Below are 230,686 nucleotides of genomic sequence, written 5' to 3'. Positions count from 1 at the left end.
TTTGATTTAAAACAATTGTTGGATCAAACGTTTTTGCCTGTTGTATAAGCTGCTGAATCAACTCGCCACCTAAAATAGGCTTTACGCCTCCGACATCCCAAATCATTTTTTCAGGATAAATAAGCATGCGACCACCCAACTGTGAGCTAAATTCGATAATTTTTGTTTTTAAATCGCGCATCCCGCTATAAAAAGCTGTATATAATCCTGCTGGTCCACCCCCAACAATTGTTACATCATACAATTCTTCTGGCATGTCTTTCTCCCCTTTTCTACTTATAACGTTTGCCTTTTCTATTGTTCCCAAAGGTAATGATATTCATTCTCAATTAAAAATATGCGGAATCTATTTTATTCCTTTAATCGAGCTAATAAAAATAAAAAATATGGTGCCCCAAAAACTGCTACAACAATTCCAGCTGGTATTTCAGAAGGCTCTAAAATTGAGCGCCCTACCGTATCAGCTAATAACACTAAAAAGCCACCTAAAAGTGCTGAAGTCGGAAGCAAAAATTGATGGTTTGCTCCTACAAGTTGACGAGCTAGATGTGGTGCAATTAATCCAACAAAGCCAATTCCACCGCTAACAGAAACACTAGCTCCAGCTAATCCAACTGATGCGGCTAATAGCCAACGACGTTCCTTTTCAATAGAGGCACCTAATCCAATCGATGTTACTTCTCCTAGATTGAGTATGTTTAACACCCGTGATTTCATGTAAATAAATGGTAAAAAAATTAATAACCATGGTAATAAGGATAGGACAAACCTCCAATTTGAACCCCAAATACTACCTGCAAGCCACGTAGCTACAAATTGATAATTTTCAGGAGTAAGGCGAAGTGTTAACACAATCATTGCTGAACTAATGCCAGCTGCCACCGCAACACCCGTTAAAATTAAACGCATTGGTGTTATACCTTCATGGCGCTTAAAAGACAAAGAATAAATTAACACAGCTGTTAACCCTGCCCCTATAAAGGCTAGTACTGGTAGCAAATAGATGGGTACTGATTTAGTCGTTGGGAAAAACGAAATATAAAGCATTACAGCTAAACCAGCTCCTGCATTAATACCTAAAATACCTGGATCTGCTAATGCATTTTTTGAGATGCCCTGTAAAACAGCTCCTGCTATTGCTAAGCCCATCCCTACTAAAACCCCAATGACAATTCTAGGAAGCCTAAATTGAAATAATATTAATTGCTGTTGCGCATCACCTTGTCCAAAAAGCGTACGTATTACTTCCATTGGTGTCAGTTTAATTACACCCGTGTTCATGCTCATTACAAAGGTAACTACTATTAAAACGATTAGAGTAGCTATTATAAGGAAGTTTTTCCTTCTGACGTTTTGTTGATTCTGTGTTAAAAAGTCGTTACTCACAGTTCCTTTCCTCCTTTTCGGGCTAAATAAAGAAAGAATGGAACCCCAATTAAAGCAATTAATGCACCAATCGGCGTTTCGTAGGGTGGATTAATAGTACGCGCAACTAAATCAGCAAGTACAACAAGTAATGCTCCATATACTAATGAACAGGCGATGATCCATCGATAATCATGTCCTACTATGTATCTCGTAAAATGGGGAACAATTAATCCTACAAAACCAACAGCGCCTACAACTGAAACTGCTGCCCCTGCTAAAATTAAAACAATCACCATCCCCCACACTTTTACGACAACCGTTCGTTGGCCAAGCCCAATTGCTATTTCTTCACCTAAGCTTAGCAATGTAATTGAGCGGGATAGCATAAGCGCACCAATCATCGCGACCAATATCCAGGGCGATAAAATTCGAAGATGACTCCACATCGTACCAGATACTCCACCCGCATACCAAAATGCTAAGTCTTGTCCAATGCGGTAATAAAGCGCAATGCCTTCACCTAACGCACCAAGTAAAGCACTTACAGCAGCGCCAGCAAGAACGAGACGCATAGGTGTTAAGCCACCTTTAGATAATGAGCCAACACCATAGACTATCGCAACGCCGAGACCTGCACCTACAAACGACCATAAAATTAAATACATATAGGGCATGCCAGGAAAAAAGGCAAAGCAGACAGCAAGCATAAATGCCGCTCCAGAATTCAATCCTAATAACCCTGAGTCCGCTAAAGGATTGCGCGTCATACCTTGCATGATTGCACCAGCAACTGCGAAGCTTGCACCTACTAACGCTGCTCCAAGTACTCGTGGCAAACGAATATCATGAATAATTTGATGTGTTGTTAATTCTGGTGAAAATTGCGTAATTGCCGTCCAAACAGTACTTAATGAAATATCTGCTGCCCCTAAAGAGATGGCTAAGCCAATGGCAAATACTAATCCAATAACTCCTAAAATTAAAGCTACTATTCCGCGTATTGGGTGAGATTGTTTTTGTAGCTCAGCTATATCACTGAGCCCTTCTACTCCTGTCGACGCAGTCATTCTACTTCCTCCTCTTAACTTCCAATGCTCCGCTTAATCTTTCATATTGTATAGCTGATACGATAGACAAATTGGATTTTTACTATATGGACAGACAGCCATTTCTGCATTGATATTGAACACAGTTTGTAAATTCTCCTTTGTCATCACTTCTTGAGGGCTGCCACTTACGATTAATTTCCCGTCACGCATCGCCATCATAAAATGAGAAAAACGAGACGCATGGTTTAAATCATGCAATACCATAATAATTGTCCGTCCCTCTTCCCGATTCAGTTTTTCAAGCAATAATAAAATATCTAACTGATGTGCTAAATCTAAATAGGTAGTCGGTTCGTCCAATACTAAAATATCCGTACCTTGGGCTAATGCCATGGCAATCCAAACTCTTTGGCGCTGACCACCTGACAATGCTTCTATTGGCCGATCACAAAACTCTCTCAGTCCTGTAACATCAATGGCCCAATGAATATATTCATAATCTTCCTTACGCAATGTCCCCAACCCTCCTTGATGAGGAAAACGGCCATATGATATTAATTCAAAAACAGTTAATCCCCCAGGAGCTGTTGCTGTTTGAGGTAAAATTGCCATCTTTTTTGCCACTTCTTTTGTCTTTAATTGATGAATGGCTTTACCGTCCAAAAAGACAGTACCGTTTTGTGTTCGTAATACACGCGCAATAGCCTTTAATAAAGTAGATTTTCCACAGCCATTTGGGCCAATTATTGTTGAGATTTGTCCTTTAGGAATGGCCACACTGAAATCATCCACAATAAGCATCGAGGAGTAACCAATTGCCACATGTTCGATCTCCAATACTGACATACAAAACTTCCTTTCGTTTTTAGATTTGCAAACCAAATTGTGCTGTGTACAAACCGTAATATGCGTTTTTCCTAGCCATTAATTGTTCATGTGTTCCTTCTTCTATAATCCCCTTTTTCGAAACAACGACAATACGGTCTGCATCTTTTATTGTCGCCAAGCGGTGTGCAATGACTAATGTTGTACGTCCTTTGGAAAGTTCTTGTAATGCTTGCTGAATAGCCTGTTCTGTTTCTGTATCTAAAGCGGAAGTGGCCTCATCCAAAATTAATATTTTGGGGTTTTTCAAGAAAATACGTGCTATAGACAGCCTCTGTTTCTGTCCACCTGATAACTTCACGCCTCGTTCACCAATTAACGTATCCATTCCATCTGGTAATGCTTGTATCATCTCTTCAAGCTGTGCTCGTTTTGCCGCATACCAAATATCTTCTTCACTCGCCTGTAAATCTCCGTATGCAATGTTTTCTCGAATCGTACCATCAAATAAAAAAACATCCTGTTGTACAATGCCGATATGGGAGCGTAATGAATGAAGCTTAAAATCGCGTATATCTAGCCCATCGACTTTTATTGAACCTTCACTCACCTCATAAAAGCGTGGGAGTAAGCTACAAATAGTTGATTTCCCCGCTCCAGATGGACCAACAAGCGCTACTGTTTCCCCAGAGTGAATCGTTAAATTAATATTATTTAATGTGTGCTCTGTATCGGTGTAACCAAATGAAACTCGATCAAACGTAATATTGCCATCAATAGACTCTACTTGCTTAGCTTTTGGATGGTCTTCAATTTCTGGGGCTGTTTCTAAAAAATCAATATAGCGTTTAAAACCAGCCATGCCCTTTGGATAACTCTCAATAAACATATTTATTTTGTTAATTGGACCGAGTAAAATTCCAGAGAGAAGAATAAAAGCAATAAATTCGCCATTCGTTAAATAGTCCTTTAATACAAAGTATGCGCCGACAAATAGCGTAAATAATGATAAGACTTTCGTTAAAATACCAGAGATTGCTTCATTCCAAGCCATCACCTTATAAGAAAACAATTTGGTTGCTCGGAATTTTTCATTATTCTTTTTGAAGCGGTTTTTTTCATGGTCTTCGTTTGTAAATGCTTGAACTACTCGAATACCGCTGACGTTATTTTCTACACGAGCATTAAAGTCCGCAATATCGCTGAACATTTGATGAAATGCTTTCGACATAAGCTTGCCAAAAATAATCGTTAGTACAAGAATAATGGGTACAAGAATAAAGATTAATAGCGTAAAGGTAGGATCAATATAAAACATTACGCAAAAGGAACCGATGATTGTCATCATTGCAACAAACATATCTTCTGGACCATGATGGGCAAGCTCACCGATGTCCATTAAATCATTTGTTAAGCGTGAGACAAGATGTCCCGTTTTATTGTTATCAAAGTAGCGGAATGAGAGCTTTTGAATATGATTGAACGCTTCCCTTCTCATATCCGTTTCAATATTGATGCCTAGCATATGCCCCCAATAGGAAACTATAAAATCTAAAATCGAATTAAAAATATACAGCAATAACAGCAAACCACATGCCATCATAATCCACTTTAATTCACCATCTGGAAGAATATCATCAATGACTTTATTTAAAACTAATGGAAATGCCAGCTCAATGAGGGCAACTAAAATTGCACAGGAGAAATCTAATAGAAATAAGCCTTTATATGGCCTGTAATAAGTAAAGAAACGTTGTAGTAACATGGATGGAACCTCCTAATATACGACTAACAACTTTAAATTGCTCATACTTGTTTATGATTTATTTAATGAAAGCTACCTAATCTTAAAACTAGGTAGCTCACCTCATATATTTTCCGCAATTCTACTTGTTATTTTTCCTGCGATTTTGTAAATTCCACTATTTTATTCGCTAAATCTTCTGCTTGATGGAGTCCAGATAACGGATCAGAAGCAAAATAATATTCGGCTTCTAAAGGAATTGTTTTATTATTTTTGACAACATCAAGATTTGTCCAAGTTGGAGGGAATTGCCCACCTTTATTAAAGAAATTAATAACGAAGACGTAATCGCCAACATAGTCACCTACTACTTCATAGGAGATATCATAGCGGCCACCGTTAGATTCCTTTGTATCAAAAAGCTCCTGAACTTTTTCTTGTGGTTTTACACCAAGAATTTGATACAGCGCTCGGCCACCTGATACGCTTGTATTCCCTACAACCGTTGCATTTTTTTCAAATACATCAAAAATTGTAAAGGTAGCACCTTCTGGTATCGCATCATTTATTTTTTGTTGTGCATTCGTTACGCGATTTTCAAAATCTTTGACAAATGCGTCTGCTTCTTCCTGTCTTCCTAAAAATTCGCCCATTGCTTTGACCTCATCAGTCGCAGATTTATAGGCTGTATCAGAAAAGACGATCGTCGGTGCAATTTTTTCATATTTTTCAACATCTTCTGGATTCCAAGTAATGATTAAATCTGGCTTTAATTCTAAAATCTTTTCTAATGAAGCATTTCCGTCTGTCCCGATATTCGTAATTTCACCGTCTTTATAGTACGATTTTAAAAATGCTGCATAGTCTAAATTAGCTACTACAGCCCCAACAGGCACAACATCTAATGCAAGTATTTGTCCAAGATACCAGTCTGTCACAATACGTTGCGCTTTAACTGGAATCTCTACTTCGCGCCCACTATCATCCGTTATAGTTCTAGTCTCGGACTCTTCCGTTTTAGGTACACTATCATTATTTTCAGCTGGTTGTTTTGTATCCTCGCCACATGCTGCTAGTAAAACTAACAAACTTAGTAAAAAGGGCGTCTTTATATGTTTAAGCATTTTTTTCATCATGACTTCATTTTCCCCAATCTTAAATCGTTTTGCTTGCGCGAGCTGATTCTTATTGTATTGAAAATGATTCTCATTTGTAATAGTGAATTCGGACATAGCGGCTGTATATTTCAGCCTATAAATACTAGGCGCCATACTTGTCTCCTTTTTAAAGGCCCTACTAAAATAGTATTCATCCTCATATCCAAGAGAGATGGCTATTTGTTTAATGTCATATTGATTGGCAATTAAATATTGTTTCGCACGTTTAATTTTGAGTTGCTGCAAGTAAATTTGTGGCCCTATTCCATAACGAGCCTTAAACACACGTAATAAATGTCGTGTACTAATTTGAAGTGAATCAGCGAGCGTTTGGATTAATAACGGCTCTTGAACATGCTCTTCTAGATATAAACGTGCTAATTCTACTTTATCCATTTCATGTGGCTTCCCCTGCCCTTCAGTTAGCTCTTGAAATATCCGATAAATGAGCTTGTAAAAGGATGCTTTGACAAATAAATGGTCATGAATAGAACCTGTCTGCCACTTGATAAACATATCTTGTAGTAACGTATGAATCGGAATTGGATTAGCAGGTATACATGAGAACTCCGTTTGAAACGGTTGATATTGCATTTGTAAATGTTGCATAAAAGCATCATCATAAATAACATCACCTTTATAGTGAATAAGAAAGTAGTTCAAAGGCTTTTTTGATTTTATATGTAATGTTTGGGATTTTCCAATATGAAAAATGCTAAATCGTTGTACATAATAAGGATTCTCTCCAATAACAATTTCTGCTTCCCCAACTGTAATGATTAATAACGAGCTGTATTTCATTACTTCTTTCTTTTGCCCCGAGTTGTTAACTACACATTCCATGTGTTTTACTTTGATATGGGCATTTTCCCATAGGAGCATGTAAGCATCGTAATTCATAGCGTTCTCCTCAACTAATAAGACATACCACCATTATATTGATAATGATTCTCAATTTCATTATACTTTTTAGAGAACAAGAAAAAAACACCAATTACTAACAATAGTTATTGGTGTCAGAGTAGAGATAAGCTCAATTCGTTGATTTCCGCTACGGGCGGACGCTTTCCGCGGGCACACACGTAAGCCGCAACCCTCGCTATCGCGCGGTCTGTTGCGTCTTACGTTCTGCGCTTTCCCGCAGGAGTCGTCCACCTTCGCTCCAATCAACTAGTAAAATTGTTTGAGTGCCTGGCACTTCCCGCAGCGGAAATCAACGGCAGTCAAATAACAAAATAAAGACACCATTCACTATTACTAGTCAATGGTGTCTACAATTTTAAAGAAGCCCTTTACCTTTAGTGGCTTTTTTCATATCTTCATTTAACTTTTCGAAAAATTCTTCGTTTGATTTTGTAGTGCGCAGCTTTTTCAAGAAACGCTCTGCAAAATCTGGGGCATCGGAAAATGTTTTTCGAATTGCCCATAGTTTCTCAAGTTGTTCTGGTTCAAGAAGTAATTCTTCCTTACGCGTACCTGAACGACGAATATCAAGCGCAGGGAAAATACGACGCTCTGCTAATTGTCGGTCTAGGTGCAACTCTAAGTTACCAGTCCCTTTAAATTCTTCATAGATTACTTCATCCATACGTGATCCTGTATCTACTAAAGCTGTAGCTAAAATTGTTAAGCTACCACCTTCTTCGATATTACGAGCAGAACCGAAGAATCGTTTTGGTCTATGGAAGGCAGCAGGGTCGATACCACCAGAAAGCGTACGTCCGCTCGGTGGAATCACTAAGTTGTAAGCACGTGCAAGACGCGTAATAGAGTCCATTAAAATAATAACGTCACGTTTATGTTCTACTAAACGGCGTGCTCGTTCTAATACGATTTCAGCTACCTTCACATGATTTTCTGGTACTTCATCGAATGTAGAACTCACGACATCCGCATTTACAGAACGCTCAATGTCCGTTACTTCCTCAGGGCGCTCATCGATAAGTAGGACGATTAATTCAGCCTCAGGATGATTCGTTGTAATGGCGTTGGCAATTTCTTTAAGTAACGATGTTTTACCAGCCTTTGGCGGCGCAACGATTAAACCACGTTGACCAAATCCTACTGGTGCTACTAAATCCATAATTCGAGTTGATAGATTACGCTGAGTAGTTTCAAGCTTAATTTGTCGATCAGGATATAATGGCGTTAACGCTGGGAAGTGAACACGTTCTTTTGCTACTTCAGGGTCTTCTCCATTTACAGCATCCACCTGTAGTAGGCCATAGTAGCGTTCATTTTCTTTAGGTGGGCGTACTTTACCAGACACCTTATCCCCATTACGAAGGTCAAAACGACGAATTTGAGAAGCAGAAATATAAATATCTTCTTTACTTGGTGAGTAATTTATTGGACGAAGGAAGCCAAAGCCTTCTTGCGAAACAATCTCAAGTACCCCTTCCATAAAGAAATAACCCTCTTGCTCTGAACGCGTTTTCAAAATAGCGAAAATTAATTCCTTTTTCGTTAGTTTGCTATAATACGAAATTTTGTATTGGCGTGCGAGGGCGTAAAGCTCTTTTAACGTCATGTTTTCTAATTGAGCGATTGTCAATGCAGACATATGCACAACTCCAGTCTTTTTCAAAATATAATGCATGTATTGGGGTAAACATAGAAGTTTAAGTAAAACTATGGGATGGTTTTAATGAAGAAGAAGGTACCTAGTGCAATAAGTTGCACTAGGTATATTTTAGAAGAAAATATTATTAATAGCTAGGTTTTTTATCAAGCGCGTGACGACCTTCTACAAATCGCACAGTACCTGATTTCGCTCGCATAACAACTGAATGTGTTAATGCGTAAGCTCCTTTGTACTGAACACCTTTTAATAGCTCACAATCTGTGACAGCAGTTGCGGCAAAAATCGCATCGTCACCTTTTACTAAGTCATCTAAGTAAAGAACTTTATCTACATCTACGCCCATTTGTTTACAGCGTTCTAACTGTTCTTCGTCCTCTGGCACTAATTTGGCCTGGAAGTCTCCGCCAAGGCATTTTAATGCAACAGCTGAAATAACACCTTCTGGTGCGCCGCCCATTCCAAACATAATGTCGATGCCTGTTTCATCAAATGCCGTGTTAATGGCAGCACCAACATCCCCATCTTGAATAAATTTAATACGTGCTCCCGCTTCACGAATCTCATCTACTATTGCTTGATGACGAGGGCGATCTAATAGAGTAGCTACTACATCAGAAATATCTTTGTTTTTTGCTTTTGCTACTTGTAATAAATTATAAGTAACAGAGGCATTAATATCAACTTTTCCTGCCGCTTCTGGTCCTACAGCGATTTTCTCCATGTACATATCTGGTGCATTTAATAGATTACCCTTATCTGCAATAGCTAATACAGTCATGGCACCATTCGTACCTTTTGCTACTATATTTGTACCTTCTAAAGGATCGACTGCTATGTCTACTTGAGGTCCGCCATTACGAAGGCCAAGCTCTTCACCGATATAAAGCATTGGCGCTTCGTCCATTTCACCTTCCCCAATTACTACTGTAGCATGCATTGGAATCGTATCGAACATTGAGCGCATTGCTGTCGTTGCTGCATCATCTGCCTCAATTTTCAAACCGCGACCCATCCATTTCCCGGATGCGATTGCTGCTGCCTCTGTTACTCGTACTACTTCCATCGATAAACTGCGTTCCATTGTTGTTTTGCCTCCCGTTATCGGCATGTTACATTGCGCCGAAACATTCAAATTACCTTTATTGTAACATAATTGGCTCGAAACTTTTACCTCACATTACTCCTTTACCTCTGCAACACTCACCATAATTGTTTCACGTCGAATATCTGCGCCTAAGTCACGTAATTTTTCAATAAGTGAGCTATAGCCACGTTCAATATGATAGATATCGTGAATTTCAGTTTCCCCTTCTGCTAATAGGCCAGCTAATACTAATGCTGCACCTGCGCGAAGGTCTGTTGCAGTTACACTTGAGCCATGTAATTTACTTGGACCAGTAATTATCGCAGTATTTCCTTCTACACGTGCGTTGGCATTCATACGACGCAGCTCATCAATATGCTTAAAACGAGCCGTATAAATCGTATCTGTTATTTTTGAAGAGCCAAATGCCTGTGTCATTAACACGGAGAGTGGTTGCTGAATATCCGTAGGGAATCCAGGGTACACAATCGTCTTAACATCAACCGCTTGCAATGTAGATAGGTCTGTTTTTGGAACAAAAATACTTTCCTCACCTATATCAATTTTGACGCCCATTTCACGAAGCTTTGCAGTAATTGCCTCTAAATGTAGTGGAATTACATTGTCTATAGTAATGCCGTCGCCTACTGCTGCTGCCATAATCATAAACGTTGCAGCTTCAATACGGTCTGGAATAATTGTATGCTCCGTACCGTGCAGCTCATCAACACCTTCGATACGAATTACACTTGTACCTGCACCTTTAATATTGGCACCCATATTGGTAAGAAGTGTTGCTACGTCAATTATTTCAGGTTCCTTTGCTGCATTTTCAATAACCGTACGACCCTTTGCCCGTACTGCAGCCAACATAATATTGATTGTTGCGCCAACACTTGCGACATCTAAATAAATTTTAGCACCAATTAATTCCTCTGCACGTAAATAAATCGCTCCGTGCTCATTTGTAATTTTAGCGCCAAGTGCCTCAAAGCCTTTAATGTGTTGATCAATCGGACGTGGTCCTAAGAAGCAACCACCTGGCAAACCAATGACAGCCTTTTTGAAGCGACCAAGCATTGCCCCCATTAAATAATAAGAGGCACGGAGCTTTTTTACATTACCATTTGGCAAAGGTAGTGCAAGCATATCGGACGGATCAATAATCATTTTGCCATTGTCAAATTGTACTTCTCCACCGATTTCTTCTAACAAGGCTTTTAAAGTCCAAGCATCTGAAATTTCTGGAATCCCTCCAATTGTCACTGGAGAGTTCGCCAAAATTGATGCTGGAATTAAGGCGACTGCACTATTTTTTGCACCACTAACTTTAATTGTACCCTTTAGACGATTTTCGCCTGTAATTTTATAAACATCCATTTTGCGTTCTCCCTCATGATTGGAAAGTAATTTTTGCATGTGACTCACTTTATAATCTTATTATTCACCTTTTCGCTTATTCCAATCCGCTAAAAATCCTTCAATTCCTTTTTCCGTTAATGGATGGTGGAAAAGTTGTTTTAACACTTTAAAAGGAGTTGTTGAAATATGAGCGCCCGCAAGAGCTGCAGCCGTTACGTGTTGAGGGTGACGGATAGAAGCGGCAATAATTTGCGTTTCAATGTTATGGATTGTAAATATGTCTGAAATTGTTTCAATCAGCTCTACACCATTTTGACCAATATCATCTAAACGTCCGATAAATGGTGATACATATGTAGCACCCGCGCGCGCAGCCATTAATGCTTGGTTTGCACTAAAAATTAGCGTTACGTTTGTTTTGATGCCTTTGTTTGCAAAGAAGCGGCAAGCCTCTAAACCTGCTGGCGTCATCGGTAATTTAACGGTAATGTTCGGTGCAATCGCAGCTAATTCTAGACCTTCTTTAATCATCCCTTCAGCATCTAAGGCAATAACTTCTCCACTTACTGAGCCATCTACAAGCTCTGCAATTTCACGTAGTCGATCATGAAAAGAAACATTTTCCTCTTTTGCTACTAATGATGGATTTGTTGTAACACCTGATAAAATACCCCATGCATGTGCTTCTTTAATTTCGTCAAAGTTTGCTGTATCAATAAAAAATTTCATAATATTTCCTCCTAAACCCTATTTATTTATATTTTTAATTTTTTTCAAAAAAAGTTATTATTTCAAAAACAAGAGAAGGTCGATTACTAGCATCAACACTTCTCTTATTATGTGTATTCATCTTTGCTTTTGTACCATATAAGAAGCTTAATTATGCTTTTTGTGCACTTCCAAATTCACGGATTTTACCGATAACTGTTGATTTAATCGCTTCACGAGCTGGCGCTAAGAATTTACGAGGATCGTAAACTTCTTTATCATTGTCAAGAATTTCGCGAATCACTTTTGTAGCTGCGATTTGATTTTCAGTATTAACGTTAATTTTAGCAGTACCTAATGAAATTGAGCGTTGAATATCTTTTGTTGGAATGCCTGTACCACCATGTAATACTAAAGGAAGATCTGCTAATTTTGAGATTTCCTCCATTTCCTTAAAGCCTAAGTTTGGTTCACCTTTGTAAGGACCATGTACAGAGCCAAGGGCTGGTGCTAGGCAATCGATATCTGTTAATTCAACCATTTTACGGCATTCCTCTGGATCAGCGTACATAATACCACCGATTACGCCATCCTCGTCACCACCAACTGTTCCAAGCTCAGCTTCAACAGACACACCTTTGGCATGTGCATATTCAACTACTTTTGAAGTCGTTGCGATATTTTCTTCGAAAGGATGGTGTGAAGCATCAATCATAACAGAAGTAAATCCTGCATCAATCGCTTCTTTACACTTTTCAAAGCTAGAACCATGGTCAAGATGAATAGCAACGGGAACAGTAATACCGTAAGATTCCATCAAACCTTTTACCATGTGTACAACTGATATAAATCCACCCATATATTTACCTGCGCCTTCAGATACGCCAAGGATTACAGGTGATTTTTCTTCTTCTGCCGCTTGTAAAATCGCTTGTGTCCATTCAAGGTTGTTGATGTTGAATTGACCAACTGCATAACCTTCTGCCTTTGCTTTAATTAACATCTCTTTCATAGATACTAATGCCATACTAAAAATCCTCCTTTTAGGACTATTCTTTATACATAAATGTGCTATTTAATCATAGCAAAAATATAAGCACCTGAAAAGAAATTTCAGGTGCTTATATTTTAGCACCGAAAGCGAAGGGCAACGTAGCGACAGGTGCCTTTTTTTTCATAAGCACCTGAAAAGAAATTTCAGGTGCTTATATTTTCTGCACCGAAAGCGAAGGGCAAACGTAGCGACAGGTGCCACTTCAAATAAAAAAGAAATTTCGGGTGCTTATATTTTAGCACCGAAAGCGAAGGCAACGTAGCGACAGGTGCCTTTTTTTTCATAAGCACCTGAAAAGAAATTTCAGGTGCTTATATTTTAGCACCGAAAGCGAAGGGCAACGTAGCGACAGGTGCCTTTTTTTCATAAGCACCTGAAAAGAAATTTCAGGTGCTTATATTTTAGCACCGAAAGCGAAGGGCAAACGTTGCGTCAGGTGCCACTTCAAATAAAAAAAGAAATTTCAGGTGCTTATATTTTCTGCACCGAAAGCGAAGGGCAACGTAGCGACAGGTGCCACTTCAAATAAAAAAAGAAATAGGGCATATGTAAAAAACAGGCGGTGCTTGCCACTGCCTGTTTCTTATGTGTTCAATGTTTTATTTACTGCATCACGTACTTCAAAAATATCAAATGGCTTAGTAAAGTAACGAATTGCCCCTAAATCCAATGCTTCCTGTACTACATCTAGTTCACCGTAAGCAGTCATCATAAAGACAGGTAGCTGAGGCCATTTCTCTTTTAAACATTTTAAAATCTCTATGCCATCCATGCCAGGAATCTTCATGTCTAGCAATACACAATCCATGGATTCTTCCTCTGCGTAACGTAGTGCTTCAGCGCCATTAGCTGCTAAATATGTAACATAACCTTCTTTTTTCAAAACTTCATTTAATAGCAAACGAATTCCCTGCTGATCATCAACAATTAGTAATCGTTTCACATTGCATTCCGCCCTTTTTGAATTATTATTTTGCACAAAGAAATCTATATTATGTATTATTCTCCTTTTACAGCTTAATACCTTCTAGTATTATAAATTATCTACTTTTGCTTTATGCTTCACACATACATATAATATTGATTGAGGTGGAATCATGTCAAAAATACTAACAACACAGCTGAGCGGATTATTACAAAGAATAACACAAAGTGAAGAGGAATCTATTGAGGAAACTGCACGTTTACTTGCACAGGCGGCAATAGGAGAAGGAAATGTCTATTTTGCTTGTTTTGAAGAAATGCAAGTTGTCGAGTTAAATGCACTTCAAGGTGTTGAGCGTTTTGCAAAGCTACTCCCGTGGACAGCGCACACAGAAGTTAGTGAAGCTGATCGTATTTGTATCTTTACCCGTAGCGCACATGATCAGCAAGCATTAGCATTAGCCCAAAAATTGAACGAACAATTTATTCCATTTGCAGCAGTAGCTAGTGAAGTAGCAAATGCAGAAAATCCATTAGCCGATTTAGCGTATACATATATTTCTACTCGTATGCGCGGAGGGTTGTTGCCTAACGATTTAGGTGAGCGTATTGTTGTTCCACATGCGATTGCTGCCCTATTCATTTATGAAGCCGTGAAAATTGCTTATGATGAAATGCTTGGACTCGATGATGAGGAGCTATAAAAACTCCCAAAAAATTAAGGCTAGAAACAAAAGGATGTCTCGAAAATTTTCGAGGCATCCTTTTTAGCAACTTCGTGGAATTCCACTCTTCTCCCGCGGAATTACGGCTCGCTTTCGCGGGATTTCACCCTCCTTCCGCGGAATAAAGACTTACTTTCGCGGAATTCCACTCTCCTTCCGCGGAATAAAGGCTTACTCCCGTGGAATTAGGATTTTTTACTATATTAAAAGGATGCCTCGTTTAAACAAGACATCCTTTTTTATTTTATTTAAATGTTGCGCCGATGAAATCACGGAATAATGGTTGTGGACGGTTTGGACGTGACACTAATTCTGGGTGGAATTGACAAGCTACGAAGAAGTTGTTTTCTGGTAGCTCAATAATTTCCACTAATTTTCCGTCTGGGCTTGTACCTGAGAATACAAGACCTGCCGCTTCCATTGCCTCACGGTATTCGTTATTAAATTCATAACGATGACGGTGACGTTCGTACACAAGCTCTTGACCGTAAGCAGCTTTTGCTTTTGAGCCATCTTTTAACTTACATGGGTATAAACCTAAACGTAATGTACCACCAATGTCTACATTATCATTTTGATCTGGAAGGAAATCAATAATAGGATATTGTGTTTCCGAATCAAGCTCTGTGGAATGCGCTCCATTTAAGCCAAGTACGTTACGAGCAAATTCTACTGTTGCTAGTTGCATACCTAAACAAATACCTAAAAACGGCACATTATTTTCACGAGCATACTGAGTTGCTAAAATTTTACCTTCAACGCCACGATCACCGAAGCCGCCTGGTACTAAAATGGCATCAGCATCTTTTAGTAATGATACAACATTGTCTGCATCTACATGCTCTGCGTTAATCCAATCAATTTCGATATCAGAGTTAAACGCATAACCTGCATGTTTTAACGCCTCTACAACTGAAATGTACGCATCTTGTAATTCAACATACTTACCTACTAATGCCACTCTTCGTTTATTTGGTAGGCTCTTCACTTTTGCAACAAGCTCGCGCCATTCTTCCATATCTGCCTCTGGTGCTTCAATGCCGAAATGATCAAGTACGATATCATCGAAATCTTGAGCATGTAGATTTAATGGTACTTCATATAAATGCTCTGCATCACGAGATTCGATAATTTCATGAGGTTGAACGTCACAGAATAATGCTAGTTTTTCTTTCATCTCTTGTGGTACTTCTTGTTCTGTACGCACGACAATAATATTTGGTTGAATCCCTAAAGATCGTAATTCTTTAACAGAATGTTGTGTTGGTTTTGTTTTTAACTCACCAGCAGCTTTAATGTAAGGAATTAACGTACAGTGAACATACATTACATTGTTATGGCCTAAATTTGTTTTCATTTGACGAATTGCTTCTAGGAATGGTAGTGATTCAATATCACCTACAGTTCCTCCAACCTCTGTAATAACAACATCTGCATTCGTTTCACGTCCTGCACGTTGGATACGTTCTTTAATTTCATTAGTAATGTGAGGAATTACTTGGACTGTTCCGCCGTTGTAATCACCACGACGTTCTTTTTGTAAAACAGATTGATATACGCGACCAGATGTTACAGTTGAATGTTTGCCTAGGTTAATGTCGATGAAGCGCTCATAGTGACCTAAGTCTAGGTCAGCCTCAGCACCATCATCAGTAACAAATACCTCACCGTGTTGGTACGGACTCATTGTACCTGGGTCAATATTGATATATGGGTCAAATTTTTGAATCGTTACTTCTAACCCACGGTTTTTTAATAAACGTCCTAGAGATGCTGCTACAATCCCTTTTCCAAGTGATGACACAACCCCACCTGTTACAAAAATATACTTTGTCATGAAAAATTCCTCCTTATGTTGTACTGGATCTTGTTAGTAAAAAAAGGATATTGCGTCCTTCCATTCTGTCATATCGCTTACTGATTTACCTATTTGCAGGAAGGAAACGTAAACCTATAACACGAATAGTTGGACATGAATAAGAAACATAATGCTTTCCTATCCCTAAAATAAGAAAAGCCGAGAATGCCTACATTTAGAATGTAGTCGATTCGAAGCTGTAATCGTTTCTATATCTTTTTTACTTTTCTAAATTGTTCTTTGTAGTAAAACTTTCATAGCTAGCATGGCAGTAAGCAATCTAATTATGTTCTCCATGAGAAGCTTTACCATATAACTCAGTCACCGATTAATATACATAATGATTAGTTTACCACTTTCGTATTCAAATCATTATTTATTAGCATGGGAGAGCTTGACTGATGATTCATTACATCTCGGCGTAATTACTTCCGAATTTTATTCGAGCCTGGTCGAAAAGCCCCTTTTTAATTCTTAAATATTCGCCTTGACCTTTAACTTGATTCAGCAAGTTAAAAACAAAAAAAACGCCCCTCCTGCATAGGTTTGCAGGGGGAGCGTATTATATACACGGTCTTTCTCCTTTTTTTAAGGAGCCCAAGTAAAAGATTAAACGGAACCGTGTAAGAAGTCAAGAATTTTTAATACAAGTACTGAAGTAAGAAAATTCAAAGCGTAATCGTATTACACTTCTTCCTCTTCTTCTTCATCGAACTCTTCTTCCTCTTCTTCAATGAAATCTTCATCAATTTCATCCTCGATGTCTTCAATATCTTCTTCGTCGTCGAAGTCAATATCTTCTTTTTCTTCATCGATTTCTTCATCTTCTTCAACAAACTCTTCATAATCTTCGTCGAAGTCAATGTCATCTTCTTCTAAATCTTCTTCTAATTCATCGTCTTCATCAAGTGTAGCTTTAGATTTTTTCTTGTGCGTTTTCACTGATGGAGCTGTTTCTTCTTCGATTTGTTCTACTTTGAACCATTCGCGTAAGCCCCAACCAGTTTCTTGATTAAATAAGAAACGTCCATCAACATTCATATCAGTGTAGAATTGTAGTAGGCGTGATTTAATATCTTCATCACTATAACCAACAAGCTCTTTAATAATTGTAAGCAGGTCATTAAATGACACTGAAGCACGTTTTTCAGTTAAAATTGCATAAGCTAAGTTAATTAACGATTCTTCCGCTAATTGTTCCTTTGTCATTTCACGAAAATTCAATTCGTGCACTTCCTTCCTCTCATCACAATGGACGTTTTAAAATTATATAGTGCTTTATTTTCGGAGCGCAGCTAAAAAAGACCGCACAAAAGTAACTTTCCATACCATAAGCATAATACCCATTATATACAATGTTTTAGTCTCTTTGCTAGCTTCAATTACTGTTTTTTATATTACACATTTTTTTTATCCCTAGAAAAAATAAATAAATCGATAATAACAATAAAGGAATAGCGCCAATTTGCTTATTATACAGGAAAATTACTCCCAATACTAAAGCTAAAACAATAATGTAGTGAATTATTGATTTCATCCTCTACTGCGCCCCCTCTTTTTTACATTTCTATTATAGCGAAAATGAAAAGAAGTGCCTAATCGTATGACTAGACACTTTTAAATACAGCAGCATGTCGGATTTACCAGCATTTACATTCCACAAATTAGCAAATTAGCACCGATTGTTTTACATGTTGCGACGGAACTGCCCACCAACTTCATATAAAGCCTTTGTTATTTGTCCTAAACTCGCTACTTTAACAGTTTCCATTAGTTCTTCGAAAATATTCCCATTGTTTACAGCTACCTCTTGTAGGCGAGCAATAGCTGCTTCTGTTCGTCCTTCATGTTGTTGCCAGAACGATTGTAAATTACGAATTTGCGTTTCTTTTTCTTCAGAAGATGCACGTGCAATTTCCATGTTATCGATTGCATCATCTGTAGGCGGATTCGGATTTAAGTACGTATTTACACCGATGATTGGTAATTCTCCCGAATGCTTTAACATTTCATAATGCATCGATTCTTCTTGAATTTTTCCACGTTGATATTGTGTTTCCATCGCGCCTAGCACGCCACCGCGATCATTAATACGATCAAACTCTTCAAGCACAGCTTCCTCTACTAAATCTGTTAATTCTTCAACGATAAATGCCCCTTGTAATGGGTTTTCATTTTTCGCTAAACCATGCTCTTTTGTAATAATCATTTGAATTGCCATAGCTCGACGTACAGATTCCTCTGTAGGCGTAGTAATTGCTTCATCATATGCATTTGTATGCAATGAATTACAGTTATCCTGCAATGCCATAAGTGCCTGTAATGTTGTGCGAATATCATTAAAGTCAATTTCTTGTGCATGCAAGCTACGACCAGAAGTTTGGATATGATATTTTAACTTTTGTGCACGTTCATTTGCACCGTATTTATTGCGCATGACAACTGCCCAAATACGTCGGGCCACACGACCTATTACTGTATATTCAGGATCTAATCCGTTGGAGAAGAAGAATGATAGATTTGGTGCGAAATCATCTATATTCATACCACGACTTAAATAGTATTCAACATACGTAAAGCCATTTGCGAGTGTAAACGCTAGCTGGGAAATTGGATTAGCTCCAGCTTCCGCAATATGATAGCCCGAAATGGAAACAGAATAGTAGTTACGCACTTTTTTGTCGATAAAATACTGCTGAATATCGCCCATCATTCTGAGAGCAAATTCCGTAGAGAAAATACATGTATTTTGCCCTTGATCTTCTTTTAAAATATCTGCCTGCACCGTACCACGCACAACTTGTAATGTTTTCGCGCGCGTCTCTGTAAATTCTTCAACTGTCAAAGGTCTACCAAGCTCCGCTTCGCGCAACTTTACTTGCTGATCGATCGCTGTGTTCATAAACATCGCTAAAATTATTGGCGCAGGTCCATTAATGGTCATAGATACAGAAGTAGAAGGAGCACAAAGATCAAAACCAGCATAGAGCTTCTTCATATCTTCAAGTGTACAAATCGAAACACCTGATTCTCCAACTTTCCCATAAATATCTGGACGGTAATCAGGGTCCTCACCGTACAACGTAACCGAGTCAAATGCAGTTGATAAACGCTTAGCATCATCGTCTTTCGATAAATAATGGAAACGTTTATTTGTTCTTTCTGGTGTACCCTCGCCAGCAAATTGTCGCTTCGGATCTTCACCTTCACGTTTAAACTGGAACACGCCTGCAGTATACGGGAATTCACCTGGTACATTTTCACGATACACCCAGCGTAAAATTTCTCCATAATCAACAAACTTCGGTAGGACTACTTTCGGTATTTTTGTCCCTGAAAGACTCGTTGTTTTTAAAATTGTACGAATTTCCTTATCGCGCACCTTCGTTACAAATTCATCACCAGCATACGCTTCTTTTAAGGCTTGCCAATTATCTAAAATACGCTTAGACTCCGCTGTTAATTCATCACGGACACCATTCGCTAAAGATGTAAGCGATGCGACAAGTGCATCATCTGGTGCCTTTTCTTTCACTGCTGCGATTGCACCCTCTAGTTGGAATAGACGACGGGCAAAGGAAACTTGTTGTTCTGTTTTTTTATGATAGCCACGCACTGTATCTGTTATTTCACGTAAATAGTAACGGCGATCATTCGGAATAATAACATCCTGTTTTTGCGTTTTAGCAAATTGCTCATAGCCTGTTTCCCAATTGCTACCTGTTTTTTGGTTAATAATATGAACTAATGCAGCAAATAAAGCATTCGTTCCTTTATCATTAAATTGACTAGCTATCGTCCCGTAAACAGGCATTTTATCAATTGGTTCATCCCAAAGCTCGCGTGAACGTTGGTATTGCTTTTGCACCTGACGTAGCGCATCTTCTGAGCCTTTTCGTTCGAACTTATTAATGGCAATAACATCTGCAAAATCAATCATATCGATTTTCTCAAGCTGTGTCGGTGCACCAAATTCACTTGTCATAACATACATGGACAAGTCTGTGAAATTTGTAATTTCTGCATCCCCTTGACCAATTCCGCTTGTTTCTACGATGATTAAATCATAACCAGCTACGCGCACGACATCTAACACATCACCAATAGAAGCGGAGAGCTCTGTACGAGAACCACGCGTCGCCAAACTTCGCATATAAACTCGGTTGTTGAAAATGGCATTCATTCGAATACGATCTCCTAGTAATGCTCCACCTGTTTTTTGCTTTGTTGGATCGACCGATAAAATTGCTACACGTTTTTCTGGGAATTCTTTTAAGAAACGACGAATAAGCTCGTCTGTTAAAGAAGATTTACCGGCGCCTCCTGTCCCTGTAATACCTAAAATTGGTGTACCTTTTGAACGTTTGCGTGCTTCCTCTAACATTTTTTTCGTATCTTCATCATCATTCGATTCAGCTGCAGTTATTAAGTTCGCCAATAATTCTGGTGTCTCTGTCGTTAAAGCATTCAACTTTTCTAGATAGTCACCTGTTGCAGTTGGGAAATCAGTGCCTTTAATTTGCTCATTAATCATGCCTTGCAGCCCTAAAACACGGCCATCTTCAGGCGAGAAAATGCCCGCAATGCCATAAGCATGTAATTCCTTAATTTCACGTGGCAAAATAACACCACCACCACCGCCGTATATTTTAATATGCGGTGCCCCTTTTTCGCGCAATAAATCAAACATATATTTAAAGTATTCCATATGGCCACCTTGATAAGAAGATAACGCAATACCTTGAGCGTCTTCTTGAATCGCAGCATTAACGACTTCTTCTACAGAGCGATTATGGCCTAGATGGATAACTTCCACACCACTTGATTGTAAAATACGTCGCATAATATTGACCGAAGCATCATGTCCATCAAAAAGACTAGATGCTGTTACAAAACGTACGTGATTTTTTGGACGATACACTTCTACCTTTGTCATATGAAACCCCCACTTTCTCCCCTTAGTAAATCTTTTCATTGATGTTTGAAGCTAATTCGCTTGATACGAACACTTTCCGCAGGCAAGCAACGAGCTGCTTCCGCTTCACTTGTGTTCGTAATTTTTCAGCTATTATGAGCTCTCTGCCATACAAAATCATGAAAAAAATCGGTAATTGCAATGTCGCATTATGCAATTACCGACGAACCCCTTTGGAACTTATTAAAACCCCTTAATGCCTGAAATGAACAATGTTGTTTGCATTTCGATATACTCGTCGAGTGAATGTTGACGATGCAGCGCCCATTTACGGAACGCCCAGCTTTGTCCTTGAACAACTAAATTATTTGCTGCCAAATGAATTTGCTTATCAGTCATCGTTAGTTCTCCTGACTGCACACAGCGTTGCAACAGCCTCTCAAAAGTGGCAACCATCTCAAACTCTTTACCGAAAACATAGCGCTGTGCTTCTTTGGACAATGATTTCGTTTCTTGATACATAATTGTTAATTCATCGACCATGCTATCAATTTGTAAGAAATACTCACGAATCATTTCTTTTAACTCTTCTATCGTACCTGCTTTTATTTCATAGCTTGATAGTCGCTCCATCGCATGGTGGTAGATGCTATCACAAACAAGGTATAGTACATCTTCCTTCGTACGAATATATTCATATAATGTACCAATACTAAAACCTGCTGCTTTTGCAATCTCTCTTGTTGTCGCTCGATGAAAGCCTTTTTCTTTAAATAGCTTAATAGCACCTTGAATCATTTGTTCTCGGCGGATGGCAATGAGATTTTCGTCTTTCACGGTTGACTGGACTTGGGGCCTTTTGTTTTTTTCTGTCATAAATTATTTCGTCAACATACGTGAGATAACAAGACGTTGAATCTCTTGTGTACCTTCGTAAATTTGTGTAATTTTTGCATCACGCATATAACGTTCTACTGGATAATCTTTCGTATAACCATAACCACCAAAGACTTGAACCGCCTCCGTTGTGACGCTCATTGCTGTATCACCAGCCATTAACTTAGCCATTGCCGATGCTTTACCATATGGAAGACCATTCGTCTCTAACCAAGCAGCTTGGTATGTAAGAAGACGAGATGCTTCAATTTGTGTTGCCATATCAGCTAATTTAAATGAAACACCTTGGTTTGCTGTAATTGGCTTACCGAATTGTACACGCTCTTTTGCATAGTCAACCGCAGCATCTAATGCACCTTGTGCAATTCCCACCGCTTGTGCCGCAATACCGTTACGTCCACCATCAAGTGTTGTCATCGCAATTTTAAAACCTTCTCCTTCAGCCCCAAGTAGGTTTTCTTTTGGTACACGGCAATTATCGAAAATAATTTCTGTCGTTGGTGATGAACGAATTCCTAGTTTTTTCTCCTTCTTCCCAACAGAGAAGCCTTCAAAGCCCGCTTCCACGATAAAAGCAGAAGTACCGTTTTTCGCTTCTGGATCCGTTACGGCAAATACGATATATGTATCTGCTACTCCACCATTTGTAATAAAAATCTTTGAGCCATTTATAATATAATCATCGCCATCACGTTTTGCATAAGTTTTCATACCGCCTGCATCCGATCCAGATCCTGGCTCTGTTAAGCCATAAGCACCGATATGCTTGCCCTCTGCCATTGGTCGAAGATATTTTTGTTTTTGTTCTTCATTACCAAATTTAAATAGTGGCCAACCAGCAAGAGATGTATGCGCAGATAATGTTACGCCTGTAGAAGCACACACACGCGATAATTCTTCAACAGCTATCACATAGGCAAGATAGTCAAAACCTGCACCACCGTATTCTTCAGGCCATGGAATCCCTGTTAAGCCTAACTCAGCCATTTTGTCGAAAATCGCACGATCAAATTCCTCATTTTCATCGCGTTCCGCTGCTGTTGGTGCTACCTCATTTAAAGCAAAGTCGCGAATCATTTCACGTAATTGTTCATGTTCTTCTGTTAATTGAAAGTTCATTGTCCATTTCCCCTTTAATTTTAATGAATTTCATCTAAGACATCATTGGATTCCTTGCGGATGTGTGAGCATTTAACATACTCTTTACAATGGTGCTAAATCTATTAAATTAAATGTTTACTAATAACGAGTTTTTGTATTTCACTTGTACCTTCATAAATTTCCGTTACTTTGGCATCACGGAAATAACGTTCTACTGGATAATCCTCGGTATAACCGTAGCCTCCAAAAATTTGTACAGCTTCAATCGCTGTTTGTACGGCTGTGCGTGAAGCGAAGAGCTTAGCCATCGACGCTTCTGCTCCACAAGGTAAACCTTTCGCACGTAAATCAGCTGCTCGATACACAAGCAGTTTTGCCGCTTCAACAGCAGTCGCCATATCGGCAAGCTTAAAGCCAACTCCTTGTTGTGCTGAAATCGGTTTACCAAATTGCACACGCTCTTTGGCATAGTTGGTTGCCGCTTCAAGCGCCGCTTCCGCAATACCTAAAGCTTGTGCCGCGATTCCTATCCGTCCAACATCCAAATTAGCCATTGCTATTTTGAAGCCTTCCCCTTCCTCCCCAAGAAGGTTTCCAGCTGGTATTCGACAGTTATCAAATGTTAATTGGACTGTACGTGAACCATGTAGGCCCATTTTATGTTCATCCTTACCAATAATTAAGCCTGGCGTACCTTTTTCAACAATGAATGCTGAGATACCACGTGTTTTTTCAGCTTGATTGGTTGAGGCAAAAACGATATAAACATCCGCTTCGCCTCCATTGGTAATAAATACTTTTGAGCCGTTAATAACATAATCATCACCATCACGCACTGCTTTAGATTGAAGTGAGCCTGCATCGGAACCCGCGCCTGGCTCCGTTAAACAAAATGCGCCTAAATATTCACCAGCTGCTAACTTCGGAACATAGCGCTTTTTCTGCTCATCATTACCAAAATAAATAATAGGATTCGTCCCTACTGAAGTATGTACGGATAATATAACACCCATTACCGCACTCACTTTCGATAATTCATTGATAGCGATGATGTATGATGTAAAATCCATTGCAGAGCCACCATGTTCTTCTGGTGTTGTAATCCCCATTAAACCTAGCTCACCCATCTGTTGCAGGAGTTCTCGCGGAAACTCTCCTGCCTCCATACGCTCTACCCACGGTGCAATCTTCTCTTGTGAGAAACTTCGCACCATATCACGCATCATTAACTGCTCATCTGTAAATTGTAAATGCATCTATAATGTCACCCCTCTATGCTGTCACGTAGCATTACATTTTAATTTGCTTTAGCATTCATCGCTGAATCAAGCTATAGTCCTCAGCATGACGCCGAGGTGTAATTTATCCGAATCTTCCCATCCCCATAGGATTATTCGTAAACGTAAAAGCCTCTTCCTGATTTTTTACCAAGCCAGCCTGCTGCTACATATTTCCTTAATAAAGGGCAAGGTCTATACTTACTATCGCCTAAGCCTTCATGTAAAATTTCCATAATTGATAAACATGTATCTAAACCGATAAAGTCTGCTAATGTTAAAGGTCCCATCGGATGATTCATGCCTAGTTTCATCACATCATCGATGGCTTCTTTCGTTGCAACCCCTTCATACAACGCATAGATTGCTTCATTGATCATTGGCAGTAAAATACGGTTTGCAATAAAGCCTGGGAAGTCATTTACTTCCACTGGTGTTTTCGCCAGCTGCACAGTCATTGCTTCGACAGCTTTGTACACTTCGTCAGCGGTAGCTAAACCTCTAATAATTTCGACAAGTTTCATAACAGGCACTGGGTTCATAAAGTGCATGCCAATTACTTGCTCTGGTCTGTTAGTAACCGCTGCAATTTCTGTAATTGGCAGTGATGATGTATTTGTCGCAAGAATGGCATGTGCAGGTGCAATTGCATCTAATTGCTTGAAAATAGATTGCTTTACTTCCATATTTTCCACTGCTGCCTCGATAATCATATCTACATCACTAGCATCCTTTAAATCTAGTGACATCTTGATACGGCCTAAAATCGCTGTTTTTTCATCTTCTGTTTTACGGCCTTTTTCGACATCACGCGTTAAGTTTTTTGTAATTACGCCTAAACCACGCTCAAAGAATGGTTGTTTAATATCATTCAATAACACATCAAAGCCTGCCTGTGCACAAACTTGTGCAATCCCTGAGCCCATTTGCCCAGCACCAATCACCATTACCTTCTGGATTCCCATCATTCATGTCCCCTTTGTTTTGGTACTTCAATCATGATTGCATCGCCTTGCCCTCCACCAGAGCAGATTGCCGCAACACCGATTCCCCCACCACGACGCTTTAGCTCATGTGCTAGTGTTAATATAATGCGTGCACCAGAAGCCCCTATAGGATGGCCAAGTGCTACAGCACCACCATTAACATTCACTTTTTCTGCATCTAGGTCGGCAAGCTGTTTGCTAATAAGAGCCACTGCTGCAAAGGCTTCATTGATTTCAATGACATCTATGTCAGCTAATGTTTTCCCCGTCTTTTTTAGCAGGCTATTCATAACGAGACCTGGTGTTTGCGGGAAATTTTCTGGCTCAATTGAAATTTCCGCATGCCCAATAATTACGGCAAGTGGTTCTCTACCTTCACGCATTGCACGCTCTTCACTCATTACAACAAGTGCACATGCCCCATCATTGACGCCAGGAGCATTACCAGCTGTAATTGAACCATCCTTTTCAAAAGCTGGTTTAAGCTTAGCAAGCACTTCCTGTGTAGTTCCTGGTCTTGGTGCTTCATCAGTATCTACTACAAGTGGCTCACCTTTACGTTGTGCGATTTGCACAGGCACAATTTCCTCAGCAAAATAGCCTTGGTCGATTGCCGCAAGGGCGCGTTCATGACTGCGAACAGCCCAAGCGTCCTGTTCTTGACGACTTAGCGAAAATTCAATTGCAGCTTTATTGCCATAGCTTCCCATTGGTGGTCTTGCCTCATTGAAGGGACAAGTTAACCCGTCATAAAGCATTCCATCGACCATTGTTGAATCGCCCATACGGAGACCCGTTCGACCATTAAGAAGATAGTAAGGTGCGTTTGACATAGACTCCATACCGCCAGCGACAATCACTTCCTCGTCCCCTAAACGAATTAGCTGATCGGCTAACGTTACAGCGCGCATCCCCGACGCACAAACTTTATTAATCGTCTCTGTTTTGACCGCTACTGGCAAATCTGCTTTTAAAGCAGCCTGTCTTGACGGTATTTGTCCTTGCCCACCTTGTAAAACAGTACCTAAAATCACTTCATCTACTGCATCTGGTGCTATATTTGCTTTTTCAAGTGCACCTTTAATGGCGATGGCACCTAAATCACTTGCGTTAAGTGCGGACAGTGATCCAGCAAATTTACCAAATGCCGTTCTTGCTCCTGCTAAAATTACAGCTCTATTCAAGTAAAACACCCCTTTTGTTTTACGTTTCTCGATGAAGCATCAAAGCAATCTCCATTGACTGAACGCTCGCTCGACTCTTCCCGATAAAAAAATGGGAGTTATTAAGCAACTCCCATTTCTAATTAATCTTATTCTACAAAACAATTAATTATTGTGCAATTTATATTTTTCAGATAAAGAAAATATTTCTACAATAATTATTATTTCTCTGCGTTTAACTCCTCATTCTTGTTTGGTTCCTGAGTTTCCACTGAAGCTACTACTTCTTCTAGCACCTCTGCTGTTACTTCTTCGTCACTCTCTGTAACAGCTTTTACTTTTTCACCAAACACAGAGCGCTCTAATAATTCCGCAACGTCGAACGTACTAATTGTATCTTCAACCTCTTTCGCTTTCGTGCCATCTTCTAACATCGTTAAGCAGTACGGACATCCTGAAGATATTACAGACGCGTTCGTTGCTAAAGCTTGCTCTGTTCGTGCAACGTTAATGCGATTGCCGACATGCTCTTCCATCCACATTAAGCCACCGCCTGCGCCACAGCACATTGCCGTTTCACGATTACGTTCCATCTCTACAAGCTTGACGCCTGGAATGCCTCGTAAAATTTCACGTGGTGCATCATACACATCATTATAACGACCTAAATAACAAGAATCGTGGAATACAATTGTTTCATCCACTTCATGATTTAGTACTAAACGATTTTCCTCTATCAATTCATTCAGTAATTCAGTATGATGATAAACCTCGCCTTTCCAACCAAAATCTTGATATTCATTTTTAAAGATATTGTATGCATGTGGATCAATCGTTACAATTTTCTTCACATCATTTTTCTCAAATTCATCGATATTTGCTGTCGCTAGTTCTTGGAATAAAAACTCATTTCCTAAACGACGTGGTGTATCTCCAGAGTTTTTCTCTTTATTTCCTAAAATAGCAAACTTCACGCCCGCTTCGTTTAATAGACGACAGAACGCTAGGGCAATTTTTTGTGAACGATTATCAAATGCACCCATAGAGCCTACCCAGAATAGGTACTCCATTTCTTCGCCCGATTTTTTCAATTCTTTCACAGTTGGAATATTAATAGTTGGGTCTAGGTCGCGCCAGTTTTCTTTTTCTTTTCGGTTTAGACCCCAAGGATTTCCTTGACGTTCTATGTTCGTCATTGCACGTTGGGCATCAGAATTTACTTTCCCTTCCGTCATTGTTAAGTAACGACGTAGGTCAATGATTTTATCGACATGCTCATTCATAACTGGACATTGGTCCTCACAGTTACGGCAAGTTGTACATGCCCAAATCTCTTCCTCTGTAATAACGTCACCGATTAAAGAAGGACTATAAATATCCTCAATTACTGCCCCTTCAGCACCTGCTGCCATTGCAAGCTGATTGCCTTTTGTATTCGCAAAAAATTGATATGGCACCCACGGTTTTTGCTTTGTTACCACCGCACCTGTGAATGTTAAATGATCACGAAGCTTAACGATTAAATCCATCGGTGAAAGCATTTTCCCAGTACCTGTTGCAGGACACATATTTGTACAACGCCCACATTCTACACAAGAATATAAATCAAGCATTTGCTTTTGTGTAAAATCTTGAATACGTCCTACACCAATAGATGGGATATCTTCTTCATTTTCAGCATTTTCACCCGCTTCTTCAAGCGCCTCGAAATCTATTGGTGTCAATGTACCTGTGCGATCTAAACGATTCATGTACACATTAAGTGGGCTGACAATCAAGTGGAAATGCTTTGATTGAGGTACATAAATTAAAAATGTAAGTAAAATTAATAAATGGGCCCACCAAGAAATATAGAAAATCGTCGCTGCTGCCGTTGCTGGTAAAAAGCCAAAAATTGCTGCAATGCTAGAAGCAATGGGCTCAGTATAAGTTAAACCTTCATCATGCCAAATAAGGCCCATACCGTTTGCAAGTAATGTTGAAAGCATTAAGCCTCCAATAAAAATTAAGACAAGACCATTTTTCCAGCCTCGTTTTAAACGTACTAGTTTTTCTACATAGCGGCGATAAAACGCCCATACTACCGCAACTAATATCATTAATACTACTAGCTCTTGGAAGAAAGTGAATACGCTATAGAACATGCCAAGTGGTAAATGCGACCCTGGAGCTAACCCCTTCCAAATTAAATCGATAGCTCCTAACTGAACCATCAAGAAGCCGTAAAAGAACATAACGTGAATTAAACCACTTTTAGGATCCTTTAATAGCTTATTTTGACCAAACACATTCACCATTAAATAACGAATACGTTCTTGGACACTTTCATCAAACTCAACCTTTTTCCCCAGTTGTACGAATTTATAGCGTGTTTTTAACAGATAGATAAATAACCCTACTGCATAAAGCACAACCACGATTGTTAGAACAATGTTTGCAATAACTAATGGACTCATGGTTGGTCCCCCCTTTTAGTTTGTCGTAAATTTTCTCTCTTTGTGTTAAATTTTCTAGCTCATACGTAAATGTATGACATTCCACCACTATATTCACATTCTAATAAATGAGTGAGCATTCAGTCAACATAAAACAAAAATATTTCTGATAATTTTATATTCTTACATTTTATAAGAGAAAAAGCTACCCTGAATTTTCCTTCAAAGTAGCTTTTTTGTATTTTATTTTATCGTAACTACCTTTTTTTCGTACAATTACTAACGTTCTCTGTAAAAAGGTCATTTTAAAATATTTTTTAAAAAGTAAGATTATTCTAGCTCTTTAGCTCTAGACACGTATTACCGCTGTTCTTGCCTTATTTTTTAAACACTTTCCCACTACGAATATATTCAATATCAGGTAAATTTAAACGAGCATTCACAACACGTGCAGCAGCAAATAAATAATCTGACAAACGGTTTAAATATTTTTGCACAATAGTCGGTACATCTTGCACTTCTTTCATAAGCGTTACCATTTGACGCTCTGCGCGGCGGGCAACAGTTCGCGCAATGTGTAATGTTGCAGCAGCAGGAGCACCTCCTGGTAATATGAATCGCTCTAATGGTGGCGCTTCATCAGATAATGCATCAATACGTGCCTCCAATACTTCAATCGGCGCTTCAGCAAGCTTATAATGACGCTCCTTCATAACATTGGCCAAGTCACCACCTGCATCAAAAAGCTCATGTTGAATTGTTTCTAAATCAACTAAAATGTCTTTAAATAATTCGCGATCTAATTCGCTCACTGCCTTGCCGATAAAAGAATTTAATTCATCAATTGCCCCGTATGTTTCAACACGTAAACTATCCTTGTCTACACGCCCTCCAATTAAGCTTGTTTTCCCCGTATCGCCTGTTTTCGTGTAAAGTTTCATCCCTCTTCACTCCTATGCTTTATTTTTATAATTTTGTATTGCTTGAATCGTCGTCTCATAAACACCTTTACCAATGATTTTACCAACATCTGTAATCGGCCCACCATAGCGCATTTCCTCACCCTTTTGCGTTGCCGCAATAAGTAAACTATCTGTCGCAGTACCTGTTGCAATTGTATCGCTACGGTGATCGCGAATGTTTTCCATTTGCAATGCCTTTGTTTTTGCTTCATTTGCAGTCATCAGTGCTTGGAAAAACGCCTCTTCTGATAAACAACCATTGATGATGACCCACGTATTAATAGTACCAATATATGGCGCATCCTGTCTTTCGTGTGTGCGAGAGACATCAACAGCATTTCCAACACCCGCCGTGACAACGACAAACACACTACCGAAAGAAGTGCTATATTCATTAAGTGCATAGAGTTGTGTAGGAACAGCAGTTAGCATTACTACTGTGCTAGTTGCCGAAAAGTGTTCTCTCTGTAAAAAATCTGTGACCTCTTGTTTCACATCACTCACGACATAATCTCCTGGTACAGAGCGATTTAATAAGCAGTCATACCACCCTATTCCAGGATTATGAACAGCTGAAGAAACTGTTTTTAACGGAACATTTGATTTTAGCTGGATATAATCGGTTGTTACTTTAAAATCATCTTTCACAATGACTGCTCGTTGCTGATATTCACTTGATGATGGCATGATGGTAATTTGTGGTTTAGGTATTTCTGGATGGGCATATGTTGTCACTCTTGCCTTGTAGACGTCCTCAATTTGAGAGGCTATTAATACTTTATGTGGTTCACCTAAAGCATGTACACAGCCACTTTCCATTAATAATAATTCATCGCAATAGAGGGAGGCTAAGTTCATATCATGCAACACCATAATTACGGTTAAACCACATTCAATGGCTTCCTTGCGCACCATATCTAAAATTTGGCGTTGATGAGCAATGTCTAAATGATTTGTCGGCTCATCTAACAATAATACTTCCGCTGTCTGTGCTAAAGCTTGAGCTACAAAAACTCGTTGTTGCTCACCGCCTGATAGAAACTCCATTGATGTATGTTCGTAACGTGTGACGCCCGTTTGCTCCATGGCATATTGAACCGCTTGCTCATCTCTTTCTGACCACTGAGAAAAAAATCCAGTTTGATGTGGGTAACGACCAAGTGATACTGCCTCACGCACTGTATTGGAAAATGCATTGGCATGTAATTGTGGGAGGACAGCCATCTTTTTTGCCAGCGCGCGCGGACTGTACGTTTTAATATTTTTACCGTCCAATGAAACCGTTCCTGCTGTCGCTGGTAATATGCCACTAATTACTTTCAATAATGTTGATTTCCCACTACCATTCGGTCCTAATATACCAAGGACTTTCCCCTTCTCTACCGTAAAACTTACATCCTTGACGATTGGGATGTCCTCATAGCCACCTGATAGATGTTCAACGATAATCATACACGTACCCCCTTGCTTCTACGCTGCTTATAAAAAATATAAGAAAAGACAGGTGCACCAATAAATGCAGTAATAACACCTATCGGTAGCTCACGTGGAATAATGATCGTACGCGCCACTAAATCGCAAATGATAAGTAATGTTGCACCATTTAAAAACGATAGCGGCAGTAAATGACGGTGATCTGAACCCCAAATCATGCGGGTCATATGCGGCACAACTAAACCGACAAAACCAATTGTTCCAGAAACAGCAACTGCCGCCCCAGTAAGCATTGAGCCTCCTACTAAAATTAAATATTTGCTACGCTTTACATTGACCCCTAAATGCTTCGCTCGTTCCTCTCCGTAAAGCAAAACATTTAACTCACGTCTTTGCGTCCACAAAATAACAGAGCCAATGACAACAAATGGGGTAATCATTTGTACATATGGCCATCCACGCATTGACACCGAGCCGAGTAACCAACCTATCACTTGGCGGAGCTCTTCACCTGATAACGCTATCATTAATGAAATAAGCGAGCCTAAAAATGAACTAAATATAACTCCCGTTAAAATTAGTGTCTCCATTTTTAGAGAACGGTCTACTATTCTGGCAAAGCTCATCACAGCTACCATCGTAAGGATTGCCCCGATCATACTGAGCGTTGGCAATACATACAAACCGACGACGGGTAGAGAGATGCCAAAAAACAATGTCATAACAGCGCCAACTGAAGCACCTGAAGATACCCCAAGCGTATATGGGTCTGCTAACGGATTTTTTAACAATCCTTGAAAGGCGGCTCCCGCAATTGCCAATGATGCTCCTACAAGGCCTGCAAGTAATACTCGTGGCAAACGGATTTTCCATAAAATATTGGCAGCAGTTTCATCTGCCGCTTTATTCCAAAGTACTTCTAACGGAATATGAACCGAGCCTATTGATACGCCACACCAGATGCTAACGATAAGTAACGTAATGGCTGTTACATAGGCAATAGCTGTTTTTCTCACTCGAAAGCCTCAGGATAGATGGCTTTCGCTAACTCTTCAAGCCCATCTGCTAAACGTGGGCCCTGACGACTTGTTATATTTTCATCTACTTGTACAATCGCTTTATTTTTTACAGCTGTAATTGTATCAAAGCCTGCACGTTGTGGAATTTTCGTTAAAATATCGGGCACATAATTATAAGTGACCACGATAACATCTGGATTTTTTGTAATGATTTGTTCCGCATCTATTTTGAACCAGCCATCCGTATCAGCTGCAATATTTTCAGCATGAATCATTTCTAGCATCTCCTGCATAAACGTATCCTTGCCAGGTGTATAAATTTCTGGTTCATCTGACGTTTCTACAAAGACTTTCTTCGGTTGTACATCCTGCAATTTTGCTTCTATTTCCTCAACCTTCGCTTTCATATTGGCAATAATTTTTTCTGCCTCTGGTAGCTTACCAGTGGCGCGACCTAATTGCTCAATCGTCGTATATGTCTCATTAAAATCACGAGCGTTTGTTACAACAAATACTTTTACACCCGCTGCTTCCAGCTGATCCTTTGCTCCACCTAAAGAAGCTATACCTGATTCATGCGCAAAAACGATATCTGGCTGTAAAGCAATAATTTGTTCAATATTAAATTCCATACTGCCGACCTTTTCCTTGTCAGCTACCTCTGGTGGATAATCATCATAATCATTTACGCCAACGATTTTATCGTTTAAGCCAAGTCCAAATAAAATTTCTGTGTTACTTGGAATAAGCGAAATGATTCGCTCAGGCGGTGCCTCCAGTACAATTTCTTTGCCAGTAGCATCTGTCATTGTTAGCGGGAATGTTGCTTCCTCAAGCTGATTTGTTCCTTGTTGCTCCTGTTGCTCTGACGCAGTACTGTCGTCTTTCGGTTCTTGTCCACAAGCAACTAAAATGCCCATTGCTAAAAATGCGGATAAACCTAACTTCCAATATTTTTTCATTGTGAAACCTCCTTAGATTGTATGTGCATGTTTCAGCTCTGTTCAGTTGCATGATCGATATTATGTAGGTATTTCATTATTCGAACTCTCACCTTTATTTTCAATTATTATCGTCATTAGCTTTCTAAAACATAAAAAATCCCCTCGTCATCATAACGAGAGGCGGTGCTTGCACAAAAAACCACCATCCTATCCTCGTAGGCTGCAATGTATCGTTCTATAAAGGCAGGTCTCCTGGCTCGTGCTTCAAATGCTTTTTCATGCCTTCCCAAAAAAATTTCAGTGGCATTGATAGAAAAAACTCACACTTACAGTGGCGGGACCGCATCGGAATTACACCGATTTCCCTTTTCACTTTACTTTAGTAAAGAACCTTTATAATATTCAGTTGATTTTATTATACATGAAAATCGAAATAGATAACGATAAAAAAAGAGACCTTAAGTTAGCGTCTCTTTTTTATAATTATTGATTTCCAATGCATGCATGTGCTTTCCGCTTCAAACAATTCCTTTAATTGTTTGCGTGCCTGGCACACCGTAATCTGGATTGCCTGCGTCTTATACTGTGTGCGTTCCCACAGAAGTCTACGTCAGTCTTTCTTTGTTTAAAAATTATAATATTCAGAATTGTTTGCGTGCCTGACACACGAACTATTCTCTACACAATATCCGCAAAATATTGAACAGTTTTCATTGGTGCACCGATTTGGCGCAATGCCCATGTATCTTCTAAATAAATATCAGCTAGCTTTTCATACTTGCCGCCAAACTTTGCTGCCCATTCGACTGCCACTACACTTTCGTATAGATGTGCCATTTTTTGGGCTACTCCCTTTGCCTCGTAGGTTTTCGTAGCTTCATCCAACGCGCTAAAAGTTTGCAATGTTGTTTCGATTTTCTTCAGTTGTTCCCTTACGATTTGTACCAATGAACAATTTGTTAACTTCGTCAAGCGCTCCTGCATCACACGAACAAATAATTCGTGGGCCTGAAATTTATCTACTAAGCGAATAAGCTCTAGCGCTAAAATGTTAGCAGTCCCTTCCCACACCGTAAGTACTTGAGCATCTCTAAGTAAACGTGGCGTTACAAAATCCTCGATATAGCCGTTTCCTCCATGCAATTCAATTGCTTCGCTTGCGTAATGCACCGCCTGTTCAGCTGTTTCCTTTTTCATGATGGCGATATTCAAACGATTAAGCATGATGTCCTGCTCACTGCCCTGTCCACTCGTTACCTTGTCATACAACTGAATAAGATCAAAAACAGTAGCCACTTCTACATGGAGCTTGGCCGCATATTTCCCTATTGTATCTTGAATCATTGGAAATTGAATTAAAGGCTGCCCGAACGCATTTCGATTTGATACATAATGCTTCGCCTCTAAATAACCTCGACGCATAATGCCAATAGAAGCTACAGCGTTACAAATTCTAGATAAGTTAAGTGCCTCTAACATATAATAAATTCCTTTATTTTGTTCACCAACGACATACGCTAGTGCACCATCAAATTCCACCTCACCCGATGGCACTGCTCTGACACCAAGCTTATCCTTTAAACGACGAATGCGGAGATGATTAACCGTTCCATCATCTTGACGCCAAGGTACAGCAAATAATGTTAACCCTTTGGAACCTGCTGAAGCTCCCTCGATGCGCGCTAATACCATCGCCACACCACACATCCCTACATTTGATGCAAAGTACTTCTCTCCATACAACCGATAGTGATTACCGTCTTGAACAGCCTCTACAACATTTGCACCGACGTCTGACCCGCCTTGCCGCTCCGTTAAAAATGTTGCTCCCTCATATAGCTCTCGATCTCCTGTTGCACAAACATGTGGTAAAAACCTATTCTTCACCTCATCACTCGCATAATGATCTAGTAAATAGGCGGTTGCCATCGTCAAAGTTACTGGACAATAGAAGCCAGGCTCTGCATGTGACAATAAATAACCTTGCGCAAAGCTGTACACATAATTCCCCTTCTTCCCTAACTGAGGAATTTCCTTGTGCACATAGCCAACAATCCCTGTGTTATATGTCTCTTCAACCGTTTTTTTGTAGCCTTCATTGACCCAAATTTGCGCTATTTCCTCGCCATACGCATTATAACGCTGCAGCCGTGGTTCTCCCTCTCTATCCGTATGCTTCGCTCTTACGTCAATATCATTTGCACAAAGCTCGCCAAAATCCTCTAACTCCCGTTTAGCATAGTCTAAAAGCTCTTTATCTAGCATCATTTCTAATAGTTTGTGTAATGTCTCATCTTCCGTGAAAAAGTTAGTTGTGCGATTTGCATCTTGCTGTAACACTTTCATCCTTATCTCACCTCTTGTTCCTTCAACGATTGTTTTAATATTTTCCCAGATGCATTTCGTGGTAGCGCTTCCACTCGTTCAAATAATCGTGGAATTTTATATTTTGCTAGATGCTCTTCTAAAAATATTTTAAGTTCGTTTTCATCTATCTCCGCTTTTGTAGCATACACTGCCTTTACGGTTTCCCCCCACTGCGGGTGAGGGACACCGATTACCGCTACCTCAAAAATACCTTCGTAGCTTAAAAGTAAATCCTCGATCTCCTTCGGATAAATATTGACACCGCCCGAAATAATGACATCTTTTTTGCGATCCACAATCCAAACGAAGCCGTTTTCATCTTTACGAGCTAAATCGCCTGTTTTCAGCCATCCATCGATAAACGCTGCCTTTGTTGCTACTTCGTCTCTGTAATAGCCCATCATATTGCCTTCACCAAATAACACAATCTCGCCTACTTCATTCACACCGACATCTTCCCCATTGTCGTTAATAATACGAAGCTCTGTACCAAGTGGTGCACGCTGACCGATGCTTCCCGCTTTCAAATCATGTTCATTTCCAAACATTAAAGACCCACTTGGTCCTGCCTCTGTTAATCCATAAACACATGTCAGATTTTCTGTTTGGAAGGCTTTTTGTATATAGCGAATTTCATTTTGTGATAAAGGTGCACCTCCGTAAACCCACCATTTCATTGAAGATAAATCCGCTGTTTGCAATCTCTTCGTTTCGGCTGTTAATAAATAAGCGACAGGCGCTCCAAAAAAGTGTGTTGTTTTTTCTTGTTCAATCGAATCTAGCAATAAATCTGGTGTGAATGTTGGCGTTAATACAATTGAGGAGCCAACAAGGACGCCTGCCATTAAAAATAAATGTAATGGTGCGGAATGCGTTAACGGCATCATAAGGAGAATGCGACTTGTAGGTTTTACTTCCATTTCTACTGCAATCATTTGGGCTACAGTTAAAATATTTCGATAACTAAAAAGGACACCCTTCGGTTTTCCTGTTGTGCCAGATGTATATAATATTGTGGATGCATCGTCTTCATTTAGCTGACAATCAATTGGTTGTGTACTGGCATGTTGTATTAATGTCTCATATTGAAGCCACCCTGCCTCCACAAGTCCTGTTTTAATTTTTAAAGGCACACTAGGAAGGTGCTCGACGGCAGCAAAAATAGCTTCATGCACTAAAATAGCTTTCGCCTCAGCGTGCTGTGCAACATACTCTACCTCCTGCAATGTAAATTTAGCATTGACAGGAACGACAATTGCACCAATACGTTGAATTGCAAAATAGCTAACGACAAACTCTACAACATTTGGCATAAAAATAATGACCTTATCATCATGGTGAATGCCCAGGTCTATTAAAGCGTGTCCGAGGCGTGTAGCTTGCTCATCTAAATCACGATAAGTCATTCTTCTTCCATGACAAACAACAGCTTCTTTTTCAGCATACTTTCGGGCATTTCGTGCTAACAAATTTGAACTATTCATCGTGCATCTCTCCCTTTAAAGTTAATAATTTTTCACTAAACATGCCATGTAATTGCAGTAATTCATTTTTCATTTGTGTAAGCTCAGCTATTTTACTATCAATTTCTTGTATTTTTTGGTCGCCATATGCCACAGTACGTTCCAGTTGTTGCATTCCTGAACGATCAAAATCAAAAAGCAATACCATTTCCTTGATTTCTTCTAATGAGAAACCATAACGCTTTCCCCTAAAAATAAGTTTGAGCTTCGCCATTTCTTTTTTTGAGAAGGTCCGTTGATTCGTAGCTGAACGATGAGGACATAGAAGCCCAAGCTCCTCGTAATAGCGAATAGTACGTGTAGACACATTAAATTGCTTTGCTACCTCCTGAATCGTTTTCAAACCAGCTCCTCCTTCACAATTTTCATCAGTATATCATTTACGTTAACGTAAACTTCAACAGAAAAATAGAAATAAACAGAAAATTAAGTACACAAAGAAGCTTAAAAGTGTCAGGCACGCAAACAATTCAGAATTTTTGAAGTGTCAGGCACGAAACACGTCCACCGACATAAAAAACCCCGACACATGATTGTGTCGGGGTGATAAAAAGTGTATTACATTTTTTCTGGTGCAGATACGCCGATTAGACGTAATGCGTTAGCAATAGTAGTACGTACAGCTGTAATAAGTGCTAAACGCGCTTCTGTTAGCTCTTTATTCGAAGCATCTAATACTTTTTCAGCATTATAGAAGCTATGGAATGCAGCTGCTGTTTCTTGAATATAGTTAGCGATACGGTGCGGTGTACGGTGTTTTGCTGCATCCGCTACAACTTTCGGGAAATCACCAACTTTTTTCAATAAATCAATCTCTTTTTCAGCAGTTAACAGGCTTAAGTTCGCTGTGGAAGCCGCAAAGCCTTGTTCAGTTGCTGAACGTAAAATTGAAGAAATACGCGCATGCGCATATTGCGCATAGTAGACTGGGTTTTCGTTTGATTGGGATACGGCTAAATCAAGGTCAAAGTCCATATGCGAATCACCTGCTGTTTTCACGAAGAAGTAACGCACAGCGTCTAGTCCAACTTCTTCAACAAGCTCACGCATCGTTACAGCATTCCCTGTACGTTTTGACATCTTAAATTTCTCGCCGTTTTTATATAACTGAACCATTTGAATTACTTCTACTTCAAGTGTGTCTCGATCATAACCAAGCGCTTGAATCGCCGCTTTCATACGTGGGATATAACCATGGTGGTCAGCGCCCCAGATGTTAATTAGTTTATCAAAGCCACGAACAATTTTATCTTCATGGTATGCGATATCTGGTGTAAGGTACGTGAAAGAACCGTCATTTTTTATTAATACACGGTCTTTATCATCACCAAATGTTGTTGAACGGAACCAAGTAGCGCCCTCTTCCTCAAAAACATGACCATTCGCTTTTAATTTATCTAACGCCACTTCAATTTTTCCGTTTTCATATAATGATGTTTCAGAATACCATACATCAAAATTAACGCGGAAGTTCGCTAAATCTGTTTTCAATTTATCTAATTCTAATGCTAGACCATGTTGACGGAAAAATGCAAAACGCTCTTCATCAGATTTTGATAAAATCGAATCCCCATGCTCACTCGCTAATTTACCTGCAATATCGATAATATCCTGACCGTGATAGCCATCTTCTGGCATATCTGCATCAAGACCTAAAGCTTGCTTATAACGTGCTTCTAGAGAGTAAGCTAAGTTATTAATTTGATTACCTGCATCGTTAATGTAGTATTCACGAGATACTGCATAGCCAGCCATATCTAAAACATTACACAATGAATCCCCTACAGATGCTCCACGTGCATGACCTAGATGAAGGTCGCCAGTTGGATTTGCTGACACAAACTCCACTTGTACTCTTTCACCAGCTCCTGCGTTTGAGCGTCCATAATCTGCACCTTGCTCAAGGACTGCTGTTACAACACCTGCTAAGAAATCTTTACGGACAGTAATATTCATAAAGCCAGGACCTGCGATCTCAATTTTTTCGATATCAGTACCTGTAGTTTCTAAGTTTTCTAAAATTGCCTCAGCAATTGCACGCGGTGGCTTTTTAGCTAATTTTGTTAATTGCATTGCAATATTTGTTGCATAATCACCGTTTGCTTTATCCTTAGGTGTTTCAAGGTGAATCGTTAACTCTGTGCCAGCTTCAACTAAGCCAGCTTTTTCAACAGCCTGTGCAATCGCCGTCTTAATGGCTTGTTGTACTTGTTCTACTGCGTTCATCATTGTACCTCCGTAAATGTAATGTCTAATGTATAATTGCCAACATTTTGTCCACCCATTAGTAAATCATACTGCACATGAAAATCTCCGCGCATTTCATGTCTAGTAAATAACATGTTTTTCGTTTGAGTCACGAGTGGCATTGAACCAAATTCACTTTCATAATGGCCTATTTGTTGTTCAAAAATATTGAGTGGTAAGCGCATTTTCACTGTCCCTGCGCGCATAATAAGTGCCCGTTCTTTGTCTAACTTCATCGTCGTGCGGATTGTTTTTCCATCCTGCACCTCTTCATATTTTAAATATAGGGAATCTGCTTTATTTATAAGCTGCCCATCTAACCACATTTCAAGGGTTTCGGACTCCCCATCAATCGGACGAATCGTCGAAATGAGCTTAATGTTCACCTGCGATTTTTCTTCGTTCACCATCATGGACGCTCCCTTTTATTCTTTTTACTATAACCTTTTTATTATAGGTTAAATGTCTACTTTTTTTCAAGATAGAAGTGAGTATTGTTTTAAAGCATTGGCAGACAAAGGGAAAAGATTTACTATTATTTATAGATCTTCGAGAAAGGAACTACTATTATAGATGTTACTTCACATTTTTGTCAGCTTTTGTATTACCTTTACATTAATTATTTTAACGTATTGGCCGTTTACTCATCCGGCTCGAAGACAATCATTAATTAAAGATTTCAAGCCCATTTTAGTGGGTATTTCTTTTGGTCTGACAGGTCTTATACTAAGTGGCATTTCGTTAAACTATTTGAACGGAACACTTATAAACATTCATATTGTACCGCTTCTCTTTAGCGGACTTATCGGTGGTCCGTGGTCGATTGTTATAAGTGGCATAATAATGGCTATAGGAAGCTTAATCATCATCCCTACACAAGCCATACTCTCAATCACAAGTTTATCAAATATTAATTTACTGGTGGTTTCTATTGTCCTTGCACTTTTGGCATCTAAAAAGCCCATTTCTTTTCACACATTAACAGCTTATTTTTATAGCTTGACGATTGAAATCACGGTAATGCTAGTATTAATTGTTACTTTGCCAGCGATTCTAAAGATGAAAATTATTTTTGGATTTATAGCCTACGCTCTTTTTACATTTTTTTCGATTTTCGCTGTTATTAAACGTTTACAAGCGACAAGTGAAAAAGTACAGCTAACTTATCATCTTAAAGAAAAAGACTATTTAACACAGCTTCCAAATAATTTAGCAATTCGTTCATTTGCGCAAGGAATGGTTTTAGAAACGGACAATTTTTCAGTGCTACATTTTGACGTCGATGATATGAAAGAAATTAATTTCAAGTATGGACATTTAGCGGGTGATGGGGTTATTAAACAACTCGCCACGATTATTAATGACTACGTAGAAGCTATAAACGGTATTGCCGCCCGAGTTGCTGGGGAGGAATTTTATATTATATTAAAAAATGCTCCTCCAGCCATCGCTCTATATCACGCTGAGAAACTGCGACATCAAATTGCACTTCATTCTTTCAACATTAATGCAGAGCAAACTACGCCATTAACAGTGTCAATTGGTATTAGTTCAAGTCCTGATAACGGTATAGAGTTTGATGAGCTTTCCATTATCGCCGCACAAGTTACAGCCGATATAAAAGCATCAGGTGGTAATCAAGTCTTACATGCTAATAACATCAAATTCGACAATGAAAACTAATATTTGATCTACTTTCAAGAGAATCTGCGAAAACTATGCAGATTCTCTTATCCTTTTACTAATCGTCATTGACAGTTGTTTACTCTAACACTACATTTATATTATAATTTATCAGAATTTTCTACCTATTAATAGAAATGAGGAGTGCTAATGTTAACCGTTGAAAAAATCCAAGCCGCCAAAATTAAACTTGCACCTTATATTTATCAAACGCCTGTCGTGCGCTTACACGGACTTGACGATTTGTTAAATTGCAACGTTTCGATTAAAGCAGAAAATATGCAAAAAACGAATTCCTTTAAATTACGTGGGGCCCTTAATAAACTGTTGTCGATGCCACTTGAACAATTACAGCAGGGCGTTGTTGCGGCCTCCTCTGGCAATCATGGAAAAGGTGTTGCCTTCGCAGCGAAACTATTAAATATTCCAGCAACAATTGTTTTACCAGAGACAGCACCAAGTATAAAAGTTGATGGTATTCGAGCGCTAGGTGCAAACGTTGTTCAATGTAAACTTGCAGAACGGCATTTAATTACGGAAGCACTAAGTTTAGAACATGGCTATGCTATCATTCACCCTTATGATGATTATGACATTATGGCTGGCCAAGGAACGGTAGCAATAGAAATATTAGAACAACTCCCTCAAGTAAATGCAATCGTTGTGCCAATTGGTGGGGGTGGGCTAATAAGTGGGGTCGCCACTGCTATAAAAGCTTTAGCTCCTCATGTCAAAATAATTGGGGCAGAACCAGCTGTCGTCTCACGTTATTCAGAAAGTATAAAGTCTGGTGAAAGATTACTTTTAAAAGAGCAAAAATCTTTAGCTGACGCACTCTTAACTTTACAGCCTGGTGAGCGAAACTTCCCCATTGTTCAAAAACTTGTCGATGACATTGTTCGTGTAGACGAGGCTTCTATAGAAAGAGGGGTAAAAAAATTGCTAGAAGCAGGCAAAATATTGGCTGAGCCCTCCTCTGCTATTGGAATCGGGGCCGCTCTTCAAGGGCATTTACCAATTTCGAAAAACGATGATGTTTGCTTCCTTATTTCAGGTGGCAATGTTGGGTTAAATCAATTACAGCATTTATAAGGAGGCTAACATTATGAAGCAAGTATTTATCAATCAAGAACCTATCGGGCATTATTCACCAGGAATGATTAGTAACGGCAATTTGTATATATCCGGGCAAACTTCAGTAGATCCAGCTACTGGCAAACCTGCAACGGGTGGTATTCACGCTGAAACGTTAATGGCTCTTCAAAAAATGGAGGTTGTTCTTCAAGCAAGTGGACTTACTAAAGAGGCTGTCGTCATGTGTAGAGTTTATATTACCTCTTCTGATTTATGGGGAGACGTAAATGAAGCCTATGCACAATTTTTCGGTACTCATAAGCCTGCGCGTGCCATTATCCCCATTAAAGAATTAAGCCACGGCTGCTTAATTGAATTGGAGGCTATTGCTGAGCTTTAAAGTATTATGACTATCCAAGAGAATGATTATAAATCAATAGTTATTAAAGCCAAGTTTATAAAATATCTTACATCCTATCTAAACAGCTTGTAGGTGATATAAATGATAAAAATTGATACATTCATTGCCATTGAAACAAAAAGTATTTATTCCCATACGATGGAACAGCTTCAACAGGAATTTACGAGTATTCAAAGCAACGATGCGTTACAAATCCTTGCAAAAAATTTAACGAAAAGTAAAGGTCATTTTTTACATGGGGCTATTATTGTAGAAATAGACGGTGTACCCATTACGTCGTTGTTTGATTGGGATGATTGTGACTTACTATGGCCAGGGTTTTTAACGATGATTATCGATTACTTACGTGATGGTTTTGGTGAAACATCGATATCATTGAATAATATCCAATGGACTATAGAAAAAATTAGGACAAAGCCAAATCATTTAGTCATTTTTTCGTCAAAGCGTGGTATGGGGGAAATGTCTAAAGGCATGTGCACTGAACAAGACTTTCTTCAAGCAGTCTTGTTCAGTGCACATCAATACTTGACGTTAAGACAACAAGATACACGAACACAAACTTTAAATGGCATGGCTGAAAAATATAAAAATCTTAGTCAATTAGCAAAAAATTGCTTATAAAAGGAATAAGATTTTCACGATTTTTTAACTGATAAAAAAACACAAAGAAGCATCTACTCACGCAGAGTAGATGCTTTTCATATATTAGATATTATTCATTTTAGAAACCCGAATGATTTAATATTAATAGTTTAATTAGACTCTAAAATTCGTGCTAAAAATACGGTGAAGTGTTGTCTAGAAACAGGATCGTTTGGAAGAAACATTCCATTTGAACCTTTAGCTATACCATTACTCTCTAATATTTGAATGTATTTGTATGACCAATCAGACGGAGAAACATCCGTATAACCTTTAACGTCTCCATTCATTTTTAAGTCAAAAGCGTTTACTAATATCTTTGCTAGTTGTGCACGGGTTAGAGTTGATGTCGGATTCATTTTCCCTTGATCACCATCCACAATTCCAGATTCGTACATTAATTTTATTTGTTCGTAGTACGGATTAGTTTCCGATACATCACTAAATTCTTTTACAGTACGAACTTTTGAAAAATCAATTTCATCTACAGCAGCTAGCATTTTAAAAACATGTTCTCTTTTAATGGCATTGGTAGGTCTAAACGTTTCGTCTGGATAGCCATTTATAATTTTTCGATTTTTAATCTTTTCAATTTGTTCATAGTAAAGATGACTAAATGCTACATCAGTAAATGATTGCATACGAACTAGTAGCGTATAAGGTGAAGTACCGTTAAAAGCAAAGCTTGTGGTAGCCTCCAGAATATACTCCCCTGCTTTTACGGATGTTTCTAAAATAGTTGGTGTATTTTCTTCACGGTTTCCTATGAAAACATGGAAATTATTATCTCCCAGTAAGCGAAGATGACTACCTACTAACTCACGATTTAATCGAATTTGTATAGTTCCTTCTTTAGGAACAGTAATTTTATAGTAATCAAACGTATTACCGAAACGGCTTTCATCATAGAAAAATCCATACAGCAATGTATTGAAAGGCAGTTCCATCGCATTTTTTTCATTAATATTTTTCCCCGTCTCGGTTAAGATATTGGGATCAACGGGTTCAGCAGAAACAGTAAATGCGTAATCAATAGATGGTTCGTTGGCATTTAGGTTTTCTACTTTTACATAGTATGTACCAGCATCCACATATTGTTTAACCGAACCATCATATTGATAGCTAACCCTGTTCGACCCTATTTTTTGTAAGTCCTTATCGTATAATGTAAAACCAACCAAATTGGCATTTACTTGAGAATTAAATAATTCATCTATTTGCAATGTTATAATACTACGATCTGATAAATCAACTCGGTAATAATCATCCGTATAATAAAATGTAGTATCTAAATTTCCGACAATTCGTGTATCAAGCGGTATAGGATTTGCAAACTCTATCGAATCATTTTTTTCTAAATCATAACCCCCTACTTCTGATAGTTTATAGGAAATAGCATATTCTAGTTCCTTTTTGCTAAAAATCGCATCGCGAATACTAATTTTATATGTACCTTTGCGTAAATCAACAAAATGTGATGAACTATCTCCAGGTATGTCTTTAATTGAAATAGAGACGGTCGATTTTGGCGCAGTCCAAATTTCAAGCCTTGCGTCCCCAATATGCTGAAATGTAAATGTTACACGTTGATCTTGTTGTAAGATAATTGTATAAAAATCAGCTTCTCCATTTGTTTTCCCTACGATTTGTTCATTTTCTCCCCAAATTGGATAATTCACTATTTCTTCTGCTTTAGCAACTGGTATCGTACTAAATAATAATATAAAAACAACTAATATTTTTTTCAAAGCTTTACCTCTCCTATTCTTTCAAATGTTAACACAATGTATAATTAATTAGTTTACTAATTAATGGTTATTCACCCATTATGCGGGATAGTAACTTTACCTAAGTGTTCAATACTTCCATGAGATAAGAGCTATTCTAATTTGAAAACAAAAAAGAGATAAAAAAAGGGCTAGCTTATAGCTACCCCCTAAAAACCGCTTCATATAAACTTTCACAAAGCCCCTATTATTTCACCCAGCCTAAAATCATTTCTCGTAATAATTTACTTGCCGTGTTGGCTGTCATTTCAGATGTGTCATAGATTGGTGCCACTTCGACTAAGTCAAAGCCTACAACGTTCACGCCACTTGCAGCAATTGCATGAATTGAAGCTAACAACTCTTTAGAAGTAATACCCCCACAATCTACTGTACCTGTACCAGGTGCATGTGCAGGATCTAGTACATCGATATCAATTGTCACATATACATTCCGTCCTGCTAATGTTGGTAGCACTTCTTTTAGTGGCTCTAGTACTTCGAATTTTGAAATGTGCATGCCGTTTTCCTTCGCCCACTCAAATTCTTCCTTCATACCTGAACGAATCCCAAATGAATAGACATTTTTTGGTCCGATGTGCTCTGCAATTTTACGAATTGGAGTTGAATGTGAAAGTGGCTCCCCTTCATATTCAACACGTAAATCTGTATGCGCATCAAAATGAATGATTGCTAAGTCGTCGTATTTTGCAGAAACTGCCTTCATAACAGGCCAAGATACTAAATGCTCGCCGCCCATGCCGACAGGAATTTTACCGTCTTCTAAAAGCTTCACAATGAATTTCTCAATTTCATCTAAAGAACGTTGTGCATTACCAAACGGTAACGGAATATCCCCTGCATCGAAATACCTCACTTCTTCTAACTCGCGATCTAAATATGGACTATACTCTTCTAGTCCAATTGATACTTCACGAATACGTTGAGGGCCAAAACGTGAACCTGGGCGATAACTAACTGTCCAGTCCATCGGCATGCCGTAAATAACTGCTTGAGCATCCTCATATGTAGGATGACTTTTTATAAAAACATTCCCTGAATAAGCTTCATCAAATCTCATATTTTGCCTCCATTAATATCTGAACTTCCTATGAAATTCAGTTTTTATATTTGTTACTTATTGAGGACTTACAGGTTTGTAATGAAACCTCATTTACTCAATCCTCGTATACATTATTGGAACGACTAGCAAATTTCAATTAAAATCTACAAAGTGCAATACTTTTGTCGAAAGCTAGCGTTTCATATCAGTACAAAAAAAGTATAGATGTTTTTGAATAAAGTGCAATAGTTTTTGCTTAGAATTCCGATTAAAGAAGAATATTCAGACACATACTAAACTCAAGTTGTTAGAAAACGAGGTGAAGTCGGATGAAAAGAAAAATCTATCAACGTAAGCAAAAGCGTGTGAAGCGTTCACGCAAAGCGCTTACACTTTTTGTCGCCTTTGCATCTGCAATAGTAGTAGCATTTATTGCACTACGCGTCTATGTTCAAGTGGCTGGTGCACCGCCATTAACTGTACCGAAAGCCTCTATTTTCTTAGATGAAAACGAGAACCAGATTGGAGACCACTTTACGAATGAACGTCGCTATTGGGTTGGTCTTGATGAAATATCACCCTATTTAGTAAAAGCAGCAGTGGCCGTTGAAGATAAGGACTTTTACAAACATAGCGGTTTTGACTTTTCTCGTATTGCTGGTGCGGTATTAGTTGATATTAAAGCAGGTAGTAAAGTGCAAGGGGCAAGTACTATCACCCAGCAATATGCGCGTAATTTATATTTATCTCATGAAAAATCATGGACTCGAAAGGCAAACGAGGCATTGTATGCTTATAGATTAGAAGTTTTTTATAACAAAGATGAAATATTGGAAGGTTATTTAAACACTGTCTACTACGGACATGGAATGTATGGAATAGAAGCAGCAAGTCGGTATTATTATGGGAAATCTGCAAAGGACTTGACGCTAGCAGAGGCATCGATGCTTGCTGGGGTACCTAAAGGTCCAAGTATATATTCACCAATCGCCAATATCGAAAAAGCGACGAATCGCCAGCACGTCATCTTGAAACTGATGGCAGATCAAGGTGCGATAACACAGGACGAAAAAACACGTGCTGAGGAAGAGCAGCTTGTCTTAAAGAATGATATGTGGGTCGCTTCCAAATCTGTTGCACCTTATTTCTTAGATGTTGCTTGGCAAGAAGCAAGTGAGATTTTAAAAGAAAAGAATTTAGACATAAGCGAAGGTGGTTGGACAATTCAAACAACACTTAACCTTGGTCACCAAAAGGCAGCGGAAGAAGCAGTCGCTAAAAATATGCCTAATAATGATTTGCAAACAGGATTTGTGAGTATGCAATCTAAAACAGGCGCCGTTACTGCACTTGTTGGTGGGAAGGATTATGCCACTAGTTCTTTTAACCGTGTAACACAAGCAAAACGACAACCAGGTTCAACGATTAAGCCAGTTTTATATGCAGCAGCATTAGAAAATGGCTATACACCTTTAACGTTTTTAGATGTAGGACAAACAACATTTACTTATGATAATGGACGTGGAACTTACTCTCCTAAAAACGTAAACGGTCAATTTGCCGACCATGATATGACGTTGGCACAGGCCATTGCGATTTCCGATAATATATATGCAGTTAAAACATTAGAGGATATCGGATTTAAAGCATTCCATAATATAGCGGACCGCTTTGGCGTAACAATTGGGACAAAGGACAATTTATCGCTTGCTCTTGGAACAATGGAAACGACACTGTACGAAATGACAAATGCATATAATATTTTAGCGTCAGAAGGTCAAAAAACGGCGCCAACAACTATTATTTCCATTAAAAATGCTAATGGAGATGTTATTTACGATAATAAGAACATTGAAAAACAAGAAGAAACGGTTCTTTCGAAAGAAAATTCCTATATTCTAACAGAAATGATGACTGGCATTTTCGATCCTGTATTTAGTGATTACTCTCCTGCTACAGGAATTAGTATTCGTTCACGTATGACGCATACCTATGCTGCAAAGTCTGGCTCAACTAATAGCGATCAGTGGCTCATAGGATTTACACCAAGCTTAACGGCTGGCGTATGGAACGGCTACGATCAAGGTAAAAACCTATCTACGAAAGAAGATACAGCTGCTACGAAGCAAATATGGATTGACTTTATGGAAAGCGTAAATAAAGGCACTAAAAACGAGGACTTCTCGAAACCAAAAGGCGTTAAAGGTGTTGTCGTTGATATTGAAACAGGAAAGCTTGCTACAGATGCCTGCCCTAAACAACGTCTCGTTTATTTAGAAACAAAAGATGTACCAACTGAAAAATGTACTAACTTTGATATTCTTGATAGCAATACGTGGGGAGAATTTTGGAATATGCTTCCGTTCTTCAAAAATAAACAATAATGCGCAACCTTTTTCTCGAATAGTCGTTTTATTTTATTGAAAAGCTCTCGACAAAGTTATAGACATAAAGCGAAAAAAGAAAAGCTTTCTCTTCCCCGGAGACGTGTCCGTGGGAACAGAAAGCTTTTCTTATTTTTTGGCCCTGGAAAGGATGAGAATCATGGGGCATTTGGCTTGGGTTTGGGTTGTCAAATGTCGCATAGCCCTCATCACATTCTTGGAACCAAGTGTCCTAGCTTACTAAAATGTAAGCTCTGAATCAAGTGTACTTTTTTTCATATCTACTTTCAACCTAATATCGAAAGCGATTGCAAAATGTCACAGATTGTTCAATCATTGATGGTCTTTTATACAAATAAGTCTTGACGTAATTGATTGTCACTGCGCTCCCAAAGTTCGGGATTTAGCTCCGCTAAGAAAGAAGCTAACACTTTTTTAGAGGCTTCATCCATATGATCAACAATAATTTGTCGTTTCATCGACTTATCCATCTTATTAACGTGATCAGCTAAAATTTTATAACCACGACGTTTTTCACGATTTACGACCATTTCACATGCTGTTACACCTGCATAGTAAGGACCGTCTGCTTTATGATCAATTGTTACCCATATTAACCAGTAAGGTTTCCCCCCCTCTGAATCAGCACGATCTGTCGTAAATTTGATGCCTCGTTCAACATCGCTACGTGCATGCATCGCCCCAACTTCAACGGAAGCCTTCCCCTCTTCTATATCAATAATGACAGGTGATACGTTTTCTAATGAAAGCGATCCAATTCCATATCCTTTATGGCCATCTGTCGGGTCATTTTTTATAATTGTAAAGCCCATTTTTTGTTTCGGTTTCTCTTCATTTGCCATACTTTAATTCCCTCCATTCTGCTATTATAAAGTAAAGCATATTCTTGCGCTTTTGTGCATAAGTAAGAAGTTTATTATTTCTTATAAACTAACTATACAACATAATTCTAAAAGGAGGCACTATTATGCCATACGTAACAGTAAAAATGATTGAAGGCCGTACAGAAGAACAGAAACGCGCACTAGTAAAGGAAGTAACAGAAGCTGTTTCACGCACAGTAAACGCACCAGTGGAAAACGTCACAGTTTTTATCGAAGAAATGTCTAAAAACCATTACGGCGTTGCAGGCGTCCGCTTCAGCGATAAATAATCATAATCTGGGTAGAGCAACATACCGCTCTACCCTTTTTTAGTTTTATCGGCGATTGCTAGAAGTTTATCGGCGATTTGCGGAGTTTTACCAGCGATTCTTACTTACGCAAAGGGAGCTGACTTTCCTCTTATGAAGAAGCTAAAACAAATATTACTTATTTGTATTCTAATCATTGGTTTATTACTTATTTTTATTAATCCTATTCAACATGCAGTGATTGCTCATTTAAGTAAACAACTAAATACGACTGATTATAGTGCAGAAGATTTACAGAACAACAATCATGCAACAGCAGATTTTGAGTTTGACGACGTTCAATCCCTTTCCATAGCGGAAGTGTTAAAAGCACAAACACAAATTGATCATTTACCTGTCATCGGTAGTATTGCCATTCCAAATGTGGACATGAACCTTCCGATTATTAAAGGCGTTGGCAATGCCACTCTTGCGGTCGGAGCTGGCACGATGAAAGCTAATCAAAAATTGGGACAAGGAAACTACGCCTTAGCTGGTCATTATTTTGAAGAGAAGGACATATTATTTAGTCCCCTCTATAAAGCCAACATTGGGGATGCCATTTACGTTACTGATTTAACGAATATTTATGAATACAAATTAACGACTAAAAAAATTATCGCTGCTACAGATGTGTATGTCATTGATGATATCCCTAACGAAACTATTTTGACCCTTATTACATGTGCTGATAATGGCACGAAACGCCTATCAATCCGTGCAGATTTTGTTGAACAATATCCGCTTGATCATGCACCTGCCAAGCTATCAGAAGCTTTTTAATATAGGAAAACCCCCAAGACTTCATTCATTGCCTTGGGGGTTCTTATTGTATATTATTTCATTTCGGCTTCACGACGACGTAAGAAGAACAATGCACCTAAAACTAGCATTACACCAGTTAGTGTAAGCGCTGTTTGATTTGCTCCATCTGTTTGTGGCAGTTTGCCTTGAGCTTTTAATTGCGCTTCTAAACGTTGTGCATCTTCCTTGATTTTATTAATATCAAGTGTTTTTGCAACATTCGCCTGATCCTCTTTTGATAAATTATTATATTTATCAAGGAAATCCTTATACGCATCTAGTGTGTCTTTATTTGCAGTAGAAGGATTGTATGGCGGTAAGTTTTTACCTTGATCAATCACATCTTGTACTGATGGTTTAGACGTGTCTGGTTTTCCAGGTGTCGTTGGATCTTTTGAATCTGTTGACGGATTTTCTGGGTTACCTGGCTCATCTGGATTTGTAGATGGATTTTCTGGATCTGGCGTTGGTTTATTCGGGTCCACTGGATTTTCTGGATCTGGTGTTGGCTTGTTCGGATCCACTGGTTTCTCTGGATCTGGTGTTGGCTTGTTTGGATCCACTGGTTTCTCTGGATCTGGTGTTGGCTTGTTTGGATCCACTGGTTTCTCTGGATCTGGTGTTGGCTTGTTCGGATCCACTGGTTTCTCTGGATCTGGTGTTGAGCCACCACCTCCACCGCCTCCGCCGCCACCTGGTAATGACGGTTTTACAAGTGCAGAACATGTATCTTTAACGGTGAATGAGCCAATTAAACGACTTCCTTCATATACATTGTACGTTCCTTGTTGAATTGCCTTGTTTGGTAAAACAATTGTTCCCGCAGTGCTCGTAGTTAAATTTTCGTTGTTTGCTGCATCCTTAATGACATTACCATTAGCATCTTTTACTGTTACTTGTGCATTTGCAAGTGGTGTGCCAAACGCCGTTTGTACAGTTAATGTAAATGCTGGACAAGTAGGTGCTGCTAAAATTTCCGCATTACAAGAAATTGAATATTGAACGGTGATTTGACCAATATATAGGTCCCCCTCATATACATCATACACACCAGACGGAATATCTTTAGATGGAATTGTAAGTTGACCTAATGCGTTAGTTGTTTTATTTGAAGCAATAGTTGCTCCGTTTTTATCTTTAATAATGATTTTGCTTACATTAGGGCGAGCATTTCCGTTCTCATCTTTTACAGTTAAAGTGAAGTCTGGACAAGAAGGTGCTGGTTGCACTGTCGCTTCACAATCTATATTAGATTGGAAACTGCCGATTTCTTTGCCATCGACTACGACTGTATAAATTCCTGGATCTAAATCTGTTAATTCTACAACTCCGTTAGTTGTCGTTTTAGTATCAACAATATTTTTATCCGCATCTTTAACTGTTACAGAAGTGCCATCAGCAACTAGGTTACCGTCAACATCCTTTACAGTTAGTTCAAATGATTCACATTTTGGTGCTTGCGTAAGGGAAGTCTCACAATTACCTTTATATGAAATATCAACTTTACTTAAGAATTGATTGCCTTCATATAAATAGTATTCGCCTGCTTTCACACCATTTGATGCTTGTATTGATGGGACAGTAAATTTCCCATCTTTATCTGTTGTGATAGTTACGATGTCGCTACCAGTTGAATCTTTCAATGTGACAGTCACACCAGGGCGAGGTACGTCAACACCTGCTTTGTTTTCGTTCAATGTAATTGTAAATACTGGGCATGCAGGTAATGGTGCAATTTCATCTTTACAGCCGTCTGTATATTTTACAGTCACATTTCCTAGCCAAATATCATTTGAATCATATACATCGTATTGTCCCGCCAATACAGTGTTCGGAACTTTTACAACGCCACCAATAGTTGGGCCTGTATGTTTGACAGTACCATTTGCATCTTTAAAAGTTACACTTTGGTCCGCTATGAAGGCACCATCAATATCTTTAATAGTTAATTCAAATTCCGCACAAGCATTTGCTGGTGGCGTAACATCTTCAACATTAATAATTGTATAAGGTTTGTTTGTTACCTCGAAGTTGTTCGTATCATTGAACCTAATTTCAACTGTTGAAACTACTTTATAGCCTGTAGGTGTTTTTTCTTCTAGTTTATAAATACCATAGCGTAAATTATCGAATGTAAGTTCACCATCATCCGTCGTACCTTCAGCTAAAACAATGGATCCATCACGGTTATATAACTTAAATTCTACGTCATTAAGTGTTGTTGTCACACCTGTATTAGGGTTTACACCCTGCTTCTTAATTTTAAATGTACCTTTTTTGCCTGAAGCATTTGTATCAGATGTGCTGTATTTAAATAGCTTGTTATCCCCGCCCGAGGACGATGTACCAGCTGAAGTTGCACCTGCATAGTTGATTGATGCATTATTTGATACTTGTTCACCAGCATTAGGATCACCCATAAAATATGTTTTGTATTTAATGATGTAACCTTTGCCATCGACATTTCCTAAATCTAATGTAAATGAACCATCTGGCTGGATATGAATATCAGTCGGGTCAATTGCAACAGGTGCCCCTACATTTTGCGTGTTCCCTGCTGCATCTAATTTAATTTCTTGCTTTGTAAATGTGTTTGTTAATAGCTTTTGGTTAGTTGATGGTTTATCCGTTAACGTAATGTTACCTAGCTTTGAGTTAGATTCATTAATTTTCACGGTCCATTCAATCGTATCTGATGCAGGTTGAGGATTAGCAGATTTTTCAATTAACTTGTTTGCTTTATTTGTAATTGTTGCTTCTGCATCATATGAATAGCTACCATTATCCGGTGTATCTAAAACAGCATGATTCGTATATTTTTGAGAATTCGTACTACCATTCCCATAAACATCGTCTGAATCTTTTGATTTGTATTCTATTAAATACGCTTCGTTATTCTCAGCGGTAGTTAATCCTGTAAATGTTAGTGTATAGCTTGTAACATTGCCTTTAGCATCCTGTGTAACAGGGACTGCATTCCATTTAGCAGGATCTAATGAACCGTCCTTTGTTCCTCGTTCATCATTCACGCCTAATTTTAATTTGCTTACAGTCATAACTTGTTTTAATGCTTGCCCTTCTGGAACAACAATATGATGCCCTGTACCTAATGTATCTGTCAGTACTGCACCATCAATGTTTTGCTTATTGATGTTTACACCAATTTTCCAAGAAAACTCTTGTTTGTTGTTATCGACAATGGCATTGTCTTTATAACCATTTTTACTTGTAGGTGATGTTGCATTTGGTTTAAAAGTAGCGCTTTTTTGCGCTTCATTATTTGTACTTGTTTGTCCATCCCATGTAGCGTCTGCTACGTTGTCATAGCTAAGTGCCACGCCACCGTTTGACTCAATATCAAACTTTGTTTTGTATTCAATCGTTACATTTCCTGATGGGATGGATGCGAATGTCATAGTAAATGCTTCATCACCTACTTGCCCACCACTATTAATTATTGGAGCGGTACTACCTTTTACTTCGAATACTTTGCTTGAACCATCCCACGACATTAATTTATGCTTTAACGTTTTACCGTTCGCATTTTTCGTCGAAATAGTATCTGCAATTACAAAGTCTGTTAAAGGTTTTTCAGCGTTAATTGTCAGTTTCCACGTAATTGTTTTGCTGACATAGTCAATTGCACCACGTTCTTTTTTAAAGATATTCGATGCAATATTGACAGTTGCCGATTCTGAACTATTATCGTCTAAACGCGTTACAGTATTTGTTATATTACCTGCATTCGCATCTGTAACAAATTCTTGGTCAAACTTCGTATTATACTTAATCAAATAGGCTGCTCGAGGATTCGAGGCAACGTCATTTGAAAAATCAATAGTAAATCCTTGTGTCGTATCGTTACTTAAAGTATAGTCTGTACCTTTACTTAATGGTGTTTGCGAAGCAGCTGTTTGACCGTCATCATTTAAAGTTACGCGGAACACTTCGAAATTAGCATCATATTGTATATTGTGCTTTGCACCTTTACTATTAGCTGGAATCGAATCCGTTAATGATCGAGCGTTCTTTTTGCTAAGATCTTCTCCTAGCCAGTTATACTTAATCTCCCATGATGCTTCGTATTTATTATTAGACTTAATAGTTTTTAGTAAGGCTGGCCCATACGTGATATTTGCTTGTCCTGGGCTCGTTTTAGGAACACCATTGTTTGTAAATTCAGCCGTATTTCTATACGTCATATTTGAGCTTGTTGGATCTTCTGTTACTTTCGTTTTATACGTCAGCTTATATGCAAAATCGCCATCATCTAAAGTGACAGGAAACGCTGTTGAAGCACCTTTATAAGTTACAGGCGTTCCAGGATTATTTTTATCAATACCATTTAAACCAATTGGATATTTCTCCACTAGCAAGCTTCCCACTTTGAATGCATGGTTTGCATCTGGCGTGTCTGCTACTGTAGCACCTGCATTAATTGTTTTACCTTCTGTATTTACCCAGATTGTCCAATCCATTTCAGCGCCATCCGCTGCACGCGTAATTGCGCCAGCAGTTTTAGTAATTGGATCTCCACTACCTGTAGGTTTAAATTTAAATTGTAATGTAACATCCGCTTTTCCTAACACAGGCATCACTAATTCTTGATCAAGTGTTGACTCATCTTGGAAATTACCAAACTTGGCCATGAAATTGAAGTCAATATTTCCATCAACCCCATCTTGTATCTCACTTTCTAATGTTACGGTAATTTTACCAGCAGCATAGCTATAAGAATAAGTAGCATAATCTGTTGTTTTCGTTCCTGAAAAAGAGTTATCTACTTGTTCAATCATATATTGTGGTAAATCAAACACAAATGTAGAGCCTACACCATAATCTTGCGTAGGTGTCACGCCAAACTCATAATTCAAATAAACTGTATCACCTTTTTTAGGTGCAGCGTCAGCAGGAATTTGTGAAGAATCAGTAATCACATCGCCAGTCGGACCTGTTAGTCGAATGCCAGCAGATAATCCAGCTACATTACCTTGCATATCACCAGCTGCTATTGCTAATGGTGCCACTTTCAATGCTTCTTCATTAGGTGTAGTTTCCTCTGGCTTGTCACCACTTGGTTTTTCTTCACCTTCCGTCACATCGCCAGATTCTGTATCACCTGGCAGTATTTCAGTTGGGTCACTACTAGAATCAGCTCCACCAGCTTCCCCCGTTTCTCCAGGTGTTGGCACTGGTAAATCTGTGTCGCCTGTGCCCGCCGAATCAGAAGTAGTTCCGTCAGTTCCTGTTTCTACAGATGGAGGTAGAGAAGAATCTCCTTCTTCCGCAAATACGGATAGCGGTGAAAGTACAGTTTGGAACACAAGCAATAATGTAATGATTGCTAAATTTAATTTTTTCATGTTTCTCTCCTTTTCTAAGTTCAGAGAGATTCCTATAGGCGTTTGCTGACGACTTTGCACGCTCTCTCAATCTCGAAAGCTCTGCTCCAAACATTCGGTTTGCCCCTCTTCCCCTTGAATAACTCGTCGTCGTTACGATACATCCAAACCGTCTTACACGCGGTCAATTATCATGATGTCTTGTCAATGTGTTGTACCAGTTGTATGTATCCTAAGTTGATGTGACGCCTTTACCAATATAATGGCCTCACCCCCTTTTTAGGTTTTACTTCATTATAAAAAGCTTATCTAAACAAATTCTAAACATTGCCATATTTTTCATTATCATTTCCTAGATATCTCGCCAACACTTTAAACCAATATGAAATTATACATAATAAAAAACACTAAACTGTCACTATATTCAAGTGAGTTTAGTGCTTTTATATTATATATATACAATTTGGTTTTGTATATTCTTAAAATAGATATAATTTCTTATATTTTCTTTTATTGTATTTGTAATAACTTTAAAATCTGATGTTTAACTCCCACTTTTGTACTATTATCTTCTAAAATATCAAGCGGGAAATATACTTTATGATCTCGTTTCATTCGACCAGAAATGGAATCCACAATAATAGATTCCCTAGATAGTTCACGTAATTCTCCGTTTTTCATCTCTAAAAAAATTGGGACACGTACTTCTTCCTCCCCTGGTCGATAAAAATCATAAGGAAGATCTGCTGTTGTATCATGTACAAGATAGTATTCTGGATTAATATCTGCTTGTTTAAATAATTCTTGGAGCTTTTGATATTTCTCAAGTTCCACGCCTGGATCTAAATCAATGTACTGGAATAGCTTACGATTGACAAAACGGCGACTTAAATCACTTAATATCGCGTCTTCTTCTTGCATCCATAATTGAAAATAGGTAAAAAGAATACTTTCATCAAGAGCAAGATAATCTTCCAATGTAATGGAGTTTTGGAAAAATGCTAAAAAGTGGGTAGGCTCATGCTTAAACTTATAGCCCGCTTGGCTTAATTGTTTCGCTCGTTTTAATATATTATTTAAAATAACCTCTGCGCTACGTGAGACAGGATGGAAATATATTTGTAAGTACATTTGATAGCGGCTCATAATATAATCTTCTACGGCATGCATACCTGTGGCTTTAATTACTACTTGGTTTTTGCGTGGGCGCATTACTCGTAATATGCGTTCCATATCAAAATGGCCATAGCTTACACCTGTAAAATAAGCATCACGTTGTAAGTAATCCATACGGTCAGCATCTATTTGGCTCGATATTAAGCTTATGACTTGCTTATTCGGATACGTTTTTTCTATTACTTGCGATACTTTCTCAGGAAAATCAGGTGCTACTTTTTTTAGCACTGCGTGTACTTCCGTATCGCCAAGTAAAATTTGTCTCGTATAAAATTCATGATCTAATTCGAATACATTTTCAAATGCATGTGAAAATGGGCCATGCCCTAAATCGTGTAATAGGGCTGCACAAAGCACTAATAGCCGCTCGTCCTCATCCCAATCTTGACGACCTACAAAAATATCATCGACAATACGACGCACAATTTCATAAACACCAAGTGAATGACTAAAGCGACTATGCTCTGCTCCGTGGAATACTAAAAACGTAGTGCCAAGCTGGCGAATTCTACGCAAACGTTGAAATTCTTTTGTCCCTACTAAATCCCAAATAACCTGATCACGTACATGCACATAACGATGTACTGGATCCTTAAAAACTTTTTCCTCTTGTAATTTTGCCTTGGCATAGTGTGTCAATTGTACAGCACCTCCATTTCATCTTTCTTCTATTATATGCAAACAATATAGAACTAGCATAGAGATTGCACTGTAAGTAGAGAGACTATCAACCTAATCGAACGCAATTTTCGCATGTTATAAGTGACTATCGCTCTAAAACAAAAACTACCTTCAGCCACGTGAAGATAGTTTTTTATTACTTATTTTTTAATTTTGCTAATACTTTTTCCATTAGTTCTTCTTCTGTTAATGCAGCTACAGGGCGACTATTTACAAATGTAAATGTTTTTTTTCGTCCTGGACCACAATAAGAGTGACATCCAATTTCGATGGTTGCATCAGGATCTATTTCCTTTAATTTTGGAATTAACGTTTTTAAGTTAACGGCCTGACATTCATCGCAAACTTTAAATTCGTTTGCCATTTTGTCAACAACCCTTTCTATATAGTATTTTGTTTATTAAAATTTTTTAATGCACGCATAACCTTCACATATTTAAGTATGCAGCATACGCACAAACCTACATCCGGTATTGTATCGCATTTTTCCCCTTGTATTCAAGCATAATTCCTTTCACTTGGATGAATAAAAGGTTAAAAGATTGGTCATGCTAGACATAAATAAGGAAGTTCCAAATAAAGGTGGGAGGATTATATGATGAGTAAAGTAAGACAAGATGCTTGGTTAGAAGAAAACGATGAATTGCTAGCAGAGGCAGTAATTCGTCACGTAACAGAAGGTAGTACACAGTTAAATGCCTTTGAAGAAGCTGGTGATGCGTTAAATCGTACTGCTGCTGCATGTGGTTTCCGTTGGAATGCAGTTGTTCGTAAAACTTATGAAGAGCAACTAGCAGAAGCGAAAAAAGAAAGAAAAGAGAGAATGCGAGTGTTGGGTGCACCAGCAAGACGCCGTTCCTCAAATATGTTTACCATTAATAATAGTGATGCAGATAGCAAGTCAATTCCACTGTCTGCCTTATCTCTTGATATTGTCATAGCATATTTACTACGTTTACAACATTCTGGTGAAATAGGAAATGAGTCTTCAAAATGGAGACAACTTGTACACGTAACCTCTGAGAAAAATAAAAAGCTAGAGAAAACTATTGCTCAGCTAGAAGAGGAAAATCGAGCAATTCGCAAAGATTATGAACAGTTTGTACAAATTATGAACCGTGCTAGACGCCTTGTAACGCTAGATGAAGAGGAAGAACGCATTGCTCCTGTATTCAAAATGGAGAAAAACGGTAATCTAGTTGTTAGTGGTCCAACATATCAAAAAGAAAATGGCGATGTGCTTAGTTAGCACATTCGCCTTTTTTATTTACCATTATTTCAACTCAAGCATTTTAGCATTTCGCTCGAGCACACGTTGTAAATAAAATGCATATAGTTGTATTTCTTCATCATGAAAGGGCTCTAAACGTACTTCCTCTGCAAATGAAAGGACCATTTGTTGTAGCCGAATTACAACGGCTTCTACTGTTAATGAGGCATCCACTAGTTCACTTAATGAAGCCATCACATCTGGTATAATTTTAGGATACGTAAATTTCGTTACCTCTCCTCGTAAACTCTCAGTGTAAAAATCACGAATAAGTGCTGCTCGTTCCGCACCACTTCCTTCAATACATAAATATATTTGTACCGCGACACCTTGTCGTAATCGTCTTTGTGAAATACCAGCAAACTTCTTACCTTCAATACTTAAATCATAGGACCCTGGGCAATAAGAGCCAACAATTTCATAGGCTTCAATTTTATCGGCGGCTTCTGGAAGTAAAGCTTTAATTAGCGCTACCATTACATCGTAGCCGTCATTAATGCCAATTGCGCTAGTTTGTTCTGATAAAACAAGGGAAATATTCAGTATGCCTTCATCCAGCACTACTGCTAGACCGCCTGAATTGCGTACGATTGGGTGATAGCCTCGTTCCTCGAGCAACTTCATTCCTTGCTGTACAAATGGTAAACGATGATCTTGAATCCCGAGCACAACAGAGGCTTTATGTACCCACGTGCGTATCGTTGGTGGCGATTCAAGCTGTCCTACTAATTGACACAATGTATCATCGGTTGCAAACGACTCAAGTGGGGAACTGTTTTTCATGCTAATAGATTGATCATATAAACGCCATATTGGCTGTTGTAAATTACTGTTCATTTATTTTGAAAGCTCCTCTATTTACATCTCTTCTCTTTAGCATACAGCATCCATCGAAGGTGTCAAATTAGTGAATTTCAGTCATGAATTTAGGGATTTTGTACAAACTATGATAAACTAAATTAAGAATGATTTTCACTTAAAAAGGAGTGCTTTGAATAATGAATGAAGCAGCAATTACATTAGATGGTTGGTACGCATTACACGATTTCCGCTCAATCGACTGGGCTTCTTGGAAACTTGTATCTGCTGAAGAACGTCAAGCAGCAGTTGAGGAATTTATTGCTTATTTAGAGAAGCTAAATGAAGCAGATGTTGCTAAAACAGGTGCTCATGCATTTTACGCAATCGTTGGTCAAAAGGCCGATTTTATGATTATGACATTACGTGAAACGATGGATGAATTACAAGAGCTTGAAGCGGAATTTAACAAATTGGCAATTGCTGATTTCACAATCCCTACATACTCTTATGTATCTGTTGTCGAGCTTTCAAACTACTTAGCTGGTGAATCAAACGAAGACCCTTATCAAAATCCACATGTGCGTGCACGTCTATACCCTGAACTACCTCGTTCTAAGTATGTATGCTTCTACCCAATGGACAAGCGTCGTCAAGGCAATGATAACTGGTACATGTTATCAATGGATGAGCGTAAGTCTTTAATGCGTTCACACGGTATGATTGGTCGAGGCTATGCAGGAAAAGTAAAACAAATTATTACTGGTTCTGTTGGATTTGATGATCACGAGTGGGGCGTTACACTATTCGCAGATGATGTATTACAATTTAAAAAATTAATATACGAAATGCGTTTCGACGAAGTATCTGCTCGCTATGGTGAGTTCGGTGCATTCTTCGTTGGTAACCTTCTTGATAATGAAAAATTAGTGAACTTCCTATCAGTTAAATAAAAGAAAAAATGCGCGTCCATATAAAATGGGCTCGCATTTTTTATGCTTCATGTTCCTCACTGTTTTCTGATTCTATGATTAAAATAATGGTATGGATAAAAAAGCCTATTAGAATCATTACAAATACTAAATACCAATCATAAGGTTGATTGTAATACTCAGCAATTCCAACAGCCATGAATGCACTTACGATAATAGCTACAAACATACTGAAAATACGCATAGTACTACTCCTTTATAAAAGCCATAATCATTTCAATTTAGTATGTCTCAAACAAATTTCAATATACTTGCAAAAATAAGTTTTTTCATAATATAGACGCAAATATTTATTATAAATTGCGCCATTGCTATGTCAGTCATTGAAAGATTTTTTTATTTACTGCAACTTGTCACAGTAAAATAGGGTGCTTCCTGTTCAAAATTGAACGAGAAGCACCCTATTTTCCAATGTTCAATCCGCTAATGTAGCTTCATGAGCTTTCATCCTTAACTTTTAAAATTATAATAATCGTATGAATGAAAAAGCCCACTACAATTATTAATATAAAAAGATACCAATGGAGAGGCTGACCATAGATATTTCCGAGTAAAAAAGCTAGTACAGCACTCAATAAAATCCCAACCCAAACACCAACCTCCATGCCTTCCACCTCACATGTATTAATACACATGCACACTTTTATTCACATTCCCCACACCAATTGCGCCCTGATTCTCTCCAAGCAAACATAAAAAAATAGAGGGCGGTGCCTTTAATTTGATTCATACAGAGTTTACTCCACTCTACACTTATATAACCATTTGGCTTTCATCTCCAAATTATAAAAGTGAAGGACTTCTGTAAAAATAAATTAAATTTTTTCTATTTTTCTTTACCCCATTTAGATGAATACTATCTAAAAACTTCCTTATTTTTACGGACTACTCACTATTACTAATATATGCTTCTGCAAATTGAAATGTGATTTTCTTTCTTATGGAAATTAAACATGTCTACAACACCTTTGAGCATATACTGGTTGCGAGGAGGTTTGAAAATCGCTGTTATAAAGACGAATGAAGCACAAACTGCTTTGCTTGCAAGGCTTATGCGTTCGGAAGCTGAGGGTGAAGGTGAACTGGGCATGCTAATGGTTGGCAATGTTGGCGTCAATCGTGTACGAGCAGATTGTCTCGATTTTGGTGATATTCGAACACTCGAGCAAATGATTTATCAACGTCCAGGGGGGTTTGAAGCTACAACAAAAAGTTATTTTTATCAACGGGCACGTGATCAAGACATTCGATTAGCAAGAAGGGTTATTGAAGGTGAAAGGTTCCATCCGGCTACTCGCTCACTGTGGTTTTTCAGACCTGAGGGCGGTTGCCCTGAACAATGGTATGGTCAATGGAATACGGGGCGTTACAAATCGCATTGCTTCTTCTCACCAACTGAAGAAGATTGTCCTCAAATTTAAATGAAAGAAGGTCGATACTTATGATGCCTTACTATTGGACACCGACAACTCAACAACAAATGACACCTCCTCCTGTGACGCTTCCAAGCGGACGGCCACCTGGACGTGAGGAGTCGTACATTGAAAACATCTTACGTTTGAATCGAGGAAAACCTGGAACATTCCACTTTTCCTTTGAACATGCTGTTGAGCAAGGAAAAAACACAAAAACGGTACGTGGTGTAGTAGAAGCTGCAGGTAGGGACCATGTTATTTTAAGAGAAATTAAGTCAAATCACCGCTTTTTATTCCCAATGATTTACTTTGATTTCGCTGAATTCGATGAGGAAATGTCTTATTTCAATCAAAATCCATAACTGAAATGAGGTTTGGACAAAAGAGAAAAGTGTTAGATTGACCTCAATCAATCTAACACTTTTTTGTTGCACAGTTGTTGTCCCCACCGTAAGCCGCAACCTTCGACATCATGCCGAATAGCCGTATCTAACGCTACGTGCATACCCGCAGGAAGCATCGCCTTCACTCGTTATGTCCAAGACTTACTAGTTATTTCCTTGCAAATATTGTAAAGTCGCTTTTCCTAATGTTTTTGCTGCAATTAGCATTGCACGTTCGTCAAAATCAAAACGTGCATGATGATGTGGATAGGCTGTTTCCCACTCAGGTTTTTTGGCACCTGTAAAGAAAAACGTACCAGGAATGTTCTCCAGATAATACGCAAAATCTTCTCCAATCATAAACGGTGGGCACGTAATAATATTTTTCACCCCAGGAATATCCGCTGCAAGCTGTTGAACAAATTGTGTTTCTTTCACATGATTATATACGGGTGGATATCCTCTTGTATAACGATATTCATAACTTGCACCAAAGGCAAGACACGTAGCTTTTAATATCGCCTCTAGCTCATGTTCCATTTGTGTACGTACTTGCTCCTCAAAAGTCCTTACAGTACCAGTTAAAACTACTCGATCTGCAATCACATTAAATGGATTTATCGCTTCAAAATGTCCAATTGTTAAGACGGCAGATTTTAAAGGGTCTATACGACGAGCGACTAATTGCTGGGCATTTATCACAAATTGAGAAGCTAGTACAACCGCATCGATGGAATGATGTGGCTCTGCACCATGTCCTCCTTTTCCTTGTAAAACAATTTCCACTTTATCAGCAGCCGCCATAATCGCCCCCTCTCTCACTAAAATATCCCCAAGTGGCGTCGGTGCCCATAAATGTGTACCAAATATTACGTCTACCCCATCAAGACAACCATCTTCTATCATCGGCTTTGCTCCGCCTGGCGCAACTTCCTCTGCATGCTGATGAATGAAAACTACATTGCCTGCAAGCTCATCCTTCATAGCATTTAGTACTTTGGCAAGTCCAAGTAGTGTTGCGGTATGCCCATCATGTCCACAAGCATGCATTTTACCGTCGACCTTAGACTTATAAGGCACATCATTTTCCTCTTGGATGGCTAATGCGTCAAAATCAGCACGTAACGCCACCGTTTTTCCTTGCTTTGCACCACGTAACGTTGCCACGACGCCTCGTTCACCGACTTGCTCCCTTACTTCATGCCCTAATGCTTTATGAAAAGCTGCTATGTAGGCAGGTGTTTCCACTTCTTCAAAGGAGATTTCCGGATTCTGATGTAAATGACGACGAATTGCTACCATCTCATCAAAGCACTCATCAAGCAAATTAAATAATTTTTCCATCACTATAGCCCCGCTTTCTTTTGTTCCATTTTTAGTAATACTAGTGTACTCTACTAATCCTTACAAAAACAATAGGAATTAAAATTATTCATAAGCCGTTGCCGTTTTAGCTATAAAAAATAGCATGCCAGCATTACCTAGCACACTACTTTTTAAATATTTCTGTCCAAAGGTGGTGAAAAAATCTCCGTTAATCATTTTGCATGTTTTAATGCACTAACAATAATCAAAACCCAACCTGCTAAAAATAACACACCACCTATTGGTGTAATTGCCCCAAGTACTTTAATGCCGCTTACCGCTAACACATATAGGCTACCTGCAAAAAACACAATCCCTAGGTTAAAGAAAATTCCCGCTAACTTTAATTGTTTGACCTCACCTAGCAATTTCGAGCTCATTAATAGACCGATTATGAGTAAACCCGTAGCATGGAACATTTGATATTGCACAGCTGTTTCCCAAATGCTAAGACCATAATCATCTACAATATCCTTTAAAGCATGTGCACCAAATGCACCTAATGCTACTGCTAAAAAACCATGAAGTGCACCTGTGACAATAAATTTTTTCATCTTAATTACCCTACCTTTTTCATCTTAGCGCTCCAATTACTAGTATTAGGAACGTTTAATGTCTTTATTTAAAAATCAAAAATCGAATCCCCATTTGCACCATCGTCATGCTGTATCTTTGTTGCATTTAAAGTAGATGGCTTTTGCTCTGTAACTAACATTTGTGGTAAATGTTTTGGTTGCATGTTTGTGTTATTTGTAGGTAAATCCAGTACTACATCACATAATGCACGAATGGCTGTCAGTGCCTCGCGAATTTGCTGTTCATTCGTTGCATTATTTGCACTAGCTAATTGTTTTTCAAGTTGCTGCATGACAGCTTCATATGAAATCATTGCGCTCTCTCACCTTCTGCTTTTGGCACAAATTTTAGGCAGTCCATGCCAGACGATTGTTTGACAACAACTGATGGTAGTTGCTTTGTTTTAAAGCCGTATGCTACACAAGCACGCGGTGTTTGCGGGTCCCATGTTACTTTGAAATAATGACATTTAAAACAATTTACCTGCATTGCCGTGCCTCTCTTTCTTCTTAATTAACTGTACCATGATTTTTATAGTGTATAAAGCAAACGATTTGTGCCACTTTATCCTAGACACCAATCGATTGGCTGTTCTCCCCAATCATTTAATTGCTCATTTATTTTTGAATACGGTTTGCTGCCAAAAAAGCCTCTATAGGCACTTAATGGACTTGGATGTGGCGCTTCTATAATGACATGGGGTGTTGCATGTTGATAAATTATTTGCTTTTTACGCTGTGCTGGTTTGCCCCATAGCACAAAGATAATTGGTTTTGGTCGCGCTGCCAGTTTTTCAATAACAGCGTCTGTGAACTTTTCCCATCCTTGGTTCTTATGAGAATGGGCCTGTCCCGCCCTGACTGTTAGTACAGTATTTAAAAGCAGGACACCCTGCTGTGCCCATTTCGTTAACGTACCATGCTGAGGAACTGGGCAGCCAATATCGTCTTGTAATTCCTGTAGCATATTGCGTAAGCTTGGCGGGTGTGGAACATCTGGCTTCACAGAAAAACTTAAGCCATGTGCTTGGTTCGGACCATGGTATGGATCTTGCCCTAAAATTACAACTTTTACATCACGATAAGCAGTACAATGAAATGCATTCATTACATCGCTTATCGGTGGATATATCGTCTGTGTCGAATATTCATGTGCCACAAATTGACGTAACTGTTGGTAGTATGGTTTTTCTAATTCATCTGCTAGTATTGTTTGCCAATCATTTGGGAATACTTCTTTCATTGAAATTACGCCCCTTTCTTTCTTACAACGGTACAAAAAAATAATGTGTTATTCAAGTTTCAATTTATACTGACCTTATAAAAATATTGATTTCTGACTATTTTTACAGAATCAGAATAGGACTATACTAAACGGTAGATGAAACTATTCAAAAACGAAGGAGATCTTTCACATGGCTCTTAAAAAAACTTTAACAATTGCAGGTTCAGACACATCTGGTGGCGCTGGCATGCAAGCTGACCTTAAAACATTCCAAGAACATGGCACATACGGTATGGTGGCACTAACAGTAGTTGTTACAATGGATCCAAATGGTTGGACACATAATGTAACTCCATTACCAACAGAGCTTCTTCAAAAACAAATTGATACAGCATTATCTACAGGCATTGATGCAGTAAAAACAGGTATGCTTTCAACAGAGGAAATTATTCGCATAGCTGGTGAAGCAATCGCAAAATCTGGTACTTCTAATGTTGTAATTGATCCTGTTATGGTGTGTAAAGGTGATGATGAAGTATTAAATCCTGGGAACACTGACGCTATGATTCAATATCTTCTACCGCTAGCTGCAGTTACAACACCGAACCTTTTTGAAGCTGGTCAATTAGCTGGCACAGGTACACCTAAGTCAATTGATGACATGAAAACAGCAGCTCGTAAAATTCATGAGCTAGGTGCAAAAGCCGTTGTCATTAAAGGTGGTAAAGCATTAGCAACAGAAAAAGCAACAGACTTATTTTTTGATGGTGAGACATTCTACTTATTAGAATCAGAAAAAGTGGCTTCTACTTATAATCATGGTGCAGGCTGTACATTCGCTGCATCAGTTACAGCTAATTTAGCTAATGGTCTATCTGTGAAAGAAGCTGTAATTGAAGCAAAAGAATTTGTTTCAGCTGCTATCGCACATGGTTGGGCGTTAAACGACTATGTTGGACCAGTAATGCACGGTGCGAAATCTCGCTTTGGCGCTCCAGAAGTGACTGTAACTGAAATTTAAAAATTGTAAAAGTACATTTAAATAGTAAAGAGAGCACTAATTAAAGTGCTCTCTTCTTGTTAACAAAAGAGATTAAGAATGAATTCTTAATCCCTTTTGTTTTTTTATTATAAAAATAGGTTCTTACTTCCATCTTGACCATACTGGCTGGACTTGATTTATATTGGCGATACTCTTCCTTCGTTTTTTAGTAGACTGCTTGCAATACTTATAAAGTTGATTGGAGTGGAAGGCGGGCGACTCCTGCGGGAACAGCACAAAACGTAAGACGCAACAGACCGCGCGCTAGCGAGGGTTGCGGCTTACGATGTGCCCGCGGAAAGCGCCCGCCTGTAGCGGAAATCAACAGCAATAGTCATCACTTCTATATTAACTTTAAATAAAAAATAGGTTCTTTCCATCTTGACCATACTGTCTGAACTTGATTTATATTGGTGATACCTTCCTTTGTTTTATAGTAGACTGCTTGCAATACTTATAAAGTTGATTGGAGTGGAAGGCGGGCGACTCCTGCGGGAACAGCACAAAACGTAAGACGCAACAAACCGCGCGCTAGCGAGGGTTGCGGCTTACGTTGTGCCCGCGGAAAGCGCCCGCCTGTAGCGGAAATCAACAGCAGTAGTCACCACTTCTATATTAATAAGACTATGGAATAGAAAAAGGTATCTAATTAGAACTGACCTATACCCCTTGCTTACAGGTCAGGATTTTTCTAATTAAATACCTTTTTTTACATATAGTTAACCATTAGTTCGAGCCGATAATCCCATGGATCGTTCATGGAGATAAAACTAGCTAATGCTTTACTTTCCTTTTTACGCTCCGCCCGTACTTTTGCTCGTTCAGAGGCAGTCTCATGCAATTTAGTTTCCTCAACTGTTTCAGGTATAACACGCGGAACTGCCGTAGGCTGATTATGTTCATCAAGGGCGACAAAGGTTAATAATGCTGTCGCAGCAACTTTTCGCTCACCTGTTTTAAGATTTTCCGAAATAACTTTCACAAACACCTCCATCGAAGAAGTCCCTGTCCATGTCACATAGGATTCAAAATAAACAGAGTCCGTCGGTCGAATAGGTTGTAAGAAATCGACTGAATCTGTGGAGGCAGTGACACAATCTCTTCTACTATGTTTGGCTGCGGAAATTGAGGCGACTTGATCGATATCACTCATTAAGCGACCACCAAAAAGTGTATTATGATTGTTTACATCATTCGGAAAAACACGACTTGTCCGCATAACTCTAGATTCTTTACAAAACTTATAATCCTTCATCCCATCAATTCCTCCTATTACTTATTTTTTGTTCCTATTATAATGCAATATTTTAATTGAAAAATCAATCTTATTTTCTGAAAATTTAAAATTTTTACTTTTACACAATAAAATAGGACAAGATACAGTATCGCTATATATGCCATATATTAGCTGTATATGGGAGGGAGACGTATGAAAAAACAAAAATCTGAGGAAACAACTGAAGAATCACGCTTGTTAGCTGGAGAAATCACTTCTTCTAAAGTTGAAGTAATCGCATCCATTATATTAACTCTCGGTTATTCACTATCTACCCTTGCCACGATTTTAGCGTTACAGGAGGAGGAGGAAGATGCACAATTACTTGCTTCCAATTCACAAGATCAAAATCAACAATTTAAACAAATGTGCAAACAATTACAAGCTGTTAATAATCGTTTAGATTCCATTGAAAAAAAGCTCAATCGTTTTTAAAAGGTACATATCCTATTCGCTCCGTTTGCATGGAAGATTAGTAAGTAATTTTGATACGTATACATGTAAAAAAACCACAATCCTCCGTCATAAAGAGGATTGTGGCTTTTTTACTATACTATGATAATGAGCTTTCATGTCTTCTCTACACGCAACAGCTCTAAACCTAAATATGTAGAAGAACGTCATCTATTGTACCAAGATAGAAATCGTTTTTGTTCAACTTAAAATCCCCTTCTACATGGTAAGCTGTCCCACTCTACGTGAGAGAAGTCAAATATGCAACATCTTTTTATTTTGTGAAACCGCATACAAATTAAAACGACACTTTTTGTACATATTTGCTTTCACACTCTATATATTGATACATTACAATAACTTTTTCAAGGATTTTGCTTTAAAAAAAGAACTAAAGAATCATAAACTTTTACAATTTCACTATTTTACATGCGTATAAAATATGAAAATCAGCCTCAACAAAAATTGGTCATAAAAAGGTCATTCAATTTCCCTTTGTGACCTTTTTTGACTATACTTAAGAAAGACATAATCGAGAGGAGTGTTAAGATGCAAGAAGTACAAGTAGAGACGTTGCAAGAATTACTAAATTCTTTTGCCAACAAAGACGTTTATATCCATCTTGAGACGACAAACGGTTCTTACGCAGCACACTATGATGAAAAGTTTTTTAACGCTGGTGCATTCATACGTAATGCAAAAATTAATTACGAACTGGCAAAAGTGGTAGATGACTCTCCACATCGTGTCGGCTTAAAAATGGCACATGGTTGGGTTTATGCTCAAGGCATTACACATTATGAATTAGATGATTTAGGCCGTTTGTTAATGGCTGGACTAGACTATTCAGGTAAATTGGCGATAGCACTTGAAATTAGCGAAACGCCATTTACTTATTAAGGGGGACAACTATTTGAATTTACAACCACAACGTCATATTTTAATTGTTTACCCTCACCCAGATGATGAGGCTTTTTCAGTTGCTGGAACGATTGCCTATTATACAAAAAAGATGAATACACCTGTTACATATGCCTGCCTAACATTGGGTGAAATGGGTCGTAATTTAGGAAATCCACCTTTCGCTACGCGTGAATCGTTGCCAGAAATACGCCGCAAGGAGCTAGTTGCTGCAGCAGATGCTATGGGTATTCAAGATTTACGCATGCTCGGCCTACGCGATAAAACAATTGAATTTGAAGATGATGAAAAAATGGTCAAACTCGTGGAGGGGCTAATCGAAGAATTGATGCCATCGCTTATTTTCACGTTCCTTCCAGGCTTTGCAGTGCATCCTGACCACGAAGCAACAGCACGTGCAGTTGTTGAGGCTGTTCGTCGCATGCCTAAAGCAGCACGCCCTCAAATTTTAGCGTGTGCCTTTGCTAATGATACACTCGAGAAAAACGGTGAGCCACATGTAGAAATCGATATTCGCGAAATGAAGATGGATAAATTACAGGCATTACAAGCTCACGCTTCACAAACAGGTTGGATGATGCAAGAAACAGAAAAACGCATTGACGACGGAGAGCCAATGAGCGAAAGCTGGCTGAATGTTGAAAAGTTCTACATTGTTAATCCTGACAATTATATAAAATAATACGAAAAGCGGTTGTGCCCTAAAAAGGTCACAACCGCTTTTATTTCGCTACTTTTAATTTATTGATTACATGAATAATCATCGTTAAAACAAACGCAATCACTAAGATTACAAAAAATATATAATGTGGTACATGTATACCAAACACAGTCACTAACATCTTGATTGCAATAATGCCAATAATAATAAAAGCTGTTGCTTCTAACTCTGGTATTTTTTCAATAATAATTAAAAATAAACCTGCTATTGTTCGCATCATTAAAATGCCTAACATTCCGCCAACTAATAGTACCCAAACTTGATCAGATATCGCAAATGCAGCAAATATTGAATCAATCGAAAAAGCAATATCCATTAACTCAACTGCAATAACCGTTGCCCAAAATACGCCAAAAATGCGTACCATTAAGCCAGACTTTTTTACTTCTTTGACACTATCCTCTTGTCCTAGTTGTAAAAAATGAGCGATACTAATCCACCCTAAATACAAAGCCCCTAACACTTTAATAAACCAAAATTCTACGAGATACACACCAATTCCAATAAATAAAAAACGGAAAAAATAAGCGCCAAGCATACCATACATTAATGCCCGTTTACGTTGCTTATCTGGTAAATGTTTGACAAGTACCGCGAGTACAAGGGCATTATCCGCTGAAAGTAATCCTTCAATTACAACGAGCGATGAAATTAATCCCCATGATACTGGATCTGCCAATACTTGTTTCCACATGTCCCAATCGAAAAATTGCATATATGTAGATAGTATCCCATGAATAATGTCCAATTGCTTCCTCCCTACTTGTCCTAAACTAATCTAGTATATGCTCACCAATCATCGTTATGAGATGTCACCGACTTGGCGATTTAAAAAAATAAAATAATTCAATTACTACTAAACTCGAAAATAGGACGTTTTTTCTCGAACATTACAGATTATGCTGCCCCATTAAAACGCTATGATAAAAATGGACACCGAAAATTTAGAATTTACTAAAAATTTATACCAAAAGTCGAGAAAAATATGCTATCATAGATGAATGTTTTATACGTAAAACGGAGGATGAATACTATGGAAGTAGCTGATACTAAAACGGTGCAAGTAGAAAATATCTTAATTGCACATCACTTTTTAAAGGATGTAGTGGTACATACACCACTGCAGAAAAACGATTATTTATCGGAGAAATACGGAGCCCATATTTATTTCAAACGCGAAGATTTACAACATGTTCGCTCTTTTAAACTACGTGGTGCTTACTATAAAATTAAAAAAATTGAGGAAGAAGCTCGTGAAGCAGGTGTAGTTTGTGCAAGCGCAGGAAATCATGCACAAGGTGTTGCGTATGCCTGTGCACAACTAAAGATTCAAGCTAGCATTTTCATGCCTCAAACTACCCCTAAACAAAAGATTGACCAAGTTCGAATGTTTGGCCGTGATTGTGTTGAAATTATTTTAGCAGGAGATACGTTTGATGATGCTGCTGAAAGTGCAATGGTCTACTGCGAGGAACAAGGTAAAATCTTTATCCATCCTTTCGATGATTTTGACGTCATCGCTGGACAAGGAACGGTCGCTGTTGAAATAATGAACGACATGGAAGAACCAATCGACTATGTATTCGGTAGTATCGGTGGTGGCGGATTAATGTCAGGTGTTTCAGCTTATGTGAAAAACCTCTCCCCCAACAGTAAAATTATCGGTGTAGAGCCAGCAGGCGCAGGTAGTATGAAAGCCGCGTTTGCAGAAGGCGGTGCAGTGGCTCTTGATTGGATTGACAAATTCGTAGATGGTGCGGCCGTAAAATGCGTTGGTCACCACACATATGATGTTTGTCGTCGTTACTTAGACGATATCGTACTCGTTCCTGAAGGAAAAGTATGTACAACAATATTAGATTTGTACAATAAACACGCTATTATCGCTGAACCAGCTGGCGCGTTATCGGTCGCTGCTCTTGATAGCTATAAAGAAGAAATTAAAGGAAAATCTGTCGTCGTGATTATTAGCGGTGGTAATAATGACATTGGCCGTATGCAAGAAATAAAAGAGAAATCTTTAATTCATGAAGGATTACTATACTACTTTATCGTAAGTTTCCCTCAACGTGCAGGTGCACTTCGCCAATTCCTTACAAGTGTTGTAGGGCCAAATGATGATATTACTACATTTGAATATACAAAGAAAAACAACAAGGAAAGTGGCCCAGCCTTAGTCGGCATCGAACTCGGTAATCGCGATGACTATGACGGATTACTAAGACGCATGAAAGAGTTTGGATTCAACTACAAAGAAGTAAATAACGATATCCAATTATTTGGCTTACTCGTATAAGTTTTAGTGCCTGACACCCAAACAATTCTGAAAATTAAATTAATAATTAGTAAAAAATTTACGTAGACTCCTGCGGGAACAGCATAAAAAGTAAGCCGCAACAGACGGCGCGACAGCGACGGTTGCGGCTTATTACAGTGCCTGGCACTCAAACAATTCTGAAATCTCCAGACAAGCACACTCCTATTCTGAAGGAATCGAGCTCAAGAATACAAAATTAGTCTACAATTTTTTTTGCAGGCGAATCCTCTTCTAGCCTAAAATCATATTCGTTTGCATTAAGATATTTCGGGTCTATATAACTCGATTTGTTATCACTTTTTGAGGCTTTTTGGAATTTAGAAAAGGAAGTATATTCTTGTTCTTTCCATACCCAAATACCCTTCTCGCCTTTTTCTTTATGAAATACATTCTTTATTAGTTTGTTTTTTTGATTAGTTGTAAAATAGTTGGAGATAAAAATCCGCGATGGTCCAGCAGTTAAAATATTTCTTTCTATTACATTGTTTTTTGTTTCATATTGTAATAATAGTTGTCCCCCACCTAACCCCTTCGTGTCATTTCGATAAAGAATATTTTGAGAAATAGTAGAATTCCTCGTTCCTCCTCGATGTTCATCATAACCACCTATCGATATCCCAGTATAAAAGTTTTCATAAATATTATTATTCTTTATTGTAATGTTATCAGCGTATTTTTCAGCATGTTCGGAGGTAGCTTCTATTCCAATATCATTTTTATAAACAGTATTCTTCTTAATAGTTATATTTTTTCCACCATCAACATAAATTCCGCCTGCAGAATAATCTTTCCCATATGCGGGATTGCCGTAAGAGGAGATTTCAGTAACTATATTATTTTTGACGACGCCATTCCGCACAAAGTCTAATGTTTTATCTTTTGAAATGCCTTCATAACCAATCAAATCAATCCCGATATTATCACTCCGACGGACTATATTATTATCTACTTGAAAACCGTCAATATTTCCATTTAGAACAAGTGATTCACTAGCTCCAAGTTTCAAATCTTCCAACGTATTATGAGAAATATTTATATCTTTCATTGTGCCTGTTCCGTATATAGCAATCCCATGCCCATTCCCATCAGCTGCATTTGTTTCAATGCGCTGCACATGATTATTTTTCAGTGTAATATGGCTACTAGAGCCTGTAACATATAGCCCTATTACTGTTTCATCTGCTAAATCAGTAAATAAATCCTGAATAGTTAGATCACTGATAGTCACATAATTTTTATTATTTATCGCTACTATAGCTGTATCCCCTTCAACATCCTTCATGTCTTCTCCACTAAGAACAACTTTCTCCTTATTGTAAGCTTTAAATGTAATGGGTTTTGACTTTGTGCCACTATGTTTTACGACAAGCTTTTCATGATAGTTTCCTTTTCGTATAAAAACGGTAGTACCAGCATTTGCTTCTGAAGCCGCTTTTTTTAAGGTACGATATGGCTTTGATTTTGTACCATCATATTGATCATTTCCATCTGTCGCAACATAAATAGCTTGATTTTGCTTATCTTCTTTATTGTATAAAACAAAGACAAGCACCGTAGCAACTGCAAGTAAGAGGATTATATAAACTTTTTTCATTAAATCATTCCTTATTGAATTTATAGTGCCAGTCACCAAAACAATTCTGAATTCCCACTTGGACGATAAAAACGCCCATACTAATGTATGGGCATTTCATTTTTATCCTAGCAACGCACGGTCTGAATTCATTTTCTCGCCACGAATGCGTTCAAATTCAGCCATTAAATCAGGAATTGTTAGTTCGTGTTTACGATCCTCACCAACTTCCAAAATGATTTGACCTTTATCCATCATAATGAGGCGATTTCCTAAATCCAATGCTTGTTGCATATTGTGTGTGACCATCAGCGTTGTAAGGTTATCTTTTTCAACTAAATGCTTCGTAATGCGCGTAATAAGCTCCGCACGAGACGGATCGAGTGCAGCTGTATGTTCATCTAGCAATAAAATTGATGGCTTAGTAAACGTAGCCATTAAAAGTGATAATGCCTGACGCTCTCCACCCGATAGGAGACCAACCTTTGCCGACAGGCGATTTTCCAAGTTTAAGCCAAGCATCTCTAATGATTCCTTAAAAACTTGTCGACGCTTTTTATCAACGCCGATACGTAAGCCCCGACTCTTATTTCTAGAATACGCTAGTGCTAAATTTTCTTCAATTGTCATTGTCGGCGCTGTCCCCGCCATAGGGTCCTGAAACACACGACCAATGTAATGCGAGCGTTTATATTCTGGCAACCCCGTTACGTTATTGCCATCGATTAATACCGAACCGAAATCTGGCGTTAACGCGCCTGAAATCATATTCATCATCGTTGATTTACCAGCACCATTACTACCGATAATTGTAACGAAATCACCTGGCGTTAAATGTAGATTTATTTCCGCAAGTGCGATTTTTTCATCAGGTGTACCTTCATTAAAAATTTTATTAATGCCGTCCAATTTAAGCAAGGCCTTTTCCCCCTTGCTCTACTGGTTTTGCTTGTGTACGCTCCGCCGCTCGCTTTGCTTTACGTTTTCGTTCTTTATTTTTATCAACAAATTGAGGTACAACAAGCGCCAAAATAACGATAATAGCCGTAATTAGCTTCATATCTCCTGAATCTAGGAAATCTACACGTAATGCTAACGCTAAAATGATACGGTAAATAATAGCACCTGCGATTACAGCTAAAGTAGTTCGCATAATTGTTTTTGTGCCAAAGATTGCTTCACCAATAATAACAGAGGCAAGGCCGATTACAATCATACCAATCCCCATACTTACATCGGAGAACTTCGAATATTGTGCGATTAAAGCTCCAGAAAATGCGACAAGTGCATTTGAAAGACCTAGCCCAAGAATAATAAGCGTATCTGTATTCGCAGAGAAGCTACGAATCATACGTTTATTATCACCTGTTGCTCGAATAGCTAGCCCGACTTCTGTTTTTAAGAACCAATCCGCAATAAATTTAATTAAAATCGTGATGAGTAAAACTACAATCAACGTACCCCAAGTCTTCGGTACTTGCTGAATGCCGATGCTTTCTAATACGTTATTTAATGCAGCATCGATACCTAAATTACTCCAAAATGTTTGAAACTTTGAAAACAACGTTTCAGAGTTTAACAATGGAATATTCGGACGACCTATCGTATTTTCTGCAGTTAACCCCATGATACGTAGGTTAATAGAATACAAGGCAATCATCATTAAAATCCCTGATAAAAGCGGATTGATTTTCCCTTTTGTGTGAAGAATTCCTGTCATACATCCTGCAATAAATCCAGCAACAATTGCCACTAAAGTCGCTAAGATTGGGTGGTAGCCAAGCAGAATCATTGTCGCTGCTGTTGCCGCCCCTGTTACAAAGCTTCCATCAACCGTTAAATCCGGAAAATCTAACACACGGAATGTTAAGTACACACCGAGTGCCATAATTGCATAGATGATTCCTTGCTCCACAGAGCCAAATATTGCTGTAAACATCTTTGAATCATCTCCTAAAAAATTATCGTATCATTACGCCTCATCCCAATTTCGTCCGTGTTTTTAAGCTTGCTCGAAAAACACCTCTCAAAACATATGGCAACCGCCATTACTTTAGCATCATTCTCTCTAGCGAAGCGGCAAACACTTACTGAAGCAAGTTAAAATGAAGATAAAGCGGGGATAATTCTCCCCCGCTTCAGCTTAAAATTGACTTCACATATGCATTATTTCTCTAAAAGCTCTGCGCCCCAAGAATCTTTAATTTCGATCCCTAATTCGTCAGCTACTTTTTTATTCACTACTAATTTTAAATTTTGAGGATATTGAGCTGGCGTATCAGCAGCCGTTGCCTCACCTTTTAAAATTTTCACAGCCATTTGACCAGCCTCATAACCGATATCATAGTATTCAAAGCCGAATGCCGCTAAGCCACCACGTTCCACAGAATCAAGCTCTCCTACAATAAGTGGTAATTTATTTGCATTCGCAACATCAATGACAGACTCTAATGCAGAGACTACTGTATTATCTGTAATAATATAGAAAGCATCTACTTTACCAATTAATGATTCAGCAGCTTGTTTAACATCTGCTGAAGTTGCAGCTGAAGCCTCTTTTACTGCAAGACCTTGCTCAGCCATTACCTTTTTCACTTCTGTTACTTGTGCTACTGAATTTTGCTCACCAGCGTTGTAGACCATACCTACATTTTTAGCACCAAGTTCTTTTAAGAATGCTACTGTTTTAGAAATCGTTTCAGGATGTAAATCAATCGTACCTGTTACATTTTTCCCTGGTTTCTCCATTGATTCAATTAATTGTGCACCAACTGCATCTGTTACTGAAGTAAAGATAATTGGTGTTTCACTAGTTGCAGTCGCTGCTGCTTGTGCAGAAGGTGTAGAGTTAGCAAAAATCAAATCTACGCCATCACTTACTAGGTTATTGGCAATTGTCGTATTCAGACTATTATCACCTTGTGCAATTTGTTGATTATATTCCACTTGTAAGCCAGAATCTTCAATCGCTTTTTTAAAGCCTTCCGTTGCAGCATTTAAAGATGGATGCTCAACAATTTGTGTAATCCCGATTTTATATGTTTTTTGATCTACACTACCGCTTTCACTTGCATTATTTTTTTCGTCGCCTTTTGAATCAGATGAGCTAGAACCTCCGCTACCACAAGCAGCAAGCAGTAATACTAATCCAAATAATAGGAACGAAAGCTTTGTCATATTGCGCTTCACAATTAATCCCCCCGACTAATATCTCTATTATCTATCACACTTCACTCTAGCAAAGTGTGAATGTATCGCTATATTATCGTTATTATTGATATTCGTCAACAACATTATGAATGTTCTGACTTTTATATTTGACAAAATATTTTACTTTTTCGTACAATTTGGCGCTTTAAACCGCTAAACTGCTGCATTTCTAGCGTTATAATTCTTTTGTAATATAATAAAAAATTGTATGTCAATTTTTCGAAAGTTAAAGGTTGCTTCCCTAATCCAAAAGTCTATACGTGCATAAAAAGACCAGGTTTATAAAACCTGGTCTTAAAAATAAATTGGAATACTTTTTCTGTTTAAAATACTATTTATAAGGAACTTACAGATTCAATAGTAGCAAAAATTTGCGAGTACACATCTTGAATATTTTGTTTCTTTCCCAAAGTATATCTCCATGTATGTTCATTAATTTTCTCATCTGTTCCTAAATCGAGAAAGCCTGTAGAGAAATTAGCAGGGGCAACTTCGATAATATCATCATACTGAACACCTTCATTGACAAATGGAACGTGTACTTTAGTGGATTGCATAAAAAATGTAGGAATTGTTAACGCCCTATAAGCAGCTACATATTGGTCATCATCTGCTTCATGTAAAAATTCCTTCATAATCATAATGGCATCTAGCTCTTTAGATAGGGATTCTGTATTATATTTTAACTCCTCAAAAGTAATAACTTGAAAATCTATATTTTCTTCCCTTACTTCTGGAATCGCTCCAATTACCCCGATTTTTAAATCTCGTCCTTGATAAATACTAAATGTATTATCGCAGCCAACGACACAGATTAAAACCCCGATAAGCAAAGATGCAATTTTCTTCAAACGACATCCCTCCAGTTACGGATAAGATCATTTTACTTTATCCTATCTAATAACATAACACTCCCGTTTTGTCCTTAAGATTGTTAACGATGCATAATAATTACTAGTTGAGGCAACTGAATACGTAGCACTGAAAACCGTAGTGACCCTTACAGCTCCTGTATGAGTTGACATTGTTGAATGATAAAAATTCCCATCCGTTGTATAAAAGAATCATGCTTTGCACCCCTTTTTCCTTTTCCAAATCACCTTATTTCTAAAGTCATATAAAGTTGGTGCTATAGCAAACCATATACTCGAGTTAATTTAATTTTATCTAACACAACACCGACATTTTTTCTGTCGGTAGCCCAGTCCCTTACACTTAAAAATTGGTTTTTTATACCTACCCCAATAGATGCAATACTACGAATATTCAGGCTACACTTATTTTACACATACCTATTTACAAACCCGCACCAACACTGATATGATTGCATTTGCTCTACGTGGTTCGTAACCATCCCACGAAAAAAAACTAAGGAGAAATGAATATGAAAGTAAAGTTTTTAGCAGCAAGTGGTATTATTGCCGCGCTCTATATTGCTGTTACATTGTTAGTCGCACCATTCGGGTTTACAGAGGTGCAATTCCGTGTTTCAGAAATTTTTAATCATTTAGTTGCCTTTAATCCTCGCTTTGCTGTTGGGATTATTATGGGTGTCTTTATTTCTAACCTATTTTCACCACTCGGTGCTTACGATTTAGTTTTCGGCGTTGGTCAGACAATGATTACGCTCGGCCTATTGATTCTTATTTGTAAATTCGTTAAAAATACGTGGGCACGATTAATCATTAATACATTTTTATTTACGTGCACGATGTTTATTATCGCTTTCGAACTGAACTTAGCACTTGAATTGCCATTCTTCTGGACATGGCTTACATGCGCAGCAGGTGAATTTGTTGTAATGGCTATTGGTGCGCCGATTATGTATATGCTCAATAAGCGCTTAAACTTCAAAAACTTGATTTAACAGACGGGTCTTTATAGATTCGTCTTTTTTTGTCCCTACATGCGAAACCCATTTTCTTTCTCTTGACACTATTTTGAAAATACTTTAAAATTTTTCAATAATAAATGCTAAGAAGAAGAATAGTAGCGAGAGCTTATACTTTTAGAGAGCTGATGGCTGGTGCAAATCAGTAGTATATACTTGTGAATGGACTTTGGAGCAGCCTCAGTAATAGGAGGCCGAACTAACTCCCCGTTACAGGAGTACAAAAGTGCGCAATTTTGCGAATAAAGGTGGCACCACGGTTACTCGTCCTTTTTATAGAGGGATTGAAGTGGCTTTTTTTTATGGAAAATTAGATTAGAGGAGTCGAGAGCAGATGAGTACAACAGTCGAGCAAAAAGGATATTTTGGTGAATTTGGAGGTAGCTTTGTTCCTGAAGAGCTTCAAAATGTTTTAAATATATTAGATGAGAATTTCCAGAAATATAAGGATGATGCAGAATTTAATAATGAATTAGATTATTATTTCCGTGAATATATAGGCCGTAAATCGCCACTATACTTTGCTAAAAACTTAACAAAACAACTAGGTGGCGCTAAAATTTATTTAAAGCGTGAAGATCTAAATCATACTGGTTCTCATAAAATTAATAATGTACTAGGTCAAATATTACTTGCAAAACGCATGGGTGCTAATCGTGTAATAGCAGAAACAGGTGCAGGTCAACACGGTGTTGCCACAGCAACTGCTTGTGCAATGTTTGGCATGGATTGCACAGTTTACATGGGTCTCGAGGATACAAAGCGTCAAGCATTAAATGTCTTCCGTATGGAGCTACTCGGTGCTAAAGTCGTTGCGGTCGATAAAGGGCAAGGTCGTTTAAAAGATGCTGTGGATGAAGCATTCGCTGATTTAGTAGAAAACTATGAAACAACTTTCTATTTGTTAGGTTCTGCAGTGGGACCACACCCATTCCCTTCAATGGTGAAGCATTTTCAATCGGTTATTAGCCGAGAAAGTCGTGAACAAATTTTAGAAAAAGAAGGTAAGCTCCCAGCAGCAGTACTTGCTTGCGTAGGTGGAGGCAGCAATGCAATCGGTGCATTTGCAGAATATATCGCGGATGAGGGCGTTCGTTTAATCGGCATTGAGCCCGATAAAGCAGCGACATTAAACGAAGGTACACCAGGTGAATTACATGGATTCAAATGCTTACTATTGCAAGATGCTCAAGGTAATCCACTACCAACGTATTCAATTGCAGCTGGTCTTGACTACCCTGGCGCAGGTCCTGAGCACAGCTATTTAAAAACAATTGGTCGCGGTGAATATGTAACAGTTACTAACGAAGAGGTACTTGAAGCATTCCAAGTGCTATCTAAAGTTGAAGGTATCATTCCTGCACTAGAAAGCTCCCATGCTGTTGCACATGCATTAAAATTAGCTCCCACTTTATCATCTGAAGAGAGTATTATTATTAATATTTCAGGTCGTGGCGATAAGGACGTTGAACAAGTATTCCATATGTTAAATAAATAAAATCCCAGCAAGAACAGCACGAGCTAAAGGTTGTTAGTGGCGCAGGCGCACCATCACCAAATTAAATTGAAGTCGTAGCTACACATAGGGAAATCCCAATAGTTGTTTCATACTGAAGGCATCGAGAAATCAATTCTCGATGCCTTTTATCATGTTATACAAGCGTACTTAATTTCGGATAAATTTCAGCCACATTGTCTCGTAATTTAGCTTTTAAGAATTTCCCGACAGACGTTTTTGGAATTTCATCTAAAAAGACAATATCCTCTGGCACCCACCATTTTGCAAATTGGCTTTCTAAAAAGGCTAGTAATTCTTCACTCGTCGCTGACTTTCCTTCCTTTAAAACGACACACGCTAGCGGACGCTCCTGCCATTTGGCATGTGGGATTGCAATTACCGCTGCTTCAAAAATGGCATCATGTGTCATTAATGCATTTTCTAAATCTACAGAAGAAATCCATTCACCGCCAGATTTAATCAAATCTTTTGTACGGTCGGTAATTTTAATAAAACCATCTGCTGTACGGACCGCAATATCCCCTGTAAATAACCAACCATCCCGATAAGCGTCTTTCGTACGCTCATCACGATAATATTCATGTGAAATCCACGGACCACGTAGACGTAATTCCCCCATCGTCTCACCATCCCATGGTACTTCACCATGATCATTGACAATACTTGACTCAATACCAGCCATCGTCATACCTTGCATAGCACGTGCTTCAATACGTTTTTCAATCGGCCATTCATCCATCCATGACATATAATTCGATAATGCAACGATTGGTGTTGTCTCTGTCATCCCATAGACAACGATATATGGAATACCATATTTCTCTTCAAAAGTACGTATTAATCGTGTTGGTGAAGCTGAGCCACCACAGCAAATTGCTCGTAGTGAACTAATATCTCGTTCACGCTTCTCCTGTTCCTGTAATGCGCCAATCCAAATTGTCGGAACACCCGCCGTCAACGTCACCTTTTCTTGCTCCACTAAATCTAAAATTAAATCAGAAGTAAATTGTGGACCTGGCAGTACTTGTGTTGCACCAACATTGACACTGGCAAACGGTAATCCCCAAGCATTTGCATGGAACATCGGCACAATTGGCATCACAACATCACGCTCAGCAATCCCCATGGAATCGGACATACTAAGCATCATACTGTGTAATACTAAGCCTCGATGGGAGTAAACAACCCCTTTTGGATTTCCCGTCGTTGCACTTGTATAACACATACCTGCTGGTGCTTCTTCTTCTAAATCATCGGGAAATTCGAAGTTTTCATCCGCAGATGCTAATAATTCCTCATAAGACAAAGCATTCGGTAATGTTGTCTCTGGTAGAGTATCTTCATCTGTCATAATAATATAGTGTTTTACTGTCTTTAACTCAGATGCAATATTTTCAATGATAGGGACAAGATCTTCATCGATCATTAAAATCTCATCTTCCGCATGGTTAATAATATAAATTAAATGTTCTTCCGATAACCGAATATTGACCATGTGCAATATAGCACCAGCACATGGCACAGCAAAATACGCCTCTAAGTGGCGATGCTGATTCCAAGCGAAGGAACCAATCTTCTTGCCCTTTTCCATCCCCAGCTTTGTAAGCGCATCTGCTAACCGACGTGTTCTTTTTGCCCATTCCCCATATGTTAAACGGTGAATTGTATGCGGGCTTGTACGTGACACGATGGTCTTTCTAGCAAAATAACTTTCTGCACGCTTAAAAAAGTTTGTTAATACTAACGGTGCTTGCATCATCAAACATCCATCCCTTCTTCTTGTGAATTCCCCCAAACTTTGTAGAATATTAACATCAATTTTAACAGAATAATATTAATATTCTGAATATGATTATATTAAAAAATTAATTACGATGCTATATATTCCGAAAATTTTCTATCTCATCCTTACATTTTCTCTTCTATCCTTCTTTTCTAACACATTCAATAATGCATTTCCAAAACAAAAAAACAGGCAATGAAAACAACATTGTTTTCCCGCCTGTCTTAAAGTACAAACTTTCGATTTAATATATGTTTTTTATGAAATGGCTTTTTTTTGCAACTTAATTTTTAATTTCTCTAACATATCAATAGTCATTTTTGCTAAATCATATTCCGCTTTAAAGCCCCACTCATTTTTGGCTGCATCAGTATTGATAGAATTTGGCCAACTATCTGCAATCGCCTGACGCACTGGATCTACCTTATAATCCATACGGAATTGTGGCAAATGCTTTTTAATTTCAGCAGCGATTTGAGATGGTTCAAAACTCATTGCCGTAATATTAAATGCATTGCGGTGAATTAACTTGCTACTGTCCGCTTCCATTAAGTCTACAATAGCTTGTAATGCATCGGGCATATACATCATATCCATATAAGTACCTTCTTGAATATATGATGTATACTTTCCTTGCTGAATTGCTTCATAAAAGATTTCAACCGCATAGTCAGTTGTACCGCCTCCAGGAGGCGTTACATAAGAAATTAAACCTGGGAAACGCACCCCACGTGTATCAACGCCAAAACGATTAAAATAATAGTCACATAATAATTCACCAGCAACTTTGTTAACACCATACATAGTTGTTGGGCGCTGTAACGTATCTTGCGGTGTATCATCCTTAGGTGTTGATGGTCCAAATGCACCGATTGAACTTGGTGTGAAAAACTGTAAATTTAACTCACGAGAAACTTCTAACGCATTCATCAATCCACCCATATTTAAATTCCAAGCAAGTAATGGATTTCTTTCTGCGGTTGCAGATAATAATGCGGCCAAATGCATCATCGTATCCGCCCCAAAGTCCTTAGCTAAATCATGCATTCTTTGTCCATCTGTCACGTCCAGTACTTCGAACGGACCCTTTGTATGTTCAAGCTTTCGTATATCCGTTGCTAATACATTGTCCTCTCCATAAATACTACGAAGTTTTTCTACTAGCTCAGAGCCAATTTGACCAAGAGCACCTGTAACCATAATCTTTTCCATTTCTCCAAACCTCCACATATGAACAATTGTACTCCTGAGAAGCACAATATTTTATACTAAAACATTGATTTAATAACACTTTTGATGAATTTTATTATAATGTGTTCATATTAAAAATACAACAACAATATGTGTAATTTTCTAAAAAAGAACATACAACACCTTGTTATCAGTATATGGTTTCATATTCAAAGTGTTCTACACCATCTATAGAAAACACAATTGTATTTTCCACATGTACAATTATCTATTTTTTTACATAATAAAAGAACCTCTTTGCACTTAAATGTAAAAGAGGTTCTTCATTTTTTAATTTGAATTTTTTCATTAGATTGAAAAGCGTTTCACTGCGATTTGTAATACCTTTGAAACTTTTCTTAATTCTTTTATATAATTATGAAATTGTTGCTGTGCATTTAATTGATCTGTCGTCAATTTTGCCACATGTTTGGTCGAGGCAGCATTTGTTTCTGAAAGAGATGTCAACATCACTGCATCTTCGTTTACCTTTTTCGTATGCTCTGCTATTTCTTGAACTGTCGACGATACCTCTACTATATAAGGCTGTATATTATTTACTTTCTCTAGTATTTGATCGAAACTTGTTGCTGTTTCTGCAGTTACTTTTACACCCTTCTCGGTAGCAATTAAAACACCTTCCATCATCTCTACAGCATAGTGAGAATCTGTATGAATGTTTTGTACAATTGACGTAATAGTATTTGTTGAATGAACGGTTTGTTCCGCTAGCTTGCGTACTTCATTTGCAACGACCGCAAATCCCTGCCCATGCGTGCCTGCTCTAGCGGCTTCGATGGATGCATTCAAAGCAAGTAAATTTGTTTGTGCAGTTATTTTTTCAATAACTTCAACCATTTGGTCAATTGTAGCGGCACGTTCAACTAAATTAAAAATAGCTGTATTTGATTTTTCTACCGCTAGTTTAATCGCTTGAATTTGCGTTAAGTTTGCCTGTACAATTTCTGTACCACTCTCTGCTTCGTGTGCAGTATCGTGTGCAAAGCTCTCTACAAGATTCACCTTTTCTAATATAACTTGCACACCATTCAGTACTTCTTCTAATGAAGCTGAATTGGACGCTAATTTTGTAGTAGAAGCAGTAGTCAACTCGGCAATATTTTGCACATCCTTTGCAATTTTAACCGTAGTTGTAGAAGATTGCTCAGAGGATTGTTGCAAATTCTCCGTCATCACTTCTACCTCTTGCGCACTATTTGTCACCGTATGTAGTAATTGTTTTACTTCTGTTGCCATCTGATTATAGGATAGGACAACTTCTCCAAGCTCATCATGCGCCACGTAACTCGCATTGGCTGTAAAATCTCCCTGCTCAGCGCGTTTCAATAAAGATTTTAATTGACGTGTCGGAACATTCACTGCTTTCGTTGCAATCAAACCAATGAAAATAACTAATAGTACAACAAACATACAAACACTACCTAATAACCAATAACCGAATTGTACATCCTTTTGGTACGCTTGCTGCTGTTCCTCTGCTCTTTGAACTAAGTAGCTCTGTGTTTCTTCTAATAATGCATGAATTTGTTGGCTTACAGGTAAATAGGTTTGCTCATAAAATCGCTGACGCTCTTGCAAATTTAACTGCTCATAGCTTTCAACTAAATCTACCTGCTGGGCGAATATCGTATTATACTTCTTTACTTGATGATTCATCTTTTTATCAATCGTTAATTTTTCTAAATGACCTACAGGCTGTTCAATATTAGTTAGAATACCCGTCATCTCTTGGTAATCACCATTGGAATCCACTAAGAAATCCAATTGTCGTTGCGCTTCTTCTAGTTCATTTAGCCAACCAATCGGTAAAAGCCCCTCTGTATAACTCTCGCTTGCATGCCAGGACATTTTCCGTAAATAATCTACACTAAATATACCTATTAGAATATTTGATAGTACACATACAACCATGAGTACAAGCAGCTTATCTTTTACCTTAATATAACGAAAAAAATGCATCATCTTCGGCTCCTTCTCCAACTCTTACCATTAATCATAGTATGGAGATATAAAGCCAGTGTTATGTTTTTGTAAAATTTTCTAGAAAACTGAAGAAATGATCATATGCTTCACGGAACCTTCTTTAATTCCATTCGTTCCCTATTACTAGTTGGTTTTTCCAAAAAGGAAAGGAGGTGAAACTGTTGCAGCTAAAAAAATTTGATAATAGTTTAGCAATCAGTCTATTGTTGCTCGGTATTATTAGTTGCCTTTTCGTTCATTCTAGCAGTATAGCATTTGAACAATATGCAAGTTTGTTTATTGTAAAGCAATTTATCTATTATAGCCTTGGATTTTTAATTATGTATGGCGTCGCAACACTTGATATTGAACAACTTAAAAGAATAGGATGGCCATTTTATTGGTTTATGGTAGCCCTCACTTTTGGCTTATTTATTGCTCCTGAAAGCATCGCACGAACAATCAATGAAGCGAAATCTTGGTATCAAGTTCCACTTTTAGGATCATTTCAGCCATCAGAATTTTTAAAGTTTGCATTTTTAATTGTTGTGAGTAAAGTCATTGTTGCCCATCGAGCAAAATATGTACAGCCATCCTTCCTATCAGATATGCGCCTACTAATTACGATTGGCATTATTACTCTTCCACCGACACTTGCTGTCTATAAGCAACCTGATACAGGCATGGTTATGCTATACATGGCGATGATTATACCGATGGTTTACTTCTCAGGCATTCAAACTAAATTACTCGTAATCTTTACAGCCATCCCAGTGTCAATTGTGACTGTTATCGCTACTCTTTATATAAAGTTTAATGATTTTTTTACCGAGAAGCTATTAAGTAAATTATCTGGGCATCAGGTTTCTCGTATTTATGGGTGGCTACAGCCTTATGAATATACGGATTCATCTTTTCAGACTAGACAAGGCTTTATGGCTATAGGTTCAGGTGAGTTCATAGGGAAAGGCTATTTGCAAAATAATGTCTATGTTCCAGAAAAACATACCGACTTTATTTTTTCTGCTATCGCAGAAGAAGTAGGATTTGTGGGTGGGGCTTTTGTTATTGCACTATTATTTTTTGTTATTTACCGTATTGTCCTAATTACAGTACAAGCAAAGGATCCATTTATGACACTAATGGGCGCGGGTATCTCCAGTTTATTAGCATTTCAAATTACGCAAAATATTGGTATGACGATAGGACTTTTACCTGTAACAGGCGTAACTTTACCGTTTTTAAGCTACGGTGGAAGTTCACTACTTTCAAATTTCATGTTAATGGGGATCGTCATGATTATCCACAACTCTTATAAGGGATATATGTTTAAAGCAGGGGACTAACATAATGCAAGTAGAGATATGTACATGCCATCTCTACTTGCTAGGTTAAAGGGGGATTAATTAGTTAAAAACTCTTTCATACTTACATTAAATTGATCGATAAATATCTTAGCTTCATTACGAGGTAATTTTAATGCAGCTAAAGCTGCACCACCAACTGGTAAGCTATAAGCACCCATGAAGTCATACTGATTACTATTCTTTTTATCAATAGCTTCTAATTTTTCAATAAATAGCCCCAACTCATTAAAAACTCCACCAGCCAGCACTACTTTAACACGCTTCTCTGCAAACGGATTTTTTTTGTAACAAGCTTCTACACTTTGATAAAAAACATGGCATACCTGATTAATGATTGTATTGGCTTCTGCATCCCCGCATTTAGCGCATTCGATTGCTACCTTACTTAAGGGAGATATTATGTCACGCGGATGTCCTTCACCATACACCACTTCGATTATTTGCGGAACAGATTGTAATTGAAAATATTCTAATACCGCTGCTGTTAGGAGCGTTTCAGAACCTCTTTTATCAAATGCCTTAAATACCGCTTTTAATGTGCGAATACCAATATCATAGCCACTGCCCTCATCATCAAAAATATAACCCCAGCCTGCTGTACGCTCAATTCTTCCAAACGAATCTATACTGAGTGTAATCGCACCTGTACCAGATATTTGTACAATGCCAGGCTGACCTAATGTACCCGCATACAGCGCATTCAAGCCATCATTCGATAGTGCTAGTTGACAGTCTCTAGGTAAAAGCGAGGTTAATAATGCATGAGTAATTTTCTCATTATTATTTTCTGTTACACCAGATAGTCCCGCATGGCATTTTGTAATGTGTTGAAATTCGTGAGGCCGTTGTCTTTTTAAATCTTTTATGAGTTCTGTTATCGTCTCGGTAAATTGCTCTAAGCTCATGGATGTAGGATTACTTTTGCCCGTTTCAGCTAGCGCCATCATTTGGCCACGATATGTTGAGATTGTTGCTATTGTTTTTGTTCCACCACCGTCAATTGCCAAAACATACAAGTGCCTTCACCTCTATACAATTTTAATTGTCGAAACAATTTCCCCTACCTCAACTCCTGTGTCATTACGCACAAATGAAGGAGACAATGCTTTAATACGCTCAATTGCTTCCTGATTTGTATACTGAATTTGTTCCAATATAGAAGCAATTACATTCGGCCACGGACTTTCTGAGCCATTCATAATTTTCAAGGCAAAACTTAACCCTTCTTTCCTTAGAGCAAAACAGTATACCCCCTGTGCCCCACCCTTCGCCACAATATTAGGGTCCTGTAATAATGCCGTACAAATAAAGTTTTGAGATGCAATAATATGATTCTCTTTATTCATTACTCCAGTAAGTTTTATTACTGCTTCACGAATCCGTTGATCATCAATTAATTCTGGTCGTGCTAGCTTTAAATAGGCAATTGCCATATTTTTTAGCGGAATCGCAAACACTGGTGCACCACAACCATCCATCCCTGTATGAATTCTCTCCACATCATATTCACTTAAATAAGCAATGTATTTTTTAATCATCTGCTGCAGTGGATGATCTGGATGGCAATATTGCTTAACGTCAAAGCCATTTGCTAAACAGGCAGTTAAAAATCCTAAATGCTTGCCCGCACAATTATGAAATAGTTTCCTCTTTTCAAATCCCTGTTGAATATACTGTGTTTTAGGTTCCTCATTTAATGGATAGGATGCAGCACAAATTAACTCATTTTCATCAATAGGTATTTTTCCTAATAAAGAGATTAACGCCTCTTGATGATAAATTTCGCCTCTTTGTGAAGCCAGAAATAATGCACTTTCTGTTGCAGTAATACCGTACTTTTCTATAAAATCTGTCATAAAAATAGGAATAGCTTGAAATGGTTTTGCTGCAGAACGAAAATACACAGGCTCATAATCTTGACCTACAGAAATAAATTCTTCCTTCGTCAGATTCACAGCACTCATTTGTCCATAATGCACATTTTCCATTAATCCTGAACGATACTCCTTTAAAAATTCTGAGTAAGCCATGAATAATCAACCTTTCTTTAAACAGAAAGCAACTGCTTTTGTGCTTGTAATGCCGCTCCTTTTACAACCCCTTCTTTTAGTTGATTTGAAAACTGCAAATCAAAGTAAGGTTGTAATTCTTTCCATATATATTGTTTACACTTTTCACTTAGTAGTTTTTGAAATGTTGCATTGTGTTCAATCATTTCTCCACTGACTATGACAGCCTCTGGTTCATATAAGCAAACTAGATTATTGATGGCAATAGCTAGAAAAGTAGCTACATCTTGTTGAATATCGATTGCCCATGGCTCGCCTTGATCAACACAATGCAAAATTTCTTCCATTGATTGAATATTAAGATTTTTAGGCGTTCTTTTTAACAACGTATTTTCAGAAACATACATGGATAAGCACCCTCTTTTACCACAGTGACACATTTCACCAAAGGGATTAATCGTTATATGGCTTATTTCTCCAGCTTTATTTTGAATGCCACGATAGACCTCTCCATTTAATAATATAGATGCTCCTATTCCTGTTCCAATTCCAACTAAAATACAATTTGAATACAGCGGCGAATAGATATTACCAATTTCAGAAATAATTTGCATTTTTAATTCATTATCTATGATGACTTCACAACCAAAAACACCATTTAAATCTTCTCTTATGTGGCAGTTTTCCCACTTCAATTGCTCAGAAGAAACGATAATTCCTTCCTCGTTATTGATGACTCCTGGAATTCCTATCCCAATGCCTAGTAATTTATCCTGGGCAATCTGATATTCTGTCATTATATTATTTATAGACTGTTTCAGTAGATGTATAGCTTCTTCATATTGATGTCTGATGCTACATTTGACTTCCTGGAAGGCGATAAGCTTCCCTAAGAAATCTAATATACCTATCCGTATAGTAAAGCAATCAATTTCTATCCCAATAGTATATAAAGCATCTTCACGCATATGAATTAACGTAGGACGTCGACCAATAGCTGTTTCTTCCGAAATCCCTTCAAGAATAAAGCCTTCCGCTTCTAGTTCCTGCACAATACGAGTAATGGTCGTAGGGCTCATTTTTGTATATTTAGATAATTGAATTCTTGAAATTGGTGCCATCTGTCTTATTGCGTCAAGCACAATATATTTATTTTGCCTTCGCATTTGTACTTGATCTTGCTTTTTCAAATTAAATTCAACCCCTATTTAAACTTTTCTATGAATAGTACAGCTTCTTTGATGTCTTTTTCGGGATTTAATCTCACTTCTCGTTCAATAGTTAAATAGCCATTGTATCCGATTTCCTGTAAAGCTGAAAAATAAAGCTCGAAATTGACATCTCCTTGACCTAATGGAAGTTCCCTAAAGAAATCCCCATTTTCCACCATTTCTTCTATTTTATCATGAGATGTTCCAGAATCGTATCCTAAGTAGCCATACACATCTTTTGGATTCGTTTGCTGTAATTGAATGCCATCCTTCACATGCGTATGTACGATATAATCCTTTAAAAGCTTAACGCCAGCTACAGGGTCATCATTTGTTACCATTACCATATTGGCAGGATCAAAATTAACCGATACTCCATTAGTCGATAGTTTATCTAAAAATCCCTTTAATGTAAGACTCGTTTCTGGACCTGTTTCAATTGCAAAGTAAGCATCCAAAGATGTAGCATATTGACCTAATTCTTCACAAGCTTCCAGCATCGTTTGATAAATTGGATCATTTTCATCTTCAGGAATGATTCCTATATGAGTTGTCACAATCGATGTGCCAAGATCTTTTGCTAATTGCATAATTTCTTTCGATTTTTTTATTTTCCAAGCATTTTCTGTTTTATCTTGAAAGCCATGTCCTCCTAAATCACCACATAATGCGGAGATTTCTAGACCTAACGCTAAAATGTACTGCTTCAATTCTGCTCTTTGTGTAGCATTTAAATTATCTGGGTCCAACTCACCTGACACTGCATACATTTGTACCCCTTGTGCCCCAACTTCTTTCGCCTTTAATAAGCCTTCACGAATAGGCAAACGAAAACTGTCTACTATCACACCAATTTTATTGTCCAATTTCACCATCTTAATAAACCACTTCCTTTCCTTCATTTGCAGAAATATAAATACCTTCTAAGATTTTCATAATTTCTACCCCATCCTCAACTGGTGCCACTGAATCATATTGATGAAGGCAACAATCAACAAATGCATCAATTTCATTTTGAAAGGCTTTCGCAAAATCAAAGGTTAAATCGTTAATTTGAGGGTGAATATTTAAAATCGTATTATGCTCTTCACTCACAATTTTTAATTCTGGTTCTAGCTCCGCTCCACCGTTCGTGCCATATAGCTTAATGCTTATTTCATCTTTTATGGCATGTAGTGTATAGGAAACGTCTACCATTAACGACGCGCCATTGTCAAAGGTAATAAGGGCATTTGCTAAGTCTTCTACTGTATTTTTAGTAGCATCATAGTCTGCCGCCTTATAAAAGGATAAATTTTCAACATGATTTCGATTTCCTAATTGATTGTAAGTATGACCTGTTATCCGTTTCACCTTTGGTCTGCCCATTAAATACCAGCAAATATCAATGACATGTACACCTAAATCAATTAAAGGACCGCCACCAGACTTCTCGATTTCTGCAAACCAGCCTCCTGGATTTCCTAATCTTCTAAGACAGGACGCTTTCGCATAATAAATATCGCCTAGTTTGTTATCGTCGATGAAGCTTTTCAGCACTTTGGTATTTGTGGCAAAGCGTCTTACATAGCCTACTTGAAATACTTTCTGATGCTGTTCGGCAACTTTTTGAATGTTTAAAGCTTCCGCATAAGTCATCGATAACGGCTTTTCAATCAGCACATGTAAGTCATTTTCCAATGCAAGAATGGCGAATTCGGCATGCGTATTATTCCATGTACAAATACTAACAGCGTCTATATTTTTGTCTGCAAACAGCTCTTCTTTTGAAGAAAAAACGTGACTTGCTCCAAATTGAGCTGCCTTTGCTTTACCGCGCTCAATGGAGGCATCATACACCCCATATAACTCGACCGCTGGATTTTTCATATAGGAACCTAAATGATAATCGGAAATAGAACCTGTACCGATTACACAAACTTTTAATTTATTCATGTTCTTTCCTCCTTTAGAGCTGGCATTCGTCCCATAAACGACGTACATTATCCATCCCTATTTTTGAACCAACTTGGCAATCTTCCATGCCTTCGAATTCCACCACAATATATCCATCGTAGCCACTACCTTTTACGAGCTTAATAATTTCTCGAATATTCAGATCGCCATGCCCGACAATTGCCCCTCTAATGTAGTTGTTATGCACTGTACGGAACCATTCGCCATCCCCTGGATTTTCATAATAAGGACGAATATAAAAATCTTTGAAATGCACTGTAGCCGCATAGGGAAGGTTTTTCATTACACCAATTAAAGGCTGTTCATCGATGCATAAAAAATTCCCAATATCTAAAGTTGTTTTAAAGTTGTCTCTGTTTACTGCATGAATTAATTGTTGTACACGATCACTCGTTTGCACATTAAAGCCATGATTTTCAATTGTTGTCGTAATATTAAATTGTTTCGCGTAATCGGCAATCAACTGACAGCCTCTAACCATTTCTTCAAAGTGTTCATTGTAATAATGAATGGTTGTTTGCTCCTTTGGTAAAGTAAAGAGCGTAACGTCATGGCGCATAATGTTAATGCCCATATGATGTACTACATCAATATGTTTCTTTAAGCGTTCAACTTCTTCTAGAAAAGCTTCCTCCGTATCCTGAATAAAGTTTGCTGGTAATGAGTAGGCAGATAGCTCTAATCCTAGCTCTGCTGCTTTTTCTTTAATTTGTGTTGCAAGTTCATAGTTATCTACAACAGTAAATTCATAGGGCACTAATTCTACATGCTGCCCCCCGTTGTCTGCTACCCATTGCAAAACATCTAGAACAGTCATTTCCCCCTGCCTCATTTTTTTGACCATACTGTATGTGCTTAACCCAATTTTCATTTATGAACACCCTTTCTATTAGTGAACAAAGTGACATGCAACACTTTGCTCTTCGTTAATTTTTTTCATTTCTGGTATAGCTTGCTTACATATATCTGATGCCAAAGGACACCTTGTGTGGAAGGTACAACCACTTGGCGGGTTTTTAGGATTCGGTATGTCACCAGTTAAAACGATTTTCTTTTTTCGTAATGTGGGATCTGCTATCGGCACGGAAGCAATGAGTGCTTGCGTATAAGGATGCTTAGGTTCATTAAATATAGTCTCTTTTCGCCCGATTTCTACAATGGAACCTAAATACATGACACCTATATAATGGCTAATATGTTCTACAACACTTAAATCATGAGAAATAAAAAGATAAGATATTTTATATTCTTGCTGTAATTGCTTTAATAAATTTAATATTTGCGATTGTATAGATACATCCAATGCCGACACAGGCTCATCCGCAATAATCAACTTTGGTTTTGTTATTAAAGCGCGTGCAATACCTAAACGCTGTCTTTGTCCACCACTGAACTCATGTGCATAGCGGTCAGCATGTTCAGCATTTAATCCAACAACATCCAGCATTTCAAGAACTAGTTTTTCACGCTCGGCTTTTGAAAGTTTTGTATGAATTTCTAAAGGCTCACCAACAAGCTCCTTTACCTTCATTCTTGGATTCAATGAGGCATATGGATCTTGAAAAATCATTTGAACAGTTTGTCTTAAATGCTTTAAATCGGATTGCTTTGCTGTAGCCACATCTTTCCCGTCAACAACAATACTTCCGTTTGTTGGCGCTATTAATCTAGTGATTAACCTACCTGTAGTAGATTTTCCACAACCACTTTCCCCAACTAGACTAAATGTCGTACCTTCTTCTATTTCAAAGGAAACATCTATGACCGCGTTAACATATTGCTTTTTTTGAAATAATCCACCAGCTATTTGAAAGCTTTTTTTCAAATTCTCCACTTTTAAAATACTATTAGGCATTTACTTTCACATCCTTTTTCGCATATAGCCAGCAGCTACATTGCCGTGTAGCTGAAATTTCCACTGTCGGTGGACTCTCCTGATGGCATATAGACATCGCTTCATTACATCTTGGAGCAAATTTACAACCATTTGGCATATTTTGCGGGGATGGCACTTGACCATTGATAGAATCCAATATTTCTTTGTTATCACCAATTTTCGGTACAGATGCAATTAAACCTTTTGTATAAGGATGATTTGGGCTAGCAAATAACTCAAAGACATCAGCTTCCTCTACAACCTGCCCTGCATACATTACAACCACCCTATCGCACATTTCTGCCACAACACCTAAATCATGAGTGATTAATAAAATAGCTGTGTCATTTTCTTCCTTTAGCTTTTTCATTAACTCTAAAATTTGAGCTTGTATTGTAACATCAAGCGCAGTAGTTGGTTCGTCAGCAATAAGTAAATTAGGATGACAAGCCATCGCCATAGCAATCATTACGCGCTGGCGCATTCCTCCTGATAGCTGATGTGGATATTCATAAATGATTTCCTCGGCTCTTCCTATGCCCACGTTTTTTAACATTTGGATGGCGTGATGTCTACTTTCATTCTTCGGTAGCTTCAAATGCATCTCAATTGCTTCCATTAACTGTTTGCCAATTTTTAAGACTGGATTTAAAGAAGTCATTGGCTCTTGAAAAATCATCGCCATTTGCTTGCCACGAATCTTCCGAATTTCAGCTTCAGACATTTTCGTCAAATCATCACCATTAAAATGTATAGAGCCATTGACAATCTTACCTGTAGTCCCATGGAATAATTGCATAATGGATAACGATGTTAAGCTTTTCCCACTACCCGATTCTCCCACTAAGCCTAAGATCTCTCCTTTACGGATGGCAAAGTTGACACCCCTTAAAATCTTGATTTCCTTTTTATCACGCGTAAAGGACGTTTCTAAGTCAGTTACTCGCAGTACATGTTCTGACATAGGCATTCTCCTTAATTATTTTTTATTTTTGGATCTAATACATCTCGTAATCCATCACCTATTAAGTTAAATGCTAGTACGGTTAAAAAGATAGCAATGCCCGGCATGATGACTACGTGCGAAGATGTTCCTAAATAGTCACGCCCGCTACTTAGCATGACTCCCCACTCTGGCGTTTCAGGGCTGGCACCTAAGCCTAAGAAACTTAAACCAGATGCTGCTAAAATGGCTGTTCCTATACGCATTGTGACAAAAATAATTAACTCACTCATGGTTTCAGGGAAAATATGTTTCCACAGCACTCTAACATGCGAAGCCCCCATGGATTGTGCGGCCTCTACGTATACATTCTCTTTCGCATTCAATGTAGCACCTCTTACTAAACGGGCAAAGGATGGCACACTAAAAATCATCACAGCAATAATGACATTATTAATACCAGGACCCAATAAGGCTACAATGGCAATAGCTAACAATAAATCAGGAAATGAAAATAATACATCACAGCTACGCATGATGATTTTGTCAATCCACCCACCAAAATAACCGCTAATTAAGCCTAAAATTGTTCCTAATATTAAGCCTAAAAATACGGCACTAAAACTCACCATTAAGGATATTTTTGCTCCTACTATTAAACGACTGAAAATATCGCGACCGTACTCATCCGTTCCTGCCAAATGACTCGCACTTGGTCCCTCTAATAAAGCATCATAATTCGGTTCGAAAGGATCATACGGCGCGATATAAGGACCAATAATAGCAACTACAATTAATAATCCTATAAAGATACTTGCTACCAATGCAGCCTTTTGTTTTTTAAAAGACTTCCAAAATTCTTTAAGAGGAGAGTATTTTCTTTGTGTATTTTGCACTTGGCTATTTTGCACAGTAGTTGGTGAAGTCATTTTGTTCCCTCCCTTAAGCATCTAATTGAATTTTTGGATTTAACACTGTATAAAGCACATCTACGACTAAATTTACTAAAATAAATTCCAAAGCAAATAACAGCAATGCTGACTGAATAACGGGATAATCACGAAATGCGATAGAATCGATCAGAAGTCGTCCCATTCCTGGAAAACTAAAAACTGTCTCTACTACTACCGATCCACCTAATAAAAATCCAAATTGCAGGCCTGCTACCGTTACCACAGAAATTAAGGAATTTCTTAAAGCATGTGTCACAATAACGGAGCGTTCTTTCAACCCTTTTGCTCTCCCTATTCTTATATAATCTGCTTGTAACGTTTCAAGCATGGAAGATCGAGTAAATCTAGCGATCATTGACATAATGCCAGCCCCTAAGGTCAAGGAAGGTAAAATATAACTAGAAAAGCCATCTAATCCACCTGTCGGAAGTAACCCTAGTTGCACTGAAAATAATTGAATTAATAATAGGCCTAGCCAAAATCCTGGAATCGAAATGCCCGAAACAGCCGTTACCATGCCAAAATAATCAGGCCATTTATTTTTATTGATGGCAGAAAAAACACCTATCGCCAAACCCATTAATGTAGCCCAAAACATGGAAAGGAAAGTAAGCTGAAGAGAAGGCATAAACCTTGTTTTAAACATATCGATGACAGGTAGCCCTGTTGTTAAAGACGTGCCAAGCTCACCCGTCACAAGATTTTTCATATAATCCACGTATTGTTTAAGAATCGGTTTATCTAAACCCATCTCATGTCGTACATTTTCAACATCTTCTAGCGTGGCATCCTTACCTGCTACTAATCGTGCTGGATCACCAGGTATAAAATGAATAAATAAAAATGTTAATATGGAAATGACAATTAAAATCGGTATCATTTCAACAGTTCTTCTTGCTATATATTTCCCCATGGCGCCTTCCTCCTTTCTATTTTGTAAAAAAGGAATTGACTAGCATCAATTCCTTTTCTGTACATTACTCCACTTTGGCATTCTTCACATCAAGTCCACCTGTAGGGTTTACTAACACACCACTAACATTTGAGCGCACGCCATATACAACCTCATCCACCCCTAAGAAAATCCAAGGCGTATCTTGATAAACGATTTCCTGTAATTTTTCATATAGTTCCGCTTGGCGATCTACATCTGAAATGGAGTTAGCTTCATCCATTAATTGATCTGCCTCCGTGTTATTATAGTAAGCTGTATTTGCACCATTTGGAGGGAATGATACGCTATGGAAAAGAGGCTTTGTCGCATTCGTTATATCCGAAGCATAGGCTGACCAACTCACATACCACATTTTCAATTTCGCATCATCTGGTGTTTGTGCACCATAGATTTCATCTGATAAAGTGCCTTCCTCCATTGATTTAATTTCTACTTTTACACCAATTTGACCTAACTGTTGTTGAATAAACTGCATACCTTTCATCGTATCTGAGTTTGTGTTACCCCAGATTTCAATATCGAAGCCATCAGGATAGCCAGCCTCAGCCAATAATTCTTTTGCCTTTTCAATATTGTGTTCATACATTTTTTGTTGCTTATAATAAACCGTTTTGGAAGGAATAATGGAGTCTAATGGTACACCTAGCCCCGCATTAACCACTTTTATATAAGCATCTTTGTCCACCGCATAGTTAAAGGCTTGTCGAACTTTAAGATCATCCAAAGGTTTTTTATAAGTATTTAATGAAACGTAGTGTGCAATTGTAGAAGGAACTTTATTAACCTCTACATCTTTACTACTAGAAAGTTCATCAATATTTTGAGATGGCACAGGATAGATAACTTGTGCATCCCCCGCTTTTAGCATCGCCACTCGTGATCCATTTTCGGGTACTGGTTTATAGATAATTTTAGAAACACGTTGTCTGCCATCCCAATAGCCATCAAAATTTTCAATTGTTAAATGGTCTCCTTGTACCCATTCAACAAATTTATATGGACCTGTACCGACTGGTTTTTTAGGTATTTCTGCTAAATTTTCTTTAATCATTTTTGGACTAATCATTTTGGCAACCCCAAAACGAGTAATCATTGGTCCATATGGTTCTTTTAAAGTAACTTTAATCTCATAATCGCCTAGAATTTCAACGTTGTTTATTAAGCTAAATCCACGAGAATATAAGCGTAAGCTTTCATCATTCATGATTCGTTCAATGTTGACCTTTACAGCATCAGCATTAAACTGTTCCCCGTCATGGAAAGTAACCCCTTCTCGAAGTTTGAACGTATATTCGAGCGCGTCTTCACTTATTGAATAATCATCTGCTAAAACCTTAATAATTTGCCCATCTGCATCGAAGCCTAGCAATCCTTCTAGCATCGTCTCCTGTACAGAGTTCGAATTAGTATCCCCTGTGTTATGCGGATCCATAGAAATAAAGTTTTCATTTACAGCGATGACAAGCTCATTTTTTGAACTTGCTGTGCCTGAATCTGTAGTAGACTTGTCTCCCGTATTTGGTGCGGTAGAATTGTCTTTCTCTGCACATGCCGCTAAAAGCAACGTACATAGAATTACAAAAACCAATTTTTTAACAAAATTCATTCCATCTTCCCCCTTAGTAAAAATATATAAAAATATTTCTTATAGCTTAAAATAAGAAATATAATTACTAAAAATATTTATTTTCTCCACTGCTGAAAATAAATAGGCAAAAAATAAAACTATATTTTCTTACGATTAGACAATTCAATTCAGGAAAGACATTGCCTCCTCAACTATCAAAATTGCTTTTAATCAGAAAGTATAGTTCAAATTACAAAGTGTATTTATTCCACTGCTGAAAATAAGTATTTAAAAAAATATTCCCTTTCACAATATTTTTTAATTATCAGAAAATTAATTATTTTTTACAACTATAAACTATGAAATCTAATATTTCCAGTATTTTTTTAATAATTTTCAGAATTTTAAAATTATTTTTATTGTGCAATAATAATTTTCTTGAAAAATATTTAAGCTACAAAGTACTACAATAAAAGTTCTAAAAGCCTTTAACACGGCTTTTAGAACTTACTTGAATAGTTACTACAGCGTATTTATACTATTCACAACCACATTTAGTATGCGATCAAGATCTTCTTGTGCAATATTAAGTGGTGGTGATAATGTTAAGACGTTATTAAACCCTGCTACGGTAGCTCCATTTTTCCCGATGATAACCCCTTGCCCTTTACATGCTGCAATGACAGCATTCACTTTTTCCACTGGCAAAGGTTCTTTTGAGATTTTATCTACAACTAATTCTATCCCGATCAATAAGCCTTTCCCACGAACATCGCCAACATTTGAATGCGTATTTAAAGCATTTTGAAGCGTTTGTAATGTTTTAGCTCCTACTTCCTTAGATCGCTCAAATAACGCTTCTCTTTCAAGGATTTCGATATTTTTCAAAGCGACAGCACAGGCTACAGGTGATCCACCAAATGTATTGACATGACGGAAATAACCGTATGCATCTGTTCCTGTAAATGCCTCATAAATTTCCCGCTTCACTGCCGTTGCTGACAGTGGTAAATAAGCACTTGTAATCCCTTTAGCCATCGTAATAATATCAGGCTTCACACCGTAGTTCATAAAACCGAATGGCTTTCCTGTACGTCCAAACCCGCAAATGACTTCATCGACAATCATTAATGCTCCATGTTTTTTACAGATTGCCTCAATGCCCTTCATATAATTTTCTGGAGGCATGATAACACCGCCACCTGTAATAATCGGTTCTAATATCATTGCTGCAATAGTATCGCCCAGTTCCCATGTCATCATTTTATCGACAACTTTTACACTCGCTAAGTCAGTTGGTGCTAACGAGTCATTTTCTGGTTCCCGATATTGATCAGGTGGCGCAACATGAATAAAGCCTGGTGAAAGTGGTTCATATTTATATTTTCGTTCTGCTTGCCCTGTCGCAGCTAAAGCTCCGAATGAATTTCCGTGGTATGCCCGATAACGCGAGACAATTTTATAGCGTGCACTTTCCCCTTTTTGTTGATGATATTGACGGGCTATTTTAAACGCCGTTTCGTTTGCCTCAGAGCCACTATTAGAAAAGAAAATGACATAATCGCCGCCAAGCATTTGGTTAATTTTTTCTGCTAATTCAACAGCGGGCAAATGGCCTTGTGATAGAGGCGCATAGGCATTTTTCATCATTTGCTCATGTGCAACATCCGCTAATTCCTTACGACCGTATCCTACATTTACACACCATAACCCCGCCATTGCATCAATGTATTCATTACCCTCTGTATCAACGATTCTTGCACCATCCGATTTTTCTACAACATATGTTGCTTGCGGATTATAAGGCTTCATTGAATGCCAGACATATTGTTCATCTTTTTTTAATACATCACTCTTAAGATTAGTTTGAACCATTTACATGCACCCCTTTAATTATATTCAGGTAAATTATTGAAGCAGCTAAACTGTTCCACTTAATGTAATGTGGTATCGCTATTACTTGGAAAGGCAAATGAACTTGTTGTATTCTCCGCTTCATCAGGCCATCGTTCAGAAATCGTTTTTGCTTTCGTAAAGAACCTCGCTTGATCTGGCCCAAACATATGCCCTTCGCCAAATTTAGAACGCTTCCACCCTCCAAAATTGTGATATCCAACAGGAATTGGAATAGGGACATTTATGCCTACCATCCCAACTTCTATTTCCTCTTGGAATTTACGCGCTGCACGTCCACTACGCGTAAACATCGTCACACCATTTCCAAGCTCATGGTTATTAATTAAATCAATGGCTTCCTGTAATGTCTCGACGCCCAATATAATGCGTGCTGGTCCAAATACTTCTTCTTTAAAAATCTGCATATCTGGTGTGACATGATTAATTAGGGTCGGTCCTAAATAAAAGCCTTTCGACGTTTCACAAATGCTAGGATTTCTTCCATCTATGACGAGGTTGGCCCCCTCAGCAACTGCTCCGTCGATGTATTGGATAATTAAGTCTTTCGCTTGCTGCGAAATGACAGGGCCAAAATCGATAGTAGGATCTTTGTAACAACCAATTTTTAAATTTACTATTTTCTCTTTTAACACTTTTGTTAATCGTTCTTCTGTATCCTTCCCAACAACTATAGCTCCCGAAATGGCCATACAGCGCTGTGAAGCAGCACCATATGCTGCGCCTAAAAAGGCATTGGCAGTTTGCTCAAGATTGGCATCAGGCATGACAATCATAAAGTTTTTTCCTCCACCAAATGCAGCTACGCGCTTATTATGCTTTGTACCTGTATGATAAATATATTCTGCTACAGGTGTCGATCCAACAAAAGAAATGGCTTGAATTTCTTTGTTTTCAAGTAGTTCATTGACAGCTTCTTTATCCCCATTAATAACTGTCCATATCCCATCTGGTAAGCCTGCTTCTTTCCAAAATTCGCTTAGTAACAATGCTGAATGTGGTACACGCTCAGATGGCTTTAAAATAACAGCATTACCTACCGCAATCGCCATACTAGAGATTGCAAGAGGTACCATTACAGGAAAATTAAATGGTGCAATTGTTGCTACAACACCGAGAGGCGCCTTTGCAGAAAAGGCATTAATATCGCCACCTACATTTACTGAATATTCGCCCTTTAATAATTGCGGTGCACCAATTGCCATATCTACAGATTCTATTCCACGAATGATTTCACCTTTCGCATCTTCAAATGTTTTACCGCTTTCCTCACAAATAACTTGAATTAGTTCATCCTGCCTCGCTACTAATAGTTGACGGAAACGATGCAATACTTCAATCCTTTTGCCAATAGATGTTTTTTTCCAAGCAGGAAAGGCTGTTTTCGCAAGCTGAATAGCTAGCCTTACCTCTTCTTTTGAAGCTAATGGAACCTGGGCAATAATCTCTCCTGTCGATGGGTTGTAAACAGCTGAAAAGCAACCACTCGTTCCTTCCATTTTTGTTCCATTTATAAAATGTGATAGCGCTTTCGTTTTTTGTTGAATTGGCATCTCTTCACCACTCCTTATTCTGTATCGTTGTTTAATATTAAATTTACCTTTTGGAAAGATGAACTCGCTTCTCCCACAGGATTAGTAATCTTTTTCCTTTGTGTTACGACATAAAGAATCATCACTATTGCTACTACAACACACGTAAATAGAATTTGAGAACGCATAGAATCAATAAAAAACATCGACACTAGTAATGCAGTTGTTGCCAATATAGTAAAATACGTTAAATAAGGGAATAACCACATTTTCACTTTTAATAACGCTGGATTTTCTTTTTCTATTTTTCGACGCATTTTTAATTGTGAAAACGAGATAATTAAGTAAAGAATTAACGTTATTGCACTACAGGAACTCAATAAAAACATAAAAACTTTATCTGGCGAAACATAGTTCATAATTACAGCAATATATGAGAAAAAAGTGGCTGCTAGAATTGCATTTACAGGAGCGCCATTTTTATTTAGTTTTAAAAATGCTCTTGGTGCCTCCCCTTTTTCTGCTAAAGAAAAAACCATTCTTGATGTTGCATAGAGCGCCGAGTTTAAACACGATAAAACCGCTGTTAATACAACGAAATTCATTATTTGTGCTGCAGCGGGTATACCGATATAATCTAGAACTGCTACATATGGACTTGTTAAAATATCTGAAGAATGCCATGGTAATAATGTAACGACTACCGTTATTGACCCAACATAGAAAATTAAAATACGCCATGTAATCGAATTTGTTGCTTTAGTCACTGCTGCTAACGGTTCATCAGATTCTCCCGCAGCAATCGCAACAATTTCTGTACCCATAAAGGAGAAAATAACAATTACTACCCCCATTAATACAGCCCCAAATCCATTTGGTAAAAAACCACCCTCACCGATTAAATTGGCAGTACCAATAGCATTAAAATTCGGCGCTATCCCGAAAATGATAAATGCCCCATTTGCTAAAAAGGCAATAATACTTACAACCTTGATAAGAGAGAACCAGTATTCAAACTCACCAAATGCCTTTACTGACAGTACATTTGTTAAAGTAAGTGCGACTGTTAATATAAGACTTAGCAACCATAATGGAATGCCATCATACCAATACTGGATAATTGCGGCGGCGGCGGTTGCCTCAAGCGCAATTGCGACAACCCAGAAAAACCAATATAACCAGCCAATCATAAAACCAGCCCACGGACCAATTGCTTCATGTGCGTAGTGTGCAAATGAACCACTTGTCGGGTTTACAGCTGCCATTTCACCTAGCATTCGCATAACAAGAATGACAATTATCCCAGCAAAAATATAAGATAATATGGCACCAGGCCCAGCCAAGTTTATAACCGAGCCACTTCCCATAAAAAGGCCAGCGCCTATCACCCCTGCAATAGCGATCATTGTCATGTGTCTTTTCTTTAACCCTCTCTGTAAATGCGTTTGTTGTTCCATATCTGTCACCCCTTTTGCAAGATTGGATTAGTACTTACAAAAATCTTACATCTTTCAAAGAGACGAAGTAATAGACAAACTGTAAAATGCTATGATTTTGTTTTAAACATAATGTAAAATAGAATAAATAGTATCGAAAGACGATATTTCGTAAAATAATAGCTAAATCATTACTTTTCACTTAGAATTCAATCATTTTCTATGTACAATGCAATATTTGATTGGAGGGCTACGATGAGTCAATATAAGCTTCAGGTAAAGGATGTATTAGAGAATGCACACTTTAAAAGCGCCGAGGTCGTTGCAGGCAAGGATGGGTTATTACGCATTGTAAAGTGGGCACATGTTATTGAAATTGTGCAAGTTGATAATTTCCTAGCTGGGGACGAATTGGTTTTAACGACGGGAATTAGTTTACAGCATTGTATTGAGGACTTTATCTTTTTTGTGGAGTCTTTAATTAAAAAAAACTGTGCAGCACTTTGCATAGAATACGGCACTTATTTACAAACAATACCAGAATCCATTCTTTCACTTGCCAACCAACATGACTTCCCAATCATCGTTTTTCATGAAACAGTTCCTTTTGTGAGGATTACACAGGATTTACATAGTCAAATTATGAACCAACAATATTTTATGATTTCTTCATTAGAAACTTACTCACAAACTTTAAACAAAAATGCTCTGTTAGGACAAACCGTAGATGATATTTTGCAAACACTCTATCAGGCACTACGTACACAAATCATTTTTTCTATTAAAGGTCGAGACCCTATCTTTTTTCCGAATATACCTACAGTCAAACGACGGGATTTATTAAAGATGCCAAAATCAGCAACACAATTTATACATGAGCCTATTTTTATTGTCGATCAACATTATGCAGATTTAACCCTTTATCGAGGGGATGGATTGTTCTCTGAATTTGAATTACTTATTTTAGATCGTACGGCGACGGCACTTGCTCAGCTTTTAATGCGTGAATTTTATATTGAAGAGAAAAGGGATATTGAGGATGCAACGATTTTAGCGGATTGGATTGATCACAAGCTAACGAAAGAGGAAATTTTTAAATTTATCGTGTCCCATCATTCGAACTTTACTTATTATAGTAGCGCAGTGTTTATTTTATCTTCACCCTATACAATTATGAAGGTACAAGAGGATATTGTGTATAGCAAGCTTTATTATCGCAATCTATTTGAACAAAATGGTTTTATCCCTTTTTTATTTGAAAGGAAGAGCTATGTTATTTTCATCCTCCTCCATACAAAAGACTGTAAAGCGAGCCGAGAATTACTAAATACGCTTTTTTCTACGCTTAAAAAAACGGATTTTTATAAAAAGCAACTATCACAAGGATATCACCTAGCGATTGGTAAGGTCGTTTCAGATGTCGAGGAAATTCCGAAGAGCTATCAAACGGCTTTAGAAACATTATATATTTGTGGCAAAGTGCAAACGACCTCGTTTTTCTATGATGACTTACACTTATACCACCTCATTTACAAATTGCAAATGCAAGTGGATTTACAAGAAGTCATTCAAGACTATTTACAGCCTGTTATTGAATATGATAAAAAGCACAACAGTAAATTGCTCGAAACACTTCAAGTATATCTACAGACAAATGGATCCAAACAACAAACTGCTAAACAATTATTTATTGTACGGCAAACACTCTATCATCGCCTAAAGAAGCTTGAAAGTTTGCTAGGGGAGGATTTTATGAAGGGTCATAATCGCATTACACTTGAGTTTATGTTACTTGCCAATTCGCTTATAGAAGAAAAGAAGTAAAGTCCACTGTCAAATTGTTTGAGTGACTGGCACTCCTCCATATAAAACGTAAAAATCCACTTCACTTTCGGCGCGCAGCACTCCATAAGGCGCGGAAGTCTAGGTGGATTTTTAATTCAGAATTGTTTGGGTGCCTGGCACTCTAAGAGTGGCACTTATTTGTTAACTACGCCACTATACAGGCCTGGTCTACGGTCATCATAAACTGGAATTCTTCCTCGAACTTCATCGACAATTGAAAAATCGACGTCTATAACAGCTACTTCCTCATCTTCTGCACCAACCCATAATACTTCACCCCAAGGTTGAATCACCATAGATTGACCATTAAAGTTTTCTACCTTGTTAGCAATACGATTAACGGCAATGACAAAGCATTGATTTTCAATTGCACGTGCCTGCAATAATGTTTTCCAATGATCGATACGAGGTGTTGGCCATTGAGCTGGTACAAATATCACCTTTGCACCATCTAATGCATGCGCACGTAACCATTCTGGAAAACGAATATCATAGCAAATAACACCCGCTGCTTCAATATCCCCCAATGCAAAGCGGTTCATTTCATCACCCGCTTCTAAATAAAGATGTTCATCCATCAGGCGGAATAAATGTGCTTTACTGTATTCACCAACCAGATTTCCTTCCTTATCAAAGGAATACATCGTATTGTAAAATTTATCGCCCTTCTTCGTTGCGACAGAGCCCCCCACAATATGTACACCAAGTTCGATTGCCAAGCTTTGTAGAAACGCCTTTGCTCGTTGGCCATCTGTATCTGCAAGTTCGGCTAGCTTTTCAAGCGCATAGCCTGTATTCCACATTTCGGGAAGTACTATAATCTCCGCGCCTAAGCGTGCCGCTTCGCGAATTTTTTCCTCTGCTCTCACAAAATTTTCTTCTACTTTACCGAATCTTACATTCAATTGAATACAACCTATTTTCATGTTTATTCCCCCATCCATTCGTAAAAAATAGTTTTAACATTCAAGACATATGAGTACATCCTATACCGTGTAGCTTACTACACTACATTTTTCTTTGTTCCATTATATCACTGAGTGCACATGGCATGTCGATGATATCAGGGTAAAGATTCCATGAAATACTTAAAGACAATTGTCATCAATTTCAGGCTATGTTCATCTTTTAATGTTTTGTTAACGACTTTAAAAACGATAAATATATACATTTTTATCTTTCAATGACAACAAAAACCATTACTGATATACTTATTACATACATAAATATGATAATAAAGGTATTCCCGAAAGTAAAAATCATAATCAAGAAGGAAGGTCACATCATCTATGGAAAGCGCATTCTTCGTTTTTTTACCTCTCTTAAGCTTATTAATTTACATAGCTCCAGCTGTATTTGTCATTTGGTTTCTGCTTAAATTTCTTAAAATACAACAAGAGCAAATACAAATCCTTAAAAGTATTTCTGATAAGTTAGATAAGCAATAAAAAAGATGGGAATCCCATCTTTTTTATTTTTCTTCCTTACTCCCGTAAGACTAGGCTTTCTAATATGCAAAATAAGAAAGAAGGGTTGTTATGAAAAGGAAAGTAATCATCACTGTGACAAGCTTTCTGCTAGTTTTTCTCCTATTACTGGTCACATATAAATTAATGAATTCGAGGACATATCAGTTGTTCGGAAATATAACGAAACAAGTAGAGACAACCCAAAAAGTGGTTGCATTAACGTTTGATGATGGCCCAACAGAAAATGTAAATATGATACTGCCACTATTAGAAAAGTATCATGCAAAAGCGACCTTCTTTCTAATTGGCGAAGAAATTGAAACACATCCAGACGAGGCAAAAAAAATTGTAGAGCAAGGACATCAAATCGGCAATCACACCTATTCTCATAATCGGATGGTTTTCAAAACCCTTTCATATTATAAGAAAGAAATTGAAAAAACCGATCTATTGATTCGCAATGCTGGTTTTAAAGGAGAAATTGATGTTCGGCCTCCTAATGGGAAAAAACTTATAGGATTTCCATACTACCTAAAGAAACATCATCGAGACACGATAACTTGGAATCTCGAACCAGATAGTTATTACAGCTTAGCGACAGACAAAGTAAATTATGTAAAAGAAAATATCGAGCCTGGTTCAATTATTTTGATTCATCCAATGTATGATAAAACCGATAATACGCTTCAAACAATTGAAGGCATTTTACAAGAGCTTTCAAATGAAGGCTATACATTTGTTACCGTTAATGAACTTCAAGAATTGTAAAACATGCAACATTACTTAAAAAGACTAAAACTAGCGCCACTTCATCGAGTAGCATTTTTAGGAGGTAAATATGACATATATAAAAGGGTTTTTAGGATTCATCATGATATTGTTCGGAAGTATGCTCATCGCTATAACGATTGATGATGTTCTGATAAAGAATATTCTTTTAAAAATAATTGGCGCTTTCCTAGTTTTCATTGGAGTTGATATATTACATAGACAATTCCATCCTCATAAGTACAAAAAAGACCAAGGCAACAATTAGACGTATTTTTATAAATAACTTTCACAAAATAAATAATACGGTGAAAAACGAGAGGAGATACTTGTGAAAAAATTTATACCGATAGTCATAGCTACTTTATTTATTTCTAATTCAACATTACTTAGCGATATAGTTAACGCTGAAGAAAATACGAATAACTCTACAACAGAAAAACAATATGAATATAGCCTCAAATATAATTACGAAGAGATTTATGCGTTATTAAAATTGTCTGAGGAGGAGTTTAATTTATATTGGCAACAAGGTCTTTCTATAGCTGAAATGGCTACAAAACAAGGCATTGACAGAAGTGTATTAGAAGAGTATTTTGTAACTTTCCATCACAAAGTTTTACGAGAATGGCAAATACGTGACGAAGTACCTGAACCTCTTTACTTCACACAAGTTTATCGATTAAAAGATGAAATCAACGAATTTATAGATCGTAACCCAAATAAAGACCAGGCTCAAAATTAATTGAGTCCTGGTCTTTTCTTTCCACATAAGTCTCTTTTTGGTCTTCTTTATACGTTTTTTCCCCTTGATAAAGAAAGACTATAGACAATCTATTAAAAAAGTAATAGTATTTGCAACATATCTATAATAATTATTATATTCTGAAAAAGGTGAACATACATGGAATTATCAAAAAAACTACAGCAACTCCCTCCACAATTTTTTGCAGCACTTGTACAAAAGGTCAATGCAGCACTAGCGGAAGGACGCGACATTATTAATCTTGGTCAAGGCAATCCCGACCAACCGACTCCCCCGCATATAATTAAAGCACTTCAAGAGGCAGCAGAAAACCCACAGCATCATAAATACTCTCCGTTTCGTGGCATTACTGAATTACGCCAAGCGGCAGCTGATTTTTATAAACGTGAATACAACGTTGAGATTAATCCTGATACAGAAGTAGCCATTTTAGGTGGTACGAAAATTGGACTTGTGGAACTACCAATGGCAGTGTTAAATCCTGGTGACACTATGCTGTTACCTGATCCAGGGTATCCAGATTATTTATCTGGTGTTGTGTTAGGTGACGTGCAATATGACGTCATGCCACTTTTTGCAGAAAATGATTTTTTACCTGACTATGATGCATTATCTGATGAAGTAAAAGAAAGAGCTAAGCTTCTTTACTTAAATTACCCGAACAATCCTACTGGTGGAACAGCAACACTTGCATTTTTCGAAGAAACAGTAAGCTTTGCAAAAGCGCATCAAATGATTGTAGCACACGATTTCGCCTACGGTGCGATTGGCTTTGATGGCAATAAACCAGTAAGTTTCTTGCAGGCAGACGGTGCCAAAGATGTGGGCATTGAACTGTATACATTATCAAAAACCTATAATATGGCTGGCTGGCGCATCGGTTTTGCAGTTGGAAATGCACAAGTTATAGAAGCTATTAATCTTATTCAAGATCATTTATTCTGTAGCCAATTCCCTGCTATTCAACAGGCAGCAGCTATCGCATTAACATCCTCACAAACTTGTGCACAGGAACTTAAGGAAACATATGAGCGTCGACGAAACGTTCTTATCGAAGAAGCACAGCGTATCGGTTGGCAAGTAACCGCTCCAAAAGGTTCGTTTTTTGCTTGGCTCCCTGTTCCAATAGGGTACACAAGTGAACAATTTGCCGATGTATTACTTGATAAAGCGGATATTGCTGTAGCCGCTGGTAATGGTTTTGGACAGTTTGGTGAAGGCTATGTACGTGTCGGTTTGCTTGTAAGCGAAGAACGCTTACGTGAAGCTATTGGCCGAATTGAAAAGCTTAACCTTTTTAAACGATAAGTTACGAATTATAAAACAAGAAGCACTCGCCATATGACGAGTGCTTCTTGTTTCTTAATTATTTACGATTTTCCATCCACTCTGGTTTACCAAAGCCTTTGAAATCTGCATCAATAACTTCTTCGAATTTAGCCGATTCTACAATTTCAACTAGATCCTTTGATAATTGTGAATCTTTATTATCAGCCTTCACCGCAATAACGTTACGGAATTGGTCAGGCATGTTTTCTAAAAATACCGCATTTAGTAAATCTAGCCCCGCTGCTAAAGCAAAGTTACCAGGTACGCCAGCTAAATCAACACTTTCCACTGTACGCGGAAGTGCTGCCGCCTCGATCGGTTGGAATACTAAATTTTTGTCGTTTTTCACAACATCTTTTTCGGATGCTTTTAATTCTTCAATGCTAGGGTCAATCTCGATTAAGCCTTGCTCCTGCAATGATAATAATGTACGTGCTGCATTTGAAGGATCGTTGGCAATTGCCACAGTTGCCCCATCAGGAATTTCATCGATTGATTTGTATTTGTTCGAGAAAAAGCCCATTGGCGCAGTCGGCACAATAATTAATGCTTCTAAATCCATGTTGTTCTGCTCTTCAAAGTTTTCTAAGTACTTCGTATGCTGGAATAAGTTCGCATCAATATCGCCATTATCTAAAGCTTTATTTGGCTGCACATAATCACTGAACTCTACTAATTCAACTTTGTAACCTTTTTCTTCAAGCTGTGGAATAATTGCTTTTTTAAGCATATCACTATAAGGTCCTGCTGTTGCACCTAGTTTAATAGATTTACTATCTCCCGCTGCATCTGAACCTTTTTTTGAATCGGAACCTTTGTCGCTAGAACCACATGCTGCTAAAACGACAGCAAGGATAATTGTCAAAAATGCTAGTAATGATTTTCTCATCTTTTCTTTCTCTCCTCTTCTTATCTTTTATCAATTGATTTTGCAAACCAGTCGCCAGCAATTTGTATCGCTTGCACGAGCAAAATTAAAATCGCAACGGTAGCAATCATAATTGTATTATCATAACGATAGTAGCCGAATCGGATAGCTAAATCACCAATACCACCGCCACCTACTACGCCTGCCATTGCAGAGAAAGCAACTAAACTAATGACAGTAACTGTCATTGCTTGAATGATGCTTGATTTTGCTTCAGGAATTAAAACATCTTTAATAATCATCCACGGTGTGGCGCCTACTGCTATTGACGCCTCAATAACACCTTTATCAATTTCTCGTAATGACGTTTCCACTAATCGTGCAAAAAATGGAATGGCTGCAACTGATAACGAAACACTCGCTGCAATCGGCCCAATTGTTTGTCCAACTAGTAATTTCGTTAATGGGAATAACGCGACTAATAAAATGATGTATGGAATCGACCGAATAAAGTTCACCGCAAAGCCAAACACACTTTTAATTAAACGATTTTCCCAAAATAGCCCCTTATCCGTGACAAATAGTAAAATACCAAGTGGTAAACCTACCACGATTGACACAGATAGCGAGATGCCAATCATAATAATCGTTTCCTGAAAGGCTTTCAATATATCTGGAATCATCTCGATAAAATGGGTTACATCAAACATGCTGAACCACCTCCACAATAGCACCACGTTCGGTCATATAGGCAACAGCTTTTGCTAACTCACTGTCCTCACCTTGTAGCTCCATTAAAAAAATACCAAGTGGTCGTTCTTGTATGTATTCGATTGTGCCATGAAGGAAATTCCCTTTTACGTAAAAACGTTGCATCGTGTCTGCAATAACGCCTTCCCCTGCTACATTTCCTTTAAATAAAATTTTGACGATTTGACCTTGGACATTTTTTAAAATTGTTTGTGGAATATCAAAAGATACCACACTACTAATAAATTCTTGTGTTAATACTTTTTGAGGGCTAGCGAAAATATCATATACTTCGCCTTCCTCGATGACTTTACCATCCTGCATAACAGCCATACGATTGCAAATTTCCTTCACAACATCCATTTCATGTGTAATAAGGACAATCGTAATCCCTAACTTATTATTAATTTCCTTTAATAGTCGTAAAATGGATACTGTTGTTTTAGGATCGAGAGCAGATGTGGCTTCATCGCAGAGCAACATCGCTGGATTGTTTGCTAAAGCTCTTGCAATCCCTACTCTTTGCTTTTGACCCCCACTAAGCTGCGCAGGATACACATCTCTTTTTTCTGCTAAATCGACCATTTTAAGCAATTCGTCCACTCTTGCAGGAATATCAGCTGCTGGCATATTCGCTGCCTTTAGGGCAAAGGCTATATTTTCGCCTACTGTTTTTTGGCTTATTAAATAGAAGTGTTGAAATATCATCCCTATTTTTAAGCGAGCTAAACGTAGTTCATTTCGTGATAGCTTTGTTAAATCCTTACCATTAATTAATATTTCACCGCTAGTAGGTCGTTCGAGTAAATTTATACAACGTAAAAGCGAGCTTTTGCCAGCTCCCGAATAACCTACTATTCCGAAAATATCGCCACGATTAATTGTTAAGGATACATCACTAACACCAACAACTTCTTTTTTCTTTGAGCTATAAACTTTTGATACATTACGAAATTCGAGCATTTTGTTCTCCTTATTCAATTATTCAACAGCTATTATAACCTACTATTTCAATATGCTTTCTAGAATAGTTCGAATTATGTTATTTGTCAATCTCTTTTGACAATCTATCATATCACCGAATAGTTATTTTCCGATTAAATGATTATATCTTAAGCAATATAGCGAATTTTCGAAGCAAAACTGTACGTAATATAAAAGAAAAGAAGGCACTCCCTGTTCAATTCGAACAAAAAGTGCCTTCTAGTCATTATGAAATTACGCCTAATTCACGGCCTACTTTTTCATAAATTGTCAATGCGTTGTCTAGCATTTCCTTTGTATGAGCAGCTGTCGGCATATTACGAACACGGCCAGTGCCTTTTGGAACAGTTGGGAAAACGATTGATTTTGCATAAACGCCTTCCTCAAATAAGCGACGAGAGAACGTTTGTGTCAGCTTTTCATCACCAATAATACATGGTGTAATCGGTGTTTCTGATTCTCCGATATTAAAGCCTAATTTCGCTAACCCTGCTTTTAAATAATCGCCATTTTCCCATAGCTTATCATGTAGTTCTGTTGAATCAATAAGCATTTGTACTGCCGCCGTAATAGCCGCCACATCACCTGGTGGTAATGCTGTTGAGAATAAAAATGGACGAGAACGGACTTTCAACCAGTCAATCAGATTTTTCTTGCCAGCAACATAACCGCCGACCACTCCAATTGCCTTTGAAAGTGTACCGATTTGGAAGTCGATTTCTTTTTCTAGACCGAAATGTTTTACAGTGCCCTTCCCTTTTCCTGTAACACCTGATCCATGTGCATCATCGACATAAGTAATTAAATCAAACTCTTTCGCAATTTCGACGATTTCTGGTAGTTTGGCGATATCGCCATCCATTGAGAAAACACCATCTGTAATGACCATCACTTTATTATACAAACCTGATTCTGTAGCCTCTTTTGCTTTTGCGCGTAAATCTTCCATATCCGAGTGATTGTACGCAATGATTTTTGCACGCGATAAGCGGCATCCATCAATAATAGAAGCATGGTTTAATTGGTCTGATAAAATGGCATCGTTTTTATCCATAACAGCTGAAATAGCAGCCATATTACAGTTAAAGCCTGATTGATAAGAAATAGCCGCTTCTGTACCTTTAAATTCTGCAAGCTTTTCTTCTAATTTAACATGCAGATCAAGTGTACCATTAATTGTACGAACAGCCCCTGCACCTACACCATATTTTTCTGTTGCTTCTTTAGCAATTTGCTTTAATTGCTCATTTGTTGCCAAGCCAAGATAGTTATTAGAGGAAAGATTGATAAGATTCTGACCTCGAACCTGAATAACTGGCCCATTTGCGCCTTCTACTGCGTCAATTTCATTGTATAAGCCTTGATCACGTAAGGCTTGTAAGTTTTCATCTAAAAATGTATTTAGTACTTTAGACAAGAGTATCATCCTTTCTAAGATCAGTTTTGTCTCGGCGTCATAATATTCGGATTTTATTTTATGCATGCATCCTATAACTCAAAATCCAAGGCTTCTGCCAGAGGCATTCTCTTCATTCAGCTTGCTGTTCATATCCATGCAAATAAGGGGTCATTTGCATCCATTTCGCTTTCGCAAGCAAGCTATTGAATAAAGATCGACTAGTCTACCCATAGTGTAGCATAAGCAACCAATTAGAATAAATTACTTTGCTAATCTTTCAAATAAAGGAGCTGTTTTTTCACGCCAAATCGCTGTCGACAAACATTGATCCATGAGCTGGCGAATTGTTTTCTCTGCTTCCGCATATCGCGTTGTATAGCCGATCGCATCTTGCATTGCGCTTTTATAGTTCACGCGGATTTCTTCAATTTGAGCTTCGGCTTCCTCTGACAAAACACAATGTTTCCCCATATCAAAAATTTCATCGCCTAATCTTCCATCTTGTGGATCAAATACATGTGGCTCTGTACTATCAAATATACAAAGGTTTAATTCTGGTACGATGACCATATCCACTGAACCAGCATCTAAGCCACACCATACAATTTGCGCATCTAGCCCTCTTGCATTTGCCTCGTCTGCCAATCCTTTCATTAATGAGGATTTCCCCGTACCTGGCTTGCCCTTTATCATCAATCTTCTCGCTAGATTTTTTGTCATGCTATCTACTGTATTTTCTGCACCTCGAGGTGTAAGTGTTCCTAATAGTCGATGCGTGCGTCTTCCAGTTTTATTTAAAACGATGGATTGAAAAATATTCGACTTTAAGTTTGTAACTTGTTCATCTAAAGCTTGCCAGTTCATGCAACTTTGCGTAACAATTTCCCAGTCATCATGTATTTTTTTGGCGATTTCAAGCATTGTTATACACTTTTCACGCCATAACTCCCGCTCTTTTATCGCAACAGCTAGCTTTTCGCCAATCTCTTCAAGTCGGTCTTCTTCTAAGCAATCATAAAAGGACAGCACACGATGCTTCGTACCAAATAAAGTTGGTTCAATCCCCCATTGCGAAGACCACACATAGAGTCGATTACAGCCTCGAACAAAGACTCCCTCTATTACGTTCTCTAACAATGCGTGTTGAAACCACTCTACTGCAAAGCCCTGTTTTACATAATAATAGCCTAGCTCCTTCAAAAGCTCTGATCCTTTATATGTTGATGGGCCTTGCAGAACGTAAACTAATTCCGCTTCATCCATCATTTCTTTATATAAATGTTTGATTCCTTGCCCAGTAAGTGCGTGTCCAAAGTAATAGGTAACATTTCCGTTCAATGTCGCTCCCCCTTTTTTTATGCCAAGACATTATATGAACTATTAGGCAAAAAGATGAAAGAGGAGTAAATTGTTTGAGTGCCTGACACTAATTGTGTGCGTACCTGGCACTTGGCATAGATATCTGACATAATACAGGTTCCTAACAACGTAAAAATCCACTTCGCTTTCCGCGGGCACGATGTAAGCCGCAACCCTCGCTGTCGCGCGGTTTGTTGCGTCTTACATTACGTGCGTTCCCGCAGGAGTCTTCGTGGATTTTTACTGGGACTGAAGTTTTCAGAATTGTTTTGGTGCCTGTCACCCAAACTAAAATGGTTTGAAGCCCTCCATGCTTCCGATACATTTCATTAAAACTTTACGACAATACGGTAAGGAAATTTGCACAATATAGCCTGATGTTAATGCAATAACGACAGTACCAACACCAACAGGGCCCCCGAGCAACCATCCAAAAATAGTGACGAGAACTTCGATGCCCATACGCGCGGTTTTAATCGTCCCTCCAAATCGTTCAACGAGAATCATCATTAAAGTATCGCGCGGACCCGCCCCCATATTTGGCGCAATATACATGCCACAGCCAAAGCTTAAAACAAATAAACCAAGTACAAAATAAGTTATTTGTAAGCCATAAATATCAGTTGAAGGCAACAGCCAATTAAACACATCAATAAATGAACCGATAAGTAGCATATTTAACCATGTCCCTATTTTGGGCCATTGCCGTAATACAATCGAGGTAGAGACGACGATCAAAAGTCCTGTTACAATAGACCAAGTTCCTATTGTTAAGCCGAAATTTTGAAATAGCCCTACATGTAACACATCCCATGGGCTTGTTCCTACAATTTTCCCTTTGATCGACATCGTAATTCCTAATGACATTATCACCATTCCTACCACAAAAAACGCCCAGCGCCATCCTGTGACTTTTCGCATTTCTCTATCCTTCTCTCTATGTATGATATTGCTCTAACTTTATCATCATTTCTACTACAAAATCTCATATTCCGTTAATTATTTTAAATAATCCGACTATATTTTTCCCAAAATAAAAAACTATCCAAGGATTATTCTTGGATAGTTGTGATGGGAGCAAGTTGCGCCTTAGTCACTGTAAGTAAATCATCAACTTGAACATTCATTTGCATACCAATTTTCCCTGCACTAACAATAATACTTCCTTGCTCACGTGCAGATGCATCAATAACCGTCGGATATAGCTTTTTCATGCCGACTGGTGAGCAACCACCACGGACATAGCCTGTATAACCAAGTAGCTCCTTAACCGCTAGCATCTCAATCTTTTTCTCGCCAACGACTTTAGCAGCAGCTTTCAAATCAAGTTCCTCCGCAACTGGAATAACAAAAACAAAAAGCTTTTGAGCGCTCGCCTTTGCCACTAATGTTTTAAATACACTTGTGACAGGGTGTCCGATTTTTTCAGCTACTGACACTCCATCTACTAGACCGTCACCTGTCTCGTACTCTAAAACGTCAAACTGTATTTTTTGTTGCTCTAACAATCTAATTGCATTGGTTTTCGTATACTTCGCCTTTGCCACAATTAAAATCCCCTATCTATCCTTTAGGCTGTCATTGAAAACGTTGAGTTGTCTCCATATAGATAGCCGCTTTTTGCCATTTGAATATGCGCAACATATTTTGCTGACGCCATTTTAAATGTCCGTGCTTTCAACGTCTCATCATACGTCTTACCGAAAATTGTATCTGCTAATGGATCTAAATTCAATTCCTTTGAAAATCGTTCTGGCACCTTTACATCAATTGTTTCCGTCACAAAAGATGGTTCAAGCTCCTTCAGTAATGTTTCATCTAGCTCTGTAGCATTGATATCTGCCTGAATTTGTTGCATTTGAGCATCTGCACTAGCTGCTATACGTAAATCTTGCGGAGATGGAACTGTAGGTGTTAGTGCCGCACTTCGAACCTGCTGTAAAATTTGCAATGTGTCCGCACTTTCAGCATCCGTATTAATTTCCGCTCCACCTAAATCTTCTAATGCCGTAAATTGGTCCGTATCTGTTTCTTTTAACCGTGATAAAGAGGGCGATTCCCCTATATCACTGCCAGTTGTTTTAAATGCATGTTCATGAGCCCTTACACTTTTTTCTGTTTGTTGTAAGTCTTGCATCATCGCCTGTTGCTGTGGCGTTACGTCTTTAGATTCCTCTTTATGTTGCTCATATAAATCTTGATCTTGGCGTCCTAATAATAGATTTTCAAGCTCTAGCAATATCGGATTTTTTTCTGGTTGGAAATACTGTGCATTTTTTCGATAAGCATCACCAGCCTCTTTGCGCTGAAGGATTTTCTTACGATTATAATAAGCAGATTGTCTCTCTTGCTCCATCATGTTTGATAGTTTCATATCCTCACCTCGACTTTCTTTTTAATATGCAAGTTTAGTAGTAAATATGAACAACTTTCTATTCCCTATTTTTATTCAAACTGAACTGTTTCTGTACTATTATTATCGGAATTTTCTCTCTTAAATTCAAGCAAAAATCACTACGAACCTCCTAAAGAAACAATATAAAAATTTTTTAATAGGTAAAAATACCCTATTAATTAAAGTGATTTTATTGTTATTACTTCTCTTTATTACTTTTTCATTTATTTTCATTAAAATTTATCACATTAAATACCTGTAAAATAGTGCTAATCGATAATAAAAAACAGCCCATTTTAAATGGACTGTTTCTTCTACAAACGAACTTTACGCTCGTTTTTTGGGCATAATAAGCACACATTTATAAGCTAAGTATCCAAACCAGGCACCTAGCGTATTTAAAATTAAATCATCAACATCTGCAGAACCAACCGTAAAAATAAATTGTACGGTTTCAACAGCAAGGCTAGAGAAAAAGCCTATACAAATAATTACCCACGCCTTTCGAAACCTCTTTGACAGTAGCGGTAACAAAAAACCCATCGGTGTAAAAATTAATAAATTGCCTAATAAGTTTACGACAATCAAGTCTAAATTAAAATATTGTGAGTAGTTGATATAACGTAAAATCGTTTCAAACGGTATAAAATTTGTCGTTACCCGCCAGCTACTATAATCAAACAAACCCATCTCGCTTAAAGAATAATTGCCTCTGAACAACATAATACAAACTTCGACTAAACGATTAATTACTAGCTTGTAAAAGGCAATACATGTGTAAAAGCTAAAAAACACCCAACCTATTACTTTAAGTTGTATGTAATACGTATCAATCCACGCTCGAAATGGTAATGGTAGCTTGGCATCACCTTGGATACTGGATATATTATTTTTTGCCATGCTCATTCACCCACTTCCTCTTATCCATCCCATATTTTAATATGTCTGACCGTACACATGCAAGGGGTGAAATATATCAAAAAATGCACTCCAGCATAAACTGGGTGCATTTTTTGATGAAAGTGTTTCTTCTTATACTGGATTCACACCATGCTTCCGTTGAGAAAATAACAAGTATTTAGACATATACAAGTCCAAACGTGTTTCTAATGCTTTTCGTAAATCATTTGGCTCAATGACATCATCAATAATTAGCTCAGATGCTAAGCGATAAATGTCAATTTCCTCTTGATATTCTTTTCTCTTCTCAGCAATAAAGCTTGCTTGTTCTTCTTTTGGTAGTTCAGCAATTTTATTGGCATATACTGCATTTACCGCTGCCTCTGGCCCCATTACGGCTATTTGTGCGTTCGACAACGCAATACAGCAATCAGGCTCGAAAGCTGGACCTGCCATTGCATAAAGCCCTGCACCATACGCCTTACGGACAATTACAGTTAGCTTCGGTACAGTTGCCTCGCTCATTGCAAAAATCATTTTTGCGCCGTGACGAATAATGCCTGCCTTTTCAACCTGTGTGCCAATCATAAATCCTGGTACGTCTACAAGGAATATTAATGGAATATTAAAGGCATCACATAATGAAATAAATTTTGCTGCTTTGTCAGCCGAATCGTGGAACAATACGCCCCCCTTCACACGAGGTTGGTTGGCGATAATACCAACTGATTGTCCATTAATACGGCCAAGACCTGTTATTAATTCTGCGGCAAATAATTTTTTCACTTCACAGAAAGAATCTTCATCAATCAACCGATCAATTAACTGATACATATCAAATGGCGAGTTTTGATTTTTAGGAATTAATTCTTCAATTGATTTTTCAAATGTTGCTGGCGGCTTTGGAGCCTCCACTTTACTACGTTCCGCATAGTTATTCGGGAAATAGCTTAAGTATTTACGAGCATAAGCAATCGCTTCTTGTTCTGTTTTTACTAGGACGTCCCCACAACCAGAAACGGAACAATGCATTTTAGCGCCACCCATTGTTTCTAAATCTACTTTTTCACCGATGACCATTTCTGCCATACGTGGTGACCCTAAATACATAGATGCGTTGCCTTCTACCATCACCACAATATCAGAAAATGCAGGAATATAAGCGCCTCCAGCTGCAGAAGGACCAAACAGCAAGCAAATTTGCGGTACTTTACCTGAAAGTTTTACTTGATTGTAGAAAATTCGTCCTGCCCCACGACGACCAGGGAACATCTCTAACTGATCTGTAATACGCGCACCTGCTGAATCCACTAAATAAAATAATGGACAATTTAGCTTCTCCGCCGTTTCTTGAATACGAATCATTTTTTCTACTGTACGTTTTCCCCAAGACCCTGCTTTAATTGTCGAATCATTAGCTAACACACATACTGTACGACCGTGGATTTTACCGATACCTGTAATAACACCATCTGCTGGTAAATCACCTGCTAAACAGTTCGCGTAAAGCCCATCTTCCGACTGAAGTCCATCATCTAGTAATAATTCTAGTCGCTCTCGAACAAATAGCTTGCCTTGTTGTGCATTTTTATCGTGATATTTTGGCAGTCCCCCTGCTAAAATTTGTTCCTTCATCGCATTTGATGTGTTTTCTGTAGATATATTGCTCATGTCCAATTCCCCCTTTGCAGTCCATTACTTTCCTGAGTATTGCGGTGCTCTTTTTTCCTGGAAAGCTTGTAAGCCCTCCAAGCGATCTTCAGTTGGAATAAGTGCGCTATATGCAAGTGACTCGATTTTCAAGCCTGTAGCTAAATCTACTTCCACACCATTATTAATAGCATTTTTCGCTTGAATTAATGACAATGGCGCATTTTTTGCCATTTCAAGTGCAAGCTGTTGCGCTTTTTCTTGCACTTCATGCCCCTCATATACATATTCCACAATACCGAGGTGTTTCGCTTGCTCGGCATCGATTCGACGTGCTGTATAAATTAGTTCCTTCGCTTTTCCAATTCCAATTAATCGCGGTAAGCGTTGTGTTCCACCTGCTCCTGGAATAATGCCAAGAGAAGTTTCCGTAAGACCAACCTTGATATGTGTCGCCGCTATGCGTAAATCGCAAGCTAAAGCGAGTTCTAGTCCGCCCCCAAATGCGACGCCATTTAACACTGCAATGACAGGCTGAGCTAATGACTCTACTTTGGCAATGGTTGCTCCGATTAATTGCACAACTTGTTTTACTTGATGATCAGACATTCCTTTACGCTCTTTTAAATCTGCCCCAGCACAAAATGCCTTTTCCCCTGCGCCTGATAGTAAAACAACACGTACTGCTGGATCAGCATTTATTTTATCTAGCGTAGCACTAAGGTCGTTTAATAATTGTACTGACATGGCATTTGCAGCTTCCGCTCTAGAAAGTGTAATGAGCCCTATATTACCTGGTAATAAATCAAATTGAACGAGTTGTTGTGTCACGTGACATTGGCACTCCCTTCATTACGAACAATAGCCATTTGTTTAGATGCAACGTCCTTCCCTAGCTTTTGTTCTATAAATAGTACCGCTTCTAACAGCCTTTGCTTATTAACACCTGTTTCGATACCCATTCCTTCTAATAGATACAACAAATCTTCTGTGGCTACATTACCTGTTGCACCTTTCGCATAAGGGCAACCGCCCAGACCACCGAGTGCACTATCAAATTTTGTAATACCCATTTCTAATGATTTCATAATATTAGCTAGCGCTGTACCACGCGTATCATGGAAGTGCAGCGCAAATTTTTCAGCTGGATACCTCTTTAGCAACTCTTCTAAAAGATGCTCAACCTGCGTCGGTACGCCAACGCCGATTGTATCGCCAAGCGATATTTCATCAACGCCCATTTCCAATAATTTATCTGTTACTTGTAAAACCTTTTCTGGGTGTATGTAACCCTCATAAGGGCAACCAATTACTGTTGAGATATAACCACGTACATGCTTATTTGCTGCCTTTGCCCCTTCAACTACTTCCTTCATGATCGGAAATGTTTCGTGAATCGTTTTATTGATATTTTTTTGATTATGACTTTCACTAGCAGACATAAAAATGCTTGCTTCATCGATGCCTGCTAGCAATGCCCGTTCTAGTCCTCGCATGTTTGGCACGAGTGCCGCATACGTTATGTCCTTTTCTCGCTTAATAGCTTGCAACACTTCTACTGCATCTGCTAATTGAGGAATCCACTTCGGATGGACGAAAGACGTTACTTCTATATAATTTAATCCCGTCCGACTAAGTAAATTTACTAGCTGTACTTTATCTGCAGTCGCGATGTGTACCTTTTCGTTTTGCAAACCGTCCCGAGGCCCTACTTCCTTTAACGTAACATGCTTTGGTAATTGCATAGAAATGCCTCCCTATTCAATTTCTAAAATATCATCATCAACGTTAATGAAATCGCCTTCGTTCGCAATAATTTTTGTTACAACGCCATCCTCTTCGGCAGCTATCGGTATCTCCATTTTCATTGACTCTAAAATTGCTACGTCTTGCCCTGCTGTTACTTTATCGCCTTCTGCCACTACGATTTTCCATACTGTTCCTGCCATGCTCGCTTTTACTGTTGCCATATAAATCCCTCCAAATAGTTGGTGTACTTGCTTCAAGTGACAGCTATCACTCAAATCAATACACATATATTCATTTAGTAACGCATGCCTACTAGCACATGCTTTGCATAAGCTCCTCAGTATGAAAACATCTGACCGTCAACACGAGCTATTTCTTATAAACTCGTTGCTACGAATGTCTAAATCATGAACTTATCCTTATTTTGTTTCTGTTAATTGTGGTAAATAAAACTCCTCCACAAATTTCGTTGTTGTATGCCCTTTTAAAAATTGCTCGTGGGTTACAGTTTTCAAAAGCATCGGTATATTTGTTTGTATTCCTTCAATTTTGTAATCTTGTAGTGCTTGTATTAGACGCTCACAGGCAATTGCTCGCGTTTCACCCCATACTACTAATTTACTAATCATTGGATCATAGAAAGGTGTCACAGTTGAGCCTGCTTCTACACCACATTCATGTCGGATACCTTCTCCTAGCGGTAATACTAGCTCTGTAATTTTGCCTGGAGACGGGAAAAATGTTGTCGGGTTTTCCGCATAAATGCGTACTTCAATCGCATGCCCTTGTTTGTCAATGCTATCGCGTGTAAAGCTTAACGGTTGTCGCGCCGCTACTTTCAACTGTTCTTCCACAAGATCCAGCTTCGTTATTTCTTCTGTTACTGGATGCTCTACTTGCAGACGTGTATTCATCTCTAAGAAATAAAAATTTTGCTCTGCATCTACTAAATATTCAATTGTTCCTGCGTTTACATAACCGATATGCTTCACTGCTTGCACAGATGCTTCTAGCATTTTTGCTCGCGTTTCCTCAGAGATAAATGGAGATGGTGCTTCTTCAACCACTTTTTGATTGCGGCGTTGAATTGAACATTCTCGTTCAAATAATGGCACGACATTTCCTTCATAATCAGCGATAATCTGTACTTCAACATGATGTGGATTAGCTATGAAACGTTCCATGTACATCGTGCCATCACCAAAAAATGATTGTGCACGTTTCTGATTACCCTCGAAGGCTTTCTCCAACTCCTCAGCATCAGACACTAACTGCATGCCGATACCACCACCCCCAGCAGACGCTTTCAGCATAATCGGATAACCTAAACGGGAAGCGATTTCAACTGCTTCTGAAACGTCTTTGACAGGCGTTTCAACTCCTTCTACAATCGGGACACCTGCAGATTTCATCGTCTTTCGGGCTTCCAATTTACTGCCCATGGACGCAATCACTGAAGCGCTAGGTCCAATAAATACTAGACCAGCCTCTGTACAACGTTTTGCAAAATCAGCGTTTTCCGAAAGTAAGCCATATCCTGGATGAACAGCGTCAGCCCCGCTTTCTTTTGCAATTTCAAGAATGCGATCAATATTTAAATAGCTTTGAACAACAGGCGGCTTACCAACGCAGTATGCCTCGTCTGCATCTTTCACATGTAAGCTTTCAGCATCCGCCTCAGAATATACCGCCACCGTTTGAATATTGAGTCGCTTACAAGTGCGTATAATACGTCTAGCAATTTCACCACGATTTGCAATTAATACTTTCTTGAACATTGTCTTGCCCCCTCCCTAATTGACCTTCACTGCTGCCACAAAATCTTCACGTAGTTTAAACTTCTGCACTTTTCCTGAGGCAGTCATTGGGTAGCTATCGATAAAGAAAATATGTCGCGGAATTTTATGTTTAGAAATTTTATCTCGGCAAAAAGCTCGGATTTCCTCTTCTGTCGCCTGTTCCCCTTCTCGCAATATAATCCATGCAGCGGCTTCTTCACCGTACTTAGGATCAGGAACGCCCGCTACTTGTACATCAGCGATTTTTGGAAATGTATATAAAAACTCCTCGATTTCACGTGGATATAAATTTTCACCACCACGAATAATCATGTCCTTTAAACGGCCTGTAACCCTGATATAACCTTCTTCATCCATCGTTGCTAAATCACCCGTATGAAGCCAGCCATCGTGATCAATTGCAAGTTGTGTTTCCTCTTGGTTGTTATAGTAACCTTTCATCACGTGGTAGCCTCTTGTACATAGCTCGCCTTGCTCATTTGTTGCCGCTTCTACATCTGTACCAGGAACGACAATTTTAACTTCTAGATTTGGTAATGCCCTACCTACAGTCTCTACTTTTAAATGGAATGGGTCATCTGCTCTCGTTTGAGTAATAACAGGAGAAGATTCCGTTTGACCATAACAAATAGTGACATCAGTCATCCCCATTTTCTCGATGACTGCTTTCATCACTTCAATTGGGCAATTGGAACCTGCCATTACGCCCGTACGCAATGTCGATAAGTTGTATGACGAAAAATTCTGCAAATTCAATTCACTAATAAACATTGTCGGTACTCCGTGTAATGCAGTGCACTTTTCTTTTTCAACTGTTCGTAATACTTCCGCTGGAGAAAATTCTTGCACTGGCACCATTGTTCCACCACTTGTAGTAATGGCTAACGTACCAATTACACAGCCAAAGCAATGGAAGAATGGCACTGGAATACATAAGCGATCCTCTGACGTTAAGCGCATACATTCGGCAATGTTCACCGCATTATTGACTAAGTTATAATGCGTTAACATAACCCCTTTTGGAAACCCTGTTGTTCCTGATGTATATTGAATATTAATGACATCATCATAATGGAGTGAAGCCTGTATTTGATCTAATTGTTGCTCTGTTACTTGCTCCGCAGCTGCCAGTACATCTGACCAGTTAAGTACTCCTGGATATTTTGTTTCGCCAATTAAAATAACATTTTTCAATAAAGGTAGACGCTCTGATTGCAATTTACCAGGTTCGCAATTTTCTAACTCTGGGCAAATTTCCTGGAGTGTATTCATAAAAGAATGGTCCCGATAATTTTCGATTAAAATTATCGTTTTAGCATCGGATTGTCTTAGTAAATATTCCAGTTCATGTGCACGATAATTTGTGTTTACCGTAACGATTGGCGCCCCCATCTTTCCTGTGCCAAACTGTAACTGTACCCATTCAGGAACATTTGTCGTCCACACTGCGATATGATCTCCCTTTTCAATACCAAGGGCCATTAATCCTCTCGCAACTAAACGACTTTGATGATTTAACTCCTCATAAGTCATACGTAAGTCTCTATCTGCATACACTAGCGCTTCATTTTTAGGATATTTTTTAGACTGTTCATCGAGCAATTGACCAATTGTTTGATACACAAGTTCTGCCATGAAAATCCCCCTTAAATATGCTATTTAATGTTTTTAACAGCCAATTAGACGAGAAATAACGAGACGTTGAATTTCAGATGTACCTTCACCGATTTCCATTAATTTAATATCACGTAAATGACGTTCTACATCATATTCCTTCATATAACCTGAACCACCATGAATTTGAATGGCTTGATTGCAAGTTCGGAAGCCCATCTCTGATGCGAATAACTTCGCCATCGCTGCTTCCTTAGCAAATGGTTTTTTCTGATCTTTAAGCCATGCTGCTTTATGTACAAGTGTACGAGCAAGCTCTATTTCCATTGCCATATCGGCTAATTTAAACTGTATTGCTTGTAACTTGGAGATTGGTGCTCCAAATTGCTCGCGTTCGTTCGCATACTTTAATGCTTTTTCATAAGCAGACTGTGCAATGCCGACTGATAAAGCCGCTATGGAAATACGTCCACCATCTAACGTATTTAAAAACTGGCTGAACCCACGTTTTTCGTCCCCTAATAGATTCGTTTTTGGAACGCGCACATTTTGCAAAATAATTTCGCATGTATTGGAGCCACGTACGCCCATTTTGTCGTAATTACAATTGATTGTGACACCAGGTGTGTTTGTTGGCACAATAATTGATGAGATAATTTTTTTGCCATCTTCACGCTTGCCAGTTACTGCCGTGACAATAATTTGTCTTGCATGGCCTGCATTTGTAATCCAGCATTTTTCACCGTTAATAACGTAATCATCGCCGTCAACGACTGCTGTTGTACGTGTTCCACCCGCATCAGACCCTGCATTCGGCTCCGTTAAACCGAAAGCACCTAATGTTTCGCCTTTTGCTAAAGGTACAAGCCATTCACGCTTTTGTTCTTCCGTTCCAAAATTATAAATTGGAGCGGCACCTAAGCTTACCGCTGCTGCATAGCTTAAACCCGTACCACCACAAGCGCGCCCAATTTCCTCGACAGCAATTGCATAGGACACCGTATCTCCACCAGAACCACCATATTCCTCAGGAAACGGGATACCCAATAAGCCTAGCTCTGCCATTTTTTCAAAGCTTTCTATTCTCATTGTTGATGTCTCGTCGACTTCACGAGCGTAAGGTTTAATCTCTTTCTCTGCAAAATCACGTACCATGTCTCGAATCATCGCTTGCTCTTTCGTTAGTTCAAAGTTCATTCCCATTTCCCCCTAGTTTCCAATTTGCCATAGCGGATTTCTTTCAGACGACAGTTACACAAATCTGGACCGACTAGTCGGTCGGTTTTAAAGATTAATAAAACCAGCTATTTCTTCTGGCTTTTCCTTGACCATAAATTGAGTTGCTTCTTCCATAGCTTGCTCTGTCACAATTGCTCGTAATATCATATCCGTAAATACTTCTGTAATTTCCTCCATTGTTAATGGACCTGTTTGTTTAAACCACATATATGTCCAGTTAATCATCCCTACAATGGCCATTGTTACAATCGTACAAGGTAATTCAGCACGAAAATCTTTCGTGTGCTGTCCTTCTTCAATCACCTTTTGTAATATTTCCCGATATTGGTCCCGCTTTTTATGAATGATTACACTATATTCTTCTGACAACGAACGGCTTTCTTCATAAAATACAGTAATATGGGCTTGATACACATCAAACACTTGTGTCAGCGTTTGAAGCATTGCACATAAGCGTTCAATAGGTGTATCGTATTTGTCATAAGCTTCCTGTGATTGTTTGATAACATAGGAAATAAACACATCATGTACTTCATATAACAATTCATCTTTCGATTTAAAGTTATGATAAAATCCACCTTTTGATGCACCGATATATTCCACAATGCGATCAACTGTTACGTTATGATAGCCATCTTGCTGAAACAACACTACAGAAGCGTCTACAATTCTTTGTTTTAACGTTTTTTTTACCATAGGCACCTATCATCCTTCTTTATAACACTTACCCCTTTGTTCCTTATAATTAGGACGTAATTAGGACGTGTATTCACTTAATTTTCCTAATTATAAAAATACTATGACTCCTTTAATATAGCATTCTCAAAAATTGGTGTCTAGTTCCATAAAACAATTTAATAGCATGAAAGAGAATTTTTTTACATTAAACAGCATATAAAACCTCCGCTTTTAACAACAAACGTATTTCCTTCTAAAGCTTCATCTGCAAAATACACACATTAACTATATGCTCAAATTTCCCATGTCATAACTCCATTCACAGTGACAGGCACTCAAACAATTCTGAACTTTCCCCCAAGTAAAAACCCACGAAGTCTCCTGCGCGCAGAAAGCTAAGTGGGTTTTTAGAGGTGACAGGCACTCAAACAATTAAATGGGCCGCACCAATTAATGCTGCGTTCTCAAACAATTGCGAACGTCTTATTTCATATGTATTTCGATAGGAAGGAAGGACGTAGGTTTCGGTCACTTCTTCAATCTTTTCCATAAATCGAGAAGTTGTTTTCATAACACCGCCACCGAGTACAATGCAGTCTGGGTTAAATGTTTGTATAAAATTCGCCAAAACAATACCTACATATGTAGCCGCTTGCTCAATAATTTCTTGTGCAACTAAATCTCCTGATTCATATGCAGCAAACACCATTTTAGTATCAATCGGCCTTTGTTCTTGCTTCTCCATTTCAACCAGCATAGATGTACACTTTTTGATTGCGTCCACCGCATGTCGTTGAATCGATACTCCTGATGCATATACTTCTAAACAACCTAATTTGCCACAATTACATGTTGGTCCGTTCGGATTCACAGTGACATGCCCTATTTCGCCAGCTAACCTATTACTGCCAGTATATAGCTTTCGTTCAAAAATAATGCCGCCACCGATTCCAGTGCTTATCGTCATAAAAAGCATATTCTTTGATTGCTGGCCTGCCCCGAAGTTGAATTCTCCCCAAGTAGCTGCACTTGCATCATTGACAACTGTAATTTTCTTATCTAATTGTGCATTTAGCATCTGCCCTAAATGTACATTTCTCCAATCAAAAGTAGACCAATAGCGAATAATGCCGTGATCTGTATCAACTATCCCAGGCACGCCGACGCCTATACCTCTAATCTCGTAGCCTTCTGAAAGAGCATTTATCGCCTCTACTACTCTATTGACAACAATCTCTGGACCTTCGTGCCCTTTTGTATCCAGACGAATTTCCTTAATCATTTCCCCATCAACACTTAATAATCCAATGGCAATTTTTGTCCCACCCATATCTACTCCAACTAGGTACTCTTTTTGTTGCATTTTATTTCCCCCAATGGTCCACTGTGTCTACTATGCACGGGATAAAATTATATCCTTAACTTCTTTAATTTTATGTTCGTCTATAAAATGGTCAAAGCTGGATTGATGTCGAACACCAGATCCAAAATGAAATTCGGAAACGTTGACATGCTGTAAAAAGGATGGAAGGGTTTTAGGTGATAGACCCGATCCTGGCATGATTTGCATATGAGCGAGGCTTGCTTGTTGTTCTAAAGCTTGAATTTCACTAACCGCATCAAGTACTTTACTTTTGCCACCTGATGTTAAAATCCGTGATATTTCTTTATAGGACATTAGCGTTTGTAATGCCTTGGATTGGTCCTTTACATCGTCAAATGCTCGATGGAATGTAATATCCAATCCATCTGCTGCTTCAATTAATTGTTGTAAAATAAGCTCATCAATATTTTGCTCTTCGGTAAGTGCACCTACGACTATTCCACTCGCACCTAGCTGTTTACATATTTGAATATCTTTTAACATTATTTTCATATCATTTTGATCATAGCAAAATGAACGGCTGTGAGGACGAATCATTACATTTACTGGGATCGTTAATTCACTGCACACACTTTCAATCATCGCATAGCTCGGTGTGAGCCCTCCCTCGGCTATACCTGCGACCAATTCAATTCTGTCAGCTCCAGCTTTTTGTGCCGTTATCGCATCTGTTAAAGAAATTGCAATCACTTCAATAACCATATTTAGTCATTTCCTTTTCCTAGTTTACTATAGCTTTCTATGAAATCTGCCAATAATCGAACGCCATAACCTGATGCACCACGCACATGATACCCTGTCGTTTTAGGTGATTGAACAGGTGCCGCCATATCAATATGTCCCCATTTAACACCTTTAGGGACAAATTTTCTTAAAAACAGTGCAGCCGTAATAGAACCTGCAAGATTGTCTGAGCTAATATTGCAAATATCTGCATAATCACTCGCTAATGATTCCTCATATTGATCGATAAGTGGCATCGGCCATATAAAATCACCATTGTAACTTCCCAGCTTCTTCATTAATTCTGTAATCGACTCATCTCCGAATACACCTGCATATTTTAAGCCTAGCGCCGCACCAATGGAGCCCGTTAATGTAGCAATATCAATGATTACATCAGGCTTTAACCTTTCAGAATATAATAGAGCATCAGCTAAAATAAGCCTTCCTTCCGCATCTGTATTGCCAACTTGAACATGCAAATTATTAGCGAAACGAATAACTTCACCTGGTAAAAATGCCTTTTCATTAGGCAAGTTTTCAGCAATCGGCAACAGGGCAGTGACATTTACATCAACATTTTTTGAAGCGATTAAATCCATCGCACCAAATACAGCACCTGCCCCGCCCATATCCATACGCATATCGCTTATGTTAAGACCCGTTTTAATGCTAATACCACCGCTATCATAAGTCATACCTTTACCAATCAACACGATATGTGGCTTATTAACATTCGTACAGTATTTAATTTCTGCTAAATACGAAGAATATTGACTGCCTCTGCCAACTGCAAGTAGCCCATTTAAGTCAAGCTGTTGCAAGTCGTCTGTATTATAAATATTTACGGACAGATTTTTTCCTCCAAAATGCTGGCGAACTGTTTCAGCAAAAGTGTCTGGATTTAGATCTATTGGATCTGTATTACATAGGTCTCTCGTAAGATTTATACTGGTTGCACGTAACTTCCCAATGTGAATCGCTTCTAGTAACGCTTCTGTTTCGTCCAATAAAAAATAAACATTACAAGGTTTTATGAATTTCTTTTCTTGACGGTATTTTTGAAACTGGTAGGCTCCAAGCATCCAACCTTCTACAAAAGCAGTCACAGCATCTACTTGATTGAGATTCACTGCATTTAAAAAATCAAAAGATACTTGCATGTCATCATTTTCACTTGCGTTAGCCACTCTTGCTACTTCTCCTGCAGCTTCTCGTAAGCTTTCATAAGTAACGGTCTCATCGCTTCCTAACCCAACAATTAAGTAATCCTGTCCTCCCTGCTCTGTTTCATGTCTGAGCCAGTGACATTTATGTTTTTCAATCATCCATTTAGGAACTTGGAGAGATTGATGAGTTGATTGTAATACAGGATTTACAACAACTATATCCTTGTTCTGTTGCCCAAAATGAAATTCCATCTATCATCACATCTTTCATTTATCGTAATTAAGTTTCGAGCCTGCCTTTAACTATATTAAAAAGGAAAATATCTAAGATTATTTTTCTTAGACTATTTCCCTTTTTATAGTTTTTCAGTAACATTAATCGATATGTAGCATTAAATGTCCCTCGATTTTATCGACAGTAAAGTGTATATACGGTCCTTCAGCACTGTAACTTACCTCTGTTAATTCAGGCAGTTTTTTTACTGATGTCACCTTTGTCTCACCAACAAACATTCTAATCTCTGTGTTATAAAGTGGGATAATATCTTCAATCGTATAAATATCCTCTGAACGTTTCTCCGTAATATAATGAAGTGCATGCAAAATCTTTGCCCCTGTTGCCTTATCCTCATTTAATGATATCAACAATGTCGACGGACCATTATGAGCAATAAGCTTACTTTCGAGAAGATGGTCAATGGCATCTTTCATCATCCATTTACACCAAGCGAGTCCATTTTTTCGATATAGCTTGAAAATAGGGTGTGAGAAGTAAATGATATTTTGGCGTTTTGTCACTGCAGCATGTCCAAATGTATGCGATGATGGGGCATGTTGATGCGAACAAAATGTAGTGCCTTCTCTATTAAAGTAAGGTTTTACTGTCTGCATCAGTACCTCTGACTGTACAGGCTTAATTTCTAAACCTTTTAAATACATGACATATTCTTCTTTGTATAATTTTTTACCTATTACATCATTCGGTAAAACGAAATCACGGTCATACTTTGATTCACCAACATACACATTTCCATATAAATCTTCTTCGTTACTATTTTTATTAATTAGCGATTCATACGTACCAATAATTTTTCCGCCATTATTAGCATAAGCCTGTAGCTTTTGCTGTAATTCAGGAGAGTAGTCAATCACATCAGGTAAGATAATTAACTGATAGTCATTAAAGTCAATTTGACTGTCAATAATATTAAACTGATAAGACAACTCTTGTAGCATCCTAACGGCGCCGATTAATGCTGGATGGATACCTAAATTATGATCTCCTGGTGTATAAAATTCTTCAGGCGTTAATACCCCGATTTCTGCAACTGGCTTAGTATTCATACAGTATTTTTCTACTTCTTTCACTCTGCCATACACACTGCCGATTAATTCATAAGCCGCCTTCGATAATTTGCCATTTGGATGAAGTTGGTCTCCAATCGAACAACCAGCACCTAAAGCAAGCATATTGAAACATTCAAACTCTAATGCTGCCTTATTTTTCAGTGAGTGGAAATCACCCCAATACGTATGGAACTTGCCCGTCATACCAATGATGTCCTTGCCCAAAGTACGAGAATATCGCATCGTTGCAGGGAAATGATCATAGCCCCAGCCACCACTTGGTAAAGACTCAAGCTCCAAATGTGTATAATTATTTAAGCTACTTTTATTGCCTGGACCAATGTGAGAGCTATTATAGAAAATACCTGCATGTGGCACTCTAGTTCTAATAAAATCGCTAATCTCTGCTTTAAACTCCTCAAGCATCACCGTAGAATAATAGATTCGATCGACTCTATTTCCTGTGTCTAATCCTTTTCGCTCCATTTGTTCAAAACAATTTTTACAATTACAATCAACTTTAAATAAAATATCTAAAAAGAAGCCATCAATATTTTCGCTTTTTACTGTATCGATAATATCTTGTAAATGGTCTTTAAAATATTGTCTATAGCCGCTATTTAAGCAAATTGTATAGTAGAAATGTGGCTCAGGAACCCCCTGGCTATTAATGAATTGTCCATTTTCATCAATCGATAACCACTCAGGATGATGTTTGCTAATATAACCATCCCATTGAACAGTTGTATAAATCGGCACTTTAATATTATTTTTATGGCAAACCTCTATTTGTTCTAATAACAGGTTTTTATTTTCAAGATGTGGATGAATCAAATCTGGACGATGCTTTGAAGGGTAGTACAACCAGCCATGATGACATCTAGCAAAACAAGTAATCGAGTTTACATTGGCTTCTTTTAATGTCTCCACAAACTCCTCTGCAACGAAGTCCTTTCCAACCCCAGGGATATCTTCACTCGTATGAAAGTCTAAATGCACCTGTCTATAACGTAATTCGCTCAAATTCATAACCCCCTATTATAATCACCATTTCATTGCTATTCTTTGACTGAACCTGCCGCAAGACCACTTTCAATTTTCTCTTGGAATAGAAGATAAACGACTAAAGGCACTAATATTGTGATGACGATGGCAGCCATTAATGGCCCGTATTCTGATCCTCTTTCACCACTAAAGTTTAATAGACCCAATGCAATTGGTTTTAAGCGGTCATCATTAATAAATAAAAGTGGGAACAGAATGTTATTCCATGCACCTAAAAAATTAAAAATCGAAACAGTCGATATTGCTGGAACAGACATCGGCAATATTACTTTGAAATATATTTGGAAATAACTCGCACCATCCATAAGTGCTGCTTCTTCCAAAGAGGCGTTAATGCCTTTCATAAAGCGTGTTAACACTAAAATACTAAACGATAAAGAAAACGCCACATACAGCAGAACTAATGCGACTAAGTTATTTTTTAATTCTAGTGCCCCAATAATATAAGAAACTGGCACAAGAACTGTATGCATCGGTATCATCATACCTAGCAGGAAAAACAATGCTAAAAATTTATTCACTTTAAAGTTAAATCTTGATAATGTAAAGGACGCCATCGAAGAGACAATCGCTAGGATAATAACGGTTGCCATCGAAATAAGTATACTATTTAAGAAATATCGACTCATATTCGCTTCACGCCAAGCAATTACATAGTTCTCAAATCTAAATACCTCAGGCAAGCTAAAGGGTGAACTAAATATTTCTTTATTTCCTTTAAGAGAAGAAACTAATGTAAATAACATCGGTTCAATAAACAATAAAGCCATTGCTATGACAAAAACATATAATATTATTTTCTTTTTCATTGATTCTTCTCCTTCCTATTCATGATTGCTTCACTACCGATAGTCAATACGAGCGCAATGACAAAAATAATGACCCCTAATGCGCTACCAACGCCATAATTATTGTATCTGAAGGCTTCATAATACATTAAAGTAGTCGGCAAATTGGTTAGTCCATTCGGTCCTCCCTCAGTCATAACAAAAATTAAATCGAATACTTTCACTGTCCCAATAATATCCATTAAAATACATAAAGTAATAATTGGCTTTAACATAGGAACAGTTATATGGAAGAACTTTTGTACGGCTGAAGCTCCATCCATCTCTGCCGCTTCATATACTTCTTCTGGTATCGTTGTTAATCCTGCTAATAGGATGACCATGTAGTATCCAACACCTGCCCAAATGTTCACAAAAATAATTGCACCCATCGCAGTAGACGAGTCAATTAACCAGCCTTTAGCTAAGTCTGCAAGCCCAATAAATTCTAATAAGCTATTTAAGGAGCCATTCGGCATAAAGATAAAGTACCAAAGTAAACCAATAGCTGTAAGTGGAAAAATAGTAGGTACAAAATAGATGACTTTAAAGAATCGATGTCCTCTAAATTTTGTATTAATAGCAACTGCTAGCAATAAAGCGATTGGTGTATGGAATAAAACGCTAAAAAACACCATGCCAAACATATTTTTTAAAGAAATAAGAAAGTCTTTATCTTTAAACACATTGAGATAGTTTTCTAAACCAACAAAATTTAATGGTGCTCCTTTAATGCCATTCCAATTGACAACGGAAAAATAAAGGGCGCCTATCATAGGTATAATAAGGAATAGAATATAGATTACTAAGGCAGGTAAAGTAAATAGAAAAATTTTCGACTTATCTCTATTTGTTTTTACATTCATCTATTCCCCTCCATTTCTTAAATTTTTTGTAATCCTAATCAAATACAATGTCTCGTATAAGCTTTAGGCGGACGCTTTTTACGGGCAAGCACCGAGTAGCTTTCCTCGCTACGCACGGTGCTTACTATTCCCGTTAGAGTCGCCGCCTTTTAGCTCATCTAAATGTTCATTGTTCTTCTTTGAAAAACTATTTATTTAGATTTATCAATTTCATCTTGAATTTCTTTTGCTGCATCTTTAGGCTTACCACCAATTAAGATACTTACGATAGAGTTTCTTGTTCTATCTTGCATAGATGGTAGTGGATCGAAATCGAAGACATCTACTGCAATGCCTGTTGACGTAGCACCTAATTCAATATTGTGTAAAAACAATTCAGATACTTTCGAGTTATCAATGGCGATATCTGATCTTGGAATTAAGAACTGCGCTTCCTCTGCAAATCGTTTAGCTGCTTCAGCAGAAGTAAGCATTTTTAAAAGCTCAATCGTATATTCTTTTTCTTTTCCTTCAAGTTTGCCATTCACCATATATGGGCTAATAATTTGCATATCTTCATCTTTAAACTCTGGTTTTTCATCAAAATATGGGAATTTCGCAAGTTTAATAGCATCCGCGTATTCTGTCTCACTGGAATTTGTAAATTTACCGATATTCCATGGACCAGTAATAATCATCGCTGCCTTCCCTTCAAGGAAATCTGCCACAGCAATCTCATCGCTTATACCAGCAGCACTTTGACCAAATGCATCTAACTTATTTAAGTCTTCAACATACTCTAGTGTTTTCACAACCTCTGAATCAGTCCATTTTAATTCTCTAGTGCCTAGTTTCTTTGCTGCTTCTGTTCCCATCCATTTATAAAAAATTTGGTTGTGTAAATGTCCCGCCATATATGTTGCCTTTGCCCCAAGTGCAATAGGTGTTACATCGATGCCTTTTAACTTTTTAACTGCTGCTGTTAGTTCACTCCACGTTTCAGGGAATTCATTAATACCAGCTTTTTTAAGTAGTTCTTCATTATAATAAACACCAATTAAACCAGACTCCATTGGAATTCCATAAGTCCCCTCATGACCTGGCACTTGATAATACTTTAATGCACCTTCTGTGAAATTTTGTCCCCATTCAGGATCATCCTTTAAAATTGGGTCCATATCCATAAGTAAGCCACTTTCAATATATTCGTTTAAATTTGCAACACCTTGTACTCTAAAGATGTTAGGTAAAGTGCCAGATGCAAGATCTGTTTTCAGCTTATTGTTAAATGCTGATTCATCACCTTGCGATTCATCCACTACCACTACATCGGAATGTTTTGCTTCAAATTCCTTTATAATATCTTTGTAGATTTGTGCCTGAGTGCTTGTCCCAGCCATTCTTGTTAGCAATCTAATTTTTACCTTACCATCTGCATTATCACTAGCATCACTCGAACCACCACACGCTGTAAGTATAGTAGCTAATAAAACCATCAATACGACTAACATCTTTTTCTTCATAAATTTCATCCCCTTTGTAACAAATTTTTATTTTGTATTTGGTGTTAATGCAAATACCTCACGGATTGATCCTACTTCAATACCTCCATCGCTTTTAATGATGCTAGGTCTTAGCGAGCGAATATTAGCAATTGTTTCTTTATTTCCATAGTCTATTTGCTCTAAAATCGCAGCAATTACATTTGGCCAAACGTCTTCTGAGCCATCTAAAACTTTCAATGCGAAACCTAAACGTTCTTTCTTCAAGCCAAAGCAATAAACACCTTTTGCTCCGCCCTTTGCTACAATATTTCGATCTTGCAATAACACTGAGCAAATAAAGTTTTCAGACGCTACCATGTTGAATTCATTGTTCATCATTGTTGTCATTCGCTCTACCGCTTCTCTAAGTTCCAAATCTTCAATTAAATCTGGACAAGCTAATTTCAAACTTGTAATAGCCATATTGTGCAGCGGTATTGCGAACACAGGTACACCACAACCGTCTACTCCGACATGAATTTCAGATAGCGGTGTTTCAGATAAATAAGATAGCGTTTTCAAAATAAGCTGTTGTAGGGGATGGTCTATATTCCAATAACCCTCCGTTGGGAAACCCATTTCACGACACGTTGCAATAAAGCCCATATGTTTTCCTGAGCAATTATGAAAAAGTCGTCTTTTCTCAAGATTTTGTCTTAACATTGCCTCTTTCGGTTCCGCATTTAAAGGGTACGAATATGGACAAAATAATTCATTTTCATCAATAGCTAATTTTTCTTTCATCGTTTCCAGCGCTTCTATATGATACGTTTCTCCACGATGCGAAGCAGTAAATAATGCCGCTTCCCTATCAGTTAAGCCATACTTCAAATCAATTTTAGATAAAAATGCGGGTAGTGCTTGAATTGGTTTTGCAGCAGAACGGAAATATGTATTATGTTGAATATTACCAACTTGATATATTGCCTCTTTACTGTCATTTACACCACAAACAACGCCAGAATGAACATTTTCCAATAAGTTCGCTCTTGTTTCTTCTACTAAAACTTTAGAATTCATAATTCGCTTTCCCCCGTTACATTAGAATGACCAAATTCCCGATACGCTTGTATTCATATCGAGTTTACGGTGAACATTCAGTTAATGTTCATCCTCTCGAAAATACCAATTATTTGATGACACCTTTTGTTAAAATGATGTTAGCGTACTGCGCTTTTTCACTTGTTGCGACTACAGCAAATGCCTTTTTTGTGCGCTCGTAAAATTCAAAGCGCTCCATAAATTCGAATGGAATTGGAAATTCAGATTGACGTTGAACGATTTGTTCATACTCTTTCCAAATCGTTGGTTCCACCGTATCTCCAGGAACAACTGCCATTAATTGAATCGGATGTTCCACATACGTATCAATAGGAAAGAACGCTAATATTGCTTCTAATAATTCTGGAATCGTATGTCCATCACATCGGATTAACTGTTGGGCATGGCTGGCAGCGGGAAAATTCCCGTCCGCCAACACAATTTCATCTCCATGCCCCATCTCCATCAATACTTTCATTAAGTCTGGTGAAATAATTGGAGGAATCCCTTTTAGCATAGTTATTCACACTCATTTCTTTAATCTTCTGCTACAAAGTAATTTGTCAGAGAACCTAATTTCTCGATTTCTACAGTTACTTCATCCCCTTGTTGAATATACATTTGCTGCTCTGCAGGATATCCGAACACTACGCCTTCAGGTGTACCTGTTAAAATAAGATCTCCAGGCTCTAATGTCATATGTTGAGAAATATAGCTAATAATTTCAGCACAATTGAAAATCATATCCGCTGTATTTGAGTTTTGTCTTATATCTCCATTTACATATGTTTTTAATGCCAAATTATTAGGGTTCTCTATCTCATCTGCCGTCACTAAGTAAGGACCAACAGGACTGAACTTATCGCACGTTTTTCCTAACAACCATTGTTGTGTTTTCATTTGCAAATCGCGTGCCGATAGATCATTGACAGTGCAATAACCAAAAACATGATCTAATGCATTTTCTTCTTTTACATTTTTTATCTTTTCACCAATAACAATGCCAAGCTCTACCTCATAATCAAGTTGCTTTGTTACAGTTGGAATTGGAATAGCACTTTGATGGCCAGTTAATGTATTATCAAATTTATTAAATAAAATAGGCACTTCTGGATATGGTGCATTCGTTTCATCTGCATGTTTACGGTAATTTAAACCAACGCAAATAATTTTATGAGGTTTTGTAACGCATGGTCCCCAGCTGATTTGACTGTCCTCTATAAATACTGCACTTTCTTCTACTTCTATTGCCTGAATAAAATTTTGCAGCTTTGCTATCTCTTTTTTATTACAAGAAAATAGAGACGCTAAATCGGGTAAGTTATTAAAATTCGAATTTTTGTCCATCGATGCTGCTATATCGATAATGCCTTGCTTCGTTTGAACGCCTAATTGATAGTCGCCCTGTTTTTCAAATGTTAATAGTTTCATAGTCATTCCTCACGTCATTTCGTAATATTAAGCATTTTTCCCAAAAACAACGCCACCATCTATGTAAAGCGGCGAGCCCATCATAAAACTGGACTCATCAGATGCTAAAAATAAGGCAGCTTTCGCAACATCTTCAGGTTTGCCTAATTCACCACTTAGCTGTCTTGTTTTAATACTTGCAATGGCAGCTTGTGGATTGTCATATGCATTCTTTAAATAATTTTCTACAAATGGTGTAAAAATCGTTCCTGGCAATAAAGCATTTACTCGAATATTGTAAGGCGCATAATCTACTTGCATCGCCTTAGTTAACGATAAAATAGCTCCTTTTGTTGCTGAATATAAAGCACGTTGCTTTAAGCCCATTTCTGCAGCGCATGAAGACATATTAATGATGCACCCGCTCTTCTGCTCCATCATGTAAGGGACAATGTATTTGGTTGGCAAATAAACGCCCTTTACATTTACGCTCATTACTTTATCCCATACGTCTGGCTCAACCTCATCTATACGTCCAACATTACTGATGCCCACATTATTAAAAAGGATATCAATTTTTTCGAACTGCTTTGTAATCTGTTCAGCCATCTCTTTTACAGCTTCAGGATTCGTTACATCTGCATGATGAAATGTTGCGCTTCCTCCGTTATGTTGAATATCCTTTACAGTACCTTCACCATTTTCCTTATGAACATCGTTGATGATAACGTGGGCTCCTTCTGCTGCAAACAGCAGGGCTGTAGAACGACCAATACCACTACCACCACCAGTAATGAGTGCTACTTTACCTTGTAATCTCATAGCAGCAATTCCCTTTCTTGTTCTAAATGATCTTCTGGCTGTGCGGCTTTCACAGTAAGCCCGCCATCTACCATTAGTAAATGTCCGTTTATTTGCATCGCTTCCTCCGAAGCTAAAAATACAACGGCATCAGCAATTTGTTTTTCAGTACCTAGTCTTTTCATTGGATTCGCTTGAATTTCTTTTTCTAAAATACTTGGATCTTCAAGATATTCCTGGCACATATCTGTAGCTACTGTACTTGGACCAACGGCATTAATATTAATATTATATTTGCCTAATTCAATCGCTAAAGCTTTAGTTAAATGACTCGCCGCCGCTTTTGAAGAAATATAATGTGGAATAACTGGGCTTGTCACAAGCAGACTTGCCGTAGATGTAATATTAATGATTTTACCGTAACGTTTTTCAATCATTTTTTTAGCTACTCTTTGGGAAGTTAAGAAAATGGATTTTACATTTGTTTGATACGTGTTATCCCAAGTTTCTTCTGTTAACTTCATAAAAGACTCAAATGGCGCAATACCAGCGTTGTTCACTAATATATCTACATGGCCAAGTGTGCTCTCTACCTCATCAATCATGTGATCGACTTCTTGTTTAATACCTACATTCGCTTTCACTACCATCGCTCTGACATGGAATCGTTTCTCTATTTGTTCCTTTAACATTTCGGCCTTTTCTAGTGAACTTTGAGATGTATAGTTAATGGCAACGTGGGCTCCTTCTTCTGCTAATCTTTCTGCAATAGCAGCCCCTATCCCCCTACTCCCTCCTGTTACTAGGGCAACACGATTTTCAAGTTTTTTCATATTTATTCTCCCAACTTTACTGTTTATAGACTAATACCAATTCTGCTAATGCTAAATTCTTGATGGCCTAAAATCTCGGCTTTCGTTTCCTGGCCTTTTGCTACATTGACAATCGATTCAAAAATGCGTTCACCTGATTCGTCCAACGTTTCTTTACCTTGTAAAACAGGGCTAACGTCTACATCGATATTGTCTGCCATTCGTCTGCCAGTCATTTCGTTACCTGTTATTTTAATAACAGGGATAATTGGATTTCCTGTCGGTGTCCCTCTTCCAGTTGTAAAGCAAACAACATGAACTCCCGCCGCTGCCATACCTGTCACACATTCGATATCATTCCCTGGCGAATCCATGAAATAATAGCCTGTGCCTGGAATTTCTTCTGCGAAGTCTACAACCCCTTGAAGCTCGGCTGTTCCCGCTTTACTAATACAACCTAATGACTTTTCCTCAATTGTTGATAAGCCACCTGCAATATTACCTGGACTAGGGTTTCCTCCACGCATATCGACACCCATCCGTTCAACTTCGAGTTCAAATTGCTCAACACACTTATATAATTTTTGTTGTACATCATGATTAATTGCCTTTGCAGCAACTAGATGCTCAGCACCTATGATTTCTGTAGTCTCACCCATGACGATAGTGCCACCAGCATTCAAAATAGTATCAGCTGCTCTGCCAAGTGCAGGGTTACTACATAATCCTGACGTTGCGTCAGAACCGCCACATTTCACACCAACAATTAGCTCTGAAAGTGGAATATCTATTAACGGTATATCTTCTATTTTTTTCAGAAGCTCCTGTGCCACTTCCACACCTTTTTGAATTGTTTTAACGGAGCCACCTTCATTTTGAATGTCTATCCAAACAACAGGCTTACCCGTTGCTTCAATTTCTTGCTTGATGTCCTGAGCATTAATGACTTCACAACCAAGACTAACAATTAATACAGCACCGACATTCGGATTTTTTCCCATTCCAACTAATACTTTATGTGTTCTCTCTTTATCAGCGCCAACTTGGCTACACCCATGTTGGTGAGGTATAGCGACTGCCCCTGGAACTTGTTGTTGAATTCTCGAAGTAACCTGATTTGCACACACCACTGTTGGTAAAATTAAAAGATGATTTCGAATACCAATTTTTCCATTGTCTCTTCGATAGCCCTTAATAACTGTCATTGTTGCGCACCTCCCACATGTTTATCTCCACGTCCACGTATGCCTTCGATATTGTGAACATGCACGTGATCACCTGGCAAAATGGCAATTGATGCCGCTCCTATTACTTCACCGTATTTCACAATTTCCTCTGCCTTATTAATAGGCGCAATCGCAACTTTATGACCAAAGCTAACATCTTGTCGCAATGTTACTTCATAAGCTTGGTTGCCTATTGTGTAAAATACACTTTCGCCTTTTTTCACATCTGTTAAAAGGGTTGTTACATTGTCCTTTTCATCCATTACAATGCAAGTTATCCCTTGTTGATACGCCATTTCTGCCATTCCTTCGCCCTCCCTCTTATAATTTATAAAAACGCTTTGCATTTTCTCCAAATATGTTTTCTAAATCTTTTCCAAGTATGTTTGTAGGTAAGTTTTCCATCAAAATTGTCAGTACATCGTTGTATGTACCTGCTAACTGACAAACAGGCCAGTCACTGCCAAACATCACGCGATTCGTCCCAAATACATTTACAACATGGTTGATATAGGGCTGAAATTCTTCAATTGTCCAATTTTTATGCGTTGCTTCTGTCACTAAACCTGAAATTTTACACATCACATTCGGGTACATTGCAATTTGTCCTATTTCCTCTTTCCAACCTTCTAGCTGTTGTTTTGCAATATTTGGCTTTGCAATATGGTTTACTACTACTCTTAATTGAGGAAACATTTTTAATAATTTTAGTATGTAAGGAAAATGCCTTGGCTTTATTAAAAGATCGAGCGGAACATCATACTGTACTAGCAGTTCAATGTTCTTTAATACATCTTTTCTTAAAATCCAATCATCTTCATCCAAATCTTGTAACATAGGTCGCACACCTACAAAACCATGATGTTGGTGTAGCTCCTCTAAATGTTGCTTAAAGTTTATTTCCGTTAAATCTAACCAGCCGACTACTCCTGCAATCCATTCATGCTCTTCAAACAAATTTAATAAAAATAATGTTTCATTGATTGTTGGTGCAGCTTGGACTACGATTGTTTTATCAATTTGATGTTCGTTTAAAATTGGATATAAATCATTAGGCATAAAATCCCGATAAAGCTCTGGTAAATCTTTGGTTAACCATTTATAATCATTCCTTGATAACTTCCAAAAATGTTGATGTGAATCAATTATTATATTCGACACCACCTTTGTTAACTTTTATGTTACCGATAACACAAAAGTAACAAACGTAAAATTACATGTCAATACTAATTTCTGAAAATAATCAAAATTCAAAACCAAGGTAAATAGATGGTATTTCTAAGAATATTACACACTTAGTAGAGTAGAATCGTGAAAATGAACGCAATTCATTAGATGCATAGACATGTTTGAACGTTTCATTTACCAAGCACAAATGTTAAAAAATTTTTGATATGAGTAGGTTAGAAAAATGGATGGTGATGTAGATTTTCAAACCACATGCTATAATGACTTGAGAAAAATGGTGGATGCACATCGGGGAGCTTTAAACGAAAAATGAATTGTATTATTTTATTTTTGGCTCTATTGAAGCGCTTTCCCTCTTGGATTTAATTATTGGAAAGTATAGAGTTAGAAGAAGTACAATAATATTAGAACTAATTATGTAAAAATAATCCAACAACTTATGACTAATCACGATGACTTTAGTTTGAAATAAAATGTATCTTCATTCGAGATATTTTTTGCGTAGAATCGTTGCGCCAGCAGTAGGAATAATACAAAAAAATTAACAATGTAAGGTAGGTACGATAGGTGACAACAATATATGATATTGCAAAAAAAGCTAACGTTTCTCCTATGACTGTTTCAAGAGTCATTAACAATAAGGGAAATATTAGCGAGAAAACAAGAAAAAAAGTAGAGGCTGTCATTCAAGAACTAAACTATATCCCCAACTCCGCTGCTAGAAGTTTAAATATAAAAAAAACGAAGCTTCTTTCATTAGTTATTCCTGATATTACAAACCCCTTCTTCACAAAGGTTGCAAGAGGAGCAGCAGACAAGGCGAATCAAATGGGCTATCAGCTTATGCTGTGTAATACTGACGAGGATCCAGAAAAAGAAAGTGGCTATATAGACGCTCTTATTTCCAAGATGGTAGATGGCGTTATTATCGCACCAACAGGGAATCAATCTAAAAAAAACTTAAAAAAGCTTGTGAAAAACAAAGTGCCCTTTACATTAATTGATAGGATGATAGATGATTTTCCTTGCGATATGGTGTTGGGAAATAATCATGAGGGAACAAGAGAGTTAGTGCAGCATTTAATTGATCGAGGACATAAAAAGATCGCTCTCATTCATGCACCTTTAGATATTTCTACATCCAAAGAGCGTTATCAAACATATGTAGAAACTTTAAAAGTGAATGATTTAGCTTTTAATAAAAATTTAGTTATCCAAACACATTATAAACAAGAAGAAGAATGGGACACTATCAATGGTTTACTGCTATTACCTGAGGAAGAACGACCTACTGCCATCTTCGCAGCTAATAACTTTATAGCAATTAACGCAATTACAACACTGCGCAACAAAAATATCCGAGTGCCAGAAGATATTGCCGTTGTCTGCTTCGACGACTTAGAGCCCTATTCTAATTTAGATCCTTTCTTCACAGTAGCTTCACAGCCCGCATATGACTTTGGTTATATGGGGACACAATTAGTTATTGAACGAGTTGAAGGAAACGGACCAAGCGAATATCGCAAAATTAATCTTCAACCAAAGCTTATCGTTAGAAAATCATCAAGTACTTCTATTGTCTAAAGGCTATTCAGACAGCAGTAAACTCGGAAAATTTCGAGTTTACTGCTGTCTTTTAAAATTCAGAATATTTTGGGTGACTGGCACTCTTATCATGGTTGTGCACTCATAATTACTACATTCAAAATACAAGGGTTGATCCGATTCGCTTGTTGTGATCTTCACTTTATATTGGAAGGGGAACCCATCACGTTTTGTATACTCGCCTACCTCTACAGCTATTATTTTTTTACTATCAAGATTCAAAGCTTCATAAGCATTAGAGGTACCCGTTAGTAAAATCTGCTTTCGTTGAAAGTCTTCATGTTTCAGATTATTAAAATACATAATTCCAGCAACTATAACAACAAAATTTAGGCAGATTGATAATATAGCACCTGTATACAAATAACGATTTTTCTTATTTTTAAGTCCATGTGCAAATACCAACACTAATATTGTACAAACCGCATACATCACTGTGAAAATAATGGTTGTTCTTTCATTAAAGGACATTTGATATATAAATAAAATAAAAATATAAATGAGAAACAAACTTATCCATAATAGTATGTATCTAGGTTTTTTTACTGTTTCCATATTCTAACCTCCTACAGCTTATTTGGTAATATAATTATAATTGATTCATTCCTCTATATTCCATTTTAAACCAATTCGAGTTACGCACATTCGGAATAAAAGGAAACATAACCTCATACACCGCTAATTTCTTCTTTAACATAATAATAATGCTCTATGATATAGTAAAAACAAGGATTTACGAAAGGATGTTAGTTATGGCTAAAAGTGTAGTAATAGCTGAAAAACCATCAGTAGCTCGCGATATTGCGCGTGTATTGAATTGCAATAAAAAAGGAAACGGTTATCTTGAAGGGGATAAATACATCGTGACATGGGCATTAGGTCACCTTGTAACATTAGCAGACCCTGAAAGCTATGACGTTAAATACAAAACGTGGAATTTAGAAGATTTACCAATGTTACCTGAACGCTTAAAACTGACTGTTATTAAACAAACAGGTAAACAATTTAATGCGGTTAAAAGCCAGCTAACGCGTGGGGATGTAGGCGAAATCATTGTGGCAACTGATGCTGGACGTGAAGGTGAGCTTGTAGCACGCTGGATTATTGATAAAGTGAAGATAAATAAGCCAATTAAACGTTTATGGATTTCTTCTGTGACAGACAAAGCCATAAAAGATGGATTTGCTAACTTAAAGCCAGGCAAGGCCTATGATAATTTATATGCTTCTGCGGTTGCTCGTTCTGAAGCAGACTGGTACATCGGACTGAATGCTACGCGTGCTTTAACAACGCGTTTTAATGCACAGCTAAACTGTGGTCGTGTACAAACACCAACTGTGGCAATTATTGCGGCGCGCGAAGATGAAATCAAACATTTTAAAGCTCAAACTTATTATGGTATTGAAGCACAGACTAACGATCGTTTAAAACTGACATGGCAAGATGCAAAAGGCAATAGCCGTAGCTTTGAGAAAGAAAAAATTGACGCTATTGTAAAAAAACTAGGTAGTAGCAATGCAATGGTTACAGACATTGAAAAAAAACCGAAGAAAACGTTCTCTCCAGGTTTATATGATTTAACAGAGTTGCAACGTGATGCGAATAAAATTTTCGGCTATTCTGCAAAAGAAACGCTGAATATTATGCAAAAATTATATGAGCAACACAAAGTATTAACGTATCCACGTACAGACTCACGCTATATTTCACAAGACATTGTTGCAACTATACCAGAACGTTTAAAAGCTTGTGGTATTGGTGAATATCGTCCACTTGCCAATAAGCTTTTAAATAAACCAATTAAAACGTCGAAGGCATTTGTTGATGATAGTAAAGTATCCGATCACCATGCGATTATCCCGACAGAAGGCTATGTCAATTTCTCAGCATTCTCCGATAAGGAACGTAAAATTTACGACCTTGTTGTGAAAAGATTTTTAGCTGTTCTTTTCCCTGCTTTCGAATATGAACAGTTGACATTACGTGCAAAAATCGCTGATGAAAGCTTTGTCGCGCGCGGGAAAACAATCCTATCAGCTGGCTGGAAGGAAGTCTATGAAAATCGCTTTGACGATGAGGATACAACAGATGATTTGCAAGAACAAATCCTTCCCCGCATCGACAAGGGTGACACACTTCAGATTAAACTGATTGCCCAAACATCTGGCCAAACGAAGCCACCAGCACGCTTTAACGAGGCAACACTATTATCTGCGATGGAAAATCCAACGAAATATATGGCGACGAACGATAAAAAATTAGCCGATACGTTAAAATCTACAGGTGGTTTAGGCACAGTAGCAACTCGTGCTGATATAATCGACAAGCTCTTTAACTCGTTTTTAATTGAAAAACGTGGTGCTAAAGATATTTACATCACTTCAAAAGGTCGTCAATTGCTTGATTTAGTTCCCGAAGAGTTAAAATCTCCTACCCTTACAGCTGAATGGGAACAAAAGCTTGAAGCGATTGCCAATGGGAAACTGAAAAAAGAAGTATTTATTAGTGAAATGAAAAATTACACGAAGGAAATTGTTTCAGAAATTAAGGCAAGCGATAAAAAATATAAGCATGATAATATTTCCACTAAATCATGTCCTGACTGTGGGAAACCGATGCTTGAAGTCAACGGCAAAAAGGGCAAAATGCTTGTTTGTCAGGATCGTGAATGTGGTCACCGTAAAAACGTATCCCGTGTAACAAACGCTCGCTGCCCTCAATGTAAGAAAAAACTTGAGCTTAGAGGTGAAGGCGATGGCCAAATCTTTGTATGTAAATGTGGTCATCGTGAAAAATTATCTGCATTTGAAGCACGCCGTAAAAAAGAAGGCGGCGGTAAAGTCGATAAACGCTCCGTTCAAAAATATTTAAAGCAACAAGATAATGATGAACCAGTAAACAACGCATTAGCCGAAGCACTAAAAGGATTAAAACTCGATTAAAAGTGCCAGATTAATAGTGCCTGTCACTCACACAATTCTGAATTCTCCCATGCAATAATTTAAGCCGCAACACCACGCATAAGCGAGGGTTGCGGCTTTCGCATTTTTCATCTAATAAAATTTAAATTTGCTAGTAGAACTATTATGCTTGCAAATCTCTTTTACATAAAAAGTACTTTTAAAACTGCATACTCTTATTCCCTTAACATATATTGAATTGTCATTAAATTGTCATAATATTCGCACTTAACGTGAAGGAGGGGTAGAAAATGCAAGCTCAAGACTTTAGACCTCGAAATGTAATTATTATTACGATTATTGTTGTTTTATCACTAATTATTGGTCATTCGATTTATGTAAATTATATTGAGGTTTTTTAAAAATAATGGAGTTATAGCAACATAGTGCAACAGTTAACGTGTAAAAGAAGAATCTGTTCAGCGCCCTTGGTACAGTGCGGGCGTAAAGCAGATTCTTTTTTCTATTTGGGGATTATACATTTGAGTTCAGCTGCTCCGCGGGATTAACTCATCGTTTCGCGGAATCAGCTCCTCACTTCGCGGAATCGACTCCTCGCTCCGCGGAATCAGCTCCTCGCTCCGCGGAATCACACTCCTGCTTCGCGGAATCACACCTCTGCTTCGCGGAATCACACCCCTGCTTCGCGGAATCACACCCCTGCTTCGCGGAATCACACCCCTGCTTCGCGGAATCACATCCTCGCTCCGCGGAATCACACCACTGCTTCGCGGAATCAGCTCCCTGCTTCGCGGTATCACTCCCCTGCTCCGCGGAATCACACCACTGCTTCGCGGAATCAACTCCTCGCTCCGTGGAATCACACCCTCGCTCCGCGGAATTACATCCCTGCTTCGCGGTATCACATCCTCGCTCCGCGGAATCACACACATGCTCCGCGGTATCACACCACTGCTTCGCGGAATCAACGCCCTGCTTCGCGGAATCACACCCCTGCTTCGCGGAATCACATCCTCGCTCCGCGGAATCAACTCCTCAATTCGCGGAATCACACCCTCGCTCCGCGGGATCAACTCCTCGCTCCGCGGAATCACACTCCTGCTTCGCGGAATCACACCCTCGCTCCGCGGAATCAACTCCTCGCTCCGTGGAATCACACCCTCGCTCCGCGGAATCAACTCCTCGCTCCGCGGAATCATACCCTCGCTCCGCGGAATCAGCTCCCTGCTTCGCGGAATCACACCCCTGCTTCGCGGAATCATACCCTCGCTCCGCGGAATCACACCCTCGCTTCGCGGAATCACATCCCTGCTCCGCGGTATCACACCTCACTTCGCGGAATCACATCCCTGCTCCGCGGAATCACACACCTGCTTCGCGGAATCACACCTCTGCTTCGCGGAATCACACCCCTGCTTCGCGGAATCACACCCCTGCTTCGCGGAATCACATCCTCGCTCCGCGGAATCACACCACTGCTTCGCGGAATCATACCCTCGCTCCTCGGAATCACACCTCGCTTCGCGGAATCACATCCCTGCTCCGCGGTATCACACCTCACTTCGCGGAATCACATCCCTCGCTCCGCGGAATCACTCCTCGCTCCGCGGAATCACACTCCTGCTTCGCGGAATCACACCCTCGCTCCGCGGAATCAGCTCCTCGCTCCGTGGAATCACACCCTGCTTCGCGGTATCACACCCCTGCTTCGCGGAATCACATCCTCGCTCCGCGGAATCACATCCTCGCTCCGCGGAATCACATCCTCGCTCCGCGGAATCATACCACTGCTCCGCGGAATCACACACCTGCTCCGCGGTATCACACCACTGCTTCGCGGGATTAACTCCTCGTTTCGCGGAATCAGCTCCTCACTTCGCGGAATCACTTCCCGCTCCGCGGAATCACATCCCTGCTCCGCGGAATCACTCCCCTGCTTCGCGGAATCACACCCTCGCTTCGCGGAATCACACCCTCGCTTCGCGGAATCAACCCCTTGCTCCGCGGAATCCTCTCCATAGCTAATCGTTTTTAAGCACAAAAAAACTAGCGGTAAGCTCACCATTGCTTTACCGCTCGTTCTGTCGTTTATAAATATTGTTCCCGCCATTGTAGCTGCTCTTTTTCTGTCAGTTGCTGTTCTAGTATTTCATCCCATCGGTTTAATAATGTATTCCACACTCGGGCATAGACAATATTTTGCTCCTTATTATAAAGAATGAATTCTAGACAGGGAATATCATTAATTTGTTTTGCATCTGCAGTAACAATTGTTGCCACGATTTTTTGGGAGCTCGCTTCTTCTTCCTCGTCCTGCTGTAAAGCTTCAAGCATCATTTCCTCTTCAAAATGCTCTTGCTGCTCTGCCTCTTTATCGACATAACGATACGGCTCAGGCAACTCATCGAACTCCTCTATATCTTCTTCTACGGCAGGGAGAATAGCTTGGTGGCATGGACTAAATAAGAGCATTGCCGTTTCGACCTCAAGCTCTTCCTCGAAAATGCCATGCGCCAGTTGTTGCTCTCCTTTAGAGGTTAGTCTATAGAAACCATCTGATTGTTCGATAAGTCGCACGCGAGACATTAATGAAACTAAATCCTCAATAAACAGTGGATCTACTAATAATAGCTCACTCAATTCCTGGACATTTTGAAAATTCGCTTCCTGCATGCTAATTAATAGCATTTGCATCAAGACATCCATCGTTGAGCGACGAATCGGCTCATAAGTCACTTCGATTGTACGAATCGGAATACACCATTCAGTTGAATTCATGATTTTCACATGGCGATTTTGCTGTAACTCCCTCATTAAACGTTGTTGTAATTTTAACACCCTACATCACCTGTCCTTCATGGTTACGTAAACCGTTGTAGGATTTCACTGTCGTTAAAAGGTTGCTGTACATGTCACGTGTATCCTGATGTTTAGCTCGTTTTGCAAACATCTCTGCACTGCCAACAAGCATTAACAATTCACGCGCACGAGATAACGCAACATTTAACCTGCGATAATCTTTCGCAAAGCCTATGTCCCCTCCCTTTGGTGTATTACGTACCATACTAACTAATATGACATCCATCTCCATCCCCTGGAACTTATCGACTGTTCCTGTTCTAAACTGCAGATGGGGTAGCTGTAATTCCTGTTGCAGTAGACGATTAATTTTCTTCACTTGCTCACCATAGAAGCTAATAACGCCTACACTTTTTTGTACATCCTGTGGTATGCGCCCTGCCTTTTTCGCTTCCATAACAGAGGCGTTTAAATCTGTTAAAATTCGGCGAATAGTTTGTAATTCTCCCTCATTATAACGACTTGTACCACCTTTCACCTGTTCCTCTAAAAATGGTTTTTCAGTTGGCATATCAATCCATAATAAATGGTCATCTCGATTAACGAATTGTCCCTCTAAGCCGTGGTCACGTGCTGCATCAGAGTCAGGTAAACCGCATTGCAAGCCGTTCTCTTCCTTAGCGTAAAACGGTGTAATACTGTGCATGATTTTTTCATGCATACGGTACTGCAATGCAAGCATTTGCTTATGTGTTGACGGTAGGTTATTAAATAAGCGCTCGAATAACGATTCACGCAGCAAGCTTTTTAACTCTTGCGCGCCATCAAAGTTTGGATTTTCTTCTAACATCCCCTTCAATGTTTCCTCCAGCGTATCATCACCAAGAAGTGGAGGTAGCTGATGATGGTCACCAACTAAAATAACTTTCTTTCCCTTTAGCATTGGTAATAAAAGCTCTGGAGGTGTCGCCTTAGATACTTCATCGATAATAACTACATCAAAGGTCGGATAGTTTTCCATAAATTCCTTACTTGCAGAAGCAACACATGTTGTTCCGATCACATTGGCATGACGCACATATAATTTGCGAATTTCGTCTAAATCATATTCGGTTGCGTTTTGTAGCTTATCACGCCATTGCTCTTGTAATTTTTTTCGTAGAGGTAGCTGCTGTTCTTTACGATGTAGCTCTTCTAAGCTTTCATTTGTCACTTGAATAGCATCCTTTACTTCCTCATATGTGCGCTCTGGCGTAGATTGTAACAATGCTGTTAACGCAGTAAGTTGTTTTTCCTTTTTTAGTCCCTCTACATTTATAGTCTTAATTTTTTCTTCTAATTGCACTAGCTGTTCTTCCACCTCATGTAAGCTAGCCTGTGCTGTTTGTTGTGCCGCTTTCTTAGGTGCAAGCTGTGTATTAGCTTGCTCAACGGACTGCAACTGTTGGCGTGCTATTTGTAGAGCGGATTGTGTAGTAGATACTAGCATTTTTAGCTGCTCCACTGATTCCTCTGGCATCACATCAGCTTTGAGTGTATCAGCGAGTTGCTGTAGACGTTCGGTATGTGTAATAAATGGCTGTAATTGCCGCTGTAAACTTTGAACATCGAAGCTTGTAATAGCACATTCTTGATGTATTAAACTACTAATGTTTTTACGTAGTGACTCAAATTCACGATCTTTATGGTCCTGTTGTTGTCGAAGCGCCATACCTTTTTGCCAAACAAAATCACGCCGCATATAGAGCCCTAGTAAATAGCTCTCCAATTGTTCATTCGTTGGTGTTTGCCCTTCTTGAAACGACTCATTCAGCTGCGCAAATACACCTGTTAAATTTTGTAGCGAGAACGACTGTACTGGCTGTTGACGACTTTTAGCTAACGCTCGCTCTTTCTCCTCTGACGATAACAGTGCTTCAAGCTTTGCAATTGCTTTTTGTAATCGGGAATTAATTGTTGCCCATGCTTCTAAATCTTTCGCATCTTCTAAATGCTCTAATCGTCCAATTTGTTGAGCTAGTATGTGCGTCGGACGGATGTGATAATGCTGTAAAAAGCGTTGAATACGTTCAAAAGACGTTAACGTACCAATATATTGTTGGCCTTCCTTCATTAAAAGCAAGCGCTTATTTTCTTGTTCATATTTTAATTGAATATCTTGATACTGTGATGTCAGCTCTTGCTTTTCTGCAAGTAATTCTTTATATTGAATAGCCGCTTGCCACTGTTCTATATTATGGGTGCTGTCTTGAATCGTTTGTTGAAGCTGTTCAAGCGAATCATATTCAGATAAAATTTGTTCATGCGATTGTATAGCGGACTCTAATTGTGCTAGCTGTTTTTCAAAATGCTCTTTTTGCTCTTCACTAGATTCTTTTTCTGCTTTTGCCGTTTTCAAATCCTTTTTTAGCGATTGAATCTCTTTTTGTAAAATGGGTTCATCAATTACGGCCTGCTCCTTAGCAGCTATTTCCTTTGTTAACTCCTCAAGCCATGTTTCCAGCTTTTGTTTCTCATCCACTGCTTTTACAATACTTGCTTGTAGCTCTTGCTCACGCTCAGCAAATGCAATAATTTCTTCTTCAACAGCAGCTAATGTTTGCTCACGCCAATGTAGGGCAACATTTTCCTCAATGAATTTTTTACCCTCTTCTTCAATACTTTCTGTACGGCCATAGCGCAAAATTCGTATTTCTTGATTGGAGAGAAGCCTGCCCAATGCATTATCAACAGCTAAGTTTGACTGTGATGCAACGAGTGTTTTCAAGCCTGCCTTAACATTTTGCTGACAAATTTCTGAAATTACCGTTGTTTTTCCTGTCCCTGGAGGTCCTTGAATCACATACAAATCTTCAACAGATAGGGCACCGATTACCGCTTTCCGTTGATATTCATTTAAATTATTATGAAACGCAATATCATCGCGCAGCTTGGCCGTGCGGACGGTTGGGCGTTTCTCAAATAATATCGTCTCTAAGCTAGCATTCACTGCTTCGCCCTTTTCTAGCTTCGTAAAGCCATTGCGCAAGCGTCGTATTTGGCTTAGTGTTGCAAAATTACTAAAGCTCGCTTGCTTTGAGCGCAAGTTTAACTGATCTTTACGAGCCTGATCCTGTGCAAAAGGCTTTAAATCAATTTCAACCGTTTGCTTGCCAGCATTCGATTTTAATACTTGTCCGATTTCACCACGTACACCTTGGATGCTAACACTTAAACCTTCGAGTTGCTTCCATTCCTTTGCTTTTACATAAGGACATACTAGTGTTAAACGTGAAAAGTCTTCATTAAAGTAGCTTTGTTTAAATTCCGTATGAATATCATCAATTGTTGCATCCCGTTCTTGGATTTTTAAATAGCCTTCCCAACTTGCAATACGTTTTTTCACATATTCGGTGCGTTCTTCAGCAATCGGTAATTCTCTTATTTTCGAATGAAGGTCAAGCGGGATACCTGCGCCATTATTAGGTTTTGTGACAAATTGCAATGCAGCTGGTAAGCGACGATTCGTACTTATTGGACCACGCATATGTACAAAACGAATATTAGTTGCTAATAATCCTTCCACTTTTAGTACACAATCCATAATCGCTGTTTTTCCTGCCAGTACACTATCTAACTTCTCATTGTGCTCCGCATTAAAATAAATGGATAAAAACGTTTCACCAATGGTTTTCGCTTTTCTTTTTTCAATATAAACGGTAATTGTTTTTTGTAACGCAAAAAAGGCATGCTCATTTGCTGAGCATTCCTCTACCGCCTCCTTCGCCTTATTCGTCAAAATTAAATTACAGCGTTGTTTCTCTAGTAAAGCGATGTTCTGCATGAGCTGCCCTCCCTTCCGAATTCACTAAAGTATTATTTTATCATATCGCAAAAGGAATCTTGCAAAGAAAAATCCCCTGCACAGTGATTTCCTTCCACTGTACAAGGGATCAATATTTATTGGTACCGACATTAAGACATCTCTTTAATGTTGGTCGATTGTTTCTTTCGGTAATGTTTTGCTCATTTCACAGTACTGAACGAAAACACGTGCCATTTCACGTAAACGATTATGAACATCCTCGTCTACAATTACATTATTTGCATCAAAATGTGATGTATGCGTATATACATAGTTTGGTGTTACAAGTGCACGGAAGTAGTCTAAAATAGGCTTTAATTGATTTTCAACTACTAAATGGTGCTGATATGTGCCACCATTCGCTACGATAGAAACTGGCTTATAGCGCATTGTTTTCGGATGTAAGAAATCAAAAGCATTTTTCAATACGCCTGGAATGGAAGCTTGGAAAATGGGCGTTGCAATAATATACGCATCCGCTTCTTCAAATTTCCGGATCATTTTTTTCATATCGTCATTCAATGGTGAGCCATCGACAATTTGATGCTTATATTCACTAAAATGCATAATTTCTAAATCGAAACTAGCATCGAAATCTTTAATATAACGCTCTACTTGCTCTAAAATAGCACCAGTTTTACGCCCAAACATTGTGCCATCAACGAGTAAAATTTTCATATTCATTTTGCCTCCACATTCATCTTCTACAATAATATTGTAACAAATGAAAAGTGGCTCGGGAAGAATTGTAGTAGTCAAAACAATAAATTCAGTCTTTAGACGGAATGCTATAGTTAGTAGAAAGACAACTATTTTTCATTATGCCTATTAAATGTCACATCTTCGTCTACAACAGTTTCTTCCACTTTAAATTTATCTCGGTTAATAATGACCTCACGATTGACCTTGTGATCTTCATTAGATACGGTGGTGTCTTGAAGTTTTCCCCAATTAAATAACTCGTCACGCGTAAAGTCTTCTTGTGTCACATTCGGAAAATCCATTTTCGCTAAGTCCTGTGATGGATATATTGTCACCGATTGTTTTTTTCCATGTAACGCAATGACAATCATTGCTTTTGCAACTTGTGAAGCTTCAATAGCGCGTGAACGCTTTAATGGTCCTATTAATAATGGGTTAGCAAGCTTTAATAGCTTTTCTCCTACCTTTTCACCTAACCGAAATTCCTCGCGCGGTCCTACCAAAAGAGAGGGACGAATAATTGATAGACGCTGTAAACCAAGTTCTATTAAAGCATTCTCCAGCTTTCCCTTCACACGATTATAGTAAAAACGCGATTGCTCATTAGCACCCATAGCAGTGATGACAAGCATATGCGGAATCCCTTGCTTTTTAGCCAAAGAGGCAATGGCTAGTGGATATTCAAAATCGACTTTTTCAAACGCCTCACGTGCGCCTGCCTTTTTTATCGTAGTGCCTAAACAGCAATATAGCTCATGCGCAAACTCAATATCCTTTTCTTCTAATGTATCGAAGTTTCGAATTTTCACCTCTAACTTCGGGTGCTTATATTGTAGCTCTCGTCGTGCTATCACGATTACTGAAACATATTCATCGTTTTCACATAACTGTTCTATTAGTGAACTACCTGTTAATCCAGTAGCCCCTACAACAATTGCCGAACGCATGCCCAATTTCATTCTCCCCCTTCGAGAAAATTTTATATTCGCTCTAAATGGACGAGCTCTTTGTATGTATTTACAATATGCGTACTAACATCTTTTTTGCATGTCCTCTCTATTATTCATCGGTATAGCAAACTTAATTTTTAAAGTTTCATCTCTTACATTATTTATCTAATGTTAATTTTTACACATACTTGCCCCATTTTCACCATAATTTAAATAGACAGATGAAAGGATGGGATACATTTGCAAAACGAAACACAAACAATTAAACCGAAAAAATCGATTGTTTTCATAATTGAAAGCTGTATTGATAAAGGGCTGTATCCTTTTGAACGAGTTGCAACATTAGCTAAGTTGCTTGGACAAGAGGAAGTTTTTATATTCGTAAAGACCCCTTCCAATGATGGGATTCAAATTTTAATGAATCACAATCTTTCACCAATACTATTCGAGCATTTCGATGAATTACCTAAGCAAATAAAAGCGATACAACCTGATTTAATTGTTAGGGACGGTCGGAACTCTGAAAGCTGGCAAGTGGAAAATTTACGACCATTTTGTAAAACAATTATTCATTTTGATGATTTTGGTGAAGGTGGCCAAGCCTGTGACTGTGTATTACTAGCACTCTATCAGGAAGTTAAAGATTATATGCCATCCCATTATATCGGTGGCAGTTTCGTCTTTGCATTACCAGAAGCTTATCAGCATTCCGAACAATTACCTGATCTTAAAACACCAGAGAACCCGCCCCATATTGTTGTTGCTTTCGAGGATGGGGACGAGCATAACTTAACATATCGTACTCTTCGACACTTAACTCAGCTACAAATTCCACTACAAATTACAGTAATGATTGATGAAAGCTATCGACATGCGACTGACGACTTACAAATGATGGTATTAAGTCGTCGTAATACTGCCATTTTGCGTGATAAAGACGCACTCCTAAAATTATTACCCAAAGCGGATGTCATTATTTGCAATGCTAACTACACACCATATAAGATTGCTTCCTATGGCGTGCCATGTATTACGCTCGCACAAACAGAAAACGAGCTTTTGCATGCATTCCCTCGCGAGCATAATGGCTTTATACATCTCGGCCTAGGGCGTAAGATGAAACAATCACAAATACAAAATGCTGTAATGGAGTTTTTATTACATGAGGCGCGCAGTGAACGTGCTGTTAAAAAACAGCGCCAGCTTAATCTTGCTAGCAATAACAATACGCTGGAATCTTTATTACTTGATTTTGCTTATGATCGACATAATATCGCTTCAACTTAGTGATTCTTTTTAGGTGGATATGATACAATATATTAGAATTTTTCACTTTCACTATTCCCCTGCATCTTGCTGAATGTATTCATTACAAAGTAGGCTAGAATTTTTTGAGGAATCTCAACGCATCAGTACCCGATTAATTTTAACAATTGAGCGGTGGGGGATGACAAACCCTCATCGCTTTTACACGCTTTCTTAATAAAAATAAACTAATAAAGGAGCTAACGATCATGCCATCAAAAAGCGATATTGAATATCAAATTAAAGAATTAAAAATGGATTATATGAATTTACAAGGTGATATCGAAAAACTTGAATCTACTGGCCATAACGACCAAGTTGCAAAGGCTGAGCAACGCCTTGCTAACATGGAAGCACAGCTAGCAGAATTAAATAAACAACTAGCAGAGCTATAATAATGTCGCATCGTGCCAACTGTTTAGGTTATAACAGCCGCACTGCGATTCATCTATTTAAACAAGACCTAATCGAATTATTTTGGAGGAACAACATATATGGCAATATTAACAGTTGAAAAATTAGGTCATTCTTTCGGTGACCGTACTCTTTTTAAAGATGTTTCTTTCCGTTTAGTAGAGGGCGATCATATCGGCCTTGTCGGCGCAAACGGCGTTGGTAAATCTACTCTTATGGGAATCATTACAGGACAAACAATTCACGATGAGGGAAAAGTTGAATGGCTACCTGGAACACATTATGGCTATTTAGACCAGCATACTGCGCTTACAGCTGGACGCACTATGCGCGATGCATTACGCGATGCCTTCCTCCCACTATATAAAAAAGAAGAAGAGCTAAATGAAATTACAGGGAAAATGGCTGAGGCTACACCTGAAGAACTAGAAGTTTTACTAGAACAAATGGCTGAAGTTCAGGATGCTCTTGATGCTGGCGATTTCTATTCACTTGATATGAAAATTGAAGAGGTTGCACGTGGTCTAGGTCTTGATGCAATTGGACTTGAGCGTGATGTTGCTGCCCTTTCAGGTGGTCAACGTACGAAAGTTTTACTGGCAAAGCTATTACTAGAGAAGCCAAAAGTATTATTACTTGATGAGCCAACGAACTATCTCGATGAAGAGCATATTACATGGTTGAAAAACTATTTAAAAAATTATCCACATGCATTCTTATTAATTTCCCACGATACGGAATTTATGAATGAGACTGTTGATGTTATTTTCCAATTAGAGTTTTCAAAGCTAACTCGCTATACAGCTACGTACGAAAAGTTTTTAGAGCTTGCTGAAATCAATAAACGCCAGCATATTGATGCATATGAAAAGCAACAAGAATTTATAAAAAAACAAGAAGACTTCATAGCAAAAAATAAAGCACGCTACTCTACAACTGGTCGTGCAAAATCTCGTGCGAAACAGCTTGATCGATTAGAACGTATTGACCGTCCTGAAACAGCAGTGAAACCTGAATTTGGGTTTAAAGAAGCACGTACACCAAGTCGTTACGTTGTGGAAGCAGAGAATTTAGTCATCGGCTACGATAAAGATAAACCACTACTACCACCTCTATCATTTATGATTGAACGCGGTGAAAAAATTGCCTTAGTCGGCATGAATGGTGTTGGTAAATCGACATTACTTAAAACGATGCTTGGAAAAATCAATCCGCTAGGTGGTACGGTAATTCGTGGTGATTATTTAGCTCCTTCTTATTTCGAACAAGAAGTAAAGGCAGATAAAATCACTCCTATTGATGATGTATGGAACGCCTTCCCTTCTATGGAGCAAGCACAAGTTCGCGCAGCATTGGCACGTGCAGGTTTAAAAACAGATCATATTACGCGCCCACTTAATTCTTTATCTGGTGGTGAGCAAGCGAAAGTTCGTTTATGTAAGCTAATGATGGAAGAAGCAAACTGGTTACTATTTGACGAACCGACAAACCACTTAGATGTTGATGCAAAGGAAGAGTTAAAGCGTGCTATGAAAGAATTTAAAGGCACAATTGTACTCGTTAGCCATGAACCTGATTTCTATGAAGGCTTAGTAACAAAAGTATGGGATGTACAAGACTGGTTCACAACTGGGCAACAAAGCTAAAGAAAATGTCCTTCTAAAACGTAAAAATCCACTTCGCTTTCCGCGGGCACATCGTAAGCCGCAACCGTCGCTATCGCGCGTCTGTTGCGTCTTACATTTTGTGCTGTTCCCGCAGGAGGCTTCGTGGATTTTTTTTAGTTGAAAAAATATCTTACTGCCCAAATTCAGAATTGTTTGGGTGACTGGCACGCCCTATTTTTAAAATCTCCCAAACTTACATCATTGTAAGCTTATTTAATGAAACTTTTCGCTCTTCCCAGCGTATATTTAGTATAGATTAAAAATATTATGTTCTCTAAAAAGTTTTTAAATAAACTATTGATTTATATATAGCTTACTAGTAAGATATATGTATAACCTATTTAACTTACTAATAAGCTATTCATATAATATAATCCAACAAAGAAAGCGGGGAATGAAGAATGACAGTTACTATCTACTCACAAGCGAGCTGTTCTTCATCCAGAAAAGCACTAAAATGGTTAAAAGATCACAACATCGAATATAAAGAAAAACGTATTACATCACATCCTCTTACACTTGCAGAATTTAAAGAAATTTTAAGCATGACTGAAGATGGTACAGATGAAATTATTGCAACAAACTCAAATGACTTTAAAAATTTAAATATTGATATTGATCAGCTTTCTATTCAAGAGCTGTACGCAATTATTCAAGCACATCCTAGAATGTTGCGTAGTCCTATCCTTATAGATGAAAAACGTATTCAAGTTGGGTACAATGAGATGGACATCCGTCGTTTTATTCCACGTAAAGTACGTGCTTACGAATTAAATGCGATGACTAGATTGGCACAAGAAAGTTAAAACAGTTTTGGAGATGACCTTATATGGATCAAGAAAAACAAAAAGCCATTACCTCATTGTTTGAAGTTGTCTTTTCTATCGAGCGTAAATGGGCAAACGAGTGGAATAATCATAATGCACTCGGCTTTTCAAAATCCCATATTTTAATTTTAGACTACTTATCGCAGGAGGGACCAAAGCGCCCTTCTGCAATAGCAGAGCGCTTAAAGGTAACAACTGGTGGCGTCACGGTATTAACGACCAAGCTAATTAATGCTGGTTTTATTGAAAAAACGCAGCATGCTACTGATCGTAGAGCCTCACAATTAGTTATTACTACTGATGGTGAAGAAATACTTAAAGAATCCCGTCAACAGGTTAGCGAAATTATTAACAATATGTTTGGCATGCTCTCAGCAGAAGAGGTGCAAACGTTACGTGATATTTTCGCTAAATGCTTACTATCTGTTGATACACATCGGCAAGATTAAATTTCATCTTTGTGTAAAAACACGAAAAAGGACGCATCGCAAATTTTCTTTGCAGTGCATCCTTTTTTGGATTGGCCGAACGAATACTTCCGTCTAAGTAGTTATAGTTGTGCGACCAATATTTTGATTACGCTGGCAGCACAGCCTCGACGATTGACACATCAGCCATTAACATTTCTTTTAAACGCGCTTTCGCACGGAATAAACGAGATTTCACTGTACCGATAGATACTTTCATAATAGTAGAAATTTCAGCAAGTGAATATTGGTCTATGTAGAAATACCATAAAGTTTTACGATAAATTGTATCTAATTGACCCATTTTGTCCTGTACTAGCTTCGTCACAATCTCTTTTTCAATTTTTTCTTCTGTAGAAATATCATTATTGGGAACCAAATCTAAAATCGGTACGTCTAATGTTTCAGGTTGGTTCATCATATACTTACTGCGTCGTACTTTTTTTCGATAGCGATCTCTAAATGTATTCATTGTAATGGTTGTTAGCCAAGCTTTAATATGTTCAACTTCGGCAACGCTATCTTCATAGCGTACAACTTTTACCCAAACTTCTTGCATTAGATCCTCTGCTTCAACATTGTTGCGAGTAAGTTTCAAACATAAATGGTATATATAACGGTTAAATTCCTCATATACGCCTTCTAATTTTTCATTCATTGTGTATTCCTCCGCTTCTTGTTCTTGCTTCTATACACATTCTCGCAAAATAATGTATTACACTCTATCGTATTGGCTTTCAATTTCATTACAATCGTGTAAGCTTAAATGCTTTCACTTGTAATATTCGTAAAAATTGTTTTACTACTATATTTCTTTTTCGTTAAAACACCACTTCTAGACAATACTCCCCTATTCTTATCACTATATTTTCAATAATAATTATTATCAGAAAATTAACTGAACATTAATAGGTATGCAAATAACAAAAAATGCACTCCTATAGTAGAAGCGCATTTATTGTTAACTTAACAGCCCTAAACGAAAAGATGAAGCAACGACCTGTGTTCGATTCTTTGCTTTGAGCTTTGTCATGAGACTACTTACATAATCCCTGACCGTATGTTCACTTAAAAATAATAAACTGGCTATTTTTTTATTATCATATCCTTCAGCAAGCAGGCCGAGTATCATCGACTCCCTTTCTGTTAAATGAAGTTCTGTATTTTTTTCTACCTTTTCACCCTTACGTGATAGAAATAAGCCTAAACGCTTTCCTACTTCCTCAAGAAGCGTTAATTCTTCCTTTGTACAATCAAATTCCTCGCCTAGCTGATCAAATGTTAGCCAGCCGAATAACTGATCCTGACCAATAATCGGAATAAAGATAATTGAGGATAATCCAAACAATTGGATATGCTCTTCCTTGACGTAATTTTTTGGGCTTTTTAAATAAATTGGTTTTCTTGAACTAAGTATAGTGTTTTCTCCCGTTAGCTCCCCTTTCATACTTTGCACTTTAGGAAGCTCTGCACCAATAACACCATAAAATTGATTGGACCATGGGACATATGCATAAAATACGCATCTTTTATAGCTAAAATATTCTTCACATTTTTTTAAAATATAGGCTAAATCCTGATAGCCTGAGGAACTAATAAGCAATTGATCGAGTTTATCCAATAACTGTAAATGTCTTAATCCCTGATTTTCAATAGGCATCTTACTTTCGCTTTCTCCCTCACAGTCATTGTAAAGCTGTACTAGAGAAATAAATAATGATAATACATACATTAAGACGGCATTCGTTCGACTACTCTTTTGTTGAATCATAAACGTAATCAATGATTTTTCAAATATTAATTGGAATAAATTAAAGCTCTTCCTATCAATAATGGATAATTGTGATTGTAGCCATGTATTTAAAAAATACTTATCATCTCCATTTAATTCATCAATGTTTGTATGTGTTAGTAAACGTAAAAATGAATCTAATAGCAAAGCTACTCTATTTCGTTCTGTTTCGCCTATAGCAGGTTCTAGATTGAGATAAATATTCATATTCTCTTTAATTTGTTTATGATGAACTTTTATAAATAACACAAACTCTTGAAGTGTTACTTCTTCAATTGGCTGAAATGGATGCGTCATAGGAAATTCTTCTCCTTCACACTAAAATACCCCTATAAATGGAGGATATTCACTCACTATATTATACAGCATCTTATAGGATAGTATTTCAAATTGACAATAGTAAAATAAAGGTATCGCTAAACAATGCGAATACTTTTGGATCCTAAAGTAATTATATAAATAGAAATAATGAAAGGGGCATGGATGAAATGAGACTTAGAAATGCAGTAGCCATTATTACAGGTGGAGGTACAGGAATCGGGAAAGAAACTGCACTATTATTTGCCAAAGAAGGCGCCAAAATAGTTATTACTGATATAAACGAACAATCTGGTAACGACACTGTACGTGATATTCAAGCTATTGGCGGTGAAGCATTATTTGTACGCCACGATGTTAGCAATGAAGAAGACTGGAAAAAGGTCGCAGATGAAACAATCAAAACATTTAACAAAGTGGATATTCTTTTCAATAATGCAGGTATCTATATCATTAAACCACTAGCAGAAATCGAACTATCCGATTGGAACCGCTTAATGTCCATCAATGTGACAGGTGTCTTCCTAGGCATGAAACATATTATGCCACTTATGGCTAAACAAAATAAAGGCTCTGTTATTAATGCTTCTTCTATTGCTGGCTTAACAGGCGCTGCTGGACATGTATTATACGGCGCTAGTAAAGGAGCCGTTCGCATTATGACAAAAGATGCGGCAATGGAATATGCACCATATGGCGTACGTGTAAACTCTATCCATCCTGGCTATATTGATACAGGAATGGCAGACTATGCGTCAGCAACAACTGGAAGCTCTAAAGATGAATTGGGAAAAAGCATTTTCCCATTAGGACGTTTAGGCTCTGTTAAAGAAGTAGCACAAACAGTATTATTTTTAGCGTCTGAAGAGTCTTCCTTCTCAACAGGTGCAGAATTTGTCATTGATGGCGGAGCAACAGCAAAATAAAAATAAAGGTGGTCATTTACATGAAACTACAAGATAAAGTAGCAATCGTAACAGGTGGTGCTAGCGGTATCGGTGAAGCAAGCGTTCGTCTTTTTGCACAAGAAGGAGCAAAAGTAGTCATTGCTGACTTCTCTGAGCGTGGACAAAGCATTTCAGATGAATTAAATAATAGTGGTTTTGATACACTCTTCGTGAAAACAGATGTAACTATCGAAGAAGATATTAAAAACATGATACATGAAACTGTGAAAAAATACGGAAAACTTGATGTGCTGTATGCTAATGCGGGTGTGGCTGACGATGCGCCAGCACATGAGTTATCTTACGAAAAATGGAAAAGAACAATTGATATCAATTTATCTGGTGTATTCCTTTCAGATAAATATGCGATTGAACAGTTCCTTGCTCAAGGTACAGGTGGTGTTATCGTTAACGCTGGTTCCATTCATAGTTTTGTAGCCTTACCAAATCCAACAGCCTACTCATCTGCAAAAGGTGGCGTAAAATTATTAACGCAAAACCTATGTACTGCTTATGCTAAACAAGGTATTCGTGTAAATGCGGTATGTCCTGGCTACATCGACACACCTCTATTGTCAGAAGTAGATGCTCAAACAAAAGAATACTTAGCATCCCTTCATCCACAAGGTCGTCTTGGTAAACCAGAAGAAATCGCTAAAGCCGTTTTATTTTTAGCAAGTGATGACGCAAGCTTTGTGAACGGTACGACCCTTCTTGTCGATGGCGGCTATACAGCCCACTAAATATGATAAAAAATCTGATTTCGATAAAACATCGATTTCAGATTTTTTTGAATCATAGACTTAAATTCACTGTATTATCGAGCTATCCTCTTTTACGAAACATTACAACCTAGTGAGCCCAAGCATTCATAAAAACAGAAGAAACCATTGCTATAGCAAGATTCCCCAACCACATTATGCTATACTATTTCTATTATCGAAATATTGAAAGAGGGATGCTAATATGACGCAATTACAGACGTTAGATGCTTACTTTACAGAACATCGCGAGGCACACTTAAATGAGCTAAATGAATTTTTACGTATTCCAAGTATTAGTTCATTATCAGAACACAAGGGAGATATTCAGCAAGCTGCTGAATGGCTAGCGGATGCTTTCAAGAAACTAAATCTAGAAAACATCTCTATTACGCAAACTGCTGGACACCCTGTTGTTTATGCTGATTGGTTACATGCAGAAGGTAAACCAACGATTCTGTTTTACGGACACTACGATGTACAACCTGTAGATCCATTGCATTTATGGGAAACAGAACCGTTCAATCCTACAATTCGTGATAACAAGTTATTTGCACGTGGCGCAAGCGATGATAAAGGCCAAGTGTTTATGCACTTAAAAATGATTGAAGCGCTATTTGCGACAACAGGTACTTTGCCAGTGAACGTCAAATTCATCTATGAAGGTGAAGAAGAAATCGGAAGTCCCCACCTTCCAGCCTTTGTTGAGGAGCATAAAGAAAAATTAGCTGCAGATTTAATTTTGATTTCAGATACAGGCCTTTATGGACCTGGTAAACCTGCAGTATGCTATGGCTTACGTGGTCTTACAGGTGTACAAATTGATGTCCGCGGTGCAAAAGGTGATTTACATTCGGGCCTATACGGTGGTGGCGTGCAAAATGCCATCCATGCTTTAGCAGAGATTTTAGCATCTTTCCGAGACGAACATGGCACAATTCAAGTAGAAGGTTTCTATGACAACGTATTACCATTAACAGAAGAAGAACGTGAAGCTTACCGTGCGCTAGGTTTTGACGAAGATTCTGTAAAAGAAGAAGTTGGCGTATCAGAATTATTCGGTGAAGCTGGCTATTCTTATTTAGAACGAACTTGGGCTCGTCCAACACTAGAAGTAAACGGTGTGTTCGGTGGGTTCTCAGGCGAAGGCATTAAAACTGTACTTCCCGCTGAAGCTGGTGCAAAAATCACATGCCGACTAGTACCAAATCAAGATCCAGAAGAAATTGTTGCTTTATTAAAGGCACATATCGAAAAACATAAGCCTACTGGTGTAGACGTAACCATTTCAGAATTCGATAAAGGACGTCCATTCTTAACACCGTTTGATCACCCATTTATTCAAGCAGCTGGACGTTCATATGAAAAAGTTTATAATGTCCCAACAGCTTACACACGTGGCGGTGGTTCAATTCCTATCGTTGCTGCATTTGATGAAATTTTAGATTTACCTGTTGTTTTAATGGGCTTCGGTTTATCGAGTGAAAACTTCCATGCACCAAACGAGCACTTCCATTTAGAAAACTTTGATAACGGCCTACGCGTATTAGGCGACTACTTATATGAGGTTGCAGCGTTACAAAAATAAACAAGGCAATAGCTATTATAAAAGAGAAAAAGTGTTAGATTGAATGCAATCAATCTAACACTTTTTTTACTACGACCGTTGTTGTTCGCTACGGCGGACGCTTTCCGCGGGCACACCGTAAGTCACTACCTACGCTACCAACCACTTTCGTTTTCCACGAAGCACGACGGTTTTTCTTAGAATTACTCACAATGCATTATGATTCAATAAAACCCCCTCACCAGTTGGTGAACTGCATCCCTATTGTTAGACACATCTAACAATTGGAGTGCAGTTCATAGCAGGGGGGTTTTCAATCGTTTATTCACCGAAATTCGTTACAAATTGTGCTGATTTTTTACGTTCTTTCCCTTTTGGCACTTCATCAAAATATCCGACTTGCAGCATTGCAATGACACGTTCACCTGGCTGTACCTTCAATGCCTCGCGGAACTTCGGATTGTCTAAGAAGCCTGGTGTTTTCCAGCAAGAGCCAATACCTTTCTCCCAAGCTAACAACTGGATATTTTGAATGAAAATACTGGCTGCTGCATAATCTTCTAAACGCTCTTTTTGGCGGGCATCCTCTGGCACAATGACAAAGGCAAATCCACCTGGTAGTGTAAATTTCGTCATTTGCTTGACTAAATCTTCACTCGAAAGATCCTGCCATTTTGGAATAGCTAAATCACGTAATAAATGTTGCACTGCAACTAAATCTTCATCGCAAGCTATAACTAAACGCCAAGGCTCACGATTCCCGTGGTTCGGTGCCCAAATAGCATCATCTATAATGCTCATTAACTCCTCACGATTTACCGTCTTCCCATTAAATTTCTTTATAGAACGGCGATTTATAATTGCTTCTCTTACTGATAAAATTTGTTCGCTCATTTTCTATTATCTCCTTCAATTAAAATTAGAATATAGATTCTTCGTCAGTACTATCTCCAACATTATCATAAAATGATAAGCTTTAAAACCGCCAACTCTCTAAGCAAAACTATCATCTATATGGTAAAAGTAATAGGTCATATTTGGGGTATACGCCGTAGAATCCTGATAAAAATAAGGTCTGTTAATACTATCGGAAGTATGTGCATTCACATATGGAATTCCATTTTGTATACTCGTGACAATAACAGAATGATCGATTCTTCCATCTCCTTGAAAATCGTAAAAGATAATATCCCCAAGTTCTAATTCCTCTGCTGATTGTACACGTGTAGCCTTCAAGCCAGTTGTAGAGCCCTCTAAATACCATCTTAGAGAATGTGAGACAGACCAGCTAAAGCTCCAGTTTCCTTGCTGAATCCACCAACCCTTTTCTCTATTTGGCGCTCCTCGCATCGGAGCCCCTCCAGCAAGTAAGCATTGTGAAATATAATTCGTACAGTCAACATCAAAGTTCGGAAATGCTGGATTGCGTCTGTTCCACCACAAATTTGCATATTGAACAGCTGCCTGTCTGTTATACATTTTAGCCACGTTTCCCCTCCTTATGTACATCATATGACTACATCGTTCGTTCTATTAATTAGGTCCTTCATCGTATTCTTGATGAAAACAGTCATATCAGGCGCTATCTTTTCCAATTTCAAGATAGTTTTTGCTACAATAAGATTAAACAAATGGGCATTTTTTTATTTTACGAACAGAAGGGATGTTGAATGTGAAGCAGCATGCTGAGAAAGAAATCTTACAGCCTACTCTTTTATGCGATAAAAAAGGGAATTTAAATCCAGCTGCTATTGGATTTGCACGAAAACCTCTCATAAATAGCAATTTAAGTGGTCATATCATGCGTAAAAAGAAATGGAATTATTGGTGTGTCTATGGCGATGAGATCTTATTCTCCGCAACGATTAGTCATCTCGATTACGCAGCGGTCTGCTTCGTGTATTTCCTTGAATATGAAACTCAGCGCTATTTTGAAAAAACAATAACAGTTCCGCTTGGTGGCAAGCTTAAAATGCCGACACACGTACTTGAATCCGTATCTTTCAGTAATAGTGAAATGTCGATTGATATGACCTATATTCAAAACGAAACGCATTTATCCGTTTCAATCCCTACATTTGATGGCGATGCCTTACGTGCGAATTTAATCATTCAACATCCACCTGCAGATGAATCGTTGAATGTAGTCATTCCATGGAACCGTAGAACATTCCAATTTACAGGAAAGCATCATATACTCCCTACGTCAGGTGAAGTGATAATCGGTAATCGTCACTTTACATTTACTCCAGAGGAAAGTTTTGCTGTACTTGATTACGGGCGAGGTGTTTGGCCTCGAGAAGCCACTTGGAATTGGGGAATGGCATCACAAAGAGTTCGTGGCAGACGTATTGGACTCAACTTAGGTGGTAAATGGACGGATGGTACTGGAATGACTGAAAATGCAGTTTTTGTTGATGGGAAAATGACAAAAATTCATGAGGACTTACTGTTCGATTATGATCGTGAAGATTATATGCAACGCTGGAAAGTGAAAACGAAATTTACAAATCAAGTCTCTCTAACGTTCTCCCCATTTTTTGAACGAGTTGCGGCAACTAATGCAAAACTTGTCAAATCAGAAGTTCACCAAATGTTTGGCTATTATGACGGCACTGTTCTACTAGACAATGGTGAGACACTTGTAATTAAACAAATGCTTGGTTGTATTGAGGAACATCAAGCAAAATGGTAAATGGCTAAATGCACTTATTAACTTCATATGTATTGCAAAAAAATTCGCTCTCATACGTATTGCGAATTTTTTTGCTTATTAGCCTCTTACTTTGTTAATTCGGCTAGTATTGCTTCAGGGTCATCCGTAAAAACAGCTTGTATGCCAAGCTGCTTTAGTTGCTTTGCGTACTCGGGATCATTAACTGTGTATACACGTATCATCGCCTGTTGTTCAAGTGCTACACCTATCGATTTCCTGAATGCTGTTGGTAAACTAACATGGATAGCATCGGCAGGGATACTTGCCGTATATGTTGTAAAATCAACTAAAACTTCAGCAAATAAAGCAGCTGTTTCGATGTAGGGTGCCATTTGAGATACAGTTTGCAACGATTCATGATTAAAAGAAGAAATTATTACTCGCTCCGTTATTTGGTGCTTCGCTATTTCTTTTAATACAAGTGCCTCAATTCCCTCATAAGGAAAGATATCGGTTTTTAGCTCAATATTAATTCGGTGATGTGTAGCTACGAAAATCTCTAGCACTTCACCTAATGTTGGAATACTTTCACCATTATATTCGTCTGCAAACCACGAGCCATAATCATATGAACGAAGCTGTTGGAGCGTCAGGTCCTTCACATAGCCTGAACCGTTTGATGTACGGTCAATCGTTTCATCATGGATGACTACTACCTCCCCGTCAGCAGTTACATGAACGTCCAACTCAATGCCCGCAATCGGTAGCTTGGAGGCCGCATAAAAAGCAGCTTTTGTATTTTCAGGATAGTGTGCAGATACACCTCTATGTGCAAATAGATCCAAATGCAAAACCTCCTTCTAATCTTTACTTAATAGTATAACAATAAATGAATGATGACATTTAACTTGATAGGTAAAATTTTGTATAGTAGTATGAGAATCTACTTAAATTTGTAAGTACTTAGGAGGTGCTAAAAATGACTACACAACACCCAGATTTTCAGGCTGAGCTAGAGAGGTTAGCGTACACTCAAAATTATATGCAACAAATCTTAAACGAATCGCAGCGTGATCTTCAATCTGCGCAAGAAAACATTCGTAAGTCTATGGCAGATCTTGATTATTTAGATTCCAGTTTAAGTTATTTGAATATTTTAACCAACGCCCGCTTCTTTGAAATGGCTCGAAATCAAAAGGAAGGTTTAGAAGCCGTTCAAAAAAAGCCTTATTTTGCTCGAATTCATTTTCAAAAGACAGGTGATCCAGAAGAATTTTTGTATATCGGAAAAACATCGTTGTTTCACCGCGATACACATGAACCGATTATTGTAGACTGGCGTTCCCCTGTAGCAAATGTCTACTATGATGGGCGTCTTGGTGATATGGAATATGACGTTCGTGGAGAAATTCATAAAGGCCATTTGTTTGCCAAGCGACAATACAAAATCGAAGATGGACAATTACTCGATATTCGAGATATTGACTTAACGACAAATGATGAATTACTCCAAGAGGCATTAGCAGGAAAAGCAGATGTACGCTTAACAGAAATCGTCTCTACCATCCAGAAAGAACAAAATGATATTATCCGCGCGCATCTTCGTCAGCCAATTATCGTGCAAGGTGCTGCTGGTAGTGGAAAAACAACAATTGCTTTACACCGTATTTCCTACTTCTTATATACGATGGGCGAACATTTTAATCCTGAACAACTGATGATTTTAGCACCAAATAAGCTATTTATTGATTATATCGGAGATGTGCTACCAGAGCTTGGCGTTGATAAAATATGCCAAACAACATTTTCAGATTATGTCCTTGCAGCAACTAAACTAAAATTAAAGCTGCGCAATCCGAACGAACAGCTAGAATCCCTCGTAATAGGTGGCGCTAATCAGCCTACTGCTTGGATTTCTGAAGTGAAAGGTTCCCTCTATTATCGCGATATGATTGAACGATATTTACAAAAAATTGAACTGCAAATTGCTGAACAATTCGAAGATGTATTTATTGAAAAATATCGTATTATGCGCGCCGCTCATTTAAAAAAGTTATTTTTATATGAATTTTCTTATATGCCAATTGAAAAACGACTCGCACATATTAAAAAGGTGCTAGCTAGTCATGTTCGACAAAAGAAACAAGCTGTCTTAAATATGTTACATGCAAAGTATGATGAAGCACTTGGCAAGGCACTTAATGGCATTCGTGATGCAGAGAAGCGTAAACACATTGTTACTAAATTTATAGATGAACGTGATGAACGAATGCCTGCAATTGAAAAAGAAGCAAAATCGACCGTCTCTGTTTATATGCGCCGCTTTGCAAAATATAATGTGAAAACGCTCTATCGTACGCTTTTAACAAATGCCGAGCTATTAGCCGAAGTCGCACCAGAATGGCATTATTTAGAGCAACAGCAGTTTTTACAGGCACATGCTAAAGAGCAATGGATGCTAGAGGATTTAGCTGCTCTCTATTATTTACAAGCCCGACTAAAAGGGATTGCAGATGAGTGGAAAATGCGCGTAGTCTTTATTGATGAAGTACAGGACTACAGTCTATTCCAACTAGCCGCTCTAAAAGCTGGGCTAGAAACGGATATGTTTACAATGGTAGGTGATTTAGCACAAGGAATTCACAGCTATCGCTCACTAACTGCTTGGGAACCTGTGCAAAATTTATTCCCGCGTGCCAGCTTCAGAACACTTCAAAAAAGCTATCGTACAACCATTGAAATTATGGAGGTCGCTAACCAAATTTTAATGCAAATGGATGAGCAGTTACCATTAGTGGAGCCTGTTGTCCGCCACGGGGATGCGCCAACTTTTATAAAGGCAGCTGCCTTTAATACCGAGCAAATTAAAGAGGTTTTTGATCGCATTAGAGCAAATGGGCATCAGTCGATTGCTTTAATATGTAAAACTACAGCTGAAGCCCAATTAATGCAACAGGCTTTAACAGCTGATACATTTCCTTGTCAACTTCTCACTGAGGATGAGTCTATTAATCAGCAAGTCTTACTTGTAGTTCCAAGCCATTTAGCAAAAGGACTAGAATTTGATGCAGTTATTGTGGCTGCCTTTGATACCCCTTTCTTTGATACTAAAATTGATAGAAAGCTCCTTTATGTTGCATTAACTCGTGCAATGCATGAGCTTTATTTAATTGGTCCCTCCAAAAAGACTTTTTTATTAGAACATTGATAACAACCACTATCATAAAAATAAAAATAGCACAGTAGGATTTATCCCCTAACATGCTATTTTAACATTGGATAGCCTTGCTCAATCATTTTAGATAATTAAAGATGTAAAATTATTTATGTCGCGGTGGTAGTCTGTAAAACTTCCCTTTTGATAAGTAAGCTTTAACAACTTTCCACCATGAGCGAGGTGCTTCCCTCGTAGGAGACTTTTTTTTCGGCAATGCTGGCATACGCATAAGAACGACTCCTTTCTTCAGGCTTATTAATACTATATGGACATAGTACACTTTTATGATAAAAAGGAAGATTTTAACAGTTTTTAAAAATAAAAAAGTGAGTAGTGACGCTTGTGGCTCACTCCTCACCGTTCATTTAATTTTTTACATAATAGTCTAGTTGCTGCGCTTTCATAAATCCTGCTTTCTCATAAATCGAAATAGCTTTTCTATTTTCAATTTCTACATCAAGCATGACAAATTTAGCGCTCTGTTTACTTGCATAGTCTTTCGAAAAGGACAATAGAGCTGTACCGATACCTTGTCGTTGATATTGTGGATGAACTGCAAGCGCTGTCACCCATTGAATTTCATTTTCCTTCACTGTAGCTACCGTACCTACAACTTGCCCGTCTTTATGTGCTATCCATAATTTTCGACCATTCGTTGACGTATTAAAGGCAATTAGCTCCTCAGATTCTGATGGCAAATCACCAAACGCCTCACTATAAATAGCAATCAATTCAGTCTGTTCCCCTGCAAATGGGGCAATATGAATATCATTTCGTAGTTCAACTGACTCCGCTTTCGTTTCCAGCGTCGCTTCTGAAAAACTATATGAATAACCACACTTTTCGATAAATCTATGTCCAAAAGGAGATCCATCAATAACTACTGCTAATTGACCTTCTGCACCTCGATCTTGTAGTCCAGCTTGTAATACATTCACTAATGCTGTCCCAACTCCCTTTTGACGATAAGCTGGTGTCACGACTAAAGACCATTCATACGTATGTAGCCCTATTAAATCAATTGCACTTGCAGCGCCAACTAATTTATCATTGTCATCTTCATACGCGAGCACCATAAAACCTTTCGAGTCGAAAGAGCCTGCTAATGGAATATTCATAATTGTTTCATATACACGATAATCATTTAAGGTTGCTTCTTCGCATAATATTTTTAATTCATTCAGTGTTTCCCTATCTAGTGGGAATGACACTGTAATTACTGAAATGTTCATTGTTTACTCCGTTCTTAAACCAGACTATTGCCCTATTGTAGCAAGAAAGAAAATAAACTGGCAACAAATTATAATATCCGTTTCTAATAATCAGCAATTTTACTTCCAATACAGAAAAATTAGTTAGATTTATACTACTATTGTTGATAAAAGTAAATGAAATTTACTAGAGACCATTAGTTAGAAATCATTATACGGCATGTCTATATTTTAACAAGTAATAAGTTAATCACAATAAATATTATACCATAATTTCTAATAAATTACATTATTTAAAAGATGGAACAATTACATTTGAATCATAAGATTTTTCATTGCGTTTTCTACCATTATGAGTAGAACGCATCAAATTGCCACATTGTACTTACTTACAATTCAACTGTGTTTTCCTTAAAAAGGATAAAAGGCATCAAGAATAAACTTTCTTGATGCCTTTATATTCCACACCTTAGTCTTCTAAATGATGTGTCGAGGAGTTTAGCATTTGGGCATAAATGCCCCCAGACTCAATTAACTCATGCTGTAACCCAGCTTCAACGAGCTCACCCTTTTGCATTACTAAAATAACATCCGCATTGTGTACAGTGTTCAATCGATGTGCAATGACAAAGCTTGTTCGTCCTTGCATTAGCCTATCGAGCGCCTCTTGGATTGCTAATTCTGTTACTGTATCAATGCTGCTTGTTGCTTCATCAAGCAATAAAATTTTCGGATTTGCAATGAGGGCACGCGCAATTGAAAGTAATTGTTTTTGTCCTTGGGAAATCTCACGCCCATCTGCTGTAAGAACAGTGTTATAACCATCCTTTAGTTTCATAATAAAATCATGGGCATTGGCAAGCTTCGCTGCTTCAATTATTTCCTCATCACTAGCATCTAAACGTCCATAACGGATGTTCTCCATTACTGTTGTTTCGAACAAAAATGGATCCTGTAATACAAAGGCCATTTGTGAACGAAGTGCCTTGCGGTCAATTTGCTGTACATTTACACCATCAAATAGCACATTGCCCTTTGTCACCTCATAAAACCTAGCGATTAACTGTAAAATAGTTGTTTTCCCAGCACCAGTTGCACCTACCAATGCAACAGTTTGTCCTGGCTCTATCGTAAAATTAATATCCTTTAATGTGTAAGACTCCTGTGCAGTATCATACTTAAAAAACACATGTTGAAATGTTACTTGCCCTAATAATGTATGATTTTTCGCAGCAGGCATTTCCTTTTCAGGCTCTTCATCGAGTAGAGCAAATACGCGTTCAGCACCTGCTACGGCTGATAATACGGTATTAAATTGATTTGCCAAATCATTTAATGGTCGTGTAAATTGGCGAGCATATTCTGTAAAAATAACAATTACCCCAATTGATACATGACCGTAAAGCGCCAGTACCCCACCAATACCCGCAACAATTGTAAAGCTCATATTATTTAAAAAGTTCATGACCTTTGGTATATACCCCGAGTAAGTTTGTGCCCAAAAGCCTGTATTTTTTAAACGTAAACTTTTATCACGAAATTCCGCTTTAACTCGTTCTTCCTGTGAAAAAGCTTTTACAATTCGTTGCCCTGATATTGTTTCTTCAATCATGCCGTTTAGCGCTCCAATAGCTGCTTGCTGTTCCTTAAATAACGGAGCCGTTCGACGAGTAATCCAGCGCATTGCCCAAAACATAATTGGAATAATTGTCATCGTTAAGATTGTTAACAACGGACTCAAGCTCAGCATAATGATAATCGTACCACCAAGTGTTAAAACACTTGAAAATACTTGTATAAAAGAGCTATTCAAAGTCGAGCTCACCGCTTCAATATCATTTGTCATCCGACTCATTAATTCGCCATGTTGCCGTCTATCAAAATATGAGATCGGCAGCTTTTGAAAATGAGCAAAAACACTTGTGCGCAGTCGATAAATCGTTTGTTGGGCAATCCCAATCATCCAAAAGTTTTGCAAAAATAAAGCGACTGCTAAAAGTAAATAAACGCCAATAAGCAACAGCACTTTACTGCCTAACCCGTTAAGCTCACCATGCATAACATATATATCAATGATTTTGCCTATTAAATATGGCCCTAGAAGTGCCAAAATTGAGCTGGCCATTACGAGTAACAGTACAACGATTAAAAGCATCCGTTGTTCATCAACAATCTTCCATAAACGCCACAGTGTACTTTTCCAATCTGCTGCACGTGGTCCTTTCTTTTTCTTTACGACCTGCTTTACATCATCCTTCGATAAAATCGGCTCATAGCCAAAAGGTTTTTGGAAAAACCCCATTATTCCACCTCCTGTTGGGAGATTGCGATTTTTTTATACAGATCAGAAGTTTGCAGAAGCTCTTCATGTGACCCATAACCGACCACTTCACCTGCATCAATTAACAAAATCTGATCTGCACCTTTAGCTGTCCGAATTTTTTGTGTAACAACGAGCATTGTAGCTCTTTCCTCACTAAGCGCATCCCACAGTGCCTGCTCTGTTTTAACATCAAGTGCACTAGTACTATCATCCAGCATCAATATATGCCCTTTTCTTAACAGTGCTCTAGCGATGGATAGTCGTTGTTTTTGACCTCCTGATAAATTCACGCCCTTTTGCCCTACTCGCGTATCATAACCACTTGGGAAATCTTCCACAGATGCATGGATTTGTGCCTGCATCGCTGCATTGAGCACTTCGTCCATTGCGGCCTCTGTATCGCCCCACCGAACATTGTCAGCAATACTTCCTGTAAATAATAACGACTGCTGTGGAACGTAACCTATAATGTCACGTAGCTCTTGCAGGTCCCATTGCTGCACATCTTTTCCTTCGACAAAGATCTGTCCTTCCGACACATCATAAAAGCGAGGAATAAGCTGTAGTAATGTCGATTTACCAGCCCCCGTAGCTCCCATGATGGCTAATTTTTCACCAGATTTTACTTGAAAAGTGACATTGGACAGTACAGCAGTTTCTGTACCTGGGTAGTGGAAGCTAACATTTTTAAATGCTAATTCGCCTAATTTCAGGGCGCTAGATGTACCTTCTTTAGAGGAAGAAGTAATTTCTACTTCATTGTCAACAGCAAGCACCTCTGTCATACGTTCTGCTGATGCTTTTGCTCGTGCATAAAAAATTATAATAAAAGCGAACATTGAAAATGAACCTGTAATACGCATTGCATAATTGACGATAGCTACAATATCGCCAAGAGGTGTCGTACCTGCAGCAACTTGCTTTGTGCCGAACCAAAGTACTGCCAATAAACTCATGTTCATGACAAACAATAATACAGGCATAATATACTCCATCGTACGCAGAGCCTTGACAGTATCAAATTTTAATCTTGAAGCAACCTGCTCAAAGCGCGAAGCCTCATACGCCCCACGTAAATAGGCCTTCACTAGACGCATCGCTTGCAAATTTTCTTGAAGTACACGATTTAAACGGTCTACACGCTTTTGAACTCGTCCAAAATATGCCACACCTTTTGCTACCATAAAAATAAGGAATACTAAAATGATTGGTGCACCAATCACTAAAAACAGTGCTAGCTTTGCATTGACAACAAAAGCCATGATAATGCTCCCAATAACAGCTAGTGGTGCGCGGAGCATAATTCGAAGGCTCATAAACAGCACTGTTTGAACTTGCGTTACATCATTTGTTAGACGGGTAATAAGCGAAGCTGTAGAAAACTTTTGATATGTAGCCAATGTAAAGGATTGAATTTTGTCAAACAAGGCATTGCGCAAATCAAAGGCAAAGCTTTGCGCAGTATGCGATGAAAAATAAGAATTGACTACGCCTGATATAAAGGCAATAAAAGATAAAACTAGTAAAATGACTCCCCATTGAATAATCATGTCATTGTTTTGACCACGAACACCATCATCAATAATTTTGGCCATAATAAGTGGCTGAACAAGCTCTACAAATAATTCAATTAACATCAAACATAATGCAAAAATCGCAGTCCACTTATAGGGCTTTACATAAGAAAAAATTATTTTCACATTCTCTCCCCCCTTATTTGAGAAGAACTATCATTTACATTTAATGTAGTTATAATAACCTATACAAATAATAAATTTATGCTTTTTCACCAGCAATAGATAGCCACGTTACACATACAAGCATAACGAAAACTCCCACTAATTGCCACAATCCAAGCGATGTGCCGAACACAATTACTGAAATCACCATTGCCGTTAACGGTTCAATACTTGATAAGATACTTGTCTCTACAGCTGTAATATACTTCATGCTACTTAAAAATAGAATAAATGCTAAAGTACCTGTAAATATTAATGCCATCATTAGTCCTGTAATTTTTAAATCTGTAAAGACAATCCATTGATTGGATTGCCATACACGACTTATTATACCTAGTGTTATTCCACCAATGAACATTCCCCATCCTACAACAAGTAACACATTCCATTCCTTCATAAGACGTGCTGGATATAGGGTGTAAAATGCAAATGTTAATCCAACCGCTACTCCCCATAATAAGGCTTTATTACTAACTAATAAAGAATCAAATGAAGCGTTCGTTAGTAGCAGGAACAATCCTATTAATGTGCCAATAATACCTAACACTTGATATTTAGGGGGCCATTTCTTTAAACTAAGAGAGACATAAGCAACAACAAATATTGGGGCTAAAAATTGCAGTAACGTAGCTAATACAGCATTACTTTCATTTATAGCTCCGACAAAGGCATATTGTACTCCAAGCATCCCTACGATACCGAAGATGATGAGCTGCCTACTCCAAAGCTTTTGCTGCCAAATACAAAAAATATCTTTACCTGTTAACAACAAATATGTAAGTAAGAAAATACCTGCTACCGACAATCGTATTGTCAGCATAAAAGAGACTGTCAATGCTGTATGATTAAGTAACCATTCCATTAATGGTCCAGTTGCCCCCCATAGCATTGCTCCAGAGATAATAAAAAGTATACCTTTTAATCGTTCCATCCAATTCCCGCTTCCTATATACGTACTAAAAATTGTTATTTTTCTTCAAAACTTTTCTTTTATTTTACTAGAAAAGTCCTATCTTTTCCGATTATCAAATATTTACAAATATATTCATAATGACTAATTCCCGATAATTCTCTATAATATTAGTATATATTGATTACCCAAGGAGATCGAATAATCATGAGTCTTAAGCACAAATCATTTACGATAGATGAGCATTATATAAATTCACTTCCTTTTCCTGCAATTGTCATAACACAAAATGGACAAGCAACTATTTCAGGAAAACACGCTGAAGAATTATTTGGTTTTTCAGTCAATGACATTACAGGACATACTACTCCATCCATACATGAAAATCTACTAAGAAATCTTTCAAAAGAGACGTTTCAATCGATTTTACAAAATGAAGAAAGTACATATATAGATCAGGTTCAGGTTTACACCCAATCCAATGAAGAAATCACTACGGCCATGCTGGCTAAGCCATACTTTGAACAAGGTGAACATCTTATTCTTATTATGTTTATGTTACCAGAATTAATGATTAATTCGGTTTCAAACAGCAGCACTTATGTAGACTTAAAACAAGGTTTAGACTCTACATTTATGACCGTAACACTTGATCGTGACGGATTTATTTTAGAATGTAATGCTGAGTTTTTAAAAATTAGTCAATGGACACCAAAGCGCGTTATCGGTAAAACATTTTGGCAATTATTCCCTGAAAATGAAGCGAGCGAAAAAATAACAAATACGATTTGGCGCAATTTAAACAATGGAAACACATGGCAAGGTGAAATTGAAAAAGTTACGAAAACAGGTCAGTCATATTGGGTACTTCTCACAGCTATCCCAACGTTTAATTTAGAGGTAAATGAGCAACAATTTATTTTAATTGAAAAGGATATTACAAAGTCTAAGACGATTCAGCATCAGCTTGAGAAAATTGCGTATATAGATACCGAAACAGGCCTAATGAATGCTCATCGACTGGAAAAAGTAATTTCTAAAATGATCGAGGAAGAAAAACACTTCTCCTTCGTCTATTTAAGTATCGATAAATTTTACACATTAAAAGAACTACATGATCAACAAATAAATCAAAGTCTTATTATTGAATTTACAAATCGTATTAAAATGTACTTCCAGGACAGCACAATGGCACGTATAAATGAAAATGATTTCGTTGTCATTACACCTTTAAGTGAATGGTTTATTCAAGGATTCTTGTCCTATTTACAACAGCATCCGATTTATAGCAGCAATATTGCCGTTCCTATTTCAATTAGTGGAGGAATTACACGCTTCCCTGAGGACCAGACGACTTTCTCTCAACTGATGAAAGCGTCTATTGCAACAATTACATCGGTGCGCGAAGCTGGTGGAGACAAAATTGTGTCACTTTCAAAAGCAACACATAAAGCTTTAAATCGTAAAGCCTTAATTGAAAAACGTCTACTACAAGCACTGGATCAGAAAAACTTAAAAGTACTTTATCAACCACAAGTGGATGTATACACGGGTAAAATTACAGCTGTAGAGGCTTTAGTTCGTTGGGAAGATGAAGTCATTGGCGTAGTTTCACCAGATGAGCTTATTCCAATTGCTGAGGAAACTGGGCTTATTAACAATATTGGTTCGTTTATGCTTGAGAAAGCTTGCGAACAAGCGCTTATTTGGAAAAAGGCTGGTCTAAATTTAAAAGTGGCAATTAACTCTTCTGTCCGCGAATTCCGTGATAAAAACATGGCCAAGTCAATTCTTGAAATGCTGGCAAAAACAAATTGTCCAGCAAACCTTATTCAAATTGAAATTACAGAGAAATTTGCATTGGAAGCTGAAGCAGCGACCTTTATTACACAACAAATGCGCAAGCTTGAAAATGAAGGCATCGCTTTTGTCTTAGATGATTTCGGTACAGGTTATGGTTCATTCCGCTATATGCAAATTTTACCGATTGATACATTAAAAATTGATAAAGCATTTACTAGTTCGTTATTAAAATCCGAAAAATCACAAAAGCTTATGCATGGTATGATACAGTTGGGCAAATCCATGGAGCTAAAAGTGGTAGCTGAGGGTGTTGAAACAGCTGAGCAAGCTGATTTGTTAATTACTTACGGTTGCGATACGATTCAAGGTTTTTATATTAGCAAACCTGTTACGCCCGAAGAAATTGAAGCATTACTTGTAAAATAAGAGACACGATAAAGAGCTGTTCCTAAGGATATAATCCCTTATGGAGCAGCTCTTTTTTATCGCTTGTCATCATATAAAGTCAATAGCATTTATTTTCTGTAAGTCTTTTGCAACTTTAACTTGCCCGACCGTACAGCCCGAAACACAAACTGCATTAATACTTCTGCAAACACTAGGCCCATAACAATAGCACCTGTAATTAAAAACGCCTTCAGCCCATACTGTAAGCCTTGTAAATAATCGTCTTCGACTACATTTCGCATTGCATTGTAAGCCATCCCCCCTGGTACAAGAGGAATTATTCCCGCAACAATAAAGATAATCATTGGCATTTTAAAACGTCGGGCATATAAGTGCGCAACAATCGCAATGACAAATGAGCTAAAAAACGAAGCGTCTACAACATCCATTCCGTGCTCTGTTAATAAATAATAAATCATCCAGCCAATGACACCTACAAAACCACAATGAAACAAGGTTTTTCTAGGAACATTAAAAATAATCGCAATGCCTGCTGTTGAAAAAAAGCTCACGATTAATTGTACGAATATATCCATTTTTTCCGCCTCCTAAAACGATAGGATGACGGCAATTGCAGAGCCGATAGCAAAAGCCGTTAAAAACGCCTCTGCTCCTTTTGCCATCCCTGACATAAAATGACCCGCCATTAAATCCCTTACCGCATTGGTGATTAAAATACCTGGCACTAGTGGCATAACAGAGCTAATGATAATTTTATCAATTTCTGTACCGTAGTGAAATTTCACCGCAAAAAAAGCAATAGTACCAATAATTAACGAAGCTGTGAACTCCGAGAAAAACTTCACTTTTGTTAAATGGTTCATTAAAATAAGAGTAAGAAACCCTAACCCTCCTGCTATAAATGCCGCAGGGAAATCAGACCATCCACCCTTAAACATAATTAGAAAACAGCCACTCGCAAGTGCTGCTGCAAATACTTGTATATACATTGGCAAAAAATAATTTGTTTTTTGTATCGTCTTTAGCTCGTCATAAGCGTCTTCTAATGATATTATGTGAGATGTGAGTCTACGAGATACTGAATTTACCATGGATATTTTTTGTAAATCAGTAACCCTACTGGAAATCGAAGTGATTCTCGTCGGCTGTGTCTTGCCTAACGAAAAAATGATCCCTGTAGGTGTAGCATAACATTGCGCATCTAGCATATTTTGAGATTGTGCCATACGTAACATCGTATCTTCTACACGATATGTTTCTGCACCACTTTCAATCATAATTCGCCCTGCAAGTAACAAGCAGTCAATAGTAAATTCATTATCCACTTCATGTGATAGCATTCCAGTTATCTACCTCCTTCAAAAGGTTCCTTGCATATAGTAACGAACTGTAAATAAAAACTCAACCAAAAATCTTCGATATTATCAATTATATTTTGGAATAATTGTATCTGTCGCTAAATGATACAATGCCTTCACTTCAAAATCCATTTATTAATCGAATTTAATTGAGCTTTAACCTGTAAAATCAATTTGCAAGATGGACTATTTATAAGTTATTTGCATGGTAGTTATAAAAAACTGTTACATATTCAATTTTTTATTATATTTCTATTTAATTGTAAAAAATATTTGTAGATTTCTATAACTTTTCCTATGACTCGTACGTCTGATTTTATAGAAGAATAATTATAGAAAGGAGCGGACCCCATTGATAGAGGAACGCAGAAAAAGACGCCGCCCAATAATTGATTTATTGTTAATTGGGCTCATTGTTACATTAATATCCATCATCCTTGTTATTATACTATCTAAGGATGAATTTAAATTCCAAAAAATCAGTGCCTCGAAAGACACAAATAGTGAATCTAATTTATCCACAGAAAACTCTGCGTTTCCTGGCATACGTATTGTATCTGACGTTTCTAAAGACAAACGTTCACCTTTTGCCGTTCACTATCCACAAACAGAAAATAAAGTTTTTAACGAGACCGTACTACAATATATTACGGAGGCTAAAGACAACTATCTGTCATCTATGAAAAAAAATAAAGATAAAAAGGCGCAAGGTGAACTTACTATAAATTTAGAGACCTTCCCATATCACGAGCATTACTATTCATTTGTCTTGACGAAAATGCTGTATTTAGGCGGAGCAAATCATGTCGTTTCAACAAAAACATTTTTCTATAATAACGAGACAGGTGAGCAAATTAATATACAAACGTTATTACAAAACGATAACAATAACTTATCAACTTTAGCGGCATATGTTCGCAAAGACTTACAACAAAATCTTCAGTTAAAAGAAATGCTAAATGAAGAAGAGCTACTTAAAGTAACGGAGCCAAAATGGGAAAACTTTAATCGCTTTGCCATTGTCGATGATTCGATACACTTTTACTTTGACGAGTATGAAATCGCAAGTGGATCAGCAGGTGCACCTATCGTGAAACTTTCCCTTTCACTTATCAATCCATTGTTAGCATCTGAATTCCAAATTGCTATGGAGACAATGGAACCGACAAACCCTCCTGTACCCCCAGGAGATCCAAACGTTAAACGTATTGCGTTAACATTTGACGACGGTCCACATCCAAAAGTAACCGAACAAATTTTAAATACGCTCGACAAGTACCATGCTAAAGCTACATTCTTTATGCTTGGCAGTCGTGTGAAGCATTATCCTGATATCGCTAGGGATGTTCTCGCACGTGGACATGAAGTTGGCAATCATACATGGAACCATCCTGTATTGACAAAAATGCCATTAGAACAAGTATTAAAAGAATATACATCTACCGCTAATGAAATTGAATTAGCAATTAATCAAGGCGCAACCGTTTTTAGACCACCATATGGAGCGACTAATGATGAAATTAACGAAAAAATACCAGTTCCTGTAGTACTTTGGAGCATTGATACATTAGACTGGAAACATCGTAACTCACAATTATTATTAACGTACATTAAAAGTAATTTGCACAATAACTCCATCGTTTTAATGCATGATATTCATCAATCGACAGCAGATGGACTTGATGCTGTACTCGCTTATTTACAAGGTGAAGGCTATGAATTTGTGACAGTGTCTGAAATCCTTCCTTATCGTCAATAGCAAGAATAGAAAAAGTGTTAGATTGATTTGGTCAATCTAACACTTTTTGCTATGTCATTCACGTTGATGTCCGCTACGGTGGTGCTTTCTGCACGACACCGTATGCCATGCCATGCCTTCGCTTCTATTTAATCGTTAACGTATCTAACGGTTTGAAATCTTTTAGCGAGTAACTCTTTACTTCATTGCGTGCAATTGTATACAAAGTGTCCTCGACGTAAACTACACGTTGGACGTTCTGCTCCCAATTTTCATATGGCTCACCAGCGGTTTTATGAATAATATTCCCTTTTAGTGCAATGCCCTTCTCCGCTGTTATTTCATAAATTTGTGCACCTTGGCCTTGGTAAACGACTTCATCGCCCTTCCCTTCCTCATAAAGCACAACAGGGAAGCCGAAGTAGTTAAGGTCTTTATTGCGGAATAATGCTTTAGGGTTGTATTGTACATCTGAATAAGAGCCTTTCCCTCCGATTTTTACAGTTGATTGCTCTTTGGGGTTTTTAAAATCTGTAACATCGAATAACGACATTTTCATATTAGTCGTTACCGTGAAATTACGCTTCGTATAAGAATCAAAGCGTTCCTCTGTATCATAACCAATCCCAATTAAGTGTGTATCATCTAACGGATGTAAATAGTTGCTAAACCCTGGAATTTTTAATTCACCTAGCACTGTTGGCTTTTTCGGATTGGCTACATCGATAACAAAAAGTGGATCTACTTGTTTAAATGTTACGACATAAGCTTTCTCTCCCATAAAGCGTGCTGAATACACTTTTTCTCCTGGTGCCAAATCCTTTACTGCACCAATTTCCTTTAAGTTTTTATCTAAAATAAACAGATGATTTCGGGAAATATTTTTCTCATCCCACATATTTCCTTCTGTCGTTACGATGCGGAAATTCCCCTCGTACTCATCCATTGAATATTGGTTTAACACAGAACCTTTAACTTCACTCGTACCAACAAAGCTCAAGGCTGTTCCATCTAAATCCCATTTAAACACCTGTGTATTACTTGATAAAGGCATCCAGATTCTATCCATAATACCGCCAAGTGGCACTGCTTGATTGCCATCATAAATTGGTGTAGTTAAATATAGTGCATCTTCTGACATATAAAGTCCACTGCTACCGCCTAAATATCCTTTTGTGTTAGCAGTAGTTTTGGCCCCATTTTTTAAATCAATTGCCGTAATTAAACTATATGTGCCATCCATTGTATTTGGTAAAATCGAAATCTTATCAAGTGATAAGCTTTTGTATTCCTTACTCTCAACACTATCATACATTATTGGCTTTAAATCATGTGTGCCTTCTTCTTGAAGAATCCAATAATTCGGATGCATATTACCGATTAAATACAGCGTATCATTTGTAATACGCATATCCTGTAAATAGCCCTCCTGAGCGACTTCACGTATGAATTTTGGATTTTTCGGATTAGTAATATCATAAAAAACTGCCGTCGACATGCTTGTGCCTGATTTTTCAATATAGTCTTCTCCGATAGCAATTAATACATTATCGTATAATGCTAGCTTCACAATATATTGAGATTCCTTTTGTTTAATTGTCGTTGCCAGCTTCAAGCTTTTAGGATTATTTGCATCCACAACCGTTATACTTTGATCTTTTACAGCGTAAATAAAGCCATCTTTTACAACGACTATATCGCCCTCTTCGACACCTTCAACTTGGTTGTTTGTCGTAGAAGAATCATTAGCTGAAGATGCGCTATCTTTACTACTTGAAGTACTCTCTTCAAGGATGCCCATTTCTGGCGCCTTACTACCATTTGCAATTATGGCTTCAAAATATTGCTGTAGTTCTTTTTCAGTTTTTACTGCCTCTAGTTTTTCAATAACAGTAAATGCAATATCATGAGATGTTGTTTTAAGCGTACTATAAGCGAATGCTGCTTTATCTACATGTAATCGATAACTACCTGGAGAAAGTTTACTAACAATCAGTGATTTTTTATCTTCTCCCAACGTAATTGTTGCTGTTACCGTTTGCCCCGCTTCATCGGTAACGTAGACAAATTCATCCGTTATGTTTGTTGATTTTAATGCTTGTGTAAAGGATGCTGTCCAACTTTGCGTTGACATAATTGTACTCGTTGCTTTCGCATGCGCTTCTGGGGAAACGATAAATGTGAAGACCCCTGGCAAAACAGCTAAAACGACGATAATCATTATGGCTAGCCATTTACCTCTCATTATTTTCCACTCCTTCATATACTTGTTTTATAATTAGACTACTAAAGTGTTATAAAGTTACATTTAAAGAAAAAATTTTATAAAAAATAAAAGCGATACATTGAAACAAAACTTTGAGGAGCATGTCGGTAAATAAAAATAATCCATTTTGATAAAAATATTATCAAAATGGATTATTTATTAATGGTTGCTAATAAGGACTGTCCTTCCTTCTCCTCTTATAAACCTTCTCCAAAATCTAGCGTGCTACCTGTTTCTACTAAAGTTTTTGTATTACTTAAAATCATCCACCAAGCTATGTCACTGTTGTCATAGGAGGCATCGCCTTCTTTCCATTGGTCATGAATAAGTGTCAATTTCGTGCATGATCCAACAGGCTCTAAAAGATAAGAAATTCTTGATTCCAATGCTTTATTTTCCTTTACATAAGACTTTCCAGGATAGTGAGTAAAACGTAGTAAGCGATTTGGTTCATATTCCATTACGTTGCCATATACATGTACTGTTTTATCTCCATCTACACCTGGACCGACATATTCCAAAAGGTCACCAACTTGAAATGTAGAGTTAATGACAGAACCATAATAAATTTGTTTTGTACCTTCAGGAGAGATAAGTGCTTTCCAAACTTCCTCAGGTGTACCTGCAATAAAAAATTGATATTTTAAATCATTCATCATTTTTATACCTCCTAATAATTTTGTTTTGAACATTTACAGTATAAAAAAACTTCACTGACAACTACGGTCAGTGAAGTGAAGTATTTTGATAATGCTTGAATATCTCAAAGCTAATAGTTGCCAATTGTTCCTGTAATAAAGTTGGCTCCAAAATAGTAAGTGATTTACCATAAGGGAGAAGAAAGTAAGGTACAAAACTATGAATGGACTCTTTATCAACCTTAAAAAGAGCCTGATTATTTTTTCGTTCTATTAAAGCATGATTGAATAACCAATGCTGACATAAATCATCTAGCACATGTGCATTACCTTCGATACGGACTGAAACGAGTTTATCAAGCTGATTCGAATCAGGTAAAAGGTCTTTTAAAAAGTAAGAACGTGCGGAGAATCCAAAAGGCCGATCAAATTTTTGATCTGTTTTGGACAATGATTGAATACGATCCATTCTAAAACTCCTCACTTCTTTCCGTAAATGGCAATAAGCTACTGTGTACCATTTACTTTTCCAATATACAATACCATAAGGGTCGATATAACGAGATTGAGGTTCAATCTCTCTTTCTTTAAGATAAACGATATTTACACTATAACTGTCTGCAACAGCCATTTCTAAATCTTGAAGAATAGATTTTAAAGAAGGTGCAACAGTCGGATGTATAACTTCAAATCCTCTTAAATGATTATTTATATGATTCAGTTGTTCCTCGTTTGTATACATTTTCAATTTAGAAATAGCTTCATCTAAAGTTTCACTAAAAGGATACCCAGCATCTATTGCAAATTTTGCAGCGTGTACAAGCGCTTTCTGCTCATCCTGGTTAAAAAATAAAGGGACCTTTGTAAATTCATTCAGTAAACTGTACCCACCGTTATGCCCTGCATCTGAAATGATTGGTACCCCACTTGCACAGAGAGCATCAATATAACGGTATACCGTGCGAATACTGATTTCTAATTCTTCAGCTAGCTCCTTTGCAGTCAATTGTTTCCTTGTTTTAAGGAGCCATAATATAGAAAGCATATTAACCATTTTAGACATATACAAAGATTCCTTTCTCCGAAATTCAAATCCACTTAATACGCTTATTCTGGAAGAACATTCTACTTTATTATAAATATCTTACTGTGGCATTTAAATAAAGGTTGGTAAAATATTTATTTTATGGAGTTCAGCTCACACTGTAGATGGCTACTGCCGTTGATTTCTATTACGAACTAGCAATTTCCACAGGAGTCTTCGTAAATTTTTTTCTTCCCATTACATAAAATTGTGTGAAAATTGTGTGAGTGCCTGACACCTAAAAAAACACCTAAAAAAATGACAAAGGGCAACAAGAAAATTACTCTTGATGCCCTTTGTCGATATCAATGTCTCTTATTTACTCATCAAATGGCCATTTAGGTAACATTTTTGCTAACGGCTTATCGTTTCGTCGGCCAAGTACATAATCCGCCTGCATTATCGTATGAATTTCTCGTGTACCTTCATAAATTACTGGCGCTTTAGAGTTACGAAGATAACGCGCAACAGGATAATCATCTGAGTAGCCGTATGCGCCATGAATTTGCAGTGCATCATCCGCTGCCTTGTTGGCAAAATCACAAGCCTGCCACTTTGCCAACGAAGTTTCTCTTGTATTGCGAATACCGTTATTTTTCAACTCTCCAACTCTATAAACAAGTAGTCGACTCATTTGATAGCCTGCTTCCATTTTAGCAATCATTTGACCGACAAGTTGATGCTCCCCGATCGGCTTGCCAAATGTCTCACGCTCATGACAATATTTCACACTTGCCTCAATACACGCTTGAATAAGGCCAACTGCACCCGCTGCTACTGTAAAGCGACCATTATCCAGTGCGGACATGGCAATTTTAAAGCCTTCTCCCTCTTCACCTAAACGATTTTCTACTGGAATGCGCAAGTCCTCGAAAAAAAGTTCTCCTGTATTACCTGCCCGAATGCCATACTTCCCTTTAATCGCCTTGGATGAAAAGCCATCCATTGAGCGTTCAACAATAAAGGCGCTAATACCATGATGCTTTTTCGATTTGTCTGTATAGGCAAAGACGATAAAGTGGTCGGCTATATCACATAAGGAAATCCATGTTTTTTGGCCATTTAATACATAAAAATCACCATCGCGTACAGCCGTCGTAGTCATTGCCGCCACATCAGAACCTGCACCAGGCTCAGTCAGTCCAAATGCGCCAATACGTTCACCTTTCGCCTGTGGCACAAGGTATTGCTGTTTTTGTGCCTCAGTGCCCCATTGCATTAACGTCATACTATTTAAACCTATATGGACGGATACAGCCGTTCGAAAAGCTGTATCCCCTCGTTCTAGTTCCTCACAAACGATAGCAAGTGCATTATAATCCATGCCACTGCCACCATACTTTTCAGGTACACATACACCCATAAATCCAAGCTCAGCAAGCCTTGACCAAATGGTTGCATCAAAACTTCCTTGTGCATCCCACTTTGCAATATGCGGCATTATTTCATCATCAACAAACTGGCGCACAGTTTTTCTTAGTATTTCCTGCTCTGTTGTAAATTCGAAATTCAAGGCCTTCACCTACCATTTCACAATCATTGCAGACTTATGAGAAGTTTCCTTAATGACAACACCACGTTTTGCCATTTCTTTAATATACGGCTCACCTGGTACAATCGTTTCTGGAGCAAAAACCCCACGTTCTGTAATAAGCCCATCGCCAATCATTTGTGCTACTACCGAAATTGTATTTGCTGTTGCACGAGCCATCGCTGTTTCATTAACCGTCATATCTTTACGTACGACCATTTCGTATTCATATGTGACTTGCTGTTGTGCCTTTTCACCTGCAACAATGACACGTAATAGCACCGCATCAGGCTTTGTTCCAAGTTCAAGTTTTTTCTTCAGCGCCTCTCTGACAACCGCTCTTACAGGCACTTCTTGATTTTCCAGCTCTACATTATTACTAGCATCTAAAAATCCTAAGTCTGCTAATAATTTAAATTTCTCTGCATGCCCCTTATAACGAATCGTTTTATATTCTAATGTGTGGACATTTGGGAATGTCTTATAAAGAGTGGAAATACCACCCGATGTATAAAATGCCTCAAGCACACCAAAACCATCGAAATAAATAGGTTCAATTCCTGATAAAGATGGAACTTCTTCAAGTTTACCCTTTTGAATCATTTTAGAAGGCTGAGTATAGTGGTCAAATACACCATCAAGAGAAAAGACGCGCGTATAATGCAAAGGTGGCTTCGGCTCTGTAGGTATACCACCTACATATAGTTTAATAGATTCGACTTCATCTAATTTTGTTGCCCCATAGCCTGCTAATATGTTCACCATACCTGGCGCTACACCTAAATCAGGTATGATAGTCACACCTTTTGCCTTGGCTTCTTCATGTAATGCCAAAATCTTTTCAGTTACACCACCGATATGTCCCCCTAAATCTACGGAATGAACACCCGCCTCTATTGCTGCCCTTGCTACTCGTTCATTAAATGAATAGAACAATGCATTTACAACAACATTACCTTTTGCAATTACCGATGTTAATGACTCATCATTTTCCGCATGCAACTCCACTACTTCAACTTTATCTGTATTTAATGTATCTACAAACTGTTGAGCTACATTTACGTCGATATCCCCTAAAAAGACACGTTCAACACTGTTATTTTTTATTAAATCACGAGCTACTTCTTTCCCCATCAATCCTGCACCTAATACAACAACTTTCATCATGAACATCCCCTTTCATAGATCTGTTACTTTGTATCGATTTGTGCTCTTTGTAATTTGCCGCTGTAGTCAACGTAAATACTCTTCCATTCTGTGTAAACATCCAATGCTGCTACTCCAGAATCTCGATGTCCATTTCCTGTTCCTTTCGTTCCCCCGAATGGCAAATGGATTTCTGCTCCTGTCGTACCTGCATTGATATAAACAATACCTGTATCTAAATCTCGTTGAGCGCGGAAAATCGTATTAACATTTTGTGAGAAAATAGAGCTTGATAAGCCAAATTTCACACCATTATTGACTTCAATTGCTTCATCTAAGCTTGCAACTTCAATAAGAGAGACGACTGGTCCAAAAATTTCTTCCTGCGCTATAATCATATGTGGCTTTACATTTGTAAACAGTGTCGGCTCATAGTAAAACCCTTTATCATAAGGAGCCTCATTTAAAATTTTGCCTCCTGTTAATAATGTGGCACCTTCCTGTTTACCAATTTGTACATAATGATTAATTTTTTCTAATGCCGCTCTATTAATTACTGGACCAATTTTTACACTTTCATCTAAACCGTCTCCAATAGTTAAAAACTGCATTGCTTCTAGTAGACGGTTTTCTAATTCTTCTCTTACATCTTTATGCACAATGACACGACTACATGCTGTACAACGTTGACCTGCTGTACCAAATGCACTCCATAATATCGCTTCAGTAGCAAGCTGTAAGTCTGCATCGTCCATGACAATTACAGCATTTTTCCCACCCATTTCGAGTGAAACTTTCTTTAAATGCTTCCCTCCAAGTTCCGCCACCTTACTTCCCGTTGTGGTAGAACCAGTGAACGAAATCACTTTAACATCAGGATGCTCAATTAATGCTGTACCAACAGTAGGCCCTGTACCAAAAATAATATTTGCTACCCCTTCTGGTAAGCCCACTTCCTCAAAAATCTTCCCCATTTCATATGCCATCATTGGTGTTTCATTAGATGGCTTCCAAATAAACGTATTGCCCGCCACAAGAGCAGGAAAAGACTTCCACGTAGCGATGGCAACAGGGAAATTCCACGGTGTTATTAGACCTACTACACCGATGGGTGCGCGAACACTCATGGCGAATTTATTGGCAAGCTCAGACGGTGTTGTCTCCCCAAACAACCTTCGCCCTTCCCCTGCCATATAATAAGCCATATCGATCCCTTCCTGTACTTCTCCTCTTGCTTCTTCAATCACCTTACCCATTTCTTTTGTTAAAACGGTCGCCAAATATTCTTTCTTTTCCTTCATCCGTTGACCGATGGCATATAAATAATCTGCACGCTTTGGTGCTGGCACAAGTGCCCATTGTTTTTGCGCAGCCTTCGCTACATTTACCGCTTCCATCACTTCAGTTGCAGTGGAAAGTGGTATTGACGCTAAGTGCTCTCCATTTGCAGGATTTGTCACTGCTATACTTTGTAAATGCGAATGTGTAACCCATTTACCACCGATATAGTTTTTAATTTCCATTACAAACACCCCCTGATAAATCTATGATGCTTTGGCTTTCAACGTATCTTTTTCTTTCGCTACAGAAAATATCTGCGCTATTGCTTCCTTATGCGCATAGGATTACATTTATGCAGCTAAAAGTGTCAAAATTCCGAATTTTCATTTTAAAGAACCTTCTTGAGCATTAATCTCATCTTGAAGCAATGTTGGTGAAAAAATCGGTGATTTTTGCCAAAGGTTTTATCTTTGTCCAGCAATTATATATAGTTAGTGCATACTTTCTTCACTATATAGAAACAACTGGCGAAAAGATAAATAATACACATTCTAGTGTTTTATATTCGACATTTTCTATCTTATTCCCTTTATTTCTAAAATTATTAATTACGCAATGAAACTATCCTGACTAATAATCGTATACAATAACAATAAATGATATTGGAGGAATTACACTATGAATAACCATGAAATCGACTACAAAATATTTGGTGATGACATGCAATATGTGCAGGTGGAACTTGATCCGCAAGAAACGGTAGTTGCTGAAGCAGGAGCCTTAATGATGATGGATGATGCTATTCAGATGGAAACGATTTTTGGTGACGGCTCAAGAGGAAGTTCTCAAAGCGGTTTTATGGGGAAATTACTTGGAGCAGGTAAACGTCTTGTAACAGGCGAAAGCTTATTTATGACCACATTTACGAACGCTGGTTCAGGAAAACGCCATGTTTATTTCGCATCACCATATCCTGGGAAAATTATCCCTATGGATTTAAGTCAATTAAAGGGAAAAATCATTTGTCAAAAGGATGCTTTTTTAGCTGCTGCTAAAGGCGTTTCAGTTGGTGTTGAATTCCAGAAAAAAATCGGCGTAGGTTTCTTCGGTGGGGAAGGCTTCATTATGCAAAAGCTTGAAGGTGACGGAATGGCTTTCGTACATGCAGGGGGCGCCATTCATCAAAAAACTTTACAGCCTGGCGAAGTATTGCGTGTTGATACAGGTTGTTTAGTAGCAATGACTTCTGACGTTGATTACAATATTGAAATGGTTGGCGGCGTGAAAACTGCACTATTTGGTGGAGAAGGAATCTTCTTCGCAACTTTGCGCGGTCCTGGTACTGTTTGGGTCCAATCATTACCATTTAGCCGATTAGCAAGTCGTGTCTTTGCAGCTGCACCGATTTCACAAGGTGGTGGCGGACAATCTGCAGGTGAAGGTGGTATTGGTGGACTATTTGATATGTTCAATAAGTAGCAACTAGACATATCTAGTCTCAAAAATGTTTCCTGTCATCTTCAGTACTTCTAACAGATTAAGGCGAGCTAAACAAAGCTCGTACTCTTCTCTGTCGTTGCAGTTTTGTTGCATTTCACTTAGCATGGTTATTCAAAATATAGTTGATTTTAGGGCTGCTTGTTCTTTATAAGAATCAAGCAACCCTTCTTTTAACTAAAATTGTTTGAAATTGTTTGTGTGCCTGGCACTTCACTTAGGCACTTCGCTTATATTTCTTTCGTTTCTTCTCTTAACCATGCACTTTCTTCTTCATTTAAATATGGAACTAGCTTTGTGTAAACCTCTTGGTGATAATTGTTTAACCATTGTTTTTCACTCTCTGTTAACATATCTTTATTAATCCCTGCCAAATCAATAGGGCAATATGTCACTGCTTCAAACTTCATAAACTGTCCGAATTCTGTTTTCTCGTCTTCAACTACTAACATCATATTTTCAATTCTAATTCCATATTTACCTTCAAGATAGATTCCAGGCTCATTCGTAACAATCATGCCTTTTTCTAATGTTACATGATTCGTATTTCGAATGCTTTGTGGTCCTTCATGAACATTTAGGAAAAAGCCTACCCCATGTCCTGTTCCACATTTATAATCCAAGCCATACTGCCAAATTGGTTGTCTTGCTAAAACATCTAAGTTAGCGCCTGTTGCTCCGTATAAATATTTTACTGAGCTTAATGCAATAAAGCCTTTTAACACCAAAGTATAATCTCTTTTTTGTTCCTCAGTTAGTTTTCCTAAAACAATCGTTCTTGTAATATCTGTTGTGCCATCATAATATTGTCCGCCTGAATCAATTAAAAATAGACCTTCATTATTAAGCGTATATTGCGATTCTTGGTTAGCTTTATAATGCATCATTGCTGCATGTTCTTTATAACCTGCAATCGTATCAAAGCTAGGCCCAACAAAACCTTCCTGTTCTCTTCTGAAATCTTCTAATTTTTGTTCTGCAGTAATCTCTGAAATTTCTTCCTGTTCTACAGAATCTTTTAGCCATTTCATAAATTTCACCATAGCTAAACCATCTTTTATTTCACACCATTTTAAATTTTTTATTTCCATATCATTTTTAATCGCTTTTAAATGCGTTGTAATGTTAGGACTTTCAAGTTTCTTTGTTTTTTCGTTAATGGCATTATATAATCCGATATTTGTTTTATTTGGATCTAAAAGCACGACATCTTCGGCCGAAAGGTATTTTAAGAATGTTTGTAAATCATTATTTTCTTTCAACTCAATTCCTTCTGCCTCTAATTCCGATTTTACTAAAGCGGGAACCTTGCTCGAATCAATAAATAAATAACATTTATGTTGTGCTACAACTACATTCGCTATCGCCACTGGATTATTAGGTACATCGTTACCTCTTATATTCAAAAGCCAGGCAATATCATCAAGGGAAGTTAAAATATAATAATTTGCTCCTTTATTTTTCATTATGGCTCTTACTTCATTTATTTTTTCTACTCGTGATTGCCCCGCGTAGTTCACGTCATGAGTAAAAATCGCCCCTTTAGGAATCTCTGGTCTATCTTCCCACAGACTACCTATTAAATCTTGATCCATTTTTAACGTGATACCTTTCCCTTTTAGATCTTCTTCCATCATTTTAACTAAATCTATTGAAAATACATTTCCATCAAAGCCTACAATGCTTCCTTCATTAAGAACATCTGCTAGCCATTCTGAATAAAACGGTACCCCTGGATCTACCATTCTAAATAATCTTATTCCTGAATTTTCAAGCTGCTTTTCAGCTTGAATATAATATCTGCCATCTGTCCATAATCCAGCATCGTTTAATGTAATTACTACTGTCCCAGCAGACCCTGTGAAACCTGAAATCCATTCTCTACATTTCCAATAGTCAGCTATATATTCGCTCTGATGTGCATCAAAACTTGGAATTATATAAGCATCCATATGATTTTCTTGCATTAGCTTTCTTAACTTTTCAACTCTATCTCTAATATTCATTCCTAGTACCTCCAACATTTTTAATATTAAATTTTTTATTTTCTCGATCATATAACCATAAGGCTAGTACTATACTAATTAAACCTGCTGTAAGCTTCGAAACGATAAACGCGCCTAACATTTCTGGGGCTACTTCTGATACATATCCAAATTGACCACCAAATACAAACGCTCCACTTACCCCAAAAGCAGTACATACAACTTTCCCTTTAGAATTCATATCCTTGAATGTGCCAAAAATTAATAAATTGCTAGCTAAATTACCGATAATACCTGCTACCGATGCAGAATTAACGCCAAATTTCTTCCCTATTTTTTCAAACCTATTTTTAAAAATTAGATTAATCACTTCTAGCATAGGATATGCACCAGCTAAAATAAAGGCGATTTTCCCTACTATAACCATAGATTCAGATAGAGGTGCTAATTCTGAAACAAGCCTTACACCAAATATTACCTCTACACCTTGTAAAAGTAATCCTACAGCACTTAAACTCATGATAAGCTTACCAAATAGATTAAATATTTTTATAAACACATGAGGTGCTTTTAATAATCCAATACCTAAAATAATCGCAAACATAAATATAGGTACCAAGTTCCACACTAATAGTTTAATATTTATATTTTGCCATAATCCTGCCGCAAGACATCCTATCGGTATAGTCATAATTCCAACCAAAACACCTTTAGAAAAGAATTTCTCATCTTCTTTTGCAAGCATTCCTAAAGCGACTGGAATGGAAAAACTAATCGTAGCTCCTAAAGTAGAAGCAATGATAATGCCTGAGAAGGTGCCCATCTCCTCAGTTATTGCTAGCTTCTCCGCCATTTGATAGCCCCCCATATCTACAGCAAAGAATGCTGAAGGTATGATTGAAGGATCTAAATGTAATACTTTACATATTGGAATAATCTTAGCGGATAAAAAATTACTTAATAGAGGTGCTAAAGATAGTATACCTATCATCCCTAGCCCTAGAGGCCCCATAGTTTTTATGCCTTCTTCAAATTTCCTACCTAGTTTTAAATGATTCCCAGTCATATAATCGATACATCCGATTACAAAAAAGGAGCCAATTACAAGCAATACAAATTTATCCATTTCTATTTTCACTTTCTATTAACTTAAATTAAAGTCTTTATTTAGTAGAAGCGATCGTATTATGCCCATAGAAATTTGGCGTATTAACAGCTATGAGCTTCACCTTTTTATTAGTGTAATTCGCCCAATTGTGGGCAATTTTCGAATCCATATGAATACTATCACCAGGATACACGTCATAGCTCTTACCATTTATGTAAACCGTTAAAATCCCCTCTAAAACATAAATGAACTCTTCACCCTCATGTTTATAGGATAATATTTCTTCATTTTTCTTTTGAGGTAGTATTTCGATAAGCCGTGGCACAAGTTGTTTGTTTTCCAAGTCTGTACTTAAACTATACTTAATAAAGCCGCCTTCTACCGCGTCTATTATTTCTTGTTCATAACTTCTTAAAACGATATCTTTTTTGTTATGTGGATAATCAAAAAAATGGGTTAAATGTACTTCCAAAATCGCAGCTAGTTTTTCTAGTGAATCGACTGCTATCGTAGTAAGACCCCTTTCTAATTGAGACAAAAATCCAACAGAAAGTTCGCTTTTTTCACTTAACTCCTTTAAAGTAATTCCTTTTTCAGTCCTTAATTTCTTTATTTCCATTCCTATATTCACTACTCCACCCCCTATTTTTCATAATTGTGAATAATATAATATATTTAAGTGAAATATTCAATGTATTATGAAAAAAATTCACTTAAATGAAATTCTATAGTCATACGCTCAATTGTCCGTATTCTTTTAGTACAAAAAAACGCATAATCCATTAGATTATGCGTCTACGTTATTCAATCTTGATCTTATTGTGCAAGGTTGTAGCATGCTGAGTATGAGCAAACTATAATTGTGTTAGTCAATTCTATTCGAAATTGGTTTACCCTCTCCATATGCCATAAGTGCATTGACATTAAGCATTAACATAGCTGTTCTTGTCTTTAACGATGCACTACCGATATGCGGAAGCGCAACAACATTTGGTAAGGTTAAAAGTGGATGGTCCAATGGAACTGGTTCATGTTCAAAAACATCTAGCCCCGCAGCCCATAGCTTGCCATTTTTTAACGTGTCGTAAAGGGCATTTTCATCAATGATTCCTCCGCGGGAAGCATTAATCAATACTGCATCTTCCTGCATTAAGGCAAGTTCCTTCGCGCCTATTAACCCAACTGTATCGCTATTATAAGGGGTCATTATAACAACAAAATCAGATTTTGTTAAAAGCTCCTCTAGAGTAGCATAACGAAAACCATACATTTCTTCTGCTTCATGGCGACGTCTACGGTTATGATATAAAACTTTCATATCGAAGCCCTTCGCACGTCTCGCCACAGCCTGACCGATACGTCCCATGCCGATAATGCCAATCGTTGAACCCGACACATCCTTACCAACTAACTGCATTGGGTACCAGCTTTTCCAATTACCATCACGTAAATAGCGCTCACTTTCTGGTATTCTACGTGCTGTTGCTAGCAATAAGCCAAATACTAAATCAGCTGTCGTATTTGTTAAGACGCCTGGCGTATTTGTTGCCATAATGCCTCTTTTGCGCAATGCTAGTACATCAATATTGTTAAAACCAACTGCTAGATTTGTCACTAGTTTTAAATTGGGGGCGTGTTTTAGTAATTCTTCGTCAACTTGGTCTGCAATCGTTACCCATAATACTTCACAATCTGCTACCGCTGCTAAAAGTTTGTCTCGCGGAATAACGATTTCTTCTTCCTCCCATTGTTCTATATCATAATACTCCTCTAAAGGCTCAACAAACTGAGCAGGAAATTTTCGTGTAATAAATAATTTCTTTTTCATATTCCAACACCCCTTTAAGTCAATTCCCCATTTTGCCTTTAGCGTAACACTAATAAGCTAACGTCACAAGCAAGCTTTTATATTCGATATTTGCATTTCCCACAATAATAAATGATCAGTTTTTACTTTATCTGAATCTATCCCTCATATCCGTAATTTTATCCTTCAATAATGAGATTTTATCCATTTTTCATAATTCTTTACCCTCCATTCCAACGATTTTTCCATAAAAAAACTATGCACTATTTGTATGCATAGTTCACATTGAGAACAGCCGTAATCAAGAAGCACAACTTCTTGCAACTTGCCGTTTTCATCCTTTTTACGGTTGCTAAATGTTATTTATATCCATTTCAAACAGAAGTGCCGCTTCTGTATACTGAGCGCAGAAAGTGTCTATCGAAAACTTTTGAAGTACGCTCTATTGAAATTTACTTAAAAATCTTTAATCGTCGTATCAAGACGACTTGCAACACGCTCTAATTCCTCCGAAGATTCACCAATGGATTCAATTACAGTAGCCAACTCAGCTATTTGACTACCGACATTTTGAAAGTTTACGATAGAGCCCTCAACTGAGCCAGATATGCATCGAATGCCTTTAATGAGTTCAAATTTTGCTCAATACTATTATTTACGAGCTCTTGTATTTCTTGGATCGCCTGAACAACATGTTTCGTAATCCCGCTAGACATACCGATTAAATCTGCAATTTGTTCCACTGATTCTTTCGTTTGATCTGCCAGCTTACGTACCTCATCGGCTACAACTGCAAAACCTTTTCCATGTTCTCCAGCCCGTGCAGCTTCAATTGCTGAATTCAATGCTAATAAATTTGTTTGTCCAGAAATGCTTTTCACCATCTCGATTACTTTATTAATTTTTGAAGAAGAATGGTTTAACTCCTCCACCATGATCGCCATCTCAGCAGTCTTATCATTAATTTTTCCAGTTTGCTCGTTTAATAGGACAATTTTTGAATAACCTTCGGATGAAACCTTTTGCATCGTCTTCGCTTCATCAAGACTTTCCTTTAAGTAAGTATTTACTTGCTTCGTACTAGAAATAAGCTCCATTACTGATTCATTCGTATCATGAGACTGGGTTTCTAACTGTGTTGAAATTCCACCAACAATATCTTTTACATGTGAACGAATACTATTTCGTTGCTCCTCAACAATAAAATTAGAGTAGTTGTTATACTCCTCCAAAACAATTTGTTGTTCAAAATTACACATTTTACTAATTGCATCACAGTACTTTTCTTCTTCGTCATTTGATAAATGCAAATTATAGACGATTTTCCGTAAAGATTTTTCTAAGTTTTGAAATGCAGCTAAATACCATTTCGGATATAAATTTATCTTTACATGCATTTTTCCTACGCTGCGACGCTTTTCTAAAAAGTTGTCATCGATTCGTCCCTCAAACATTTCAATAATATGATGGCGCAGCGTTTGGCGAAGGCGCTCACTCGAACTGTGCTTTTGAATAACTTCTCGTAAAGTTGGTACACTTTCTACAGCTTTATAAAATGTTTCAACCACTTCCACAACATTTTGCTCCACATATGGCTTTAAACTTTTTATTAACTGTAAATCTTGTATTGTTAAATTGACGAGTTGTAGCTGTAGCAAACGTTCCTTATCTTGAATAGATACACCTGTATTTGACACATCATTCATTACAATTGTATTTTGTTTAGGTCTATTCCTAAATTGAAACATTTCTCCACCCCATAAAATAATATATTGTGCCATTCCATTTTCGTACGCATTCTATCTATAATTAATTATAAAGTGTATTTATTAATAGATACAATAGTTCAGTAAAAATTATCTATTTCGATACCTATTGACACTCATTATCACTATTTTAATAATCCCTTTTATCTAATTAATAGCTATATATTGTTAAAAATTAGTGAATGATGCTATTTTTATAATCACTAACTGAAGGAATAGTGCTGCGTTCACAAAAAAAGCCACTCATTATTGTGACAAATGAGTGACTTTTTACATTTACATGAAAATAATAATACTTAGTATAGCAGCTAATACTAAACGATAAATCGCAAATGGCATCAGTTTTACTTTTGAAATAAGAGCTAAGAAAAACTTAATGGATAGTAATGCAAATACAAAAGAGCTAATAAAACCAACTACATAGAACCCTAAATAATCCATCGAAAGGGTATCCCAGTTTTTCAATACTGAAACAAGACTTGCACCCGCCATTATCGGAACAGCCATAATAAATGTAAAATCAGCAGCTACTCGGTGACTAATCCCGAAAAGGACACCACCTGAAATCGTTGCACCCGAACGAGAAAATCCTGGCCATAATGATAAACACTGTACTAAACCTACTTTAAACGCCATGCCATAAGAAATATCATCTAATGATTCGACTTTAGGCTTTCTTGGTGCAAATTTATCAGCAACAATCATTAAAATTGCCCCTGCTACTAATGCATAAATAACATGCTCTACTTTAAATAAATGGTCATCAATAAAATCTTTGAACGCAAAACCTAATACAACTGCTGGTAGCATACCGACAATGACATGCATTAAGTTAAAGCGACCTTTCATTGATCTTGATTGTCCACTAATATTGTATAGACCCACGAGGCTTAGCATACGCTTCCACATGACCACTACAACCGCTAATATCGAGCCTAACTGAACAACAATTTTAAAAGTATTCGCTGGATACTTTCCTAAAAACTCCTCTGTCTTTAACCACATATCATCTACAATAATCATATGACCTGTAGAAGATACTGGTGCAAACTCTGTCATCCCTTCTACAAAGCCTAAAATAAGTGCCTTCAATAATTCTAATATATCCACATTGTCACCTTACCTTTTAACTTTATTCTTCTTTTGTGCTTTGTGCGGAAAATGAAGCTACTACAATAGACGCCAATTATGAGGTAATTACGTAGGCTCCCTAGTACCTCATACTTATAATAGCCTCAGTTCGAAACAGTCAGCCTTTATTGGATACTACACATGTTGAATAAAGCTGCTGTATACTTCTTTCACAATCCGAATACCTTTCCATATGTCAAAAACATAAATACTTGGCGATAACCGTTTTTTGAACGCACCAACTTATTATAAGCTACTCTTTTTTCATATACTACCTCTTTTACTGAAAAGTAATATCAACTACCCATAGCTCAGAACGACTACCTATACGCATTGGTGGTCCCCAAAATCCAAAGCCTGATGAAACAAGTGTATGCATTTGTCCCTTCATCTTATAACCATGATCCAGTTCAAAAACACGTGCCGTAATATATTGATTTGGCCATAGTTGTCCTTTATGCGTATGACCAGACATATGGAAATCTACCCCTGCTTGCGCTGGTGTTACTAAATCATCTGGTGTATGATTCATCACAAACCAAGGCAAATGATCGTTCAATTTTAAAGCATCGAGTGGCTGCCTTTCTTTATTCGTAATATCTTCTTGGCCTGTTACTATAAACGCATTCCCAACACGAATTGTTTCATCTCGTAAAATTTCCACACCAGCGTTTTTCATTTCTTCTACAAATTCAGGAATTTTCTTTCCATAATATTCGTGATTACCAAGCACACCATATATGCCATAAGTCGCCTTAAGCTGTTTCATTACGTCAGCCATTCCATCCTGCACAAACCATTTTGGGTCATCATCAACAATGTCCCCTGCCAAAAAAACAATATCAGGCTTCACTTCATTTGATAAATTTACAAAACGTTGTAAATGCTTTTTATTTGATAACACACCTAAATGAAAATCAGAAGCCATAACAACTCGCAACGACGATAACTCACTATCTTTTTTATCCATTGTAATCTCCAAATTACGTACAATCGGAGAATATGCCAGATATGTACCAACAGCCCACAGTACAAAAAATATAACGATAGCCAAACTTCCTATCATACGAATATTGTTGAATGGCGTTAACCACATAACAATTTGTACTGTTAAACAAAGCAATAAGCCATATTCAAAAATAAACATCCAATAGTTACCTATTACTGAAAATACTCGTAAAGACTCATGTAACCTTCCTATAACAACACTAAAGGAAATAATATAAAGTAATAGCCAATACACAATTGGATAGTAAAACCAATTCATCGCAACTAGCCATTGCTTGATGCCCCACCCTAAATAAAATGTTAAAGCACTATATATACCTATAAAAAGAACGCCCATGCTTATTTTTGCCATATAATGGTCCTCTACTTTCATATATTCATAGTGATTATAGCATTACAGCTAGAAATCGTATTTTTAAAAGCTCTTTTATTTTGAACAATATTTCAGTAACATTAAAGAGTAACTAGAAAATTCATGCAAAAACGAGCAAATAAAGGGGTGTTATCACAAATGGGGAAGTATAAATTTGAAACAACAGAACATAAGTTATTCCGCAAAACGTTCCGTAAGTTTTTAGCTGAAGAAGCTGAGGTACATTATAATCAGTGGGAAAAAGATCGCCTTATCCCGCTTGATTTTTGGCGTAAGCTTGGACAATTAGGTTATTTATGTCCACAAGTAGAAGAACAATATGGTGGCCTCGGGTTAGACTTTAGCTTCGGTGTCATTATTCAAGAAGAACTAGAACGGGTAGGTTCAAGTCTTATCGGTGTCGGCTTGCATAATGATATCGTTGTTCCATACATTGAGGCTTATGGAACAAACCAACAAAAATCACGTTGGCTACCTAAGTGTGTCACAGGTGAAACTATTACAGCAATTGCAATGACAGAACCAGGAACAGGTTCCGATTTAGCAAATATACAAACGACCGCTATTCGAGATGGCGATCATTATATTGTAAATGGTCAAAAGACCTTTATTACAAATGGCATTCATGCAAATTTAGTGGTCGTCGCGGTCAAAACGAACCCCCAGGCGGAGAAAAAACATCGCGGAATTAGCCTTCTCGTTATTGAGGATGGGACATCTGGCTTTACAAAGGGACGTAAACTAGAAAAAGTAGGCATGCATGCACAAGATACAGCCGAACTATTTTTTGAGGACTGTCGTGTTCCAGTAGAAAATTTATTAGGTGAGGAAGGAAAAGGCTTCACCTACATGATGGAAAAGCTTCAGCAGGAACGTCTAGCTGTAGCAATCGCAGCCCAATCGGCAGCTGAAGATATGCTTGCTTTAACAATTGATTATGTGAAATCACGTCAAGCTTTCGGAAAATCCATTAGTGACTTCCAAAATACACAATTTAAAATTGCCGAAATGGCAACAAAAGTAGAGCTTGGTAAAACGTTTTTAGAATCTTTAATCGAGGAACATATATCTGGCAAAGATGTTGTGACAAAGGTTTCGATGGCAAAATATTGGATTACCGAAAATGCTCGAGAGATATCTACCCAGTGCATGCAGTTACACGGTGGTTACGGCTATATGGAGGAATATAAAATAGCACGACGTTATCGTGATATACCTGTTATGTCTATCTACGCTGGCACAAACGAAGTGATGAAGATGATTATTGCAAAAAATGCAGGGCTTTAAAAGCAATATTGCTCCAGTGTATTGCAACTAAGACAAAAGGAAAAAGTGTTAGATTGATTGTAGTCAATCTAACACTTTTTCTCTGCCGTTGTTGTCCGCTACGGCGGACGCTTTCCGCGGGCACACCGTAAGCCGCAACCCTCGCTAACGCGCGGTCTGTTGCGTCTTACGTTTTGTGCGTTCCCGCAGGAGTCGCCGCCTCCGCTACCAACAACTAGTGCACACTTCTATAAGTGTTTAATGCCAAAGGATAGAAAAGCTCAGTTTTCATACATTCTACATAGATGAAATTTACAATAGCTTTGCCGTAGAAGCCGTGCCTTTGGGATAGTAGATTTCTTAAAAATAGAAATTTTAAACAGCGGCAAAAATTTTGCCGCTGCTTTTTACACTGCTGGTATTCGGACGATTACTTTAAATAAATCTCCATCCACGTCTATGCTCATACGAGCTCCGTGCAAATCAACGATTGATTGAGCAATCGCTAAGCCTAACCCTGAGCCCTCTGTATGACGTGAAGCATCTGCTCTCTTAAAGCGCTCAAATAATTCATCAGCATTTTCGCTTATTTCATATTTGGCAACATTTTTCACAGTGAATTCAGCATCCCCGTTAGCCGTTCTTTTTAACGTTACATAGACACGTGTACCTTCAAGGGCATATTTCAATACATTGACAATTAAATTATCAATTAATCTCCACCATTTTTGTCCATCAACATAAGCGTAAATAGGGTCGTTAGGCATCGACATGCGCAAATCTAAACGTGCCTTACATAAATCCTCTTCATGCTCCCCTACCGCCTGCTGAACGAGCTGTGTTATATCGACACGACTTCGATGCAGCTCGATATTGCCACTCGCCATCTTAGATACTTCAAAGAGATCCTCAATTAGTACTTTTAAGCGGTCTGATTTTTTATCGAGAATTTGAATATATTGCTTACGCTCCTCTTCCGTAATATCTGGATTTTTCAGTAAATCCGTATACGTAATAATCGAAGTTAGAGGGGTGCGTAAATCATGGCTAACATTTGTAATTAACTCTGTTTTTAAACGTTCACTCTTTGCCTGCTCATGCATGGAAGTACGAACACCTTCACGTAAATGATTAAGATTTTCTGCATGGGCTGCGAGTGGTGATTTCCCCTTTACTTTCACATCACGATTTAGGCGCCCTTCTGCCATATCTTTTGTATCCTTCATAATGCGATTTAAATAGCCCATTTTAGAGAGGAAGACAATCATTGCTGGGATACCGACAATCGTACATACGCCAAATACGAGGAGTGGGAATCCGCCTGCCACCATAGTAGCAACAAGACTACCACCACCAAAAAAAGCAGCTGCGACTAAGACGATTGAATGTAACGCAATCGATCGATTTAAAAATAAATCAGTCATCGAATCTCCTATTCCCCATAAATAACTATCTTGTACATTTTCACTTAGCTTTTCCACTGTATTTACGCGATCATACAACCAAATAACTTGCACGAAAAACGCTACACTAATAACGATTAAAACTAATACTTTAAATACAAAGTCAATTAAAAATCGGACATAATTGTATTGATACGTATATTCAATTGCTTCGAATGCAATTTGTGAACAAAACCAATATAGGCAACCTGTTATGAATAACAATACAACTTGAATATCAATGCGAAGCTTGGCTAAAGACTCCTTCTCCTTTAAACCACCAATAACTAGTAGCAGTTCTTTACGTCCTTTCCAGGCAAAGAAGGCCGCAATCAGACTTGTTAACCAAATAACAAAAAACATGTATTGATTCCGTTTAAATTGGTCATAACCATCCATCACTGATGCGTATTGGGCCGCTTTTTTAGAAATAGTAATTGTCCCAGTATATTCACTCGTTTCATTCAATACATCCGATTCAATGTAAACATCCGAACCATATAACAAATGACTTGAATTGTTACTGATACTCCCTGTTCTTAATGGACGGTGTATATATGTTGTTTTGTAGACATTACTGTCATTAATATCTCCTGATTCAAACGTTTCGCCAGTTTCAACATTCGTTAATTCATAAGAAAAATAATTATAGTTTTTCGCAAAATCCTTTGCTTCATCTTTTACAGCTTTTATATATTTATCAATGAGTGCGCCCTTTTGCGCTACAATTTTCTTACGAACATATTCATCATCTTCAAAGTTCTTCGTAATATCTGTTATTTTGGCATCTCGTTCATTTTCAAGCTTTGTTTTTAATTCGTTGGCATTATTATCAGCAGCTTCTTGAATTTTCTCTTCATATTGACTCTTTATATTATCAATTTGCGTGCCTAGTGAGCCATAATAATTGCGGTGTTCCTCAACTTCATTGTCCGAGACTGTAATCTTGCTCTTCAATTCCTCTGCTGTTGGTAAATTTAACACTAATGGTCCTAGCTCTGCTTGGAAGTTATCCAGTTCATTTTGAAAATTTCCAGATTGAAAATACGATTTCCCTACATATTGATAGCCGATTTTAGAAAAAGTAAATACACCGAAAATAAACCATGTTAAACAAATAAGTGCAAGAAGAGGCTTCCAAATTTTCGTCATGTTTTCAATTCCCCTCTAAAAAATTTTTTCGAAAAATTGTAGCATTTCGGAGGAGCGGGAATTTACCATTTGATATGCATAAATACCGAAATAAACGAGACCGATAATACCTGCCACGAATCCTGCAATCGTTACATACTTCTCTATTTTATTTTTCCATTTTATAGCCAACGCCCCATACCACCTTTAAATAACGTGGATTTTTCGGATCCGCTTCAATTTTTTCTCGTATTTTTCGAATGTGGACAGCTACAATATTTTCTGCATTATAAGCTTCCTCATTCCAAACACGTTCATAAATTTCTCGAATCGAAAAAACACGTCCTGCATTTTTCATTAGTAATTCAGTAATTTTATATTCAATTGGTGTTAAACGAACAGGTTCGCCTTCCAATACTACTTCCTTAGCATCTTCATCGAGCACTAAGCCATCAATTTCTACCTTTGTCGCGCCGTCATTGTACGTCCCAAGTTGTACATAACGACGCAATTGTGATTTCACTCGCGCCAATAGCTCTAATGGATGAAATGGTTTCGTAACATAATCATCTGCTCCAACGGATAAGCCATGAATCTTGTCACCATCTTCAGCTTTCGCACTCAGCATAATTATTGGAATGTTGCGCTCTGCTCTAATTTTAAACGTCGCCGTAATACCATCCATATTGGGCATCATAATATCTAAAATAATTAAATGTACTTCATTATTTTCTAGCTTTTCGAGTGCTTCTACACCATCAGCCGCCTTAATAACATGATAACCTTCATTTTTTAAGTAAATTTCAATACCATCACGAATATCTTGATCATCGTCTGTTACAAGAACTGTTAGCTTCGTCATGATATACACCTCGCTCTCAATTAATAGTCTACATGTAAAATCTTAAAAACCAACAAGGATAAAAATGAAGAATTTCTTAAGCTTTTACCATTTTCCATACATACTATTTTTTTCTCCCTGCAAATGTAAGAACCACAATGCCTCCAAGTAGCATTACAACACCAAGCCATGATGTCACACTTAAATGTTCACCGACTAGCACTACTCCTAACATTGCCGCAGTTAAAGGCTCTGCTAGTGACAAAGTTACAGCAGATGAAGAGCTAATTTTTTGTAAACCACTTAAAAACAATAAATACGCTATGCTTGTACACATAACGCCCATAAAAAGCATTGTCCATAAGTTTTGAAAATCCGCTAGCCAGCTAAATCCACTGCCAATTGAAAACGGAAGTAATAGAAGTGCACAGATTGAAAATGTCATAGCCACTGCAGGTAATGCGTCCTGCTGTGCCATTAATTTTTTACTCATATTTGTATAAACAGCAAAGGATACTCCTGCACAAATAGCTAGCCCTACACCACCCATATGAATTGTTCCATCTCCATTATTGATGAACAATAGAATACACCCTGTAATTGTCATAACCGTTGCGATGCCCCAAACTTTTGTTGGGCGCGTTTTCCATAATATCCACTCTAATATGCCAGAAAACATAGGGGCACTACCAATTGTTACGACCGTTCCAATTGCTACGCCTGTTAGACGGATAGATGTGAAAAAAAGACCTTGGAATAATGCAATACTTGCTGCCGCCAATATTGTCCATTTCCACGACCATGTTCGAAAAGTAATTTTACGTAATAACACTACTACAACTAATAATAATCCTCCACCAATTGCTGAGCGAATAGTTGCTACGGCAAATGACGATACACCATTATCTAAAAAAGTTTGTGCTGTCCCTGTCATTCCCCATAATATAGCTGCTAGAAGTACAAAAAAATATGGATAGACCATTGCTGATTCCCTCCTAACCTAAAACACTATCACTACCTACTATACATATTTATCCAAAATCAAACAATTACCAATTTACTTCCTCGATGAACAATCCATCATTATGTTTTCTATAAAAGAGGAGGTATAATAATAACATTAGAAGGAGCGACCGATTATGTATAAAACTATTGAAGAAACAGCTTTGGATCTTGGTATGCCTGAGGAACAAATACTACGACTTGTTTACGAAGGGCTTATCCGTTCCATTTATGATGGGGATCAAATATTGATTAATAGTGGCCAATTTAGTACCTATTTTGAACAGTTAGAACGGATAAAAGAAGAAATAGAAATTTGGCGGAACACACCTATTCCTGAAGATATTGATGTGAAGGACGAAGACTAAACATTAAAAGTGTCAGGCACTCAAACAATTTTGAATTGTTTGAGTGCCTGACACCTACTCAACTAAATGCTCACGACAAATCCAGCACGTTTACCAATAATCTCAGCATAGTCCTCAACCATTACACTTGCCGTTGGATACATTCCTGCACCTGGACCAACTAATGTTAATGTACCAATATAATTTGTTTCAAGTGCAACCGCATTATTTACGTCATCAACTGGATAAAGTGGATGCTCTTTATCTACTAATTGTGGACCAACCTTTGCTACCACTTTACCATTTGTAAGTTTCTCCACTTCCGCTACGTGGCGATAACGTAATCCCTTTTCACAAGCATCCTTTACTTGTTGTGCTGTGATGCAATCAATACCAATTACTTCGACATCCGCCCAATCGGGTTGTTCACCAAAGGCTAATGCACTTAAAATCATTAACTTTTTAAAAGCATCTTGACCAGATACATCATTATATGGGTCAGCTTCTGCGTAGCCTAAGTTTTGCGCCTCTTTTAAAGCTTGCTCAAAGGACCAGCCTTGTGCGCGCATTTTTGTTAAAATATAATTTGATGTTCCATTCAAAACACCTTGAATACGGCTCACATCATTTACAAGCAAAATATTTTTCATCGTTTTAATAACAGGTACACCGCCTGCCGTTGTTGCTTCAAAGCCCACGAATACACCATTTGACTTTGCAAGCTCTTGTAACTCTAAGCCACGTTTTGCAAACATCACTTTGTTTGCTGTAATTACATGACACTTATGTTCAACAGCACGCTTTAAATAACTAAACGCTGGTTCTTCATTAACAATTGCTTCAAATACAACTTGCATGCCAGGCTCCGCTAAAACCTCATCCATACTTGTTGTTAATAAATGAGCAGTACCTGGAACACGTTCACGACTCGTATCTGTTACTAATATTTTGGCTACTTCCAATTCAATGCCTAATTTCCGTTTTAGTTCTTCACGCTTTTCATTCAATATATGATAGATACCTTGACCTACTGTTCCAAATCCTAAAATCGCTGCCTTTATAGTTGCCATACCTGTTATTCCCTCCAACGTACATTTCTCCAGTTTTATATATATATAAAGTCTGTGCCTACAAGCACATATTCAAATAATTCAAAATTTAACTTAAAGAAAATTGTAACGCAAATAAATACATTGCACAAGAAAAATCTTTCTAGGAAGGACAATTGTTTTCCCTAGGCGTGCAAAAGAAATCGGTTTCATTGCCTTTATTATACGTTTTTTTATTAAAACTATAATTTTTGAACAAATCTTGACGATAAAATGAAATGTCTTTCTTCTATTATATATGTACGAAGATACCCTTTATAGAATAAGCTATTTTTGAAAAGTAGTAATTAATTCGACAAGTAAACTGCACAATAAAAAACTCATTCCCTATAGCAGTAGAGAATGAGCTAAAAAATATAAGGGAAAGTTAACTTGCTTGTAAGAATAATCGATAACGATATTGAGCTAAAGCTAATTGCACTAGCTTTACTTCTTCTTGTGTAAAGTTCGGTATTGCATATGTGCGTTCAATTAATTGAAACGATCCGTATTTTAAATAATATTCTGTCGCTGGTAGTGCGATATGGCTTGTACCGTAACCTTCATACTCTTCAAAAACTTCTTTGACTATATAGCCCTTTTCTTTAGCATATACAATTTCTTCAAAAGCACTATGTCCAAAAGTTTGTTGCCATTTTGTTTCAACTGTCGAAAGTATGTTTTGAATGGATTTGTTGTTCACAAAATGATGACTTTCATTTAATTCATAAATAATATAAGCTGTTACATTTTGTGCACGATAAACATTTCCCATTTTCAACACTCCTTATCGATCAGTTTTTTTAAGTGAGAGTAGCTACTGGCTATGTAGCTACCCTCTATATATATATTCAAAAGTGGGGGAGCACTTATGAAAACAAATTGATTGTTCTACCGCCTAAACATTTACGGCATTTAGAATTACGTAACATCGACACTTTTAATTTTTGTTCTAGGTTGGTAGCCATTCGAACATGTAACTTAATCCCTAGTATATAGCATGGTTTTAATTAAGTCAATAATACTTATAAAAATACTAGGTATTGAATATAGGAAATTTCAGAAAACTTACCGAATGAGGTAACGATTGATGTAGCAACGTTATACGCATTACCAAATGAGGTAACGATTGATGTAGCAACGTTATACGCATTACCAAATGAGGCATTTCGAATGAGAAAATACGTTAACGCTACGACAGGAATCTAGTTTTATTAATTTAAGTTATGCTTCTACTTTTTGTGTAGCTGCTGTTACTTGTGCAATTGCTTGCTCTAGGTCTGCAATAATATCCTCAACTGCCTCTAAACCGATTGATAAGCGAATGAGCGACTCGGATACGCCAGTTTGGATTAATTCCTCAGCAGATAGTTGCTGATGTGTTGTTGATGCTGGGTGAATAATTAATGATTTTGCATCTCCAACGTTGGCTACGTGTGAGAATAATTTTACGCTGTCTATTAGCTGACGCCCTGCTTCTCGTCCACCTTTTATGCCAAATGTAAGCACTGAACCGAAGCCATTTTTCAAGTATTTTTTTGCTAAATCATGCGACGCAAAATCCTCTAATCCATTATAATTCACATATTCCACAGATGGGTGGTTACGTAAATATTCAGCGACTGCTAATGCATTTTCATTATGTTTAGGAATACGCAAATGAAGCGTTTCTAAACCTTGTAGTAAGTTAAAGGCAGCATCCGCACTTAATGTTGGACCAAAATCTCGTAGTAATTGCACGCGCAGTTTTGTTGCAAATGCAGCCGCTGCTGTATCAATACCATATCTTAATCCATGATAAGAAGTGTCTGGCTCTGTAAATCTAGGGAATCTTCCTTGTGTCCAATCAAATTTCCCCGCATCTACAACTACGCCACCTAAAGTTGTTCCATGTCCACCAATCCATTTTGTCGCGGAGTGAACAACGATATCTGCACCAAAGTCAATTGGCGTTGCGCCGTATGGTGAGGCAAATGTGCTATCGATAATTAATGGCAGTCCATTTTCATGCGCAATATTTGCTACTGCTTCTACATCTAAAACCTTTAAGCTTGGATTGCCGTAAATTTCAGCGAACACCGCTTTTGTGTTTTCATTGATCGCAGATCGGAAGTTCTCAGGATTTGTTTCATCTACGAAAATTGTTTTAATACCGTAGTTTGGTAGTGTATTTGCTAATAAGTTATATGTTCCTCCGTATAAAGAGCTTGCTGCTACAATTTCATCCCCTGCTCCTGCAAGATTTAAAATTGAAAATGCGATAGCTGCTGCACCTGATGAAAGTGCTACTGCTGCTGTCCCGCCTTCCAATAATGCGACGCGTTTTTCAAAAACATCTACAGTTGGGTTTGTAATACGTGTGTAAATATTGCCCGCTTCTTCTAATGCAAAAAGACGTTGCGCATGAGCAGTGTCTTTAAATACGAAAGCTGTTGAACGATACACTGGTACAGTTCGGGAGCCTGTTACTGGGTCAGGCTCTTGACCACCGTGTAATAGTAATGTTTCTGGTTTGAAATTCGACATATTTTCTTCCTCCTTAATGGTTTTACGATGGTACCGGAGATGAGGAGGATTTATGTGTAGAAAACAAAAACCCTCTTCAGTTAAGAAGAGGGTTGCGGTTGCAAGTTTTCCTCCCCTTATCTGCCAGATCCAAGTAAGAATCTGTAGGAATTAGCACCTTAGCAAGTTCGTCACTCACTGGTTGCCGGGCATCGTAGGGCCTATTCCCTCCGCCGCTCTTGATAAGAGTATGTGATTCAATTTCCATCGTTGTTACACAGTATAAACATAGACTTTTTTTCTGTCAACAGTAAAATTTATTTTTTTCTGAAACTTCTGTCTGCTAATTTACGTAATAAGAGCACATACACTATATAAAGAATATAAAATGAAAGGAGCATTTTTTATGGAAAAAGCCATGGTATTTTTTATTATTATAATAATTGGTTATTTCATTGGCTGTATTCACGGCTCTAAAGTGGCACAATTTCTATCAGGTGTAGATTTAAAAAAGACTGGTCATGGCAATGCTGGTGCTTCAAATGCAACGCTGTCTCTTGGCTGGAAATACGGCATATTAGTGGCCCTAATTGATATTGGTAAAGGCGTTGGTGCTATTCTCTGTGCTATTTACTACTTATCTTCTAATGCATCACAATTCACTGAAGTACAAATGTGGCTCTTAATCTATACAATGGCTGCTAGTGTTATTTTAGGGCATAACTTCCCTTTCCATATGGGCTTCAAAGGTGGCAAAGGAACTGCCTCCATTATCGGAATTTTACTTGCCGTCGATTGGAAAATTGCATTATGTGCACTTATCTTATTTGTGATTTTATCTTTAGCAACAAACTATTTAATTGTCGGTGTGTTAGAATTTTATATTGTATTTTGTACAGCTACCTATTTATGGATACCTGGCATCGGCCCAACGATCATTTCTATTCTCCTTTTATGCATAGCGTTCATCTTGCATATCGAAAATATTAAAAGACTATTCAACGGAACGGAACCGAAAGTAACATCTGCCTTTAAAAAAGCCGCATAAAGGAAGTGATTGAGCCTAAGCGATAACTGCTACAGTTAGCACAAAACACAGGCGTAACTGGCGGTGAAACAGCGAGGTAGCGGCTTACGATCTCGTAGGAAAACAATCGCATAGCAAAAAAGTGTTAGATTGATGGCAGTCAATCTAACACTTTTTTTAAATATATTATTTAGCAAATGACGGGTCTAGCATTGTACCATTCTTTGCTAAATTCACATGCCAAGAAAGTGCTTTTTCTAAATCATGCGGTGTATGGTGACCACCTGTTGCTTCATTAGCGTCATTAAAGTACGCCCATAATTGCTCTTTATAATCAGGATGCGCACAGTTTTCAATGATTAGGCCAACACGCTCTTTAGGTGCTAAACCTCTTAAGTCTGCAACTCCTTGCTCTGTTACAATAATATCTACATCATGTTCTGTATGATCTACATGTGAAACCATAGGAACGATACTAGAAATTTTCCCGCCTTTTGCATACGATTTTGTTACGAAAATACCTAATCGTGCATTACGAGCAAAATCACCAGAGCCTCCAATACCATTCATCATCTTTGTACCAGAAACATGAGTCGAATTCACATTACCGTAAATATCCAATTCAAGCGCTGTATTTACAGATATTAAGCCGAGTCGACGAATAATTTCTGGGTGATTAGAAATTTCCTGTGGTCGTAATACTAATTTATCTGCATATTTTTCAAAATTCCCGTAAACCTGGTTTCCTACTTTCTCAGATAGGGTAATAGAAGTAGCAGATGCAAAGCTTACTTTTCCAGCATCCATTAATTCAAATACTGCATCCTGTAGCACTTCCGAATAAACTTCTAAATTTTCAAACTCGGAATCTTTGAAACCTAACAAGACAGCATTCGCCACCGAACCTACACCTGATTGTAGTGGACGTAAACTTGTCGTTAAACGACCTACTTTTATTTCTTCTCTTAAGAAATTCAGAAGATGATTTGCCATAATATCTGTTTCTTCATCAGCAGGAACAATCATTGATGGCGCATCTAAAATATCTGAAATAACAATACCTTTAACTTTATCTAAATTTAGTGGAATCCCTATTGTACCAAGACGATCTGACACATTTAGCATTGGAATTGGATCACGTTTTCCTTGTGGTCCAGGTACAAAAATATCATGCACACCTTCTAATGCATCCAGCTGTGCTACGTTCAGCTCGATGATAATTTGATCTGCTTCTTGTACGAAAATCGGAGAGTTACCAACTGAAGTTGTAGGAATTAATAAGCCATCTTCTGTAATAGCAGCAGCTTCAATAATAGCAAAGTCTATCGGACCAATGATGCCCTGACGTACTAATTCAGCATTGTGTGAAAGGTGGGCATCAACATACGTAACTTCTCCACTATTAATCATGTTTCGAATGCCTGCGTCTCCTTGGAAAGGTCCACGCTTGCGAATAACACCCGCTTCTGCTAAGTATTGGTCAACTTCTGGTCCAAGTGATGCACCTGTATATACATCCACCTTGAAACTTTCTGTTTTTGCTTTCTCAACAAGTGCAAGCGGTACCACTTTTACGTCACCTGCACGTGTAAATCCGCTCATGCCAAGTACCATGCCGTCCTTAATCCAAGATGCTGCTTCTTCTGCTGTTACAACTTTGTTTCGTAATTGTTCATTACGAAGCTTTTTTGCTAACTTTTCATCCATTCCTTATTCCTCCATCCCACATATATTTACTTCAACTCGATTATTTTCCTCCACATTGGTACACCCAACCAATGTAAAAAAACAGGAGATAAATAACCTGTCGTCATACATAATTTTACACTATTCAGAACATTTAAGCTATATCTAACAAAATATTTTACTTAACGAGCGTAATTATAATTTGTCTTAATTATTTGAAAATAGTTTTATTTTAATAGTTACTCCATATGGGATTTGATTCGATTTTAGTCAAAAATCATGATATGCTCTTGGTATATATAATTGGGAAAAGGGGACTTTTTAGATGGTTAAAGAATTATTACGTAACCACTCTTCGGTTCGTATTTATGATGGAAATCCTATATCTAAGGAAATCGTTGAAGATTTAATTGCTACTGCCCAGATGGCAGCAACTTCTCACTTTGTACAAGCATATAGCGTAATTTGGGTTACAGACGAGGAGAAAAAAGAAAAACTAGGTTTACTTTCAGGAAATCCACGTCAATACGAAACCGCTGGTGGTGCTTTTGTATTTTGTGTAGACTTTAAACGACTACAAATGGCTGGCAAATTAGAGGGCGTTGATATCGTTGCAGATTCGGCTGAAAACGTTCTAGTAGGTGTCGCAGATGTCGCATTATTTGCGCAAAATTTTGTTATTGCAGCTGAATCTATGGGATATGGTATTTGTTATATAGGCGGTGTACGTAATAAGCCAGAAGAAATAAGTGAATTATTTAATCTACCTGATTATGTCTTCCCATTGTTCGGTTTAACAATTGGCGTTCCTGCTCGACGCAATGAGGTGAAGCCTCGTTTACCAGTTGCTGCTATACTCCATGAAAATGGATATGATACAGCAAAATATGAGGAACTGTTACCTGCTTACAATGAAACTATGGAAGCATATTACAATAGTCGCTCCTCAAATCGTAAAATTGACAATTGGACAAAGCAAATGGCTGATTTTTTAGTAGAACAGCGTCGTCCACACATCAATAGCTTCCTAGCACAAAAAGGATTTAATTGGAAATAACATTACTAAAGTGGGGTTACTATCGTCTGATAATAACTCCACTTTTTTCATATTTTTGCCCTTTTTTTATTGCCAATCTAGTATATTTGTCTTGATGGGTATGTTAATTTTAGGTATAAATTAAACGAAAAGACTCTTCCCTTTTCCAACATTTCCATTAATACTATTAGAAGGACCCTATCTCGAAAGGAGTTATGTAAAATGTCCTTTGTTAATAAGCATCTTGCTCGTACCCTAGAACAACAACATAAGAGGAGCGTAAGAGGTTTATTTTTAAAGATTCAAGACTTAAATAATGAGTGCTTACTTTTAAGAAAGCGACTTGAACAACATATCGATCTCACTCACTACAATGATGCCGTTGCATATGTCGATCAATTTGTTTCCTATACATCCATTTTAAATTTAAAATTTGTGACAAATACTCAAAACTTAGAAGTGGTTGTACTGCATGCACTTTTATTGGAGCATATTATAGCAAACGAAACAGCTCATTCTTTGGAGTATGAAAGTAATTTGTTACAAGGCTATATTCAAGAGATTTTCGCTTTAAACGATCACGCCGCAACACTCTTTTCCAATCATAAAGAAAAGCTGCTACGCTACATTGAGAATCAAACTATATAAAAAAGACGATCAAAACAACAAAATTCATTGTGCTGATCGTCTTTTGTTTATTGAATACCTTTAATCATTAAAGAGCGCACTGGTAAAAATTGCTCTCCTGTATCGCCATAAGTTATTACTACTTCGTCACCTTCTTGTAAATAAATTGCAAGGGGTTCCGTTTCTGCACTTACTAAATAGTTCTCACCATTACTCAGTAAAAACGATACGATAGTAAAGTCACCAAGTCGTTCTTTATAAACGCGTAGTACTGTTCCACTTGCATTTTTCTCTTCTGCATTAGAACTACCATCAACCGTACTTCCACCGCGGCTAAGTGCAGTTTTATATAATTTCAACGCTTCTTTCGGTGTAGTTGCATAGGCTGAAATTTCAGGATTTGCTGCCGACACGATGAAATAATTTTGTAAGAAGCCATTAGCATCCAGCACTGCAGTTAACCAACTTGCCTCACCATAAAAGTTATACAATACAGGCATTTCTCCTGCCCACTTTTTCTCTATAAATTTCTTTTCAATAATTTGCAAATTCCCTTGTGAATCCATATAAGATTCATTTTGATTTCCTGTATAATATGTCGCTTCCCCAGTTCGAGCATTCGTTAATGAGTAGCCGAGCATTGAATCGACGCCCTCTTTTGGACTTGTGAAGTCAGTGAAATAATACATATCGCCTGCCTCATCAAATATCGGGCTGACATTGGACTCAGTGCCTTCGTCTGAAGGTAGCTTAACATCCTTCTTACCAAACATACTGTTCCAGTAACCATGAACGTATTTTCCATAATAGCTATTTTGTAAACTTACTGTCTCAGGTGAAACAGCACCATCTATAAATGCAGGAACATCATCCAATTTTACAAGCTCAGATTTACCTGTCAATGCATCTACAAGTACAATGCCCTGTACATCAAAGCCATTTCGTGCAGATATAAATTCCCCATAAGAACGGATATAGTATGGTTTACCCTCATCATCAATTTCTAGCTGAACATCTCCATAGAAAATAAGGAATGGATGTTGCAAGCGTATATGACGCTCTAAATTAGCATTTAAATAAGCTGAAGGAACATATTTCATTTCCTGTGGGACAAATTTAGGATTATCAGCTGAGTCCGTGGCACTCATTGTAAAATAACCTGGTGTTGTCTTACCATTCATCCATTTAAAGAAACCTGAAAATTCAACTGGTGCGATATAAACGTACTCACCATTCACCTTCTGAATTTGTAATCGTCCTAGCTCATAATAACTTGTATTTGGAACTTGCCCAAATGCTTTTTTCATTTTATTTCGGACAAATTTAGGTGGGACACTCGCTGGTGTTTGCGTCTCATCAAACGGCTTAATCTCCACCTCTTCTTTCATTTCCGCTGATTTGAATTTATCATTCGCGTTCCACAGTGGAGCGGACAATACATAGACCCCTACAACTAAGCTCGCTAAAAACAAAACACCTTTAATCTTTCTCTCAATACCACTTGCAAGAAATGCTCCACCTAAAGTTAGTAGTATAATTACTGGCCAAAAGACAAGCCAGTTCACGTCAATTTTTGTAACATATAGCGTAATACCCGACGCTATAAATCCTATAACAAAGACACCAATAAAAAAGTAACCGACTACTTTTTTCGATTCCCCATCTTCACGCTTCTTCGTTATTAGCGGTGTTAATAGTACACTCGCAATTAATGCAATGACTGCAGAAGCTATTAATAACTTCGTCATATCGTTCACCCTCTCCTCACTTACTGTCTACTTATTTACGGTTACATATTAAAAAAGTTTCAAACATAAATTGAAGTTGAACGGACTCCCTCCCTCTTAATAGCCGAACATTACAAGGTATAAAGAGCTTTTGCTGGAAAAAGGAAATTTAAACAACGATAAAGAATTGTAATGTAAAGGAGCTGAAAAATTTGGCTAGAAAAATTTTGTTAACGTTAACCGTACTTTTTGGTCTTTATTACATTTTTTTCTTTTCTCATATTGACCAAAGTTTGAAACTACTATTCAAAGTTATCCCTATGATTTTGATTATAGTAATGGCTGCAACCCAGAAAACAAAATCTATAAAAAAATATCAACTATTAATAGTTATTGGGCTAATATTTTGTATGGTAGGTGACTACACATTACAATGGTTTCTTATTGGTCTTACAAGCTTCTTAATTGGCCATATTTTTTATATTTTTGCCTTTTCAAGTACTAATGAACAACCTGTGCCAACTTGGGCAAAGGTTGTATTACTTCTATATGGAGTAGCGATGGCAAGCTGGATTGCCACTACAGTCTTTAAATCTGGTGAAACAGTTCTTACTTTTGCAGTGTTAGCGTATATTTCAATTATTTTAACAATGGGCTGGACTGCCATTCGAACTGGTTCCGCTTTCGCTATTATCGGTGCAATATTATTTATCACATCAGATTCCTATTTAGCGATAAATAAATTTGTTTTGCCTTTACCTTTTTCACATGAGGTTATTATGATGACATATTATAGTGCTCAAATACTTATTGCATTGAGTATCCTTCAATATTCCGAAATCCGAAGTAAAGTGGTACAATGAAAGTGTCTGGCACTCAAACAATTCTGAATTGTTTGAGTGCCAGACACCTACAAAGGAGGCCATATATTCTATGAAAGAACAAGTAATCGAGCGATTAATTCGCTACGCAAAAATCGATACACAATCAGACTTCACAAGTGAAACAACTCCTTCCACTCAAAAGCAATTTGACTTATTGCATGTATTGAAGGATGAGCTTGCCGCAATCGGCTTAACAGACATTACATTAGATGACAATGGCTATTTATTTGCAACACTTGAAGCAAATACAGATAAAGAAGTACCAACAATCGGCTTTTTAGCGCATGTGGATACAGCAACAGACTACACTGGTAAAAATGTACAACCACAACGAATTGACAATTACGATGGCGGTGACATTCAATTAAACGAGAATTTAATCATGTCTCCCACTGAATTCCCTGAGCTAAAAAACTACATTGGGCAAACATTAATTACAACAGATGGTACGACACTTTTAGGTGCGGACGATAAAGCGGGCATTGCTGAAATTATGACTGCTATGGAATACTTAATCAATAATCCTTCAATTAAGCACGGTAAATTACGTGTAGCGTTCACTCCTGATGAGGAAATTGGTCGTGGACCTCATAAATTTGATGTTGCTGCATTTGGAGCTGATTACGCCTATACAATGGATGGCGGACCACTAGGCGAGCTACAATACGAAAGCTTTAATGCTGCGGGTGTTAAAGTGATAACAAAAGGAACAAGCGTACACCCAGGCTCAGCAAAAAATAAAATGGTCAACTCTATCACGATGGCTATTGCTTTCCAAAACGAAATGCCTACAGATGCAGTACCTGAAAAAACAGAAGGCTATGAAGGATTTATCCATTTAATGGGCTTTAAAGGTGCTATTGAACATACAGAGCTTTCTTATATTGTACGTGACCATGATCGTCATAAATTTGAAGCGAAAAAGCAATTAATGCGTGATGCTGCTGCCAAAATACAAGCTCAGTTTGGGAAGGATGCACTGACAATTTCTATTGAGGACCAATACTATAACATGGGTGAAAAAATTGAACCTGTAAAAGAAATTGTTGACATTGCACGTCAAGCAATGGAAAAATTAGATATTACACCGAATACATTACCGATTCGTGGTGGTACTGATGGCTCTCAACTTTCCTATATGGGCTTACCAACGCCAAACATTTTTGCAGGTGGCGAGAACATGCATGGTAAATACGAATATGTATCTGCCGAAACAATGGAAAAAGCTACTCATGTTATTATTGAAATCGTGCAATTATTTGAACAACAAGGCAAATAAGTCATTTTTACATTCGAGCGATAAGAAACAATTGAAAGCGAGGACTCTCTAAAAAGTCTTCAAGATACTAAAATCCGCTTCGCTCCCGATGGGTAAGGTACGACTAGTAAAGCAACTAGGCCCGTGCGTTTGCTTTTTATTAGGAGTAAACGCGGATTTTTTCATCATTTATTACACCTCGGCTTACTACGTCCAGATATTTTAATGCCCGCGCAAAAATATGTGAAGTCTGCTGAAGCAAGTTAAAGATGACTCCTTGTTAATTTCTCGATAATAATAACTGAATTTTCAAATTACATAAAAGTTAGGATGATGAATTTTGAAAGAAATTGCATTAGGCATTTTAGCTTCACTATTTTTTGCAGTGACATTTATTTTAAATCACTCGATGGAAATGCAAGGAGGCAGTTGGCTCTGGAGTGCATCACTTCGTTACTTTTTCATGTTGCCCTTTTTACTAGCTATCGTCTTTTATCGTAAAGGCTTTTCGCAACTAACAAATGAAATGAAAAGTAGACCTGTAGCATGGCTACTGTGGAGCTTCGTTGGCTTCGTGCTATTTTATGCACCAATTACCTTTGCAGCTGCGTTCGGTCCAGGGTGGCTCGTTTCTGGAACATGGCAATTTACAATTGTTGCAGGTGTTCTACTCGCCCCCTTCTTTATCACAGTAATTGCTGGAAAAACAGTACGACAAAAAATCCCGTTAATATCTTTACTTATTTCCTGTGTTATTTTAGTAGGAATTTTATTAATTCAAGTACCACAAGCACAATCTGTTCCAACAAAAAATCTTTTATTAGGCATTTTACCTGTCGTTGTTGCTGCATTTGCTTACCCTCTCGGTAATCGTAAAATGATGGAAGTATGCGGAGGACGTGTGGATACATTTCAGCGAGTGCTTGGCATGACAGTTGCTTCAATGCCTGCATGGATTGTCATGGCCATTTACGCCATTTTAACAGTTGGACTGCCTTCATTAAGCCAAGTGCTTCAATCGCTACTAGTTGGAATTAGCTCTGGCGTTATTGCAACGATTCTATTTTTCATTGCCACTGATCGTGTTCGTGAACATCAAGGCAAATTAGCCGCTGTTGAAGCGACACAATCGACTGAAATACTATTTGTCATTATTGGAGAGGCGTTACTACTCGGAATTGCGTTTCCAGAGCCTATTGCGCTCGCTGGACTTGGTATTATTATTGTTGGCATGTTGCTGCATAGCTACTATACGATGGTGCTTGGAAAGAAAAGTGTTTCCCAACAATCTACCCCTTCTGAGCAGTCAACCTAACATAGGCTAATCAACTTTTACACATAAAAATGACGGCTCATTCCGTTATGAATAAGCCGTCTAGAGATTTTACGTTCCCAAAAAATGAGGGGGGTTTTAGGAGCGCTTTATGAACTAGCAAACTTCTGGAGAAAAGTAGCTAAAGTTCATCCTCTCTACACTTGTTTTGCAGAGAAGGAATAATCTTTACAATGATAATGATAATCATTATCAGTTAAATTGTCAACTACTATCTTAAAAATTTTTTTAATGATTACATGGCTTTCTTAAGTGAACGTCGATATTGCCATTGCTTTAGCTGAAAATGCAAAAAGCAACCAATACAAAACCCTGCAATTGCAACTGATGAAGCAATCGCTACCATCGTTGTAAAGACATAGCCTACTGCTTGCCAATTAAACATAAAAGCGACAAGACCACCAGCTAAACATATGCTTGCAATACTTGAATTAAACTTTTGCTGCTGTGCGTCCTCTGGGATATACGCAGCAGGTGCTTTTTTTAAAAATAGCTTTCCAAATCGAATGATGGGATTAAAATTACACAAAACACCGAGTAAATTTGCACTTAACGGAATCGCTAATATCCATTCAACCCCTGTTACCCAAGTCAGTATAACACTTAATAATATTGTCCACTGATTGAGTCGTACGAGCGGTCTTGGAATTGCAGTTGGCAATGCCATATAAAAACCTACCTTTCAGATATGTTTAATGTATTTTACTATACTGCATTCCATTTGTGAAGTAAAAATGAATAACTTATAATTGAGGTTAATGATTGAAAAGAAAAGGTGATGACAATGCCCGCTTTAACGATGGATCAAGTCAGACAACTGAATTCCTACAGTATTTATACAACGGAGCCAAAACGTACGTTATTTACATTGGCTGATATACATAAAGACTTTTACCATCCTGATTTTTTAAATCTAATGATGGGCATTACAGATGCTGCAACAGAAACAGCAGCTATTTCCCATTTTGCACGTCGCTATGGGATGTTTTTCGCTATGCAGCTTTATATGCTTGCTGCCTACGATGAAGTATGGGATGGAAAACCAATTGAGATTCGCTTTGATGCAGCTAAGGAATTCAATAGCTTTACTGTCGCAATGTTCGTTAATCCTAACGATTGGCGTTATGTGGATGAAGAAGAGCGACAAGCTGTTATTGAAAAAATTTTATATGACGGGCATGTTATTGTTCAGCAACTGCGTAAAGTAACATCGATTTCACCATTAACAATTTGGGAAAATTTCTTTGGCTACCTTCTTTGGCATTACCATATACTGTTGTCTAATCCAGGCTTGGCTGATCAGGCAATGGACGATATCGAGATTTTAGAAAACCCAAAAACATGGGCTCGCTTTTCACAAAAATCGTGGTGGGCAGAATATACTGGCGGTCAGAGCCCTACTAATTTAGTGAATGTGCCTGTCCGTAAATCATGTTGCTTTTCAAAGGATATTCCCGGCCTACTTGCATGTGGCTTTTGTCCACTAAAGAAATAACAAAAAGCCTTACTTCTCACATTCATGTGAAAAAGTAAGGCTTACTTTTTAAGTTAACATTCGGTTTATCTTTCAAAGACTACGAACCAATCATTTTGCTCTTCATACATGGCCGTTCCCGTATAGCCCTCTTTTAAAAGTTGTTGCTGTAAGGTTGTATCGCGCATTAAAACAGCTTTTTTTTCAGTATATACTGGCTGCTCTTGTTGTAAATTTTTATAAAAAATATAACGCAATTTATCAACGTACTTAATTTTCAAGCCCTTAATTACTAGTCCCTGAGAAAATTTATCTTTTAAGCTTGGTATATTAAACGGTTTAACCGTAGAGCAAACATAGTCATAGCTATCTAAATCAATTTCATTCATCACAATTGTTGCTAACGTTTTTTGTAGTCCGTAGCCCCGATAGTGTGGCGAAACATTGGATATCTCTTGATATAGCACGCGATGGAATTGGTCCTCCGCAATACCGCAATCATATCCAAGGTGCTCGTTCTCAATAGGTGGATTCAGTAATGCACGAAAACCAATCAACGCTTTATCAACGTATGCCCCAATCATTAAACCATTTCCCTGTAAGATGAATTCAAATTCTTCTGTAGTTAATGGCTGTAAAATACTTTGGTCGGGCAATGCTTCATATACCTCTTGCTGTAATTTTTCTATTGCTGGTAAATGCTGCATCTGTAATTTCGTAACATAAAAAGGCGTTTCTCCGAGTATTCCTTCATAAATTCTTTCCATGTCGAAGCCCCCCTTAAGCTGTTACTGTTGTTGAAAATTTACATAGTTCCTTTAGGATTTCTTCATCTACATCTACACCTAAGCCTGGTTTTTCTGTTAAACAAATGAACGGAACATCATAGTATAAATTGCCGATGTCCTTCGAGAATTTAAGTGGACCTGTTAACTCGACACTTGTCATAATTTTTTTAGAAAATGCTACATGGAAACCAGCGGCAGAACCTACAGAAGACTCAACCATTGAACCAATTTGACATTCAATACCTGCCATTTCGGCCATTACTGCTAATTTCATAGCAGGGTAAATTCCACCGCATTTCATTAACTTAATATTCACTTTGTCTGCAGCGCGCTTCAGAATGATTTCACGCATTTCACGTACTCCACGAAGTCCCTCATCAATCATTAATGGTACATATGATTTTGATTTAATTTCTACCATTCCGTCAATATCTTCACTATCAACAGGCTGTTCTAACCAATCGATATTTAAATCCTTTAATGCACGTAAACCTTGTAAAGTTGTAGAAGCATTTCCCCAACCTTGGTTTACATCGACACGTATCGCAATATCCTCACCTACGCGCTCACGCACTGCTTTTATGCGCGCAACATCACGTCTAACTTCAGTGCCCACCTTCATCTTAAATGATTGATAGCCCATTTCCACTCGTTTTGCTGCTTCATTTGCCATTTCTTCAGGTGTTCCGATACTCAATACATGGGTAATCGGGAATTTCTCATGATAGCGACCGCCCAGTAGCTGATATACAGGTACCTGTAATGACTTACCGACTATATCAAAGCATGCAATATCAATTGCGGCTTTGGCAGCTGGTACATCCTTTACGATATGATTCATTTTATCGTGAAGCTTTTCAAAAGCCATTGGATTTTCTCCAATAATGGCAGGTACAAGTTGGTTTTTTAATATTGCATACGTGCTTTCCCATGACTCGCCTGTAACATGTTCGTCAGGTACTGCTTCTCCATATCCTACAATGCCAGTATCAGTTGTGATTTTCAAAATAATAGAAGGCATTGTATCATATGTAGCATAGCTAATAATAAAAGGATCAATAAGCGGTAATTGAATCGCAAAAATTTCGACTTGTTGGATTTTCATTTTTATCATACTCCTATATAATTTATAGTTGTCGTTAATACGTCGCTAATTATTTAAAAAATAATAGAAAAGGACAGATGCCTTTGTCTACTAAAATAGCAATTATATGTTCGAAAGCTTTTCAGAATCGTATACTTAGTATCGCACAAAACATAGAGAATATTCAATTAGAATTTTATCTTTATAACCAGCCTTCCGATGCACCGTCTTTGTTAAAACAAATTAAGCCATGTGATGCGCTATTATTTGGTGGAACATTGCCGTATTTACATGCGCAAACATCTTTAGCGACTTTTCCGATTCCCTGGAATTATTTAAAGCAGGATGAAATGACAATTTCTACGACCTTATTATCATTGATAGCGAACCAAGCAATTCCTTTACAAAGATTATCTATCGATGTCATGCACCCTATATTCGTCGATAATGTTCTAACGGAGATAGAATATACTGGTATAAAACCATATGTTCATTCTATTTCGATTACAGAAACAGCTGATGATGTTTTGCAAAAGCATATCGCCCTATGGGAGACCAAGCAAATTGATTATATTATTACGAGCATTCACAAAGTATTTGATGAATTGCAGCTACGAAAAATTCCTGCTATGCGGATGCTCGATGCAACGAGTTCTATTATTCAATGTCTAGAAGAAACGAAATCACAATCAATTCTTACTAAATCCGAATATGCAAAGGCAGCCGTTGGATTTTTAGATATTCCTGAAACTAGTCCTTGCGAAGATATTTTACAGCAAATAACTACAACGACACATTCAACCTATAAGCAAATTAGCACTAACTATTTTGAGCTTTATACAACAGCGGGTCATTTACAAAACGCACTCGAAAAAGAAAATTTACAGCAACTTATCCAACATATAGATGTGCCCTTTAGGCTTGCTTTTGGCTATGGACATTCAATATTTGAGGCAGCCGAAAATGCTACACACGCATTAAAGTTTGCCAAACCTTATGAAATATATATATTGGATGAACATAAAAATTTATCTGGCCCATTTCCGAAATCAGAAAGCAAACTCTCTTTAAAAACAAAGGATCCTTTTGTTTTACAAATGGCTAAACAGACAAGCTTAAGCCCATTAAACATATCTAAAATTATGCAATTTAGTATTGAACGACAAGCATCACAATTTACAGCGCAAAATCTCTCAGAATACTTACAAGTTACGCGTCGTACTACGGAACGTATTATTAAAAAATTAGTTGATCATGGCTATGCTAAAGTTGTTGGCGAAGAAATGACCCACCAACAAGGTCGCCCCCGTACAATATATGAATTGGACTTTGCAACCTACTAATAAATAATGACAAGCCCCCACATAGCGCTCTACACTGGCGAGCGAAGAACGCTATCCGACCGCATCAAACATGCGCCGAGCGTCTCTTCACTTTTCAATAGCAATCTATGTGATGAGGCTTGTCTTGTTTTAGATGTTCAGACAACTTACCCTACTTACGTAAGAATCCTTTGTGTTAATCTGCCACAACCAAATTATTCATCTCTTGTTCTTGCGCTTCCTTTTTCCGTTGCTTTGCTTCTTCAATCTCTTCTGGTGTCATTTTTATTATGGCAAAACCGATGTATCCATAAATGATTGAAATAATTGGTACAGCAAAGTTAAGAATTGCATAAGGTGCGTATTCCATAGCGCTTACACCCAATGTCGCTAATATAAATACACCACAAGTGTTCCAAGGGAAGAATACGGACGTTAATGTTCCTCCGTCCTCCAGAGCACGCGATAAATTTTTTGAATGCAAACCTCGTTTTTGATAAACGTCAGCAAACATTCGAGAAGGTACAACAATTGATATGTACTGCTCAGAACATGTTGCATTTGTCGTAATACATGCAGCAATTGTTGATGCGATAAGGCTACCTGTAGATTTAGCAAACCTAACAACAACATCCATAAGCGCCTTTAACATGCCCGAATATTCTAAAACCCCACCAAATGTCATGGCAACAATTGTCATTGAAACCGTATACATCATTGAATCTAAGCCACCACGATTAAAGAGCTCGTCTACCATTTCATTGCCAGTAGAAATCATAAACCCTTCTTGTAATGCATGGACAGCCATAGTTGGTGTTCCACCTTGTACAAAAATCTGTAATAAGAAACCTGAAATAATACCAATAACTAATGCGGGAATTGCTGGAACTTTTTTTGCCACCATGACAATAACGCCAACTGGGACAAGTAATAGCCATGGAGAAATTACAAAGCTTTTTTCCATAACATCAAGCGTTGTCATAATTTTTTCTGAATCCATTGATACATCAGCGAAACGTCTTCCCATTAAACCAAATGCGACAAGTGTAATGATTAATGCAGGAATTGTTGTATAAAGCATATGTTTAATATGATCAAACAAGTCTGTGTTTGTTAGACCTGCTGCTAGATTTGTAGTATCAGATAATGGTGACATTTTATCACCAAAATAAGAACCTGAAATAACGGCTCCTGCAATCATCGGTGCAGGAATACCCATACTTAAACCGATTCCCATACCTGCAACACCGATTGTTGCCATTGTGGACCATGAGCTACCAATCGCTAGCGACACGATTGAACATAATAGCAAAATCGTGACTAAAAACCAGGCTGGAGAAATTAATTTTAATCCGTAGAAAATCATTGTGGCAACAACTCCACCACCAATCCATGCTCCTATTGTCAAACCGACTAAAATGATAATGACAATGGCTGGAAGAGCTAGGCGGATACCTTTATACATCATTTCTTCGATTTCCATCCACTTAAAGCCATGCATTTTGGCAACAATCGCTGCTACAATTGTTCCAACAATTAATGGCACGTGAGGACTCTGCTCTAACACAACTACTGTAACAAGCATTGTAGTAATCATTATTGCGAAAGTTAGAAGTGCCCATTTCGCACTAATTTCCTTTTTCATTGTCCCATCCCCTTTTTTTGCACCCCATTACAATTTGCTATCTCACAGGCGCAAATATATTTTTACGATTTTTAGCTTAATATTCAAAAAATATAAAGTCAACGCAAAAATTTTATGCTTCTATAGCAATTATGACTGTTAAAGGGAAAAAAAACGCTTCCAAATAGCTTTTAAAAACCATTCAAAACGGCGTATCTTTATGCATTCCTTCGAAAAAATGCAACTAAAAAAGGCTCTATCCAAAGTAATTCGTTGGATAAAACCTTTTTCAAAATAATTTATTTATGTTCTGGCTGTTTTTCTAATACACACGCAAGTACTTTCGATGCATCGATTAACGCACTTCGTTCAAAAGTCATTTTCGGATGATGTAACCCTGGAACTAAATTTGCACCAATTCCTATCATCGTCGCTTTAAGCTCTGGTTTTTTAACTGTATAAAAATGAAAATCGTCACTACCTGGTGTCGTAATTTCCTCTGCCAAAAATTGCTCGCCAAGTGTTTCTACTATAGCATTTTTAGCCATACGAGCAGCTATAGGAGAAACTTCTGCACCAGGTGTGAAATCAAGCCATTTCCATTTCAGTTCAATGTCAAATTGCTGCTGAACTGATGTCAAACCTGCTTCAATACGGCTTCGAAGCAACTCAAGCTGATCATTATGCTGGGCACGAATATCCATTGCAAAGCTAGCAGTACCTGGGATAATATTCGTGCTACCGCCATCTGCAATAATCTTTGTTAATTTTGCAGAATGCGGCTCGAACGGAGACAAATGGATGCTATTTAGCATTAACTGAATAGCCATAATAACATCAATCGCATTTTTCCCTTGATGTGGTCTAGCACCATGTGCATCAGTGCCATGAATAGTACCATCTAAAAAATACGCTGCACCATGATGAATTGCAGGTGAAACCTTACCTAACGGGAGCTCTTCAATCGGTCTTAAATGGACACCAAATAAATGTGAAACACCATCTACAGCGCCACGATCAAATGTTGCACAAGCACCATTCCCTACTTCCTCAGCAGGTTGGAAAATAAATCGTACACGATGTTGTAACGGTCTGTCTTTTAGTAACAATAATGCACCTAATACCATTGTAATATTGGCATCATGACCACATGAATGGTTTGCTTGCCATTTTCCATCTACCTCTTGCCATAGTGCGTCAATATCTGCACGTACTGCAACAATCTCATCGCCTGTACCAATTTCTGCAATCAGTCCTGGTACATCACCTAACAAACGGTAAGAAACATTTAAATCATCTAATATAGATGCAATTTTCTTAGTTGTTTCATACTCCTTCCAGCTTACTTCTGGATAATTATGAAAATGTTCAAACCATTGATACATTGTTTCTTCTAACATTGCTGCACTCGTCATAACTACACCTCGATATACCTTTTTTCTCCCCCATTATACATGAAAGCTTTTTAGAAAAGTATATATGAAATTAGTACTATATTCATTTAAATATCATATAACTTAATAATACGAAAATGTTTAAATCCTTCTTCCTATTTTATGTAAACTTCTAAAAATTGTGTCTGTACAATTCTTTTTCTTGATAAAGGACTGTGTTAAAAGTCATTGTTCCACTTTTAACACAGCCCTTTTAAAAACTGATTTATAAACTTGTAAAAAATCCCTCTGGATATTCTTCATAATGTATTTGCATTGGTTGCTCCTCAATTTTTTGGTCAGCAGTTTGTAGTTCTGACTCTTGATCCATTAAATATGTCTCGAATTTGGAGTTGAAAAGGTGCTCCATTTTGTTACCTCCTTTATTAATAGAATTTTCTGATAAAAGAATTATATACTAGCTTTTTATTAAAAATCAACAAATAATACTTATTATGCATAATTAATATTAATTCCATCTCTTTTTGAGATAATAAATCGTTGAATTTATTGCAACTCCATAAAAAAATCATGGCTTTTCCCTTTTAAAATATAAAAATAGATAGAGGAAAAGGAAAAAGTGTTAGATTGACTGTAATCAATCTAACACTTTTTGCCGCATCATTAATGTTCGCTACGGCGTGTGCTTTCCGCGGGCACATCGTAAGCCACAACCGTCGCTGTCGCGCCGCCTGTTGCGTCTTACGTTTTGTGCTGTTCCCGCAGGAGTCACTCGCCTCCGCTACCATCATTCACTTCTAATTTTTCACTGCAAAGGTTTTGCCCATTCAGGCTTTCTTTTTATTACATAGTGAAACAATGCCATCAATCTTACACTTTTTGCCGTATCATTAATGTCCGCTACGGCGCGTGCTTTCCGCAGCCACATCGTAAGCCACAACCGTCGCTGTCGCGCCGCCTGTTGCGTCTTACGTTTTGTGCTGTTCCCGCAGGAGTCACTCGCCTCCGCTACCATCATTCACTTTTAATTTTTCACTGCAAAGGTTTTGCCCATTCAGGCTTTATTTTTATTACATAGTGAAACAATGCCATCAATCGAACATTTTTCACCTTCGTAGTTACAATACATTTCATAATTTTATTATTTTGATTAAGCAGTCACACTTTTATTATGACCGTTATCGTTATTAGTTCCGTTACCACCATATTTGTGCTGTGTTAAAATTTGAATCGCCACAAGCACGATAAAAATACCAAGCCCCGCCCAATCTGAGAACTTTTCAGGATAGATAAGCAATAAGCCCGCTATAATAGCAAACAAACGCTCAATCCAAAGTACTTTACGATACCAGAATCCTATTACGCCAGCACCGATTGCTACCATGCCCGTAACAGCTGTAAATACGACCCACAAAATTTGCGGTATCGTTGTATCAATCATTAATAAAGCTGGGGAGAACACAATCATATACGGAATAATAAAGGCTGCAATTGCAAGCTTTGCAGAGTTAACACCAGTCTTAATTGGATCCCCACCTGAAATACCCGAAGCAGCAAATGCGGCGAGTGCTACTGGTGGTGTGATATCGGCTATAATACCAAAGTAGAATACAAAGAAGTGTGCCGATAATAAGACAACCACTGGCACTAATTCTTGTGGCGTATTTGGCGATAATAATGCCACAATGGCAGGTGCTGCTATCGTTGACGTAATAACGTAGTTTGCCGTTGTTGGCGCACCCATCCCTAAAATTAGTGATGCAATCATAACGAAAACAAGCGTTAAAATAATGCTTCCTCCAGCTAATGCTACTAAACTATTAGCTAAGCTTAAGCCTAGACCTGTTTTAACAACTACTCCAACAATAATACCCGCACAAGCCGTTGCAGCTACAACACCTAGTGCCGTACGAGCGCCCTCTACTAACGCATCAACAATATCTTTTGGCTTTAAACGTGTATCTTTATTGAACATTGTAACAACAATTGAAATTACAATTCCATAAAGGGCTGCATGCATAACAGGTGTTCCAGTTAACATTAAAACAATAATAGCAATAATAGGTAGTAATAAATAAATTTTCTTGAATACTTCTTTCCGATTAGGCATTTGATCATCACGTAAGCCTCTTAAGCCGACACGTTTTGCTTCAAAATGCGTCATAATCCAAATACCTGTAAAATAAAGCAATGCAGGAATTGCGGCTGCTTTTGCAATATCCCAATATGTAATTCCGCGTCCTATAAATTCTACCATTAGAAACGCCGCGGCACCCATAATCGGAGGCATTAACTGACCACCAGTAGATGCTGCTGCTTCAACTGCACCAGCAAATTCTTTACGGTAACCAAGCTTTTTCATCATCGGGATTGTGTATGAACC

195 protein-coding genes, 3 riboswitches and 1 other annotated feature (2 of these 199 running past the window's edge) are annotated in these 230,686 nt (G+C 37.9%); of the genes, 50 read left to right on the top strand and 145 right to left on the bottom strand.

The genetic code is table 11. The features are described from left to right. The 12 genes from FH508_RS02645 to FH508_RS02590 all read right to left on the bottom strand — a co-directional run. Positions 1-256 carry the 5' end (the start) of an NAD(P)/FAD-dependent oxidoreductase gene (locus tag FH508_RS02645; protein WP_173478623.1) on the bottom strand. It extends 794 nt beyond the left edge of the window, so 256 of the gene's 1,050 nt are visible here — the first part of the coding sequence; its start codon is at positions 254-256; the stop codon falls past the left edge of the window. A gap of 95 nt (positions 257-351) precedes the next feature. Beyond that, positions 352-1,386, bottom strand: a complete 1,035-nt coding sequence (locus FH508_RS02640) for a FecCD family ABC transporter permease (RefSeq protein WP_173478624.1) — start codon at positions 1,384-1,386, stop codon at positions 352-354. Continuing rightward, on the bottom strand, positions 1,383-2,435 hold the full coding sequence (locus FH508_RS02635) for a FecCD family ABC transporter permease (RefSeq protein WP_173478625.1): 1,053 nt from the start codon (positions 2,433-2,435) through the stop codon (positions 1,383-1,385). Before FH508_RS02635 ends, FH508_RS02640 begins: the two co-directional genes overlap by 4 nt. Positions 2,436-2,468: 33 nt before the next feature. Beyond that, the gene (locus FH508_RS02630; protein ID WP_173478626.1) at positions 2,469-3,263 is read right to left on the bottom strand and encodes an ABC transporter ATP-binding protein; all 795 of its coding nucleotides are present in this window, start codon (positions 3,261-3,263) and stop codon (positions 2,469-2,471) included. Between the two features lie 19 nt (positions 3,264-3,282). Further along, positions 3,283-5,007, bottom strand: a complete 1,725-nt coding sequence (locus tag FH508_RS02625; RefSeq protein ID WP_173478627.1) for an ABC transporter ATP-binding protein — start codon at positions 5,005-5,007, stop codon at positions 3,283-3,285. 128 nt (positions 5,008-5,135) lie between these two features. Further along, complete coding sequence (locus tag FH508_RS02620) at positions 5,136-7,043, bottom strand: AraC family transcriptional regulator (RefSeq protein WP_173478628.1); 1,908 nt, start codon at positions 7,041-7,043, stop codon at positions 5,136-5,138. A gap of 379 nt (positions 7,044-7,422) precedes the next feature. After that, positions 7,423-8,706 carry a transcription termination factor Rho gene (gene rho, locus FH508_RS02615; protein WP_173478629.1) on the bottom strand — a complete coding sequence of 428 codons (1,284 nt, stop codon included), beginning with the start codon at positions 8,704-8,706 and terminating at the stop codon, positions 7,423-7,425. A gap of 145 nt (positions 8,707-8,851) precedes the next feature. Then, positions 8,852-9,808, bottom strand: coding sequence for a class II fructose-bisphosphatase (gene glpX, locus FH508_RS02610; RefSeq protein WP_173478630.1), 957 nt, complete (start codon positions 9,806-9,808; stop codon positions 8,852-8,854). Between the two features lie 96 nt (positions 9,809-9,904). After that, positions 9,905-11,191: a UDP-N-acetylglucosamine 1-carboxyvinyltransferase gene (locus FH508_RS02605; RefSeq protein WP_173478833.1), complete on the bottom strand. Its 1,287-nt coding sequence runs from the start codon at positions 11,189-11,191 to the stop codon at positions 9,905-9,907. Positions 11,192-11,251: 60 nt separating this feature from the next. After that, on the bottom strand, positions 11,252-11,902 hold the full coding sequence (gene fsa, locus FH508_RS02600) for a fructose-6-phosphate aldolase (protein ID WP_024362882.1): 651 nt from the start codon (positions 11,900-11,902) through the stop codon (positions 11,252-11,254). 151 nt (positions 11,903-12,053) lie between these two features. Next, a complete protein-coding gene (locus FH508_RS02595; RefSeq protein ID WP_173478631.1) occupies positions 12,054-12,908 on the bottom strand; it encodes a class II fructose-bisphosphate aldolase in 855 nt (284 codons plus the stop codon). A gap of 610 nt (positions 12,909-13,518) precedes the next feature. Beyond that, the gene (locus FH508_RS02590; RefSeq protein ID WP_173478632.1) at positions 13,519-13,878 is read right to left on the bottom strand and encodes a response regulator; all 360 of its coding nucleotides are present in this window, start codon (positions 13,876-13,878) and stop codon (positions 13,519-13,521) included. A 154-nt stretch (positions 13,879-14,032) separates the two neighbouring features. Here FH508_RS02590 and FH508_RS02585 point away from each other — a divergent pair, with 154 nt between their 5' ends. Further along, positions 14,033-14,563, top strand: coding sequence for a DUF2529 family protein (locus FH508_RS02585; protein WP_173478633.1), 531 nt, complete (start codon positions 14,033-14,035; stop codon positions 14,561-14,563). Between the two features lie 265 nt (positions 14,564-14,828). Here the strand turns inward: FH508_RS02585 and FH508_RS02580 are convergent, their stop codons facing one another. The 18 genes from FH508_RS02580 to FH508_RS02495 form a co-directional block, all read right to left on the bottom strand. Beyond that, positions 14,829-16,421 (bottom strand): CTP synthase, encoded by a 1,593-nt coding sequence (locus tag FH508_RS02580; RefSeq protein ID WP_173478634.1) that lies wholly within the window; start codon positions 16,419-16,421, stop codon positions 14,829-14,831. Between the two features lie 705 nt (positions 16,422-17,126). Then, positions 17,127-17,666, bottom strand: a complete 540-nt coding sequence (rpoE, locus tag FH508_RS02575; RefSeq protein ID WP_173478635.1) for a DNA-directed RNA polymerase subunit delta — start codon at positions 17,664-17,666, stop codon at positions 17,127-17,129. A 463-nt stretch (positions 17,667-18,129) separates the two neighbouring features. Further along, entirely contained in the window at positions 18,130-21,378 is a 3,249-nt protein-coding gene (gene icmF, locus FH508_RS02570; RefSeq protein WP_173478636.1) for a fused isobutyryl-CoA mutase/GTPase IcmF, read from the bottom strand. 222 nt (positions 21,379-21,600) lie between these two features. Beyond that, positions 21,601-22,233: a TetR/AcrR family transcriptional regulator gene (locus FH508_RS02565; RefSeq protein ID WP_173478637.1), complete on the bottom strand. Its 633-nt coding sequence runs from the start codon at positions 22,231-22,233 to the stop codon at positions 21,601-21,603. 3 nt (positions 22,234-22,236) lie between these two features. Then, positions 22,237-23,373 carry an acyl-CoA dehydrogenase gene (locus FH508_RS02560; protein ID WP_173478638.1) on the bottom strand — a complete coding sequence of 379 codons (1,137 nt, stop codon included), beginning with the start codon at positions 23,371-23,373 and terminating at the stop codon, positions 22,237-22,239. A 104-nt stretch (positions 23,374-23,477) separates the two neighbouring features. Beyond that, complete coding sequence (locus tag FH508_RS02555) at positions 23,478-24,611, bottom strand: acyl-CoA dehydrogenase (RefSeq protein ID WP_173478639.1); 1,134 nt, start codon at positions 24,609-24,611, stop codon at positions 23,478-23,480. Between the two features lie 134 nt (positions 24,612-24,745). Continuing rightward, positions 24,746-25,597 (bottom strand): 3-hydroxybutyryl-CoA dehydrogenase, encoded by an 852-nt coding sequence (locus FH508_RS02550; RefSeq protein ID WP_173478640.1) that lies wholly within the window; start codon positions 25,595-25,597, stop codon positions 24,746-24,748. After that, positions 25,597-26,802, bottom strand: coding sequence for an acetyl-CoA C-acetyltransferase (locus FH508_RS02545; RefSeq protein WP_173478641.1), 1,206 nt, complete (start codon positions 26,800-26,802; stop codon positions 25,597-25,599). Before FH508_RS02545 ends, FH508_RS02550 begins: the two co-directional genes overlap by 1 nt. A 200-nt stretch (positions 26,803-27,002) precedes the next feature. Then, positions 27,003-29,237 (bottom strand): (Fe-S)-binding protein, encoded by a 2,235-nt coding sequence (locus tag FH508_RS02540; RefSeq protein ID WP_173478642.1) that lies wholly within the window; start codon positions 29,235-29,237, stop codon positions 27,003-27,005. A gap of 356 nt (positions 29,238-29,593) precedes the next feature. After that, the gene (locus tag FH508_RS02535; RefSeq protein ID WP_139860146.1) at positions 29,594-30,157 is read right to left on the bottom strand and encodes a cob(I)yrinic acid a,c-diamide adenosyltransferase; all 564 of its coding nucleotides are present in this window, start codon (positions 30,155-30,157) and stop codon (positions 29,594-29,596) included. 12 nt (positions 30,158-30,169) lie between these two features. Then, positions 30,170-31,630, bottom strand: a complete 1,461-nt coding sequence (locus FH508_RS02530) for an adenosylcobinamide amidohydrolase (RefSeq protein ID WP_173478643.1) — start codon at positions 31,628-31,630, stop codon at positions 30,170-30,172. Next, positions 31,627-32,628 (bottom strand): FecCD family ABC transporter permease, encoded by a 1,002-nt coding sequence (locus FH508_RS02525; RefSeq protein WP_173478644.1) that lies wholly within the window; start codon positions 32,626-32,628, stop codon positions 31,627-31,629. The genes FH508_RS02530 and FH508_RS02525 overlap by 4 nt, the downstream gene beginning before the upstream one ends. Beyond that, a complete protein-coding gene (locus tag FH508_RS02520) occupies positions 32,625-33,593 on the bottom strand; it encodes an ABC transporter substrate-binding protein (protein WP_173478645.1) in 969 nt (322 codons plus the stop codon). Before FH508_RS02520 ends, FH508_RS02525 begins: the two co-directional genes overlap by 4 nt. 206 nt (positions 33,594-33,799) lie before the next feature. Beyond that, positions 33,800-33,985, bottom strand: a riboswitch (cobalamin riboswitch). A gap of 268 nt (positions 33,986-34,253) precedes the next feature. After that, positions 34,254-35,921, bottom strand: a complete 1,668-nt coding sequence (locus tag FH508_RS02515; RefSeq protein WP_173478646.1) for an acyl-CoA dehydrogenase family protein — start codon at positions 35,919-35,921, stop codon at positions 34,254-34,256. Positions 35,922-35,923: 2 nt separating this feature from the next. Further along, positions 35,924-37,426, bottom strand: coding sequence for a class I adenylate-forming enzyme family protein (locus tag FH508_RS02510; protein WP_173478647.1), 1,503 nt, complete (start codon positions 37,424-37,426; stop codon positions 35,924-35,926). Next, positions 37,419-37,808, bottom strand: coding sequence for a MerR family transcriptional regulator (locus FH508_RS02505; RefSeq protein ID WP_173478648.1), 390 nt, complete (start codon positions 37,806-37,808; stop codon positions 37,419-37,421). The genes FH508_RS02510 and FH508_RS02505 overlap by 8 nt, the downstream gene beginning before the upstream one ends. A 215-nt stretch (positions 37,809-38,023) precedes the next feature. Next, positions 38,024-39,691 (bottom strand): arginine--tRNA ligase, encoded by a 1,668-nt coding sequence (gene argS, locus FH508_RS02500; protein ID WP_173478649.1) that lies wholly within the window; start codon positions 39,689-39,691, stop codon positions 38,024-38,026. Continuing rightward, positions 39,691-40,125: a YwiB family protein gene (locus FH508_RS02495; RefSeq protein ID WP_228134358.1), complete on the bottom strand. Its 435-nt coding sequence runs from the start codon at positions 40,123-40,125 to the stop codon at positions 39,691-39,693. Before FH508_RS02495 ends, argS begins: the two co-directional genes overlap by 1 nt. A 160-nt stretch (positions 40,126-40,285) precedes the next feature. Between FH508_RS02495 and FH508_RS02490 the strand changes: the two genes are divergently transcribed. From FH508_RS02490 to FH508_RS02475, 4 genes are all read left to right on the top strand, one after another. Further along, positions 40,286-41,395 (top strand): GGDEF domain-containing protein, encoded by a 1,110-nt coding sequence (locus FH508_RS02490; RefSeq protein ID WP_173478651.1) that lies wholly within the window; start codon positions 40,286-40,288, stop codon positions 41,393-41,395. Between the two features lie 150 nt (positions 41,396-41,545). Beyond that, complete coding sequence (locus FH508_RS02485) at positions 41,546-42,487, top strand: threonine ammonia-lyase (protein ID WP_173478652.1); 942 nt, start codon at positions 41,546-41,548, stop codon at positions 42,485-42,487. 13 nt (positions 42,488-42,500) lie between these two features. Continuing rightward, positions 42,501-42,869 carry a RidA family protein gene (locus FH508_RS02480; RefSeq protein WP_173478653.1) on the top strand — a complete coding sequence of 123 codons (369 nt, stop codon included), beginning with the start codon at positions 42,501-42,503 and terminating at the stop codon, positions 42,867-42,869. 102 nt (positions 42,870-42,971) lie between these two features. Next, positions 42,972-43,514, top strand: coding sequence for a hypothetical protein (locus FH508_RS02475; protein ID WP_173478654.1), 543 nt, complete (start codon positions 42,972-42,974; stop codon positions 43,512-43,514). A 131-nt stretch (positions 43,515-43,645) separates the two neighbouring features. On the opposite strand, the gene FH508_RS02470 is transcribed toward FH508_RS02475, so the two are convergent. Both FH508_RS02470 and speB read right to left on the bottom strand, forming a co-directional pair. Beyond that, positions 43,646-45,283 (bottom strand): S-layer homology domain-containing protein, encoded by a 1,638-nt coding sequence (locus FH508_RS02470; RefSeq protein WP_173478655.1) that lies wholly within the window; start codon positions 45,281-45,283, stop codon positions 43,646-43,648. 226 nt (positions 45,284-45,509) lie between these two features. Beyond that, a complete protein-coding gene (gene speB, locus FH508_RS02465) occupies positions 45,510-46,382 on the bottom strand; it encodes an agmatinase (protein WP_173478656.1) in 873 nt (290 codons plus the stop codon). A 311-nt stretch (positions 46,383-46,693) separates the two neighbouring features. Here speB and FH508_RS02460 point away from each other — a divergent pair, with 311 nt between their 5' ends. Further along, on the top strand, positions 46,694-48,748 hold the full coding sequence (locus FH508_RS02460) for a transglycosylase domain-containing protein (RefSeq protein WP_173478657.1): 2,055 nt from the start codon (positions 46,694-46,696) through the stop codon (positions 48,746-48,748). 347 nt (positions 48,749-49,095) lie between these two features. Here the strand turns inward: FH508_RS02460 and FH508_RS02455 are convergent, their stop codons facing one another. Next, complete coding sequence (locus FH508_RS02455; protein WP_173478658.1) at positions 49,096-49,611, bottom strand: YwhD family protein; 516 nt, start codon at positions 49,609-49,611, stop codon at positions 49,096-49,098. Positions 49,612-49,736: 125 nt separating this feature from the next. On the opposite strand from FH508_RS02455, the gene FH508_RS02450 reads away from it, so the two are divergent. Further along, positions 49,737-49,922: a 2-hydroxymuconate tautomerase gene (locus tag FH508_RS02450; RefSeq protein WP_024362848.1), complete on the top strand. Its 186-nt coding sequence runs from the start codon at positions 49,737-49,739 to the stop codon at positions 49,920-49,922. 132 nt (positions 49,923-50,054) lie between these two features. Continuing rightward, complete coding sequence (locus tag FH508_RS02445; RefSeq protein WP_173478659.1) at positions 50,055-50,723, top strand: class A sortase; 669 nt, start codon at positions 50,055-50,057, stop codon at positions 50,721-50,723. Positions 50,724-50,776: 53 nt separating this feature from the next. On the opposite strand, the gene FH508_RS02440 is transcribed toward FH508_RS02445, so the two are convergent. From FH508_RS02440 to FH508_RS02430, 3 genes are all read right to left on the bottom strand, one after another. Continuing rightward, on the bottom strand, positions 50,777-56,107 hold the full coding sequence (locus FH508_RS02440; protein ID WP_173478660.1) for a collagen binding domain-containing protein: 5,331 nt from the start codon (positions 56,105-56,107) through the stop codon (positions 50,777-50,779). 489 nt (positions 56,108-56,596) lie between these two features. Beyond that, a complete protein-coding gene (locus tag FH508_RS02435; protein ID WP_173478661.1) occupies positions 56,597-57,901 on the bottom strand; it encodes an HD domain-containing protein in 1,305 nt (434 codons plus the stop codon). Positions 57,902-58,079: 178 nt separating this feature from the next. Beyond that, positions 58,080-58,307, bottom strand: coding sequence for a YuzB family protein (locus FH508_RS02430; protein ID WP_024362844.1), 228 nt, complete (start codon positions 58,305-58,307; stop codon positions 58,080-58,082). Positions 58,308-58,541: 234 nt separating this feature from the next. On the opposite strand from FH508_RS02430, the gene FH508_RS02425 reads away from it, so the two are divergent. Then, positions 58,542-59,192: an RsfA family transcriptional regulator gene (locus FH508_RS02425; RefSeq protein ID WP_173478662.1), complete on the top strand. Its 651-nt coding sequence runs from the start codon at positions 58,542-58,544 to the stop codon at positions 59,190-59,192. Positions 59,193-59,216: 24 nt separating this feature from the next. Here FH508_RS02425 and FH508_RS02420 read toward each other — a convergent pair whose 3' ends face one another. Continuing rightward, positions 59,217-60,050, bottom strand: a complete 834-nt coding sequence (locus tag FH508_RS02420; protein WP_139860239.1) for an octanoyl-[GcvH]:protein N-octanoyltransferase — start codon at positions 60,048-60,050, stop codon at positions 59,217-59,219. Between the two features lie 161 nt (positions 60,051-60,211). Between FH508_RS02420 and hemQ the strand changes: the two genes are divergently transcribed. Continuing rightward, positions 60,212-60,964: a hydrogen peroxide-dependent heme synthase gene (hemQ, locus tag FH508_RS02415; protein ID WP_139860237.1), complete on the top strand. Its 753-nt coding sequence runs from the start codon at positions 60,212-60,214 to the stop codon at positions 60,962-60,964. Between the two features lie 40 nt (positions 60,965-61,004). On the opposite strand, the gene FH508_RS02410 is transcribed toward hemQ, so the two are convergent. Continuing rightward, positions 61,005-61,187: a hypothetical protein gene (locus FH508_RS02410; RefSeq protein ID WP_139860235.1), complete on the bottom strand. Its 183-nt coding sequence runs from the start codon at positions 61,185-61,187 to the stop codon at positions 61,005-61,007. A gap of 811 nt (positions 61,188-61,998) precedes the next feature. Between FH508_RS02410 and FH508_RS02405 the strand changes: the two genes are divergently transcribed. Further along, entirely contained in the window at positions 61,999-62,424 is a 426-nt protein-coding gene (locus FH508_RS02405) for a cell wall hydrolase (RefSeq protein WP_305068705.1), read from the top strand. A gap of 20 nt (positions 62,425-62,444) precedes the next feature. Continuing rightward, positions 62,445-62,780, top strand: coding sequence for a spore coat protein GerQ (gene gerQ, locus FH508_RS02400; RefSeq protein WP_173478664.1), 336 nt, complete (start codon positions 62,445-62,447; stop codon positions 62,778-62,780). 186 nt (positions 62,781-62,966) lie between these two features. On the opposite strand, the gene FH508_RS02395 is transcribed toward gerQ, so the two are convergent. The 5 genes from FH508_RS02395 to FH508_RS02375 form a co-directional block, all read right to left on the bottom strand. Beyond that, positions 62,967-64,145 (bottom strand): M20 family metallopeptidase, encoded by a 1,179-nt coding sequence (locus FH508_RS02395; protein WP_139860111.1) that lies wholly within the window; start codon positions 64,143-64,145, stop codon positions 62,967-62,969. Between the two features lie 194 nt (positions 64,146-64,339). Further along, positions 64,340-64,720, bottom strand: coding sequence for a DUF423 domain-containing protein (locus FH508_RS02390; RefSeq protein WP_139860109.1), 381 nt, complete (start codon positions 64,718-64,720; stop codon positions 64,340-64,342). A 68-nt stretch (positions 64,721-64,788) separates the two neighbouring features. Next, the gene (locus FH508_RS02385; RefSeq protein WP_139860107.1) at positions 64,789-65,055 is read right to left on the bottom strand and encodes a YwdI family protein; all 267 of its coding nucleotides are present in this window, start codon (positions 65,053-65,055) and stop codon (positions 64,789-64,791) included. After that, positions 65,052-65,231 (bottom strand): uracil-DNA glycosylase, encoded by a 180-nt coding sequence (locus FH508_RS02380; RefSeq protein WP_139860104.1) that lies wholly within the window; start codon positions 65,229-65,231, stop codon positions 65,052-65,054. Before FH508_RS02380 ends, FH508_RS02385 begins: the two co-directional genes overlap by 4 nt. Before the next feature lie 75 nt (positions 65,232-65,306). After that, positions 65,307-65,984, bottom strand: coding sequence for a uracil-DNA glycosylase (locus FH508_RS02375; protein WP_139860102.1), 678 nt, complete (start codon positions 65,982-65,984; stop codon positions 65,307-65,309). A gap of 172 nt (positions 65,985-66,156) precedes the next feature. Between FH508_RS02375 and thiD the strand changes: the two genes are divergently transcribed. Further along, a complete protein-coding gene (gene thiD, locus FH508_RS02370) occupies positions 66,157-66,987 on the top strand; it encodes a bifunctional hydroxymethylpyrimidine kinase/phosphomethylpyrimidine kinase (RefSeq protein ID WP_173478665.1) in 831 nt (276 codons plus the stop codon). Positions 66,988-67,717: 730 nt separating this feature from the next. On the opposite strand, the gene FH508_RS02365 is transcribed toward thiD, so the two are convergent. Next, positions 67,718-68,263, bottom strand: a complete 546-nt coding sequence (locus FH508_RS02365) for an acyl-CoA thioesterase (protein ID WP_139860332.1) — start codon at positions 68,261-68,263, stop codon at positions 67,718-67,720. Positions 68,264-68,437: 174 nt separating this feature from the next. Between FH508_RS02365 and FH508_RS02360 the strand changes: the two genes are divergently transcribed. The 3 genes from FH508_RS02360 to bshB2 all read left to right on the top strand — a co-directional run bounded on the left by FH508_RS02360 (position 68,438) and on the right by bshB2 (position 70,340). After that, on the top strand, positions 68,438-68,719 hold the full coding sequence (locus tag FH508_RS02360; RefSeq protein WP_139860330.1) for a hypothetical protein: 282 nt from the start codon (positions 68,438-68,440) through the stop codon (positions 68,717-68,719). A 567-nt stretch (positions 68,720-69,286) separates the two neighbouring features. Then, positions 69,287-69,637 (top strand): YojF family protein, encoded by a 351-nt coding sequence (locus FH508_RS02355; RefSeq protein WP_024362827.1) that lies wholly within the window; start codon positions 69,287-69,289, stop codon positions 69,635-69,637. 13 nt (positions 69,638-69,650) lie between these two features. Next, entirely contained in the window at positions 69,651-70,340 is a 690-nt protein-coding gene (gene bshB2, locus FH508_RS02350; RefSeq protein ID WP_139860328.1) for a bacillithiol biosynthesis deacetylase BshB2, read from the top strand. A 40-nt stretch (positions 70,341-70,380) separates the two neighbouring features. Here the strand turns inward: bshB2 and FH508_RS02345 are convergent, their stop codons facing one another. Beyond that, positions 70,381-71,127 (bottom strand): TerC family protein, encoded by a 747-nt coding sequence (locus tag FH508_RS02345; RefSeq protein ID WP_173478666.1) that lies wholly within the window; start codon positions 71,125-71,127, stop codon positions 70,381-70,383. A 285-nt stretch (positions 71,128-71,412) separates the two neighbouring features. On the opposite strand from FH508_RS02345, the gene ilvA reads away from it, so the two are divergent. Next, a complete protein-coding gene (gene ilvA, locus FH508_RS02340) occupies positions 71,413-72,675 on the top strand; it encodes a threonine ammonia-lyase IlvA (RefSeq protein ID WP_173478667.1) in 1,263 nt (420 codons plus the stop codon). A gap of 217 nt (positions 72,676-72,892) precedes the next feature. Here ilvA and FH508_RS02335 read toward each other — a convergent pair whose 3' ends face one another. The 5 genes from FH508_RS02335 to FH508_RS02315 all read right to left on the bottom strand — a co-directional run bounded on the left by FH508_RS02335 (position 72,893) and on the right by FH508_RS02315 (position 78,330). Continuing rightward, on the bottom strand, positions 72,893-74,290 hold the full coding sequence (locus FH508_RS02335; RefSeq protein WP_173478668.1) for a right-handed parallel beta-helix repeat-containing protein: 1,398 nt from the start codon (positions 74,288-74,290) through the stop codon (positions 72,893-72,895). A 102-nt stretch (positions 74,291-74,392) separates the two neighbouring features. Continuing rightward, positions 74,393-75,187, bottom strand: coding sequence for an ABC transporter ATP-binding protein (locus FH508_RS02330; protein ID WP_173478669.1), 795 nt, complete (start codon positions 75,185-75,187; stop codon positions 74,393-74,395). Continuing rightward, positions 75,180-76,208 carry an ABC transporter permease gene (locus FH508_RS02325; RefSeq protein WP_173478670.1) on the bottom strand — a complete coding sequence of 343 codons (1,029 nt, stop codon included), beginning with the start codon at positions 76,206-76,208 and terminating at the stop codon, positions 75,180-75,182. The genes FH508_RS02330 and FH508_RS02325 overlap by 8 nt, the downstream gene beginning before the upstream one ends. 227 nt (positions 76,209-76,435) lie before the next feature. Next, complete coding sequence (locus FH508_RS02320; RefSeq protein ID WP_173478671.1) at positions 76,436-77,458, bottom strand: ABC transporter substrate-binding protein; 1,023 nt, start codon at positions 77,456-77,458, stop codon at positions 76,436-76,438. A 356-nt stretch (positions 77,459-77,814) separates the two neighbouring features. Next, a complete protein-coding gene (locus FH508_RS02315; RefSeq protein ID WP_173478672.1) occupies positions 77,815-78,330 on the bottom strand; it encodes a hypothetical protein in 516 nt (171 codons plus the stop codon). 482 nt (positions 78,331-78,812) lie between these two features. Next, positions 78,813-78,857: riboswitch (PreQ1 riboswitch) on the top strand. 6 nt (positions 78,858-78,863) lie between these two features. On the opposite strand from FH508_RS02315, the gene FH508_RS02310 reads away from it, so the two are divergent. Both FH508_RS02310 and trpB read left to right on the top strand, forming a co-directional pair. Further along, positions 78,864-79,346 (top strand): QueT transporter family protein, encoded by a 483-nt coding sequence (locus FH508_RS02310; RefSeq protein ID WP_173478673.1) that lies wholly within the window; start codon positions 78,864-78,866, stop codon positions 79,344-79,346. 100 nt (positions 79,347-79,446) lie between these two features. Then, positions 79,447-79,645 (top strand) — a binding site (T-box leader). Between the two features lie 59 nt (positions 79,646-79,704). Then, entirely contained in the window at positions 79,705-80,868 is a 1,164-nt protein-coding gene (gene trpB, locus FH508_RS02305; RefSeq protein ID WP_173478674.1) for a tryptophan synthase subunit beta, read from the top strand. Between the two features lie 154 nt (positions 80,869-81,022). On the opposite strand, the gene FH508_RS02300 is transcribed toward trpB, so the two are convergent. From FH508_RS02300 to FH508_RS02290, 3 genes are all read right to left on the bottom strand, one after another. After that, complete coding sequence (locus tag FH508_RS02300) at positions 81,023-82,648, bottom strand: long-chain fatty acid--CoA ligase (protein WP_173478675.1); 1,626 nt, start codon at positions 82,646-82,648, stop codon at positions 81,023-81,025. 282 nt (positions 82,649-82,930) lie between these two features. Beyond that, a complete protein-coding gene (locus FH508_RS02295; protein ID WP_139860135.1) occupies positions 82,931-83,884 on the bottom strand; it encodes an L-threonine 3-dehydrogenase in 954 nt (317 codons plus the stop codon). A 327-nt stretch (positions 83,885-84,211) separates the two neighbouring features. After that, positions 84,212-85,885 (bottom strand): methyl-accepting chemotaxis protein, encoded by a 1,674-nt coding sequence (locus tag FH508_RS02290; protein ID WP_228134357.1) that lies wholly within the window; start codon positions 85,883-85,885, stop codon positions 84,212-84,214. Between the two features lie 173 nt (positions 85,886-86,058). On the opposite strand from FH508_RS02290, the gene FH508_RS02285 reads away from it, so the two are divergent. Next, positions 86,059-87,231 carry an FtsW/RodA/SpoVE family cell cycle protein gene (locus FH508_RS02285; RefSeq protein WP_228134356.1) on the top strand — a complete coding sequence of 391 codons (1,173 nt, stop codon included), beginning with the start codon at positions 86,059-86,061 and terminating at the stop codon, positions 87,229-87,231. A 56-nt stretch (positions 87,232-87,287) separates the two neighbouring features. Here FH508_RS02285 and FH508_RS02280 read toward each other — a convergent pair whose 3' ends face one another. The 14 genes from FH508_RS02280 to FH508_RS02215 form a co-directional block, all read right to left on the bottom strand. Then, on the bottom strand, positions 87,288-88,268 hold the full coding sequence (locus tag FH508_RS02280; RefSeq protein WP_173478677.1) for an N-acetylglucosamine kinase: 981 nt from the start codon (positions 88,266-88,268) through the stop codon (positions 87,288-87,290). Positions 88,269-88,280: 12 nt separating this feature from the next. Then, the gene (locus tag FH508_RS02275; protein WP_173478678.1) at positions 88,281-89,282 is read right to left on the bottom strand and encodes an asparaginase; all 1,002 of its coding nucleotides are present in this window, start codon (positions 89,280-89,282) and stop codon (positions 88,281-88,283) included. Positions 89,283-89,299: 17 nt separating this feature from the next. Beyond that, positions 89,300-90,451, bottom strand: coding sequence for an ROK family transcriptional regulator (locus FH508_RS02270; protein ID WP_173478679.1), 1,152 nt, complete (start codon positions 90,449-90,451; stop codon positions 89,300-89,302). 14 nt (positions 90,452-90,465) lie between these two features. Then, the gene (locus FH508_RS02265) at positions 90,466-91,347 is read right to left on the bottom strand and encodes a sugar phosphate isomerase/epimerase family protein (RefSeq protein WP_173478680.1); all 882 of its coding nucleotides are present in this window, start codon (positions 91,345-91,347) and stop codon (positions 90,466-90,468) included. Between the two features lies 1 nt (position 91,348). After that, entirely contained in the window at positions 91,349-92,407 is a 1,059-nt protein-coding gene (locus tag FH508_RS02260) for a Gfo/Idh/MocA family protein (protein WP_173478681.1), read from the bottom strand. 13 nt (positions 92,408-92,420) lie between these two features. After that, entirely contained in the window at positions 92,421-93,299 is an 879-nt protein-coding gene (locus FH508_RS02255; RefSeq protein ID WP_139860082.1) for a sugar phosphate isomerase/epimerase family protein, read from the bottom strand. Between the two features lie 18 nt (positions 93,300-93,317). Further along, positions 93,318-94,283 carry an ABC transporter ATP-binding protein gene (locus FH508_RS02250; RefSeq protein WP_139860080.1) on the bottom strand — a complete coding sequence of 322 codons (966 nt, stop codon included), beginning with the start codon at positions 94,281-94,283 and terminating at the stop codon, positions 93,318-93,320. Continuing rightward, a complete protein-coding gene (locus tag FH508_RS02245) occupies positions 94,276-95,268 on the bottom strand; it encodes an ABC transporter ATP-binding protein (RefSeq protein WP_173478682.1) in 993 nt (330 codons plus the stop codon). The genes FH508_RS02250 and FH508_RS02245 overlap by 8 nt, the downstream gene beginning before the upstream one ends. An 11-nt stretch (positions 95,269-95,279) precedes the next feature. Next, positions 95,280-96,176: an ABC transporter permease gene (locus FH508_RS02240; RefSeq protein WP_139860674.1), complete on the bottom strand. Its 897-nt coding sequence runs from the start codon at positions 96,174-96,176 to the stop codon at positions 95,280-95,282. Between the two features lie 13 nt (positions 96,177-96,189). Next, positions 96,190-97,113 (bottom strand): ABC transporter permease, encoded by a 924-nt coding sequence (locus FH508_RS02235; protein WP_139860673.1) that lies wholly within the window; start codon positions 97,111-97,113, stop codon positions 96,190-96,192. 64 nt (positions 97,114-97,177) lie between these two features. Then, positions 97,178-98,761 (bottom strand): glutathione ABC transporter substrate-binding protein, encoded by a 1,584-nt coding sequence (locus FH508_RS02230; protein WP_173478683.1) that lies wholly within the window; start codon positions 98,759-98,761, stop codon positions 97,178-97,180. Between the two features lie 483 nt (positions 98,762-99,244). Beyond that, positions 99,245-100,597, bottom strand: coding sequence for an aspartate aminotransferase family protein (locus tag FH508_RS02225; protein WP_173478684.1), 1,353 nt, complete (start codon positions 100,595-100,597; stop codon positions 99,245-99,247). A 59-nt stretch (positions 100,598-100,656) separates the two neighbouring features. Beyond that, positions 100,657-102,189, bottom strand: a complete 1,533-nt coding sequence (locus FH508_RS02220) for a CoA-acylating methylmalonate-semialdehyde dehydrogenase (protein WP_173478685.1) — start codon at positions 102,187-102,189, stop codon at positions 100,657-100,659. A 14-nt stretch (positions 102,190-102,203) separates the two neighbouring features. Further along, positions 102,204-103,625 (bottom strand): amino acid permease, encoded by a 1,422-nt coding sequence (locus tag FH508_RS02215; RefSeq protein WP_228134355.1) that lies wholly within the window; start codon positions 103,623-103,625, stop codon positions 102,204-102,206. 234 nt (positions 103,626-103,859) lie between these two features. On the opposite strand from FH508_RS02215, the gene FH508_RS02210 reads away from it, so the two are divergent. Continuing rightward, positions 103,860-105,428 (top strand): PucR family transcriptional regulator, encoded by a 1,569-nt coding sequence (locus FH508_RS02210; RefSeq protein ID WP_173478686.1) that lies wholly within the window; start codon positions 103,860-103,862, stop codon positions 105,426-105,428. Between the two features lie 155 nt (positions 105,429-105,583). Here FH508_RS02210 and FH508_RS02205 read toward each other — a convergent pair whose 3' ends face one another. Next, positions 105,584-106,375: a carbon-nitrogen family hydrolase gene (locus tag FH508_RS02205; RefSeq protein ID WP_173478687.1), complete on the bottom strand. Its 792-nt coding sequence runs from the start codon at positions 106,373-106,375 to the stop codon at positions 105,584-105,586. Positions 106,376-106,987: 612 nt separating this feature from the next. Between FH508_RS02205 and FH508_RS02200 the strand changes: the two genes are divergently transcribed. The 4 genes from FH508_RS02200 to FH508_RS02185 all read left to right on the top strand — a co-directional run bounded on the left by FH508_RS02200 (position 106,988) and on the right by FH508_RS02185 (position 109,760). Then, positions 106,988-107,686, top strand: a complete 699-nt coding sequence (locus FH508_RS02200) for a polysaccharide deacetylase family protein (RefSeq protein WP_173478688.1) — start codon at positions 106,988-106,990, stop codon at positions 107,684-107,686. Between the two features lie 70 nt (positions 107,687-107,756). Further along, on the top strand, positions 107,757-107,954 hold the full coding sequence (locus tag FH508_RS02195; protein WP_173478689.1) for a hypothetical protein: 198 nt from the start codon (positions 107,757-107,759) through the stop codon (positions 107,952-107,954). Between the two features lie 63 nt (positions 107,955-108,017). Continuing rightward, complete coding sequence (locus FH508_RS02190; RefSeq protein WP_173478690.1) at positions 108,018-108,431, top strand: hypothetical protein; 414 nt, start codon at positions 108,018-108,020, stop codon at positions 108,429-108,431. 159 nt (positions 108,432-108,590) lie between these two features. Beyond that, on the top strand, positions 108,591-109,760 hold the full coding sequence (locus FH508_RS02185) for a pyridoxal phosphate-dependent aminotransferase (RefSeq protein ID WP_173478691.1): 1,170 nt from the start codon (positions 108,591-108,593) through the stop codon (positions 109,758-109,760). A gap of 58 nt (positions 109,761-109,818) precedes the next feature. Here FH508_RS02185 and FH508_RS02180 read toward each other — a convergent pair whose 3' ends face one another. The 32 genes from FH508_RS02180 to FH508_RS02025 form a co-directional block, all read right to left on the bottom strand. Then, positions 109,819-110,670, bottom strand: coding sequence for a MetQ/NlpA family ABC transporter substrate-binding protein (locus FH508_RS02180; protein ID WP_173478692.1), 852 nt, complete (start codon positions 110,668-110,670; stop codon positions 109,819-109,821). A gap of 20 nt (positions 110,671-110,690) precedes the next feature. Then, positions 110,691-111,359 carry a methionine ABC transporter permease gene (locus FH508_RS02175; RefSeq protein ID WP_173478693.1) on the bottom strand — a complete coding sequence of 223 codons (669 nt, stop codon included), beginning with the start codon at positions 111,357-111,359 and terminating at the stop codon, positions 110,691-110,693. Beyond that, positions 111,352-112,362, bottom strand: coding sequence for a methionine ABC transporter ATP-binding protein (locus FH508_RS02170; RefSeq protein ID WP_173478694.1), 1,011 nt, complete (start codon positions 112,360-112,362; stop codon positions 111,352-111,354). The genes FH508_RS02175 and FH508_RS02170 overlap by 8 nt, the downstream gene beginning before the upstream one ends. 247 nt (positions 112,363-112,609) lie before the next feature. After that, positions 112,610-113,809, bottom strand: coding sequence for a glycine C-acetyltransferase (locus FH508_RS02165; protein ID WP_173478695.1), 1,200 nt, complete (start codon positions 113,807-113,809; stop codon positions 112,610-112,612). A 234-nt stretch (positions 113,810-114,043) separates the two neighbouring features. Next, complete coding sequence (locus tag FH508_RS02160) at positions 114,044-115,120, bottom strand: nucleotide kinase (protein WP_173478696.1); 1,077 nt, start codon at positions 115,118-115,120, stop codon at positions 114,044-114,046. Between the two features lie 309 nt (positions 115,121-115,429). Continuing rightward, complete coding sequence (locus tag FH508_RS02155; protein WP_173478697.1) at positions 115,430-116,062, bottom strand: YczE/YyaS/YitT family protein; 633 nt, start codon at positions 116,060-116,062, stop codon at positions 115,430-115,432. A gap of 131 nt (positions 116,063-116,193) precedes the next feature. Further along, entirely contained in the window at positions 116,194-116,688 is a 495-nt protein-coding gene (gene ybaK / locus FH508_RS02150) for a Cys-tRNA(Pro) deacylase (RefSeq protein ID WP_173478698.1), read from the bottom strand. Positions 116,689-116,711: 23 nt separating this feature from the next. Next, positions 116,712-117,515, bottom strand: coding sequence for a putative metalloprotease CJM1_0395 family protein (locus tag FH508_RS02145; protein WP_173478699.1), 804 nt, complete (start codon positions 117,513-117,515; stop codon positions 116,712-116,714). Positions 117,516-117,863: 348 nt separating this feature from the next. Next, positions 117,864-118,442: a VanZ family protein gene (locus FH508_RS02140; RefSeq protein WP_228134354.1), complete on the bottom strand. Its 579-nt coding sequence runs from the start codon at positions 118,440-118,442 to the stop codon at positions 117,864-117,866. Positions 118,443-118,568: 126 nt separating this feature from the next. Beyond that, positions 118,569-120,107 carry an acyl-CoA carboxylase subunit beta gene (locus FH508_RS02135; RefSeq protein ID WP_173478701.1) on the bottom strand — a complete coding sequence of 513 codons (1,539 nt, stop codon included), beginning with the start codon at positions 120,105-120,107 and terminating at the stop codon, positions 118,569-118,571. A 24-nt stretch (positions 120,108-120,131) separates the two neighbouring features. Further along, complete coding sequence (locus FH508_RS02130) at positions 120,132-120,917, bottom strand: enoyl-CoA hydratase (RefSeq protein ID WP_173478702.1); 786 nt, start codon at positions 120,915-120,917, stop codon at positions 120,132-120,134. Continuing rightward, a complete protein-coding gene (locus tag FH508_RS02125; protein WP_139860473.1) occupies positions 120,914-121,831 on the bottom strand; it encodes a hydroxymethylglutaryl-CoA lyase in 918 nt (305 codons plus the stop codon). Before FH508_RS02125 ends, FH508_RS02130 begins: the two co-directional genes overlap by 4 nt. A gap of 12 nt (positions 121,832-121,843) precedes the next feature. Then, positions 121,844-122,056, bottom strand: a complete 213-nt coding sequence (locus FH508_RS02120) for an acetyl-CoA carboxylase biotin carboxyl carrier protein subunit (RefSeq protein ID WP_139860471.1) — start codon at positions 122,054-122,056, stop codon at positions 121,844-121,846. A 198-nt stretch (positions 122,057-122,254) separates the two neighbouring features. Continuing rightward, entirely contained in the window at positions 122,255-123,613 is a 1,359-nt protein-coding gene (locus FH508_RS02115; RefSeq protein WP_173478703.1) for an acetyl-CoA carboxylase biotin carboxylase subunit, read from the bottom strand. A 15-nt stretch (positions 123,614-123,628) separates the two neighbouring features. Continuing rightward, on the bottom strand, positions 123,629-125,269 hold the full coding sequence (locus FH508_RS02110; RefSeq protein ID WP_173478704.1) for an AMP-binding protein: 1,641 nt from the start codon (positions 125,267-125,269) through the stop codon (positions 123,629-123,631). Between the two features lie 33 nt (positions 125,270-125,302). Continuing rightward, positions 125,303-126,445: an acyl-CoA dehydrogenase gene (locus tag FH508_RS02105; protein WP_139859791.1), complete on the bottom strand. Its 1,143-nt coding sequence runs from the start codon at positions 126,443-126,445 to the stop codon at positions 125,303-125,305. A gap of 87 nt (positions 126,446-126,532) precedes the next feature. Next, positions 126,533-127,183, bottom strand: a complete 651-nt coding sequence (locus tag FH508_RS02100) for a TetR/AcrR family transcriptional regulator (protein ID WP_139859797.1) — start codon at positions 127,181-127,183, stop codon at positions 126,533-126,535. 406 nt (positions 127,184-127,589) lie between these two features. Further along, positions 127,590-128,528: an ROK family protein gene (locus tag FH508_RS02095; RefSeq protein ID WP_139859793.1), complete on the bottom strand. Its 939-nt coding sequence runs from the start codon at positions 128,526-128,528 to the stop codon at positions 127,590-127,592. 30 nt (positions 128,529-128,558) lie between these two features. Beyond that, positions 128,559-129,251, bottom strand: a complete 693-nt coding sequence (locus FH508_RS02090) for a copper homeostasis protein CutC (protein ID WP_139859795.1) — start codon at positions 129,249-129,251, stop codon at positions 128,559-128,561. 2 nt (positions 129,252-129,253) lie between these two features. Beyond that, on the bottom strand, positions 129,254-130,693 hold the full coding sequence (locus FH508_RS02085) for a leucyl aminopeptidase family protein (RefSeq protein ID WP_173478705.1): 1,440 nt from the start codon (positions 130,691-130,693) through the stop codon (positions 129,254-129,256). Between the two features lie 123 nt (positions 130,694-130,816). Then, positions 130,817-132,817: an alpha-amylase family protein gene (locus FH508_RS02080; RefSeq protein ID WP_228134353.1), complete on the bottom strand. Its 2,001-nt coding sequence runs from the start codon at positions 132,815-132,817 to the stop codon at positions 130,817-130,819. Between the two features lie 29 nt (positions 132,818-132,846). Further along, positions 132,847-133,662 carry a carbohydrate ABC transporter permease gene (locus tag FH508_RS02075; RefSeq protein WP_139859899.1) on the bottom strand — a complete coding sequence of 272 codons (816 nt, stop codon included), beginning with the start codon at positions 133,660-133,662 and terminating at the stop codon, positions 132,847-132,849. Further along, positions 133,659-134,546, bottom strand: a complete 888-nt coding sequence (locus FH508_RS02070; protein WP_139859901.1) for a carbohydrate ABC transporter permease — start codon at positions 134,544-134,546, stop codon at positions 133,659-133,661. Before FH508_RS02070 ends, FH508_RS02075 begins: the two co-directional genes overlap by 4 nt. 191 nt (positions 134,547-134,737) lie before the next feature. Beyond that, entirely contained in the window at positions 134,738-136,048 is a 1,311-nt protein-coding gene (locus FH508_RS02065) for an ABC transporter substrate-binding protein (protein WP_217270278.1), read from the bottom strand. Between the two features lie 27 nt (positions 136,049-136,075). Beyond that, complete coding sequence (locus FH508_RS02060; RefSeq protein ID WP_173478708.1) at positions 136,076-137,089, bottom strand: asparaginase; 1,014 nt, start codon at positions 137,087-137,089, stop codon at positions 136,076-136,078. A 109-nt stretch (positions 137,090-137,198) separates the two neighbouring features. Continuing rightward, positions 137,199-137,627 carry an L-fucose mutarotase gene (gene fucU / locus FH508_RS02055; RefSeq protein WP_173478709.1) on the bottom strand — a complete coding sequence of 143 codons (429 nt, stop codon included), beginning with the start codon at positions 137,625-137,627 and terminating at the stop codon, positions 137,199-137,201. A 20-nt stretch (positions 137,628-137,647) separates the two neighbouring features. Beyond that, complete coding sequence (locus FH508_RS02050) at positions 137,648-138,541, bottom strand: fumarylacetoacetate hydrolase family protein (protein WP_173478710.1); 894 nt, start codon at positions 138,539-138,541, stop codon at positions 137,648-137,650. Between the two features lie 27 nt (positions 138,542-138,568). Beyond that, complete coding sequence (locus tag FH508_RS02045) at positions 138,569-139,342, bottom strand: SDR family NAD(P)-dependent oxidoreductase (RefSeq protein ID WP_173478711.1); 774 nt, start codon at positions 139,340-139,342, stop codon at positions 138,569-138,571. Beyond that, positions 139,339-140,154, bottom strand: a complete 816-nt coding sequence (locus FH508_RS02040; RefSeq protein WP_173478712.1) for an SDR family NAD(P)-dependent oxidoreductase — start codon at positions 140,152-140,154, stop codon at positions 139,339-139,341. Before FH508_RS02040 ends, FH508_RS02045 begins: the two co-directional genes overlap by 4 nt. 23 nt (positions 140,155-140,177) lie before the next feature. Further along, the gene (locus FH508_RS02035) at positions 140,178-141,338 is read right to left on the bottom strand and encodes a UxaA family hydrolase (protein WP_173478713.1); all 1,161 of its coding nucleotides are present in this window, start codon (positions 141,336-141,338) and stop codon (positions 140,178-140,180) included. Further along, positions 141,335-141,664, bottom strand: a complete 330-nt coding sequence (locus tag FH508_RS02030; RefSeq protein ID WP_173478714.1) for a UxaA family hydrolase — start codon at positions 141,662-141,664, stop codon at positions 141,335-141,337. Before FH508_RS02030 ends, FH508_RS02035 begins: the two co-directional genes overlap by 4 nt. Positions 141,665-141,680: 16 nt before the next feature. Beyond that, entirely contained in the window at positions 141,681-142,520 is an 840-nt protein-coding gene (locus tag FH508_RS02025) for an amidohydrolase family protein (protein WP_173478715.1), read from the bottom strand. A gap of 594 nt (positions 142,521-143,114) precedes the next feature. On the opposite strand from FH508_RS02025, the gene FH508_RS02020 reads away from it, so the two are divergent. Further along, positions 143,115-144,131 (top strand): LacI family DNA-binding transcriptional regulator, encoded by a 1,017-nt coding sequence (locus FH508_RS02020; protein WP_173478716.1) that lies wholly within the window; start codon positions 143,115-143,117, stop codon positions 144,129-144,131. 39 nt (positions 144,132-144,170) lie between these two features. Here FH508_RS02020 and FH508_RS02015 read toward each other — a convergent pair whose 3' ends face one another. Continuing rightward, positions 144,171-144,707, bottom strand: coding sequence for a hypothetical protein (locus tag FH508_RS02015; protein WP_173478717.1), 537 nt, complete (start codon positions 144,705-144,707; stop codon positions 144,171-144,173). Between the two features lie 197 nt (positions 144,708-144,904). Between FH508_RS02015 and FH508_RS02010 the strand changes: the two genes are divergently transcribed. Then, entirely contained in the window at positions 144,905-147,094 is a 2,190-nt protein-coding gene (locus FH508_RS02010) for a DNA topoisomerase III (RefSeq protein WP_173478718.1), read from the top strand. Positions 147,095-149,161: 2,067 nt separating this feature from the next. Here the strand turns inward: FH508_RS02010 and FH508_RS02005 are convergent. From FH508_RS02005 to FH508_RS01990, 4 genes are all read right to left on the bottom strand, one after another. Then, positions 149,162-149,911, bottom strand: a complete 750-nt coding sequence (locus FH508_RS02005) for a hypothetical protein (RefSeq protein WP_173478719.1) — start codon at positions 149,909-149,911, stop codon at positions 149,162-149,164. Between the two features lies 1 nt (position 149,912). Then, entirely contained in the window at positions 149,913-153,695 is a 3,783-nt protein-coding gene (locus tag FH508_RS02000; protein WP_173478720.1) for a DEAD/DEAH box helicase, read from the bottom strand. Between the two features lie 144 nt (positions 153,696-153,839). Beyond that, positions 153,840-154,394, bottom strand: coding sequence for an NADPH-dependent FMN reductase (locus FH508_RS01995; protein WP_139860500.1), 555 nt, complete (start codon positions 154,392-154,394; stop codon positions 153,840-153,842). 131 nt (positions 154,395-154,525) lie between these two features. Beyond that, positions 154,526-155,365, bottom strand: a complete 840-nt coding sequence (locus FH508_RS01990) for an oxidoreductase (RefSeq protein WP_228134500.1) — start codon at positions 155,363-155,365, stop codon at positions 154,526-154,528. A 243-nt stretch (positions 155,366-155,608) separates the two neighbouring features. Between FH508_RS01990 and FH508_RS01985 the strand changes: the two genes are divergently transcribed. The 5 genes from FH508_RS01985 to FH508_RS01965 all read left to right on the top strand — a co-directional run bounded on the left by FH508_RS01985 (position 155,609) and on the right by FH508_RS01965 (position 160,030). Continuing rightward, positions 155,609-156,655, top strand: coding sequence for a PseG/SpsG family protein (locus FH508_RS01985; RefSeq protein ID WP_173478722.1), 1,047 nt, complete (start codon positions 155,609-155,611; stop codon positions 156,653-156,655). 227 nt (positions 156,656-156,882) lie between these two features. Continuing rightward, a complete protein-coding gene (locus FH508_RS01980) occupies positions 156,883-157,068 on the top strand; it encodes an SE1832 family protein (RefSeq protein ID WP_173478723.1) in 186 nt (61 codons plus the stop codon). A gap of 99 nt (positions 157,069-157,167) precedes the next feature. Beyond that, positions 157,168-158,733, top strand: coding sequence for an ABC-F family ATP-binding cassette domain-containing protein (locus FH508_RS01975; RefSeq protein ID WP_173478724.1), 1,566 nt, complete (start codon positions 157,168-157,170; stop codon positions 158,731-158,733). A 422-nt stretch (positions 158,734-159,155) separates the two neighbouring features. Then, complete coding sequence (gene spx, locus FH508_RS01970; RefSeq protein WP_036117523.1) at positions 159,156-159,560, top strand: transcriptional regulator Spx; 405 nt, start codon at positions 159,156-159,158, stop codon at positions 159,558-159,560. 23 nt (positions 159,561-159,583) lie between these two features. Then, positions 159,584-160,030 (top strand): MarR family winged helix-turn-helix transcriptional regulator, encoded by a 447-nt coding sequence (locus FH508_RS01965; RefSeq protein WP_139859862.1) that lies wholly within the window; start codon positions 159,584-159,586, stop codon positions 160,028-160,030. 127 nt (positions 160,031-160,157) lie between these two features. On the opposite strand, the gene FH508_RS01960 is transcribed toward FH508_RS01965, so the two are convergent. Together FH508_RS01960 and FH508_RS01955 are read right to left on the bottom strand one after the other, a co-directional pair. After that, positions 160,158-160,706: an RNA polymerase sigma factor gene (locus FH508_RS01960; protein WP_139859863.1), complete on the bottom strand. Its 549-nt coding sequence runs from the start codon at positions 160,704-160,706 to the stop codon at positions 160,158-160,160. Positions 160,707-161,009: 303 nt separating this feature from the next. Next, on the bottom strand, positions 161,010-162,137 hold the full coding sequence (locus FH508_RS01955; protein ID WP_139859865.1) for a LuxR C-terminal-related transcriptional regulator: 1,128 nt from the start codon (positions 162,135-162,137) through the stop codon (positions 161,010-161,012). A gap of 191 nt (positions 162,138-162,328) precedes the next feature. Between FH508_RS01955 and FH508_RS01950 the strand changes: the two genes are divergently transcribed. The 3 genes from FH508_RS01950 to FH508_RS01940 all read left to right on the top strand — a co-directional run bounded on the left by FH508_RS01950 (position 162,329) and on the right by FH508_RS01940 (position 165,454). Further along, entirely contained in the window at positions 162,329-163,084 is a 756-nt protein-coding gene (locus tag FH508_RS01950) for an SDR family NAD(P)-dependent oxidoreductase (protein ID WP_173478725.1), read from the top strand. A gap of 20 nt (positions 163,085-163,104) precedes the next feature. Next, positions 163,105-163,848: an SDR family NAD(P)-dependent oxidoreductase gene (locus FH508_RS01945; protein WP_173478726.1), complete on the top strand. Its 744-nt coding sequence runs from the start codon at positions 163,105-163,107 to the stop codon at positions 163,846-163,848. Positions 163,849-164,071: 223 nt separating this feature from the next. Then, positions 164,072-165,454, top strand: a complete 1,383-nt coding sequence (locus FH508_RS01940; protein ID WP_173478727.1) for a dipeptidase — start codon at positions 164,072-164,074, stop codon at positions 165,452-165,454. A gap of 300 nt (positions 165,455-165,754) precedes the next feature. Here FH508_RS01940 and FH508_RS01935 read toward each other — a convergent pair whose 3' ends face one another. Then, complete coding sequence (locus FH508_RS01935) at positions 165,755-166,327, bottom strand: nitroreductase family protein (protein WP_173478728.1); 573 nt, start codon at positions 166,325-166,327, stop codon at positions 165,755-165,757. A gap of 99 nt (positions 166,328-166,426) precedes the next feature. Further along, on the bottom strand, positions 166,427-166,921 hold the full coding sequence (locus tag FH508_RS01930) for an amidase domain-containing protein (RefSeq protein WP_173478729.1): 495 nt from the start codon (positions 166,919-166,921) through the stop codon (positions 166,427-166,429). Between the two features lie 184 nt (positions 166,922-167,105). On the opposite strand from FH508_RS01930, the gene FH508_RS01925 reads away from it, so the two are divergent. After that, positions 167,106-168,128, top strand: coding sequence for a DUF2804 domain-containing protein (locus tag FH508_RS01925; RefSeq protein WP_173478835.1), 1,023 nt, complete (start codon positions 167,106-167,108; stop codon positions 168,126-168,128). Between the two features lie 86 nt (positions 168,129-168,214). Here FH508_RS01925 and FH508_RS01920 read toward each other — a convergent pair whose 3' ends face one another. Continuing rightward, on the bottom strand, positions 168,215-168,934 hold the full coding sequence (locus FH508_RS01920; protein ID WP_173478730.1) for a glycerophosphodiester phosphodiesterase: 720 nt from the start codon (positions 168,932-168,934) through the stop codon (positions 168,215-168,217). A 134-nt stretch (positions 168,935-169,068) separates the two neighbouring features. Here FH508_RS01920 and helD point away from each other — a divergent pair, with 134 nt between their 5' ends. Beyond that, positions 169,069-171,297: an RNA polymerase recycling motor HelD gene (helD, locus tag FH508_RS01915; RefSeq protein WP_173478731.1), complete on the top strand. Its 2,229-nt coding sequence runs from the start codon at positions 169,069-169,071 to the stop codon at positions 171,295-171,297. Positions 171,298-171,671: 374 nt separating this feature from the next. Here the strand turns inward: helD and FH508_RS01910 are convergent, their stop codons facing one another. The 4 genes from FH508_RS01910 to FH508_RS01895 all read right to left on the bottom strand — a co-directional run bounded on the left by FH508_RS01910 (position 171,672) and on the right by FH508_RS01895 (position 177,510). After that, positions 171,672-172,538 (bottom strand): GNAT family N-acetyltransferase, encoded by an 867-nt coding sequence (locus FH508_RS01910; RefSeq protein ID WP_173478732.1) that lies wholly within the window; start codon positions 172,536-172,538, stop codon positions 171,672-171,674. Positions 172,539-172,986: 448 nt separating this feature from the next. After that, positions 172,987-174,819: an ABC transporter ATP-binding protein gene (locus tag FH508_RS01905; protein ID WP_173478733.1), complete on the bottom strand. Its 1,833-nt coding sequence runs from the start codon at positions 174,817-174,819 to the stop codon at positions 172,987-172,989. After that, the gene (locus FH508_RS01900; RefSeq protein WP_173478734.1) at positions 174,819-176,540 is read right to left on the bottom strand and encodes an ABC transporter ATP-binding protein; all 1,722 of its coding nucleotides are present in this window, start codon (positions 176,538-176,540) and stop codon (positions 174,819-174,821) included. The genes FH508_RS01905 and FH508_RS01900 overlap by 1 nt, the downstream gene beginning before the upstream one ends. 76 nt (positions 176,541-176,616) lie before the next feature. Next, positions 176,617-177,510, bottom strand: a complete 894-nt coding sequence (locus tag FH508_RS01895; protein WP_173478735.1) for a DMT family transporter — start codon at positions 177,508-177,510, stop codon at positions 176,617-176,619. 186 nt (positions 177,511-177,696) lie between these two features. Between FH508_RS01895 and FH508_RS01890 the strand changes: the two genes are divergently transcribed. Then, positions 177,697-179,718 (top strand): bifunctional diguanylate cyclase/phosphodiesterase, encoded by a 2,022-nt coding sequence (locus tag FH508_RS01890; RefSeq protein ID WP_173478736.1) that lies wholly within the window; start codon positions 177,697-177,699, stop codon positions 179,716-179,718. Between the two features lie 89 nt (positions 179,719-179,807). Here the strand turns inward: FH508_RS01890 and FH508_RS01885 are convergent, their stop codons facing one another. Next, positions 179,808-180,275: a threonine/serine exporter family protein gene (locus FH508_RS01885; protein WP_173478737.1), complete on the bottom strand. Its 468-nt coding sequence runs from the start codon at positions 180,273-180,275 to the stop codon at positions 179,808-179,810. A gap of 12 nt (positions 180,276-180,287) precedes the next feature. Then, positions 180,288-181,040: a threonine/serine exporter family protein gene (locus FH508_RS01880; protein ID WP_173478738.1), complete on the bottom strand. Its 753-nt coding sequence runs from the start codon at positions 181,038-181,040 to the stop codon at positions 180,288-180,290. A gap of 370 nt (positions 181,041-181,410) precedes the next feature. Here FH508_RS01880 and FH508_RS01875 point away from each other — a divergent pair, with 370 nt between their 5' ends. Next, positions 181,411-182,817: a polysaccharide deacetylase family protein gene (locus FH508_RS01875; RefSeq protein WP_217270280.1), complete on the top strand. Its 1,407-nt coding sequence runs from the start codon at positions 181,411-181,413 to the stop codon at positions 182,815-182,817. Positions 182,818-182,941: 124 nt separating this feature from the next. Here the strand turns inward: FH508_RS01875 and FH508_RS01870 are convergent, their stop codons facing one another. The 6 genes from FH508_RS01870 to FH508_RS01845 form a co-directional block, all read right to left on the bottom strand. Continuing rightward, positions 182,942-185,041: a beta-propeller domain-containing protein gene (locus tag FH508_RS01870; RefSeq protein WP_139860001.1), complete on the bottom strand. Its 2,100-nt coding sequence runs from the start codon at positions 185,039-185,041 to the stop codon at positions 182,942-182,944. 218 nt (positions 185,042-185,259) lie between these two features. After that, entirely contained in the window at positions 185,260-185,718 is a 459-nt protein-coding gene (locus tag FH508_RS01865) for an SRPBCC domain-containing protein (protein WP_173478836.1), read from the bottom strand. A gap of 70 nt (positions 185,719-185,788) precedes the next feature. After that, positions 185,789-186,763, bottom strand: a complete 975-nt coding sequence (locus FH508_RS01860) for a helix-turn-helix transcriptional regulator (protein ID WP_173478739.1) — start codon at positions 186,761-186,763, stop codon at positions 185,789-185,791. Between the two features lie 340 nt (positions 186,764-187,103). Then, a complete protein-coding gene (locus tag FH508_RS01855; protein ID WP_173478740.1) occupies positions 187,104-188,297 on the bottom strand; it encodes an acyl-CoA dehydrogenase family protein in 1,194 nt (397 codons plus the stop codon). 9 nt (positions 188,298-188,306) lie between these two features. Next, positions 188,307-189,479: a saccharopine dehydrogenase family protein gene (locus FH508_RS01850; protein ID WP_173478837.1), complete on the bottom strand. Its 1,173-nt coding sequence runs from the start codon at positions 189,477-189,479 to the stop codon at positions 188,307-188,309. A 26-nt stretch (positions 189,480-189,505) separates the two neighbouring features. After that, complete coding sequence (locus tag FH508_RS01845; RefSeq protein WP_173478741.1) at positions 189,506-190,984, bottom strand: aldehyde dehydrogenase family protein; 1,479 nt, start codon at positions 190,982-190,984, stop codon at positions 189,506-189,508. A gap of 436 nt (positions 190,985-191,420) precedes the next feature. Between FH508_RS01845 and FH508_RS01840 the strand changes: the two genes are divergently transcribed. Next, the gene (locus FH508_RS01840) at positions 191,421-192,221 is read left to right on the top strand and encodes a TIGR00266 family protein (RefSeq protein ID WP_173478742.1); all 801 of its coding nucleotides are present in this window, start codon (positions 191,421-191,423) and stop codon (positions 192,219-192,221) included. A 248-nt stretch (positions 192,222-192,469) separates the two neighbouring features. Here FH508_RS01840 and FH508_RS01835 read toward each other — a convergent pair whose 3' ends face one another. From FH508_RS01835 to FH508_RS01805, 7 genes are all read right to left on the bottom strand, one after another. Continuing rightward, positions 192,470-194,245 carry an aminopeptidase P family protein gene (locus FH508_RS01835; protein WP_173478743.1) on the bottom strand — a complete coding sequence of 592 codons (1,776 nt, stop codon included), beginning with the start codon at positions 194,243-194,245 and terminating at the stop codon, positions 192,470-192,472. Then, positions 194,235-195,350 carry an ethanolamine utilization protein EutH gene (gene eutH / locus FH508_RS01830; protein ID WP_173478744.1) on the bottom strand — a complete coding sequence of 372 codons (1,116 nt, stop codon included), beginning with the start codon at positions 195,348-195,350 and terminating at the stop codon, positions 194,235-194,237. The genes FH508_RS01835 and eutH overlap by 11 nt, the downstream gene beginning before the upstream one ends. Before the next feature lie 37 nt (positions 195,351-195,387). Further along, a complete protein-coding gene (locus tag FH508_RS01825; RefSeq protein ID WP_228134352.1) occupies positions 195,388-195,963 on the bottom strand; it encodes a helix-turn-helix domain-containing protein in 576 nt (191 codons plus the stop codon). 234 nt (positions 195,964-196,197) lie between these two features. Beyond that, a complete protein-coding gene (locus FH508_RS01820) occupies positions 196,198-197,160 on the bottom strand; it encodes a 2-hydroxyacid dehydrogenase (protein WP_173478745.1) in 963 nt (320 codons plus the stop codon). 557 nt (positions 197,161-197,717) lie between these two features. Then, the gene (locus tag FH508_RS01815) at positions 197,718-198,887 is read right to left on the bottom strand and encodes a globin-coupled sensor protein (protein WP_173478839.1); all 1,170 of its coding nucleotides are present in this window, start codon (positions 198,885-198,887) and stop codon (positions 197,718-197,720) included. Between the two features lie 294 nt (positions 198,888-199,181). Then, positions 199,182-200,015 (bottom strand): undecaprenyl-diphosphate phosphatase, encoded by an 834-nt coding sequence (locus tag FH508_RS01810; protein WP_139860048.1) that lies wholly within the window; start codon positions 200,013-200,015, stop codon positions 199,182-199,184. Between the two features lie 301 nt (positions 200,016-200,316). Further along, a complete protein-coding gene (locus FH508_RS01805; RefSeq protein ID WP_139860046.1) occupies positions 200,317-201,396 on the bottom strand; it encodes a metallophosphoesterase in 1,080 nt (359 codons plus the stop codon). Between the two features lie 159 nt (positions 201,397-201,555). Here FH508_RS01805 and FH508_RS01800 point away from each other — a divergent pair, with 159 nt between their 5' ends. Further along, positions 201,556-202,704 carry an acyl-CoA dehydrogenase family protein gene (locus tag FH508_RS01800; RefSeq protein ID WP_173478746.1) on the top strand — a complete coding sequence of 383 codons (1,149 nt, stop codon included), beginning with the start codon at positions 201,556-201,558 and terminating at the stop codon, positions 202,702-202,704. Positions 202,705-203,090: 386 nt separating this feature from the next. On the opposite strand, the gene FH508_RS01795 is transcribed toward FH508_RS01800, so the two are convergent. The 4 genes from FH508_RS01795 to FH508_RS01780 all read right to left on the bottom strand — a co-directional run bounded on the left by FH508_RS01795 (position 203,091) and on the right by FH508_RS01780 (position 207,079). Next, entirely contained in the window at positions 203,091-205,277 is a 2,187-nt protein-coding gene (locus FH508_RS01795; protein ID WP_139859502.1) for a histidine kinase dimerization/phospho-acceptor domain-containing protein, read from the bottom strand. Between the two features lie 15 nt (positions 205,278-205,292). Further along, on the bottom strand, positions 205,293-205,448 hold the full coding sequence (locus FH508_RS01790) for a hypothetical protein (RefSeq protein ID WP_173478747.1): 156 nt from the start codon (positions 205,446-205,448) through the stop codon (positions 205,293-205,295). Continuing rightward, positions 205,426-206,118 (bottom strand): response regulator transcription factor, encoded by a 693-nt coding sequence (locus FH508_RS01785; protein ID WP_139859503.1) that lies wholly within the window; start codon positions 206,116-206,118, stop codon positions 205,426-205,428. Before FH508_RS01785 ends, FH508_RS01790 begins: the two co-directional genes overlap by 23 nt. 103 nt (positions 206,119-206,221) lie before the next feature. Further along, complete coding sequence (locus tag FH508_RS01780) at positions 206,222-207,079, bottom strand: DMT family transporter (protein ID WP_139859505.1); 858 nt, start codon at positions 207,077-207,079, stop codon at positions 206,222-206,224. Positions 207,080-207,236: 157 nt separating this feature from the next. Here FH508_RS01780 and FH508_RS01775 point away from each other — a divergent pair, with 157 nt between their 5' ends. Further along, positions 207,237-207,467: a DNA-binding protein gene (locus FH508_RS01775; protein WP_139859507.1), complete on the top strand. Its 231-nt coding sequence runs from the start codon at positions 207,237-207,239 to the stop codon at positions 207,465-207,467. 62 nt (positions 207,468-207,529) lie between these two features. Here the strand turns inward: FH508_RS01775 and FH508_RS01770 are convergent, their stop codons facing one another. The 3 genes from FH508_RS01770 to FH508_RS01760 all read right to left on the bottom strand — a co-directional run bounded on the left by FH508_RS01770 (position 207,530) and on the right by FH508_RS01760 (position 211,060). Next, positions 207,530-208,516, bottom strand: a complete 987-nt coding sequence (locus tag FH508_RS01770; RefSeq protein ID WP_173478748.1) for a homoserine dehydrogenase — start codon at positions 208,514-208,516, stop codon at positions 207,530-207,532. Between the two features lie 406 nt (positions 208,517-208,922). Next, the gene (locus FH508_RS01765; protein ID WP_173478749.1) at positions 208,923-209,309 is read right to left on the bottom strand and encodes a hypothetical protein; all 387 of its coding nucleotides are present in this window, start codon (positions 209,307-209,309) and stop codon (positions 208,923-208,925) included. Positions 209,310-209,758: 449 nt separating this feature from the next. After that, positions 209,759-211,060 carry an O-acetylhomoserine aminocarboxypropyltransferase/cysteine synthase family protein gene (locus tag FH508_RS01760; RefSeq protein WP_173478750.1) on the bottom strand — a complete coding sequence of 434 codons (1,302 nt, stop codon included), beginning with the start codon at positions 211,058-211,060 and terminating at the stop codon, positions 209,759-209,761. 113 nt (positions 211,061-211,173) lie between these two features. Beyond that, a riboswitch (SAM riboswitch) is annotated at positions 211,174-211,288 on the bottom strand. A 157-nt stretch (positions 211,289-211,445) separates the two neighbouring features. Between FH508_RS01760 and FH508_RS01755 the strand changes: the two genes are divergently transcribed. Beyond that, complete coding sequence (locus FH508_RS01755) at positions 211,446-212,087, top strand: glycerol-3-phosphate acyltransferase (RefSeq protein WP_173478751.1); 642 nt, start codon at positions 211,446-211,448, stop codon at positions 212,085-212,087. A gap of 165 nt (positions 212,088-212,252) precedes the next feature. On the opposite strand, the gene FH508_RS01750 is transcribed toward FH508_RS01755, so the two are convergent. Further along, positions 212,253-213,773: a succinyl-CoA:acetate CoA-transferase ScpC gene (locus FH508_RS01750; RefSeq protein ID WP_173478752.1), complete on the bottom strand. Its 1,521-nt coding sequence runs from the start codon at positions 213,771-213,773 to the stop codon at positions 212,253-212,255. Between the two features lie 304 nt (positions 213,774-214,077). Here FH508_RS01750 and chrR point away from each other — a divergent pair, with 304 nt between their 5' ends. Then, entirely contained in the window at positions 214,078-214,809 is a 732-nt protein-coding gene (gene chrR / locus FH508_RS01745; RefSeq protein WP_173478753.1) for a class II chromate reductase ChrR, read from the top strand. Positions 214,810-215,010: 201 nt separating this feature from the next. Then, on the top strand, positions 215,011-215,436 hold the full coding sequence (locus FH508_RS01740; protein ID WP_173478754.1) for a hypothetical protein: 426 nt from the start codon (positions 215,011-215,013) through the stop codon (positions 215,434-215,436). Between the two features lie 47 nt (positions 215,437-215,483). On the opposite strand, the gene FH508_RS01735 is transcribed toward FH508_RS01740, so the two are convergent. Beyond that, positions 215,484-217,163 (bottom strand): hypothetical protein, encoded by a 1,680-nt coding sequence (locus FH508_RS01735; protein WP_173478755.1) that lies wholly within the window; start codon positions 217,161-217,163, stop codon positions 215,484-215,486. A 191-nt stretch (positions 217,164-217,354) separates the two neighbouring features. On the opposite strand from FH508_RS01735, the gene FH508_RS01730 reads away from it, so the two are divergent. The 3 genes from FH508_RS01730 to FH508_RS01720 all read left to right on the top strand — a co-directional run bounded on the left by FH508_RS01730 (position 217,355) and on the right by FH508_RS01720 (position 220,599). Continuing rightward, complete coding sequence (locus tag FH508_RS01730; protein ID WP_173478756.1) at positions 217,355-218,005, top strand: lysoplasmalogenase; 651 nt, start codon at positions 217,355-217,357, stop codon at positions 218,003-218,005. Positions 218,006-218,075: 70 nt separating this feature from the next. Beyond that, positions 218,076-219,305, top strand: a complete 1,230-nt coding sequence (pepT, locus tag FH508_RS01725; protein ID WP_173478757.1) for a peptidase T — start codon at positions 218,076-218,078, stop codon at positions 219,303-219,305. Positions 219,306-219,624: 319 nt separating this feature from the next. After that, complete coding sequence (locus FH508_RS01720; RefSeq protein ID WP_173478758.1) at positions 219,625-220,599, top strand: DMT family transporter; 975 nt, start codon at positions 219,625-219,627, stop codon at positions 220,597-220,599. A 253-nt stretch (positions 220,600-220,852) separates the two neighbouring features. On the opposite strand, the gene FH508_RS01715 is transcribed toward FH508_RS01720, so the two are convergent. Further along, complete coding sequence (locus FH508_RS01715) at positions 220,853-221,284, bottom strand: DUF4395 domain-containing protein (protein ID WP_173478759.1); 432 nt, start codon at positions 221,282-221,284, stop codon at positions 220,853-220,855. Between the two features lie 117 nt (positions 221,285-221,401). Between FH508_RS01715 and FH508_RS01710 the strand changes: the two genes are divergently transcribed. After that, positions 221,402-222,112 carry a Fe-S oxidoreductase gene (locus tag FH508_RS01710; RefSeq protein WP_173478840.1) on the top strand — a complete coding sequence of 237 codons (711 nt, stop codon included), beginning with the start codon at positions 221,402-221,404 and terminating at the stop codon, positions 222,110-222,112. 65 nt (positions 222,113-222,177) lie between these two features. Here FH508_RS01710 and FH508_RS01705 read toward each other — a convergent pair whose 3' ends face one another. Next, complete coding sequence (locus tag FH508_RS01705; RefSeq protein ID WP_173478760.1) at positions 222,178-222,858, bottom strand: GNAT family N-acetyltransferase; 681 nt, start codon at positions 222,856-222,858, stop codon at positions 222,178-222,180. Positions 222,859-222,871: 13 nt separating this feature from the next. Beyond that, entirely contained in the window at positions 222,872-223,984 is a 1,113-nt protein-coding gene (locus tag FH508_RS01700; protein WP_173478761.1) for a mandelate racemase/muconate lactonizing enzyme family protein, read from the bottom strand. 77 nt (positions 223,985-224,061) lie between these two features. Between FH508_RS01700 and FH508_RS01695 the strand changes: the two genes are divergently transcribed. Beyond that, positions 224,062-225,306 carry a hypothetical protein gene (locus FH508_RS01695; RefSeq protein WP_173478762.1) on the top strand — a complete coding sequence of 415 codons (1,245 nt, stop codon included), beginning with the start codon at positions 224,062-224,064 and terminating at the stop codon, positions 225,304-225,306. A gap of 175 nt (positions 225,307-225,481) precedes the next feature. On the opposite strand, the gene nhaC is transcribed toward FH508_RS01695, so the two are convergent. The 4 genes from nhaC to FH508_RS01675 form a co-directional block, all read right to left on the bottom strand. Then, complete coding sequence (gene nhaC, locus FH508_RS01690; protein ID WP_173478763.1) at positions 225,482-226,930, bottom strand: Na+/H+ antiporter NhaC; 1,449 nt, start codon at positions 226,928-226,930, stop codon at positions 225,482-225,484. A gap of 278 nt (positions 226,931-227,208) precedes the next feature. Continuing rightward, complete coding sequence (locus FH508_RS01685) at positions 227,209-228,324, bottom strand: amidohydrolase (protein ID WP_173478764.1); 1,116 nt, start codon at positions 228,322-228,324, stop codon at positions 227,209-227,211. Between the two features lie 244 nt (positions 228,325-228,568). Next, complete coding sequence (locus tag FH508_RS01680) at positions 228,569-228,712, bottom strand: hypothetical protein (protein ID WP_173478765.1); 144 nt, start codon at positions 228,710-228,712, stop codon at positions 228,569-228,571. Positions 228,713-229,453: 741 nt separating this feature from the next. Further along, a protein-coding gene (locus FH508_RS01675) for a TRAP transporter permease (RefSeq protein WP_139860754.1) crosses the window boundary here: on the bottom strand, positions 229,454-230,686 show its 3' portion. The gene runs 813 nt beyond the window's last position; 1,233 of the gene's 2,046 nt are visible here — the last part of the coding sequence; its start codon lies beyond the right edge, outside the window; its stop codon occupies positions 229,454-229,456.

The sequence above is a fragment of the Lysinibacillus sp. CD3-6 genome (assembly GCF_006351725.2).
Classification (GTDB): domain Bacteria; phylum Bacillota; class Bacilli; order Bacillales_A; family Planococcaceae; genus Lysinibacillus.
Note: the sequence above shows the minus strand (reverse complement) of the source record. Positions and strands in the feature narration are given on the sequence as shown.

Coding starts and splice junctions, on each gene's coding strand:
- FH508_RS02635 (WP_173478625.1), bottom strand. CDS start 2,435: ATGACTGCGTCGACAGGAGTAGAAGGGCTCAGTGATATAGCTGAGCTA.
- FH508_RS02630 (WP_173478626.1), bottom strand. CDS start 3,263: ATGTCAGTATTGGAGATCGAACATGTGGCAATTGGTTACTCCTCGATG.
- FH508_RS02625 (WP_173478627.1), bottom strand. CDS start 5,007: ATGTTACTACAACGTTTCTTTACTTATTACAGGCCATATAAAGGCTTA.
- FH508_RS02620 (WP_173478628.1), bottom strand. CDS start 7,043: ATGAATTACGATGCTTACATGCTCCTATGGGAAAATGCCCATATCAAA.
- rho (WP_173478629.1), bottom strand. CDS start 8,706: ATGTCTGCATTGACAATCGCTCAATTAGAAAACATGACGTTAAAAGAG.
- glpX (WP_173478630.1), bottom strand. CDS start 9,808: ATGGAACGCAGTTTATCGATGGAAGTAGTACGAGTAACAGAGGCAGCA.
- FH508_RS02605 (WP_173478833.1), bottom strand. CDS start 11,191: ATGGATGTTTATAAAATTACAGGCGAAAATCGTCTAAAGGGTACAATT.
- fsa (WP_024362882.1), bottom strand. CDS start 11,902: ATGAAATTTTTTATTGATACAGCAAACTTTGACGAAATTAAAGAAGCA.
- FH508_RS02595 (WP_173478631.1), bottom strand. CDS start 12,908: ATGGCATTAGTATCTATGAAAGAGATGTTAATTAAAGCAAAGGCAGAA.
- FH508_RS02585 (WP_173478633.1), top strand. CDS start 14,033: ATGTCAAAAATACTAACAACACAGCTGAGCGGATTATTACAAAGAATA.
- FH508_RS02580 (WP_173478634.1), bottom strand. CDS start 16,421: ATGACAAAGTATATTTTTGTAACAGGTGGGGTTGTGTCATCACTTGGA.
- icmF (WP_173478636.1), bottom strand. CDS start 21,378: ATGACAAAGGTAGAAGTGTATCGTCCAAAAAATCACGTACGTTTTGTA.
- FH508_RS02565 (WP_173478637.1), bottom strand. CDS start 22,233: ATGACAGAAAAAAACAAAAGGCCCCAAGTCCAGTCAACCGTGAAAGAC.
- FH508_RS02560 (WP_173478638.1), bottom strand. CDS start 23,373: ATGAACTTTCAATTAACAGAAGAACATGAACAATTACGTGAAATGATT.
- FH508_RS02555 (WP_173478639.1), bottom strand. CDS start 24,611: ATGCATTTACAATTTACAGATGAGCAGTTAATGATGCGTGATATGGTG.
- FH508_RS02550 (WP_173478640.1), bottom strand. CDS start 25,597: ATGGGAATCCAGAAGGTAATGGTGATTGGTGCTGGGCAAATGGGCTCA.
- FH508_RS02540 (WP_173478642.1), bottom strand. CDS start 29,237: ATGAGTCCATTAGTTATTGCAAACATTGTTCTAACAATCGTGGTTGTG.
- FH508_RS02535 (WP_139860146.1), bottom strand. CDS start 30,157: ATGAAACTTTACACGAAAACAGGCGATACGGGGAAAACAAGCTTAATT.
- FH508_RS02530 (WP_173478643.1), bottom strand. CDS start 31,630: ATGATTATCGTTGAACATCTATCAGGTGGCTATGAGGACATCCCAATC.
- FH508_RS02520 (WP_173478645.1), bottom strand. CDS start 33,593: ATGAAAAAATATTGGAAGTTAGGTTTATCCGCATTTTTAGCAATGGGC.
- FH508_RS02515 (WP_173478646.1), bottom strand. CDS start 35,921: ATGAAAGTGTTACAGCAAGATGCAAATCGCACAACTAACTTTTTCACG.
- FH508_RS02510 (WP_173478647.1), bottom strand. CDS start 37,426: ATGAATAGTTCAAATTTGTTAGCACGAAATGCCCGAAAGTATGCTGAA.
- argS (WP_173478649.1), bottom strand. CDS start 39,691: ATGAACGCAGTAGAACAAGTACAACAAGCCATTAAGACGGCGATTGCA.
- FH508_RS02495 (WP_228134358.1), bottom strand. CDS start 40,125: ATGATGGTGAACGAAGAAAAATCGCAGGTGAACATTAAGCTCATTTCG.
- FH508_RS02490 (WP_173478651.1), top strand. CDS start 40,286: ATGTTACTTCACATTTTTGTCAGCTTTTGTATTACCTTTACATTAATT.
- FH508_RS02485 (WP_173478652.1), top strand. CDS start 41,546: ATGTTAACCGTTGAAAAAATCCAAGCCGCCAAAATTAAACTTGCACCT.
- FH508_RS02480 (WP_173478653.1), top strand. CDS start 42,501: ATGAAGCAAGTATTTATCAATCAAGAACCTATCGGGCATTATTCACCA.
- FH508_RS02475 (WP_173478654.1), top strand. CDS start 42,972: ATGATAAAAATTGATACATTCATTGCCATTGAAACAAAAAGTATTTAT.
- speB (WP_173478656.1), bottom strand. CDS start 46,382: ATGAGATTTGATGAAGCTTATTCAGGGAATGTTTTTATAAAAAGTCAT.
- FH508_RS02460 (WP_173478657.1), top strand. CDS start 46,694: ATGAAAAGAAAAATCTATCAACGTAAGCAAAAGCGTGTGAAGCGTTCA.
- FH508_RS02455 (WP_173478658.1), bottom strand. CDS start 49,611: ATGGCAAATGAAGAGAAACCGAAACAAAAAATGGGCTTTACAATTATA.
- FH508_RS02450 (WP_024362848.1), top strand. CDS start 49,737: ATGCCATACGTAACAGTAAAAATGATTGAAGGCCGTACAGAAGAACAG.
- FH508_RS02445 (WP_173478659.1), top strand. CDS start 50,055: ATGAAGAAGCTAAAACAAATATTACTTATTTGTATTCTAATCATTGGT.
- FH508_RS02440 (WP_173478660.1), bottom strand. CDS start 56,107: ATGAAAAAATTAAATTTAGCAATCATTACATTATTGCTTGTGTTCCAA.
- FH508_RS02430 (WP_024362844.1), bottom strand. CDS start 58,307: ATGGCAAACGAATTTAAAGTTTGCGATGAATGTCAGGCCGTTAACTTA.
- FH508_RS02425 (WP_173478662.1), top strand. CDS start 58,542: ATGAGTAAAGTAAGACAAGATGCTTGGTTAGAAGAAAACGATGAATTG.
- FH508_RS02420 (WP_139860239.1), bottom strand. CDS start 60,050: ATGAACAGTAATTTACAACAGCCAATATGGCGTTTATATGATCAATCT.
- hemQ (WP_139860237.1), top strand. CDS start 60,212: ATGAATGAAGCAGCAATTACATTAGATGGTTGGTACGCATTACACGAT.
- FH508_RS02410 (WP_139860235.1), bottom strand. CDS start 61,187: ATGCGTATTTTCAGTATGTTTGTAGCTATTATCGTAAGTGCATTCATG.
- gerQ (WP_173478664.1), top strand. CDS start 62,445: ATGATGCCTTACTATTGGACACCGACAACTCAACAACAAATGACACCT.
- FH508_RS02395 (WP_139860111.1), bottom strand. CDS start 64,145: ATGGAAAAATTATTTAATTTGCTTGATGAGTGCTTTGATGAGATGGTA.
- FH508_RS02390 (WP_139860109.1), bottom strand. CDS start 64,720: ATGAAAAAATTTATTGTCACAGGTGCACTTCATGGTTTTTTAGCAGTA.
- FH508_RS02385 (WP_139860107.1), bottom strand. CDS start 65,055: ATGATTTCATATGAAGCTGTCATGCAGCAACTTGAAAAACAATTAGCT.
- FH508_RS02380 (WP_139860104.1), bottom strand. CDS start 65,231: ATGCAGGTAAATTGTTTTAAATGTCATTATTTCAAAGTAACATGGGAC.
- FH508_RS02375 (WP_139860102.1), bottom strand. CDS start 65,984: ATGAAAGAAGTATTCCCAAATGATTGGCAAACAATACTAGCAGATGAA.
- thiD (WP_173478665.1), top strand. CDS start 66,157: ATGGCTCTTAAAAAAACTTTAACAATTGCAGGTTCAGACACATCTGGT.
- FH508_RS02365 (WP_139860332.1), bottom strand. CDS start 68,263: ATGAAGGATTATAAGTTTTGTAAAGAATCTAGAGTTATGCGGACAAGT.
- FH508_RS02360 (WP_139860330.1), top strand. CDS start 68,438: ATGAAAAAACAAAAATCTGAGGAAACAACTGAAGAATCACGCTTGTTA.
- FH508_RS02355 (WP_024362827.1), top strand. CDS start 69,287: ATGCAAGAAGTACAAGTAGAGACGTTGCAAGAATTACTAAATTCTTTT.
- ilvA (WP_173478667.1), top strand. CDS start 71,413: ATGGAAGTAGCTGATACTAAAACGGTGCAAGTAGAAAATATCTTAATT.
- FH508_RS02335 (WP_173478668.1), bottom strand. CDS start 74,290: ATGAAAAAAGTTTATATAATCCTCTTACTTGCAGTTGCTACGGTGCTT.
- FH508_RS02325 (WP_173478670.1), bottom strand. CDS start 76,208: ATGTTTACAGCAATATTTGGCTCTGTGGAGCAAGGAATCATCTATGCA.
- FH508_RS02310 (WP_173478673.1), top strand. CDS start 78,864: ATGAAAGTAAAGTTTTTAGCAGCAAGTGGTATTATTGCCGCGCTCTAT.
- trpB (WP_173478674.1), top strand. CDS start 79,705: ATGAGTACAACAGTCGAGCAAAAAGGATATTTTGGTGAATTTGGAGGT.
- FH508_RS02300 (WP_173478675.1), bottom strand. CDS start 82,648: ATGATGCAAGCACCGTTAGTATTAACAAACTTTTTTAAGCGTGCAGAA.
- FH508_RS02295 (WP_139860135.1), bottom strand. CDS start 83,884: ATGGAAAAGATTATGGTTACAGGTGCTCTTGGTCAAATTGGCTCTGAG.
- FH508_RS02290 (WP_228134357.1), bottom strand. CDS start 85,885: ATGATGCATTTTTTTCGTTATATTAAGGTAAAAGATAAGCTGCTTGTA.
- FH508_RS02275 (WP_173478678.1), bottom strand. CDS start 89,282: ATGGCTTACTCAGAATTTTTAAAGGAGTATCGTTCAGGATTAATGGAA.
- FH508_RS02265 (WP_173478680.1), bottom strand. CDS start 91,347: ATGGTGAAATTGGACAATAAAATTGGTGTGATAGTAGACAGTTTTCGT.
- FH508_RS02260 (WP_173478681.1), bottom strand. CDS start 92,407: ATGAATAAATTAAAAGTTTGTGTAATCGGTACAGGTTCTATTTCCGAT.
- FH508_RS02255 (WP_139860082.1), bottom strand. CDS start 93,299: ATGAAAATTGGGTTAAGCACATACAGTATGGTCAAAAAAATGAGGCAG.
- FH508_RS02250 (WP_139860080.1), bottom strand. CDS start 94,283: ATGCCTAATAGTATTTTAAAAGTGGAGAATTTGAAAAAAAGCTTTCAA.
- FH508_RS02245 (WP_173478682.1), bottom strand. CDS start 95,268: ATGTCAGAACATGTACTGCGAGTAACTGACTTAGAAACGTCCTTTACG.
- FH508_RS02240 (WP_139860674.1), bottom strand. CDS start 96,176: ATGACTTCACCAACTACTGTGCAAAATAGCCAAGTGCAAAATACACAA.
- FH508_RS02235 (WP_139860673.1), bottom strand. CDS start 97,113: ATGGGGAAATATATAGCAAGAAGAACTGTTGAAATGATACCGATTTTA.
- FH508_RS02230 (WP_173478683.1), bottom strand. CDS start 98,761: ATGAATTTTGTTAAAAAATTGGTTTTTGTAATTCTATGTACGTTGCTT.
- FH508_RS02225 (WP_173478684.1), bottom strand. CDS start 100,597: ATGGTTCAAACTAATCTTAAGAGTGATGTATTAAAAAAAGATGAACAA.
- FH508_RS02220 (WP_173478685.1), bottom strand. CDS start 102,189: ATGCCAATTCAACAAAAAACGAAAGCGCTATCACATTTTATAAATGGA.
- FH508_RS02215 (WP_228134355.1), bottom strand. CDS start 103,625: ATGGAACAACAAACGCATTTACAGAGAGGGTTAAAGAAAAGACACATG.
- FH508_RS02210 (WP_173478686.1), top strand. CDS start 103,860: ATGAGTCAATATAAGCTTCAGGTAAAGGATGTATTAGAGAATGCACAC.
- FH508_RS02205 (WP_173478687.1), bottom strand. CDS start 106,375: ATGAAAATAGGTTGTATTCAATTGAATGTAAGATTCGGTAAAGTAGAA.
- FH508_RS02200 (WP_173478688.1), top strand. CDS start 106,988: ATGAAAAGGAAAGTAATCATCACTGTGACAAGCTTTCTGCTAGTTTTT.
- FH508_RS02195 (WP_173478689.1), top strand. CDS start 107,757: ATGACATATATAAAAGGGTTTTTAGGATTCATCATGATATTGTTCGGA.
- FH508_RS02185 (WP_173478691.1), top strand. CDS start 108,591: ATGGAATTATCAAAAAAACTACAGCAACTCCCTCCACAATTTTTTGCA.
- FH508_RS02180 (WP_173478692.1), bottom strand. CDS start 110,670: ATGAGAAAATCATTACTAGCATTTTTGACAATTATCCTTGCTGTCGTT.
- FH508_RS02175 (WP_173478693.1), bottom strand. CDS start 111,359: ATGTTTGATGTAACCCATTTTATCGAGATGATTCCAGATATATTGAAA.
- FH508_RS02170 (WP_173478694.1), bottom strand. CDS start 112,362: ATGCTCGAATTTCGTAATGTATCAAAAGTTTATAGCTCAAAGAAAAAA.
- FH508_RS02165 (WP_173478695.1), bottom strand. CDS start 113,809: ATGATACTCTTGTCTAAAGTACTAAATACATTTTTAGATGAAAACTTA.
- FH508_RS02155 (WP_173478697.1), bottom strand. CDS start 116,062: ATGCGAAAAGTCACAGGATGGCGCTGGGCGTTTTTTGTGGTAGGAATG.
- FH508_RS02145 (WP_173478699.1), bottom strand. CDS start 117,515: ATGAAACTATCAAACATGATGGAGCAAGAGAGACAATCTGCTTATTAT.
- FH508_RS02140 (WP_228134354.1), bottom strand. CDS start 118,442: ATGAGCATGGCAAAAAATAATATATCCAGTATCCAAGGTGATGCCAAG.
- FH508_RS02135 (WP_173478701.1), bottom strand. CDS start 120,107: ATGAGCAATATATCTACAGAAAACACATCAAATGCGATGAAGGAACAA.
- FH508_RS02125 (WP_139860473.1), bottom strand. CDS start 121,831: ATGCAATTACCAAAGCATGTTACGTTAAAGGAAGTAGGGCCTCGGGAC.
- FH508_RS02120 (WP_139860471.1), bottom strand. CDS start 122,056: ATGGCAACAGTAAAAGCGAGCATGGCAGGAACAGTATGGAAAATCGTA.
- FH508_RS02115 (WP_173478703.1), bottom strand. CDS start 123,613: ATGTTCAAGAAAGTATTAATTGCAAATCGTGGTGAAATTGCTAGACGT.
- FH508_RS02110 (WP_173478704.1), bottom strand. CDS start 125,269: ATGGCAGAACTTGTGTATCAAACAATTGGTCAATTGCTCGATGAACAG.
- FH508_RS02105 (WP_139859791.1), bottom strand. CDS start 126,445: ATGAACTTTGAACTAACGAAAGAGCAAGCGATGATTCGAGACATGGTA.
- FH508_RS02100 (WP_139859797.1), bottom strand. CDS start 127,183: ATGGTAAAAAAAACGTTAAAACAAAGAATTGTAGACGCTTCTGTAGTG.
- FH508_RS02095 (WP_139859793.1), bottom strand. CDS start 128,528: ATGCAACAAAAAGAGTACCTAGTTGGAGTAGATATGGGTGGGACAAAA.
- FH508_RS02090 (WP_139859795.1), bottom strand. CDS start 129,251: ATGGTTATTGAAGTGATTGCAATTTCTTTAACAGATGCGATAACGGCA.
- FH508_RS02085 (WP_173478705.1), bottom strand. CDS start 130,693: ATGGAATTTCATTTTGGGCAACAGAACAAGGATATAGTTGTTGTAAAT.
- FH508_RS02080 (WP_228134353.1), bottom strand. CDS start 132,817: ATGAATTTGAGCGAATTACGTTATAGACAGGTGCATTTAGACTTTCAT.
- FH508_RS02075 (WP_139859899.1), bottom strand. CDS start 133,662: ATGAAAAAGAAAATAATATTATATGTTTTTGTCATAGCAATGGCTTTA.
- FH508_RS02070 (WP_139859901.1), bottom strand. CDS start 134,546: ATGAATGTAAAAACAAATAGAGATAAGTCGAAAATTTTTCTATTTACT.
- FH508_RS02065 (WP_217270278.1), bottom strand. CDS start 136,048: ATGAAGAAAAAGATGTTAGTCGTATTGATGGTTTTATTAGCTACTATA.
- FH508_RS02060 (WP_173478708.1), bottom strand. CDS start 137,089: ATGAATTCTAAAGTTTTAGTAGAAGAAACAAGAGCGAACTTATTGGAA.
- fucU (WP_173478709.1), bottom strand. CDS start 137,627: ATGCTAAAAGGGATTCCTCCAATTATTTCACCAGACTTAATGAAAGTA.
- FH508_RS02050 (WP_173478710.1), bottom strand. CDS start 138,541: ATGAAACTATTAACATTTGAAAAACAGGGCGACTATCAATTAGGCGTT.
- FH508_RS02045 (WP_173478711.1), bottom strand. CDS start 139,342: ATGAGATTACAAGGTAAAGTAGCACTCATTACTGGTGGTGGTAGTGGT.
- FH508_RS02040 (WP_173478712.1), bottom strand. CDS start 140,154: ATGAAAAAACTTGAAAATCGTGTTGCCCTAGTAACAGGAGGGAGTAGG.
- FH508_RS02035 (WP_173478713.1), bottom strand. CDS start 141,338: ATGACAGTTATTAAGGGCTATCGAAGAGACAATGGAAAAATTGGTATT.
- FH508_RS02030 (WP_173478714.1), bottom strand. CDS start 141,664: ATGGCAGAAATGGCGTATCAACAAGGGATAACTTGCATTGTAATGGAT.
- FH508_RS02015 (WP_173478717.1), bottom strand. CDS start 144,707: ATGGAAACAGTAAAAAAACCTAGATACATACTATTATGGATAAGTTTG.
- FH508_RS02010 (WP_173478718.1), top strand. CDS start 144,905: ATGGCTAAAAGTGTAGTAATAGCTGAAAAACCATCAGTAGCTCGCGAT.
- FH508_RS02000 (WP_173478720.1), bottom strand. CDS start 153,695: ATGCAGAACATCGCTTTACTAGAGAAACAACGCTGTAATTTAATTTTG.
- FH508_RS01995 (WP_139860500.1), bottom strand. CDS start 154,394: ATGAAAATTTTACTCGTTGATGGCACAATGTTTGGGCGTAAAACTGGT.
- FH508_RS01990 (WP_228134500.1), bottom strand. CDS start 155,365: ATGCGTTCGGCAATTGTTGTAGGGGCTACTGGATTAACAGGTAGTTCA.
- FH508_RS01980 (WP_173478723.1), top strand. CDS start 156,883: ATGCCATCAAAAAGCGATATTGAATATCAAATTAAAGAATTAAAAATG.
- FH508_RS01975 (WP_173478724.1), top strand. CDS start 157,168: ATGGCAATATTAACAGTTGAAAAATTAGGTCATTCTTTCGGTGACCGT.
- spx (WP_036117523.1), top strand. CDS start 159,156: ATGACAGTTACTATCTACTCACAAGCGAGCTGTTCTTCATCCAGAAAA.
- FH508_RS01965 (WP_139859862.1), top strand. CDS start 159,584: ATGGATCAAGAAAAACAAAAAGCCATTACCTCATTGTTTGAAGTTGTC.
- FH508_RS01960 (WP_139859863.1), bottom strand. CDS start 160,706: ATGAATGAAAAATTAGAAGGCGTATATGAGGAATTTAACCGTTATATA.
- FH508_RS01955 (WP_139859865.1), bottom strand. CDS start 162,137: ATGACGCATCCATTTCAGCCAATTGAAGAAGTAACACTTCAAGAGTTT.
- FH508_RS01950 (WP_173478725.1), top strand. CDS start 162,329: ATGAGACTTAGAAATGCAGTAGCCATTATTACAGGTGGAGGTACAGGA.
- FH508_RS01945 (WP_173478726.1), top strand. CDS start 163,105: ATGAAACTACAAGATAAAGTAGCAATCGTAACAGGTGGTGCTAGCGGT.
- FH508_RS01940 (WP_173478727.1), top strand. CDS start 164,072: ATGACGCAATTACAGACGTTAGATGCTTACTTTACAGAACATCGCGAG.
- FH508_RS01935 (WP_173478728.1), bottom strand. CDS start 166,327: ATGAGCGAACAAATTTTATCAGTAAGAGAAGCAATTATAAATCGCCGT.
- helD (WP_173478731.1), top strand. CDS start 169,069: ATGACTACACAACACCCAGATTTTCAGGCTGAGCTAGAGAGGTTAGCG.
- FH508_RS01910 (WP_173478732.1), bottom strand. CDS start 172,538: ATGAACATTTCAGTAATTACAGTGTCATTCCCACTAGATAGGGAAACA.
- FH508_RS01905 (WP_173478733.1), bottom strand. CDS start 174,819: ATGGGGTTTTTCCAAAAACCTTTTGGCTATGAGCCGATTTTATCGAAG.
- FH508_RS01895 (WP_173478735.1), bottom strand. CDS start 177,510: ATGGAACGATTAAAAGGTATACTTTTTATTATCTCTGGAGCAATGCTA.
- FH508_RS01890 (WP_173478736.1), top strand. CDS start 177,697: ATGAGTCTTAAGCACAAATCATTTACGATAGATGAGCATTATATAAAT.
- FH508_RS01885 (WP_173478737.1), bottom strand. CDS start 180,275: ATGGATATATTCGTACAATTAATCGTGAGCTTTTTTTCAACAGCAGGC.
- FH508_RS01880 (WP_173478738.1), bottom strand. CDS start 181,040: ATGCTATCACATGAAGTGGATAATGAATTTACTATTGACTGCTTGTTA.
- FH508_RS01870 (WP_139860001.1), bottom strand. CDS start 185,041: ATGAGAGGTAAATGGCTAGCCATAATGATTATCGTCGTTTTAGCTGTT.
- FH508_RS01865 (WP_173478836.1), bottom strand. CDS start 185,718: ATGAATGATTTAAAATATCAATTTTTTATTGCAGGTACACCTGAGGAA.
- FH508_RS01860 (WP_173478739.1), bottom strand. CDS start 186,763: ATGTCTAAAATGGTTAATATGCTTTCTATATTATGGCTCCTTAAAACA.
- FH508_RS01850 (WP_173478837.1), bottom strand. CDS start 189,479: ATGAAAGTTGTTGTATTAGGTGCAGGATTGATGGGGAAAGAAGTAGCT.
- FH508_RS01845 (WP_173478741.1), bottom strand. CDS start 190,984: ATGGAAATTAAAAACTATATCGGTGGTAAATGGGTTACACATTCGCAT.
- FH508_RS01840 (WP_173478742.1), top strand. CDS start 191,421: ATGAATAACCATGAAATCGACTACAAAATATTTGGTGATGACATGCAA.
- FH508_RS01835 (WP_173478743.1), bottom strand. CDS start 194,245: ATGAATATTAGAGATAGAGTTGAAAAGTTAAGAAAGCTAATGCAAGAA.
- eutH (WP_173478744.1), bottom strand. CDS start 195,350: ATGGATAAATTTGTATTGCTTGTAATTGGCTCCTTTTTTGTAATCGGA.
- FH508_RS01820 (WP_173478745.1), bottom strand. CDS start 197,160: ATGAAAAAGAAATTATTTATTACACGAAAATTTCCTGCTCAGTTTGTT.
- FH508_RS01815 (WP_173478839.1), bottom strand. CDS start 198,887: ATGTTTCAATTTAGGAATAGACCTAAACAAAATACAATTGTAATGAAT.
- FH508_RS01805 (WP_139860046.1), bottom strand. CDS start 201,396: ATGGCAAAAATAAGCATGGGCGTTCTTTTTATAGGTATATATAGTGCT.
- FH508_RS01800 (WP_173478746.1), top strand. CDS start 201,556: ATGGGGAAGTATAAATTTGAAACAACAGAACATAAGTTATTCCGCAAA.
- FH508_RS01795 (WP_139859502.1), bottom strand. CDS start 205,277: ATGACGAAAATTTGGAAGCCTCTTCTTGCACTTATTTGTTTAACATGG.
- FH508_RS01785 (WP_139859503.1), bottom strand. CDS start 206,118: ATGACGAAGCTAACAGTTCTTGTAACAGACGATGATCAAGATATTCGT.
- FH508_RS01780 (WP_139859505.1), bottom strand. CDS start 207,079: ATGGTCTATCCATATTTTTTTGTACTTCTAGCAGCTATATTATGGGGA.
- FH508_RS01775 (WP_139859507.1), top strand. CDS start 207,237: ATGTATAAAACTATTGAAGAAACAGCTTTGGATCTTGGTATGCCTGAG.
- FH508_RS01770 (WP_173478748.1), bottom strand. CDS start 208,516: ATGGCAACTATAAAGGCAGCGATTTTAGGATTTGGAACAGTAGGTCAA.
- FH508_RS01765 (WP_173478749.1), bottom strand. CDS start 209,309: ATGGGAAATGTTTATCGTGCACAAAATGTAACAGCTTATATTATTTAT.
- FH508_RS01760 (WP_173478750.1), bottom strand. CDS start 211,060: ATGTCGAATTTCAAACCAGAAACATTACTATTACACGGTGGTCAAGAG.
- FH508_RS01755 (WP_173478751.1), top strand. CDS start 211,446: ATGGAAAAAGCCATGGTATTTTTTATTATTATAATAATTGGTTATTTC.
- FH508_RS01750 (WP_173478752.1), bottom strand. CDS start 213,773: ATGGATGAAAAGTTAGCAAAAAAGCTTCGTAATGAACAATTACGAAAC.
- chrR (WP_173478753.1), top strand. CDS start 214,078: ATGGTTAAAGAATTATTACGTAACCACTCTTCGGTTCGTATTTATGAT.
- FH508_RS01740 (WP_173478754.1), top strand. CDS start 215,011: ATGTCCTTTGTTAATAAGCATCTTGCTCGTACCCTAGAACAACAACAT.
- FH508_RS01735 (WP_173478755.1), bottom strand. CDS start 217,163: ATGACGAAGTTATTAATAGCTTCTGCAGTCATTGCATTAATTGCGAGT.
- pepT (WP_173478757.1), top strand. CDS start 218,076: ATGAAAGAACAAGTAATCGAGCGATTAATTCGCTACGCAAAAATCGAT.
- FH508_RS01715 (WP_173478759.1), bottom strand. CDS start 221,284: ATGGCATTGCCAACTGCAATTCCAAGACCGCTCGTACGACTCAATCAG.
- FH508_RS01710 (WP_173478840.1), top strand. CDS start 221,402: ATGCCCGCTTTAACGATGGATCAAGTCAGACAACTGAATTCCTACAGT.
- FH508_RS01705 (WP_173478760.1), bottom strand. CDS start 222,858: ATGGAAAGAATTTATGAAGGAATACTCGGAGAAACGCCTTTTTATGTT.
- FH508_RS01700 (WP_173478761.1), bottom strand. CDS start 223,984: ATGAAAATCCAACAAGTCGAAATTTTTGCGATTCAATTACCGCTTATT.
- FH508_RS01695 (WP_173478762.1), top strand. CDS start 224,062: ATGCCTTTGTCTACTAAAATAGCAATTATATGTTCGAAAGCTTTTCAG.
- nhaC (WP_173478763.1), bottom strand. CDS start 226,930: ATGAAAAAGGAAATTAGTGCGAAATGGGCACTTCTAACTTTCGCAATA.
- FH508_RS01685 (WP_173478764.1), bottom strand. CDS start 228,324: ATGACGAGTGCAGCAATGTTAGAAGAAACAATGTATCAATGGTTTGAA.
- FH508_RS01680 (WP_173478765.1), bottom strand. CDS start 228,712: ATGGAGCACCTTTTCAACTCCAAATTCGAGACATATTTAATGGATCAA.